This window comes from Azospirillum sp. A26 (assembly GCF_042604635.1).
In the GTDB taxonomy this organism is placed as follows: Bacteria; Pseudomonadota; Alphaproteobacteria; order Azospirillales; family Azospirillaceae; genus Azospirillum; species Azospirillum palustre.
Genome location: NZ_CP170474.1, coordinates 1,010,096 through 1,190,045, shown reverse-complemented (window position 1 = coordinate 1,190,045; position 179,950 = coordinate 1,010,096). Strand labels below are relative to the sequence as shown.

At 67.7% G+C, this 179,950-nt stretch carries 148 protein-coding genes; 80 read left to right on the top strand and 68 right to left on the bottom strand.

Annotated elements, in window-relative coordinates:
• Positions 1-188 precede the first annotated feature (188 nt).
• The 3 genes from ABNQ39_RS28915 (at position 189) to ABNQ39_RS28905 (ending at position 3,062) form a co-directional block, all read left to right on the top strand.
• On the top strand, positions 189-1,124 hold the full coding sequence (locus tag ABNQ39_RS28915; RefSeq protein ID WP_376965026.1) for a DMT family transporter: 936 nt from the start codon (positions 189-191) through the stop codon (positions 1,122-1,124).
• A gap of 306 nt (positions 1,125-1,430) precedes the next feature.
• Positions 1,431-2,567: a hypothetical protein gene (locus ABNQ39_RS28910; protein ID WP_098735776.1), complete on the top strand. Its 1,137-nt coding sequence runs from the start codon at positions 1,431-1,433 to the stop codon at positions 2,565-2,567.
• Between the two features lie 105 nt (positions 2,568-2,672).
• Complete coding sequence (locus tag ABNQ39_RS28905) at positions 2,673-3,062, top strand: DUF4280 domain-containing protein (protein ID WP_376965024.1); 390 nt, start codon at positions 2,673-2,675, stop codon at positions 3,060-3,062.
• A 30-nt stretch (positions 3,063-3,092) separates the two neighbouring features.
• Here the strand turns inward: ABNQ39_RS28905 and ABNQ39_RS28900 are convergent, their stop codons facing one another.
• The 12 genes from ABNQ39_RS28900 to ABNQ39_RS28845 all read right to left on the bottom strand — a co-directional run bounded on the left by ABNQ39_RS28900 (position 3,093) and on the right by ABNQ39_RS28845 (position 17,290).
• Entirely contained in the window at positions 3,093-3,785 is a 693-nt protein-coding gene (locus tag ABNQ39_RS28900; RefSeq protein WP_376965022.1) for a toxin-antitoxin system YwqK family antitoxin, read from the bottom strand.
• Between the two features lie 10 nt (positions 3,786-3,795).
• The gene (locus tag ABNQ39_RS28895) at positions 3,796-5,913 is read right to left on the bottom strand and encodes a type VI secretion system Vgr family protein (RefSeq protein ID WP_376965020.1); all 2,118 of its coding nucleotides are present in this window, start codon (positions 5,911-5,913) and stop codon (positions 3,796-3,798) included.
• A 52-nt stretch (positions 5,914-5,965) separates the two neighbouring features.
• A complete protein-coding gene (gene tssH / locus ABNQ39_RS28890) occupies positions 5,966-8,611 on the bottom strand; it encodes a type VI secretion system ATPase TssH (protein WP_376965018.1) in 2,646 nt (881 codons plus the stop codon).
• Positions 8,608-9,645 (bottom strand): type VI secretion system baseplate subunit TssG, encoded by a 1,038-nt coding sequence (tssG, locus tag ABNQ39_RS28885; protein WP_376965016.1) that lies wholly within the window; start codon positions 9,643-9,645, stop codon positions 8,608-8,610. Before tssG ends, tssH begins: the two co-directional genes overlap by 4 nt.
• Entirely contained in the window at positions 9,609-11,405 is a 1,797-nt protein-coding gene (tssF, locus tag ABNQ39_RS28880) for a type VI secretion system baseplate subunit TssF (protein WP_376965014.1), read from the bottom strand. Before tssF ends, tssG begins: the two co-directional genes overlap by 37 nt.
• A 1-nt stretch (position 11,406) precedes the next feature.
• Positions 11,407-11,892, bottom strand: a complete 486-nt coding sequence (gene tssE, locus ABNQ39_RS28875) for a type VI secretion system baseplate subunit TssE (protein WP_376965012.1) — start codon at positions 11,890-11,892, stop codon at positions 11,407-11,409.
• 142 nt (positions 11,893-12,034) lie between these two features.
• Positions 12,035-12,544, bottom strand: coding sequence for a type VI secretion system tube protein Hcp (locus ABNQ39_RS28870; protein ID WP_098735784.1), 510 nt, complete (start codon positions 12,542-12,544; stop codon positions 12,035-12,037).
• 47 nt (positions 12,545-12,591) lie between these two features.
• Positions 12,592-14,061 (bottom strand): type VI secretion system contractile sheath large subunit, encoded by a 1,470-nt coding sequence (gene tssC, locus ABNQ39_RS28865; protein WP_211100112.1) that lies wholly within the window; start codon positions 14,059-14,061, stop codon positions 12,592-12,594.
• 46 nt (positions 14,062-14,107) lie between these two features.
• On the bottom strand, positions 14,108-14,650 hold the full coding sequence (tssB, locus tag ABNQ39_RS28860) for a type VI secretion system contractile sheath small subunit (RefSeq protein WP_109451193.1): 543 nt from the start codon (positions 14,648-14,650) through the stop codon (positions 14,108-14,110).
• Between the two features lie 206 nt (positions 14,651-14,856).
• A complete protein-coding gene (locus tag ABNQ39_RS28855) occupies positions 14,857-15,420 on the bottom strand; it encodes a hypothetical protein (protein ID WP_376965009.1) in 564 nt (187 codons plus the stop codon).
• 118 nt (positions 15,421-15,538) lie between these two features.
• Positions 15,539-15,850 (bottom strand): hypothetical protein, encoded by a 312-nt coding sequence (locus ABNQ39_RS28850; RefSeq protein ID WP_376965007.1) that lies wholly within the window; start codon positions 15,848-15,850, stop codon positions 15,539-15,541.
• Positions 15,851-15,862: 12 nt separating this feature from the next.
• Positions 15,863-17,290: a tetratricopeptide repeat protein gene (locus ABNQ39_RS28845; RefSeq protein ID WP_376965005.1), complete on the bottom strand. Its 1,428-nt coding sequence runs from the start codon at positions 17,288-17,290 to the stop codon at positions 15,863-15,865.
• 159 nt (positions 17,291-17,449) lie between these two features.
• Here ABNQ39_RS28845 and ABNQ39_RS28840 point away from each other — a divergent pair, with 159 nt between their 5' ends.
• The 14 genes from ABNQ39_RS28840 to ABNQ39_RS28775 all read left to right on the top strand — a co-directional run bounded on the left by ABNQ39_RS28840 (position 17,450) and on the right by ABNQ39_RS28775 (position 34,790).
• On the top strand, positions 17,450-18,226 hold the full coding sequence (locus ABNQ39_RS28840) for a hypothetical protein (RefSeq protein ID WP_376965003.1): 777 nt from the start codon (positions 17,450-17,452) through the stop codon (positions 18,224-18,226).
• Positions 18,227-18,229: 3 nt separating this feature from the next.
• Complete coding sequence (locus ABNQ39_RS28835) at positions 18,230-20,158, top strand: hypothetical protein (protein ID WP_376965001.1); 1,929 nt, start codon at positions 18,230-18,232, stop codon at positions 20,156-20,158.
• The gene (locus ABNQ39_RS28830) at positions 20,155-22,239 is read left to right on the top strand and encodes a PP2C family protein-serine/threonine phosphatase (protein ID WP_376964999.1); all 2,085 of its coding nucleotides are present in this window, start codon (positions 20,155-20,157) and stop codon (positions 22,237-22,239) included. Before ABNQ39_RS28835 ends, ABNQ39_RS28830 begins: the two co-directional genes overlap by 4 nt.
• The gene (locus tag ABNQ39_RS28825) at positions 22,236-22,835 is read left to right on the top strand and encodes a lytic transglycosylase domain-containing protein (protein ID WP_376964997.1); all 600 of its coding nucleotides are present in this window, start codon (positions 22,236-22,238) and stop codon (positions 22,833-22,835) included. The genes ABNQ39_RS28830 and ABNQ39_RS28825 overlap by 4 nt, the downstream gene beginning before the upstream one ends.
• Positions 22,832-23,413 carry an SPOR domain-containing protein gene (locus ABNQ39_RS28820; protein ID WP_376964995.1) on the top strand — a complete coding sequence of 194 codons (582 nt, stop codon included), beginning with the start codon at positions 22,832-22,834 and terminating at the stop codon, positions 23,411-23,413. The genes ABNQ39_RS28825 and ABNQ39_RS28820 overlap by 4 nt, the downstream gene beginning before the upstream one ends.
• A gap of 256 nt (positions 23,414-23,669) precedes the next feature.
• On the top strand, positions 23,670-24,467 hold the full coding sequence (locus ABNQ39_RS28815) for an SPOR domain-containing protein (protein ID WP_376964993.1): 798 nt from the start codon (positions 23,670-23,672) through the stop codon (positions 24,465-24,467).
• Positions 24,467-24,916, top strand: a complete 450-nt coding sequence (locus ABNQ39_RS28810) for a hypothetical protein (RefSeq protein WP_098735796.1) — start codon at positions 24,467-24,469, stop codon at positions 24,914-24,916. The genes ABNQ39_RS28815 and ABNQ39_RS28810 overlap by 1 nt, the downstream gene beginning before the upstream one ends.
• A gap of 27 nt (positions 24,917-24,943) precedes the next feature.
• Positions 24,944-26,287 (top strand): type VI secretion system baseplate subunit TssK, encoded by a 1,344-nt coding sequence (tssK, locus tag ABNQ39_RS28805; RefSeq protein WP_376964991.1) that lies wholly within the window; start codon positions 24,944-24,946, stop codon positions 26,285-26,287.
• A gap of 16 nt (positions 26,288-26,303) precedes the next feature.
• The gene (locus ABNQ39_RS28800; RefSeq protein WP_376964989.1) at positions 26,304-27,203 is read left to right on the top strand and encodes a DotU family type IV/VI secretion system protein; all 900 of its coding nucleotides are present in this window, start codon (positions 26,304-26,306) and stop codon (positions 27,201-27,203) included.
• A gap of 15 nt (positions 27,204-27,218) precedes the next feature.
• Positions 27,219-31,481, top strand: coding sequence for a type VI secretion protein IcmF/TssM N-terminal domain-containing protein (locus ABNQ39_RS28795; RefSeq protein WP_376964987.1), 4,263 nt, complete (start codon positions 27,219-27,221; stop codon positions 31,479-31,481).
• Positions 31,482-31,511: 30 nt separating this feature from the next.
• A complete protein-coding gene (gene tssA / locus ABNQ39_RS28790; protein ID WP_376964985.1) occupies positions 31,512-32,630 on the top strand; it encodes a type VI secretion system protein TssA in 1,119 nt (372 codons plus the stop codon).
• A gap of 7 nt (positions 32,631-32,637) precedes the next feature.
• On the top strand, positions 32,638-33,231 hold the full coding sequence (locus tag ABNQ39_RS28785) for a type VI secretion system tube protein Hcp (RefSeq protein ID WP_376964983.1): 594 nt from the start codon (positions 32,638-32,640) through the stop codon (positions 33,229-33,231).
• Positions 33,228-33,812 carry a TIGR00645 family protein gene (locus ABNQ39_RS28780; protein WP_376964981.1) on the top strand — a complete coding sequence of 195 codons (585 nt, stop codon included), beginning with the start codon at positions 33,228-33,230 and terminating at the stop codon, positions 33,810-33,812. Before ABNQ39_RS28785 ends, ABNQ39_RS28780 begins: the two co-directional genes overlap by 4 nt.
• A 24-nt stretch (positions 33,813-33,836) precedes the next feature.
• On the top strand, positions 33,837-34,790 hold the full coding sequence (locus tag ABNQ39_RS28775) for a hypothetical protein (protein WP_376964979.1): 954 nt from the start codon (positions 33,837-33,839) through the stop codon (positions 34,788-34,790).
• 77 nt (positions 34,791-34,867) lie between these two features.
• On the opposite strand, the gene ABNQ39_RS28770 is transcribed toward ABNQ39_RS28775, so the two are convergent.
• Positions 34,868-36,043 carry a helix-turn-helix domain-containing protein gene (locus ABNQ39_RS28770; protein ID WP_376964977.1) on the bottom strand — a complete coding sequence of 392 codons (1,176 nt, stop codon included), beginning with the start codon at positions 36,041-36,043 and terminating at the stop codon, positions 34,868-34,870.
• Positions 36,044-36,190: 147 nt separating this feature from the next.
• On the bottom strand, positions 36,191-37,201 hold the full coding sequence (locus ABNQ39_RS28765) for a response regulator (RefSeq protein WP_376965059.1): 1,011 nt from the start codon (positions 37,199-37,201) through the stop codon (positions 36,191-36,193).
• Between the two features lie 440 nt (positions 37,202-37,641).
• Between ABNQ39_RS28765 and ABNQ39_RS28760 the strand changes: the two genes are divergently transcribed.
• The 8 genes from ABNQ39_RS28760 to ABNQ39_RS28725 all read left to right on the top strand — a co-directional run bounded on the left by ABNQ39_RS28760 (position 37,642) and on the right by ABNQ39_RS28725 (position 45,708).
• The gene (locus ABNQ39_RS28760; protein WP_376964975.1) at positions 37,642-38,418 is read left to right on the top strand and encodes a hypothetical protein; all 777 of its coding nucleotides are present in this window, start codon (positions 37,642-37,644) and stop codon (positions 38,416-38,418) included.
• Positions 38,418-40,415, top strand: coding sequence for an MFS transporter (locus ABNQ39_RS28755; protein ID WP_376964973.1), 1,998 nt, complete (start codon positions 38,418-38,420; stop codon positions 40,413-40,415). The genes ABNQ39_RS28760 and ABNQ39_RS28755 overlap by 1 nt, the downstream gene beginning before the upstream one ends.
• Positions 40,412-41,479, top strand: a complete 1,068-nt coding sequence (locus ABNQ39_RS28750) for an ABC transporter substrate-binding protein (RefSeq protein WP_376964971.1) — start codon at positions 40,412-40,414, stop codon at positions 41,477-41,479. Before ABNQ39_RS28755 ends, ABNQ39_RS28750 begins: the two co-directional genes overlap by 4 nt.
• Before the next feature lies 1 nt (position 41,480).
• Entirely contained in the window at positions 41,481-42,308 is an 828-nt protein-coding gene (locus ABNQ39_RS28745) for a hypothetical protein (RefSeq protein WP_376964969.1), read from the top strand.
• Entirely contained in the window at positions 42,305-43,546 is a 1,242-nt protein-coding gene (locus tag ABNQ39_RS28740) for an ATP-grasp domain-containing protein (protein ID WP_376964967.1), read from the top strand. The genes ABNQ39_RS28745 and ABNQ39_RS28740 overlap by 4 nt, the downstream gene beginning before the upstream one ends.
• A gap of 27 nt (positions 43,547-43,573) precedes the next feature.
• On the top strand, positions 43,574-44,380 hold the full coding sequence (locus ABNQ39_RS28735) for a hypothetical protein (RefSeq protein WP_376964965.1): 807 nt from the start codon (positions 43,574-43,576) through the stop codon (positions 44,378-44,380).
• A gap of 212 nt (positions 44,381-44,592) precedes the next feature.
• Entirely contained in the window at positions 44,593-45,297 is a 705-nt protein-coding gene (locus tag ABNQ39_RS28730) for a hypothetical protein (RefSeq protein WP_376964963.1), read from the top strand.
• 192 nt (positions 45,298-45,489) lie between these two features.
• Positions 45,490-45,708 (top strand): hypothetical protein, encoded by a 219-nt coding sequence (locus tag ABNQ39_RS28725; protein ID WP_109451242.1) that lies wholly within the window; start codon positions 45,490-45,492, stop codon positions 45,706-45,708.
• A gap of 87 nt (positions 45,709-45,795) precedes the next feature.
• On the opposite strand, the gene ABNQ39_RS28720 is transcribed toward ABNQ39_RS28725, so the two are convergent.
• The 4 genes from ABNQ39_RS28720 to ABNQ39_RS28705 are packed head-to-tail and all read right to left on the bottom strand — an operon-like array spanning position 45,796 to position 50,830.
• Positions 45,796-48,159, bottom strand: a complete 2,364-nt coding sequence (locus ABNQ39_RS28720; protein WP_376964961.1) for a hypothetical protein — start codon at positions 48,157-48,159, stop codon at positions 45,796-45,798.
• Positions 48,160-48,193: 34 nt separating this feature from the next.
• Positions 48,194-48,937: an ABC transporter permease gene (locus ABNQ39_RS28715; protein ID WP_376964959.1), complete on the bottom strand. Its 744-nt coding sequence runs from the start codon at positions 48,935-48,937 to the stop codon at positions 48,194-48,196.
• Positions 48,937-49,956, bottom strand: a complete 1,020-nt coding sequence (locus tag ABNQ39_RS28710) for an ABC transporter substrate-binding protein (protein ID WP_376964957.1) — start codon at positions 49,954-49,956, stop codon at positions 48,937-48,939. Before ABNQ39_RS28710 ends, ABNQ39_RS28715 begins: the two co-directional genes overlap by 1 nt.
• Before the next feature lie 40 nt (positions 49,957-49,996).
• Positions 49,997-50,830 (bottom strand): ABC transporter ATP-binding protein, encoded by an 834-nt coding sequence (locus ABNQ39_RS28705; RefSeq protein WP_376964955.1) that lies wholly within the window; start codon positions 50,828-50,830, stop codon positions 49,997-49,999.
• 205 nt (positions 50,831-51,035) lie between these two features.
• On the opposite strand from ABNQ39_RS28705, the gene ABNQ39_RS28700 reads away from it, so the two are divergent.
• A complete protein-coding gene (locus tag ABNQ39_RS28700; protein WP_376964953.1) occupies positions 51,036-51,755 on the top strand; it encodes a GntR family transcriptional regulator in 720 nt (239 codons plus the stop codon).
• Positions 51,756-51,984: 229 nt separating this feature from the next.
• Positions 51,985-52,149: a hypothetical protein gene (locus ABNQ39_RS28695; protein ID WP_376964951.1), complete on the top strand. Its 165-nt coding sequence runs from the start codon at positions 51,985-51,987 to the stop codon at positions 52,147-52,149.
• An 11-nt stretch (positions 52,150-52,160) separates the two neighbouring features.
• Here the strand turns inward: ABNQ39_RS28695 and ABNQ39_RS28690 are convergent, their stop codons facing one another.
• Complete coding sequence (locus tag ABNQ39_RS28690; RefSeq protein ID WP_376964949.1) at positions 52,161-53,963, bottom strand: tetratricopeptide repeat protein; 1,803 nt, start codon at positions 53,961-53,963, stop codon at positions 52,161-52,163.
• A gap of 293 nt (positions 53,964-54,256) precedes the next feature.
• On the opposite strand from ABNQ39_RS28690, the gene ABNQ39_RS28685 reads away from it, so the two are divergent.
• The 10 genes from ABNQ39_RS28685 (at position 54,257) to ABNQ39_RS28640 (ending at position 76,523) form a co-directional block, all read left to right on the top strand.
• Entirely contained in the window at positions 54,257-55,336 is a 1,080-nt protein-coding gene (locus tag ABNQ39_RS28685) for a TIGR03032 family protein (protein WP_376964947.1), read from the top strand.
• Between the two features lie 143 nt (positions 55,337-55,479).
• Positions 55,480-66,579 carry an FG-GAP-like repeat-containing protein gene (locus ABNQ39_RS28680; protein WP_376964945.1) on the top strand — a complete coding sequence of 3,700 codons (11,100 nt, stop codon included), beginning with the start codon at positions 55,480-55,482 and terminating at the stop codon, positions 66,577-66,579.
• Between the two features lie 135 nt (positions 66,580-66,714).
• A complete protein-coding gene (gene atoS / locus ABNQ39_RS28675; RefSeq protein WP_376964943.1) occupies positions 66,715-68,577 on the top strand; it encodes a two-component system sensor histidine kinase AtoS in 1,863 nt (620 codons plus the stop codon).
• A complete protein-coding gene (atoC, locus tag ABNQ39_RS28670) occupies positions 68,574-69,995 on the top strand; it encodes an acetoacetate metabolism transcriptional regulator AtoC (RefSeq protein ID WP_376964941.1) in 1,422 nt (473 codons plus the stop codon). Before atoS ends, atoC begins: the two co-directional genes overlap by 4 nt.
• Positions 69,996-70,384: 389 nt before the next feature.
• Positions 70,385-71,047, top strand: a complete 663-nt coding sequence (locus tag ABNQ39_RS28665) for a CoA transferase subunit A (protein ID WP_376964939.1) — start codon at positions 70,385-70,387, stop codon at positions 71,045-71,047.
• A complete protein-coding gene (locus tag ABNQ39_RS28660) occupies positions 71,040-71,696 on the top strand; it encodes a 3-oxoacid CoA-transferase subunit B (RefSeq protein ID WP_310117073.1) in 657 nt (218 codons plus the stop codon). Before ABNQ39_RS28665 ends, ABNQ39_RS28660 begins: the two co-directional genes overlap by 8 nt.
• A gap of 114 nt (positions 71,697-71,810) precedes the next feature.
• Positions 71,811-73,184, top strand: coding sequence for a TIGR00366 family protein (locus ABNQ39_RS28655; RefSeq protein ID WP_376964937.1), 1,374 nt, complete (start codon positions 71,811-71,813; stop codon positions 73,182-73,184).
• Between the two features lie 97 nt (positions 73,185-73,281).
• Positions 73,282-74,457 carry an acetyl-CoA C-acetyltransferase gene (locus ABNQ39_RS28650; RefSeq protein WP_376964935.1) on the top strand — a complete coding sequence of 392 codons (1,176 nt, stop codon included), beginning with the start codon at positions 73,282-73,284 and terminating at the stop codon, positions 74,455-74,457.
• Between the two features lie 83 nt (positions 74,458-74,540).
• Positions 74,541-74,756 (top strand): hypothetical protein, encoded by a 216-nt coding sequence (locus tag ABNQ39_RS28645; protein WP_376964933.1) that lies wholly within the window; start codon positions 74,541-74,543, stop codon positions 74,754-74,756.
• 75 nt (positions 74,757-74,831) lie between these two features.
• A complete protein-coding gene (locus ABNQ39_RS28640) occupies positions 74,832-76,523 on the top strand; it encodes a methyl-accepting chemotaxis protein (RefSeq protein WP_376964931.1) in 1,692 nt (563 codons plus the stop codon).
• An 83-nt stretch (positions 76,524-76,606) separates the two neighbouring features.
• Here the strand turns inward: ABNQ39_RS28640 and ABNQ39_RS28635 are convergent, their stop codons facing one another.
• Genes ABNQ39_RS28635 through ABNQ39_RS28615 form a run of 5 tightly spaced genes read right to left on the bottom strand, consistent with a single transcriptional unit; the run spans position 76,607 to position 82,974 of the window.
• Entirely contained in the window at positions 76,607-77,560 is a 954-nt protein-coding gene (locus ABNQ39_RS28635; RefSeq protein WP_376964929.1) for a phosphatidate cytidylyltransferase, read from the bottom strand.
• A gap of 20 nt (positions 77,561-77,580) precedes the next feature.
• Positions 77,581-78,255: a lysophospholipid acyltransferase family protein gene (locus ABNQ39_RS28630; RefSeq protein WP_376964927.1), complete on the bottom strand. Its 675-nt coding sequence runs from the start codon at positions 78,253-78,255 to the stop codon at positions 77,581-77,583.
• The gene (locus ABNQ39_RS28625; protein ID WP_376964925.1) at positions 78,252-78,959 is read right to left on the bottom strand and encodes a CDP-alcohol phosphatidyltransferase family protein; all 708 of its coding nucleotides are present in this window, start codon (positions 78,957-78,959) and stop codon (positions 78,252-78,254) included. The genes ABNQ39_RS28630 and ABNQ39_RS28625 overlap by 4 nt, the downstream gene beginning before the upstream one ends.
• Entirely contained in the window at positions 78,956-82,369 is a 3,414-nt protein-coding gene (locus ABNQ39_RS28620) for an acyl-[ACP]--phospholipid O-acyltransferase (RefSeq protein ID WP_376964923.1), read from the bottom strand. Before ABNQ39_RS28620 ends, ABNQ39_RS28625 begins: the two co-directional genes overlap by 4 nt.
• Positions 82,366-82,974, bottom strand: a complete 609-nt coding sequence (locus ABNQ39_RS28615; protein WP_376964921.1) for a TetR/AcrR family transcriptional regulator — start codon at positions 82,972-82,974, stop codon at positions 82,366-82,368. The genes ABNQ39_RS28620 and ABNQ39_RS28615 overlap by 4 nt, the downstream gene beginning before the upstream one ends.
• Before the next feature lie 217 nt (positions 82,975-83,191).
• Here ABNQ39_RS28615 and ABNQ39_RS28610 point away from each other — a divergent pair, with 217 nt between their 5' ends.
• Genes ABNQ39_RS28610 through ABNQ39_RS28600 form a run of 3 tightly spaced genes read left to right on the top strand, consistent with a single transcriptional unit; the run spans position 83,192 to position 85,422 of the window.
• Complete coding sequence (locus ABNQ39_RS28610; protein WP_109447691.1) at positions 83,192-83,605, top strand: DUF350 domain-containing protein; 414 nt, start codon at positions 83,192-83,194, stop codon at positions 83,603-83,605.
• Between the two features lie 19 nt (positions 83,606-83,624).
• Positions 83,625-84,209 (top strand): DUF1190 domain-containing protein, encoded by a 585-nt coding sequence (locus ABNQ39_RS28605; RefSeq protein ID WP_376964918.1) that lies wholly within the window; start codon positions 83,625-83,627, stop codon positions 84,207-84,209.
• A 4-nt stretch (positions 84,210-84,213) separates the two neighbouring features.
• Complete coding sequence (locus tag ABNQ39_RS28600; protein ID WP_376964916.1) at positions 84,214-85,422, top strand: glutathionylspermidine synthase family protein; 1,209 nt, start codon at positions 84,214-84,216, stop codon at positions 85,420-85,422.
• Between the two features lie 12 nt (positions 85,423-85,434).
• Here ABNQ39_RS28600 and ABNQ39_RS28595 read toward each other — a convergent pair whose 3' ends face one another.
• From ABNQ39_RS28595 to ABNQ39_RS28540, 12 genes are all read right to left on the bottom strand, one after another.
• A complete protein-coding gene (locus tag ABNQ39_RS28595) occupies positions 85,435-86,199 on the bottom strand; it encodes an isochorismatase family protein (protein WP_376964914.1) in 765 nt (254 codons plus the stop codon).
• A 17-nt stretch (positions 86,200-86,216) separates the two neighbouring features.
• A complete protein-coding gene (locus ABNQ39_RS28590; RefSeq protein ID WP_376964912.1) occupies positions 86,217-87,533 on the bottom strand; it encodes a nicotinate phosphoribosyltransferase in 1,317 nt (438 codons plus the stop codon).
• Between the two features lie 30 nt (positions 87,534-87,563).
• Positions 87,564-89,273, bottom strand: a complete 1,710-nt coding sequence (locus ABNQ39_RS28585) for an NAD+ synthase (protein WP_376964910.1) — start codon at positions 89,271-89,273, stop codon at positions 87,564-87,566.
• Between the two features lie 97 nt (positions 89,274-89,370).
• Positions 89,371-90,504 carry a bifunctional nicotinamide-nucleotide adenylyltransferase/Nudix hydroxylase gene (locus ABNQ39_RS28580; RefSeq protein ID WP_376964908.1) on the bottom strand — a complete coding sequence of 378 codons (1,134 nt, stop codon included), beginning with the start codon at positions 90,502-90,504 and terminating at the stop codon, positions 89,371-89,373.
• A 142-nt stretch (positions 90,505-90,646) separates the two neighbouring features.
• On the bottom strand, positions 90,647-90,988 hold the full coding sequence (locus ABNQ39_RS28575) for a hypothetical protein (protein ID WP_376964906.1): 342 nt from the start codon (positions 90,986-90,988) through the stop codon (positions 90,647-90,649).
• Between the two features lie 56 nt (positions 90,989-91,044).
• Complete coding sequence (locus tag ABNQ39_RS28570) at positions 91,045-92,220, bottom strand: alpha-hydroxy acid oxidase (RefSeq protein ID WP_376964904.1); 1,176 nt, start codon at positions 92,218-92,220, stop codon at positions 91,045-91,047.
• A gap of 30 nt (positions 92,221-92,250) precedes the next feature.
• Positions 92,251-93,165, bottom strand: a complete 915-nt coding sequence (locus tag ABNQ39_RS28565) for an IclR family transcriptional regulator (protein ID WP_376964902.1) — start codon at positions 93,163-93,165, stop codon at positions 92,251-92,253.
• Between the two features lie 130 nt (positions 93,166-93,295).
• Complete coding sequence (locus ABNQ39_RS28560) at positions 93,296-94,228, bottom strand: dihydrodipicolinate synthase family protein (RefSeq protein ID WP_376964900.1); 933 nt, start codon at positions 94,226-94,228, stop codon at positions 93,296-93,298.
• A 49-nt stretch (positions 94,229-94,277) separates the two neighbouring features.
• Positions 94,278-96,065, bottom strand: coding sequence for an ABC transporter permease subunit (locus ABNQ39_RS28555; RefSeq protein WP_376964898.1), 1,788 nt, complete (start codon positions 96,063-96,065; stop codon positions 94,278-94,280).
• 1 nt (position 96,066) lies between these two features.
• A complete protein-coding gene (locus ABNQ39_RS28550; RefSeq protein WP_376964896.1) occupies positions 96,067-97,206 on the bottom strand; it encodes an ABC transporter ATP-binding protein in 1,140 nt (379 codons plus the stop codon).
• A 94-nt stretch (positions 97,207-97,300) separates the two neighbouring features.
• Positions 97,301-98,383 (bottom strand): ABC transporter substrate-binding protein, encoded by a 1,083-nt coding sequence (locus ABNQ39_RS28545; protein ID WP_376964894.1) that lies wholly within the window; start codon positions 98,381-98,383, stop codon positions 97,301-97,303.
• 65 nt (positions 98,384-98,448) lie between these two features.
• Complete coding sequence (locus tag ABNQ39_RS28540; protein WP_376964892.1) at positions 98,449-99,870, bottom strand: FAD-binding oxidoreductase; 1,422 nt, start codon at positions 99,868-99,870, stop codon at positions 98,449-98,451.
• A gap of 310 nt (positions 99,871-100,180) precedes the next feature.
• Between ABNQ39_RS28540 and ABNQ39_RS28535 the strand changes: the two genes are divergently transcribed.
• A complete protein-coding gene (locus tag ABNQ39_RS28535; RefSeq protein ID WP_376964890.1) occupies positions 100,181-101,098 on the top strand; it encodes an exonuclease domain-containing protein in 918 nt (305 codons plus the stop codon).
• A 293-nt stretch (positions 101,099-101,391) separates the two neighbouring features.
• On the opposite strand, the gene ABNQ39_RS28530 is transcribed toward ABNQ39_RS28535, so the two are convergent.
• Positions 101,392-103,095 carry a methyl-accepting chemotaxis protein gene (locus tag ABNQ39_RS28530; protein WP_376964888.1) on the bottom strand — a complete coding sequence of 568 codons (1,704 nt, stop codon included), beginning with the start codon at positions 103,093-103,095 and terminating at the stop codon, positions 101,392-101,394.
• A 328-nt stretch (positions 103,096-103,423) separates the two neighbouring features.
• Here ABNQ39_RS28530 and ABNQ39_RS28525 point away from each other — a divergent pair, with 328 nt between their 5' ends.
• A complete protein-coding gene (locus tag ABNQ39_RS28525) occupies positions 103,424-104,830 on the top strand; it encodes a sigma-54-dependent transcriptional regulator (RefSeq protein WP_376964886.1) in 1,407 nt (468 codons plus the stop codon).
• Positions 104,818-106,932 (top strand): cache domain-containing protein, encoded by a 2,115-nt coding sequence (locus tag ABNQ39_RS28520; protein WP_376964884.1) that lies wholly within the window; start codon positions 104,818-104,820, stop codon positions 106,930-106,932. The genes ABNQ39_RS28525 and ABNQ39_RS28520 overlap by 13 nt, the downstream gene beginning before the upstream one ends.
• Before the next feature lie 9 nt (positions 106,933-106,941).
• Here the strand turns inward: ABNQ39_RS28520 and ABNQ39_RS28515 are convergent, their stop codons facing one another.
• Positions 106,942-107,856 carry a formate dehydrogenase accessory protein FdhE gene (locus ABNQ39_RS28515; RefSeq protein WP_376964882.1) on the bottom strand — a complete coding sequence of 305 codons (915 nt, stop codon included), beginning with the start codon at positions 107,854-107,856 and terminating at the stop codon, positions 106,942-106,944.
• Positions 107,857-108,109: 253 nt separating this feature from the next.
• Between ABNQ39_RS28515 and fdnG the strand changes: the two genes are divergently transcribed.
• The 4 genes from fdnG (at position 108,110) to fdhD (ABNQ39_RS28495) (ending at position 113,714) form a co-directional block, all read left to right on the top strand.
• The gene (gene fdnG, locus ABNQ39_RS28510) at positions 108,110-111,172 is read left to right on the top strand and encodes a formate dehydrogenase-N subunit alpha (protein ID WP_376964880.1); all 3,063 of its coding nucleotides are present in this window, start codon (positions 108,110-108,112) and stop codon (positions 111,170-111,172) included.
• Between the two features lie 4 nt (positions 111,173-111,176).
• Complete coding sequence (fdxH, locus tag ABNQ39_RS28505) at positions 111,177-112,088, top strand: formate dehydrogenase subunit beta (protein WP_376964878.1); 912 nt, start codon at positions 111,177-111,179, stop codon at positions 112,086-112,088.
• Positions 112,085-112,759 carry a formate dehydrogenase subunit gamma gene (locus tag ABNQ39_RS28500; RefSeq protein WP_376964876.1) on the top strand — a complete coding sequence of 225 codons (675 nt, stop codon included), beginning with the start codon at positions 112,085-112,087 and terminating at the stop codon, positions 112,757-112,759. Before fdxH ends, ABNQ39_RS28500 begins: the two co-directional genes overlap by 4 nt.
• Positions 112,760-112,877: 118 nt before the next feature.
• The gene (gene fdhD / locus ABNQ39_RS28495; RefSeq protein ID WP_376964874.1) at positions 112,878-113,714 is read left to right on the top strand and encodes a formate dehydrogenase accessory sulfurtransferase FdhD; all 837 of its coding nucleotides are present in this window, start codon (positions 112,878-112,880) and stop codon (positions 113,712-113,714) included.
• A gap of 23 nt (positions 113,715-113,737) precedes the next feature.
• Here fdhD (ABNQ39_RS28495) and ABNQ39_RS28490 read toward each other — a convergent pair whose 3' ends face one another.
• The 3 genes from ABNQ39_RS28490 to hypA are packed head-to-tail and all read right to left on the bottom strand — an operon-like array spanning position 113,738 to position 115,004.
• Positions 113,738-114,316 (bottom strand): HupE/UreJ family protein, encoded by a 579-nt coding sequence (locus ABNQ39_RS28490; RefSeq protein WP_376964872.1) that lies wholly within the window; start codon positions 114,314-114,316, stop codon positions 113,738-113,740.
• A gap of 42 nt (positions 114,317-114,358) precedes the next feature.
• Positions 114,359-114,640 carry a HypC/HybG/HupF family hydrogenase formation chaperone gene (locus ABNQ39_RS28485; RefSeq protein WP_376964870.1) on the bottom strand — a complete coding sequence of 94 codons (282 nt, stop codon included), beginning with the start codon at positions 114,638-114,640 and terminating at the stop codon, positions 114,359-114,361.
• A 22-nt stretch (positions 114,641-114,662) separates the two neighbouring features.
• Positions 114,663-115,004 carry a hydrogenase maturation nickel metallochaperone HypA gene (gene hypA / locus ABNQ39_RS28480; RefSeq protein WP_376964868.1) on the bottom strand — a complete coding sequence of 114 codons (342 nt, stop codon included), beginning with the start codon at positions 115,002-115,004 and terminating at the stop codon, positions 114,663-114,665.
• A gap of 483 nt (positions 115,005-115,487) precedes the next feature.
• Here hypA and fdhD (ABNQ39_RS28475) point away from each other — a divergent pair, with 483 nt between their 5' ends.
• Positions 115,488-116,270 carry a formate dehydrogenase accessory sulfurtransferase FdhD gene (gene fdhD / locus ABNQ39_RS28475; RefSeq protein WP_376964866.1) on the top strand — a complete coding sequence of 261 codons (783 nt, stop codon included), beginning with the start codon at positions 115,488-115,490 and terminating at the stop codon, positions 116,268-116,270.
• Positions 116,271-116,344: 74 nt separating this feature from the next.
• On the opposite strand, the gene ABNQ39_RS28470 is transcribed toward fdhD (ABNQ39_RS28475), so the two are convergent.
• From ABNQ39_RS28470 to ABNQ39_RS28415, 12 genes are read right to left on the bottom strand one after another with little or no spacing between them, the layout of a single operon-like run.
• Complete coding sequence (locus ABNQ39_RS28470) at positions 116,345-117,253, bottom strand: formate/nitrite transporter family protein (protein WP_376964864.1); 909 nt, start codon at positions 117,251-117,253, stop codon at positions 116,345-116,347.
• A 41-nt stretch (positions 117,254-117,294) separates the two neighbouring features.
• On the bottom strand, positions 117,295-117,753 hold the full coding sequence (hycI, locus tag ABNQ39_RS28465; protein ID WP_376964862.1) for a hydrogenase maturation peptidase HycI: 459 nt from the start codon (positions 117,751-117,753) through the stop codon (positions 117,295-117,297).
• Complete coding sequence (locus ABNQ39_RS28460) at positions 117,750-118,217, bottom strand: formate hydrogenlyase maturation HycH family protein (RefSeq protein ID WP_376964860.1); 468 nt, start codon at positions 118,215-118,217, stop codon at positions 117,750-117,752. The genes hycI and ABNQ39_RS28460 overlap by 4 nt, the downstream gene beginning before the upstream one ends.
• Positions 118,214-119,017, bottom strand: coding sequence for an NADH-quinone oxidoreductase subunit B family protein (locus ABNQ39_RS28455; protein ID WP_376964858.1), 804 nt, complete (start codon positions 119,015-119,017; stop codon positions 118,214-118,216). The genes ABNQ39_RS28460 and ABNQ39_RS28455 overlap by 4 nt, the downstream gene beginning before the upstream one ends.
• Entirely contained in the window at positions 119,014-119,589 is a 576-nt protein-coding gene (locus ABNQ39_RS28450; protein ID WP_376964856.1) for a formate hydrogenlyase complex iron-sulfur subunit, read from the bottom strand. Before ABNQ39_RS28450 ends, ABNQ39_RS28455 begins: the two co-directional genes overlap by 4 nt.
• 12 nt (positions 119,590-119,601) lie before the next feature.
• Positions 119,602-121,317: an NADH-quinone oxidoreductase subunit C gene (locus ABNQ39_RS28445; protein ID WP_376964854.1), complete on the bottom strand. Its 1,716-nt coding sequence runs from the start codon at positions 121,315-121,317 to the stop codon at positions 119,602-119,604.
• Positions 121,314-122,954, bottom strand: a complete 1,641-nt coding sequence (locus tag ABNQ39_RS28440; RefSeq protein WP_376964852.1) for a hydrogenase 4 subunit F — start codon at positions 122,952-122,954, stop codon at positions 121,314-121,316. Before ABNQ39_RS28440 ends, ABNQ39_RS28445 begins: the two co-directional genes overlap by 4 nt.
• Positions 122,955-122,959: 5 nt before the next feature.
• Entirely contained in the window at positions 122,960-123,613 is a 654-nt protein-coding gene (hyfE, locus tag ABNQ39_RS28435) for a hydrogenase 4 membrane subunit (RefSeq protein WP_042694840.1), read from the bottom strand.
• A 14-nt stretch (positions 123,614-123,627) separates the two neighbouring features.
• The gene (locus tag ABNQ39_RS28430) at positions 123,628-125,091 is read right to left on the bottom strand and encodes a hydrogenase 4 subunit D (RefSeq protein WP_376964849.1); all 1,464 of its coding nucleotides are present in this window, start codon (positions 125,089-125,091) and stop codon (positions 123,628-123,630) included.
• Positions 125,092-125,110: 19 nt separating this feature from the next.
• The gene (locus ABNQ39_RS28425) at positions 125,111-126,049 is read right to left on the bottom strand and encodes a respiratory chain complex I subunit 1 family protein (protein ID WP_376964847.1); all 939 of its coding nucleotides are present in this window, start codon (positions 126,047-126,049) and stop codon (positions 125,111-125,113) included.
• Between the two features lie 12 nt (positions 126,050-126,061).
• Positions 126,062-128,089: a hydrogenase 4 subunit B gene (hyfB, locus tag ABNQ39_RS28420; RefSeq protein ID WP_376964845.1), complete on the bottom strand. Its 2,028-nt coding sequence runs from the start codon at positions 128,087-128,089 to the stop codon at positions 126,062-126,064.
• A complete protein-coding gene (locus ABNQ39_RS28415; RefSeq protein ID WP_376964843.1) occupies positions 128,086-128,679 on the bottom strand; it encodes a 4Fe-4S dicluster domain-containing protein in 594 nt (197 codons plus the stop codon). The genes hyfB and ABNQ39_RS28415 overlap by 4 nt, the downstream gene beginning before the upstream one ends.
• A gap of 544 nt (positions 128,680-129,223) precedes the next feature.
• Between ABNQ39_RS28415 and ABNQ39_RS28410 the strand changes: the two genes are divergently transcribed.
• From ABNQ39_RS28410 to ABNQ39_RS28350, 13 genes are all read left to right on the top strand, one after another.
• Positions 129,224-129,769 (top strand): 4Fe-4S dicluster domain-containing protein, encoded by a 546-nt coding sequence (locus tag ABNQ39_RS28410; RefSeq protein ID WP_376964841.1) that lies wholly within the window; start codon positions 129,224-129,226, stop codon positions 129,767-129,769.
• 67 nt (positions 129,770-129,836) lie between these two features.
• A complete protein-coding gene (gene fdhF, locus ABNQ39_RS28405; protein ID WP_376964839.1) occupies positions 129,837-132,008 on the top strand; it encodes a formate dehydrogenase subunit alpha in 2,172 nt (723 codons plus the stop codon).
• A 77-nt stretch (positions 132,009-132,085) separates the two neighbouring features.
• Positions 132,086-132,328, top strand: a complete 243-nt coding sequence (locus ABNQ39_RS28400) for a hydrogenase maturation nickel metallochaperone HypA (protein WP_376964837.1) — start codon at positions 132,086-132,088, stop codon at positions 132,326-132,328.
• Positions 132,329-132,483: 155 nt separating this feature from the next.
• Positions 132,484-133,383, top strand: coding sequence for a LysR family transcriptional regulator (locus tag ABNQ39_RS28395; RefSeq protein ID WP_376964835.1), 900 nt, complete (start codon positions 132,484-132,486; stop codon positions 133,381-133,383).
• 180 nt (positions 133,384-133,563) lie between these two features.
• Positions 133,564-135,648 (top strand): 2Fe-2S iron-sulfur cluster-binding protein, encoded by a 2,085-nt coding sequence (locus tag ABNQ39_RS28390; RefSeq protein ID WP_376964833.1) that lies wholly within the window; start codon positions 133,564-133,566, stop codon positions 135,646-135,648.
• A gap of 95 nt (positions 135,649-135,743) precedes the next feature.
• Entirely contained in the window at positions 135,744-136,208 is a 465-nt protein-coding gene (locus ABNQ39_RS28385) for a DUF1348 family protein (RefSeq protein ID WP_376964831.1), read from the top strand.
• Between the two features lie 353 nt (positions 136,209-136,561).
• Positions 136,562-138,493 carry a bifunctional sugar phosphate isomerase/epimerase/4-hydroxyphenylpyruvate dioxygenase family protein gene (locus tag ABNQ39_RS28380; protein WP_376964829.1) on the top strand — a complete coding sequence of 644 codons (1,932 nt, stop codon included), beginning with the start codon at positions 136,562-136,564 and terminating at the stop codon, positions 138,491-138,493.
• Positions 138,494-138,534: 41 nt separating this feature from the next.
• Complete coding sequence (gene aroQ / locus ABNQ39_RS28375) at positions 138,535-138,984, top strand: type II 3-dehydroquinate dehydratase (RefSeq protein WP_376964827.1); 450 nt, start codon at positions 138,535-138,537, stop codon at positions 138,982-138,984.
• Positions 138,981-139,883 carry a shikimate dehydrogenase gene (locus ABNQ39_RS28370; RefSeq protein WP_376964825.1) on the top strand — a complete coding sequence of 301 codons (903 nt, stop codon included), beginning with the start codon at positions 138,981-138,983 and terminating at the stop codon, positions 139,881-139,883. Before aroQ ends, ABNQ39_RS28370 begins: the two co-directional genes overlap by 4 nt.
• Before the next feature lie 57 nt (positions 139,884-139,940).
• A complete protein-coding gene (locus ABNQ39_RS28365; RefSeq protein WP_376964823.1) occupies positions 139,941-140,570 on the top strand; it encodes a TRAP transporter small permease in 630 nt (209 codons plus the stop codon).
• A 12-nt stretch (positions 140,571-140,582) separates the two neighbouring features.
• Positions 140,583-141,863 carry a TRAP transporter large permease subunit gene (locus ABNQ39_RS28360; RefSeq protein ID WP_376964821.1) on the top strand — a complete coding sequence of 427 codons (1,281 nt, stop codon included), beginning with the start codon at positions 140,583-140,585 and terminating at the stop codon, positions 141,861-141,863.
• Positions 141,864-141,898: 35 nt separating this feature from the next.
• Positions 141,899-142,918 (top strand): TRAP transporter substrate-binding protein, encoded by a 1,020-nt coding sequence (locus ABNQ39_RS28355; protein ID WP_376964819.1) that lies wholly within the window; start codon positions 141,899-141,901, stop codon positions 142,916-142,918.
• Between the two features lie 122 nt (positions 142,919-143,040).
• Positions 143,041-143,718 carry a TetR/AcrR family transcriptional regulator gene (locus tag ABNQ39_RS28350; RefSeq protein WP_376964817.1) on the top strand — a complete coding sequence of 226 codons (678 nt, stop codon included), beginning with the start codon at positions 143,041-143,043 and terminating at the stop codon, positions 143,716-143,718.
• A gap of 33 nt (positions 143,719-143,751) precedes the next feature.
• Here the strand turns inward: ABNQ39_RS28350 and ABNQ39_RS28345 are convergent, their stop codons facing one another.
• Positions 143,752-144,690, bottom strand: coding sequence for a LysR family transcriptional regulator (locus tag ABNQ39_RS28345; protein WP_376964815.1), 939 nt, complete (start codon positions 144,688-144,690; stop codon positions 143,752-143,754).
• A gap of 94 nt (positions 144,691-144,784) precedes the next feature.
• Between ABNQ39_RS28345 and ABNQ39_RS28340 the strand changes: the two genes are divergently transcribed.
• From ABNQ39_RS28340 to ABNQ39_RS28315, 6 genes are all read left to right on the top strand, one after another.
• Positions 144,785-145,252: an ester cyclase gene (locus tag ABNQ39_RS28340; RefSeq protein WP_376964813.1), complete on the top strand. Its 468-nt coding sequence runs from the start codon at positions 144,785-144,787 to the stop codon at positions 145,250-145,252.
• A 299-nt stretch (positions 145,253-145,551) separates the two neighbouring features.
• Positions 145,552-146,748 (top strand): ABC transporter substrate-binding protein, encoded by a 1,197-nt coding sequence (locus ABNQ39_RS28335; RefSeq protein ID WP_376964811.1) that lies wholly within the window; start codon positions 145,552-145,554, stop codon positions 146,746-146,748.
• 32 nt (positions 146,749-146,780) lie between these two features.
• Complete coding sequence (locus ABNQ39_RS28330) at positions 146,781-147,713, top strand: branched-chain amino acid ABC transporter permease (protein WP_376964809.1); 933 nt, start codon at positions 146,781-146,783, stop codon at positions 147,711-147,713.
• Positions 147,710-148,699, top strand: a complete 990-nt coding sequence (locus tag ABNQ39_RS28325; RefSeq protein ID WP_376964807.1) for a branched-chain amino acid ABC transporter permease — start codon at positions 147,710-147,712, stop codon at positions 148,697-148,699. Before ABNQ39_RS28330 ends, ABNQ39_RS28325 begins: the two co-directional genes overlap by 4 nt.
• The gene (locus ABNQ39_RS28320; protein ID WP_376964805.1) at positions 148,692-149,447 is read left to right on the top strand and encodes an ABC transporter ATP-binding protein; all 756 of its coding nucleotides are present in this window, start codon (positions 148,692-148,694) and stop codon (positions 149,445-149,447) included. The genes ABNQ39_RS28325 and ABNQ39_RS28320 overlap by 8 nt, the downstream gene beginning before the upstream one ends.
• Complete coding sequence (locus tag ABNQ39_RS28315; RefSeq protein WP_376964803.1) at positions 149,447-150,148, top strand: ABC transporter ATP-binding protein; 702 nt, start codon at positions 149,447-149,449, stop codon at positions 150,146-150,148. The genes ABNQ39_RS28320 and ABNQ39_RS28315 overlap by 1 nt, the downstream gene beginning before the upstream one ends.
• A 69-nt stretch (positions 150,149-150,217) precedes the next feature.
• On the opposite strand, the gene ABNQ39_RS28310 is transcribed toward ABNQ39_RS28315, so the two are convergent.
• Positions 150,218-150,946, bottom strand: a complete 729-nt coding sequence (locus ABNQ39_RS28310) for a GntR family transcriptional regulator (RefSeq protein WP_376964801.1) — start codon at positions 150,944-150,946, stop codon at positions 150,218-150,220.
• A gap of 215 nt (positions 150,947-151,161) precedes the next feature.
• Between ABNQ39_RS28310 and ABNQ39_RS28305 the strand changes: the two genes are divergently transcribed.
• From ABNQ39_RS28305 to ABNQ39_RS28275, 7 genes are read left to right on the top strand one after another with little or no spacing between them, the layout of a single operon-like run.
• Entirely contained in the window at positions 151,162-152,445 is a 1,284-nt protein-coding gene (locus ABNQ39_RS28305) for a M20 family metallopeptidase (RefSeq protein ID WP_376964799.1), read from the top strand.
• Positions 152,442-154,016: an ABC transporter substrate-binding protein gene (locus ABNQ39_RS28300; RefSeq protein ID WP_376964797.1), complete on the top strand. Its 1,575-nt coding sequence runs from the start codon at positions 152,442-152,444 to the stop codon at positions 154,014-154,016. The genes ABNQ39_RS28305 and ABNQ39_RS28300 overlap by 4 nt, the downstream gene beginning before the upstream one ends.
• Positions 154,017-154,020: 4 nt before the next feature.
• Positions 154,021-154,968, top strand: coding sequence for an ABC transporter permease (locus ABNQ39_RS28295; RefSeq protein ID WP_376964795.1), 948 nt, complete (start codon positions 154,021-154,023; stop codon positions 154,966-154,968).
• A complete protein-coding gene (locus ABNQ39_RS28290) occupies positions 154,961-155,791 on the top strand; it encodes an ABC transporter permease (RefSeq protein WP_109086433.1) in 831 nt (276 codons plus the stop codon). The genes ABNQ39_RS28295 and ABNQ39_RS28290 overlap by 8 nt, the downstream gene beginning before the upstream one ends.
• A complete protein-coding gene (nikE, locus tag ABNQ39_RS28285; protein WP_376964792.1) occupies positions 155,788-157,374 on the top strand; it encodes a nickel ABC transporter ATP-binding protein NikE in 1,587 nt (528 codons plus the stop codon). The genes ABNQ39_RS28290 and nikE overlap by 4 nt, the downstream gene beginning before the upstream one ends.
• A gap of 19 nt (positions 157,375-157,393) precedes the next feature.
• On the top strand, positions 157,394-158,620 hold the full coding sequence (locus ABNQ39_RS28280; RefSeq protein ID WP_376964790.1) for a M20 family metallopeptidase: 1,227 nt from the start codon (positions 157,394-157,396) through the stop codon (positions 158,618-158,620).
• Complete coding sequence (locus ABNQ39_RS28275; protein ID WP_376964788.1) at positions 158,617-159,759, top strand: M24 family metallopeptidase; 1,143 nt, start codon at positions 158,617-158,619, stop codon at positions 159,757-159,759. The genes ABNQ39_RS28280 and ABNQ39_RS28275 overlap by 4 nt, the downstream gene beginning before the upstream one ends.
• Positions 159,760-159,866: 107 nt before the next feature.
• Here the strand turns inward: ABNQ39_RS28275 and ABNQ39_RS28270 are convergent, their stop codons facing one another.
• The 3 genes from ABNQ39_RS28270 to ABNQ39_RS28260 form a co-directional block, all read right to left on the bottom strand.
• Positions 159,867-161,360: a M20/M25/M40 family metallo-hydrolase gene (locus tag ABNQ39_RS28270; RefSeq protein ID WP_376964786.1), complete on the bottom strand. Its 1,494-nt coding sequence runs from the start codon at positions 161,358-161,360 to the stop codon at positions 159,867-159,869.
• Between the two features lie 214 nt (positions 161,361-161,574).
• Positions 161,575-162,300: an SDR family oxidoreductase gene (locus ABNQ39_RS28265; RefSeq protein ID WP_376964784.1), complete on the bottom strand. Its 726-nt coding sequence runs from the start codon at positions 162,298-162,300 to the stop codon at positions 161,575-161,577.
• 62 nt (positions 162,301-162,362) lie between these two features.
• Positions 162,363-162,941, bottom strand: a complete 579-nt coding sequence (locus ABNQ39_RS28260; RefSeq protein WP_376964782.1) for an SDR family NAD(P)-dependent oxidoreductase — start codon at positions 162,939-162,941, stop codon at positions 162,363-162,365.
• Between the two features lie 123 nt (positions 162,942-163,064).
• Here ABNQ39_RS28260 and ABNQ39_RS28255 point away from each other — a divergent pair, with 123 nt between their 5' ends.
• A complete protein-coding gene (locus ABNQ39_RS28255; RefSeq protein ID WP_376964780.1) occupies positions 163,065-163,973 on the top strand; it encodes a LysR family transcriptional regulator in 909 nt (302 codons plus the stop codon).
• An 8-nt stretch (positions 163,974-163,981) separates the two neighbouring features.
• On the opposite strand, the gene ABNQ39_RS28250 is transcribed toward ABNQ39_RS28255, so the two are convergent.
• Positions 163,982-164,887: a LysR family transcriptional regulator gene (locus ABNQ39_RS28250; protein ID WP_376965057.1), complete on the bottom strand. Its 906-nt coding sequence runs from the start codon at positions 164,885-164,887 to the stop codon at positions 163,982-163,984.
• 106 nt (positions 164,888-164,993) lie between these two features.
• Here ABNQ39_RS28250 and ABNQ39_RS28245 point away from each other — a divergent pair, with 106 nt between their 5' ends.
• The 4 genes from ABNQ39_RS28245 (at position 164,994) to ABNQ39_RS28230 (ending at position 167,368) form a co-directional block, all read left to right on the top strand.
• Positions 164,994-165,860, top strand: a complete 867-nt coding sequence (locus ABNQ39_RS28245; RefSeq protein ID WP_376964778.1) for an SDR family oxidoreductase — start codon at positions 164,994-164,996, stop codon at positions 165,858-165,860.
• Between the two features lie 191 nt (positions 165,861-166,051).
• Positions 166,052-166,306 (top strand): type II toxin-antitoxin system ParD family antitoxin, encoded by a 255-nt coding sequence (locus tag ABNQ39_RS28240; protein WP_376964776.1) that lies wholly within the window; start codon positions 166,052-166,054, stop codon positions 166,304-166,306.
• Positions 166,303-166,662 carry a type II toxin-antitoxin system RelE/ParE family toxin gene (locus tag ABNQ39_RS28235; RefSeq protein WP_376964774.1) on the top strand — a complete coding sequence of 120 codons (360 nt, stop codon included), beginning with the start codon at positions 166,303-166,305 and terminating at the stop codon, positions 166,660-166,662. Before ABNQ39_RS28240 ends, ABNQ39_RS28235 begins: the two co-directional genes overlap by 4 nt.
• Before the next feature lie 43 nt (positions 166,663-166,705).
• Complete coding sequence (locus tag ABNQ39_RS28230) at positions 166,706-167,368, top strand: HAD family hydrolase (protein ID WP_376964772.1); 663 nt, start codon at positions 166,706-166,708, stop codon at positions 167,366-167,368.
• Positions 167,369-167,441: 73 nt separating this feature from the next.
• Here ABNQ39_RS28230 and dctA read toward each other — a convergent pair whose 3' ends face one another.
• Together dctA and ABNQ39_RS28220 are read right to left on the bottom strand one after the other, a co-directional pair.
• The gene (dctA, locus tag ABNQ39_RS28225; RefSeq protein ID WP_376964770.1) at positions 167,442-168,821 is read right to left on the bottom strand and encodes a C4-dicarboxylate transporter DctA; all 1,380 of its coding nucleotides are present in this window, start codon (positions 168,819-168,821) and stop codon (positions 167,442-167,444) included.
• Between the two features lie 29 nt (positions 168,822-168,850).
• Positions 168,851-169,951, bottom strand: coding sequence for a 4-oxalomesaconate tautomerase (locus ABNQ39_RS28220; RefSeq protein ID WP_376964768.1), 1,101 nt, complete (start codon positions 169,949-169,951; stop codon positions 168,851-168,853).
• 163 nt (positions 169,952-170,114) lie between these two features.
• On the opposite strand from ABNQ39_RS28220, the gene ABNQ39_RS28215 reads away from it, so the two are divergent.
• Positions 170,115-171,005, top strand: a complete 891-nt coding sequence (locus tag ABNQ39_RS28215) for a LysR family transcriptional regulator (protein WP_376964766.1) — start codon at positions 170,115-170,117, stop codon at positions 171,003-171,005.
• 14 nt (positions 171,006-171,019) lie between these two features.
• On the opposite strand, the gene ABNQ39_RS28210 is transcribed toward ABNQ39_RS28215, so the two are convergent.
• The 7 genes from ABNQ39_RS28210 to ABNQ39_RS28180 all read right to left on the bottom strand — a co-directional run bounded on the left by ABNQ39_RS28210 (position 171,020) and on the right by ABNQ39_RS28180 (position 179,948).
• Complete coding sequence (locus ABNQ39_RS28210) at positions 171,020-171,400, bottom strand: ribbon-helix-helix domain-containing protein (protein ID WP_376964764.1); 381 nt, start codon at positions 171,398-171,400, stop codon at positions 171,020-171,022.
• Between the two features lie 63 nt (positions 171,401-171,463).
• Positions 171,464-173,557 carry a sigma-54-dependent Fis family transcriptional regulator gene (locus ABNQ39_RS28205; protein WP_376964762.1) on the bottom strand — a complete coding sequence of 698 codons (2,094 nt, stop codon included), beginning with the start codon at positions 173,555-173,557 and terminating at the stop codon, positions 171,464-171,466.
• A 229-nt stretch (positions 173,558-173,786) separates the two neighbouring features.
• Positions 173,787-175,427, bottom strand: a complete 1,641-nt coding sequence (locus ABNQ39_RS28200) for a molecular chaperone GroEL (RefSeq protein WP_376964760.1) — start codon at positions 175,425-175,427, stop codon at positions 173,787-173,789.
• A gap of 116 nt (positions 175,428-175,543) precedes the next feature.
• The gene (locus ABNQ39_RS28195) at positions 175,544-175,900 is read right to left on the bottom strand and encodes an MmoB/DmpM family protein (RefSeq protein ID WP_085086548.1); all 357 of its coding nucleotides are present in this window, start codon (positions 175,898-175,900) and stop codon (positions 175,544-175,546) included.
• 34 nt (positions 175,901-175,934) lie between these two features.
• Positions 175,935-177,062 (bottom strand): aromatic/alkene monooxygenase hydroxylase subunit beta, encoded by a 1,128-nt coding sequence (locus tag ABNQ39_RS28190; RefSeq protein WP_376964757.1) that lies wholly within the window; start codon positions 177,060-177,062, stop codon positions 175,935-175,937.
• 45 nt (positions 177,063-177,107) lie between these two features.
• Complete coding sequence (locus tag ABNQ39_RS28185; protein WP_376964755.1) at positions 177,108-178,166, bottom strand: NADH:ubiquinone reductase (Na(+)-transporting) subunit F; 1,059 nt, start codon at positions 178,164-178,166, stop codon at positions 177,108-177,110.
• A 117-nt stretch (positions 178,167-178,283) separates the two neighbouring features.
• A complete protein-coding gene (locus ABNQ39_RS28180) occupies positions 178,284-179,948 on the bottom strand; it encodes an aromatic/alkene/methane monooxygenase hydroxylase/oxygenase subunit alpha (protein WP_376964753.1) in 1,665 nt (554 codons plus the stop codon).
• Between the last annotated feature and the right edge of the window lie 2 nt (positions 179,949-179,950).

The following is a 179,950-nucleotide window of genomic DNA, read 5'->3' as shown; positions in this document are numbered from 1 at the left end:
ACACCTTAAAAAAGCGCCCTGGTTCGAATGAACCGGGGCGTTTCGCTGTTTCGGGCTGCGCTAACTTCAGGGGCACGCCGTGCCTGGAGACAGGAATCCTCGACGCACGGCTGCCGCCAGAGGAATGCAGGGCTGATTGTCAGTCTGCCGAATTAGCATGCTCTGCAACCTAAAGAAAGCGGCCGGTCATGATGGACGAAACGGCGGGCGGCAGGCGAAACGGGACGGCCCGCCAGACGGCGGCCGGGACGGAACCCGGCCCGACAATCTACCTGCAGCTTGCCGGCGTCGTCCTGTTCTGGGGCGCCAACTGGCCGCTGATGAAGCTGGCGCTGATCGACATCGGACCGCTCGCTTTCTGTGCCGTCCGGCTGGTCGGCACCATAGTAAGCTTGGCTCTGCTGGCGCCGCTGTTGCGCTTTCCCTTGCTGCCCCACCGCGGCGAGAGGCTGATGATCGCGGTCGTCGGCCTGCTGCAGGTCGGCGGCATGATGGGTCTCAGCAACATCGGGTTGCAGTTTGTCTCGCCGGGCCGGGCGTCGGTGCTTGCCTACACCATGCAGATGTGGACGCTGCCGCTCGGCCTGCTGCTGCTTGGCGAGCGCATCTCCAAGCGGCAAGCCGCGGCGGCGTTGCTGACCTTCGCCGGGGTGGTCGTCTTCTTCAACCCGGCGCTGGTGAACTGGAACGACGTCAACGCGCTGATCGGCAACGGCTTCCTGATCGGCTGCGCGATCAGCTGGGCATTGGGGGCGACGCTCTATCGCCGACGGCTGTGGCGCACGCCATTCTGGACCCAGATCTTCTGGCAGGTCGCCGCCAGCGCGGCGGTGATGGCGCCGCTGGCACTGTTCGCTGAAACGGCGCGCCCGATCAACTGGTCGGGTTCGCTGTTGACGGTCATCGCCTACAACTGCCTGATCGCCACCGGGCTTTGCTATTGGTGGTGGAGCAAGGCGCTGTCGGTGATGCCGGCCAGCCAAGCCGGGCAGATCGTCTGCCTCGTACCCGTCACGGCGCTGCTGTTGAGCGCGGTCTTCGACAACGAGCGGCTGAGCTTGAGCGTGCTGCTGAGCGTGGCGCTGATCGGTGGCGGCATCGCCCTTTCCGCACGGGCACGCTGATCGGCAGCACCAAGCGAACCCATGCAGGAAATCCTGATTGGCCGGGGGACTTGCGGCCGAAGATGGGCCTTGGTAACGGGGGCGGCCGGTCCCAATCCGCGCGGAGAACGGTCCTTCATTTTCAAAGTAGCCGGAAGCGCAATCCTCAATTGCGGCAGAATTTCCTTTGAACCGTTACCTTGCGGCGGTGGATTGTTCCGGAAATGGATTATCCAACAGTCCAGTTCGGAGCAAGTCCCGGTCGAAGTGGCGCTGCCAGTGTGGATACTGATGCGGGAGAAACGGACCAACACTGGAGAGCACCCGATGGCCGGCATTCAGATCGCCGAGATGGATTTTTCCGCAGGGCTCAAGACCAAGCACATGAAGGTGCCTGCCATGGTCGCGAAGGTGGATCTGAAGGAGGTTCCGAAGGATCTCCAGAAGGCCATCGACAAGGACAAGATCATTGTCCAGAAGCTGATCGAAGCGGCCTATGAGCAGCTCAACAAGTCCAAGAAGGACATCCAGGGGGCTCTCCAGGACTTTGACGCCAATCTGGGCAAGAAGCCGCCCGCCAGCGAGAAAGAGCTGGCCGAGCGCGAGAAGACGATCAACGTCATGTGCAAGCAGTTCACCGAGGCACAGTCGGGGCTGGCGCTGAAGGCGGTGGAAAAGGCGTGGGACGCCTATGCCAGCAAGAAGTCCGACCTGAAGTCGTTCAAGCTGAAGTTCGCCAAGAGCATGGTGCTGGGGTCGATCAGCATTCTTGCCAGCACCGTGTCGGCCGGCGTCAGCGTCGGTGTCGCGGCGGTGACGGCGGGCGGTGCCACCCCGATGGCGATCATCGGCATCTGCACGACCGTCGCCAGCATCGGCAAGACCGCGGTCACCATGGCGCTCGCCATTCACAATTTCGCCCGCGACATCGAGAAGGCGGAGACCGACATCCGCAAGACCGATGACACGCTGGCGTCGGCCTACAGCAGCGGCGACCTGAATTTCAAGGCGGGCGCGCGCGAGGTGGCGGCGATCCTGGGCGTGCCGTTCGTTAAGTCGGTCGGCGGCATGGAGAAGCTGCTGCTCGAATACCATGCCAAGACCGGCAAGATGGAAGAGCAGTCCGACAAGCTCTACGATCAGGCCAAGAAGATGATGACCCAGATCGAGAAGCTGGAGAAGGAGAAGCTCTCCAAGCAGGCCGATGCTCTGGTCAAGATCCTCGGCGAGAAGGTGACCTTCACGCTCGACAAGATCCACGAGCTGCAGGCACGGATCAAGACGAAGGACGTCTTCTACGATCAGATGACCGGCCACCTGGTCTGCTACAAGGACCTGCGCGGCAAGCCGCTCGAGAAGATCGGCGTGACGAAGGAGACGCTCGAGACCATCGTCACCATCGGCTCGACCCTGAAGACCATCGTCTCGACGACGCTTCAGATCGTCAAGCTGGCCGGCGGCTGACGCCTATGCCATATCGGAGTCTGTTCGGCGCCTGGAGCGGCGCTGGACAGGCTCCGGGCTTTCTTCCGGGGATGGACCGCAGCGAACGGGAAAAGGGGACGCATCATGGGAATGCAGGCAGTCATGGGCGCGATGACGATGTGCAGCTTCGGCGCCGCACCGTCGAGCCTCATGGTGCTTCCCGCCAGCGCGGTGATGAGTTCCAAGGTCCCGGCCGCCAACATCATGGACAGCAAGCCGTTCGTCAATGTCCTGCCGTTCGGCATGTGCATGAGCATGGCCAACCCGGCGGTGGCCGCCGCCACCGCGGCGGCCTTCGGTGTGCTGACGCCCATCCCCTGCACGCCGGTGACGGCCGCCCCCTGGGTACCCGGCTGCCCGACCGTTCTGGTCGGCAAGATGCCGGCGCTCAACAACAGTTCGAAATGCATCTGCAGCTTCGGGGGCGTCATCCAGATCACGCTGCCCGGTCAGTTCACCGAAATGATCCCCTGAGCATCGGCTGCCGCACCGAACCGTCCGGCGCTATCGCCCCGGCGGCTTCGGCGGCGGGATCGCGCCGGTCTCCTTCCCGCCTTCCGAGAAGGTCCGCAACGGCTCCACCAGGACGCCCTGGCGATAGACGCCGCGCTGCATCGGCTTGCCGGACGGAAAGAAACGCAGGAACTCCCCCTCCAGCAGCCCGTCCTGGAAGAACGCCTGCTCGCTGACCGCTCCGCTCTCGAAAAAGCCTGCGGTCGGGCCGTGCAGGCGGTCGGCGGCGTAAGTCTCCCGGCGCAGAACCGCGCCATTGGGGCTGTAGAAGACCGACTCGCCCTCGCGCTTGCCGGCACGGTACTGTACCACGGCCGCCACGATGCCGTTGGTGGCGAAGTAAACGGACGGTCCTTCCAACTCGCCGCCATGGTAGCTCATGCGGCAGACCAGCCGCCCCTGCATGTAGAAGGTCGAGGTGCCGTGCAGCACGCCATTCACATAGTCGGCGACCTGCACGATGTTGCCGTTATCGTCATAGTGACGTGTCTCGCCGTGCATGGCGCCGCCGCGCATGCGGGCCCGCATCGCCGGCCGCCCGGTCTCTCCATAACGGATGAAATCGCCGTCGAACACCCCGTCCACCAGCCGTCCGGACTGGACGATGCGCCCGTGCGCGTCGCGCTCCTCGACCCTGATCTCGATGGGGCCTGCGGCCTTGGGGGTGTCGGTTGGAGAGTCCATGTCCGTCATCTCAGTTCACCATCACCACGCCGCCCTTGAGCGTCAGCATGCCGCCGCCGCTCACCTCGGCCGTTGCCGACCCCTTCACCGTGCTGGTCAGCCCCTCGGCCGTGAGAGCCAGCCCCGCCTTGAGGTCCAGCGTCGTCCCGCCCTTGAGCGTGGCGCCCATGCCGGCCTTCATGTCCAGCCCCATGCCGGCGTCGATCTCCATGCCGGTCCCGGCCTTCACGGTCATCGCGGTGCCGGATTTGACGTCGAGCGAGGTGCCCGCCTTGATCTCGATGCCGGTCGCCGCCTTGATGCCGATGTCGGCCGAGGTCGCCGTCAGCTTGATCGACTTGCCCTTGATCACGATGTCGCCGGTCACGTCGATGGTCAGGTTGCCCTTGACCGTCAGCGTGTAGTTGTTGTCGACGGTGTGCTCGAAGTCGTCGTTGTTGAGGTGCGTCTCCTTGCCCTTGACCGACAGGTCGCGGGTGCCCTTCGAAATCGCGTGCGTCTCGTTGCCTTCGGACACGGTGATCGTATGGTTGTTCTTGACCGTCAGCTTGCGGTCGTTCTTGACGTCGATGGTGCTGTCGTTCTCGATCGTCTCGATCTCGTCATGCTTGACCAGCCGTGTCAGGTCGTTGAGGACCTTGATGTTCATGTCCTTCTGGGCCTGGACGAAGATCTCCTCGTTGTCGGCCTTGTCCTCGAAGCGGATCTCGTTGAACTTGCCGGTGCCGTTCTTGGAGGTCTGCGTCTTGATGGTGCTCTTTGTGGAATCGTCGGGCAGCGTGTAGGGAACGGTCTGGTCGGCGTTGTAGACGGCGCCGGTGACCAGCGGCCGGTCGGGATCGCCGTCCAGAAAGGTGACCACCACCTCCTGCCCGACGCGCGGGAAGAACATGATGCCGTAATTCTTTCCGGCCCAGCCCTGTGCCACCCGGACCCAGCAGGAGCTTTTCTCGTCGTTGGTGCCGAGCCGGTCCCAATGGAACTGCACCTTGATCCGCCCATACTGGTCGAGCCAGATCTCCTCGCCCGACTTGCCGACCACCTTGGCGGTCTGGGTCGAATGGATCCGCGGCTTCTGCGCGGTGTTGAGCGGGCGGAAGGGGTGGGCCGACGGGAAGCCGGTGAAGGTGGCGACGAAGCGGTTGGTCGCCCCGTCGATGCGCACGGAGTTCAGCACCATCTCGGCGTTGAGCGAGTCCTTGCGGTGGCCGGAGATGGTGATCTTGGTGCCGGCCTCCATCCCGCGGCAGTTTCCGCCGCCGCGGATGCGCTGGCTGGCGAACGCGAGTGCCTGCTGGCGCACCAGGGCGATCTGCTCGCCGTCGGCGGAGACCGTGTGGCGCACCGCATAGTCGTTCATCGTGCCGGTGCCGGCAGTCCCCTCCGCCGTGGCGTAGAGGTCGGTCGCGGGCGTTTCGAAGTGATAGCTGTCCACCCCGACGCTCTTGGTCGTCACCCGCCGCTCGACGCCGAGCTGGGTGATGACGTTGTCCTCGTTGTCGTAGGCCTTGTGCCCGCGATACTCGTAGGTGGAGACCAGCGCGCTGGTGGTGAAGGCGCTGTCGCCGTCGCCCAGGACCAGCTTGTGCTCGCCGTCGGCATGCTCGAAGAAATAGAAGATGCCTTCCTCTTCCAGCAGCCGGGCGATGAAGTTGTAGTCGGTCTCGCGGTACTGCACGCAATATTCGCGGGTGGCGTAGGTGCCGTTCAGCACCGTCTTGATGGTGCCTGTGGAGCCGATCACCGCCTCGACGATTTCCGGCACCGTCTTTTCCTGGAAGATGCGGCAATCGCCGGAATGGGTCAGCATCCACAGCCAGGGATGCAGCTCCGCCTCGTAATGCGCGGAAGAATCGCGGTCGTCGATGTGCGTCAGCTCGATGCGGCCGACGATGGCGTTGATGTAGCGCTTGGAGGTGCCGTCGCCCAGCGTCAGGGTCACCGTCACCGGCTTGCCGACGATCTGGTCGAAGTCGATGTCGTCGTCCGACGACAGCATGGTCACCCGGTAGGAGAAGAGCGCCGACAGCCGCTCCTCGCCCACGATGTTGCGCAGGATCAGCTTGTCGGGTCCGAGCGGAGTCGAGATCGACAGGTGCTGTTGGGCCTGTGAGAAACGCTCGCTCATTCTTCCCTCGTGCCGCCTTACCTCGTGCTGCCTCGCCCCGTCCCGCCGCCGGTCAGGCCAGCGCCGGTTCCGCGGCTCCAACGGTCACGGTGAAACGCCCGTCGCTGTCGCAATCGACCCGGATCGCCCCCACCGGCTGTCCGGCAGCCACCTGATCGAGGATCCGCATGGCCACTTCGGGCACCACGAACTCCGACAGCAGGGTGTCGATCATACGGGCGCCCGCATCGGAATGCACGGCCCGCCGCACCAGCGCGTCCAGTGCCGCCGGGGCCACGGTCAGTGCTGCGGCGCGATTGCCCTCGGTGCGCTTGCGCAACTTGTCCACCTTCATCAGGGCGATGGCGCGGACCTGCTGCTCGCTGAGGGGATAGTAGGGCACCACCGTCAGGCGACCGAGGAACGACGGCCGGAAGCGCCGCCGCAGCGAATCGGAGATGGCCTCGATACCCTCCTCCAGCGCCTCGCGGATCTCGCCGGCATCGAGCCGCGCCCGCCCGAGTTCCGTCAGTTCCACATCGCCGAGGTTGCTGGTCAGCAGGATCAGCGTGTTGCGGAAATCGACCTCCACCCCCTCGCCATCCTCCAGCACGCCCTTGTCGAACACCTGATAGAACATGTCCAGCACGTCCGGGTGGGCCTTCTCCACCTCGTCCATCAGGATGACCGAATGCGGACGGCGCCGCACCGCCTCGGTCAGCACGCCGCCGCTGCCGTAGCCGACATAGCCCGGCGGGGCGCCGCGCAGGGTCGCCACCGCATGCGACTCCTGGTATTCCGACATGTTGATGGTGATGAGGCTCTGTTCGCCACCGTTCAGCAGCTCTGCCAGGGCCAGCGAGGTTTCCGTCTTGCCGACGCCGCTGGGACCGCTCAGCAGGAAAACGCCGATGGGGCGGTTGGGCTCGTTCAGGCCGGCGCGGTAGCCGCGCACCGCCCGCGCGATGGCGCGCAGGGCCTGCGGCTGGCCGACGACGCGCGCCTCCATGCGCTCCTCCAGCCCGACGACGACATCGACATCGTCCTTGGACATCGAGCCGACCGGGATGCCGGTCCAGTTCGACACCACCGCGGCGACCACGCCGCCGTCGACCCGGTGCGGCACCAGCGCGTCGTCGCCGCGCAGCACGGCCAGCCGCTCCTCCGCCGCCACCGCGTCGGCCTGCCTGCCGGCGGTCAGCGCCTCGTCGATGGCCTTCACCAGTTCGGCCTCGCGGTTCCAGCGCCCGGTCAGCGCCGCAAGCTCCCCGGCGACGGCACGGCGGCGGGTGGCGATGCCGGCCAGACGGGCCTCGTGCGCCGCGCCGGCCTCGCGCTCCAGCCGCTCGGCCTCGCGGGCCAGCATCTGGTCCTCGCGCTCCAGGGTCTCGACGGCTTCGGGCTTGGAGGTGCGGGCGACCGCCACCCGCGCGCAGGCGGTGTCCAGCACGCTGATCGCCTTGTCGGGAAGCTGGCGCGCCGGGATGTAGCGCGCCGACAGCTTCACCGCCGCGGCGATGCCGTCGTCCAGCACGCGCACGCCGTGGTGTTCCTCGAAGCGGCGCACCAGCCCGCGCAGCATGGCGGCGGCGGCGGCCTCGTCCGGCTCGGGAACGGAGACCGGCTGGAAACGGCGGGCGAGCGCCGGGTCCTTCTCGAAATATTTCTTGTATTCGGCCCAGGTGGTGGCGGCGATGGTGCGGAACTCGCCGCGGGCGAGCGCCGGCTTCAGCAGGTTGGCGGCGTCGCCCTGTCCGGCCGCCCCGCCGGCCCCGATCAGCGCGTGGGCCTCGTCGATGAAGACCACCGTCGGCACGGCGGAGGCCGCCACCTCCTTGATGATCGACTTCAGCCGGTTCTCGAACTCGCCCTTGACGCCGGCGCCCGCCTGGAGAAGGCCGAGATCCAGCGTGCGGATCGCCGTGCCGCGCAGCGGCTCCGGCACGTCGCCCTCGGCGATGCGCAGCGCCAGCCCTTCGACGATGGCGGTCTTGCCAACGCCGGGGTCGCCGACCAGGATCGGGTTGTTCTGCCGCCGCCGCATCATCACGTCGACGACCTGGCGGATTTCGCGGTCGCGGCCGATCACCGGATCGATCTTGCCGGCCCGCGCCTGTGCCGTCAGGTCGACGGTGTACTGGTCCAGCATCGACTGGCCGGAGGCCAGCGGCGAGGGCGCGTCGCCGAGCGGTGCGCCAATCTGCCCCGGCGCCGCTGCCGAGGACGCCTCGCCGAGCTTGGTGTCGCTGCGCAGCATGCGCACCAGTTCCGGCAGGTCGGTGGCGGTGCGGTCGCGCGGGATGGCAAGCAGCGACGGCGCCGATTCGCCGACCACCGCGCGCACCGAATCGCAGGCGACCGCCGCCCACAGCAGGGCCGGCACCAGGATCTGCGGGCTGTCCAGATGCGTCACCGAGGTGAGCAGCGCGTTCTCCAGCAGCTCCGGCACTCGCGGCGAGAAGGCGGGGGTGCGGGTGTTGCCGCGGCGGATCTTCTCCAGCGCCGCGTTCAGCTCGGCCTCGACCCGCGCTGCATCGACGTTGTAATGGCGCAGGATGCCGGCCACGACGCTGCTGTTGGCGCGCAGGACACTGAGCAGCAGATGTTCGACCTCGACGTCGTAATGGGTGTTCGACACGCACAGCGCGGCGGCGCGTTCCAGCACCTTGCGGCCGTCGCGGTCGAGCTTTCCGATCAGGGTCTTGATGTCGGCGGTCACGGGCTGCCTCCGGTCGCGGGCTGAAGAGTGAGCTGGCCGGGTGTCCGGCTCGGCGAGTTGGGGAAGCGCAGCCAGGACGTCCAGCCGAGCAGGCTGCCGTCGCGGGCGGAAAGGCGGGTGCGCGGCACCATCGGCGGGCTCAGCACCAGGGAGATCTGGAAATCCATGCCGTCGCCGCTGTGGAAGCGGGCGAGGGCGCACAGCGTGGCATGGTGGCGGCCGCTGGGCAGGAAGTCGCGGTAGCGTTCCAGCGAGTCCATTTTCAGTTCGATATCGTAGCAGGTCTGCTGGTCCCAGACGCGCCGTCCGACCACCACATCCTGGCCCAGCCGGTTGTTGCGTCCCCGCCGCCCGGCGCTGACGACGGTCGTCGCCTCCTCGCCCAGGGGAAGCCAGCGGCCGACGAAGCCCTTGACCCGCGCCTCCACCTGGAAGATGGCGCCGATCATCGTCTCCAGCCCGGCGGCGGAGCGCACGCGGCAAGACAGGATGCCGGAAAAGGCCAGCAGCATGCGGTCGGGCGCACCCGGCAGCCGCTCCTCCAGATGACCGGTGCCGATGCCCACCAGCGAACGCAGCGCCCGCGCCAGCAGCGACCGCTCCGGATCGCGCTCCAGCAGCGGCAGGCTGCCCTGACGCGTCCGGTAGAGGATCGACATCAGGCGGTGGTTGAAGATGTCGTAGAAGGCGGCGCCCGCCGTGTCGTGGCGGGCCACGCGCTCCAGCATCATCTCGGTGGCGACATAGGGCAGGGGACCGCCCGTGCCGCCGAGCCCCAGCACCGGCGAGCGTACGACGCCGCGCCCGTCCTTGTCCTGCCGCGCCGACACCACGTCGCTGGCCGGAAAGGCGAGGGTGGCGTCATGCTCGATGCGCACGGCCTCGCGGTCGGGATCGATGCCCGACCCGAGCGGCTCGCGGTCCGGTGCGGCGCGTTCCAGCAAGGCGATGGCCTGGAACAGGTCGAACCCCCAGGGCTCGGCCTCCAGCGCCTCGATCAGAGGACGGGCTGATTGCCTGCCAGGCGTGGCCATGTCTTCCAGATCCCCCCTCGTTGCACCGAGCGCAGCCGGAGCTGGGCGAAAGCGTTGACGTTGACGTAGAGGCCGAGGAAGCGGCTCAGCACCCCGCCGAACACCAGCGGGCTGGTGCCCACGAAGTTGCGCTCGTCGATGTCGAGCGTCAGTTCCAGCCCGCGCACGAAGCCGCGCCAGGCATCCTGGCCGATGCGGTGCAGGACCGGCCGCGAGGACAGCGCGTTCAGGCCGCGCAGCTGGTTCTGCGCCATCACGTCGTCCGGCGCATAGAGCCCGAGAATGGCCTGGAGCGCCCGCAGCCCCTCCGGATCGCCCGTCAGGCTGAGGTGGTTGACCGACAGGTGCGAGACCAGCTTCCAAGCCGATGTGCCGCCGATGGGGGCGGGACGCCCGGCGGTCGGCTTGTTCAGGCAGCGGATGGACGCGATGGGGGCCGCTTCCTCGATCATCAGCACCGCCCCGGCCGGCACCTGTTCCGCCAGCCCGCGGTTGGTGCAGGCGACCCGCACCAGCAGCGTCTCGTCCGCCGGTTCCGCCGGGTCGAGGTCGAGATGGTGCAGGCTGAGATAGACGTCGGTGCCCGGCATGTCCTCGCGCTGGGTCGGCTCGCGCGCGGCGAGCCAGAAGCCGCGCGGATCGGCATCGGCGTTGGCATGCTGGAAGGAGAACAGCGGCACATAGGTGCGGCGCGCGCCGTCGGCGTCGCGCATGCCCGTGACCTCCAGCACCGAATGGATCTCGGTGGTCCGCTCGCGCATGGCGTCGGCGACGACGCGGTAGGAGGTGCGCTTGTGGTTGAGCCGCACCGGCTCGGCCGAGCGGGTGAACAGGTTGACGATCGGCGTGCAGCCCAGCCGGAAACAGTCGCGGCGCACCGTCAGCCGGTTGGGCAGCGGGCGCGACACCAGGATCAGCACGTCCACCACGGTTCCCGACAGCCGGCCCTGCGGCAGCGCCAGATCGTAGAAGTCGAACTTCTGCGGGAACTCGAAATACTCCTGCAGCAGGCCGTAGGCCGGCTGGGCGTGCCGCGGGTGCGGCAGCACGGTCTGGTCGGGCTCGAAGCCGACGGGGCGGAGCAGGTCGTCGCCGCGCAGCCGCACCGGCGGCTTGCCGGGCATCAGGTAGACGACCTCGACCATGCCGCACAGCAGCATCTCGTGCAGCGCCGCGTTCAGCACCGGCTCGCCGTTGAGGAACAGCCTCAGGCTCTCGACGGGCAGGTTCTCGAAGACCTGATTGCAGGTTTCCAGCCGCAGGCGCAGGACCGAGGCGGCTTCGCCGCCGTCGATGAAGTCGTAGCGCTCGGTCGGCTCGACCGCGGCCTCGGTCAGCGCCAGTGGCCACAGGGTCACGTCGTAGGCGGTGCGGAAGCGGCAGCGCGCCGATCCTTCCGCCAAGGCGTGCAGCGCCGTGCCCCGCGGCACGGTGAAGCCGCCGGTGAGCTGGCCGTTGCCGGCCGCCGGCTCCATCTGGGCGATGCCCATCGGCGGCACCGGCGCCACCAGCTGCGGGTGGAGGATGCCCAGCAGCGCTTCGGTGAAGCGCGGAAATTCGCGGTCGAGGTTGAGTTGCAGGCGTCCGGTCAGGAACGCGAAGGACTCGATCAGCCGCTCGACGTTGGGATCGGCCGCCTGGTCGGGCCCGAGCGCCAGGCGCCGGGCGATCTTCGGGTAGCTGCGTGCGAACGCCTCGCCCGCCCGGCGGACGTACAGCAGTTCGCGCTCGTAATGTTCGAGGAGATCCTCGCGCCGCATGTCAATCCGTCCCGGCGGCGAGGCCGGCGGTCGGCGCCTGGGATGCAGCGCCGAGATTGACGGAGAAGAACAGCGGCTCGACGACGGTCCCGGCGGCCACTTCGCCGGAGATTTCCACCGTCAGCGTCCCGTTGCCCTTGCCCGGCATCACGACGACGCGTGGCCGCAGCAGGCGCGGCTCGAAATCGAGGATGGCATGGCGGACCACCGTCTCCACCCGGCGGCGGTCGGTGAAGGAGCGCGGGTGGATCTCGCCGAAGTCCGGCAATCCGTATTCCATCACGGTGCCGCCGGTGTCGGTCCGGCGTTCGCCCGCGGTGCGGCTGTCCAGCAGACGCTGGATCTCCCGCTGGATGGACGCGGTCAGGTCGGGCATGGACATGACGATCATGGACGGATCGTCGGTCGACGGGTCGTCCGGCTCGAAATCGATCAGGCGCTCGAAGAGCAGCGTGCGCCCGCCGTTCATCGCCTTGGACTGTGTCATTACCGGCCTTTCGATCCCTTGTCGTCGTCCGCTTGCCCGCGGCGTTGCCACGCTTGCCCCTCCCTTGCGGAGCGAGAGAGGGGGCAACCGTTTCCGCCACGGCATGGCCCCGGCGGTTGCCGGGGGCTCATGCCGCAGAGTCTCAGCTCGCGCCGCCGACCGCACCGGTGAGCAGGTCGAACGAGACGCCGCCGCCGCCCTGGCTGGTCTGCTTCTCGTCGTACTGCTTGTAGACCCAGGTGATCTTCGTGGCGTTGATCTCCAGGCTCTCCGTGGTGTCGCCCTCGCTGACGCTCAGCGAGTGCTTCGACAGAAGCGGGTTGGTCAGCTCCAGGGTGAGGAACTCGACCCACTGGAACTCGTCGTCGCCCAGCGGCTTGACGCAGTGGATCTTCCAGGTCTCGCCCTTCACGCCGGCCCGCAGCAGCAGGCTGATGAGCTTGGGGGACGCGATGTCCCACTTGCGCTCCAGCGTGATGTTGTTGACCTTCGGCGTGTGGACGGTGCGCCGCGCGTTGGTCGTGACTTCCATCTCGACTTCCATGTCCTGCGCGAGCGATTCGCACAGGATCATGTCGGTGAAGTCGACCTGCTTCGTCTTGACCCGGCACTCGCCCTTGACCTCGGGGATCTCCAGGATGACCATTGACATGGTGATGAACTCCTAAACAGATGGGCGTTGGACGGTCGGGGCCGGGGTCAAGCTTCCGGCGCCGGCAGCTCGGCCACCAGCCGGATCGAAGCCGACAGCTCTTCGAGCTGGAAGTGCGGGCGCAGGAACACGTTGGCGCGGTAAACGCCCGGACGGCCCGGCACCTCGTAGACGTCCACGCGGGCCTCGCGCAGCGGGAAGCGCGCCTTCATGTCCTGGGAGGCGTCGTCATCCAGCAGGATGTAGTTGCCGATCCAGGTGTTCAGGTAGCTCTGCACGTTGCCGCGGGTCGTGAACGAGCCGATCTTGTCGCGCAGCATGACCTTCAGGTAATGCGCGAAACGCGAGGACACGAGCATGTAGGGCAGCATCGCCGAGAGCCGCGCGTTCGCGTTGGCCTCGTTGGTGTTGTACACCTTCGGCTTGTTGGCCGTCTGGCCGCCGAAGAACGCCGCATAGTCGGTGTTCTTGCAGTGCACCAGCGAAATGAAGCCGAGGTCGTTCAGCTCCTTTTCACGACGGTCGGTGATGGCGATCTCGGTCGGGCATTTCAGCGCGACGTCGCCCTCGTCCGTCTTGAAGGTGTGGGTGGGCAGACCGCCGACCCGGCCGCCGCCCTCGACGCCGCGGATGGCCGCCGTCCAGCCATACTTGGCGAAGGCGTCGGTGATGCGCGCGCCGAGCGCCCACGCGGCGTTGCCCCACAGGTACTTGGAGTGATCGCGGCCGTCCACGTCCTCCACGAAGTTCACGCCTTCCACCGGCACCGTCTTCGGGCCGTAGGGCAGGCGCAGCAGCGTGTGCGGCATGACGAGCGCGACGTAGCGCGAGTCTTCCGACGCGCGGAAGGAACGCCACTTCGTCATCTCGGCGGTTTCGAAGATCTTCGACAGGTCGCGCGGACCCGACAGCTCGGAGAAGCTGTCCATGTCGAACATCTTGGGCGAGGCGGCGGCGATGAAGGGCGCATGGGCCGCAGCCGCGACGTTCGAGATCTTCTCGATCAGCGACATGTCCTGCGGATGGCGGCCGAACTCGTAGTCGCCGATCAGCACGCTGTAGGGCGTGCCGCCGAGCGTGCCGTATTCGGCCTCGTAGACCATCTTGAACAGCGCGCTCTGGTCGAACTCGACCGCGCTGTCCAGATCCTTCTGCAGGTCCTTGCGCGAGCTGTTCAGCACGCGGATCTTGAGCTGCTTGCCGGTCTCGCTGTTCGTGACGAGGTAGTTCAGGCCGCGCCAGGTGGCTTCCAGCTTCTGGAAGTCCTCATGGTGCAGCACCTCGTTGAGCTGAAGGCTGATCAGCTCGTCGATCTGGGCGATGCGGTGGTTGATCGCCTCGACGACATCCACGGCGACGGCGTCGCCGGTCTCGGCGACGACCTGATCCACGAACTCGGACAGCAGATCGCGGGCGTAGGGGCGCTGGCCTTCTTCACGCGCCATCTTGCCCTCGACCATCATGCGGTCGAGCAGGCTGGCGCTGGCGGTGCTCTCGACGGACATTTCCGTAGTCACTTGGGCACTCCTGTGAATGCGTTCCGTATCAGCGGATGGGCGGCCGTCAGGCGGCCGGCGGCTCTTCCGTCGGAACCGGCGCCATGGCCGTTTCCGTGGGGCCGAGGAGCTTCTTCAGCTCATCCTGCTGTTCGGTGTTGGAGATGACGTCGTTGAGCAGGCCGCTCAGCTCATCGTTGCCGTCCAGCTTCGCCAGCAGGTCGGAGAGCTTCTGCCGGGCCTCGAACAGGCGGGCCAGCGCCGGCACCTGGTTCAGCACCTGGACCGGCTCGAAATCGCCCATGTCGTCGAAGTTCAGCAGGACGTTGAGCTTGCCGCCGTCGGGCTGGAGCTTGTTGTCGACCTGGAACGCCAGCCTCGGAGCGGCGGAGGCCAGAACGTCGTTGAAATTGTCGCGGTCGACCTCGACGAACTTCCGCTCCTTCAGCTTCGGCAGCGGCTTTTCCGGCTTGCCGCTGAGGTCGGCCAGGACGCCGACGAGGAACGGAAGCTCCTTCATCTCGGTGGCGCCGCCGGTGTGAACCTCGTACGTCAGCTTGACGCGCGGCGGACGGACGCGCTCCAATTTCTTCTGGATGCTCTCGGTCATGACCTCACCACCTCGCAATGAATCCATGCGCGCCCTGCGCCGCGCGTTAGCCCCGCCATCATTCGGAGTACAATCAATCTTAGCCAGCCGAGATAGGCCCCAATTGGCTGGCATCCCCCGGTAACACCTCCGTTTCGGAGGTATTACCCCGCAACCGGCCTTTCGGCCTGTTCCATTCCGGCGGGAAGCCCCGCGCCGGTACGGAGTTACCGGCGCAGGTGCCGCAGCAGGAAGTTGCGCGCTTCCACCAGCTGGCTCATCCGTTCCGCGCTCGACAGCAGGCCGGTGTCGGGATGGTAGATCGGCGCCAATGTGCGGAAGCGGCTGTTGACCGCCTGCGGATCGAGGCCCCACTCGTGGGTGAATCCCAGCACATAGGTCGCCTGCCAGGGCTTCAGGATCGGCTGCTGGAGCGGACGGAAGGCCAGCGTCTCCAGCGCGGAGGTCAACTGCTCCAGGCGCAGGCGGCAGCGGCTCATCTCGGTTTCCACCGCGGCCAGTTCGCCCGACGTGACCAGACGCGCGCCGTCGGACGCACCGATGGTCGCCGCCGCCCACGCCGCCTTGCGGACCGTCGCATGGTCCAGGCGGACCGGGTAGCGCAGCCTCAGCTTCGGCACCACGCGCACCCGCCGGGTGCGTCCGTTCTTCAGCGTCACCCGCCGGTACGACACGTCCACCGGGTTGGGTTCCCCCGGATCCGGCAGGGCCTCCAGCACGTCGGGGCTCATGACCGTCAGGAACGCTCGGATTAGCTGCGATGTCGTCATGCCGCGGGCGACCGCTGCCGCCTCGACGGCCGACCTCAGGGAATGCTGGCAGGGCACGACGATGGAGGACAAAGGGCGACCCCGAAGTGTGAGTGAAACCATGAATGACCTGTAAGACTCAGTCCCGTGTCTGCCGGAGCTGGGCGAGCGCATCGCGGATCGCCGCCTCCAGCGCGGCGATCCGGCCGCGTTGCTGTTCGTCGCGGCGGGCGGCGGCCTGTACGGCGCTGCGCAGGCGGCCGACCTCCTCGATGGGCGATGCATCCACCCCCCGGCGGTCGAGGTAGAACAGCCCGACCTCGATCACCTGCTGCAGCGTCTGGCCCGCTGGCATCAGCCGATCCAGCGCCGCCAGCGCGGCAATCCGCTCGCCTGCCGCCTCGCTGCCCAGACGCGGAAGCACCGCCCGCAGGCGCTTGTCCCGGCTCAACGCGCCGCCCGGTCAATGAACGGCATGAGGAAGCCGCTGGAACATGCAGAGATAGCCGTGGACCGGAACCGACGCTTCGGTGCGCAGGATCACGTTGTCGATGGTCCTGGCGCGGAACAGGCCGCGCGCGCTGCTTCGCAGATGGTCGAGGCCATGGACGTAACGGCCGCTCAGGGTCAGCCGGTAACCCGGCTCCTCCTGCCGCTCCACCGTGAAAGCCAGCAGCCCGCCCGGTCCCAGCACGCCCGCCGCCGCCCGGAACACCTCGGTCAGGTCACCGATGTAGCAAAGCACGTCAGCGCTGACGACGGCATCGAAGCGTTCGTCCGTGCCGGTCATGAACTGGACGAGTTCGGCCTGCGCCAGCAGGTCGTAGAGGCCGCGGTCGCGCGCCTTGTCCAGCATGCGCGCCGACAGATCGACCCCGACCAGCCGGGATGCCGCCGGGCGCAGGATCGGCCCGCACAGGCCGGTGCCGCAGCCGATGTCGAGAATCCGCGCACCGCCATCCGCCGACAATGCCGCGGGCAGGGCCGCGACCGCGGTGCGGGCGACGATCTCATGCGCCTTGTACTGGAGCGTCTTGACCAGATGCTCGTCGAAACGGTCGGCGTAGGAATCGAACACGTTGGCGACATAAGCCTCCGGCGCCTTGGCCGAGGTCGTTCCGGCGATGGCATGGACGAGATGGGCCAGAACCGTGTCGTTGGGATCAATCTCCATCGCCCGGCGATACACCCCCAGCGCTTCGTCGCGGTGATTGCGGTTCACCAGCAGCGATCCCAGCACGATCAGCGATTCCCGCCGCGACGGGTCGAGCGCCGCCCCGCGGCGCGCAGCGGACAGGGCCTCCGCCGACCGGCCGACGGCGTCCAGCGCCTGGGCCTGCACCGCCAGGACTTCCGTGCCCGCCGGATCCAGGGCGAGCGCGGCGCGGCACACGGGCAGCGCCTCCGCCGGCGCCTGGTCCTTGAACAGGGCCATGGCACGCAGGGCATGCATCGCCGAGTGGTCCGGGCGCAGCTTGGCCGCCTGCTCGGCGGCGAGGGCAGCGTCGCGGTAGCGGTTCTGGGCCAGCAGGATGCGGGCGAGGTTGGCGAAGGCCTCGGGATAGTCGGGGCGGTGGCGCAGCGCGGCGGCGCAGGCGAGCAGCGCCTCGTCCAACCGGCCCATGCCGCGCAGCGCGACCGCGAGGTTGTTGTAGGGCATCGGCCAGTCGGGTTGCGCGGCGATGGCGTCGCCGAACAGGTCGGCGGCCTCGGCGAAGCGCCCCTGGCGGAGCAGGGCTGTGCCATCCTCCACCTTCGCCCGGATTTCGTCCGGGATCTCGCCGGCCTGGACTGAGGGGGGGTGGAGAGACGGGGCATGACGGGGGGAGGGTGTTCCGGCGACACTTGGCGGCGCCGTTGTGGGTGCCATAGCGGCGGACGCTTCGTCCATGGCGGTCCCCTCCGAGAAAGACTGATATTCCGGCCTATGCCGTGACAAAGGGCATACCGCACCCCCGATGCCGCCGCAAAAGCAGATCGAACCAACATGGGCCAATCTTCAGGCGCTCCGGCGCCGGAATCCGGCTATAGCCGAACCAGGAGGCCAGCCATGCTCTTCGGTTTCGGGCGCCTTGCATTCGTCCTTTGGCTCTGCGCGGTCGGCGGTCAGGTCTTCACCCTGTTCGCCTTCCACAACGCGGTGGCCGAGGCTCACACCAGCGAGATCGCCGCGCGGCTCTCGGCGCTGACGAACCGCGTCGCCGCCGCGGCGGCCGAACGCGCCACCATCGGGATTCCGCTGGCCCACCAGACCGACCTCCAGCGCCGCATCGAACTGGCGACCGGCGTCGGCAGCGGCGTGGCGCTGCATGTCGTCGACGCGCGCGGCACGGTGCTTTTCAGCACCGCGCGGGAAATGGTCGGCGCGACGGTTCCGGCCTCGTGGATCGGCATCGTCGCAGCGTCTCCCGCGGATCCGTGGAGCCATGAGGGGCGCGACGGCATGGTCATCGGCGTGCCGGTGCTCGATGCCCTGGGCGCGGTGGGCGGCGCCATTCTCGGCCATGCGGCGCAGGAGGATGCGCGGGTCGAGGTGCTGACGGCGCTGCGCGAGACGGCGACGGTCACCCTCGTGTTCCTGATGCTGGTCGCCGTGCTGGCGGCGCTGGGCACCCGCCTGCTGATCGGGGAGACCCATCGTTCCGTTTTGAAGCTAAAGGCGTTCTACGAGGCGCAGTGCCAGAGGCTGATGGGGGCGGAGCCCGCCAACGCCGAGACGCGCCCGGCGGGGCAGGCTCTCGGCGTGGTCCTGCACGGCCTGGAGCAGGCCGAGGAACAGGCGGCGCGCATCGACGATGCGCCCCCCCGCGGCACGTCGGGAGCATAACCAATGCTGTTTGGATCCGAGCACCCCGTCCGCCGCTTCGTGCCCCTGCTGGTCGCGGTCGTCGTCATCCCGTGGATCGCCACGCTGGCGGCGGCGCTGGTCGGTGCCGCCAATCTGGCCGACCGCGGCACGGCGACGCGCACCGACATCGTCGGCCAGGCCCTGGTGCAGGACCTCGAAAAGGCGCTCGGCCTCGGGCTGCCGCTCAACCGTCTGGCCGGCATGGACGATTATCTGGAGGAACTCTCCGACATCGTTCCCGAGATCGAGCTGGTGCTGATCGCCGACGCCGATGGCAAGACTCTGTTCCAGAAGGCGACCACCGGGCGGCCGGACCTGTCGGCGCGCCTGTCCCCTGCCGAGACCGACTGGGCGGCCTTCCACCTGTCGGTGCAACGCTATCCCCTGCGGACCGGGGCGACGCAGTCCGGCGAGGTGATCCTCGGCCGGAAGGCCCTGGCGCAGCCGGCGAACACCCGGCGCATCCTCATCGATTTCGCGGTGGCGCTGACCATCGCGCTGACGGGCGGGTCTCTGCTTCTCCGCATGCTCGTGCACACGCAGCTGGTCGCGCCGCTCGGCTATGCCAGCGGGCTCGACGCGGTGGTGGCCCGGCGCGTCTATGACCGGATCGCTCCGCCGGTGGACCAAAGCCTGATCGGCGGCCTGCTGGCGGAAATGAACCGGCTGGTGATCGGCGTCAACGACCGCTTCGCCCGTGCGCACGCCTACCTGACCGAGGTCCGCGACCTCAGCTTCAATCCGGATGCGGCGGCGGAGGTCGAGCCGCTGATCGCCCGCATCGAGCGGCTGGGCCGCTTCTCGCCCGACCGGCTCGCGGCGCTGCCGCCCGTCGCGGGCAACCCGCTGCCGCACGCCGTCGTCTTCTTCGCCGCGGTGGCCCTGTCCATTCTTGCCGGCGTCGCCGCCCAGCGCCTGCCCCTCGACACCGCCCTGGCGGCGACGGCGCTGGGCATCGCGCTCGCGGCCCCCTTCGCCCGCGTCGTCGGGCGGTACGGGCTGGCGGTGACGCTCGCCGCGCTGGTGGCCTGGGGCGTGACCACTTTGTCGGACCCTGGCCGCGACCTGCTGCTCGCCGCGGCGGTCCTAGGCGGCATCGGCGCCGGCCTGTCGGTGCAGACCATCCGGCCGATCCTCGACACGCTCGGCGCCGATCTCGGAGTATCGGCCACCGGGGGGCTGGTCGCTGGGGCGGGAATTTCCATCCTCTGCACCGCGAGCATCGGCACCGGACCGGTCATGGGCATCGGAGCCCTGTCGGCCGCCGTCGGCCTGCTGGTCGCCCTGCGTGTGGAGCGCGTCGCGTCGGCGCGCCGGGCTCCCCTGATTCTGCGCCAGATCTTCACCCTCGACCGCTGGTGGAGCGGCGGACGGCCCGCGCCGAAGGGCTGGGCGCTGTGGCTGGTCACCGGCCTTGCCCTGGCCTACGCCGCCATGCCGCAGGTGGCCGGCACCCCCGGTGTCCGCCAGGGCGCCGAGTTCATCTGGTTCCACGGCGGTGCCGCGTGGCTGGCGGCGATTGCGGTGGTGGCGCTCTCGCCCCGGCCGGCGGCCGCAGTGCTGCTGTCCTTGTCCGCCACCGCCCTGGCGGCCGGCGCGTTGGCGTTGGGGTCCGCCGTGGCCGGGCCGGGCACGGCGCTGGCCGTCGCTGCGGCGCTCGGGGCCGGGCATGCCGCGCTGGCGGCGGGCGGCGAGAATGGCGGTCTGGTCGCGCTGCGCGGAGCGATGGCGCTTCTGGCCGGAATGGGGCTGCCGCTGCTGCTTGGCGGCAATGCCGGCGTCGCCGCGGCCTCGGCCGGGCTGGTGGTGACGGTCGCCCTGCTGCCGCCCATCGCGCTCGCGCTGCGGCGCGTCCTGCTGGATCGCCGGACCGTGCCGGCCGCTGCGGCGGAAGGGAGTGCGGCGGCATGAGGATGGGCATCATGGGAGCCGGCACTACGGGTGCCGGCAATATGGGAGCAGGTTTGGGCGGGCGGATGTTCGTCTTCGCCGCCGGCGCGGTGCTGGCGGTGCTCGCCACGGCGGTCCTGTTCTCCGTGCTGTGGGGCGACCGCACCGCGGAGCGCCGTGTGGCGGAGGAGACCCGCGTCGCCCAGCGGCTTTGGGAAAGCCTGATGGAGGAGGAGGCCGTCGTCATGCAGCGGGCGGCGGCCGACCCGCTGCTGGTCGCGGCGATGGACCGCAACAACGGCCAAGCCGCGGCGGCCCGGCTGCCGCTGCTCGGCTTTTCCTCGGCGGCGCTGGTCAACAGCGTCGGGCAACCGCTGATATCGGTGCCGGCGCCGACCGACATGCGCCTCATCGACGAACGGCGGGTCGCCCAGGTTTTGGCGCAGAACGATGCCTACACCGGCCTCGTCGTCGTCGGTGGTGCCGTGCAGCACATGGTGGCGGCACCCTTCGGCGAGACGCGGCCGGCCGACCGCGTCGTCCTTGCGCTGCGCACCGTGCAGCCGAGCCTCACGGTCCTTGCCCGCGTCCTTGGCGGCTCGGCCTATCTGGTCGACGGCACCGGCGCGCTTTACGACCGTGCCGGCGCCCTGCCCTGGGAGGACATCCAGCCGTCCCTGGGAGGCGGTGGCGGGGACCATGCGAAGGTCCACCGATCCGGCCGCAGCTTCGAGGTCCGCACCCTTCGCCTCGCCGATCCTGCCGGCGGCAACACGCTGGCGTTGGTGGTGGCGCGCGAATCCACGCTGGAGGACATGGCGACCAGCCTGTTCGACACCAGCGCCATCCTGGTGCTGATGACCGTGCTGGCGGCCAGCCTGTTCGGTCTGGAGTGGTTTTTCCGCCGCTCCCTGGCGCCGATCCACGCGTCGCTTTCGGCGCTGTCGGCGCTGGCCGACGGCAACACCAACGTGGCGGTGCTCGGCGCCGAGCGCAGCGACGAGGCGGGCCGGCTCGCCCGCACGGTGGAGGTGTTCCGCAACCGCAGCCGCGCCCTTCAGGATGCCGAGGCGCGGCGTGGCCGCCATTGGCTGCGTCAGCAGTCCTTCATCCGCAAGCAGATGCTGCGGATGGCCGAAACCCTGCCCGACCAGGGCCGGGTGGAACTGTTGGGGGATCTGGACCGCATCGAGTCCGTCACCGGCCGCGGCGACGGGGCGGGCGGTGACGGGGCGGGCGGTCTGGCGGTCGCCTTCGAGGTGATGGCCGAGCGCGTGCGCAGCCAGCACGCCGCCCTGGACGGCATGGTCGTGCAGCTTCGCGCCTCGCTCGACACCAAGACCGAACTGGTGGAACTGCAAAAGCAGTTCGAGATCGCCCGCCGCATGCAGGAGGCGATCCTGCCGGCCGGCCTGCCGGCCCGCCCCGATCTGGCGGCGGCCGGCCTGCTGCTGCCGGCGGTGGAGTTCGATGGGAGCTTCTACGACTTCTTCCTGGCCGACGACGACACGCTGGTGGTGCTGCTGGGCCAAGTGTCGGGTGGCGGTCTGGCCGGCGGTCTGGCCGGCGGCTTCATGACGGTGACCGCCCGCACCGCCGTGCGCGCGCTGGCCTCCGCCGGGCTCGGTCCGGGGGCCTGCCTGACCGGCGCCAACCGCCTGCTCGCCGCCGACAATGCGGCGGGGCTGCGGATCGGGCTGGCGATGGGCGTGGTGACCCTGCGCAATCGCCGCTTCGTCTTCGCCGGTGCCGGCGTGCCGGCCCCGTTCCTTGCCCGCCGCCTGGGCGATGTCGTCGATCTGCCGGTGGCGGAGAACCCGCCGCTCGGGCTGGATGCCGGCCTGACGGTCGCCGAGACCGCATTCGACCTGCCGGTGCCGAGCACGCTGGTTCTGTGCGGTTCGGGTCTGCTCGACGGCACCAACCGCTTCGACGTGCCGTTCGGCCGCACCCACATGGGCGATGTGCTGAGCGGTCTCGACGATCTGTCGGCCGACAGCACGGTCGCCGCCGTGCAGGCGGCGCTGTTCGAGCATGCCGGCGGCCGCACCGTTCCGATGGCGCGCGACCGCACCTGCCTCGCCGTGCGGGTGCGGGCATGACGGCCGGCATGCGTGCCCACGCGGCGGCGGCACTCGCGCTTCTCGTGCTGCTCGCTTTCCCCGGGGCCGCGCGGGCGCAGCACCCGTGCGAGAGCTACTTCGCGGCGAACGAGGCGGCCTATGGCATCCCCACCGGCATCCTGCACGCCATCGGCATGACCGAGTCCGGCCGCGGCGGTGCGACCTGGCCCTGGGCGCTGAACCTGGGCGGTGCCCCGGCCTTTCCGGCAAGCCGCGGCGAGGCGCTGGCGCTGATGGGCGACGGGGCAGGGTCGCTGCGCCTCGACATGGCGGTCGGCTGCATGCAGGTGCACACGCGCTGGCATGCGCGCGCCTTCCGCTTCGGCGAGGATATTCTCGACCCGGCCACCAATGTCGCCTATGCGGCGGCCTTCCTGCGCCTGCTCTATGACCGCCATGGCTCCTGGACCGAGGCGGTGCGCCGTTACCATGCCGGCGCCGGCAACACCCAGGCGCAGGACGTCTACCTGTGCCGGGTTCTGGGCTGGCGGGTCCGTCTCGGCTACCAGCGCGAGACCTCGGCGATGGACGGCCTGTGCGCCGCTGCCCGCACCGTCTCGGCGGAGGGGCGATGAAGAAGCTCCTCCTTGCCATGCTGGTCCTGCTGCTGTTGGTGGTGGCCTTCGGCGGCGGTTACTATCTGGCCGGCGGCGGGCTTCCGGGCGTCACCGCCCAAGCCGCCAAGGACGGTCCGGCGCCGGCAGGAGGTGCCGCAGGGACGGCCAACGGTACTGCTCAGGCCGGCGCGCCCGCCAGCGCCTCTGCCAACGCCCCGGCCGGAACGAAGGCCGCGGACGGGAAGGATGCCAAGGATGCGAAGGGCGCACCGGGGGAAATCCCACCGCCCGACATCCCGGTGAGGCCCGCGGCGGTAACGGCCAAGGGCGGCACGGTCTACGCCGTCGAACTGGGCGCCTTCCGCTCGCCCGACAATGCCAAGGCCTTTGCCGGGGTGATGCAGGAGCGCGGTCTGCCCGTGTCGATCATCGAGACGGTCGACGCCGGCGGACGGCCCTGGCTGCGCGTGCGCGCCGGCAGCTTCGCCGACCTGTGGCAGGCCGAGGCCCGCCGGCCGGAGTATGAGCGGGTAGCGGGGATCGGCGGCGTGGTGGTCGGCGAGACATCCCCTGCCGCTACTGCCGCCCCGCCCTGACCGGCAGTGTTCCGCGACCTGCCGCGGAAGTTGAATGCTCCACATTGGATGTATGCCCCAACCCCGCGGAAACGCATGGGATGCGGACTTTCGCCCATGCCGGAAATAGGCCTTCGGGACAGCGTCCGGTCCGCCCCTGCGGACTACGCCAGAACGAACCAGACAGAGGGCGTGATTCCGGCGGCTTGATGCTTCAATTGCCACGATCCGGGCCGACGGGCTCTCGGAACAGGATTTCGCTCGGGATGCGATGGCGATGACGACGATTACGCTGGGGCGGGGACAGGTGGCCGGGCTGGCCATCGGCGTTGTCGTGCTCATGGTTGTCGCCATGCTGCTGGGCGTCGGGATCGCCGTGGCGACGATGGGGCCGGCGCCGGCGACGCAGGTCGCCACCGGCCCCGGTGCCGCGCCGGGTGTCGCCCCTGCCGCCGCACCGGCCGGCGACGGGCGCTTTGCCGGCGTCGCCGACACCGTCGGCATGAGTTCCATCTCGCGCCGGTTCGAGACCGAACAGGCGGTCAAGGCCACCGCCGACCGCGCCGCGGACACCGTCTCGGGCGTGGCGGAGAGTGTGCTGGACCCGCTCGCCCACGGCACGCTCGCTGCCGCCGGCCGCTTCCTTCCCTCCTGGATGGCCGCTCCGATGGCCAAGTCGGTGAACCGCGCCTCCTTCCAGGCGCGCAGCAAGCTGTCCTACGGCGTCGAGAACGGCGTCGAGGATCGTCTGTTCAACGGGCTCGATCAGGTGACGGGGCAAGGGGGGCAAGGGGCGAAGGCGGGCGATCCGGCCCCCACGCGCAGCTTTGCGGTCGAGCTGGGCCGCTTCGCCAACCAGGCCAATGCCGAGAGCTTCGCCGATGCCGCCGGCCAGCGGGGCGTCTCCGCCGCCGTCTCCTACGCGCCCGACGGCGGGGCCACGACACCCTATGCCGTGCGCAGCGGCCGTTTCGCCACCACCGACGAGGCGACCGCCGCCGCGGACGCCATCAAGCGGTCCAGCGGCGTCGCCGGAACCGTCGTCACCCTTGCCGAGCCGGGAGGACGGTCCTGATGTCCCTTCGACGTTCCCATGCTGCCCTCGCCATCCCCTTGGCCCTTCTTCTGCTTCTCGGCGCCTGTGCCGACAAGCCGGCGGCCTGGCTGAACACCGTGTCGTTCACCGTCGCACCCGCCGCTAACGACAGCACGCCGGTCGCCATCGACGTGGTGTCGATCCGCGACAAGGCGCTGGTCGATCAGCTCACGGCTCTCACCGCCGCCGACTGGTTCGCCAAGCGCGAGCAGTACCGGCGCGACCACCCCTCGACCCTGGACATCGCGAGCTGGGAGCTGGTGCCCGGCCAGAAGCTCGACGCCCAGCTTCCGTCGGACCGCGAGGCGGCCTGGGCGATCCTCGTCTACGCCAACTACGCCACCCCCGGACCGCACCGCTTGCGCGTGCCCGACACGCGCACGCTTTCCCTCTCCGTCGGCGACAAGGATGTCGAACTTGCTCCCTGACGTTTCCGCCATTCACCGGAGGCCGGCATGACCGAGGCACGCGACATTCCCGAGGCCATCGCCTGGCACGACGGCATGCTGCTGGCCCCGCAGCATTTCCAGCAGCAGGCCCTGCGCAACGAACGGCTGCTGACCTACCACGCCGGCCATGCCCGTCCCTTCCACTGGGGCGTCGTGCATTTCCAGGTGGACCGCGTCAATCTGGTGTCCGGTCTGGTGCGCATCCGCGAGCTGGAGGCGATCATGCCCGACGGGCTGATCGTCCATCATGGCGGCGACAGCACCGAGCCGCTGGAGGTGGACATCTCCGCCTATGCCGACCCGGTCGGCCAGACGCAGATCACCATCCATCTGGTCATCCCGCAGGCGCTGGCGGACCGGGCGCCCGGTCCCGGCGAGATCTCCCGCTTCCTCTCGGTGGAGGGGCGCCCGGTTCCCGACCTCAATGGCGGCGAGGAGGTGGCCATCGCCCGCCTGCGCCCGCGCCTGGGACTGTTCGCCACCACCGGCCCCAACCAGAAGCCGCCGCAGAAGTTCGTGTCGATGCCGGTGGCCCAGGCGTCCTTCCGCAACGACGCCTTCGTGCTGACCGACTTCGTGCCGCCGACGCTGTCGGTGACCGCCAACTCGGCGCTCGGCCGCCTGGGCGGCGAGATCGTGCGGCGCGTGCGCGAGAAGGCGCTGTTCCTGGCCGAACGCTCCGGCGTCGGCACCGGCAACGCCGCCACCGAACTGGCCGACGCCGCCCGCACGGAAATCCGCAGCCTCGTCACCGGACTGCCGCCGCTGGAGGCGCAGCTTGCCGTCGGCGTCTGCCATCCCTTCGACGTCTATCTCTCGCTGTGCACGCTGGCCGGCCATCTCTCGGCCTTCGCCAACGGCGCGGTGCCGGCCAAGCTGTCGCGCTACGACCATGACGACCCGATGTCGGCCTATGGCGAGGTGCGCGACTTCATCCTGCGCATGATCGACCGCGTCAAGGAAGGCGTCGCCCGCATCCCCTTCACCTTCGAGGCCGGGATGTTCGGTCTGGTGATGGAGGAGGCCTGGCTGAAGGGCCGTCTGGTCATCGGCGTGCGCGGCCCGGCCGCCGCGACTGTGGGCGAGGTCGCGGCCTGGATGGAGAACTGCATCGTCGCCTCCCATTCCAAGCTGGAGACGCTTTCCGGCCTGCGGGTGAAGGGCGCCGACCGCATCGCGCTGGACGACAGCGGCGAATCCGGCGTCGCCGCACCGCGCGGCGTCGTGCCGTTCGAGGTGGTGGTGGACCCCCGCTACATCGTCCCCGGCGAGCGGCTGGAAATCTGGAACCCCGACAGCATCGGCAGCCGCTTCCGGCCCGCCGAGATCACGCTGTTCGTCACGGCTTGAGCTGAGGATTGGCACGATGCTTCACCGCCGGGATCTGGTCGATCACTTCCTCGCCTTCGCCCGCGAGATCCAGCAGCACCGCGCGTCGATCCGCGCCGGCCGTCCGGCTGCCGCTGCTGCCGGTTCCGGTTCTGGTGCGGAGGCCGCCGAAAGCCTGCCGGCCTTCCTGAACGAGGATGTGCTCGCCCTGTCGGCCATGCATGCGCCGGCCGGCTTCACCACCCGGCCTGGGATGAGTGCGGCGATGCCGGCGCTGTCCCTCGAACCCGATGCGGAGATCGTCATCCGCCGCCTCCAGGACTTTCTGGAAACCCAGGCGGCGCAGGTCGCGCGCACCGGCACCGAGCTGATGATCAGCCAGTACCGCGAGGCGCAATACGCCATGGCGGCGCTGGCCGACGACCTGTTCATCCACGACGTGGAGTGGAACGGGCGGGAGGTCTGGCGTTCCGCCCTGCTGGAGCAGGCGCTGTTCCGCACCCGGCTTGCCGGCGAGCGCGTCTTCGACCGCATGGAGGCGTTGCTGGCCAGCAACGACCGCCGGCTGTCGCAGCTCGCCGCCGTGTACGTGCTGCTGCTGGGGTTGGGCTTCAAGGGCCGCTACCGCGAGCCCGGCGGCGCCGTACAGCTGCGCAGCTTGTCCGCCCGCCTTTTCGAATTCATCGCCGGACGCGAGTCCGAGCTTGCCCCCGGCCTGCTGCCGGCCGGGCGCACGCTGATCCCGTCCGCCTACGCCCACACCATGACTGATGGGCAGATGCGCACGCTGGCACGCGGCGTCCGCTGGCCGGTCGTGCTGGCCGCCCTGGCCGGGGCATGGCTGGTCGTCGGTCAGGCGATGTGGTGGGTGACGACCGCGAACCTGTCGAGTGCGGCGGACGCGGTGATGCAGGCGTCCGTCCGCGTGACACGCTGAGCCGGGAGAGGGACCATGGATATTCTCGGCACCGTCCTGACGGGCATCGCGCAGAACCAGCTGTGGTTCTTCGCAGCGCTTCTGCTGGTCGTCCTCGTCATCATCGCCGTCATGGCGGTGATCCTGCTGCGCGCCGGCCGCCGGCCGGCCGAGCCGCCGCCCGAAGTCAAGGCCCTGCCGGCGCCTGAGAGCGCCGATCCCGCCGCGGCACCCGGTACGCCGGGCGTGCCCGCGGCGCTGCCCATCGTCGGCGGACGCGACCTCCGCCGGCTGTTCCGCGAGGGTCTCGCCGCCTATCGCGAAACCCTGTCGCGCAACGTCTATCTGGTGCCGTGGTACCTGCGCACCGGCGTGGTTCCCGGCGACGACGGCGGCCTGCTGACCTGTGCCGAGGAGGTGCGACCGCCGGTCGAGTCCAAGGACCGGCCCTTCGGCTTCCACTGGCGCTTCTACGACCGGGCGGTGGTGATCGACATCGACGACGCGCGGGTGGCGTGGAAGGGCGTGCTCGACCAGCTCGCCCGCCACCGCGTCATGATGCCGGCCGACGGCGTGATCCTGACCATCCCGCTGGAGGAGCTTGAGGACGTCCGCCGTGCCGCGGCGCGCGGCACCGAGCTTTACGCCCGCCTGTGGGAGATCCAGCGCACGCTCGGGCTTGCGCTGCCGGTCTATGTGGTGGTCACCGGCTGCGACGCCATTCCCGGCTTCCCGCTGCTGGCCGATGCGCTGCCCGAGCCGTTGCGCGACGGCATGCTCGGCTGGTCGTCGCCCTACGCGCTGGAGACGGTGTTCACCCCCGATGTCGTCGGCGAGGCGCTCCAGTCCGTCGCCGCCGGCATGCTGGCCCTCCAGCTTGAAGTCTTCGGCGCGACAGCACGGGAGGATGGGGCGCAGATCGTGGCGCTGACCGACCGGCTGACCGGGACGGAGGCGGCGCTGCGCGCCATGCTCGGCACCGCCTTCAAGCGCACCGCCTATCAGGAAACCCTGTATGTCCGCGGCCTGTATTTCGTCGGCCGGACGGCGCCGGACATGCCGGCCGTCTTCGGCCGCGACCTGCTGAACCGCAAGATCTTCCCCGAAGCTGGGCTGCCCAAGCCGACCCGCGCCTTCGCCGCGACGCGAACCCTGCGCCGCCATGCCTGGCCGGTCGGCACCGCCGTCGCCTCCGCCGTCGCGATCCTGCTGCTGTGGATGGGCGTGCACCGGGTGAACACGCTGTCGGACCAACTGGTGCCGATCCTGTCGGACATCCCGGCGAACCTCCAGCAGCTTTCCGACCAGCGCGCCGCCAATCAGGCCGGCGCGCCGCTGCCGCCGACCTATGCCGATGCCGCCGCGCGGTTCGTCCAGGGCATGGCGACCCTGCCGCAGGATCCGCCCTTCAACCCGCTGCCGGCCGCCTGGATCAGCGGCGTGCCCGACGAGGTGGCCCGGGCGCTGGCGGTCGGCTATCGCCGGCTGACGCTGGCGACGATGCGCGATGTCGCTGAGGACCGGCTGCGCCGGCTGGCCCGCGACCCGCTTCGCGTCCAGATCGGTGCCGGCGAGTTCGACCGCCTGCGCGCCTTCGCCGCCGAGGTGGGCATCGCCGAAGGTCTGGCCAGGGCCTACAACACCGTCGACTCCCGTGACGCCAACATGCCGCTCGACGAGGCGTTGGAATTCTCGCTGGGTTCCGCCGGGGCACGCGGCTTCTCCGCAAGGCTGCATGGCTGGGGCGTCGACGTGCCGCCGTCGGGCGGTGCGATCCCGGCCCCCGGACCCGGCGTACAGCGGCCGATCGACCTGTCCGCCTATCGCGGCGACGTGACGCGCCGCTTCCGCCAGTTCGCCGACGCCTATCTGCGCGAACTCGCCATGAGCGGCCTCGCCGTGGCCCGTCTGTCGGTCGCCGCCAACGAGCTTGAACTGCTCGCCGGCGGAGCCCGCACCGGTGCCGATGCCGCGACCTCCTATGCCGAGGTGCTGGGAAGCCTGGACGAGGCGGCGCGCGGCCTGAACATGGAGCGCGGCGCCTGGATCGGCACCGACGGTCCGGTGCTTCCGCCCGAGTTCGACACCCTTCTCACCCGCCTGGAAAAGTCGGAGCTGTTCGGTCCCGGCTTGCGCGCCGACATCATGGAGCTGGCCCAGCGCCGCTATGACGAGGCCGGGTCGGGCGGAAAGTCGCTGGATTCGGTGATCGGCCGGCTGCTGGTCCAGGGGCCGAACGGCGCCCCACGTCTGTCGCCCACGGCCGAAAGCCTCCGCCAGACCCTCACCGTCTGGTCGGCGCGCCGCTTCATGCGTTCCGGCGAGGCGTCGGGCACCATGGCGGCTTCCGCGGCGGCTCCGACCAACCGCGCCGGCTGGGACCGTGCGGCATTGGAGACCATCCCGCCGCTGCTGGAAGATTACCTGCTGTTCGACGCCAAGGAGGTGCCGCAGGCCCCGCAGATCCTGCGCGCCTCGATGCGCGCCGCGGCACAGCACCAGCTCCGCCGCGGTGTCGAACAGGTTCTTGCCCGCGCCCTGTCCGGCACGCCGGCCGGCGGGACCATCGACCGTGCCGGCGGGCTGACGCAGCTTCGGGAGTCGGCGCGCTCGCTGCGCCTCGCCTTCCCGGTGCTGGCCGAGACGATGCAGAGCTTCCGCCAGATCGGCCTCGCCACGCCGGCCGACGCCATCCGCGACATCGTCGCGCGGCAGGCCAACGCCGTGCTCGCCCAGGCCGACCGCATGCTGGAGGAAGACCAGCTCTACCGTCCCGATGCGCGGTCGCTGAACGGCTGGATCGACGGTCCGCTGGTTCCAGCCCAGCTGTTCGGCCAGCAGAGCCCGACGGCGCTGGCCCTCTATCTCGGTAATGCGCGGCAGGAGGTGATGGCGCTGACCCGCGAGGTCGCGGCGCCGGTGGTCGAAATCCTGGAGAAGCCCGTCATGGGCGGTGGCGCGACCTCCGGCCTCTCTGCCAAATGGTCGCGCATCGTCGCCGAGTTCGACCGTTATGAGGGCGGCCGTCCGAACAGCACGCTGGCCGCCCTGGAGAAGTTCGTCACCACCGACGTGGCCGCCATCGACGCCGCCAACTGTTGGGATAAGGCGCAGCTCGACCCGCAGGCCGGCGATTTCTTCGCCAGCCGCCTGAACGAGCTGAAACAGTCCATCGCCGACCGCTGCCGCCTGATGGTCGACCAGCGTGTCTATCTGGGCTATGCCGAGATTGCGACCGCCTTCAACGTCTCGCTGGCCGGCCGCTTCCCGTTCGGCCCGGTCGGAGAGAACCAGGCTGACGTCGCCATGGTGCGGGCCTTCTATGACGCCTTTGACGCCCGCCAGGGCTATGTGATCGAGGGGCTGCGCCGCTCGACCCGCCTCGGCACCGCCGGCCACGACGCCCTGCGTTTCATGGAAACGATGGCGCTGGCGAAGCCGGCGCTGACGGCCGCCACCGTCACCGACCAGTCCGGCGGACTGTTGCTCGACCCGACCTTCCGCGTCAACCGTGGCCGCGAGGCCGGCGGCACCAACATCATCGAGTGGAAGCTGTCCACCCCGGCGGGCACCATCGCCAACATCGGTGCGCGCTCGCCCTTGCGCTGGTACCCCGGCGACCGCGTCGCTGTCTCGCTGCGCTGGGCCAAGGACGGCAGGCTGGTGCCGGTCAGCGGCGTCGGCGCGTCGTCCAGCGTGGATGAAGCCACCCTGACCTTCGCCTATGAGGGGCCGTGGGCGCTGTTCGCGCTGGTCCGCCAGCACAATGCCGCGCAGCGCGACCGGCCTTCCAACGCCGATACGGTCCTCCTGTTCGAGGCGCAGACCAAGCCGGTGTCGGCCACCAGGGACGGCGAGGGCAGGGAGGTCGAGGACAAGGCCGGACGCGATGCGCCGGTCTCCCTCAGCCCGAGCCTGCGTCCCGGCACGCCGGGTCTGCCCGCCGTGCCCGAGGCGAAGCGGCCGGACACGCGTGTCTTCATGGCGCTGGGCGCCAAGCGGACCGTCGTGACCGATGGCAAGCCGCCGCGCGACGAGAAGGTGGCGCTGCCCGAGCTTCCGTCGTCGGCGCCGCTGCTGGCGTCGGCCGGCGCCATGCCGCGGCCGGGCTACCCACCGGCCTTCCCGCCGGGCTTCCCGCCGAGTTCTTCAGGGACACCCCCGGCGGGGCTGACGGGCTTCCCCTCGGCCGGCTTCGGCGGTCAGCCGGTCAACCCGACGGACCGCGCCTTCTTCGACCTCCAGGCGCCGCCGGGCGTGCCGCCGCTGCTGCGGCCGGCCAACCAGCGCGTCTACTGACGTGTCAACGAACGGATCCCAGTCAACGCCATGACCGACACGCAGACCGCCGAACGCCCTCTCATCGACGTCGAACGGATTCTCACGCCGATCCCGGGAGATCTCCCGGCCGGCGAGGACATCCGCTACGAGCCCGAGTTCGACGCGCTGGCCGAGGCCCGGCGCATGGACGACGACACCGACAAGGGGATCTGGCAGACCGACGACGTCAAGCGGGCCGACTGGAAGGGCGTCGCGGCCGGCGCCACCGATCTGCTGGCGACCCGCTCGAAGGATCTCCAGATCGCCGTCTGGCTGGTGCAGGCGCTGGTGCAGCAGCATGGGCCGTCCGCCATCGCGCCGGGCCTGTCGATGCTCGCCGGCCTTGCCGAAACATTCTGGGAGGGTCTCTACCCGCGCATCGACGAGGACGGCGACATGGAGGCGCGCTTCGCGCCCCTGTCGTGGCTCGACGAACGGCTGGCCCGCGATCTGCTGGCGATGCCCATCGCGCTGCCGGAACAGGGCGCCAAGTCGGGACTCCGGCTGCAGGACTGGCAGAATGCCCAGCGCCTGCGCAAGCTGGCCGGCCGCGATGCCCGCGCCTACAAGGCCGCCATCGCCGATGGCGAGGTGCCGGTGGAGCGCATTGTCAAGGATGTCGAGAAGACGCCCTCGGAGTTTTACGTCGCCCAGCGTGAAAGCCTGAAGGCGGCCGATGCGGCGGCGCATGCGCTGGGCGCGGTGCTGGACCGGCTCGCCGGCCGCAACGCTCCCGCCCTTTCCCGATTCAAGCGCACGGTCGAGGAGCTGTGCCGGTTCCAGGAGGATGTCTTGCGCAAACGCGGTGTCGCTCTCGAACCGGTGGCACCCGTGGCAGCACCCGAAGACGCGGCGACCGGCGATGCCGACGCGGCCCCCGATGCTGCGGCCCGTCCGGCCGGCGCCGGCTGGACCGGCGGGCCGCGAAACCGGGAGGAGGCCTACGGGATGCTCCGGCAGATCGCCGACTATCTGGAAAAGGAGGAGCCGCACAGCCCGACCTCCTATCTGGTCCGTCGCGCGGCCTCCTGGGGCCAGCTCTCTTTGCCGGAACTCTATGCAGACCTGCTCGGCGACCGCGGCGAGGTCGGGCGGATGTTCTCCGTGCTGCGCCTGAAGGACGAGTGACCCCGCGATGCGCATTCTTCTCAAATATCCCGGCATTGCCGGCGACTCGCTGCTCCAGGGCTACAGCAACCTGATCTTCTGCTCGAAGTTCGACATGAAGACCGGGTCGAACGACGCCGGATCCCTGGAATACGGCTCGGCGGTCGAGGACGACGACTACGACGTCTACGGCATCGCGGCGATGCATGACAATTACAGCAATGTGAAGCCGCAGGCGAAGCGGCGCACCGTCGGCATCGACAGCATCGACCTCAGCAAATCCATCGACATGGCCTCGCCGCTGCTGCTGAAGGCGGCGTTCGCCGACCCGGTGCCGGGTGCCGAGGCCACGATCTACTTCCTGCGGCCGATGGACACGCAGGTCTCAGCCAGCCAGTCGGACATCGACGGCGGCAAGATCAGCTTCGACAAGTTCATGACCATCGTGCTGACCGATGTCCACGTCACGTCCTACACCGTCTCCGCCAATGGCAGCGGCGACAACAGCGGCGACGAGTCGATCTCGCTGTCCTTCACCAAACTCAACATGACTTACGTCCATTACAAGAACGGCCAGCCGCAGAACGTTCCGGCTGAAATCAAGGTGGCAAAGAAAGAATGACACACGCTCATATCATTCCGGCGGAACTCCCGGCCGGCACCCCCATCCAGGCCCCCCGCGGACCGGCCAAGCAGGTCGAACATCTGCTCGAACAGGCGATGTTCCAGAGCCGCTGGCTGCTGGCGCCGCTTTACCTCGGCCTCGTTGGCGCACTCGGCATGATCGGCTGGTGCTTCGCGGTCGAGTTCATTCACGCCTTCCCGAAGCTGGCCGGCGGCAACGAGTCCGAGGTCATCCTGGTCGTCCTGGCGCTGGTCGACCTGACCATGGTTGGCAACCTCGTGCTGATGGTGATCTTCAGCGGCTACGAGAACTTCGTGTCCAAGATCGACGTGGCCGGCCATTCGGACCGTCCGGAATGGATGGGGAAGCTCGATTTCAGCGCCCTGAAGGTGAAGCTGATCGCCTCCATCGTGGCGATCTCGTCGATCCAGGTGCTGAAGACCTTCATGCATGTCGGGACGGTGTCCGACCGCGACCTGATGTGGCTGGTGGCCATCCACTGCACCTTCGTGGTCTCAGGTCTGCTGCTCGCCTTGATGGATTACATGGTGAAGAAGAGCCACGCGCTCGAGCATTGATCGGGCCGGAAAGGGGGACTTGCGATGTTTAGGAGTCTGCTGGCGTTCGCGCTTCTGCTGTTCACGGGTCTGTTCGTCATGGTGGCTGACGAAGCGCGTGCCGAGCCGCAGAAGGTTGTCGTGGGGACTTACATCAACCAGATCACCGGACTGAACCTGAAGGAAAAGCAGGTGACCGTTGATTTCTATGTCTGGTTCCGCTGGGATGCCGACGACATCAATCCGCTCGACTCCTTCGAGGTGATGAACGGCACCATCAGCTCGAAGGAGCCGACACCGTTGCGCAAGATCAAGGACCAGAACTACATCTCGGCCCGGATCCATGCCGTGCTCAACCAGGCGTGGGACATCAGCCGTTTCCCGCTGGACAAGCAGTCGATCCGCATCGAGATCGAGGACAACGACCGCACCGTCGAAAATCTGGTCTATGTCGCCGACACCGAGAACACCGAGGTCAATCCCGACATCGACATTGCCGGCTACAACGTGACGAAGACCTCGGCCGGCATCATGGAGAAAACGTACCGCACCAACTACGGCGACATTTCCCTGCCGAAGGCGCACGAGTCGCGCTTCTCGCGCTTCGTGCAGGAGGTGCAGATCGACAGGCCGAATACGATCTATTATTTCAAGACCTTCTCGACGATCTTCATCTCGTGCCTGGTCGCCTTCCTGGCCTTCCTGGTCAAGCCGATCGACCTCGACCCCCGCTTCGGTCTCGGCATCGGTGCGCTGTTCGCGGTGGTGGCCAGCTACTTCATCGTCGCCGGTGAACTTCCGCACAGCACGGGCTTTACGCTGTCCGACAAGATCAACATGGCGTCGATGGGGCTGATCTTCCTCAGCCTGTTGCAGAGTTCGGTGTCGCTGATGATCTACGAGCGGGACGCGGCGAAGGCCGTCAGGCTCGACCGCATCTCGGTCGTCGTCTTCCCGATCGCCTACGTGCTTCTCTGCGCCTGGATCACGGTGGGGTAAGGTTCCCGCCGCTCAAAGCGGGCGGCGGACGGGGAGGCCGCAATGGGGCGGGCCTCCCGTCATCGATGCCTCCAGCATCAACGCCGCCAGAACAGCAGTCCCTTGCGCTTCTTGGGCGGTTCGGGCTCCGGCTCCGGCTCGGGTTCCTTGGCTTCGGGCTCCTCGTCGAAGGAGAAGGCGTCGGCGCTGACCGTCGGGGTGTCGTCGGTTTCGTCCTCGAAGGCCTTGAACGGGTCCTCGTCCTCAGCCGTCTCAGCCTCAGCCGTCCCGTTCTCCGGATCGTCCGCAGCCCCGGCTGTGCTTTGCTCCGTTTCGGACGAATCCTCCTCGGTGCCGAAGGCAGCGAACGGATCGTCGGAACCGAAGGGATCCTCGTCGCCGGGCTCCTCTTCCTTCTCTTCCTCGTCGAAGCTGAAGGGATCCTTGCCGCTTTCCGTCTCCGTGTCGCTGGCGGAACCGAACGGATCCTCGGAGGCCGTTTCAGTATCGTCATCGTCGCCGAAGCTGAACGGGTCTTTTCCGCTTTCGTCGTCGCCGAAGCTGAAGGGATCGGAGGCCCCCCCCTCTTCGTCGTCATCGCCGAAGCTGAACGGGCTCTCGTCAGACGCGGCTTCGTCGTCATCGGTGGTCGACGACCCGCCGGAAGCCCGCATTTCTTCTTTGAATTGCTCCAGTTCGGCGCGGAAGCGCTCCTCCGCCTCGGACCAGCGCGCACGCTCGGCCTCGAGCGCCTCCAGCAATTCCTCTTCGCGGGCACGCGCCTTCGCGCGCTCCTCGTCGAGGGCGCGGATCAGTTCGTCCTGGCGGTCGATCATCGTCTCGTGACGCTCGTCGAGCGTGGCGATGACCTCGCGCACATACTGCTCGAACGCCTGGAACTGAAGGGCGAGGACATCGCTGTCGCCGTCCGCAGCAGCGGCGGCGGCCCGGGCGGCGGCCTTGGCGGCCTTCCCCTTGGGGGCCGGTGCGGGCGTTTCCGCCGGGGTGGATTTTGATTTTGAAACAGAGGCGACCCGGGCCGCCTGCTGCGCCGGGCCGTCACCGAGCCAGCGCGCCACCAGGATGTAGGAGACCTGCAACTCCTCGGAAATCCGCCGATAGCTCCAGCCCTGCGCCCGCAGGCGCTCGGCCATCTTCTGGCGGTCCGTCTCTTCGCGGGAGCTTGGGGCCTGGTCGGGGAGCTTGCGGCCGAGATCGCCGGCCTGATCGGCCGAGGACAGCACGATCAACTCCTTGAATTTCCGATCGCTCATTCAGCCCCCGCGGCCACGCGCTTCAAGATTGTCCGGCCTTCCCGAGTGTCGCGGGTTTGCATCGCGGTTGTCGATGCCCAAACAGTCCTCAATGGTGCGGTTTGCGGACCGGCCAGCCATTCGTTCCGGTAGCCGGTTTTCCGACGGTCAGTTGGAAGAAGGCGGATTGATGGACTGGATGTGCGCGATGTAGCGCGACATGGCGGCGATCCCCTCTTCGGTCAGCTCGACGAAGACCCGCCGGCCGTCCTGATCGTCCGCCACCCGACGGATCAGGCCGCAGCTCTTCAGGTTGGAAATGCGGCGCAGGGCGGTGGTCTGGGCAACGCCGGACGCCATGCACAGCGACGATACCGAGATCCGCTTGCCCAGAAGGTGGTTGGTCATCAGATCCAGCAGCATGGCCCAGCAGGGATCCTCGAACAGATCCTTCGGGAAGAATTTGTCGCGGCACGCCTGCCACTGCTGGAGCGCGCGAAGCGCGCGCAACCGCTCATGGTCCGATTCGGGGCGGATCGGAACGGGCTTCTTCGCCTTGGTCATGGGGACGACGCTGAGCGCCGGCGCGGACGGCGCCGCCGTTCCTGCAAGGGCGTGCGGGGTCGCCGAATTCTGCCGCTCGCGCAGCGCCTTCACGGCGGCAATCATCGCCATTCCGTGCCGGTAGGCCTCGTCGAGTGCTGCGTCGTGGGGCGGGGCTTCCCGCGTGGTCTGGCTCACGGACAGCGCCCGCACCAGGGCGCCGTGCAGCCGGCCGAAATCCTCCGGATCGTCCACGAAGTCGGCCACCTTGAGGTGCATCGCCCGCACCACGTCACCGACCTGTGCGCCGGACGCCAGGATGATGAACTGGACGGAACGGCTGCCGAGGGAGGACTGCATGCGTTCGACCAGCGCCAGCCCGTCGAAATGCGGCATCACCATCTGGACCACTACGACACCGATGGAGGAGTCGGCCTCCAGCGTGTCGAGCGCCTGGACGATGTCGCTGGTCACCTGGATGCGGTGGCCGTTGCGCAGGAAACTCTCCCGCACGCGGTCGGCCGCAGGGAGGTTTTGCCCGACGACCAATATGGAAGGACCCGGCGCAACAAGCTCCGTGCTGGTCTCTACCGGTCGGATCGGCCACGTCAACGGTCGCTCGATTTCGATCCGCATCATCCTACCCTCTGGGTTGCGATGTAGCTATGCCCATAGTAGGTACCACAACGGACGCCGGCATGGAAAGAAGTGATGTAGCACGAATGGGCGTAAACTTCCGAGACGTGCCGAATTAGCGGGAACAATGCTGTGACACGACTCGGACTTATTCGGTGGGTTGCCGCAATTACCGCGCAATTGTCATGTTACAGCTTAGAAATATTAGATTGTTCTTGAAGGAAGCGAAGCTATCGCTCAGATTGTGGTAATATTACTTAAGTCATACGCACACGAAATGAATGCAAGCCTCGGCCACTGCACGCCGGACGCGTCCACTCTGGACCCGTCTCGTCCGCGAGCCCGGTTGATTTGAGTTAAGGTCTGCTGAATCCGGGCTCCAGGCCGGGCAGAAGAATCTGCGATCAGCCATCTGCGATCAGCCAAGCGACCGACCGACAATGCGATTGACCCTGTCGACCAAGATCATGCTCCTGCTTCAGGTGGCGCTCTGCTTCGCGCTCGCCTCCACCGCGGTGCTCTCGTATCTCAAAATGGAGCGCATGGTGGAGGAGACGGTGGCTTCGCGCTTCCGGGTCGTTGCCCATGGGTTGTCGAGCGAGGTCGAAGGTGCGGTGAGCCTCGGCGTGGCGCTGAACGCGTTGCGCAACCTTGACGAGATGATCCAGCGCGCGCTGGTGCGCGATCTCCAGATCACCGGGCTGATGCTGTTCAACGACAGGGGCGAGGTGCTGGGTGCCGCCGGCGGCAGTGCGGTCCGGGGTACGCTGCCCGACAGCTGGCTCGCGGCCTTCCACCGCGACGGCAAGACCGACCGTGGGGCGAAGATCGTCGACGGCGGCTCCCAGGTGCTGCTGCTCAGCATCGGCAACGCCTATGGCGGCGTGGCCGGCGGCGTCGCGCTGACCTATTCCCTGGACGCTTTGCGCGCGGGCATCCGCGGCACGATTCCGGAACTGGCGATCTCCGGCGCGATCAATCTCGCCACCTGCTACGTCATCAGCCTGATCGTCGTCTGGCTGGTGATGCGGCGCCTTCAGCGGTCCCTGCGGGAGGCGGCGGTCATCGTCGAGGCCGCGACCGACGGCGGGCGGCCGGTCGTTCCGCCGGAGATTGCGGCGTTCGCTCCGGGACTTGCCGGTTTCGTGGACCGCGTGTCCGCGTGCCGCCGGCAAGGCATGGACGAGCGCAAGGCGGCGCCGGCGGAGGTCGCGTGATGGAACTCACCTTCATCAAGCGGCTGAACTGGCTGCTCACCGGCCTCGTGTCGGTTCTCATGCTGGTCAGCCTCGTCGTCCAGACCTCCCATTTCAACACGCTCTTCCGTCCCCAGGCGGAGCCGGAACTGGCGCGCAAGGCGGAGGTCGTCGGCAGCTACATCGTCGCGCAGATCGACCGGGCGGTGTCGCTGGGCTTCGAGGTCGAGAAGCTCAACGGGGTCGACGAAATCCTCGCCGACGCCCTCGCGGTCAATCCGGACGTCAACTACATCGCGCTGATGGTCGGCGACCGGATCGCCGCGTTCGCCGGCGCTCCGGATGCGCGGGCCGGCGACGTGCTGGCGGCGCGCGATGCCGATGGGGCGGTGGCCGGGCGTTACATCGATGCCGCCTTGACCGTCGGCGGCGGTGTTCCGGCGCTGCTGCATGTCGGCGTCCCGGCCGGGTCGGTCGAAGCGGCGCTCAACGACATCGTCTTCGATCTCGGGTCGGTGCTGATCGTCGCCATCCTTCTGAACATCGAAATCCTGCTGCTGGTGGTCGGCAGTTCGGTGACGGCGCCGCTTCAGCGGGTGGGCGACGTTCTCAAGGAGGGTGCCGAAGGCAGGCTGACCCTGCGGACCGGGCTGCGCGGGCGCGACGAGGTGGGGCATCTCGGCCGCGCCATAGACCGCGCGCTCGACGTCATGCGCGGTACCGGCGGAGCCGCCCAGCAGCAGGGGGCAAAAGCGGCCGAGGCGCCCGCCGCCGGCGACCGCATCGTGACGATGCAGAGGATCAGCGAGCTGCGTTTCGCCATCTTCGTCTTCGCCCTGGCGGAGGAGCTGACCCGCACTTTCCTGTCCGTCTATATCAAGGATCTCTTCGAGCCGGTGCCCGGCCTGAGCAAGGAGCTGGTGATCGGCGCGCCCATCGCGCTGTTCATGCTGCTCTGGGCCGTCGCCCAGCCGATCGCCGGCAACGTGTCGGAGCGCCGGGGCCGCCGCACCGTTTTCCTGGCCGGCGCGGTGTTCTCCGCGCTTGGGCTGCTGGGATCCGGGCTGGCGACGGATCTCATCCAGCTCATCGTCGCCCGCTGCCTGACCGCGGTCGGCTATGCCAGCGTCTTCATCGCCGCGCAGGGCTTCGTCATCGATGCCACCGACCCGCGCCGGCGCGCCGGGGCCATCGCGCTCTATGCCGGCGGCATCCTGACGGCCGGCGTCTGCGGCCCGGCCATCGGCGGTGTCGTCGCCGACCAGATCGGCTTCCGCATGACCTTCATCGTCTCGGCGACACTGGCCCTGGCGGCGGCCTTGATGGCGTGGCACCTCCTGCCCAGGCATGTCGACAGCGGCAAGCCCAAGACCCGTGGGCTGAGGCTGCGCGACATCGGCGTTTGCCTGACCAATCCGCGCTTCGTCGCCGTGACCCTGTTCAGCGCCGTGCCGGCGAAGTTCGGCTTGACCGCCCTGCTGTTCTTCCTGCTGCCGCTGGCGCTGGACGACAGCGGCGTCAGCCAGTCGTGGATCGGCCGCGTGCTTCTTCTCTACTGGCTGATGATGATCGTGGCGTCGCCGCTGGTGGCGCACCTGTCCGACCGTTCGGGGCGGAGAACCCCGTTCCTGGCAATCGGCGGCGTGATCGCCGCGGGGGCTGCCTATGTGCTGGCCAATTCCGGCACGCTGCCGATGACCATCACCGGCGTCGCCCTGCTCGGCTTCGCCCATGCGCTGGTCAACACCCCGCAGATGGCGCTTCTGGCGGAATCCTGCGTGCGTGAGCGGTCCACGCTCGGCGAGACCACGGTGATCGGCATGTTCCGGCTGATCGAGCGCATGGGGTCGGTGATCGCGCCGTTCCTGGCCGGCCTGTTCCTCGCCTATTACGGCTATCACGGTGCCATGAAGGGCATCGGCATCGTGCTGGCCGCCTGTGTCGCCGCCCAGCTTCTCCTGCTGGCCGCCACCGGCGGACGGCCCTCCGCTGATCTCCCCCAGAAGGACCCGGCATGACCTCCGTGACCCGACGCTCGCTGCTCCTCGGCTCCGCCGGCGCGCTCCTGGCATCCGGCCCGGCCGCGGCCGCCGCGACGGGAACCTTGGCGGGAGCCCCGACGCCCAATCCTGCCACGGCCGGGCGTGGCAACCGGCCGGCCAACATCATCGTGCTGACGCCGCGCAAGGATGTCGGCGACGTACTCGGATTCCGCGACCTGCTCGAATCCATGGGCATGCAGGCGAAGATCGACGTGCGCGAGGTGCAGCAGGCGTCCGCGGTGGCCGGCATGCTGCCGGACATCCGCGCCGCCCGGCCCGACCTCGTGCTCACCGTCTTCACGCCGCTGACGCTGGCGACCGTCGGCCGCTACGACGATCCCGATCCCTCGAAGTTCCTGACGGATGTGCCGGTGGTCTTCACCTCCGTCACCGACCCGGTCGCCTCGCGCATCGTCCGCTCGCTGGAGCAGCCGGGCCGGGCGGTGACCGGCACCCGCCACATCGCTCCGGTGGCTGTCCAGTTGAAGACGATGCTGGCTTACCGGCGCTGGAAGAAGATCGCGGCGGTCTACAACCCCGCCGAAGAGAACATGGTTGTCGCCGTCCGCGACCTGAAGGAGGAGGCGGCCCGCCAGGGTGTGGAGATCATCGACGGCGCGGTTCCGCGCGATGGAGCCGGCAGGCCCAATCCCGACGCCATTCCCGACCTGATCCGGGACGTGGCGCGGGCCGGGGCGGAGCTGATCTACATCGGTCCGGACACGCTGGTGGCATCGAACAACAGCCAGGCGGTGGCCGACGCGGCTCTGGCCAACAATGTCGCCACCTTCTGTTCCACCGAACTGCCGATCCGCCGCTCCGGCCTGCTGATGGGCTTGGTGAGCCCGGCGGTCAACGTCGGCCGGTTCGCCGGGCTGAAGGCCTACGACATCCTGAGCGGAGCCAAGCCGGCCACTGCGATACCGGTGGAGACGCTGAACCGCTTCTCCCTGCTGCTGCGCATCAACACCGCCAAGCGCCTCGACCTTTACCCGCCGATGCGCCTGCTCAACATTGCCGAAATCGTCAAGGATGCCTGACATGCCGGTCGTGTCCTCTCCGTTACAGAGTCTCCACCAAGGCACTCTGAGCCTGTGCAACGGACAGCCTTCCGGCATTCCCTACCGCGTGCGTTTCCTCGACGCCGACGATCTTCCCACATTGGAAGAGTTTCGCGCCTTCATCTTCGGCAGCCTTCCCGACATCGACGCCTATTTCCCGGAAACCCCGGAATTCTCCGGCCTGCACATGGCCGAGCGCGGCGTCACGCTCGGGCTGGAGACGCATGGCGTGCCGGGCGGCGACCGCCTCATCGGCTGCGCCGTTCTCGGCCTGCCGCAACCGGGGATGCCGGCCTTCGCCGACGACCTGCCGGGCGGAGGCCCCGATGTGACGGCGACCGCCCATATGTCGAGCTGCATGGTGCATACCGACTTCCGGGGCAACGGGCTCCAGCGCCTTCTGGTGACCATGCGCACGTTGTACGCCCTGGGGGCCGGCCGGCCGCACCTGCTGAGCCGGGTTGCGCTGTCCAACCCGGTCAGCCTCTCCAACATGCTGGCGTCCGGCTTCACCGCCCGCCGCATCCTGGTGATGCACAGCGGCCGGCTGCGCTACCTGCTGCACCGCGACATGCAGGCGCCGCCGCCGGCCTTCGAGCCCGGAACCGACCGTGCCCTGCGCGTCGCGGACCATGCGGCGCAGAACGCCGCCTTCGAGGCGGGGCTGGTCGGGCGCACCGTCACCTTCTGCGGCGACGAGCCCTTCATGATCTATGCCCGCCCGGCTGCCGCCGCCCAGGCTGCCACCGCCCAGACTGCCGCCGACTGCCTGGCGACCGCTCCTGCCGAACTGGAGGCCATCCCATGAAGACGGCGATCGTCGTCGATCCCTACTCGACCGGACATCTCCTCGCTCCGCGGCTGCGCGCGCGCGGCTACCGCGTGATCGCGGTGCAGAGCAGTCCCGACCTCGCGCCCTCGCTGCTTCTCAGCTATGTTCCCGGCGACTTCGACGAACTGGTCCTGTTCGACGGCGACCTCCCGGCCCTGGCCGGGAGGATGCGCGCGCACAGCCCCTCCTTCGTACTGCCCGGCAACGAGTCCGCCGTGGAACTGGCCGACGCGCTCGGCGCGGCGCTGGGCACGCCGGGCAACACGCCCAAGCTGACGGCGGCGCGTCGCAACAAATACATGATGATCGAGCGGCTGGGCGCCGCCGGCCTGCTGACGGCCCGCCAGACCATGGTGGAGTCGGGGGCGGAGGCGGTGGAATGGGCGGCAGGCGCCGGTTGGCCGGTGGTCGCCAAGCCGCTCGACAGCGCCTCCACCGACCATGTCTATTTCTGCGACGGCGCTCCGGCGCTGCGCGAAGCCGTGGAGTCGATCCTCTCCAGCCGCAATTTCTGCGGCACGCCGAACCGGCGGGCACTGGTGCAGACCTATCTGGACGGCGGCGAGTATGTGGTCAACACGGTGAGCCGCAATGGGCGGCACTATGTCTGCGACGTGCTGCAGTCGGCCAAGCGCACGCTGAACGGCTCGCCCTTCGTTTACGACTATTACCGCCTGCTGCCGCCGGACGACGAGCGGTCGATTCAGCTCATGACCTACATCCGGCACACGCTCGACGCGTTGGAGATCACCGACGGCGCCGCCCATGCCGAAGTCCGGCTGACCTCCCGCGGGCCGGCGCTGGTGGAGATCGCCGCCCGTGCCATGGGTCCGGCGGGTTCGACAACGGCGATCAGTCACGGCACCGGCCATGATCAGGTGGATCTGCTGGTCGAGGCCTTCGACAGCGGGGTCTGTCCCGGTGGTCCCGATGGGCATTACCGCTTCCTGGCCGACGCCATGGTGCTCTACCTGCCGGTGCTGGTCTCCGGACGTGTGGAGGCGCTTCCCGACCTCGGCGTGCTGGACCGGTTCGAGAGCGTCCGCGGCTACGGAATCGTGCCGCGCATCGGTGCCCGGATCGTCCCGACGCTCGACCTGACGCAGGTGCTGGCGAAAATCTACCTCTCCCACACCGACCGGGCCGTGTTCGAACGCGATTGGGCGGCGATCCGTGACATGGAAGAGAGCCTGCAACCGTTGGTAACCCCCTGAAGCAACCGACCCGGTGAGGAGGAACAGATGGCGCACACTCCGTACGATCAGCAATGGGACAAGGCCAAGAAGGAATTCGAGGCTCTCACCGGCAAGCATAAGCCGAAGGAGAGCAAGGGCATTTTCAATGCCTTCGGCAGCCATACCGGCCTGTCCGGTTCGCTGAAGAAGTGCGAGAAGGCGCTCACCGCCTGCGACACCACCAACTCGACCGACGTCAAGGAAGGCAAGAAGGTCGTTGCCGCGTTCCTGGCCGCGTCGAAGGATTTCTCCAAGGCGAAGAAGGGCTATCTCGAAGTCCTTCAAAAGGAAATCTACGCCGAGTTCGACAAGCGCACGGAGAAGGACTTCAAGACGAACTACGAGAAGGCGTTGAAGTTCCTGGTCAAGGAGCTGGCGGCGCTGGAAGCGACCATCGAGTCCGCGGTGGGGATGTATACCCAGAAGTTCAACGAGGCGGAGAAGGATCTGTCCGTCGAGCAGAAGATGCTCAAGAACTGGGAAAAGAACATCAACGGCGCGCTGGCCCGCGCGGCGGCCGGCGTCGCCAAGGTCAAGGCCAAGCCGACGGCGGAGACCTACAACGAGCTGTTCCCGACTCTGGCCCGCGACATCACCATGCAGCTGGTGTTCGCGCGCAAGATCGAAGGTCTCCTGGCCGATCCCGACTTCTTCAAGAAGAAGCTGGATCCCTGGGCGAACCAGAGCAGCGCGGCCGAGCCGGTCAAGGTGCCGGCGGATGCCACGCCGAAGGTAGTCCTCGACCATATGAAGGAGTTTTCGGCGGCTTGCAAAGGCGTCGTCCAACTCGTCAACTCGCGCGCTAACGCCTGATCGGCCGCCCGATCCGCCATCGGTTTGACGCCGGATGGTGCCTGCGCAGGTCGGAGCAGGGCGGGCAAGACGCCCGCCCGGTCCGATGGATGCCGGTCACCGGAAGGGAAAAACCGTGTCGGACGGAAGGTCGTCCTTGATGGAACGACAGCCGCGGTCCAGAAAAGGGCGGAAATTTAACAAACAACAATAGTAAAATATAAGAGCAAACGATGCCAAAAAAATATCTGGAGTCCTGGAAGAAGGCCAAAGCCAAATTCGAGGCGGACACCGGCAAGAAAAAGCCCGATCCGAAGAGCCGCTTCGGGAAGATTTTCGCCAAAGTCAGTTCCACGGGATTCGAAAAATCATTGAAAGCGTACGATGCCGCCAAGACGGTCAAGGAGGCGGAGAAGTATGCCCGCGCCTTCCAGTCTGCGGCCTCGGACTACATCCCGACGCTGGACGCCGCCGGCAAGGCGGCGCGGCAGGATGGAGACAGCGTGTATGCCGACGCCTGCGCCGCGATGGTCGCGTCGCTCAACAAGATCACCGCCAACGTCTTCATGGATCTGGAGCGGTTCGGAAGCTGGCCGGATAACCTCGACGGCTTCTTCAAATCGCCATATTGGTACAAGCTCCTGCTGAAGCAGGCAAAAAAGGAATACTCGACCGAGAATCTTGAGCTTTTCGGGTTGATCCTCAACAAGAAGCTGAACTCGGAGGCCAACGCGCAGAAGGCCTATGAACTTTACGTCCGGGTGGGTTCGCCGAAAGAGGTCAACATGTCCTCATCGACCCGGAAGCTCTGCGACAAATGTGCGCAGGACGGCAAATGGAAGGCGCTGCCCTGGGACAAGGTCGAGATGGAAGTCGGCGTAAACCTGGCCGATACCGTCGCGAGGCTGGGGGCGGCAGTAGCCGACGGAACAGCGTAGCGCCGGCGGCAGCGCTCGCATCGGTCTCCCGCCATAGGATGCCCGCAGGATATTGGAGGTGCGGATTGCCGTTTTGACCTGCATACTCGTCGTTGGGTGTCACCTGTCCCGGAAGTAGGCATTCGGAAGCGTCAGGGTCCGGATGCCGCATCTGTGCGTTCCTTCTCCGGGAATGACACCGAGGCGAGTGCCATGATGAAGGATCCGAAGCAGATCGCGCGCGTTTGCCTCCAGGCGGCGCGCGTCGACTTGGAAGCGCATGCTGCCTGTGGGCTGATCACCGCGGACGACGAGTTCGGCCTGCGCTACAAGATCGCTGTCCAGGCCTGCGATGTGAACGGCGACGACTGCCGGTTCCCCTCCTGCGGCTGCCCTTGGCCAGACTGTTCCCGGCAAGCCCGGAAGCAGTGATCCGCAGTCGGGCTGAGAACACCGGTGCCGTCGTCGCCGACCGTCTAGCCGGCGACGACGGTTTCCATTTGAGCGGCGTGACCCGCCTCAGACCGTCAGGAACAGCGCCGAGGTCCACACCCGCGACTGGTCGCGCTGGCGTCCGGTGAGGAACAGCGGGTGCTCGCGGCCTGCCGCCAGATCCAGTCCGGCCAGCGGGATGCGGCCGGCGAGGTCGCGGGGCAGCGGCGCCTCGGTGACACGCTCCACCGTCACCTCCAGTTCCGTACCGGGCAGCAGGCGGCTGAAGGCTCCGGTCGGCGAGCGGGCTGCATCCAGCAGTGCATCGCCGTCGATCTCCAGAACGGCCTCCGGCGCATGCGGGTTGGGCGGGGGAGTCAGCGGGTTGCCGACCTTCACATAGGTGCCGATGTCGAGCTGCACCCGGATGCGCGTGCCGGCCAGCCGCGACAGGGTCAGTTCCACCCCGTCGGTATCGCCATGGGTGACGGTGCGCAGAGCCACCGTTGTGGCATCCTGCCGCCAGCAGCCCTGCTCGGGATGGTCGAAGCCGAAGGGTTCGACCCGCTGCACCGCCGCACCGGTGACGGTGATGCCGCCGCTCCAATAGGCGCCGCGGTAGCGGTCCTTGATGCGGGCGCCGCCCAGCCGCAACCGGATCCGCCGCTCCGAGAAACCCAGTTCGCGGTGCAGGTCGCGCTCCCACAGCAGGGTCTCGCCGTCGTAAAGCCGCAGGCTCTCCCAGCCGCGGTCTCCGAGCAGCCGGTAATCGAGCGTATCGGTCGCCGACGCCGTTACCACCTCGCCCATCCAGCGGTCGCCCAGCCGCAGGCTGGCGAAGCTGCGCTCGCCCGTGGTGGCGAAGGTGCGGCGCGCCCGCAGCGCCCGGCCGATGGTGGCGCGGTCGAGCCGGTCGGCCAGTACGCCGGTCAGTCCGCCACGCGCGCCGAACACCGCGGTCGCCGGTGCGCCGCCGCCGCAGCGGCCCTGGTGCTCGTCGCTGCTGGCCGAGGCGCCGAGCCGGTAGCCGCGGGCCAGCGCCTCGGCATAGACCCAGTGGAACTGGCCCCAGGCGGAGCCGATCTCGATCAGCCGCTCCAGCTCGGGATGGTGCCAGTCGAGATTGCAGCGCCGGCCGCCGACATGCGGGATCAGCAGATGGCCTTCCGGGTCGTCCTGATAGGCGGCATAGAGATCGTCGAGCGGCCAGGCACCGGGACGCAGCTTGCCGCGCGTGGACTCGTTCCACTCGAAGGAGCGGACCGGCTGGCCCCGGCTGTCGGTGGGGAATTGCGGCACGCCGTCGCGCAGGAATACCACATTGTGGTCGCCGCCGGCCGCCGAGTTGCCGCACCATTCGGTGCCGGGGTAGCAGACGAAGCGGCCCGCCTCGTTGAAGCCGTCGATCAGCCCGACCGCCTCGCTCCAGGCGTTTTCGGTGACGTTGAAGTCGTTGGCGGTGTAGCCCAGCACGTCCAGCCCGGCGATGTCGCGGCCGTAGGACAGGTTGTAGGCGGTGTCGTTGGTGCCGACCGTGTCGTTGGAATGGACATGCAGGTCGGCGTAGTAGGCGTGCGGCGCATTCTCCTCGACGGTGACGAAGGCCTCGGCGGGGGCCAGCCCATCCGCGGTCGCCGCGATGCGCCATTCGCCTTCGGCTAGTGTGGCTTCCTGGCGATGGACCAGCCAGCCATAGGCGTCCTGGTTGGGCGAGAGCGTCAGGTTCTGCGTGCTTTCCCCCTGCGGTCCCGCCAGGGTCAGGGCGACGTCGATTGCGCCGCCGGTGCAGCAATTGCCCCAGACATCCTCGGCGCGCAGCAACAGGCCGGCCGGACCGGGCGCGGTCAGGCGCGGCGCCACCAGACGCAGGGCGGCAGGATCACCGGGAACGATGTCGATCAGGCAATCGCCCGGCACCTCGGCATATTTCTGGCTGCCGAGCGGGTCGATGAAGACGCGGAAGCGGAAGCCCTGCTCGACGAAGCTCTGCACCCGTGTGCCCGGCCCGCCGCGCCGCCGGTCGCCCAGCCGGATGACAATGCGGTCGCCGGGGTTGAGATAGCCGTCGATCACGTCGATGACGATGGCCTTCTGATAGGGACGCTCATGGCCCTTCTGATCGAAGCGCACCTTCAGCGCCTGGATCGTCGCCGGGCTCTGCCCCGGCACCAGCGGCCCGGCCTCGTACTCCGCCGAGACATAGTTGGCGGCCTGCGGGTCGCTGGTCTGGAACAGCGCCCAGTCGGAATAGAACTTCATCGCCAGCTTGATGCCGGCGCCGTCGGCGAGGCCCGACGCGCCGACCTCGTAGACCAGTTGCAGTTCGGTCCATTCGCCGGCGACCAGCCGGCGGTGCGAACAGCTGGTCGACCCCAGGAAAGGGCGGTCCTTGTTGCGCTCGTACAGCCCGACGGGGGCGATGTGGCGGACAGGCGGCTGGGCTTCGGTCATGGCGGCGGTTCCTCCGGTTTTGCGGGTTTTCGGGTCAGGCGAAGTGCCAGTGGCGGTAGCGCCGCTCGATGCGGCGGAAGACGAGGCTTTCGGTGATCCAGGCGGTCATGCCGATGATGGCGACGCCCAGCAGCACCTGGGTGGCGTTGCCGATCTGGCCGCCCATCGCGACCATCCAGCCGATCCCCTGCGAGGCACCGAGCATCTCGGCCGCCACCAGTGCCCGCCACGCCTGGCTGAAGCCGATGCGCAGCGCCGCGGTCAGGAAGGGCAGCGACGCCGGCAGATAGACATGGCGGATCAGCTGCCAGCGGCGGGCGCCCAGCACGCGGGCGGCGCGCAGGTTGCCGTTGCGGATGGCGAGAAAGCCCTCCTGCACCGTCACCGCCATCGGGAACAGGGCGGCGACCACGATCACCATGGTGATGGCGACATAGCCCAACCCGAAGAAGATCATCGACAGCGGCGCCCAGGCGATGGGCGGGATCGCCATGGACAGGCCGGTCAGCGGGGCGGAAAAGGCGCGGAAGCCGGGCGACAGCGCGCCGGCCAGACCCAGCGCGAGCGCGCCCAGCACGGCGACGGCGAAGCCGCCGGCCTCGCGCAGCAGGCTGGCCCCGACATGGGCGGCGAGCTGGCCGCTATCCAGCCAGCGCACCGCCTCCGCCGCCACCGCCCAGGGTTGCGGCAGGACGTAGGGCGGCAGGTTCCAGGCGGCCGCGCTCCACACCAGCAGCAGCGCCGGAAAGGCCGCCCAACCGTAAAGCCGGGTCCGCATCAGCGGCCCGCCCGGCGCAGATAGGAGCCGTCGACGATGTCCGCCGCCTTCATCGGCGCCGGGATGAAGCCGAGCGCCAGCGAGGTGTCCATCAGCCGCTGGATGAAGGCGAGGTCGCTCTCCTCCAGCCGGTCCGACCAGCCCAGCCGCTTGCGCGCCTCGGCGGCGACGGCGGCAGGTGCGATCTCCGTGCCGTCGGCGCGCTTGACCGGCTCCAGCTTGAACGCCTCGGCGATCAGGGCGTCGCCTTCGGCCGGGTGGTCGGACAGCCAGGCGATGGCCTTCGCATGGGCACGCAGCAGCTTCACCACATCGTCCGGCCTATCCGCCAATGTCGTCTTCGGCGCCATCACCACGTACCAGGGATAGCCGGGCAGCGCCTGGTTGACGTCGAACAGCACATGCGCGCTCCCTCGCAGCACCTGCTGGCTGATGAAGGGTTCCCAGGTGAAGGCGGCGTCCACCGTGCCGCTGTCCAGCGCGGCGTTCATGTTGCCAACCGGCATGGAGATCACCGACAGGTCGCGGTCGGGATCGAGGCCGGCCGCCTCCTTCAGCACGACGCCGCGCAGCAGCACGTCCATCCCGCTGCCGCGCGCCACCCCGGCGACCTTGCGGCCGCGCAGGTCAGACAGCTTGGCGATGGCCGGGTTGTTGGCGATCACCGCCGCCTGTCCGTAATTCACTTTGGCCAGGATACGGCTTTCCAGCCCGCGCGCCGCCCACTGATAGACCGGCGGTGCGCCGATATAGGCGACGTCCAGCTCGCCGGCAGCCAGCGCCTGCTGGATCACCGGCCCGTCGCCGAAAGGCTTGGCCTCCACCGTCAGCCCCTCTTCGGCATAGAAGCCCTTGCGGTCGGCGACCAGCGCCGGGGCGTTGGCCATGGCGAAGACCCAGCCGATCCGGAGCGGCCGGCTTTCACCCGTTGTGGCAGCCCCGGCCGGGGCGATGCCGGCGAGCAGGACGATGGAGCCGTACAGGGCGGCGGACAGGGCCGCGGCGAAAATCCGGTTCATGCGCGAAATCCTTCTGGTCGGGGCTGATCCCGGCTGCGGCTCAGGCCGCGGCGACGATGGCGGAAATCCGCTCCAGCAGCGTGTCGGTCAGGGTGGTGAAGCGCTCCAGCCGCCGCGTCTCGCGCAGGCGGCGCGGGCGGGGCAGGTCGATGGCCAGTTCGCTGTGGATGCCGGCCGGCGCGATGTCGAGCAGCACGACGCGGTCGGCCAGGAACACCGCCTCCTCCACGTCGTGGGTGATGAACAGGACCGTCTGGCCGAGCCGGCCGCACAGCCGAAGCAGTTCCTCGTTCAAGGTGGCGCGGGTGATGGCGTCCAGCGCGGCGAAGGGCTCGTCCATCAGCAGCAGGCGCGGTTCCAGCACCAGGGCGCGGGCCAGCGCCACCCGCTGCTGCATGCCGCCCGACAGCTGGTGGGGAAACTTGCCGGCCGCGGGCTCCAGCCCAACCAGCGCCAGCGCCGCCATCGCTTTGTCCCGCTGGTCCGCATCCGGCCGCCGGCCGGCCATCCGCAGGCCGAAGCGGACATTGTCGAGCACGTCGAGCCAGGGAAACAGCTGCGGCGATTGGAAGACATAGCCGAGCGCCGGCATCTCCGGCGTCACCGTTTCCCCGTCGATGGTGATGCGGCCGGAGCTGGGCGGCAGGAAGCCGGACAGCAGGTTCAGCAGCGTGGTCTTGCCGCAGCCGGACGGGCCGAGCAGCGCCACGAACTCTCCGGGCTGGGCGGACAGCGCCAGCGAGCGGAACACCGGGTGTGCACCGTCATAGGAAAAACTCACGCCATCGACGTGGAAGGCGGCACCGCCGGAGCGATCACCGGAAAGAGCACCGAAGCGGTTGCCGGACGGAGATGTCGGGATTCCACAGTTCATGTCCGTTTTATCCCTCCAATCAACCGGTTCAACTTGATAATACATTATAATACATATTATAAAATACGTGGCAACTAGGGAATTGAATCGGGATTCACGCGGCCGGCTTCGTGGCGGGATAGACGCTTGAGCCGTCCCGTCGCCGGTGGCATCAAGGCGGCCTCGGTCCGCTGGCCGGGTCGATCGATCAGGGAGGGAAGCCAGGGTGCCCGTGGTGCGAGACAACGCGACGGCGCTGTACCGGCAGATCGCCGACCGGCTGCGCGACGAGATCGCCACCCGGCTGTTCGAGCCGTCGGGGCGGCTGCCGACCGAAAGCGAGATCGGGACCCGCTTCGGCGTCAGCCGGGTCACCGTCCGGCTGGCGCTCGACCGGCTGGAGGCGGACGGGCTGATCGAGCGCCGCAAGGGCAAGGGCACCTTCACGGCGGGCAAGCGCGTCCAGCATCCGCTCGACCGCCTGCGCAGTTTCCACGAATCCCTGCGGCTTCAGGGGCTGGACGCCACGATGCGCCCCATCTCGGCGCGGATCGTCGCGACGCCGCCGGACCTGCGGGAGGATTTCGGCCCCCAGTGCCTGGAGGTCTGCCGCCTGCATCTGGTGGATGGCGAGCCGGTGGCCCTGGGCCGCAGCCTGCTGCCGTCGGCCCTGGAGCCGGTCGACTGGCAGGCGGCCGGGCACAAGCCGATCTACGGCATCCTTCAGGACATCGTCGGCAAGCCGGTCGGCGGCGCCGACATCGAGGTGAAGGCGGCGGCGGCCGATGCGGAGGTGGCGGCGGCGCTCGGCCTGCCGGCGGGCGCGCCGGTGCTGGTGATGGACCGCCGTTCCGTCTTCGTCGGCGGCGGCTGCGCCGACCGTTCGGTGTTCCACATCCGGTCCGAACGCTACAGCTTCATTCTGTCCCACCGCTGGGAAGGGTAGGGTCGGGCGGCGGACTCTTGACTTTATAGCACAAGAAAAATTTGTTCAACAGAATTTCAAATCGCTATCTTTACAGTAGGAATAGATAAGGTCTATGTTCTCCTCGGATGGTGAATGGAGAGCGCTGCACACGACCCCGAACGAGGAGGGATGGCGATCCGGACATCCCGCTGCCGTCAACCGATCCGAATTTCAAAATTTGAAAGCCAGATTTTTGAAAGACAGCCCCATGCTCGATCTGATCCTTCGGTCCACCGCCCTGGTCGCCGGCACCCTGTCGCTGCTGGCCGCACTCGGGCTTGCGCAGCCCGCCTTTTCGCGGACCGTGCCTGCCGACCCGGCGAAAATGCCGGTGATGGTTGGCTTCGGCGGGCTGTTGCCGGTCGGCCAATAGCAGTTTTTGCCTCACAACATAGCCCGACGTTCCAGGGCGGCGCGGACCCGAAGGATGACGGGAGGCCAGTCGCCCGGCCGGTCCTGGCGGAACAGGCGCATGGTCGGATACCAGGGGCTGTCTGACCAGTTGCGCAGCCAGCGCCAGCAGGCATCGTGGCGCGACAGCATCCAGACCGGCCGGCCCAGCGCGCCGGCCAGATGGCACACCGAGGTGTCCACGCTGATGACGAGGTCGAGTTCCGCGACGAGCGCGGCGGTGTCGGCGAAATCCTCGACCTCATCCATCCAGTCGACAAGGTCGAGGCCGGGTGGCCGCGCTTCGCTTGCCGGCGGGCCCTTTTGCAGGCTGTAGAACCTCACGCCGGGAATGCCGGCGAGCGGGGCCAGCGCGGCCAGCGGCAGGCTGCGTCGCCGGTCGACCATATGCGCGACGAACTGCTCGTCATGCGCCGAACCGGCCCAGACCAGACCGACCTTCAGTCCGCTCTCAGCGTCGAGTTTCCGTTTCCAAACGGCGCGCTTCTGCCCGGACGGGCTCAGATAGGGGACGGAGGCCGGAATGGTCGCCAGACCGGTGCCGAACACCAGGGGAAGGCTGAGCAGCGGAATGCAGGCATCGCACGCCGGTGGCGGCTCCGCGAGCGACCGGACGGAGGCGATGCCGGGAAGCCCGGACAGCAGCCGGACCAATGCCGGCTGCACCATCAGGTGGACCTTGGCGCCGAGTGCCGCCAGCATCGGGGCATAACGGACGAATTGCAGCGTATCTCCCTGCCCCTGTTCGGCCACCAGAAGGAGTGAACGTCCCGCCGGATTTCCGCCGGCCCAGCGCGGCGCATGGGCCGGGTAGGCCACACGCTCCATCCGCCAGCGGGCTTCGTAGAGCGGCCACCCCCTGGCGAAGTCGCCTTCCGCCAGCAGCACCATGGACAGGTTGAAGCGGGCCACGTCGCTTTCGGGCTCAAGCGCCAGGGCGCGCTCGTTGCCGCGGCGCGCCGGTTCCGTCATCCCGCTGCCATGGTCAGCCAGCGACAGGTTGATCAGGGCGGCTGGTGAAGCCGGTCGCAGGACGAGAGCGTGGCGGGCGAGCGATATGGCCGTTGCGAAATCGCCGCGCAGGGTCGCTACCAGACTGTCGCCGGCCTCGGCATGTCCCTCCAGCGGTGTCAGCCGGCGCAGCCGGTCATGCAGGACCTGCGCGGCGTCGAGGCTGCCCGACCTGATCAGGAGGCCGGCATGGTTCACATAGCCGGCCGGCCGGTTGGGCGACAGCGCAATCGCGCGCCGCACACAGACCAGCGGAAGGGCCGGATCCGCCGTTTCGCCAGCCGTTTCGCCAAGTCCTCCGGCCAGCGCCAGCCACGGCAGCGGGCTGTCCGGAGCCAGCCGCACCGCCCGGCGCAGGACGACCGGCAGGCGCTCCATCGCCCGCCGGTCCAGCAGGATCGAGCCGGCGACCGACCAGGCTTCGGCAAAGCCGGGATCGAGGGCCAGGGCCCGCACCGCCGCCCGTGCCGCCGCCTTGAAGCGTCGGCTCTTGAGCAGCAGAGAGGCCAGCCCGGCCCAAGCCTTCGGGTAGGCGGGACGCAGCCGCAGGGCACGGCGGTAAGCCCGCGCCGCATCGGCAGTTTGGCCCAAGACACGCCGCGCTTCAGCGAGATTGTGCCAGATGCTTGCCCGATGCGGTGCCAGTAGGGCGGCCGTGGTGAAGTGGGAAGCGGCGAGCGCGGCCTCTCCCTCGGCCAGGGCGGCGGCGCCTCGGAGGGTGAGGGCGACGGCCGGATCCATGAAACTTTTGATTGGCTTGGACATATAAAATTGCCCTTTGGAACGTACCGGATCGATGCAAAGCAGCCTTGGAGATATGTCTATGCGGGTTTGGGCGTCGGTCCGATTCGGATGGGTCGAATTCACGGTTGGTTCCGACCTTTGCAATCTCGAATGGTTCCTTCGTCGATATCCTTTCAAGTCCTCTCTATCTTTGGATGTGGGTAATTCCCAACTTTCAAGGAAATTCCATATTCTCTTATTAATTTAACTTTATTTTACGCTGCATGCGAATAAATCATCCAGGATGGGTAGGGACGGACGAGAGGGAACGCTGGATGGCCGCTGAAGAACGATCCCAGCCCCAATCGACCCGGCCGATGCTGGAAGGGACGCCGAACCTGCCCGATTGGCTGGCGGCTGTCGGCTGTGGCATCGCATTTTCGACTTACGAGACCCACAGGCTGTTCTTCCTCGGGCTGGGGGAGGATGGGCGACTGAAGGCCCATGCGCGGATGGTGCAGCGCTGCCAGGGGCTGTGTGTCGACGGGAACGCGCTGTGGGTCGGCGGGCAGTCCCACCTCTGGCGCTTCGCCAACACGCTTCAGCCATCCGACCGCACGCCGTCGGGCGCGGACCGTCTTTACGTGCCGCGCCTGGGCTACATGACCGGCGACGTCGATATCCATGACATCGCGGTCGGGCCGGACGGGGTCCCGGTCTTCGTCAACACGCGCTTCAGCTGCCTTGCCGTTCCCGATCCCGACCGCGGTTTCCGTCCGGTCTGGAAACCCTCCTTCATTTCCGCCCTGCGCAACGAGGACCGCTGCCACCTGAATGGGCTGGCGCTCGGCGAGGACGGCCGGCCGATGTTCGCGACGGCATTGGGCCGTTGCGATGTGATCGAAGGCTGGCGCGAGCGCCGGACCGATGGCGGCGTGCTGATCGATGTCCCATCCGGCGAGGTTGCCTGTGCCGGCCTGTCGATGCCCCATTCCCCGCGCTGGCACCGCGGCCGGCTGTGGCTGCTCAATTCCGGCAGCGGCGAGCTTGGAACGATGGACGGAAGCGGCCGCTTCGAGCCGGTCTGCTTCTGTCCCGGTTTCACGCGCGGGCTGGCCTTTCACGGGAAATGGGCGGTCATCGGGCTGTCGCGTCCGCGGGGCGGTCATGGAACCCTGAGCGCCTTGCCGCTCGAACCGGCGCTGGAGCGGGCAGGGGTTTCCGCCCAGTGCGGCTTGGCCGTGGTCGATACGGACAGCGGGACCGTGGCGCACATGCTGTGGCTCCATCACACCGTGAACGAGCTGTACGACGTCGCCGTCCTTCCCGGCGTGCGCCGTGCCGAGGCGGTCGGGCTGCTCGATGCGCGGGCGCTGGCCGAAGCGGTGGCCACGCCAACGGAAATTCCGAATTGACCGGACGCCCCAGGGCGGCCGGTGAACCGATGCGGTGTCGATACTTGTTTCTGAGGGGCTGAAAGATCGTGACCACTCCCACCTTTACCCTTGTCGGCACCAATTCTTTCGGCCTCAGCGATGTCGGGGATTACTCCGCCCCCGTGTTCCAAGATCTTGACGGCGACGGCGACCTCGATCTTCTGGTCGGCAACAAGCTGGGCGAGACGGTTTATTTCACCAATGTCGGAACGAGCCTCGCACCGACCTTTTCCCTGCAAGGCACGAATGTTCTCGGCCTTACCAGCTACAACGCCTATTCGGCACCGAGCTTCGTCGATATCGATGGCGACGGCGACCTCGATCTCTTCATCGGCAGCCAAACCGGCGGCACGCGGTTCTTCCGCAACACCGGAACGTCATCGGCACCTACGTTCTCGCTGGAGGGAACAAACCTCTTCGGCATCGTCAACGACAGTTACATGGTTCCGAGCTTCGCCGACCTGGACGGCGACGGCGATGCCGACCTGCTGATGGGGACCAACACCAACGGCCTCCTTTTCTACCGCAACACCGGAACGTCGGCGGCGCCCACCTTCTCTCTGGAGGGGACGAACCTCTTCGGCATGACGCAAGGCATCCGCAACAATGCGCCGGTCCTCGTCGACCTCGACGGTGACGGCGATCTCGACCTGGTGAACAAAGACGTCATTTCCATCAACATCGGGACGACATCCTCCCCAACATTCTCGCTCGTCGGGACGGCTGTCTACGGCCTCGTCACCGGAGCCTATCCGATGCCGGCGCTGGCCGACCTCGATGGCGACGGCGACCTCGACGCACTCTATGGCATCGACAACGGCACCCTGAAATATCTCAGGAACGTCGCGCCGGTCGTCAGGACCCTGGCCGATACCGGCAACACGCTGACGCTATCGCAGATCAACACGCTGACCGGCGGCACCGGCACCGACGTCATCACGCTTGGCGACATCGGCGCGACCTTCGGCGTCACCGGCGTCGAAACGCTGACGGGCGGCAGCGGCAGCGATTCCGCCGTTCTGGGCACCTCCGGCAACACGATGCTGGTTTCGCGGATGGAATCCGTGATCGGCGGCAGCGGCACCGATGTCATCCTGCTCGGAACGGCGGGCAACACTCTCACGCTCGCGGCAGCCGAGACGCTGCTCGGTGGGACCGGCACCGATGTCGTATTTTTGGGTGCCGGTGGAAGCACGCTGAGCGTGACCGATATCGAAACGCTGACCGGCGGCGCCGGCGCCGATGTCGTGACCCTCGACACCGCCGGCAACACGATTCAGCTCTCCCGCATCGAAACGCTGACGGGCGGCATCGGCACCGACATTGTGACGTTCGCGTCCGGCGGCAACACGACCCTGCTGTCCGGGATTGAAACGCTGACCGGCGGTGCCAACACGGAACTCGTTTTTCTCGGCGCCGACGGCAACACGATTCAGATTTCCCGCATCGAAACGGTGATCGGAAACAGCGGCACCGACGTCGTAACCTTGGGCTCCGCTGGCTCATCGATGAGGGTGCAAGGACTCGAGACGCTGATCGGCGGGGGCGGCACCGACGTCGTGACGATTGGCACCGCCGGCGCCACGCTGCTGGTTGGCGCCCTTGAAAGCCTCATCGGCAGCACCGGCACCGACATCGTGACCTTCGGGTCGTCCGGCAACACGGTCCTGATCTCCGTTCTTGAAACGCTCATCGGCGGTACGGGCACCGATGTCGTCACCGTCAGCGCCTCTGGCATAACCCTCGCCCTTTCCCAGATCGAAACGTTGAGTGGCGGTTCGGGGCTTGACGCCATCTCGCTGGCGGATACGGGCAACACCATCCAGCTGTCGAGAATCGATGCGCTGACGGGAGGGGCCGGCACTGATATCGTGACGCTCGCTTCCACCGGAAACACGGTGTCGGTATCCAACATTGAAACCTTGACGGGCAGCACCGGCAGCGACCTGATCACGCTTGGCACCGCCGGCGGCACGATGCTGGTCATGGCTGTCGAAACGCTGACCGGCGGCACCGGCACCGATATCATCACCATCGGAACCGCCGGCAACACCATGTTGGTGAGGTTGCTGGAGACCCTGACCGGCGGTGCCGGCACCGACGTCGTGACGTTCGGCACCGGCGGCAACACGACACTGGTGTCCGACACGGAGACGCTGCTCGGCGGGAGCGGCCTGGATATCGCAATCCTCGGCACCGCCGGCAACACGATCCAAGTCGCCCGGATCGAAACGGTGACGGGAGGCAGCGGCACCGATGTCGTGACTGTGGGAAACACCGGCATATCGGTGGCGGTGCAAGGCATCGAGACCCTGATCGGTGGCGCCGGTTTGGAAATTGTGACTCTCGGCGACGCCGGCAACACGATGCTGGCCTCGGCCGTCGAAACGCTGATCGGCGGTACCGGCACCGATGTGCTGACGCTGGGCGGCAGTGGCAACACCCTGCGGGCAACCGGCATCGAGACCCTCGTTGGCGGTGTCGGCACCGACGTCGTAACGCTCGATACCACCGGCAACACCCTGCTGGCAGCCGGCATCGAGACCCTCATCGGTGGTTTCGGCAGCGATGTCGTGTTCCTCGGCACCAGTGGCGACACTCTGCTGATCACCGGTGTCGAAACGCTGGCAGGCGGCGCCGGTACGGACGTCGCAACGCTGGGCACCACCGGCAACACGATGCTGGTTTCGGCCGTCGAGACTTTGACCGGTGGTGCCGGCACCGACGTCATCACGCTGGGCACCGCCGGCAATAGCCTGCTGATCTCGGGCGTCGAAACGCTGACCGGCAGTACCGGCACCGACGTGGTGACGCTGGACAGCGCGGGCAACACCTTGCTGGTGTCCGCTATCGAGACGCTCATCGGCGGGTCCGCCACCGATATCGTAACGTTGGGCACCTTCGGCAACTCGGTGCTGGCGTCCGACATCGAAACCTTGATCGGTGGGATCGGTGCGGATCTCATTGTACTCGGCACTGCCGGCAGCACGATTCAGCTCTCCCGCATCGAAACAGTGCTGGGAAACAGCGGCACCGACATCGTGACGTTGACTACCGGCGGCAACACGCTGACCGTCAGCGCCATCGAAACCTTGATCGCCGGGGTCGGCACCGATGTCGTGACACTCGGCGTCGGCGGCAGCACGCTGAGCGTCATCGGCGTCGAGACTCTGACCGGCGGGGCCGGCAGCGATGTCGTAACCCTGAGCACCGGCGGCAACAGCCTGCTGGTGACGGCTCTCGAAACGCTGGCCGGCGGTGTCGGCACCGATGTCGTGACGCTTGGCACCGCCGGCAGCACAATGCTGGTGTCGGGCATCGAGACGCTGACGGGAAACAGCGGTACCGACGTCATAATTCTGGGTGCCGCCGGCGCAACCGTGAGTGTGCGGGGTTTGGAAACCCTGACCGGTGGTGCCGGGACCGACGTCGTCATGCTTGGCACCGCCGGCAACACGCTGCTGGTGAGCGGGATGGAGTCGCTGATTGGCACCAGCGGCACCAATGTGATCACGCTGAGTGACGCAGCAGGCTCAACCATGACGGTGTCGTGGCTGAAGAGCCTGACCGGCGGGGTTGGGAATGACGTCGTCACGCTCGGCTCTGCGGGCAACACCACGACGGTCTCGCAGGTGGAAACCCTGATCGGCGGGATTGGAGCCGATATCGTCACGCTGGGCTCGTCGGGGAACACCACGCTGGTGTCCGGGTTGGAATCCCTGCTCGGCGGCAGCGGTATCGATGTCGTCACCCTGGGTGATGCCGGCAACACCACGGCGATCTATAGCATCGAAACCATCATCGGCGGTGCGGGAACGGACTCCGTCGTGCTCGGCACCAATGGTGTGCGGTACGCGGTCTCGGGCGTGGAAACCATCACCGCGGGCGGCGCGGGCGGCACGTCGGTTTTGCAACTGGCGACGCAGGGCAACACCGCCACGGTGTCGCTGGTGGCGACCATCGTCGGCAACAGCGGCACTGACGTGGTCACCCTGGGATCGACCGGCGTCACCACGAGGGTGTCGGATTTGGAGACGCTGACCGGTGGCGTCGGCACCGATGCCGTGACCATCGGGACCGCCGGCACGACCCTGCTCGTCTCGCGGCTGGAAACGCTGACCGGCGGCACCGGCACCGATGTCATCACCGTCGGAACCGTCGGCAGCACCATGCTGGTGAGGCTGCTGGAAACCCTGACCGGCGCCGCCGGCACCGACGTGGTGACACTCGGCACCGGTGGCAACACTCTGCTGGTCTCGGCTATCGAGACGTTGACCGGCAGCGTTGCCAGCGATGCCGTGGCACTCGGAACCGGCGGTAACACGATTCTGGTTTGGCGCATCGAAACGCTGACGGGAAACAGCGGCACCGATGTCGTAACGGTGGCATCCGGCGGCGCATCGATCATGATGCAAGGCATCGAGACGCTGACCGGCGGCAGCGGCCTCGAGATCGTGACGCTGGGGACTTCCGGCAACACGATGTTGGTCTCAGCCATCGAGTCGCTGATCGGCGGCGCCGGCACCGACGTGGTAACGCTGGGCACCGCGGGCAACACGATGCTGGTGGCCGGCATCGAGACGCTGATCGGCGGTGCCGGCACCGATGTCGTGACACTCGGCACCGCCGGCAACACGCTGGGCATGACCGGCTTCGAGACCCTGATCGGCGGCAGCGCAACCGACATCGTGATGCTCGGTATCGCTGGCAATACTCTGGCGGTCAGGGAAGTGGAGACGCTGGGGGGCGGAGCCGGGACCGACGTGGTGACGCTGAGCACTGCCGGCAACACCCTGCTGGTGTTCGGGATCGAGACGCTGACAGGTGGTGCCGGCACCGACATCGTCACGCTCGGCGCTGCTGGAAACACCCTATCGACGGTCGGCATCGAAACGCTGACCGGCGGTGCCGGTACCGACGTCGTGACGCTGGGTGCGGGCGGCAACACCCTGCTGATCGCCGACATTGAGACCCTGATCGGGGCGTCCGGCACCGAATTCGTGATGCTGGGCGTCGGCGGCAGCACGCTAAGTGTCATCGGCATCGAGACCCTGACCGGCGGGGCCGGCAGCGATGTCGTAACCCTGAGCACCGGCGGTAACAGCCTGCTGGTGTCGGCTCTCGAAACGCTGGCCGGCGGGGTCGGCGCCGATGTCGTGACGCTTGGCACCGCCGGCAGCACAATGCTGGTGTCGGGCATCGAGACGCTGACGGGAAACAGCGGTACCGACGTCATAATTCTGGGTGCCGTCGGCGCAACCGTGATTGTGCAGGGATTGGAAACCCTGGCCGGCGGGGCCGGAACCGACGTCGTGACACTGGCCACCGCCGGAAGCACCCTGCTGGTGACGAGCATCGAAACCCTGATCGGCGGGACCGGTACGGACGTCGTTACGCTTGGAACCGCCGGCAACACGCTGCTGGTCACCGCTGTCGAAACGCTGACCGGTGGGGCCGGTACCGACGTTGTGACGCTGGCCGCCGCCGGAAGCACCCTGCTGGCAACGAGCATCGAAACCCTGATCGGCGGGATCGGTACGGACGTCGTGACGCTGGGCACCGCCGGCAATACCGTGCTGACGACCGGCATCGAAACGCTCATCGGCGGCTCCGGCACCGATGTCGTCGTGATCGGGACCAGCGGGGCGACCATTCACGTCGTCAATATCGAAACTATCATCGCGACGGGGCAGACCCTTCATCTGAGCGGGATGGAAACCCTTGTCAGCATCTTGAGTGCCGACGTTCTCATCCTGGAGGACGGCGGCAGCACCCTGTCCGTCTCCAGCCAGTACAGGACCATCCTCGGATCGTCGGCATCCGATGTGATCACGCTTGGAACCGGTGGGAGCACGGTTCTCGTCGAACGCCTCGAAACGCTGACCGGGTCCACCGGCAGTGACGCAGTGACCGTCGGCACGACCGGCATCACGCTGCTGGCCACGCTGTTCGAAACGATCATCGGAGGGGCCGGCACCGACGTCATCACCCTAGGCGGCGCGGGTGGCACCCTGCTCGTCGACCGGCTGGAGACTTTGAGCGGCGGCAGCGGAACCGACATCGTTGCCCTGGGCCCCACCGGCACCACCCTGCTGGTCAATGCCATCGAGACACTGGCAGGGTCGGCGGGCACCGACGTCGTCACATTGGGAGCCGGCGGCAACACGATCCTGGCCGATCTGATCGAGACTCTCGTCGGCGGTGCGGGGTCCGATCTGGTCGTCCTCGGCACGTCCGGGTCCACCGTCTCCCTCTCGGCCATCGACACCCTCGCCGGTGGAACCGGGACCGATGTCATTGCCCTGGGCTCGGCCGGAAACACCCTGCTGTTGCGCGGTATCGAGACGCTGGCCGGTGGCGGCGGCACCGACATCGTCACGCTGGGCGACGCCGGCAGCACCCTGCTGGCTTCAGCTCTCGAAACACTCGTCGGCAGCGCATCGGTCGACTCGATTGCGCTGGGCACGGCGGGCAGCACCCTGTTTGCAAGCGCCCTCGAGACAGTGACCGGCGGACTGGGCACCGACGTCGTGACTCTCGGTTCGGCCGGCAACACCCTGTCCGTTTCGGGCCTCGAAACGGTTGGCGGCGGCGGTGGAACCGACGTCGTCACCTTGGGCACTGCCGGCAACACCCTGCGGATCTCAGGCCTGGAGACGATCACCGGCGCTGTGGGCACCGATGTCGTGACGCTCGGTTCCGCCGGAAGCACCCTGCTTGCCAATTTGCTGGAGACGATTGCCGGCGGCACCGGATCCGAACTGATCTTCCTCGGTTCCGCCGGCGGCACGGTCCTGGCGTCCGGTCTGGAAATGCTGATCGGCGGCGCCGGCACCGACATCGTCACGCTGGGCGACGGCGGCAACACCACGCTGCTGCGCATGCTGGAGACGCTGACCGGCGGGACGGGCGTGGATGCCGTCACCATCGGCAACCTCGGCTCGACCATGGCGGTGTCGAACCTGGAGACGCTGGTCGGCGGCTTCGCGCTCGACATCGTCACACTGGGCACCGGCGGCAACACGCTGCTGGTGTCGCAACTGGAGACGCTGACCGGCGGTGCCGGGCTGGACATCGTGACGCTCGCCACCGCCGGCTTCGACACGGCGGCGGACATGAACCGGGTGTCGGGCACCAGCGGCAACACGCTGCTGGTCTCCGGGCTGGAGACGCTGACCGGGTCGAGCGGGACGGACGTGATCTATCTCGGCTCGGCCGGCAACACGCTGCTGGTGTCGGGCATCGAGATCCTGATCGGTGGGGCCGGCAACGACGCGGTGACGCTGGGCGCCGGCGGCAACACCGTGCTGCTGCGCGGCATCGAGACGCTGACCGGCGGTTCCGGCAGCGATCTTCTGACGCTGGGCGATACCGGCAACACGGCGACGGTGTCGCTGTTCGAGACCATCACCGGCGGCACAGGTATCGACAGCATCCTGCTCGGCACCGCCGGCAACACGCTGCTGGCAGTGCAGTTGGAAACGTTGATCGGCGGAGTTGGACTGGACATCGTGACGCTGGGGTCCGGCGGCAGCACCTTGGCGACCGTCGCGGTGGAAACGCTGATCGGCGGCAGCGGGCTCGATGTGGTGACGTTGGGCACCGCCGGCACGACGGTGCGGATCGTCGGCATCGAATCGATCACCGGCAGCAGCGGGCGCGACGTCGTCCAGCTGTCGGACGGCGGCGGCACCTTCGTCGTCAATCTGCTCGAGACGCTGGTCGGCAGCTCCGGCAGCGACGTGGCGGTGGTCGGTGAGCTTGGCGGCGGGTCCACCCTGCTGATCGCCGGGCTGGAGATCCTCGTCGGCAGTTCGGGTTTGGACATCGTCACGCTGAGCGACGGCGGCAACACCACGCTGCTGCGCATGCTGGAGACGCTGACCGGCGGGACGGGCGTCGATGCCATCACCATCGGCAACCGCGGCTCGACCATGCTGGCGTCGAACCTCGAGACGCTGGTCGGCGGCTTCGCGCAGGACGTGATCGGGCTTGGCGCTGGCGGCAACACGCTGCTGGTGTCGCAGTTGGAGACGCTGACCGGCGGGGCCGGGCTGGACATCGTGACGCTCGCCACCGCCGGCTTCGACACGGCGGCGGACATGAACCGGGTGTCGGGGACCGGCGGCAACACGCTGCTGGTTTCCGGTCTGGAGACGCTGATCGGGTCGAGCGGGACCGATGTGGTCTATCTTGGCTCGGCCGGCAACACGTTGCTGGTCTCCGGGTTGGAGATCCTGGTCGGCGGGGCCGGCAACGACGCGGTGACGTTGGGCGCCGGCGGCAACACCGTGCTGCTGCGCGGCATCGAGACGCTGACCGGCGGTTCCGGCAGCGATCTTCTGACGCTGGGCGATACCGGCAACACGGCGACGGTGTCGCTGTTCGAGACCATCACCGGCGGCACAGGTATCGACAGCATCCTGCTCGGCACCGCCGGCAACACGCTGCTGGCGTCGCAGTTGGAAACGCTGTCGGGCGGCGCGGGGCTCGATGTGGTGACGCTGGGGTCCGCCGGCAGCACGCTGGCGGTATCACAGCTTGAGACGCTGCGGGGCGGGGCCGGTCTGGACGTGGTGACGCTCGGCACTGCCGGCACCACCCTGACGGTGTCGGCCATCGAAACCATCACCGGCGGCGCGGCGACCGATGTCATTGCCATCGGGTCGAGTGGCACCACGCTTCAGGCAAATGCGCTCGAAACCCTCATCGGTGGCGATGGACTGGATCTGGTTTTCCTGGGTGGGTCCGGCAGCACGCTGCTGGCATCGGCGCTCGATATCCTGGTCGGCGGCAGCGGTCGGGATGTCATCGCGCTGGGCACCGGCGGCAACACGCTGCTGCTGCGCGCCATCGAAACGCTGACCGGCGGGGCGGGCAGCGATGCCGTCACCATCGGCGACACCGGCTCCACCATGCTGGTGGGTGCGGTCGAGACGCTGACCGGCGGGGCCGGGCTGGACATCGTCGCATTGGGGTCGAGCGGCAACACGCTGACGGTGTCGCTCCTCGAAACGCTGACCGGTGGGGCGGGCAGCGACGTGGTCGCGGTCGGCACTCTGGGGGCGACCCTGGTGGCCAATGCCCTTGAAACCCTGCTGGGTGGCACGGCATCCGAACTCATCGTCCTCGGTTCGGGCGGATCGACGATCTCGGCGTCGGGCATCGACACCCTGATCGGCGGCACCGGCACGGATGTCGTGACGCTGGGTTCGGCGGGCAACACCATCCTGCTGCGCGGCATCGAGACGCTGATCGGCAATGGCGGTGTCGATGTGCTGACACTCGGCGATACCGGCAGCACCTCGACGGTTTCGCTTTTCGAAACGATCATCGGCGGTCTCGGCAGTGACCTCATCGCCCTCGGCACTGCCGGCAACACGCTGGTGGTGTCGGGCATCGAGACGCTGATCGGCGGCACGGGCACCGACGTGGTGACCATCGGCACGGCCGGCGGCACGCTGCTGGCTCTGGGCATCGAGACGCTGATCGGCGGCAGGGGCCTGGAGGTGATCTTCACCGGTTCGGCGGGTGCGACCCTGACCGTCTCGGGCGCGGACTACGTGATCGGCAACTCCGGCACCGACGTCTTGACCCTGGGTTCGGCCGGCAACACCACCACCATACGCGGCATCGAGACGCTGATCGGCGGTGTGGGCACCGACCTCGTGTTCCTGGGTGATACCGGCAACACGATGACGCTGGGCACCGGCATCGAGATCCTGGTCGGCGGCACGGCCACCGACGTGCTGACCATCAGCACGTCGGGCGCCACCCTGCTGACCCGCGGGATCGAGACGCTGATCGGTTCGACCGGCACCGACGTGATCACGCTCGGCGACACGCCGAACACGATCACCGTCACCGGCATCGACACCCTGATCGGCGGTGCTGGCACCGACGTCGTCTTCACCGGTTCGGCCGGCGTGACGATGACGGTCTCGGGCGTCGAGTTCCTGGTCGGCGGCGCCGGTTCGGACGTCGTCACCCTGGGGGCGGGCGGGGCGACCGCCATTGTCCGCGGCATCGACACCCTGTCGGGTGGTGCCGGCAGCGATCTGGTGATCCTGGGCGACACCGGCGTCACCATGCGGGCCGAAAGCGGGATCGAGATCATCGTCGGCGGCGCGGCCACGGATGTGGTCAGCTTCGGCGACGGCGGCTCGACCGTCCTGCTGCGCGGCATCGAGACGCTGATCGGCGGCACCGGCACCGACGCGATCACGCTCGGCGACACGCCGAACACGGTCACGGTCAACGGCATCGACAGCCTGACCGGCGGTGCGGGCACCGACATCGTCCTCACCGGCTCGGCCGGCGTGACGATGTCGGCCTCGGGCGTCGAGTTCCTGGTCGGCGGCACCGCTTCGGATGTCGTGACCCTGGGTGTGGCGGGCAACACCGTCATCACCCGCAGCATCGACACGATGATCGGTGGTGCCGGCAGCGATCTGGTGATACTGGGCGACACCGGCGTCACCATGCGGGCGGAGAGCGGCATCGAGATCATCGTCGGCGGTGCGGCTACGGATGTGGTCAGCCTCGGCGACGGCGGCTCGACGGTCCTGCTGCGCGGCATCGAGACGCTGATCGGCGGCACGGGCAACGACGTGATCACCACCGGCGACACCGGCGTGACCATGTCGGTGCAGAACGTGGAGACGCTGACCGGCGGTCTGGGCACCGATGCGATCACGGTGACCAGCGGGTCGATCCGCTTCCAGGGTGGTACTGGCGACAGCATCAGCCTGGCGTCGGGCAGCGGCACGGATACGGTGGTGTACTCGTCCTTCAGCGACATCGCGGCGCTGGGTGCGAACACCGGCTTCATCTCTGTGTCGAACTTCCAGTCGGGCACCGACAAGGTGCAGCTGACGGATGTGGCCCGGACGACGGCGGACCGGAACGGCGACGCTTCGCTGACCACGGCGACCGCGGCGACCAACGGGGTGAGCATGACCAACGAACTGGTCAGCCTGTCCTCTGCGGTCAGCGGCAGCCTGACCGATGCCGGCCTCGCCAACTTCCGGACGGCTCTGGGGACGCTGACCAACTCGTCGGCCGGTGCGGGCATGCTGGTTCTGGCCAACAACGGCAGCAGTTCCGGCCTGTATCAGGTGATCGATACCAACGGCGACGGTCAGGTGGCGTCGTCCGAGGTTCGTCTGCTCGGCGTCTACAACAGCACGGTGCTCTCGCTCTCCGACATCAACCTCGGTTGATCGGGGAGCCGGTCTGGTGATGCGGCAGCAGCAGGGGAAGGCGGGCGATCCTCCTTTCCCTCCTGGCCGCAAATCTGCTATGGCCGCGGAACCGATCGCACTCCAGGCCGTGCCCGGGTGAAAGGAGTGGGCGCCATGTGGCCCTTTGGCTGGATCCGCCGTTCCCTGCCGAGCACCCTGCGCGGCAAGCTGCTTCTGGTTTCGCTCGCCGTGGTGGTTCTGCCCATCTCGCTGACCGGCTATCTGCTGGAGCGGGAGGGGCGGCAGGCGCTGGTCCGTGAAAAGTCGGAGAAGCTCTTCGGCCTGACGCGCCTGCTGGACGCTCATCTCGGCCCCGGCTTCGATCCCCTTCTGACAGATGCCGGTGTCGATACCGCTGTTCTGGCCGGCGACCGCGATGCCGCCATCCGGATCCTGTCGGGCCGGCTGACCCCCTTCACCGACATGATCGCCGGGGCAAATCCCGGCGTGGGGGTCGGCTATTACAGCAAGGCGCTCAACGCCATCATCACCTATGGGCCGAGCCGGGACTACAGTGCGACGGTGGGCACCACCATACCGCCGGAGCATCCGGGCTGGCATGTGCTGGAAAGCGGAAAGCAGGCGCTCGAAAGCGGCCGGCAGGTGCGCGGCTTCATCCTGAACGCGATGCTGCCCATCCTCCGCGACGGCGGCGTGATCGGCTACATCTGGGCCAATGAGCTTTCCGACGATGTCGAGCGGCAGGCAGCCGCCATGGACCGGGCGGTCCTGACCGTCAGCCTCGGCGGAATATTGCTGGGGCTCGTGCTGACGCAGGTGCTGACGCGCGGGGTCGGCCGCGACATCCGCCAGATCATCGACGGCCTGCTGCGCATGCGGAGCGACCTCGGCGACGCAATCCGGCCGCCGCCGGGCGAGGTCGGCGCCATCGCGGTCGAGGTCAACGCCATGGCTCGCGCCCTGCTGGATGCCAAGTCGCTGACCGAGAACATCCTGCACAGCATCGCCGACGGCGTGATCGCCGTGGATCGGGCCGGGCAGGTCACGGCACTCAACCCGGCTGCCGAGGCGATGATCGGGGTGAGCGCCGGCGAGGTGATCGGCAGGCCCTACGAGTCCCTGTTCAAGCCGGATGGCCGCTTCGCCAGCCCGCTGCTCGACACGCTGAAGACCGGCCGGCAGCATGTCGGCGTGGCGCTGGATTTTCCGGGGACCAGACAGACGCTTCATCTCACTGTATCGAGCAGCGTGCTGCGCGACAGCCATGGCGAGGCCATCGGCGCGGTGGTGGTGCTGAAGGATCTGACCGAGCAGCAGCGGCTCCGCACCCAGATCATGCGGGCCGACCGGCTGGCTGCGCTGGGCGAGCTGGTCGCCGGCCTCGCCCACGAGGTGCGCAACCCGCTGACCTCGATCCGCGGCTTCATGCAGTTCCTCGAAAGCTCCGACGATGTCGCCGAGTGGCAGCGCTATGCACCCCTGATCGTCCGGCAGGTCGACAGCCTGAACCGCCTCGTCACCGAACTGCTGGAGTTCGGCCGGCCCCGCCCGCCGGCCTTCCTGCCGGTGCAGCTGAACGACCTGATCCGCGAGGTGTCCCTGCTGGCCGGGCGCAAGTCGAACGCCCGCATCGCCCTGCATCCCGCCCCCGGCCTGCCCCTGGTCGAAGCCGACGGCGAGGCGCTGAAGCAGGTCATGCTCAACCTGATCATCAACGCGGTGCAGGCGACCTCGGAAACCGGAGGCATCGCCATCGCCACCGCCATGGCGGCGGATGGCCGCGAGGCCGTCATCACGGTGAGCGACGACGGCGAGGGAATCGCGCCGGAGAACCTCGACAAGGTGTTCGATCCCTTCTTTTCGACCAAGCCGCAGGGGACCGGGCTCGGGCTGGCGATGGCGCACCGGATCGTCGACGCGCATCATGGAACCATCGCCATCGCCAGCGTGCCGGGGTCCGGCACCACAGTGACCCTGCGGATTCCCATCCTTCACAACCGGACGGTTGACGCATGACGACCCAGTTTCCTGCCATGCAGGCCATTTCGGCGCCGGCCGTCCTGGTGGTGGACGACGACGAGGCGATCCGCGCGATGCTCGCCGCGGTGCTGACGCGCGACGGACTGTCGGTGACCACCGCCGCCGACGGGGTGGAGGCGGTCGCCGCCTTCGCCGCGCAGCGCCATGCCGTGGTGCTGATGGATGTCCGCATGCCGCGGATGACCGGGTTGCAGGCGCTGGCGGAAATCCGCAAGCTCGACCGCTCCACCGCGGTGATCCTGATGACCGCCTATGCCGAGGTCGGCTCGGCAGTCCAGGCAATCAAGGATGGCGCCTTCGACTATGTCATCAAGCCCTTCGACATCGCGGAGATCCTGTTGCAGGTCGGGCGGGCGTTGCAGATGCGCCGGATGCGCGACGACATCGCCACCCTGCACCGCGAACTGTCGAGCAGCTATCGCACCGACCGCATCCTGACCGCCAGCCCGCGCATGAGCGAGCTTCTCCAGACCATCGCCAAGGTCGCCAAGAGCAACGCCACCGTGCTGGTGACCGGCGAGAGCGGGACCGGCAAGGAGCTGGTGGCGGCGGCCATCCACTACAACAGCCCGCGCAATGCCGGCCCCTTCGTCAAGGTCAACTGCGCCGCGGTGCCCGAAGGGCTGCTGGAAAGCGAGTTCTTCGGCCACGAGAGGGGGGCCTTCACCGGGGCCCAGGCGCGCCGCCGCGGCCGCTTCGAACAGGCGGAGCACGGCACCCTGTTCCTCGACGAGATCGGCGACATCTCCCCCAGCTTGCAGGTGAAGCTGCTGCGCGTGCTTCAGGAGCGGGAGTTCGAGCGGGTCGGCGGCACCGAACTGGTGCGCACGGATGTGCGCGTCATCGTCGCCACCAACCGCAACCTTGAGGAGATGGTCCGCCAGGGGCTGTTCCGGCAGGACCTCTATTTCCGTTTGAATGTCGTGACCCTCAGGACGGTGCCGCTGCGCGAGCGGCCGGAGGATGTCCGCCTGCTCGCCAGCCATTTCCTGCAACGCTTCGCCGCCGAGAACCGCATCGAGGTCAGCGGCATCGACGAGCAGGCGATGGAGCGCCTGCTGGCCTACCGCTGGCCGGGCAACATCCGCGAACTGTCCAATGCGATGGAGCGCGCGGTGGTGATGAGCACCGGTGCCATGATCGTCACCGAGGATTTGCCGGAGCAGATCGCCGGGCAGACCGGGGACAGCGAGCCGGCAGCCGAAAACGACGGTGACGGCACAGCCGCCCCGTCCGCCGCCGGCAGCCTGCGCGAACAGGTCAGCCGTTTCGAGGCGCGGGTTGTGGCCGACGCGCTGGCCCGCAACGACGGCAACCGGATGAAGACGGCCCAGCAGTTGGGAATCAGCCGCCGCTCGCTGCTCTACAAGCTACAGGAATACGGCATTTCCTGAACGGACGGTTTGAGGGGTGGCTGCTGCGCAAGTTTTTGCGCAGCACGCACAAAGTTGCGCACCGGATCGGGCGGCCGTGCCCGATCCCTCCCGGTTCCGACCGGCAGCGGTCGCCGGACTCCAAGGCGGAGGCTGGATTTCTCCGCCATCCGGACTGGAACCGGCCTTTGGCACATCCATTGCTAGAGTGTGGGTATGTCGGCCGGCTCAGACGGTCCACGGCACTGGCCTGGATGTCGCGGGTCCCCCGATCGCAGCGCTATGAAACCAAGAATGAGCGCGCGGTCCACCTCTTGGATCCTTCACTGGATTCTGTGGCGGGCTCCGCGCCCGCGGGGCTGCCGGTGGAAATCGATCCGCCGCACCCCGACGTCCAAGGGAGACGTCGAATGAGTAAAGTGCGAAAGCTGGAAGAGGCCGTCGCCATGATTCCCGATGGCGCGGTTTTGATGATCGGGGGGTTCATGGGGGTCGGAACGCCGCCCCACCTGATCGATGAACTGCTCCGCCAGGGCAAGCGCGACCTGACGGTCATCGCCAACGACACCGCCCGCCCCACCGTGGGGATCGGCCGGCTGGTCACGGCGAAGGTGGTGCGCAAGGTGATCGCCAGCCACATCGGCACCAATTCCGAGACCCAGCGCCAGATGATCGCCGGCGAGACGGTGGTCGAGCTGGTGCCGCAGGGCACGCTGGCCGAGCGGGTGCGCGCCGGCGGCTTTGGCCTCGGCGGCGTCCTGACCCCCACCGGCGTCGGCACGGTGGTCGAGGAGGGCAAGCAGTGCATCGAGCTGGACGGCACGGTCTATCTGCTGGAGACGGCGCTGAAGGCCGATTTCGCCCTGATCGCCGCCAAGCGGGCCGATTATCTGGGAAATCTCGAATACGCGCTGACGGCGCGCAACTTCAACCCGCTGATGGCGATGGCCGCCGAAACGGTGATCGTCGAGGCCGAGGACATCGTGCCGGTGGGCGTCATTCCGCCCGACAGCGTCGTCACCCCGAATGTGCTGGTCGACTGCCTGGTCGCCAAGGAGCGTCGCCATGGATGAGAAAACCCTGATCGCCAAGCGCGTCGCGCTGGAACTGCGGCCGGGAAACCTGGTGAATCTCGGCATCGGCCTGCCCACCATGGTCGCCGCCCACCTGCCGGCCGGCGTCAACGTCTTCTTCCAGTCGGAGAACGGCATCGTCGGCATGGCCCCGGTGCCCGAACCGGGGGCGGAGAACGAGGATCTGAGCGATGCCGGCGGCAGCCCCATCGGTGCCGTTCCGGGGGCCGCATCCTTCGACAGCGCGATGTCCTTCGGCCTGATCCGCGGCGGGCATCTGGACGTCACCGTCCTGGGCGGCCTCCAGATCGACGAGGAGGGCCGGCTCGCCAACTGGATGGTACCCGGCAAGATGGTGCCCGGCATGGGCGGTGCGATGGATCTGGTCTCCGGCGCCAAGCGGGTGATCGTCGCCATGCAGCACAGCGCCAAGGGCACGCCCAAGATCGTCAAGCGCTGCGAACTGCCGCTGACCTCGGTCCGGCGGGTCGATCTGATCGTCACCGAACTGGCGGTGATCGAGCCGACGGACAAGGGGCTGGTGCTGCGCGAGGTCGCGCCCGGCGTCACGGTCGCCGACGTGCTGGCCCAGACCGGCGCCGAGCTGATCGTCCCGTCCGCCGTGCCGACCATGCCGGTCGCCGCCTGACCGGCGCCATCCACGCATCGGCCCATCTTGATCGTCGGAGACCCGTCCTCCCCGCGCCGTCCGGCCGTGCAGCCGGCGGCGCGGGAACGACCCTCCTCGTGCCGGAGACCCGCCATGAGCGTCACCACAGCCCCCCCGCCGGCGCCGGAGACCAGCGCCCGCTTCAACCCGATCACGCCGATTTCCCGTGCCCTGACCTGGTTGGTCAGCCGCTATCTGCCCGACCCGCTGATCTTCGCCATCATCCTGACCGTGCTGACCTTCGGCTTTGCCTGGTGGCTGACGCCGAGCAGTCCTGTCGATCTGGTGCGCATGTGGGGCAACGGCTTCTGGAACCTGCTGGCCTTCTCGATGCAGATGGCGCTGGTGCTGGTCACCGGCCATGCGCTCGCCAGCTCCGAGCCGGTGCGCAACGTCATGGGCCGGGTGGCCTCCATCGCCAAAACGCCGGCCCAGGGCGTCATGCTGGTCTGCTTCGCCGCCGCGGTGACCAACGTCGTCAACTGGGGCTTCGGCCTCGTCGTCGGCGCCATGTTCGCCCGCGAGGTGGCCCGCCGCGTCCCGAAATCGGACTACCGGCTGCTGATCGCCTCGGCCTATATCGGTTTCATGACGTGGCACGGCGGCTTCTCCGCCTCGGTTCCGCTGGTCGCCGCGACCAAGGGCAACCCGATGGAGAAGACGGTCGGCCTGATCCCGATCTCCGACACCATCTTCACCACCTACAATGTCGGCATCACGCTGGCGCTGATCGTCGTCCTGCCGCTGATCTGCTGGATGATGCACCCGAAGGCCAACGAAGTGGTGGCGGTCGATCCGGCGCTGCTGAAGCCGGAACCCTCGACCAAGCGCGTCCTCGGCCCCGACGCCAGCCCGGCTGAAAAGCTGGAGGAGAGCCGCGTCCTCGGCTTCGTCGTCGCCGCGCTCGGCATCGGCTATTTGTTCCTGCACTTCCAGGCCAAGGGCTTCGACCTCAACATCAACACGGTCAACCTGATCATGCTGGTGGCCGGCCTGATCCTGCACGGCACGCCGATGGCCTATGCCCGCGCCGTCGCCAACGCCGCCCGCGGCACCGCCGGCATCATGGTGCAGTTCCCCTTCTACGCCGGCATCCAGATCATGATGGAACATTCCGGCCTGGGCGGTCTGATCACCAACCTGTTCGTCGACATCGCCAACAAGGAAACCTTCCCGGTCCTCGCCTTCCTGTCGTCGGGCCTGATCAACTTCGCCGTCCCGTCGGGCGGCGGCCATTGGGTGGTGCAGGGTCCCTTCATCATGCCGGCCGCCCAGCAGCTCGGCGTCGATCTCGGCAAGGCGGCGATGGCCATCGCCTATGGCGAGGAGTGGATGAACATGGCCCAGCCCTTCTGGGCGCTGCCGGCGCTCGCCATCGCCGGGCTGGGGGTGCGCGACATCATGGGCTACTGCGCGACGGCCCTGGTCATTACGCTGCCCATCTTCCTGATCGGCCTCTACTTCTGACCGTCAACGACCAACCGGCCGCCGCGCTCCACCGAACGGACGCGGCGGCCTTCCTTCCTTCCTTCCTGCAAGACGCAATTTTCCGGAGGAGTCCTCCATGACCGAGATCGTCATCGCCAGCGCGGTCCGCACCGCCATCGGCAGTTTCAACGGCGCGCTGGCGTCCGTCCCCGCCCATGAACTTGGCGCCGCTGCGATCCGCGAGGCGCTGTCGCGCGCCCACACCGACGCCGCCGAGGTGTCCGAGGTGGTACTGGGCCAGGTGCTGACCGCCGGCCAGGGCCAGAACCCCGCCCGTCAGGCCGCGGTCAAGGCCGGCATCCCAGTCGAAAAGACCGCCTTCGGCATCAATCAGGTCTGCGGCTCCGGCCTGCGCTCGGTGGCGCTCGGCTGGCAGGCGATCCGCTGCGGCGACGCCGAGGTGATGGTGGTCGGCGGCCAGGAGAACATGAGCCAGTCGCCCCACCTCATGCATCTGCGCAACGGCACCAAGATGGGCACGGCCGAGATGCTCGACAGCATGATCCGCGACGGGCTGTGGGAGGCCTTCCACAACTACCACATGGGCACCACCGCCGAGAATGTCGCCCGCGCCTGGGATCTCAGCCGCGAACGGCAGGACCAATTCGCGGTTGCCTCGCAGCAGAAGGCGGAGGCAGCGCAGAAGGCTGGCCGCTTCCGGGACGAGATCGTGCCGATCACCATCAAGGGCCGCAAGGGCGACACGCTGGTCGACACCGACGAATATCCCAAGCACGGCACCACGCTGGAGACGCTGGCCAAGCTGCGCCCGGCCTTCGCCAAGGACGGCACGGTGACCGCCGGCAACGCCTCCGGCCTCAATGACGGAGCGGCTGCGCTGGTGCTGATGACGGCGGAGAACGCCGCCCGGCGCGGGCTGACGCCGCTGGCGCGCATCGCCTCCTGGGCGACGGCCGGCGTCGATCCCAGCATCATGGGCACCGGGCCGATCCCGGCCTCGAAGCTGGCCTTGCAGAAGGCCGGCTGGTCGGTGGACGACCTCGACCTGATCGAGGCGAACGAGGCTTTCGCGGCGCAGGCGCTGGCGGTCAATGCCGGAATGGGCTGGGACGAGGAGCGGGTGAACGTGAATGGCGGCGCCATCGCGCTCGGCCATCCCATCGGCGCGTCGGGCGCCCGCATCCTGGTCAGCCTGCTGCATGAGATGGGCCGGCGCGACGCCCGCAAGGGCCTCGCCACCCTGTGCATCGGCGGCGGCATGGGCGTCGCCCTCTGCGTCGAGCGCGTCTGATCCAATCGAGACATGCGGAGCCGCCGATGCCCTCAGATGGCAGCGGCTCCGCGACCATTTGTACCCTTTTGAAGGATAGTGGTATGGCAGAGATTATCGAGGTGTCCGTCACCCTCCACATCGCGGTCGCCGACGCCTCTGACGGGCCGGCCCTCGCCCTGCGGGCGGCGGAGCAGTTCAGCCACGTCAGTCACGCCCAGATCGCCGCGTTCAACGAGGTGAACCGGGTCCATTCCGCAGACCATGGCACCGTCGAAGCGGTGACCAGCATCGTCGCCGGTGCGGGCCGCGGCTCGTAACGTCGGTCCGGCCACCGGAAGCGGCCCCTGGGATCGGACCGGGGTGAGCGGGCCGGAAAGAGGGAAACAAGAATCATGCGTTTGTCGGAGCTGCCGTTGCGGTGGCGAATCGGATTCCTCGCGTCGCTGTCGATCATCGCCGCCGGGCTGGTGGCGGCGGTCGGCGGCCATTTCGTCAACCGTGCACTGGTCGAGCAGCGGATGAACAGCGTCCGCTTCATCGCCGAGAGCGGCGGCAGCATCGCCGCCCGCTTCCACAAGCTGGCGCAGGACGGCGCGATGAGCGAGGAGGATGCGAAGGACCGCGCCAAAACGGCCATCGGCGCCATGCGCTACGCCGACGGGGAATATCTGTGGATCTGGACCTCGCAGGTCATCAACGTCATGCATGCCAACCCGGCGCTGATCGGCAAGAGCGGCGCCGAGATCCGCGACCGCAACGGCGTCTACGTCATCCGCGAGGCGGTGCGCGGCGCCCTGACGCCGGTGCCGGAGTTCGTGACCTACGAATGGCCGCGGCCCAACGACCCCAAGGGGCCGACCTATGAGAAGCTGGCCTACTCGGTCCATTTCGAGCCATGGGACTGGGTGATCGGCACCGGCGTCTACACCGACGATCTGCGCTCGGCCTTCGTCGGCATGATGACCGTCTTCGGGCTGGTGGTCGCCGGGCTGTCGGCGCTGGCCCTGCTGCTGGGCTGGGCGGTCGCCCGCAGCGTGACGCGTCCGCTGTCGCGCGTGCATGGCGTCATGCTGCGCCTTGCCGACCATGATCTGGACGCCGAGGTGCCGGAACGCGGGCGGCGGGACGAGATCGGCGGGATGGCGCGCACGCTGGAGGTCTTCAAGGAGAACATCCTGCGCAACCGCCAGATGGAGCAGGAGCGCCGCAGCGCCGCCGTCCAGGCCGCGGCGGAAAAGCGGGCGGCGGTGGTCGATCTAGCGAACCGGTTCGAAAGCCGGGTCGGCCGCATCGTCGACCAGCTCGGCCTGTCGGCCAGCGGCTTCCAGCAAACCGCCTCGCAGTTGTCCGGCGCGGTCCGCAAGGCCGAGCAGGACTGCACGTCGGTGGCCTCGGCGTCGGAGCAGGCGTCGGTCAATGTGCAGGCCGTCGCGTCGGCTGCCGAGGAGATGTCGACGGCGATCCGCGGCCTGTCGGGACGGGTGGTGCAGGCGGCCCAGCGCTCCAAGGTGACCGCCGAGCGGGCGGAGCAGGCCCGCGGCCATCTGGATGCGCTGTCCGCCGCCATCGAGCAGGTCGATCAGGTCGTCGCGTCGATCAACGCCGTGGCCTCCCAGACCAACCTGCTGGCGCTGAACGCGACCATCGAGGCGGCCCGTGCCGGCGAGGCGGGCAAGGGCTTCGCCGTCGTCGCCAGCGAAGTCAAGAATCTGGCGAGCCAGACCCATGCGATGACCGAGCAGATCGGCCAGCAGATCGGCACCGTGAAGGCGGCGTCGGACCGGACCGTGGAGGCGATGCGCGGCATCATCGGTCAGGTGGAGCAGATCGACCAGTCTGCCGCCGAGATGGCCGCCTCGGTCGAGCAGCAGAGTGCGGCGACCGATGAGATCAGCCGCAACGCCCAGCAGGCCGCCCTCGGCACCAACGAGGTCTCGCACAGCGTGGTCGACATCCAGAAGGCCGAGCGCGACAGCGGGGTGGCCGCCGGTCAGGTCAAGCAGTCCGCCGACACACTGGCGACCGACGCGGCCTTGCTGAAACGGGAACTGGACGCGTTTCTGGCGGAGATCCGCGCCGCCTGAGACCCGTTCGCCATGCGATTGCACGAACGCCCCGGCTCGCAGGAGCCGGGGCGTTCGTGTGTCCGGGATGCCGGTGCTTGCGGTCAGGTGAACCAGTAGCGCGTGAGATGGAAGAACAGCGGGGCGGAGAATACCACGGAATCGAGACGGTCGAGGACGCCGCCATGCCCCTCGATCATCGTGCCCCAATCCTTGACGCCGAGGTCGCGCTTCATCGCCGACAGGACGAAGCCGCCGAAGAATCCGGCCGTCACGATGACCAGCGACATGCCGGCCGCCTGGAGCGGCGAGAAGGGCGTGATGACATGCAGCCCGGTGCCGATGGCGACGGCGGTCAGCCCGCCGCCGACCAGCCCCTCCACCGTCTTGGACGGGCTGATGCCGGGCGACAGCCGGGTCTTGCCCCACAGCTTGCCGAACACATACTGGAAGACGTCGCTCAGCTGCGCCACCGTCATCAGATACAGCAGCAGCAGGGCGGGGGGCAGGCTGTAGCCGGGGATGTCGAGCCACAGCAGGGCCGGCGCATGGCTGGTGCAGTAGACCGCCAGCATCAGGCCCCACTGCGCCTTGGCGGTGCGGGTCAGGAAGTCGGTGGTGTCGGCGCCCAGAACCGACAGCGACGGCAGCGCCATGAACACATAGACCGGGATGAAGATCGAGAACAGCCCGTACCAGCCGATCCCGACCAGCCAGTATTGCAGCGGCACGACCACGAAGAAGGACAGGAACAGCCCGGCATGGTCGCCGCGCCGGGTCGGCGTCAGCGTGATGAACTCGCGCAGCGCCAGATAGGAGAGCAGGGCGAACAGCACCAGCGTCACCCCGCTGCCCAGCAGCATCGCCGCGGCGAACAGCGCCACCATCACCCACCAGGAGCGGATGCGGGCGTTCAGGTTGCGCACCGTGTCGCGCCCGGCCGGCGTCTGCACCCGGTAGGCCAGGACGGCGCCGATAAGCGTGGCGACGACCAGCAGGCCGATGGCGGCACCCGACAGCCAGAGGAACAGCGGCTCGGTGGTCGTGAAAACGCTCATCACTGAGTTGATCGCGCTGCTCATCGGGTGGTCCGTCGGTCGGAAGGTTGGGACGCGGGCTGGGAGTTGGACTGCGAGGCGGGCCGGGACAGCGACACCAGCGCGTCGCGCGCCCGTCCCAGGAAGGCCGCCTTGTCCTCGCCCGCGACGGGTTGCAGCGGCGCGCCGAAGCGCATGGTGCAGATCAGCGGCACCAGCAGCGGCATGCCCTTCGGCATCACGCGGTGCAGGTTCTCGATGAAGACGGGGACCAGTTCCGCCGCCGGCACCCGTTGGGAGAGGTGGTAAAGCCCGCTCTTGAACGGCGCCACGGTGCCGTCGCCGCGCGTGCCTTCGGGAAAAAGGATCAGCGACTGCCCGCTTTCCAGCACCGCCGCCATGGCGTCCATCACCTCCGCCGTCGCCTTGCCGGTGCGGTCGACCAGCAGCGCGTTCAGGCAGCCCACCGCCACCGCACGGCGCAGGGCCGAACCGCCCCAATAGTCGAGCGCCGCCACCGGATGCGTGCGCGCCCGCAGCTTCGAAGGCAGGGCCGCCATGACGGCCAGCGTGTCGAGGTGGCTGGTGTGGTTGGCGAAATAGATGCGCGGAGTGTCCGCGGGGGCGCTGCCTTCCCAGCTTGCGCGGGCGCCGACCAGCAGGCGGGTCAGCCCGAGCAGACCGTGGCGGAGCGCCGGTTGGAACAGAGGGATCATGACCGGACCTCCGGCTTGAGGGCTTCCAGATGTTGGGCATTCAAATGTTGAGTATTTAGGCGGCGGGCGATGCCGAGCGTGCGCGTCGCGACGGTCAGCAGGCTGCCGGCCATGATGATCCAGGCCGCCGCGAGCAGGCTGTAGCGTGTGCCCCACAGCATATGCTCGACCGCCTGGGCAAGCAGGGCGACGGTGAGGGCGGCCATGCGACGCTGCTTGGCCATCACGCCGCCGAAATCCTGCGCCAGCCCCAGGGCGCCGCCGAAGGTGCGGACATAGGCGGTCATCATGGCGGCCAGCGCCGCCGCCCAGCCGAGCCAGGGCAGGCCGGCGGCATAGCCCAGCGGCACCAGGAAGGCGGTGTCGGCGACGCGGTCGGGGATCTCGTTGTAGAGCGCGCCGACCGGCGATCCCTTGCCGCCCTCCACCGCGACCATGCCGTCGAGCAGGTTGCAGACGAGGCGCAGTTGGACGCACAGCGCGGCGCCGATCCAGGCCAGCACGCCGCCCTGGAGCAGAAGGGCGCCGCCGATTGCCGCCCACACCGCCGACAGCAGCGAGATCTGGTTGGGGGTCACCGGCGTCGTGGTCAGCCACGCCGCCAGCCGTTGCGCCCAGCGGGCCGACCGGGTGGCGATGGGGCGCCGGTCGGCGGCCGGGTTGGCGGCGGTAGCCTTGGCGGCGGTCGCGGAGGTCTCCATCATGCAGGCTCCTTGGCTGCGGCGTCCGCGGCGAACCGCGTCACGGCCGGATAATCGGTCTTGCCGGTGCCCAGCAGCGGGACGGCGTCGATGCGCAGGATGTCGCGCGGAATGGCGATCTCGGGCGCTCCCCTCGCCCGCGCGGCGGCGACCAGCGCATCGCGGGTCAGCGCGGTGCCGGTCGTCGCCAGCACGATCCGCTCGCCGCGCTTGGCATCGGGCAGGGCGACGGCGGCGTGCGTGGCGTCCGGATCGGCGAGGCCCGCCAGCTCCTCGACGAGGCCGAGCGGGATCATCTCGCCCGCCACCTTGGCGAAGCGCTTGACCCGGCCGACGATGCGGATGAAGCCCTCGGTGTCGATCTCGACGATGTCGCCGGTGTCGTGCCAGCCATCCTGCGGCGGCTGGATCACGCCGGGACAGTCGGCGTGCAGGTAGCCCTTCATCACGTTCGGCCCGCGCACCCGCAGCCGCCCGCCGGCATCGACGCCGGGCACCGGCACCAGCTCGGTCTCGATGCCGGGCAGGGCCTGCCCGACGCTGCCGGGACGGAAGCGGGCCGGGGTGTTGACGGCGATCACCGGCGCCGTCTCGGTGGTGCCGTAGCCCTCCAGCAGATGGACGCGCAGCCGCTCGGTATAGACGCGCCGCGTCTCGTCCTGGAGCCGCTCGGCCCCGGCGAAGACGAGGCGCAGCGAGCGGTAGTCGTAGGGGTCGGCCGACCGCGCCCAGGCGTTCAGGAAGAAGTCGGTGCCGAACAGGACGGTGGCATTGGTCTGGTAGACCAGCTCCGGGATCAGCCGGACATGGCGCGGGTTGGGGTAGAGCACCGTCTTCACCCCGTTCAGGATCGGCAGCAGCATGCCGCCGGTCAGGCCGAAGGAGTGGAAGATGGGCAGGCAGTTGAACACCACGTCCTGCCGGTTGAAATCCACCACCGACGCCACCTGCGCCATGTTGGCGAGCAGGTTGCCATGGCTGAGCGCCACGCCCTTCGGCGGCCCCTCCGATCCGGAGGTGAAGAGGATGGCGGCGATGTCGTCGCTGTTCCCCTGCGGCGGCAGCAGCCGATCCGGCACCACCAGAGCCGCCAGGGCGCGCAGCTTGTCGCCCAGCCGCAGCCCGCGCTTGACCTCTTCCAGATGGATGATGGCGTGGTCGGCGGCCAGCGCCTCGACCAGCGCGCCGAGGCGCGCCTTTTCGATGAACTGGGCGGAGGTGACGATCCGGCGCACCCCGGCGGCGCGGCAGGCGGCCTTCACCGCATCCGGACCGGCGGTGAAGTTCAGCATGGCGGCCGGCCGGCCATGGGCGGCGAGGCCGAAGAACACCGCCGCCGTCGGCGAGGCGGTCGGCAGCAGCACGCCCACCGGCTCGTCCGCTTCCGTGCCGCGCGTCAGGATGCGGCCGAGCACCAGGGCGCGGGCCGCCAGCGCACGGTAGGACAAAGTGGAGAAATCGCCGTCCTGCACCGCCTCTTCCCGTGCTCCGGCCTTGGCCCGGGCGTCGAGCAGGGCCAGCATCAGCGTTTCCTGCCGCGGGCGGGCGGCGAAGACGCTCTCCGTCATCACGCGCGACAGCCAGGACTTCAGGGCGGCGCGCCGCGTCTTGCCGACCAAACCACCGACATCCGGGGTGGTCACCGGCGGCAGCACGGTGATAGTGATGTGCGGGAACAGGCCGAGCCGCAGCCGGCCCTTCATCCGCGACAGGACCGAGCGCTGGGCGCCCTCGATGCAGACCGGCACCACCGGGCAGCGCGCCTTGTCGGCCAGCATGCCGGGGCCGCCGTTGATCTTCATCAGCGACCCGGTGACGGTGATCCGCCCCTCCGGGAAGACGCAGACCTTGTCGCCCTCGGCCAGCGCACGGGCCAGGATGCGGGTGCCGAGCGGGTTGGTCGGGTCGATGGTGACATGGTCGGCGATTGCCAGGAACGGCTTGACCAGCGGGTGCTTGGCGATGTGGGTGTCGACCGCGAAGCGCATGCCCGGCAGGAAGGCGGCGAGCAGAGCGCCGTCCAGGAAGGACTGGTGGTTCGGCGTCACCACGGCGGCGCCGTCGAGCTTGGTCAGATGCTCCGCCCCGCGGACCTCGACACGGAAGGCCAGCCGGAACAGGCCGCGGAAGACGGCGCGCATCAGCGCCTGCGCATCGACGGCGAGCGCCATCACGACGGCGACCGCCATGCTGGCGCCGCCCACCGACGCGACCGTCAGCGGCGAGGCTCCCAGCGCCAGCATCCCGGCGGCGACGGCCGAGCCCGCCACCATGTAGAGCGCATTGACCACATAGGCGGCGGCGATGACGCGGGCACGGGCCCCCGGCGCGGCGCGATGCTGGATCAGCGCATAGAGCGGAACGGCGAAGGCACCCCCGGCGGCGGCAATGACGAACAGGTCGGCCAGCAGCGGCAGCGCCCAGGGCTGGGCCAGCAGGGCCAGCGGCGACAACGGTTCTGCCGCCGGGACGGCCGGGGTCAGCAGGGGCAGGGCGGCGCCCGCCAGGGCGGCGATCAGACCGGCCAGCGCGGCGCGGCCGGCGTCGGCGGTGGACGGCGTGCGGTGGCTGAGACCGGCATACACCGAGCCGGCGGCCACGCCGATGGCGAACACCGCCAGCAGCAGGGTGGCGCCGCCGCTGTCGGTTCCCAGCGTCTCGCGGGCGATGGACGGGAATTGCGCCATCACCACCGCGCCGACGCCCCAGAACACCGAGATGCCGTGGATCGCCCGCATCGACGCCCGGTCCCCGGCGACCGAGCGCAGCACCCGCACCGTCACCGCCAGCGGGTTGAGCCCGACAGCCACCGCCGGATCGGCATTGCCGGCGCGCGGGATGAACAGCGACGCGGCCAGACCCAGCAGCGCGGAAGCGCCCAGCATGCCCGGCACCGCCCAGGGATGGAGCAGGGCCAGCGAGCCGCCGGCGATGGTGCCCAGCAGGATGGCGACGAAGGTCCCGGCCTCGACCAGACCGTTGGCGGCGGTCAGTTCGGACGGGTCGAGCAGGTCGGGCAGCAGGCCGTACTTGACCGGCCCGAACAGTGTCGAATGGGCGCCCATGCCGACCAGCGCGACGATCAGGACCGGCAGGTCGGCGGCGACGATGCCCCAGGACGCCAGCGCCATCAGCCCGATTTCCGCCAGCTTGACGATGCGGGCGATCACCGTGCGGTCGTAGCGGTCGGCCAATTGGCCGGCGGTGGCCGACAGCAGCAGGAAGGGCAGGGTGAAGGCGCCCGCCGCCAGGGTCGAGATCATCGCTCCGCTGAGGGCGCCCTCGCCTGACACGCCATAGACCGCCAGCACCGCGATGGCGCCGCGCAGGACATTGTCGCCGAAGGCGCCGAGGAACTGGGCGAGGAACAATGGCAGGAAGCGCCGCGACGCGAGAAGGGATGACGCGTTCATTGTCCGGCTCCGGTCCTGGCGGTAAGGGGGGCGGCGAGGGGGGCGGTAGGGGTTGCGATGCCGGTGAGGATCGCGTCGGCGACCGGGTCGGCGAGGCTGGAGAGCGGCGCCGTCTGCCGGCCGTAGACCTGCGACTGCACGTTCAGCACGATGGCGCCGATGACGATGTGGGACAGCGCATCGCGGTCGGCCGGCACGATGCTGCCCTCCGCGATCCCGTCGGCGACGATGCCGCAGATCACGTCGACCGGCGTCTCCTGGCCCTGCGGCACCAGCGGCAGCGATTCATGCTGCGACAGCAGAAGGAAGCGGGTGCGGTCGGGAGCCGCCTCCGCCAGATGGAAGGCGTGATGGATGACCCGCCGCAGCCGCTCCGGCGCCGCACCCTGGCCCGCCGCCTCGCGCAGGCTCTGCGACATGGCGGTGTATTCCGCCGCGAACAGGTCGGCCGCCAGCTCCTCCTTGCTCGGCCAGTGGCGATACAGCGCTCCCTCCGAGACCCCAGCGGACCGGGCGATGTCGCGGACCGTCGTCGCCTTCACCCCTTTCTGGGCGAACAGCGCGATGGCGGCATCGCGGACCCTGTGGCGAACGTCGGTGGACATGACGCCTCCATGTGAATGAATGTTCACTCACAAGGTGACGAGGCCATCTGACTGGCGCAACGACGAAAAAGTATAGGGTCCGGCGTTCCGGGCTCATCTGATGGATATACCACCTATGAGCCGCCGCAGTTCGCCTCCCGCCATCCCGATCCGTCCTTGTCGAATGCCCACGAACGATGCAACGCTAGGGGGTAGCGATGCAACGTTGGATGAAGATATGACGCCGGTTCTCCAGTCTCTGACAACCCTTCCGTCATATTTGCTGTTCGCCGTCGTGATGCTGGGGTTCCTGCTGCTGTTCATCCTGGCCTACACCGCCGTCACCCCGTATCGCGATCTGGCGCTGGTCCGGCAGGGGAACACGACCGCGGCCCTGACCCTGGGCGGTGCCATGATCGGCTTCGCCCTGCCGTTGATGAGCGTCGCCTCCCACACCACAAACATCGTCGATCTGGCGGTGTGGGGCGTGATCGCGCTGGTGTCGCAGCTGTTGGTGTACGTCATCGGTTCGCGCGTTCTGCTGCCGGATTTCCGCGCCGGTGTCGAAGCCGACCGCACCGCCTACGGCATCCTGCTCGCCAGCCTGTCGATTGCGGTCGGGCTGCTGAACTACGGCTCGCTGACCTATTGATCCGAGGAAAGGCTTTCCGATGAAGCGCTCGCGCACCGTCGCGGCCCTGTTGCTGGGCGGCATCAGCCCGCTCCTGTTCGCCTGCGGTGAGGACGGCCCAGAAGAGGCGACCGTCTATCCCTCCGTCGAAGCCTGCACCGCCGAGAAGCCGGCAAGCGACTGCGCCGAGGCCTTTGCCGCCGCCAGCCAGGAGCATCTGGCCGGCGCCCCCCGTTTTTCCAGCCGGGAGGCCTGCGAGGCGGAGATGGGCGACGGCGCCTGCACACCGGCCAATGAAGGCGTCGGAAGCAGCACGGGAAGCGTCTTCGTTCCGGCGCTGGTCGGCTTCATGATCGGCCGCAGCCTGACCGGCGGCTACGCCCAGCCGGTCTATTTCGACCGCCAGGGCTATGCCCGCAGCGGCAACACCCGGATCGCCGAGACGCCGTTGCCGCCGCAGCGCCGGGACGAGATTCGCCAGGGCAGCGGGGGCGTGGCCTCCAGTTCCGGGTCCTACTACCGGCCGGGCTCGGCCAATTCGGGCAAATCCTTCACGGTCACCACGAGCGGGCGCAGCGCCGGCTTCGGCTCGACCGGGTCGTCGCGCGGCTTCTCGGGGAGCTGAGATCATGGATCGTGTACCGACCGCCCCCCGCCCGCAGTGGCAGGCGAAGCTCGATGAGATCGGCTTTCCCTTCCACACCGACGCCGACGGCACGGCCTATTGGGACGAAAGCGCCTACTGGCGCTTCTCCCTCGCCGAAATCGAGACGTTGGAAGAGGCCGCCGAGGAGGTCTACCGGCTGTGCGAGGCGGCGGTCGGCCATGTGGTAGCCCGCGGCCTGTACGAGGCGGTCGGGCTTCCCCGCTGGGCGGCTCCCGCCATCGAGGCGAGCTGGAAAGAGCGCGAAGGGCGGGACATGCCGCTTTACGCCCGTTTCGACTTCGCCTGGGACGGCAAGGGCGGGCCGCCGAAGGCGCTGGAGCTGAATGCGGAAACGCCGACCTCGCTCTATGAGACCGCCGTCGCACAATGGTGCTGGCTTCAGGACGTCCATCCGGACGCAGACCAGTTCAACAGTCTGGAGGAAGCCCTAGTCGAGCGCTGGCAGGCGCGGAAGCAGGTGTTTCCCGCGCTGGGATCGCAGGCCGAAGCGGTGCATTTCGCCTGCCTGATGCCGCATCCGGAGGACGAGGCGACCATCGCCTATCTCCAGACCCTGGCCCTGCGCGCCGGCATGACCACCAAGGCGATGCCGATCCAGGCGATCCGCTACGACGACGCTTCCGGCTGCTTCCTGGACGATGCCGGCCTGCCGATCCGGCATCTGATGAAGCTGTATCCCTGGGATTGGATGATCCGGGAGGAGACCGGCCGCGAACTGGTGACCGCCGCGGCGCAAGCGCGGATCCGGATGATCGAGCCGGCCTGGAAGATGGTGATGGCGTCGAAGGGGCTGTTCGCCCTGCTGTGGGAGCTGAACCCCGGCCACCCCAACCTGTTGCAGACCTCGCTCGACCGCACCGGCTTTCCGGCAGGCAGTACGGTGGTGGCGAAGCCGCTGCTCGGCCGCGAGGGCAGCAATGTCAGCATCGCCACCCTCGACGCCGCGGGTTTCCCCGCCGGTCAGCCCATCGCCCAGACCGAAGGGCCCTATGTCGACGAGGGTTGGGTGTATCAGTCCTTCACGCCGCTGGCGGAGGCCGACGGCAACCATGCCGTCTTCGGCGTCTGGATGGCCGGCGACAAGCCCTGCGGTCTGGGAATCCGCGAGGACCGCGCGCTGATCACCGGCAACACCAGCCGCTTCGTCCCGCACATGATCGCGCCGCCTTGACGGCGCCTGGAGTCACGCGCCGCCGAAGACAAGCTCGTCGGCAATGATGGCGCCGCTCGCCTGCATCAGGTACAGCCCGATGTGGTGGGCAACCATTTGCGGGTGGGCGGCGGTGACGGGCAGGCCGAGGCCGCGGGCGGTGTCGAGCGGCAGGTCATAGGTGGAGCAGCCCGGCTCATACACGACGATCTCGCGCAGCGGCCCGGTCATGCCGTGGTTGCGCGCCGACAGCAGGGCCTGCACGGCCTGAAGCACGCAGATGTCGGTGCAGATGCCGTCCACCACCAGCGTCTCGATGCCGTTGGCGGCGATCCAGTCGAACAGCCGGTTTTGCCCCGTCGTCAGGTCGGTCGTCCCGACCACGCCGTTGATGCAGTCCTTGCGCATCAGCGTGACGCCGGGGGCGCCCTCCAGCCAGGACAGTTCCTCGACCAGATTTTCCTCGCCTGTGCCGGCCTCGCAATGCGGCGGGTAGGGGTATTCGGGCTTGCCCGGCTCATGGGTGTCGAGGAAGACCGCGACGGGATAGCCGGCCGAGAGGAACAGCCGGTTGGTGCGGTCGATCTCGGCGACCATGCGGGTGACCTGGGCGTTGGCGACCGGCGGCGCCAGATTGCCGCCGCCGATGGCGGCGAACCCGTTCACCGGATCGACGTCGAGTTTCCCAACCCGCTTGCCGGCCAGCGAAACGCTGCTGCTGCGCACCGGCAGGGCGGCGGCGACGGACTCCAGCGCCGCGGCGGGGCCAATGGCGGTGCTGATGATGGTCTCGGTCATGGTTCCTCTCCTCCGGTTCAGACCAGCACCGGGACGTTGGCGACGCCCTCGGTGCCGAAGATGGCGCGATAGCGGGCGACTTCGGAGGCCGGCCCGGTGGCCTTCTCGTAATTGTCGCTGAGCTTGACCGCCCCCTTCCAGGCGCCATCGACCTCGACGGCGGTCACCTTGCACACGAGGCTCAGCGGGTCGAGCCCCTGGCCGTTGCGCGGGTGGCAGTTCCGGAAATCCGAGGTCAGCAGCGTGCCCCAGCCATAGCCGTCGCGGATGCGGCCGCCGAAGGTCCGGTGAAGCGTCACGATGTCCTCGACGTCCAGCCCGTCGCTGAACAGGACGCGCTTCTCGCGGGGATCGCGGCCGTGCCGTTCCAGCCACGCGATATATTCCTCGCCCGCGGTCACCGGCTCCTTGCTGTCCACCCGCATGCCGGTCCAGTCCGCCACCCAGTCCGGCGCGTCCCGCAGGAACTGGGTCGAGCCGAAAGTGTCGGGCAGGAACACCAGCATCGAGCCGCCATAGGTCTCCTGCCACAGCCGCAGCACATCGTACTGCGCCACCCGCAGATCGCCGTCGGTCCGCGCCAGCGCCGCGACCGTCGTCGGCAGCTCGTGCGCGTTGGTGCCGATGGCCTCCAGATCGTGCTTCATGGCGAGGTGGGTGTTGGAGGTGCCGATGAAGCGCGGGCCGAGTTCGGCCGCCATCGTCTCCACCACATATTCCTGCCAAAGGAAGCTGTGCCGCCGCCGCGTGCCGAAATCCGACAGGCTGAGATCCTCCAGCGGCCGCAGCCGCTCGATCTTGTCCCACAGGCGGACCTTGGCGCGGGCATAGAGGATGTCGAGTTCGGTCTCGGTCATGCTGGCGAGGGCGGCGCGCGTCTTCAGCTCGTTGATGACGCTGAGGGCGTAGATCTCCCACATCGTCGTCATCGCCCACGACCCTTCGAAATCCAGGCGCCACTGGCCGTCCTCCTCCGACAGCCGGTAGTCGGGCAGGGCGAAATCCTCGGCGAGCCAGGCGACGAATTCCGGCCGGAAGATCCCGCGCTGGCCGTAGAAGGTGTTGCCCTGCAGCCAGACCGCTTCGGAGCGCTTCAGGCGCAGCGAGCGGACATTGTCGAGCTGGCGGCGCAGTTCGGCCTCGTCGATGATCCGGGCCAGCTTCACCGAGCGGGTGCGGTTGATCAGGCTGAAGCGGACCTTCACGTCGCGGAAATGCCGCCAGATGAATTGCAGCATCGCCAGCTTGTACCAGTCGGTGTCGAGCAGCGACCGGACGATGAAGTCGGTGGCGAAATTGTGGTTGTGGGCGCGGCCACTGAAATTGACGAGCATGGCTGAAACCTCCTGTTCTCGCTGACCGGGTCACAGCCCGTAATGGTTGGTGACCGGCAGACGCCAGCCCGGCCCGTAGGTCCGTTCGGTGACGACGACGCCCGGAGGGCTCTGGTCGCGCTTGTATTGCGCCCGCGCCGTCATGCGGGCGATGCGCTCGGCATAGGCGGTGGAGATCGGCTGGCCGACGGCGGCGCCCGCCAGTTCGGCGGCACGGTCCGCCCCATTCAACCCCTCGACCATGGTGGCGAGCACCGCGTCGAGATGCTCGTAGGCGCCAAGCGCCTGCTCGTCGGTCTGCCCCTCGCGCAGTTCGGCGCTCGGCGGCTTGGCGATGATACGATCCGGCATCACGGCACCCTGCGGGCCGAGCAGCCCTTCGGGGCGGTGCGTGTTGCGCCAGCGCGCCAGCCGGAAAACGACCGTCTTGTAGACGTCCTTCAGCACCGAATAGCCGCCGCACATGTCGCCGTAGAGGGTCGCATAGCCCACGCTCATCTCGCTCTTGTTGCCGGTGCTCAGCACCATCAGCCCAAGCCGGTTGGACAGCGCCATCAGCGTCATGCCGCGCGCCCGCGCCTGGACATTCTCAAAGGTGGTGTCCGCCGCCGGCACCGGCTGGCCCTCGAAGACCGGGGCGAGCATGCCGTCGAAGGCGGCCAAGGCCGGCGCAATCGGCACGGTCAGCAGGCGGGTGCCGAGCAGGGAAGCGGCCCGTTCGGCATCCTCCATGCTTTCCGCCGAGGTGTAGGGCGACGGCATGCGCACCGGCAGCACGCGCCCGGCCCCCAGCGCGTCCACCGCGACCGCGGCCGACAGGGCGCTGTCGATGCCGCCCGACATGCCGAGCACCACGCCGGGAAAGCCGTTCTTGTTCACATAGTCGCGCAGGCCCAGCACCAGCGCCCGATACATCGCCTCGGTTTCGTCGGGATAGCCGTTCGGCAGCATGCCGAGCACGTCGCCGCGCCGCAGGTCGACGCCGCCGTCCTCGCCGCGCTCCAGCGTGATGTCGAACTCGCACTCGCGGAAGCCGGCCTGGGCGATCACCAGCCCGGCCCGGTCCATCACATAGCTTCCGCCGTCGAACACCAGGCTGTCCTGTCCGCCGACCTGATTGACGTAGAGGACCGGCAGGCCGGTGGCCTTGACCGTGCGCCGGCCGATGGCGAGGCGGACCGCCTGCTTCCCGGTCCTGAAATGCGAGCCGTTCGGCACGATCAGAACCTCGGCCCCTTCGGCCGCCAGCGCCTGGGCAACCTTGCCGTGCCAGAAATCCTCGCAGATGGCGATGCCCAGGCGGAAGCCACGGAAATCGACGGGCGACGGCAGCGGGCCGGGGGCGAAGACCCGCTTCTCGTCATAAACCTCGTCGTTCGGCAGCGTATGCTTGAGCACGATCTTCATCGACCCGTCGGTCTCGATGAGAAAGGCGGCGTTGTAGGGCAGGGCGGCGCCGTCGAGCGGACCGCCGACCAGCACCGCCGGTCCGCCATCGCCCCGCATCTCACCGGCCAGCACGTCGAGCGCCGCGCGGAAATCGCGCCGGAAGCCCGGACGCAGCACCAGATCCTGAAGCGGATAGCCGCTGCCGAAGCACTCGCTGAACACCAGCAGGTCGGCCTTGCCGCGATACTGCGCGCGAAGGCGGCGGACGATGTCGAAATTGCCCTGGAGCGCGCCGACCGTGGGGTTGGCCTGGACGCAGACGATGCGCAGGCTGGAGGTGTTGTTGGACATGGCAAAGCTCCTTTGCCGAATGCCGCCGGTCTGTCCGGCGGGCTTGATCGTCATGGTGTGATGCGACCCCGACCATGTGTGCGGATGTCGGCCGCGCTCAGCCGCTGGACATCGCGATCAGGGTCTGGATGATGTGGTAGTGATCCTCGAACATCCGTTCGGGATCGATGTCCGCAATCGGCATCCAGCGGGCCGATCTGGCGTCGTCGCCGCCGCGCACCTTGGGAAAGCCTTCGTCGGTGGGCTTGAGCTGGATGAGGAAGGCCTGCGTCACCGTGCGCCCGCGCGTCGAGCGGTAGGGGTGATCGAAGATCTGGCTGGCGCGGATGCCGCCCTCCAGGAAGCCCGCCGGAATCTTGAGCTTCGTCTCCTCCCGCAACTCCCGGATCATGGCGTCCTTGATCCGCTCATGCTGGCCGACGAAGCCGCCGGGCAGCGCCAGCAGGCCGCGCCCCGGCAGGCCGCGGCGTTCGACCAGCAGGACATGGCCGGACAGCACCACCACCGCATCGGCGGTCAGGAAAGTGGGAGGATAGGGTGCGTTGGCCCAGCCCGCCTTGTATTTGGCGATGTAGGCGCTTTCCTCGGCCAGCCGCTTGTACTCGTCGGTGTGCGCGAACTCCGCCAGGAAGGCGGCGACAGTGGCGGGCAGGGCCTCTTTCCACTCCTCCAGCGCCGCCGCGGCATCGGCGAAATAGGCATCGCGGATCGGCGTCGCCGAAATGCCGTGGAAATTCGCGCACTCCACGGCGCCCCATTGCGGGAACATGCGCAGATAATAGCTGCTGTGGTCCTTCGAGTGGCCGATCAACCCGACTTTAGGGGGCGAGCCGTCGGCAGGCCGGTGATGCTGCACGACGATGCCATGCACCGCGGCCTGGACATCGCGGATCCATTCCAGGTCGTTGTAGCGGTCGATGAGGGGAAGCACCGTGATGCGCCCGCACTCTTCCGGCGTGAAGGCGCCCTCGATGCAGGAGCGCACCTCTTCGAAGCGGAAGGGATTGCGGTGGCTGCGCGCCTGACGCGACGATCCGACCAGCACGATCAGATGCCGACCCAGCGACAGGGCCCGCTTCATGACGGTGAGATGGCCGAGATGGAAGGGGCGGAAGCGGCCGACGAAGACCAGGAAATCGAAGCCTGAGGCGCTCTGTGCGCCGGGGGCCGCGGTCTTCTGCGGCAAAGACAGGGCTCCGGACTCGCGTCCGGTAGGAGAGACGGTGGTCATGCTCAGCAAGCTCCTTGCTGAAAGAGCGCCGCAGTCTATCTGCGGCACACAAACGATACGGGCTCGGCCGGCATTTCTCAAGGTCCCAAGATATGCTCTTTCGGAGCAATACCGTTGGCCGAGCCGCATGGCTGGCCGCAGCCTATCGCTCGCCGGTGCCGCCCACCTCGCGGAACCAGTCGGCATAGGATGTCGTGTGGATCATGTGCCGGTTCAGGTCCGGCGCACCGTCGGACCACCAGACGGGTCCGCGCTCGCCGAGCGCGCGCTTCGCCTGATCGACAGCGGCATGCGCCGCCGCTTCCGCACTGTCGTCGCCGGCTCGTCTCGCGGTCGCCACGGCCCGGCGCGCCCGCATCAGATCGGCGACCAGGCCGGCGCGGGCCTCGCTGGACAAGGCAGGGTTGGCCGTGCGCCACAGACGTCCGCGCACGACGATGTAGCGGCCATCGGGGGTGGTGAGCGGGCTGGGCTTGGTGGACAACGGAACCTCCGACGTGTCTGCTGCATGAACAGCACAGGCGTCGAAACGGACCGCGCTCACACCGGTTCGGCAACCCGGCTGGCTGGCTGGTTTCGCAGCAGGGCAAGATCGGCCACGGTCCGGCAGCCGAGCAGGGCCATGGTCAGGTCGAGTTCATCCCGCAGGATCGCCAGCGCGTGCTCGGCCCCCGCCTGTCCGCCGGCCGCAAGACCGAACAGCGGCGCCCGGCCGAGCAGAACCGCGGCGGCCCCGGCGGCCAGCAGTTTCGCCGCGTCGCTGCCGCGCCGCACCCCGCTGTCGGCCAGCACCGTCAGACGGTCGCCGACCGCATCCACGACCCGCGGCAGAACGGTGAGCGGCGACGGCGCGCAATCGAGGTTGCGCCCGCCATGGTTGGACACCACGATGGCGTCGACCCCGGCCGCCGCCGCGCGCAGCGCGTCCTCCGGCGCCAGCAGGCCCTTGAGGATGATGCGCCCCCGCCAGCGGCGGCGCAGCTCCGCCACGTCGTCCCAGTTGACCCGGTCGCACAGACGGATCGGGTCGTGTGCCGCGGCGTCGGTGATGCGGGTGCGGAACTGCGCGGGATAATGGGCGTATCCCGGCCAGCCGCCGTTGGCCAGCAGGCGGAGCAGCACCCCGACCGCCCAAGCCGGGTGGCGCGCCACGTCCAGGGCGCCGCGCAGGGACGGCGTGACCGGAACGCTGAATCCGTTGTGTCGGTTATACTCGCGCTTGGGCGATACCGCGGTGTCCACCGTCAGGATCAGCGTGTCCACCCCGCAGGCGGCGACGCGGTCGAGCAGGCCGTGGGTCAGGCTGCGGTCGCGCCAGACATAGAGCTGGAACCACAGCTCGGCCCCGGACTCCGCGATGGCCTCGATGCTGGTGATCGATTGGGTCGAGACGCTGAAGGGGATGCCGGCGGCGCGGGCGGCGCGGGCCAGCAGCACCTCGCCGTCATAGCGGACCAGACCGGCGGCGGCGGTCGGCGCGATGACGAAGGGCATCGGGCGGTCGCGGCCGAACAGCGTCACGCCGGTGTGGCGTCCGCTGCAATCGACCAGCACCCGCGGCGTCAGTTCGGCCTGGGCGAAACTGTCGCGCAGCCGGCGCAGGGAGGTCTCGTCCTCGGTGCCGCGGTCGATGTACTCGAACAGGCCGCGCGGCAGGAAACGGCGGGCGCGCAGCCGCAACTCGTCGATGTTCAGGCATGCCTGATGGGCCGCCATTGGATCACCGCCTCCCGCGGGGTGGGGCCGCTATCGGGAATAGCTGCCGAATTTGTGGACGGAAATCGAGGCCGCGGCCACCTGGACATGGCGGGCAAGCTCCTGCTCGACCTGTTCCGGTGTCCAGCGCGTGGCCGGAACCGAGATGCTGAGGCCGGCCACGGCGCGGCCATGCTCGTCGGTGATGGCGGCGCCGACCGAGATGTCGCCCATCACCGTCTCGTTGATCAGCAGGGCATAGCCCTTCTCCCCGGCTTCGCGCACGCGGGCCCGCAGCCGGTCGGGATCGCAGACGGTGTAGGGGGTCAACGGACGCAGGTCGGTGCGGGCGAGGATGTCCTCCCGCTCCTCCTCCGACAGGCGCGACAGGATGGCGGTGCCGGACGCCGTGTAATAGGCGGGCAGCCGGCTGCCGACCATGAATTCGATGTTGACCAGATGCTTGCCGGGGAAACGGGCGACGAAGACGATCTCGGCGCCGTCCAGCTCCTGCAGGTTGGTGGTCTCACCGACGCTGCGGCTGATGTCGAGAAGATAGGGGAAGGCCTTCTCGATCAGCTCGTTGGCGCGCAGGTAGTTGTAGGAGAATTGCAGCAGCTTCGGCGTCAGCGCATAGTTGCGCGTGCCGTGGACGCGGCGCAGATATCCCAGAACCTCCAGCGTGTAGACCAGCCGCTGCGCGGCGCTGCGGTCCAGGTTGGCGGCCCTGGCGATCTCCGACAGCGGCATTTGCCGGTGCGGCCCGTCGAAGGCGTGGAGGATCTGGAAGGTCTTCTCGGTCGAGCCGACGAACAGCGAGGACTCGCGCGGATCGGGCTTCTTGGCCTCGGGCTCCGCAGTCATTCCGGTCACAGTCATTTCAGCCGCCGTCATGTCAGCCGCAGCGCCGCCCGGCTCCGTCACGGCCTGTTCCGCCTTCGGCTTCCGTCCTGCTGTCCGCGTCATCGGCAATTCCCCAAGGCAGTCTCCATCCCGCCGGACCCTGCTTATACGCAGTCATGCCAGGGTCCGGCATGTCCACGCTAACGCATAGCATCCGGCGAACCGAATGCCACGCGCCGCGCGGTGCAACCCGTCATACCGGCTGGGCGGCCGGCATTCCCTCGTAAGTGACCAGCAGGCGGGACAGCTCGCGCCGCAGCGACTGCTTCAGCGGCTCGCCCGGCTCGCGCAACGGCGCCAGCATTGTGGGAGCATGCACGCCGATCAGATCCATCACCGCCTTCATCGGGCCGGGGTTGGTCTCGGCGAAGGCGAGGTTCATCATCGGGATCAGCGTGCGGTGGATTTCCAGCGCCTTGTCCAGCTTGCCGGTGGAGGCGAGGTCGTGGATCAGGCGCCACGCCCGCGGCAGCAGGTTGGCCGTCACCACGATGCCGCCGCGGGCCCCGGCCGCGACATGCAGCGGGAACAGCGTGTCCTCGCCGCTCAGCACCGCGAAGGAGGAGTCCACCCCCGCCACCGTGCGCAGGAAATGGTACATGTCGGTGTTGCAGGCCTTCATGCCGACGATCCGCTCGTGCCGCGACAGCTCGTGCAGCACCTCCGGATCGATGGCGATGCGGGTGCGGTAGGGGATCTCGTAGATCAGGATCGGCACCGGCGATTCGTCGGCGTAGCGCAGGAAATAGTCGCGGATGCCGGCCTGCGTCGGGTTGGTGTAGTAGGGGGTCAGCACCAGCAGACCGTCCACACCGGCGGAGGCGAAATCGCGGCCCGCCGACAGCGCGTCGTAATAGCCTGTGTCGAGCACCCCGGCGATCACCGGCCCGCGCTTCTCACCGGCTTCCGCCATCGCCTCGACCGACAGCTCGGCGAAGCGGATGCGCTGGTCCTTCGCCAGGGCGCCATACTCGCCGGTGCCGCCGAGCGGGACCAGCCCGTCGATCCCCTGGCGGAACAGCCAGGAGAACAGCGCCTTGGAGGCCGCGACGTCGATGGTGCCGTCGGCAGTGACCGGCGTCGGGGTGGCGGGCAGGATGCCGCGAATCTTCGTGGCGTTCAGCATGTCTAATCCTTGGAAGAAGCTGGTGGTGAAGGCGGTTGGGGATCCGGCCTCAGCCGGCGAGGCTGCGGCGGCGCAGACGGTCCGCGACATAGATCAGGGTGGCGACGAACAGCAGCAGCCCGGTCGACACCGCCGCGATGACGGGGGAGACCTGCAGCGTCACCTCGTCCCAGAACTGCTTGGGCAGCGTGGCGCTCAGCCCGCCCGAGGAGAACAGGGAGATGGTCAGCTCGTCGAAGGAGGTGGCGAAGGCAAACAGGAAGGACGACAGCATGCCGGCCCCCAGGATCGGGAAGGTGACGTGCCGCAGCGCCGCCACCGGCCGGGCGCCCAGGCTCTGCGCCGCGAGGTCGAGCCGGGTGTCGTAGTTGCGCAGCACCGCCATCATCGTCATGACCACATAGGGCACGGCGACCACGGTGTGGCCGATGACCAGACCCAGGATGGTGCCGACCAGACCCATCTGGGCGAAGACATAGAACATGCCGACGGCGATGATCATGCGCGGCACGACGATGGGCGACAGGATGAAGGCCAGCATGGCGCCCTTGCCCCGCATCTGGCTGCGCACCATCAGGAAGGCGGCGGGAACGCCGATGGCCATCGACAGCAGGCCGGTGCCGAACGCCACCACGATGGAGCGCCACAGCGCCTGCATCCAGATCGGCGAGTCCAGCAGCTGCTGGTACCATTGCAGCGTGAAGCCCGACGGCGGCCAGGCGAGACCGCCCTTGCCGAAGGACAGCGGGATCATCAGGAAGGCGGGCAGGCTGATCAGCACCAGCAGCAGCCAGACGAAGGCGGTCAGCGCCACCGGGCGCTCGGACCGGCCGCGGAGCGGATGGCGGCGCGGCACCAGCCCGATCAGCGCATCGCTGGCGGAGCCCAGCACGGCCAGCACGCGCCCGCCCAGCCGCCGCATGGCGGTGTCGCGGTTGCGCACCACGGCGCTCTCGCCGGTCAGCGACGCGAAGCCGAAGACGCGGTCGTACAGCAGGAACACCACCAGCACGACCGTCAGCAGCAGGACCGAGATGGCACCGGCCAGACCCCAGTTCAGCGTCTGCTGAACCTGATCGATGATCAGCTGGGTGATCATCGTCTCCTTCCGGCCGCCCAGCAGGGCGGGCACGATGAAGAAGCCGATGGCCGACACGAAGACCATGATCGCCGCTGCGGCGACGCCCGGAAGCGACAGCGGGAAATAGACGGTCCAGAAGGCGGTGCCGGGCTTTGCTCCCAGCGTGCCGGCGGCGCGCGGCAGGGTGCGGTCGATGTTCTCCATCACCGCCAGCATGGTCATCACCGCCAGCGGCAGCATGGCATGCACCATGCCGATCAGCACGGCGCCGAAGCCGTAGAGCAGGTCGGCCGGGGTGTCGATGATGCCCAGCGACATCAGCGTGCTGTTGACGACGCCGTTGCGGCCGAGGATGACGACCCAGGCGAAGGCGCGCACCAGGAAGCTGGTCCAGAAGGACAGCAGGACCCAGAAGATCAGCCGGCTCTTCGCCGGCCCCTTGGCGATGGAGATCAGGTAGGCGACCGGATAGGCCGCGACCACCGCGACCACCGTCGTCGCCAGCGAGATCTTCAGCGTGATCCACAGGACGGTGATGTAGAGGCTGGAGGCGAACAGCTGGGCATAGGGCGCCAGCGTGAAGCCCTGGCCGTTATAGACGCTGAGCGCCAGCAGCTGCCCGACCGGGAAGACCAGGAAGGCGACGAGCAGCAGGACGAGCGGGGCGCCCATCAGCACCGGCTTGCGCCAGGCGGGCGGGGGCGAATGGCGTTTGGCGCCGGGGGCGTGGGTCATGGTCATGGACTGTCCGCTCATCTCACGCCGTCCCGGCCGCGCGGGCGGCGTCGGTGATCGTGGCGGCCAGCTTGTCGGCGATCACCACGGCGTCCCGGCCGCTCCAGGACAGCGTCAGCACGTCGTCGATGCGCACCGCGTCGTCCTCGTTGCGGGTGGGGAAGGCGGCGACCAGCGGCGGCAGCTTGCCGTCCAGCGGCTCCATATAGACCTTGGTCAGGCTGCCGGTGACCATCACCTCCGACACGCGGCCCTGGAGCCCGTCCGCAGCGCCGCCGCCCTTGCGGGCGACCGTCAGGTTCTGCGGCCGCACCATCACGCGCACCTCGGTGCCCGGCGGCAGGTCGTTGCCGTTGGCGAGCGCCCGGCCGGACACCCCCTGCGAGCCGAACCCGATCTCGACCTCGTCGCCGCTGCGGTTGCCCAGCGCGGCGGGCAGGATGTTGGATTCGCCCAGGAAATCGGCGACGAACAGCGAGCGCGGACGGAAATAGAGGTCGGCCGGCGTGCCCAGCTGCTCGATCCGCCCGGCATTCATCAGGCAGATGCGGTCGGACATCGTCATCGCCTCTTCCTGATCGTGGGTGACGTAGACGACCGTCGTTCCCAGCTCGCGGTGCAGGCGCTTGATCTCCAGCTGCATGTGCTCGCGCAGCTTCTTGTCGAGCGCGCCCAGCGGCTCGTCCATCAGGATGATCGAGGGCTTGTAGACCATGCAGCGGGCGAGCGCGACGCGCTGCTGCTGGCCGCCCGACAGCTCGCGCGGGTAGCGGCCGGCGATGTGCGGCAGATGCACCATCTCCAGCGCCTCAAGCGCGCGCCGCTTGGCCTCGGCCGCCCCGACCTTCCGCATCTTCAGCGGGAAGGCGATGTTCTCCTCGATGGTCATGTGCGGGAACAGGGCGTAGTTCTGGAACACCACGCCGATGTCGCGCTCATAGGGCGGGGCGTAGGTGACGTCCTGCGAGCCAATGCGCACGCTTCCCTCGTCGGGCGGCACCAGCCCGGCCAGCAGGCTGAGCAGCGTCGTCTTGCCGGAGCCCGACGGGCCGAGCAGCGTCAGGAATTCGCCGTCGGCGACGACGAGGTCCGTCGGGGCGAGAGCCACGAAGTCGCCATAGCGCTTGGCAAGACCCTGGACGGAAAGGCTGGAAGAAGACATGCGCGCCTCCTCGCGAAGGGGTGGGGCCGAAGGGGGATGGGGGCGGGAAGGGCGGGGAGGGGACACCGCACCGGCATCCCCCACCCGCTGTTCCTCAGCTCAGCAGCCAGGCGTTGTAGCGCTCAAGACCCTTCTGCTGGTTCTTCAGCCAGTAGTCGGCGTTGATCTGCACGCCGCGCTCGATGTTGGCCGGGAAGGTCGGGCAATCGGGAGCGATCTTGGCGTCGATGTGCTTGAAGGCCTCCGGCTGGGTGACGCCGGCCGGGAAATACTTCACCAGCTCGGCCTGACGCTTGGCATCGGAGGCGAACTTGATGAACTGGCGGCAGGCATCGGCATTCGGGGTGCCGGCCAGGATCGCCCAGCTGTCGAGGCCCCAGATGTTCTGGTCCCAGACGATGCCGACCGGCGCGCCGGCAGCGATGGCGGCCTGCGGACGCGACACCCAGGTCGGGACCATGTCGACTTCACCCGACAGCAGCATCTGCTCGACCTGCGCGCCGCTGGTCCAGAACACCGAGATGTCCTTCTTGATGCGGTCCAGCGCCTTGAAGGCGCGGTCGAGGTCGCAGGGATAGACCTCCGAGGTCGGCACGCCGTCGGCCATCAGCGCCTGTTCGATGGTGTCGAACGGATGCTTGCGCAGGGCGCGGCGGCCGGGGAAGTTGGCGACGTCGTAGAAATCCTTCCAGGAGGCCGGCGCCTTGCGGCCCTTGAAGGCTTCGGTGCGGTAGGCCAGCACGGTGGTGTAGACGTTGGTGCCGACGCCATATTCCGACATGTACTGCTTGGGGATCGAGGCGACAGCCGGATCGGCCTCCAGCCCGTGCTTCTCCAGCAGCGGCTTGTCGCCGCCGGTCAGCATCAGGATGGCCGGCTGGCTGATCTTCGCCATGTCCCAGGTGTAGGACTTGGCTTCCACCATCGAGCGGACCTGCGCGGTCGGCTCGGCATTGGCCTGGACGCCGACCACTTCGATTCCGGTCGCGGCGGTGAAGGGTTTATAGAAGACCTCGCCATAGGCCTTGGTGTAGATGCCGCCGTCGTCGCGCACGACGATCCGCTTGTTCTGTGCGCGGGCCGGGCTCCAGATCGCCGGCATGGCAAGCGCGGCCGTGCCGGCGGCGCCGGCTTTCAGCAGGGTGCGGCGGGACCAGCCGGATTGGCGGATGCTCATGTCGGAACTCCTCTTGGTGAGCCGGAACGGCGGACGGAACGGCAGGAAACGATACGGATAAGGGCTTAGCCCGGCGGCAGCAGGCGGCCGGGGTTGAACAGATTCTGCGGATCCAGCGCCTGCTTCACCGCGCGCATCAGCGCCAGTTCGGCGGCGGGCTTGTAGCGCGCCATCTCGCCGAGCTGGACGCGGCCGACGCCGTGTTCGGCGCTGAAGGTGCCGTTCAGCCGGGCGGCCTCGTCGTTCACCGCATGGCGGATGGCGGCGGCGAGCGCCTCGCGGTCGGCAACCGCGTTCCAGGCATCGAAGGTGAAGAAGGGGATGAAGTGGACGTTGCCGTCGCCGAGATGGGCGACGACGATCGACGGCAGATCCGGCACCAGCGCCTGCACCGCGGCATTGGCGGCGTCGATGAAGGCGGGCACCGCCGACAGCGGCACCGCGCAGTCGGTGGTCAGGCCGACGCCGGCCTTCTTGTTGGCCTCCGACACGCTGTGGCGCACCTCCCACATGGCGTGGCGCTGGGCGTCGCTGGCGGCAAGCGCCGCGTCGGTCAGCAGCCCGTCGCCGAAGGCATCCTCCAGGATCAGCTGAAGTTCCATGTCCAGCGCGTCGCCGTCGCTGTTGTCCGACAACTCGATCAGCACATGCCAGTCGGCCGAAGTCTCGAGCGGGCTGCGGCGGCCCGGAACCTGCTCCACCACCAGATCGAGCTGGAGGCGGTTGATCATCTCGAAGGCCGACAGCCGGGCGCCGCAGCGCTGCTGCACGCGGGTCAGCAGGGTCAGCGCATCGGCGGGATCGGCCATGCCGACCCAGGCGACCGCATGGCGCGTCGGCAGCGGATGCAGCTTCAGCGTCGCCGCCGTGACGATGCCCAGAGTGCCTTCCGACCCGATGAACAGGTGCTTCAGGTCGTAGCCGGTGTTGTTCTTGCGCAGGCCATACAGGCCGGACCAGATCGTGCCGTCGGCCAGCACCACCTCCAGCCCCAGCACATTGTCGCGCGTGTTGCCGTAGCGCAGGACCGAGGTGCCGCCGGCGTTGGTCGCGATGGTCCCGCCGATCTGGCAGGACCCCTCGGCGCCCAGGCTGACCGGATAGAGCCGTCCCGCCGCCGCCGCCGCTTCCTGCACGGTGGCGAGCACGCAGCCGGCCTCGACCTCCATGGTGCTGTTGACCGGGTCGATGCCGCGCACCGCGCGCATCCGCGCCAGATTGAGGATGACCGGGGCGGGGCCGCTTTCCCATGGGGTGGCGCCACCGCACAGGCTGGTGTTGCCGCCCTGCGGCAGCAGCGGAATCCCATGCCGCGCGCAGCAGCGCACCACCGCCGCGACCTGTTCGGCATTCGCCGGCCGGACGAGACAGAGGGCCGGCCCGCGGTAGCGCCCGCGCCAGTCTTCCGTCGCCGCGTCCAGGTCGGATTTGGATGTCAGAACGGCGTCGGCGCCGATGAGGCCCGACAGCTCAGCGATCACGTCCACACGCGATCTCCTTGATCTGCATAGTGTTTGTATGTAATCGCTATTCGATTACAGCAACTGGAATATGATAGCGCGTGATTGGTGAGCCAACAATCCACTTTTTCCATAGAGACCGAATTTTTGGATAGACGGCGAAATTTCCGGGATGGAAGCGAATGCCGGCCGGCCCTGGCATTACCGGGACGCCGCCCATGCGGCGGCGCGCACGCTCGACCTGCGGTGGCGACCCTGCCATTATCCCTTGATTGCGTGGTGCAACGGGGCGGGCCAGCCCCCAGGGCGAGAGTCGATGAGCCTTTCGAGCGATACAGTGCCTACCGATCCCTCGGCAGGGGCGAAGCCCGGCCGGAGCCGGCCGTCTTCCCGCCGTTTCGTCGTCATCGACTGCGAGACCACCGGGCTGTCGACGGCCGGCGGCGACCGCATGGTCAGCTTCGCCGCCATCGAACTGGCGGATGCGGTCCCGACCGGCCGCAGTCTCAGCCTCATCTTCAATCCGGGGCGCAAGTCGAACCCGCATGCGCTGAGGGTGCACGGGCTGCCGGACCATCTGCTTCGCCACCAGGATCCCTTCCGCAGCGTCGCCCGGGACATCCTCGGCTTCCTGGAGGACGCGGTGCTGGTCGGCCACAATGTCGGCTTCGACATCGAGTTCCTGCGGCATGAGTTCGAACTCTGCGGCATTCGCTGGATGGCGGGTCAATCGGTCTGCACCATGCAGCATGCCAGGGCGCAGATGGCCGGGCGTGCGTCGCTCGATGCGGTGGCGACGCTGTTCGGCATCGATGTCGGGATCCGGGCGCGCTTCCACGGCGCCTTCGTCGATGCCGAGATCACCAGCCGCCTGTTCCAGAAGATGATCCTCGGCAGTGCGGAGATGCTGGCGATTCCCCATCTGGCGCCGACGAACCAGATCGACCCGCCGCCGCTGGTCCTGCAACCGGCCGTTTCCATCACGCACGGCATCGCCGGTTATGCCTTCGCCGTCACCGGCGAGCTGACCGGCCTGTCGCGCGAGGCGGTGATGGCCCGTATCCAGGCGCTGGGCGGACACTGGCATCACAGCGTCCGCAAGGACACCGACTATCTCGTCGTCGGCCATGCCCCCGGCGCCACCAAGCTGGACACCGCCGCCGCCCGGCGCGCCAAGTACGGCAAGCCCGACACCATCGACGAGGGGCAGTTCTTCGCCATGGTCGCGGCGTCCGGCGCCCGCAGGCGGGCCTGACGCCCGCCCGGCTTTTTTCATCGCGTGCTTAGCGCCGGCCGGCGGCGGTGATAGAACTGGGTGCCCCCCAGTGTTTCACCCACCGGAGGAACGGCATGGCGCGGTGGCGGCGGTCCACCCGGCTCGTTTCCGAAACAATCGAGTGCCGGCGCCGCTTATCGCGCCAAAACCTGCTCCCATGCGGTCGCAGGGGCGGCGGATGGAACAATGGAACAGGGCCGGAAAACCGTTCCATAGCGTTCCATTCGTTCCATCCGGCCCCGATGCGGCCGGCCCCGATGCGACTGGACGCGTCAGGCCGCGCGGACCTCTCCGATGAAGGCCTGGATCCGCTCGCGCAGCCGCTCGGAATCGTGCGACAGGCTGTCGGCGGCACCCAGCACCTCCGAGGCCGCCTGTCCGACCTGCCCGGCGGAGCTGCTGACCTCGGCGATGTTGCCGGTCACCAGCTGGGTTCCCTGGGCCGCCTGCTGGATGTTGCGGCCGATCTCCTGGGTGGCGGCGGTCTGCTGCTCCACCGCCGCGGCGATGGCGCCGGCGATGGAATCGACGTCGTCGATGGTGCGGCCGATGGTCTGGATCGCCGTCACCGTGCCGTCTGTCACCGTCTGGATTTCGGCGATCTGGCTGCCGATCTCCTCGGTCGCCTGGGCGGTCTGGGTGGCGAGCGCCTTGACCTCCTGCGCCACGACGGCGAAGCCCTTGCCGGCCTCTCCCGCCCGCGCCGCCTCGATGGTGGCGTTCAGCGCGAGAAGGTTGGTCTGGCTCGCGATGTTCTGGATCAGGCTGACGACGTCGCCGATCCGCTGGGCGGCCTCGACCAGCCGGGCGACCAGCGCGTTGGTCCGCTCGCCTTCCTGCACTGCGTTGCGGGCGATGGCGGCGGCGGCGTTGACCTGCCGGCCGATCTCGCCGATGGAGCTTCCCAACTGTTCCGACGCCGCGGCGACGGTCGCGACATTGGCGGAGGACTGCGCCGTGGTGGCGGCGACGGTCGCCGCCTGCTCCGTCGTCTGCGAGGCGATGGCGGTCATGGTCTCGGCATTGCCGCGCAGATGGCGGGCGGCCGTCGCCACCGCCTGCACCACGTCCTGCACATCGGCGTCGAAGCGGTCGGCCAGCGCCCGCATGCCGGCCTGCCGGTCGCGTTCCGCCTGCAGCTTCTGCGCCTCGCGCTCCTCCTGCAGGCTGCGCATGGCAAGGCCGTTGCTCTTGAACACCAGCAGCGCGCGGGCGAGCAGCCCGATCTCGTCCTTGCGGCCGGCGCCCTGGATGTCGACCGCGAGATTGCCGTCGGCGATGGCGGTCATGTCGGCGACCAGCCGGTGCAGCGGCCGGACGACGAAAGCCACGATGATGGAGCCGAACAGGCCGAAGGCGACCAGCAGCCCGACACCGGCGACACCGTACAGGCGGGTCATCACGCTGGAGGACAGCGCCAGCGCCCGGTCCTCGGCGCGCTTGGTCTCCTCCAGGCTGTGCTCCACCCGCTCCGACAGGGCCGCGTTCAGCTTCTGCCGGACCGGGCGGCCGACGTCGATCGACACGCGGATCGCGCTGTCGGTGTCATAGGCCCGCGCCAGCTCGACCGCCTTCTGCGACACCCGCTCATACTCGCCGACGATGGATTTGATCCCGGAGATCGCCTCGCGGTCGGCCGGGGCGTCGTAGGCCGCGGCCAGCCGGTCGATGGCGGTCAGCGCCTTGCCGATATTGTCCTTGTAGCTCGCGAAGGCGGCGTCGATGCGCTCGCGCGTGCCGGCGACCAGCGCGTTGGATTCCGCGTCCATCGCATCGCCCATGGCCGATTGGATGGTCAGTGCCGCCGACAGCCGCCCGGCCACCACATCGGTCACCCGGCTCGTGGAGGCGGTCAGGTCGACCAGGGCCGATCTGGCCGTCCAGACCACGCTGCCCATGACGGCAAGCAGCAGGACCGCCGGGATGAACAGCTTGTGAACCAGTTTCCGATCGGAAAACCAGGCGTGCAGGGCCATGGGATGTGTCTTTCCAAGGACGGTGGAGTTGATCGGGGGCTTTCTGCCCAAGGCAACCGGCGGCAACGGGAGCAGGACAACCCGGCCCAGATAATTGCTATGCGATTGCATTGACTGAAATATGATAGACAATAGTTCGTGTCCAAACAAACGGTTTTTCTTGCCAACCGTGTGCCTTAGACAGGGCCGCTGCAATCAAAGCGGTAGTGAATTGTTAACCCAACTGGGAGGCAGTAGCGGCAGATTGCCGCTTGTCACTGGAAACAGTGGGGACATTCGTTATGATCGCGCGGCCATACCCCTGCCCGATGCCTCGCTGAAGCCCAGAATGCCAACCGATTCCCCGCCGCCCGACGACACAGCCATCCCGTCCGCGGCCGCGGCGGAGGAGCCGGCGTCCGCACCGTCCGTGCTGATCGTCGATGACGAGGAAGGCATCCGCAATTTCCTGTCGCGCAGCCTGGAGCGGCGCGGCTGGCGCGTCACCACGACGGGCAGCGCCGAGGACGCGGCGCTTCATCTCGAACGGCACTGTGTCGATCTGATCATCCTCGACATCGCCCTGCCGGGGCAGTCGGGCCTCGACTGGCTGAAGGAGTTGCAGGCGGCCGGCTTCGGCGGCGACGTGATCCTGATCACCGCCTTCGCCGACATCGACACCGCCATCGAGGCGTTGCGGGCCGGGGCGGCCGATCTGATCCTGAAGCCGTTCCGGGTCGAGCAGATCGTCAGCGCCATCGCCCGCTGCATGGAGCGCACCCGGCTCCAGCGCGAGAATTTCGTCCTGCGGCGGCAACTGGCCAAGCGGCGGGGCACCACCGATGAGATCGTCGGCCGCTCGGCGGCGATCCTGCGCCTGCGGGCGCTCATCGAACGGGTCGCCCCGTCGCCATCCACCGTGCTGATCGAAGGGGAATCCGGCGTCGGCAAGGAGTTGGTGGCGCGCGCCCTGCACACCCGCTCGCACAGGGCCGAGCGGCCCTTCGTGGCGCTGAACTGCGCCGCCGTCTCGGCCGATCTGGTGGAGGCGGAGCTGTTCGGCCATCTGCGCGGCGCCTTCACCGGAGCCAAGGAGGCGCGCAAGGGGCTGTTCTACTATGCCCATGGCGGCACGCTGTTCCTGGACGAGATCGGTGAGCTGCCGCTGGCGCTGCAATCGAAGCTGCTGCGCGTTCTGGAGGAACGCCGCATCCGCCCGGTCGGCGGCGAACAGGAGCTTCCGGTGGATGTCCGCGTCGTGGCCGCGACCAACCGCGACTTGAAGGCGGAGGTCTCCGCCGGCCGGTTCCGGGCCGACCTGTTCTACCGGCTTGCCGTGATGACCCTGCGCGTTCCGCCGCTGCGGGAGCGGGGCGACGATGTGGTCGAGTTGGCGCGCCGCTTCATGGGGGTGCTGTCGCTGCGCCTGGGGGTTCCGCCGCTGGACATCGACCCGCCGCTCGAAGCGGCGCTGATCGCCCATGGCTGGCCGGGCAACGTGCGCGAACTGCGCAACCTCGTGGAGCGCGCCCTTCTGTTCGGCGAGTTTCCGCTGGAGGATCTGGGGCTGTCGGTCCATGTCGCCCAGGAGGGGGCAGGCGCCGACGCAGCCGGCGGGCAGACGCTGGCCGAGGTCGAAAAGCGCCACATCCTGGCCGTGCTGGCCGATTGCGGCGGGAACCGGGCGCGGGCCGCCGCCCTGCTGGGGGTATCGCGCAAGACGCTCGACCGGAAGTGGGCCGAATGGGGCATCTGAGCCGCCTGCGCGCCGCGCTGGACGAGCGTCTGACACCCTTCACCGGATCGGTCCGCCACAAGCTGCTGGCGCTGGTCCTGGCGCCGCTGCTGCTGGGCATGCCCGCCCTGCTGCTGATCGTCTGGTACTGGGGCACCCAGGGCTACAACCAGCTGCTGATCAACAAGGTCAGCGCCGATCTCGGCACCGCCCGGCAGGTGTTCGACCGCGTGCAGGGCACGGTCGGCGACGGGCTGGCGGCGCTCGCCGCCTCCCACCGCTTGGCGCTTGCGCTCGAGCGGCGGGAAGGCGGCAGGCTTGAGGCGCTGCTGGACGAGACCGCGCACCGGCAGGGGCTGGACTTCCTGCTGCTGCTCGATCCGCAGGGCCGGGTGCGGGCTGGTGCCGGTTCGGAAGGGGCCGGATCGGAAAGGGCTGACCGGTCCGGCTGGACGGTGGTACGCTCGGCCTTGCGGGGCGACGGCACCCATGGGCTCGACGTGCTGGAGCCGGAGCATCTCGCCGTCATCGACCCGTCCCTGCCGGCCCGCACCCTCATTCCGCTGGTCCCCACCCGCAACGCCGCATCCACCGCTCGCAGCGTGGAGGACCGGGCGCTGACCATCCACGCCGCCGTGCCGATCTTTGGGCTCGATGGCGAGATTCTCGGCGTGCTGGAGGGCGGCATGCTGCTCAACGGCAGCCAGACCATCGTCGACCGCATCAACACCGTCGTCTATCAGGAGGCGTCGCTGCCGCTCGGCAGCCAGGGCACCGCAACCCTGTTCCTCGACGACACCCGCATCGCCACCAATGTCCGCCTGTTCGAAGGAGAGCGTGCGCTCGGCACGCGGGCGTCGGCGGCGGTCTACCGCCGGGTGATGGGCGAAGGGAGGGTGTGGCTGGGCTCCGCCTTCGTGGTCGACGACACCTATGTCTCCGGCTACGAGCCGCTGCTCGACACCGAAGGGCGGCGCATCGGCATGCTCTATGTCGGCTTCCTGGAAGCGCCGTTGCAGGACGCGCTGTACCGCGCCATGACCGGGCTGGTCCTGGCGTTCCTGGCGGTTTCCGCGCTGGGAACCCTGGCCGACCTGCGCTTCGCCCAGGCGATTTTCCGGCCGCTCGAACGGATGAACCGGGTCATCGCCACCATCGAGGCGGGCGATGAAACGGCGCGCGCCGGGCCGAGCCGGAGCCGGGATGAGCTCGGGCGGCTGTCGCGGGCCTTCGACCAGCTGCTGGACTCGTTGGCGGCCCGCCGGCTGGAGTTGCAGCGGTCGGCCGAAGACCTCGACCGCAAGGTCGCCGAACGCACGGCCGAGCTGGAAAGCGCAAATGCCACCCTCCGGCAGGCCAGCCGCCAGCTGGTGTTGAGCGAGAAGCTGGCCGCCATCGGCCAGTTGACCGCCGGGGTCGCCCACGAGATCAACAACCCCGTCGCGGTGATCCAGGGCAACCTCGACCTGCTGGGCGAGGTGCTGGGCGATGCCGCCGCACCGGTGAAGGACGAGATCCGCCTGATCGACGAGCAGACCCGGCGCATCCAGACCATCATCGCCAAGCTGCTCCAGTTCGCCCGGCCGGGCGACTATGCCGGGCAGGCGGAACCGGTCGACGTCAACGCCGTGGTCCTCGACTGCCTGCTGCTGACCCGCCACACCATGGGGCGCCGCCGCATCGCGGTGGAAACCAGCCTGACAGCGACGGTGCCGGTCGAGATCAGCCGGGGCGAGTTGCAGCAGGTGCTGGTCAACCTGATGGTCAACGCCGTCCAGGCGATGCGGGACGGCGGCACGCTGACCATCGAGACCGCCGACACGCGCTTTCCGGAGGATGGCGAGGCGGGCGTCGTCCTGTCGGTCCATGACACCGGACACGGCATCGCGCCCGACTGTCTCGGCCGCGTCTTCGATCCCTTCTTCACCACCAAGAAGTCCGAGGGGACGGGGCTGGGCCTGTCGATCAGCTTCGCCATCGTCCAGCGCCAGGGCGGTCACATCGCCGTGGAGAGCCGGCCCGGCCTCCGCACCACCTTCACCGTGGCCTTGCGCCGGAAGGCCCGCTTCGCCGGCCGGCCCGGCGAAGCGGCATCCCCATCGGTCCTGTTCGGCGACGGGTGAACCCGACGCTCATCCCGCCTGGGCAAGGAAGGGGTTGCCGCCGATCCGCTGGAATCCCTCGTCGCCGACCAGGATGTCGAGGGCGAAGGAGGCAAGGTCGTCGGCCACCGAGTCGAGGCCGGGCGCCTTCTCCATCAGGAACAGCTTCAGATAGCCGTTGCAGGATTCGCAGGTTTCGGCACGCGCCGGATCGTTGGATCCTTTGCCGAAATCCTCCCCTGCCTCGATCAGCCGCAGCTCGATCCGGTTGCCTTCGCCGCAGGCCACGCAGGCGCTGCGGACATGGTGCCACGCCGTATGGCAGAGGCCGCAATGGAGATAGCGCAGCCCGCCGATCTGGCTCCCGGTGTGGATCACCCCGGCAACCGGCGCGCTTCCGCAAACCGGGCAGTGGCCGGCCACCGCCGAGGCGGAGACCGCACCAGCCTCCAATCCCCCGGCGTGGCGGGTCCAGGCGACCTGAAGGGCGGCGACGATGAAGGGCGCGCCGCCGATGTCCTCACGGTTCGCCTCGCCGGTCAGCAGCCGCGCGGCCAAGGCGTTCAGCGCCGACCCGTCGCCCCAGGGCAGATCCTCCAGCGCATTCTCCGCCGCCGCCGGGAGCGTGCCGCGCAGCCGGTGACGCAGCTGTTCGAGGTCGGAAAGCCAGCCTGCCTCCGGCGACACCGCGGTCGGGACCGTGGCCAGCTCATGCTGGGCGTCGCTCAACTGCGCCACGAAGGCCAGCCAGGAGGACAGCCGGTGACCAGGGGCGAGGCTGCGAAGGCGCCCGGCCCGGCGTTGAAACAGCATGGCGGCATCCGGCAGACGCACGGGGGACGGCGACCGGCCGGGCTCCAGTCCGGCGGCGGCCATGGCGTCGGCCATCGCCCCGCTGACGGGAGTGGAGCCTTCGGTAGCAGTGGCGTGGCGGTGCTGGGACATGGGGGGCCGTTTCTCAAAAGGTTGCGCCTGCCACCCGCTGCAATTTCCGTACAACCCGCTTGAGCCGCCTTTCCACAACGGAAAACGCCAATCGGCCTAACCCTTATGTGGACATTCTGTCCCTCCGATCCGGACAGAATGTCCATAAGCTTGCTAAGGCCATGACGGAAAACCACAGGGATTGAGGGTTTTTCCGGACTGGCACGGAACCTGCCTTGGGCGCGCCCAGAACAGCGCAAATCCGGGAGGAACCATGCAGCTCAGTCGTCGGCAATTCATGAAGGGAACGGCGGGAGGAATCGCGGCCTCCAGCGTGGCCGCGCTGGGGTTCCTGCCGTCCACCGCACTGGCCGAGGTGCGTCAGTTCAAGCTGACCCGCGCCAAGGAGATCCGCAACACCTGCACCTATTGTTCGGTCGGCTGCGGCCTGCTGATGTACAGCCTGGGCGACGGTGCCAAGAACGCGAAGGCGGAGATCGTCCATATCGAGGGCGACCCCGACCATCCCGTCAGCCGCGGCTCGCTCTGTCCGAAGGGCGCCGGCCTGCTGGACTTCATCCACAGCCCGAACCGCCTCAAATATCCAGAGGTGCGCGAGGCCGGCAGCAGCGAGTGGAAGCGCATCTCCTGGCATGAGGCGGTCGCGCGCATCGCCCGCCACATGAAGGACGACCGCGACGCCAACATCGTCGTCAGGAACGACCAGGGCGTGACGGTGAACCGCTGGGTGTCGACGGCGATGCTGACCGCCTCGGCCTCATCGAACGAGACCGGCATCCTGACGCAGAAGTTCATGCGTTCGCTCGGCATCGTCGGCACCGACGCGCAGGCCCGCGTCTGCCACGGCCCGACCGTGTCGGCGCTGGCCTCGACCTTCGGGCGCGGGGCGATGACCAACACCTGGGTGGACATCTCCAACGCCGACTTCATCCTGGTGATGGGCGGCAACCCGGCCGAGGCGCACCCCGTCGGCTTCAAATGGGCCATCGAGGCGAAGAAGAGGGGCGCCCGGATCGTCGTGGTCGATCCGCGCTTCAACCGCTCCGCCGCCGTGGCCGACGAGTATGTCCCGATCCGCGCCGGCTCCGACATCGTCTTCCTGGGCGGCGTCATCAACTGGCTGATCGCCAACGATAAAATCCAGTGGGAGTATGTGAAGGCGTTCACCAACGCCTCCTACATCGTCGACGAAGGCTTCGGCTTCGAGGACGGCCTGTTCTCCGGCTTCGATCCGGCCAAGGGGCAGTACGACCGCAAGAGCTGGAACTACGAGTTCGACGAGGCGGGCAACGCCCGGACCGACCCGACGCTCCAGCATCCGCGCTGCGTTTGGAACCTGATGAAGGCTCATTACGCGCGCTACACGCCCGACGTGGTGGCCGACCTGACCGGCAGCCCGAAGGACGGCTTCCTGACGGTCTGCCGCTATCTGGGCGAAACCTCGGCGCGAGACAAGGTCGGCACGATCCTCTACGCGCTCGGCTGGACCCAGCACACGGTCGGCGCCCAGAACATCCGCACCATGGCGATGATCCAGCTGCTGCTGGGCAACATCGGCATGCCCGGCGGTGGCGTGAACGCGCTGCGCGGCCATTCCAACATCCAGGGCCTGTCCGACCTCGGCCTGCTGTCCACCAGCCTGCCCGGCTATCTGACGCTGCCGAACGAGAAGGCGCACCCGACGCTCGCCGACTATCTCGCCAGGACGACGCCCAAGGCGCAGCAGCCCGGCCAGCTCAATTTCTGGAGCAACACGCCGAAATTCTTCGTCAGCCTGATGAAATGGTTCTGGGGCGACAACGCCACCCGGGACAATGACTGGGGCTATGACTGGATCCCCAAGTGGGACAAGATGTACGACGTGCTGCAGGTCATGGACCTGATGCACAACGGCAAGGTCAACGGGCTAATCGTCCAGGGCTTCAACCCGTTGACCTCCTTCCCCGACGCGCGCAAGACCGCCGCCTGCTTCTCCAAGCTGAAATACATGGTGGTGATCGACCCGATCGCCACGGAGACGGCGTCTTTCTGGCGCAACCACGGCGAGATCAACGACGTCGACACCGCCGCCATCAAGACCGAGGTGTTCCGCCTGCCGTCGACCTGCTTCGCCGAGGAGGATGGCGCCATCGTCAGTTCGGCGCGCTGGCTGCAATGGCACCATAAGGGCGCCAATCCGCCGGGCGAGGCCAAGACCGACCAGGAGATCATCGCCGAACTGTTCGTCGCGCTGCGCGATCTCTACCGCCGGGATGGCGGCACGGCGCCGGAGCCGATCCTCAATCTCTCCTGGCCCTATCGGAACCCGCTGGAACCGACGCCGGAGGAACTGGCGAAGGAACTGAACGGCCGGGCGCTCGCCGACATCCCCGACCCGAAGGACTCGACGAAGTTCCTGGCCCGCAAGGGCGAGCAGCTTCCGGGCTTCGCGCTGATGCAGGATGACGGCTCCACCCTGTCGGCCTGCTGGATCTTCGCCGGCTGCTGGACCCAGGCGGGCAACCAGATGGCGCGGCGCGACAACTCGGATTCCGGTCTCGGCAACACGCCGGGCTGGGCATGGGCTTGGCCGGCCAACCGTCGCATCATCTACAACCGCGCCTCCTGCGACCCGTCGGGCAAGCCCTGGGACCCGAAGCGCACGCTGATCTCCTGGACCGGTGAGCGGTGGGCGGGCGCCGACGTGCCGGACTTCAAGATCGACGCGGCGCCCTCCAGCGGCATGAACCCCTTCATCATGAACCCGGAGGGCGTCGGCCGCCTGTTCGCCACCGACAAGCTGGTGGACGGGCCGTTCCCCGAGCATTACGAGCCGATGGAAAGCCCGCTCGGCACCAACCCGCTCCATCCGAAGGTGGTCACCAGCCCGGCGGTACGCATCTTCCCCGCCGACAAGGCGCGGCTCGGCACCCATGACCAGTTCCCCTATGTCGGCACCACCTACCGCCTGACCGAGCATTTCCAGTTCTGGACCAAGAGCGTGGCGCTGAACGCCATCGCCCAGCCCGAGCAGTTCGTGGAGATCGGCGAGACGCTGGCCGCCGAGAAGGGCATCCGCACCGGCGACACCGTGAAGGTCAGCTCCCGGCGCGGCTTCATCAAGGCGAAGGCGGTGGTGACCAAGCGCGTCAAGGCGCTGACGGTCAGCGGCAAGACCATCCATCAGGTCGGCATCCCACTGCACTGGGGATGGGAGACGGTGGCACGTAAGGGCTACCTGTCCAACACCCTGCCGCCGGCCGTCGGCGACTGCAACACCCAGACGCCGGAATACAAGGCGTTCCTCGTGAACGTCGAGAAGATCGTGGGAGCGTAACGCCATGACCTCGTCATCTCTGGACATCCAGCGCCGCTCGGCGAGCCCGACCGCGGCGGCCGAGGCCCGGAACCCGGCCGAGATCGCCCAGCTCATCGACGTGTCGGTCTGCATCGGCTGCAAGGCCTGTCAGGTCGCCTGTTCCGAATGGAACGAACTGCGCGCCGATGTCGGCACCTGCGTCGGCGTCTACGACAACCCGACCGACCTGTCGTCGCAGGCCTGGACCGTCATGCGCTTCGCCGAGGTGGAGGAGAACGGCAAGCTGGAGTGGCTGATCCGCAAGGACGGCTGCATGCATTGCGCCGAGCCTGGTTGCCTCAAGGCCTGCCCGTCGCCGGGCGCCATCGTCCAGCACAAGAACGGCATCGTCGACTACAACCAGGATAACTGCATCGGCTGCGGCTATTGCGTGTCCGGCTGCCCGTTCAACGTGCCGCGCCTCAGCCCGAAGGACGGCAAGGCGTACAAGTGCAACATGTGCTCCGACCGCGTGGCGGTCGGGCTGGAGCCGGCCTGCGTCAAGACCTGTCCGACCGGCGCCATCCAGTTCGGTTCGAAGGAGGATATGAAGGAGGTCGCGGCCACCCGCATCGCCGACCTCCAGAGCCGCGGTTTCCAGAATGCCGGCCTCTACGACCCGCCGGGCGTCGGCGGCACACACACGATGTATGTGCTGCACCATGCCGACAAGCCGGAGCAGTATTCCGGCCTGCCCAACGATCCGTCGATCAGCACGGCGGTCGGCCTGTGGAAGGGTGCCCTGAAGCCGCTGGCGACGGTCGGCATCGCCGCCGCCGGCCTGTTCGGCTTCTTCCACTACATCACGGTCGGTCCCAACCGGGCCAATGACGACGCCCACCAGGACGCCAACGACGACGCAAAGGCGGACACCCGCGAGGAGGACCGGTCATGACGGACAAGGCTGAAAATCTGGCCACGCAAAATCCGGTCGCAGAAAATCCGGCCAGGGAAAAGCTGATCCAGCGCTACAGCGCCGCCGAGCGGATCAACCATTGGGTCGTTGCGGTCTGCTTCGTGCTGCTGGCGATCTCCGGTCTGGCCTTCTTCTACCCGGCCTTCTTCTGGCTGACCGGCGTGTTCGGCACGCCGGAGCTGGCACGCATCGTCCATCCCTTCGTCGGTGTGGTCATGTTCGTCGCCTTCGGCCGGCAGTTCTTCCGCTACTGGCACCACAACCTGCTGAACCGCGAGGACATCCGCTGGATGGTCGCGGTGAAGGAGGTCATGAAGGGCAACGAGGTCGGCGACATCGGCCGCTACAACGGCGGCCAGAAGGGCATGTTCTGGGTGATGGTGCTGTGCATGGCAGCATTGCTGGGTTCGGGCGTCATCGCGTGGCGGCCCTATTTCGCCGCTTCCTTTCCGATCCCGGTCATCCGCATCGCCCTGCTGGTCCATGCGACGAGCGCGGTGGTGCTGATCTCCTCGATCATCGTGCATGTCTACGCGGCGCTTTGGGTTCAGGGCACGATCCGTGCGATGGTCGAAGGCGTTGTTACCCATGGCTGGGCCAGGAAGCACCATCCGCGTTGGTATCGCGAGACCACGGGCAAGAAGGTCTGAGCCCTAGAGCCTGTCTGATGTTTATCGAAGCATCAGACAGGCTCTAACCTTTTGGTTTTCCGTGTGATTCACGCTTCAAGCGATTCCGCTTGAACCGATCATACTCTAGGAGACTGACATGCCGCTCGACATGCTGACCGCTCCTTCGGACGGGACCGCCTTTCCAACCGTCCACCGCACCGCCGTCCTGCGGCTGGAGCAGGGGCGGGCGGAGGCCTGCGACGATCTTGTGATCGAGGAGGTCCCGGTCGCGCTGGTCTACAACCGCATTTCCCATGCGGTGATGCTGGCTTCTCCTGAGAATCTGGACGATCTGGGACTGGGCTTCAGCCTGTCGGAGGGCATCCTGTCCGGTCCGGACGAGCTGTTCGACATCGCCGTCAGGGAAGGCTGCGACGGGCTGGAGGTCCATATGGACATCCCGCTGGAACGCTTCATGGCCCTGAAGAATCGCCGCCGCAGCATGGCCGCGCGCACCGGCTGCGGCCTGTGCGGGGTGGAGAAGCTGGAGGCAGTGGCGCGTGTCAAGGACAGGGTGGTGCGCGGCGCACCCGTGCCGGTTACTGCCGTAACCCGCGCGCTTGCCGGCTTCGCCGAGCACCAGCGCCTGCACCGCCTGACGGGCGCGGTCCATGGCGTCGCCTGGGTCGAACGGTCGGGCACCATCACGGCGATCCGTGAAGATGTCGGCCGGCACAACGCGCTCGACAAGCTGATCGGCTGGATGGCGCGCACCGGAGCCTATCCCACCGACGGGTTCATCCTGACATCCAGCCGGGCCAGCTTCGAAATGGTCCAGAAGGCGGCGGTTGCCGGGATCGGATGCCTCGTCGCCATCTCCGCTCCGACCGCGCTTGCGGTGCGGCTGGCGGAGGGGTGCGGTTTGACGCTGGCAGGCTTTGCGCGTGACGAGCGCATCGTGGTCTACAGCCATCCCGGCCATTTCATCGTGTGAAGGCCAGGAATCCGCCGATCCCGTCAGCCGCGACTGGACGACGTTGACGAATCCGGCTGCCGCAGCATCCGCGCTGCGAGCAGCCTGCGCGGGATGTGGCGAGCCAGACCCATGGCGATGCCGATGCCGTGTAGTGTCGCGGTGGACAGAACGAAGCCCAGCCCATAAAGGAGCGGCTCAGTGGTCTGCGGCATCTCGGTGCCGTGAGCATGTCCATGCAGAACGGCGAAGGCGCCGACCAGGAGCGCGGCGACGACGACCGGCACCCGCCTGTTCAGCAGCACCAGCAGCCCGAGCACTGCCACCGAGGCGGCGATCCCGGCTTCCACCGCCGGCAGTTCGAACCCCGCCATGCCGAGCGCAGCGCCGCCGGACAGCATGGCGATGAAGGCGGCCGGCAGCATCCAGATCGCACGGCCACCGTTCTGTGCCGCCCAGATGCCGACCGCCACCATGGTCAGCAGATGGTCGATGCCGGTCAGCGGGTGGAGCACCCCCTGAAGGAACATTGCGTCGCCGGCATGGCCGGTGTGGGCAGCAGCCGGTAGAGCCAGCGTCGCCGCCAGAACGCCGGCGAGGCCGGCGGAAAGCAACCTGTTCATCGGAACAATCTCCTGTGGGTTCGGCCGGCCATATCGCCCAGATCAGGCGAGCAGGGAGGCCTTCAGGTGCCCTCGCCCGGCCTCTGCCTCGTCGACCTGGCGAAGCAGGTCGAGGGTGACCCGTGCGTCGGCTTCCTCGACGCGTGAAAGCGCGAAGCCAAGATGGACCAGGACCCATTGGCCGATCTGACCGGTCATGTCGTCGCCCGGTTCGGCGATGCAGGACAGGTTGATTTCCCGCCTTTCACCCAGGATGTCGGCGACGGCGAGCATCCGTTGGGTATCGGCGATGGCGATGATTCTGGCCGGTACTCCCAGGCACATGGTCGGGCTCCTTCTCGTGCCGTCATGCCACTTCCAATTCGACCAGCGTCAGCTCGTCGCCGCCGCGGGGGGACAGGCGCAGTCCGCCGCAGACCGGGCAGGGGGAGAGGCGCGTCGGAACCTCTCTCTCGCTGGAACAGTCTTCACACCAGACCAAACCGGGCGGCTGTTGAATGTCCACCGTCGCTCCTTCGGCCAGCGTATCGCGCCTGACCACATCGAAGGCGAAGCGAAGGGCCTCCGGATCGACGCAGGCGAACCGCCCCACCGCCAACCGGATCCGCGTGACCCGATGGAAGACGTGGCGCTGCGATTCCTCCTGCAGCAAGTCGATCAGGCGTTCGCACAATGAGAGTTCATGCATCGTCCTTCTCCACGATGGGAGCCGGAAGTACCGAGCGGCAAAAGGCATCGGCTCAAAAGACCTCCAAGGCATATCACCGCTATTTGACTGCTGCAAATTATAAATTAGGACAATGGTAGTTTTCATAGAACAAGACTGTTTGATAATGGATTTCTATCGTTCAATAGATAATGTTTATCCAGATCTCTTTGGCGAATATTTGGCATGAGCCGGAATGTCGCATGTCGTTCTGCGGCGGCTTGGTGCAGAATCGGGCAGCGGGTGCTTGGCTGACCTTGCTGCCGGGTTCGATGCTCCAGGGACCGGGCCGCGCCGACGGTAGACCATGACGGACCGTCCAGCCGGCGCCCGCACCTCACCGTCCGCAATTGCCGCCACCGCCAGGGTTTGGGCCCTACCATGGAACATGCAACCACCTGTACCTCCGCGCCGTCCGCCGCACTTTCCCTGGGTAGCCCGCTCTCCCACCACGGACTCCGGCGGGTGCAGGCGATTGTCCGCACGGACTCCGGCTTCGACCGACGGGAAGAGAAGATCGTCGACGAAATGCCGGTCGGGCTCGTCTATGCCGACGATCTCTTCGCCGTCATGCTGGCGACACCCACCGACCTGGAGGATTTCGCCACCGGCTTTTCCCTCAGCGAGGGGATCGTCGGCAGCGCCGACGAACTGGTCGTCACCGCCATTGAGGAGCTGACGGACGGCGTCCGCATCCGCATGCAGCTGCCGGTGGAGCGGCTGGCCGCCCTGCTCAGACGCAAGCGCAACCTGATGGGTGGGTCCGGCTGCGGCCGTTGCGGCGCCGACAGCTTTGCCGAAACCCTGCGGCCGCTCGATCCGGTCCGCTCCGCCGCCCGCATCGAACCGGACGCGATCATCCGCGCCATGGCGGCGTTGCCGGCGGGGCAGAGCCTGAACCGGGAGACCGGGGCCGTCCATGCCGCCGGCTTTGCCCGCCCCGATGGCGAGCTGGTGGCGGTGCGTGAGGATGTCGGCCGGCACAATGCGCTCGACAAGCTGATCGGCGCGCTCGCCCGCGACCGGATCGACCCGACCGGCGGCTTTGTCGTGGTGTCGAGCCGCTGTTCCTTCGAGATGGTCCACAAGACCGCCGCCGCCGGCATTCCGTTGATCGCCGCCATCTCCGCCCCGACCTCGCTGTGCGTCGGCTTCGCCGAAACGGTGGGGGTGGGGGTCGTCGCCTTCGTGCGCCAAGGCCGCCTCACCGTCTACGCCGTTCCGTCACGGGTCGCGATGCCTGTCTGATCGGGGGGGAAGGAAAAGCCTGCGGGCCGGTTCATCGCCGGCCCGCAGGCTTTTCATTTGCATGCGCGGTCTTTTCAGTGGGTCGCCGCCCGCTGTCCCATCGACGGCAGCGGCTTTTGAGCCGGCAGTGGGGTCAGGCCGCCCAGACCCTTGCGGTAGATCAGCCAATAGATGCCGCCGACGAACACCGATCCGCCGACGATGTTGCCCAGCGTGGCGAACAGCAGGTTGTGCAGGATGCCGCCCGCCGTGATCGCCGACACGTCCAGCCCGGCCGGGACATGGCCCGTCACCTTCAACAGATAGGCCAGCGGCAGGAAATACAGGTTGGCGATGCAGTGCTCGAAGCCGGCGGCGACGAAGGCGGCGACCGGCAGGGTCAGCGCCACGATCTTGTCGGTCACCGTGCGGCCGGCATAGGCGAGCCAAACCGCGAGGCAGACCAGCAGGTTGCACAGGATGCCCTTAAAGAAGATCGTCACCGCGTCGGGCGCGATCTTGCCGATGGCGAGCTTCAGAACCGCGGCGCCGACCGTACCGTTGTTCATCTCGGTGTGGTGCGACAGGTAGATCAGGAAGACGAGGCCCATCGCCCCGACCGCATTGCCGATCCAGATCGTCGCCCAATTGCGCAGCACCTGCGCCGTGCTGATCTGGCCGTTGGCCCGCGCCATCACGATCAGGCAGTTGCCGGTGAACAGCTCCGCCCCGCCGACCATGACGATGGCAAGGCCGAGCGAGAAGACCAGCCCGCCCAATATGCGCTGGACGGCGAAGCTCAGAGCGGGATCGGCCAGTACGATGACGAAGAACATGCCGCCCAACCCGATGCCGCCGCCGGCGACCACCGCCAGCATGAAGCTGGGCAGGAAGGGCATCGTCGCCTTCTTCACCCCCAGCTTTTCGACCTTGTCCTGGATCTCGGCGGGCGAATAGGCGTCCATGCCGAGGACCGGCGTGTCTTTCGATGCAGGATCCGCCATGGCGAATTTCCTCCACTTCTTTAGTTGCCTCGATGTCCGGATCAGCCCACCGTCTCGTAGGCCTCGAATCCCTCACCGCGGACCAGCCGGTCATGCACGGCCTCCACCGAACTGCGGACGGTGGTGGTGACCGGCGCGAAGAAGCTGGTGTCCTGCGGCTGGATGCCGAGGAACAGGATCTCCGGCACGGTTTCCCGCAGGCTGTCGATCAGGAAGTTCAGCGGGATGGCGTGGGTGGTGACCATGAACTGTTCGGCGACGCTGTCCTGCTCGATCAGGCGGACCTCGCCCGGCGGCAGCTCCATCTCGGCGGCATCGACGATCAGCACCCGGTGCGGTGCCAGCGCGCGGATGTGGTGGGTGTGGTTTTCCGGCACATCCTCGCCATCCACCACGATCCAGCCGGGGGCCGGCTGCTCGTCGAGCAACTGGGCCAGCAGCGGGCCGGCACCGTCGTCGCCGCGCAGGACATTGCCAACCGTGAATACGACATCGGTCATGACAGCCGTCTCCCCATCAGATAGATCGCAGGTTCGCGCCGGATGGCGTCCAGCGCCGTGCGCAGCCAGTCGAGCCACGCGGCAACATCGGGCGGCGCGGTGGGCAGCGCCGCCTCGACGGCCGTCATCAGCGGCCGGATGTGGCTGCTGTCCACCGTGATCTCGCCGAAGCGCAGCAGGCCCGACAGCTTGCGGTGCGCCTCCTCGCTGTCCTTCAGCGCGTCGAGAACGCGGTCGAACACCGCGGTGGTGCAGCGGAAGGCCGGCTTAAAGCAGTCGAACACGCCGATGTGATGCCCGATGGCCAGCGAATAATAGACCACCTGCTTGGCATCCTCGGGGATATCCTCCTTGCGCTCCAGCACTTTGGCGTTCAGCTGGTAGAACACCACCTCCGGCGCAACGCCGCGGTCGGCGCGCAGACCGGGGATGGAACCGGGATCGGCCTGTACGGGCGTGTTCATGGCGCGTCTCCCCGTATCGCCTGCTGCACCACCTCGACCAGCCGGCCGATGATCTCGGCGCGGCGCGGGTCGCGCTCCTCGCCGATGGCCTCCAGCATCCGCTCGGACAGGGTGAAGGAGCCCAGCATGTGCGCATGCCCCTCCAGCAGGGCCATGAACTCCTCGGCGATGTCGCCGCCCTGGCGGTATCCGGCCATCCGCCGCGCCTCGCGTTCCAGCCGGACCCGCAGCGCATAGGGGATGTCGGGATGGGCCAGGGTGGCGGTCTCGCCGGCTGCCTCGACATGGGTCTCGGCCTTCAGCTTCTGCTCCAGCAGGCCGAGCGCCACGGCGAAGCCGTGGATGGTCGCGGCCGGCGTCGGTGGGCAGCCGGGGATGTAGACGTCCACCGGCACGATGTTGTCGGTGCCGCCCCAGACGCAGTAGAGGTCGTGGAAGATGCCGCCGGTACAGCCGCAGGCACCGTAGGACACCACGATCTTCGGATCGGGCGCCGCCTCATAGGCGCGCAGCCCCGGCATCCGCATGGCGCGGGTCACGGCGCCGGTGAACAGCAGGATGTCGGCATGGCGGGGAGAGGCCACCACCTTGATGCCGAAACGCTCGGCGTCGAACACCGGGGTGATGGACGAGAAGATCTCGATCTCGCAGCCGTTGCAGCCGCCGCAATCGACGCGATAGACGTAGGCGGAGCGCTGGATGTTCTTCAGCAGCGCCTTCTTCATCGTGGCGATCTGTTCGCTGGTGGAGACCGGCGACATCTCCGCCACCAGGGTCTTGGGGTCTACGGGGATGGTCATGGCGTGGTCTCCAGTTCCTTGACCGGTTTTCCGGCTTCCATCTGCCGGGCGATTCCCATGCCGGCGATCTGGTGGACATCCTGGGCGCGCTTGCAGGCCGGGCAGGTCGAGGCGGTCAGCCGCAGCCGGTCCGCCTCCTCCGCACTGCGGGCTGACTGGCTCAGCAGGCGGGCGACGTAATCGACCTCCTTGGCCGGGGCGAAGGGCTTGCCGCAGCAGGCGCAGTCGGCCAGCGTGAAGACCGCCTTGCGCGTCAGGTCGGCTTTGCTGCCGACCGCCAGTTCGAAATCGTCGGACAGGCGGATGGCGCCAGTCGGGCAGGATTCCTCGCAGCGGCCGCAGAAGACGCAGCGCCCGTAATCGATCGACCAGGTGCGGCTGCCGGCGGCGGTGTCGGTCTCCATCCCGATGGCGTTGGCCGGACAGGCGACGGTGCAGGCTGCGCAGGCGATGCAGTCCACCGCATTATGGTCCGGCTTGCCGCGAAAGTCCTTGCAGACCGGCATCGGGGCGAAGGGGTATTTGACCGTCGCCTCGCCCGTGCGGAAGATTTCCTTGAGTAGCTTGAGCATGTCCGCCCCCCCTCACTTCAGCGGTGAATCCGTGCGTTCGCGGCAGTAGCGCTCCATCTCTTTGTAGGCGATGGTCTTGGAGCGCTTCTTGCGGACGTCCACCACGGTCACGCGGTCGGTGCAGGAATAGCAGGGGTCGATGCTGCCCACGATCAGCGGGGCGTCCGACACCGTATTGCCGCGCAGCATGTAGCGCAGCACCGGCCAGTTGTTGTAGGTCGAGGCGCGGCAGCGCCAGCGGTAGAGCTTCTGGTTGTCGCCGGTCATCGACCAGTGGATGTCCTCGCCGCGCGGCGCCTCGGTGAAGCCCAGCGCGAACTTGTGCGGGACATAGGTGAAATCCTCGGTCAGCACCGGGCCGGCCGGGGCGTTGTCCAGCAGCTTCTCGATGATCCACAGGCTGTCGAAGAACTCCGCCACCCGCACCAGCGTGCGGGACAGCACGTCGCAGCCCTGTTCGACATGGACCGGCATGTCGAGCAGCTTGTAGCCGGCGAAGGCATGGTCGGCGCGGGTGTCGCGGCGGTGGCCGCTGCCGCGCACCACCGGCCCGACCGGGCTGTAGTCGCGGGCGATCTGCGGGTCGAGCCGGCCGACGCCCTTGACGCGGCCGCTGACGTTGGCGGTGGACAGCAGCACATCGACCAGCCGGGTCACGTCGTCGCGCAGTTCGGCCACCAGTTCGCGGGTCTTTGCCTGCTGGTCGCCCAGGATGTCGCGGCGCACGCCGCCGATCAGGTTCAGCGCATAGGTCTTGCGCGCGCCGGTCAGCAGCTCGGCCAGCGTCATCGCCTTCTCGCGCACGCGGAAGAACTGCATGAAGCCGGTGTCGAAGCCGATGAAATGGCAGACGAGGCCGAGATTCAGCAGATGGCTGTGCATCCGCTCCGTCTCCAGCAGGATGGAGCGGATAGCCTGCGCCCGCGGCGGCACCTTGATGCCCAGCGCGTTCTCCACCGAACTGGCATAGGCGACGCTGTGGGCGTAGCCGCAGATGCCGCAGACGCGGTCGGCCAGGAAGGTGACGTCATTGTAGCCCATCCGCGTCTCGGCCACCTTCTCCATGCCGCGGTGGACGTAGAACATGCGGTAATCGGCGTCGATGATGTCCTCGCCGTCGACGAACAGGCGGAAATGGCCGGGCTCGTCGGAGGTGATGTGCAGCGGACCCAGCGGGACGACGCGGGTCTCCTGCTTGGCCTCGTTGATGAACTGGTAGGTCTCGTCGTCGCTGGTCGGCGCCGGGCGCAGCCGGTAGTCCATCGAATCCTTGCGCAGGGGATAAAGTTCGTCCGGCCAGTCATCGGGCAGGACGAGGCGGCGTTCGTCCGGCAGCCCGACCGGGCGCAGGCCGAACATGTCGCGCACCTCGCGCTCGCCCCAGACGCAGGCGGGTACCCTGGGGGTGACGGACGGGTATTCCAGCGTGTCGGCCGGCACCTCGCAGCGCACCACCACATGGCATTTGTCGCCGCCCTCCATGGACAGGACATAATAGACGGCGTAGCCGCCGTTCAGCGGCCGTTCGTCGTTGCCGACGACCACCGACAGCCAGCCATTGTGGTCGTAATAGAGGCTGGCGACGATGTCGGGCAGCGACACCGGCTTGACCGTGATGGTGACCTGGGACTCCGTCTGCCAGGATTCATCGAGGATCGCGTGGGGCAGGCTCTCGCGCAGGGAGGCGATGGTGCCGCTCCCGACCCGGTCCGGAGTGATGAGGTTCATTTGGAAATCTCCGTCTGCGAGAGGCTGCCGGTCACCAGTTGCCCGCCGGCGCGGGCCGTGTCGTATGTCTGCCTGTCGTATTTTTGCCAGGGGGCGGCCACCACCGGGCGGCTGTCACCGTTCATCACCACCGCGGTCGCCTGCTGCACCAGAGTGGACAGCGGCTGCGGCACGGCGAAGCCCAGCGTCAGCACCAGCACCGCCAGCACGCCCAGCGGGGCGAGCGCCTTCCAGCCGACGTCACCCTTGGCCATCGTCTCCGGGCTCTTGCCCAGCACGCTGTCGGCGACGATCTTCACCAGACCGGCGATGGTGATGCACAGGAACAGCGCACACAGCGCCATGATCCAGCCATAGCCCTCGTTCAGCCCGGCCATGAAGACCATGAATTCGCTGACGAAGATGTTGAAGGGCGGGAAGCCGGCCAGCGCCAGCGCGCAGCCCATCATCAACAGGCCGGTGGCAGGGGCCACCCGCAGCACGCCCTTCACCGCCCGCAGGTCGCGGGTGCCGTATTTCATCAGGACGTTGCCGGCGCTGCAAAAGAACAGGGCCTTGGTGACGCTGTGGTTGATGGCGTGCAGCAGGGCTGCGGCAATGCCGAGCGGCCCGCCGACGCCGAGCGCCACGACGATCAGCCCGACATTCTCGATGCTGGAATAGGCCAGCTTGCGCTTCAGATCCTGCTGCACGAAGAACAGCAGCGACGAGACGCCGACCGACAGCAGGCCCAGCGTCAGCAGCAACATCTGCGGGAAGCCGGTGCCCACCGTGCCGACGGTGATGACGTAGAAGCGGATGACGATCAGCAGTGCGCATTTCAGCAGCACGCCCGACAGCAGGCCCGACACCGGGCTCGGCGCCTCGGAATGGGCGTCGGGCAGCCAGGCATGCATCGGGAAGATGCCGGCCTTGGTGCCGAAGCCGATCAGGGCGAAGACGAAGGCCAGCTTGACCAGCATCGGGTCCAGTTCCGCCGCATGGCCGACCAGGGCCGTCCACAGCACCGCCTGATGCGGGTCGGCCAGAACGTCGGCGGCGTTGGAGAAGACCAGCACCGTGCCGTAGAGGCCGAAGGCGACGCCGACCGTGCAGATGATGACGTATTTCCACGCCGCTTCCAGCGAGGATTTCTGCCCGTAGAGCCCGACCAGGAAGGCGGAACCCAGCGTCGTCGCCTCGATGGCCGCCCACATCATGATGATGTTGTTGGCGGTGACCGCCAGCAGCATGGTGAACAGGAACAGACTGAAGAAGCCGTAGTAGATGCGGACCTTGCCGGCGTCGATGGCGCCGGACTCCAGGTCGTGGCGGATGTAGGCGATGGAATAGAGGCCGGTCATCAGCCCGACCACGCCGATCAGCATCATGAAGACGGCACCGAGCGCATCGACGAACAGCCAGTCGCCGAAGGCGGAGATGGCGCCGTTCGACAGCACCTGGATCAGGGCCGCGATGCTCAGCAGGAAGACATAGCCGATGGAGCCCAGATGGATGCGCTCCAGCAGCGCCACGCTGTCCCGATCGGTCGCGAAGGCTTCGGGCAACGATTCCCGGAACCAGGGCAGGGTCAGCAGGAACAGCGCCACCGCCAGCGGACCGATCAGCAGAAGTGGGGGAAGGATCGAGGGTACCATGGCGGTCATCCCTTCAGGCTCGTGAGCTGGCGCGCATCGAGCGTGTGCAGCGTGTCGAAGATCCGCGATCCCAGCGCCGCCATCACCACCACCGCGAAGATGGCGTCGGTGGCGATGCCGATCTCCACCAGCTCCGGCGCGTTGGGGGCCAACAGGGCCAGGGTCAGGTGCGACCCGTTCTCCATCAGGCAATAGCCGAACACCTGTTTCAGGATGTTCCGCTGCGCCACGATGCAGGCGAGCCCGATGAAGAACAGGGCGAGCGATACCGCCAGCGCCGGCTTGATGGCATCCGCCGCCGGCAGCGTCACCTTGGACGCCACGACGAAGCAGAGAATGAGGGCGACCGCAGCACCGACGATGGACAGCGCCGTCGGCATCACCGCACCCGTGCCGATGGCCGGATCGCTCAACCGGCGGAAGGCGCGGTACATGATCGCCGGGACCAGGATCACCTTGGTCAGCAGCGCGGTGAAGGACCAGAGATACAGCTCGCCCGACCCGGTGGCCCCCGCCAGCGCCACGAACAGCATCACCAGGATGAAGCTTTGCAGCGCGTAGAAGCGGGCGGAGTTGGCCGGGTTGCCGGCGAGCGTGACCAGAAGGGAGCTGACGATCAGCAGGCCCGACAGGCCGTTGACAATGAGAAATCCGTTCATGACCGTTCCCTCCCTCAACCGAGCCACGAGGCGGCGATGGAGCTTGAGACCAATGTCATCGCCACCAGGGCCACCAGCACGAACTTCATGCCGGCCGGCAGCGGCGCCGCCGCGGCCATCGTGGCGGAAGGCTTGCCGGGCACCGAATGGCCCAGCCATTTCAGGAACCAGGCGAAGGAGCCGACCGATTCCGCCAGCGCGATGACGACCAGCAGCATCAGCGCCCAATGATGCGCGCCGACCTCGAACCCGCCGGCGAAGATGGCGAACTTGCTGAAGAAGCCGTTGAAGGGCGGCACGCCGGTGATCGCCAGGGCGGCGCAGACGAAGGTGACGCCCAGCAACGGCGATTTGGTGACGATGCCGCGCAGCGACGGCAGCAGCCGGGTGCCGGCAGTGTAGCTCAGCGCGCCGGCGACCAGGAAGAACAGCGTCTTGGCGAAGGCGTGGTTGAAGATGTGGGCGATGGCGCCCTTGAAGGCGAGGTCGGAGCCGAAGACCGACAGCGACAGCGCCAGCAGGATGTAGGCCAGCTGTGTGATGGTCGAATAGGCGAGCAGGCGCTTCAGATCGACCTGCGGCAGATACATGAAGAAGCCGTAGACCAGCGTCAGCACCGCCATAATCGAGCCGACCCAGCCGACGATCTCCGGCGCGCCGCCCGACGACATCAGCCCGCGGGCGAAGATGTAGACGCCGACCTTCACCATGGATGCCGCATGCAGGTAGGCGCTGACCGGGGTCGGCGCCTCCATCGCGTCGGGCAGCCACATGTGGAAGGGCAGCTGGGCCGACTTGCCCCAGGCGGCGACCAGGATCGCCAGCAGCACGACCGCCTTCATCCCCGGCGCCAGATCGGCGATGGCGGTCAGCGCGAAGGTGCCGGTCGACAGGAACAGCAGCGCCGCCGCGACATAGAGGCCGAGCGAGGCGACATGGGTGACCAGCAGCGCCTTGGCCGCCGAGCGCAATGCCTTGGGCGATTCGTAATAGCCGATCAGGGCCCAGGAGCAGGCGCCCGTCAGCTCGAAGAAGGCGAGCTGGCCGACGACGGTGGAGCTGAAGACCAGCCCGGTCATGGCGCCAATGAACACCAGCAGGAAGGCATAGTAGCGCCGCCGGCCGATGTCGGGATGCTCGCGGTTGCCGGCGTTCAGATAGGCGGCGGAATAAATCGCCACCAGGAGGCCGATGGAAATCACCGCCAGCGCGATCAGCACGCTGACGCTGTCCACCACCAGCCCGAGGATCGAGACCGATCCGAAGGAGATCAGCTCGAAGGTGCCGCCGACCTTGCCGTCGCCGAGCAGCGACATCGCGAGGATGGCGATCACCGCGACGGTGGCCGCGGCAAAGCCCTGGCACAGCCATTTGGCCGATGCCCGCTCCGATGCCGCAATCGCCGCCGCACCGCCGAAGGGGACGAGGATGGCGGCCAGCGCCAGCAGCCCGAGCGGTTCCGTGGGGAGTGTTATCATGATGCTGCCCCTCGCCGGCTCACAGGCCGACCAGATAGAAGACGAAGGCGAGCGAGGCGGCGCCGACCCCGACCCAGCTGTGCTGGGGGGTCAGGCGGAAGCGGACGCGCGCGACGCTGTTCTCGACCACACCGGCCGCGGCGAAGATCAGGACCAGCTTGATGGCGAAGGCGACCAGCCCGAACAGCAGCCCGAAGAAAGTCATCTCGGGCGCGCTGCCGAAGGGCAGGAAGACGCCGACGAACCAGGCGACGACCACCGTCTGCTTCAGCGCCATCGCCCACTTGATCAGCGCCAGCGACGGGCCGGAATATTCGGTCAGCGGGCCTTCCTGCAACTCCTGCTCGGCTTCCGCCATGTCGTAGGGCAGCTTGCCCAGCTCGATATAGATGGCATAGGCGAAGGACAGGGCGGCGACGATGGTGGCGGTGACCGACCGCACATGGCCGTCGGCGATGGCGCTGCCGATGGCGCCGAGGTTGGTCGAGCCGGCCAGCAGGGCCGCGACGAACAGCGACAGCATCATCACCGGTTCGACCAGAACGCCCATGGTCAGTTCGCGGCTGCCGCCGATGCCGGAGAAGGAGCTGCCGCTGTCGATGCCGGACAGCGAGAAGAAGAAGCGGGCGAGCGCGAACAGATAGATGACCGTGATCAGGTCGCCGATGGGCGCCACCGGCGTGAAGCGGGTCAGCATCGGGATGCCCATGGCGATGACCAGCACCGTCGTCAGCATCACCGCCGGCATCGCGCGGAAGGCGAAGCCGCTGTCCGGCGGGGTCAAATCCTGGCGGGTCAGCAGCTTGGCGATGTCGCGATAGTCCTGTAGCAGGCCCGGCCCGTGGCGGGTGTGCAGCTTCGCCCGGACCATGCGCGACAGGCCGGAAACCAGCGGTGCCGCGGCGAACAGGAGGAGCGCCTGGAACAGCCCCAGGATCAGGTGTGAGAAGGTCAGCATGGCGTCCTCCCGTCAGACGGCCAGCGCCAGCAGCGCAATCAGCGCCGCGACGATGTAGAGGCAGTAGATGCGGAAATCGCCGGCCTGGATGATTTGCAGCCACTTGCCGCTGGCATCGACGGCGCCGGCGATCGGGGCGATGACGCTGCGGTCGGCCAGCGGTTCGGTGCGCCGCGCCAGCGTGACCACCCGCTCGAAGCCGTGGGCGACGCCGGTCCAGCGCCCGGCAATCGCGCGGCGCATGGTGTAGAGTGGGGCGAAGAACATGCGGATCGGCTGGGCGAAGCTGCCGGCGCTGGCGGACATGTGATGGTCCGGCAGATAGCCGGCCGCCCAGGGTGCCGCCACCTTGCGGTCACCGCCGCGGCGGCCTGCGAAGGCGGCCTTCAGCGCGATGGGCAGGAAGGCCATGGCGATCAGCAGGATGGCGATCAGCGGGGTGGAGAGCGTCGCCTGCTGGGCGTCGCCCGGCAGCAGGGTGGTGCCGACCGCCAGGGTGACCGGAGCGGTGCCGATGGTCGCCGCCGCGATGCGGCCCATCACCGGCGCCACCAGCGGAGCCAGCAGGCCGAGCGCCACGCAGGCGACGGCCAGCACCGCCATGCCGGCGACCATCGCGGCCGGCGCCTCGCGCGCCTCCTCCGCATGATGGCTGCGCGGCGCCCCGGCGAACATGATGCCGTAGGCCTTGACGAAGCACATCACCGCCAGCGCGCCGGTCAGCGCCAGCATGACGGCGGCGATAGGGGCGGCGAACTTCACCAGCGGGGTGCCGTCCAGCGCCGCGGCGAACAGCGCGTGGTAGGTGTACCATTCCGACACGAAGCCGTTCAGCGGCGGGATCGCCGAGATGGCCAGCGCGCCGACCAGGAAGGACAGGGCGGTCCAGGGCATGGTGCGGGCCAGCCCGCCCATCTCCTCCATGTCCTTGGTGTGCATGCGGAAGATGGCGGAACCGGCGCCGAGGAACAGCAGCCCCTTGAACACCGCATGGTTCAGCAGGTGATAGAGGCCGGCCATCAGCCCCAGCACCGCCAGCACCGGCTGGTGCAGCGCCATGCCGATCATGCCGGTGCCGACGCCCAGCAGGATGATGCCGATATTCTCGACCGAGTGGTAGGCGAGCAGCTTCTTGATGTCGTGCTCGGCCAGGGCATAGACCACGCCCAGCACCGACGACACCGCGCCGAAGGCCAGCACCAGCAGGCCCCAGCCCAGCATCGCCGGCCCGGCGCTGGCGCCCAGCAGGTCGATGCCGACCTTGACGATGCCGAAGACGCCGATCTTGATCATCACGCCCGACATCAGCGCCGAGGCGTGCGAGGGGGCTGCCGGATGGGCGCGCGGCAGCCAGATGTGCAGCGGGATCATGCCGGCCTTGGCGCCGAAACCGGCGAAGGCCAGCAGGAAGGCGACGCTGTCCAGCGGGGCCGGCAGTGGATGGGCGCGGAAGGCGGCGAAATCGAAGCTGCCGGCTTGGTTCGCCATCAGGAAGAAGGCGGCCATGATCAGCACCGAACCGCCATGGGCGACCAGGAAATAGAGGAAGCCGGCGTCCACCGCCTCGTCATCCTGGTCGAAGATGACCAGGAAATAGGAGGCCAGCGACATCATCTCGAAGAAGATGAGGAACCAGAAACCGTTGTCGGCCGCCACCACCAGCATCATCGAGGCGATGAAGGCGTTCATGAAGAAGCCCATCGCCCCGACGCCGCGCCCGGCATATTCGCGCACATAGGCGAAGCCGTAGATCCAGGCGACCAGCGACAGGAGCGAGATGACCGCGATCATCAGGCCGGCCAGCGGATCGAGCCGCAGGACGAAATGGGCGAAGGGGTAGGGGCCGGCGGCGTCGAGCACGGCCGGCTGGCCCGCACCGATGGCCGTCAGCCCCGAAGCCAGCCCGGCGATGGCCGCGGCGACGCCGATACCACTGCCGCCAAGACGGATGTCCCCCTCCCGATGCTTCAGGAGGAGGCAGAGGATGGCACCGCCGCAGGACAGCAGCAGCGACATGATGAGCAGGGAGAGTGGAATCATGGGTCCAGCCCCTCCAGGGAGGCGAGCGGCGTTTCAGGACTGACCGGTGCCGCCGCGGCCAGCGTGCGCTTGACGGCGGCAGCCTGGCGGGTGGCATAGGCGTCTGCCGCGTAAAGGGCGGCGGTCGGGCACACGCGCACGCAGGCCGGGCCGTCGCCGGAAAAGGCGCAGAGGTCGCATTTCACCGCCACGCTGCGCACGCCGATGTCCCAGGCCAGCAGCGGATCGAGTGCCGCCGAGTGGCTGGGGGTCGCGACGGCGATGCCGGCGACCCCGGCGATGCCGGTGCCGCTTGGCGTGATGGCGCCGAAGGGGCAGGCCAACGCGCACATCTTGCAGCCGATGCAGGTCTGCTCATTCAGCAGGATGGCATCGGCCCCGAAGGTGATGGCGTCGACCGGACAGACGCGGGCACAGGGCGCGTCCTCGCACTGGTGGCAGAGGACCGGGCCGGTGTCGTCGCCGGTCCGCATGACGGTCAGCCGGGGATGCGCTTGCAGCCCCTGTTTCTTGTGTGCCTCGGTGCAGGCCGCCATGCAGGTGTTGCACCCGATGCATTTTCTCGGTTCCGCGATAACGAAGCGATTCATGTCCAAACCTCCGGCTTCCCGGGCGGGTGCGTCGAATCGGCCGATCGGATCTTTGGGAAGGCCCGATAAAAAAACCTGATCGACCAATAAGAAGACAGTATTGGCTCGCGCGCACCTCCCCGCCGCCTGTTGTTGCAGGCGGTGTGGCAGAAGGGGAGCCAGCTGTTGCGAATTTTTGTCGGGCAGGCGGTCTTGTTTTGGATCGCCGTTGACTTCGCCACGCTATTCCCGTGGGTGACGCGATGTCAACTAGACACATAAAAAAAGTGGGTATAAGGTGCGCGACACAAAGACCGGGGCCATGATGGCGTATTGACTGTCAAATAGCGTCCCGGAAACTCCGATAAGGAACAGAATATACTCGATAGGATCGGCTTATCGGCGTCGATTACTTTTAAAGATCGGGCGATAAGCGATTTCAATCGGACGTGAAGCCACCGGTGCCCAACGCGGCCAACCGGCGCGCAACGCCAGGGAACAGTGAAGCGATGCCGGGGCGGGGCCGCTCGACGGCCCCCTCCGGCTGCCAACAAGGACGACGGGAATGAACAGATTCGTCACTGCCAACCCGAGCAAGTGCATCGGTTGCCGCACATGCGAGGTCGCCTGTGCGCTTGCCCATTCCGACGGGGCCGGCGTCGAAGGACTGGCGCCGGACAGCTTCAGGCCGCGCATCCGCATGGTGAAGACGGCCGATGTCAGCACCGCGGTGATGTGCCACCATTGCGAGGACGCGCCCTGCGTCAACGCCTGCCCGAACAACGCCATCGTCTACCGCCAGCACAGCGTGCAGGTGGAACAGGAACGCTGTCTGGGCTGCAAGAACTGCGTGCTGGCCTGCCCGTTCGGGGTGATGGACGTGGTGACGGTGCCGGCGGTCCGGCAATTCGCCGGCATGACGCTCAGCCTGGGCGTCAAGGCGCAGGCGCACAAATGCGACCTGTGCATCGAGCGTGGCGACGCCGGCCCGGCCTGCGTTTCGGTCTGTCCGACCAGCGCCCTGACCCTGATGGACCGGGAGGCGATGGACGAGACCCTGCGCCGCCGGCGCGAGCGCGCCGCCCTGGAAGCCGCCGAAGTCGCGGCCTGATTCCCATCACCCCCCATCACCGCGGCTGACGTACAGCCGGCACAATCGAGCGAACACCGAGGTCGAGATGGAAAAGCATATGGCGGTCTGCCCGTATTGCGGTACGGGTTGCAAACTGAATCTGCTGGTCGAGGGCGGGAAGGTCGTCGGTGCCGAACCCTTGAACGGCGTCACCAATGAAGGAGAACTCTGCCTCAAGGGCTATTTCGGCTACGACTTCATCAACGACACCAAGATCCTGACGCCCCGGCTGCGCAACCCGATGCTGCGCCGCAGCCGCGATGCTGCCTTCGAGGCGGTGTCGTGGGATGAGGCGATCCAGTACGCGGCCAAGAAGCTGGGCGAGATCAAGGCCAAATACGGTCCCGACTCGATCATGACCACCGGCTCGTCGCGCGGCACCGGCAACGAGACCAACTATGTGATGCAGAAATTCACCCGCGCGGTTCTCGGCACCAACAATGTCGACAACTGCGCGCGCGTCTGCCACGGCCCGTCGGTCGCCGGATTGCAGGTGACGCTGGGCAACGGCGCCATGAGCAACTCGATCCCCGAGATCGAGCATACCAAATGCGTCCTGGTCTTCGGCTACAACGTCGCCGACAGCCATCCGGTGATCGCTAAACGCATCATCAAGGCCAAGGAGCGCGGCGCCAGGATCATCGTCTGCGACCCGCGCAAGATCGAGACGGCGCGTCTGGCCGATCTGTGGCTGCCGCTGAACAATGGCTCCAACATGGCGCTGGTCAATGCCTTCGCCAATGTCCTGATCAATGAAGGGCTCTACAACAAGGAGTATGTCGCCCGTCACACCGAGGGCTTCGACGAGTACAGGAAGATCGTCGACAAATACACCCCGGAATATGCCGAGGCGATCACCGGCCTGCCGGCCGAAGACATCCGCGAGGCGATGCGCATCTATGCCGCCGCCCCCTCCGCCACCATCCTGTGGGGCATGGGCGTCACTCAGTGGGGCCAGGGCGTCGATGTGGTGAAGGGGCTGTCGGGGTTGGCGCTGCTGACCGGCAATCTCGGCCGCCCGAATGTCGGCGTCGGCCCGGTGCGCGGCCAGAACAATGTGCAGGGCAGCTGCGACATGGGTGTGCTGCCGACCGAGTTCCCCGGCTACCAGAAGGTCACCGACCCGGAGATCCGCGAGAAGTTCGCCAAGGCCTGGGGCGTCCCGTCGCTGCCCGACCAGATCGGCTATCGCCTGACCGACGTGCCGCATCTGGCGGAGACCGGCAAGCTGAAGGCGATGTATGTTATGGGCGAGGATCCGGCGCAGACCGAGCCGGATCTGGCGCAGGTGCGCAAGGGCTTCGAGGCGATGGAGTTCGTCATCGTCCAGGACATCTTCATGACCAAGACGGCGATGTTCGCCGACCTGATCCTGCCAGCCACCTCCTGGGGCGAGCATGAGGGCGTGTTCAGCGCCGCCGACCGCAGCTTCCAGCGCTTCACCAAGGCGGTGGACGCCAAGGGCGACGTCAAGCACGACTGGGAGATCATCAGCCTGCTCGCCACGGCGATGGGCTATCCCATGCATTACGACAACACCAGGCAGATCTGGGACGAGCTGCGCGAGCTTTGCCCGATCTTCTACGGCGCCACCTACGAGAAGATGGAGGGGTTGGGTGCAGTGCCGTGGCCGTGCCGCGACATCGACTCGGCAGGTTCCAAGTATCTGTACGAGGGCAACGTCTTCCAACGGCCGGGCGGCAAGGGCCTGCTGTTCGCCACCGAATGGCGTCCGCCGCGGGACCAGCTGACCGAGGAGTTCCCGTTGATCCTCTGCACCGTGCGCGAGGTCGGCCATTACTCCTGCCGCTCGATGACCGGCAACTGCGCTGCCCTTCAGACGCTGGCCGACGAGCCGGGCTATGTCACCATCAACCCGAAGGACGCCAAGGCGTTGGGCATCCGCGACCAGGAGCTGGTCTGGGTGTCGTCGCGCCGCGGCAAGGTGATCAGCCGCGCCAGCGTCACCGACCGCACCAACAAGGGGGCCGTCTATATGACCTACCAGTGGTGGATCGGCGCTTGCAACGAGCTGACCATCCACGCCGTCGATCCCATCGCCAAGACGCCGGAATACAAATACGCCGCAGTCCGGGTCGAGGCGATTGCCGATCAGGTCTGGGCGGAAAATTACGTCCAGCAGGAATACGCGAAGCTGAAGGGCGGCCTCAGCAATGCGGTGACCGGTGCGACGAAGAAGGCGCCCGCCTACGTGTGACCGTGGCGGGATTGCACCCGACTCTCCTTTCCCCTTGGGGAGAGGAGAGTTGGCCCGTTCTGCGAAAGACCCAGCCCATGCACGAGATCGCTCTGTGCCAATCCTTGCTTGAACAGGCGATGAGGGCGCGCGAGGCCAATCCCTTCGACCGGGTGGTGCGCGTCACTGTGTCGGTCGGTTGCGCCAGCCGGGTGCAGCCCGATGCCCTGCGTCATGCCTTCGACCTGCTCAGCCGCGACACCTTCCTGGAGGGGGCCGATCTGCGGATCGACCGTCCGTCGGACGAGGCATTCCGGCTCGTCGAGATGGAGGTGTCGTGAGGGTGATGCTTTGCGTGCCTATGATGCGTCGCATTGCCGCTGCGGCAGCCGGCGCCGAGACCTGAACACGTGATTCGGATCAATATTGTTGCTCGGGTCGTGATCGATACGTTCCCGATCCACGCTGCGCAAGACGTGGTGGGAGGAGACCCGGCATGCAGGAAAAACTCGAATTTCTGATCGCGCTGGCGACGGAAAAGCATTTCGGCCGTGCGGCACAGGTCTGCGGGGTGTCGCAGCCCAATCTGTCCGCCGCGATCAAGCAGCTGGAATCGACCATGGGCGTGCCGCTGGTCGACCGCGGCGCACGCTTCATCGGCTTCACGCCGGAAGGGGAACGGGTGCTGGAGTGGGCGCGGCGCATCGTCGGCGACTACAAGGCGATGCGCGCCGATGTCGAGACGATGAAGCAGGGGCTGACCGGCACGCTGCGGCTGGTGGTGGTGCCGACGGCGCTGCCGATGGTCCAGCGGCTGACCGCCACCGTCTGGTCGATGCATCCCGGCATCAAGATCACCATCGCGTCCCACAGCTCCACCGAAATCCTGTCCAAGCTGGAAAATCTGGAGGCGGAGGCCGGGATCACCTATCTCGACAACGAACCGCTCGGCAATGTCGACGAGGTGCCGCTCTATCACGAGCGCTACCACCTGATCACCTCGGCGGACAGCCCGTTCGGCACGCGCGACAGCGTGACCTGGGAAGAGGCGGCGACCCTGCCGCTCTGCCTGCTGAACAGCACCATGCAGAACCGGCGGATCATCGACCGCGCCTTCGCCGAAGCGGGGGTGCATGCCGAACCGATGCTCGAATCCAACTCCATCGTCGTGCTGACCAACCATCTCTGCACTGGCGTGTGGTCGACGATCATGCCGCGGATCATGGCGGATTCGTTGCTGCTTCCCCCTTCGATCCGTGCCATTCCCATCGTCGCGCCGGAACTGTCGACCCTGATCGGCCTTGTGGTGTGCCGGCGCGATCCCCAGCCGCCGCTGACCGCGGCGCTGATCGCCGACGCACGCCGTCTCGCTCCCGAACTGGCGAATGCCGCCTGACGGCATCGCTCCGCCCGTGAAAGAACGCTCGCAGGAGCGGGGCGGGCAGGCGATTATTTCAGTCCATGCAAGAATGAACTGCGAAGTCCGGTCATTCTCTCAGCGGTGATGATCCCGCACTCTGGTGATGCGGAACGGGAATGCTCCTGTCCGACCGCTCCCCAGCATGGGACACCGACGATGACCGCTGCATTGAAAGCACTGCCGCCCTGGCATGAGGGTGAGACGTTCATCCAGCGGAAGCTGGGAGTGGCCGAACGGATGGAGGCTGTCGGTCAGCGGGTGATCCGCGACCACATGCCTGACCAGCATCGCGACTTCTATGCCCAGCTTCCCTTCATCGTGCTGGGCAGCGTCGATCCAGCGGGCGACCCGTGGGCCACGCTCCTCATCGGCAAGCCGGGCTTCCTGTCGTCGCCGACGCCGACGAGGCTCGACATCGCCGCCCATGCCGATCCCGGCGATCCGGCGGGGGAGGGCATGCGGGACGGCGATCCCGTCGGCCTCCTGGGGATCGAGATGCACACCCGGCGCCGCAACCGCATGAACGGCATCGTCGCCGCCATCGGCAGCGGATTTCGGGTCGATGTCGACCAGAGCTTCGGGAATTGCCCGCGCTACATCCAGCTTCGCGATGTCGATTATGCACGGGATCCGGCAGAACCGTTCACCGGCGCGGTGGAGGTCCTGCCGCAGCTGGACGAACAGGCGCGGACCATGATCGGCGAGGCGGACGCATTCTTCGTCGCCACCTATGCGGACCGGGCCGAGCGCCGTCAGGTCGACGTGTCCCATCGCGGCGGCAAGGCGGGCTTCGTCCGTGTCGCGGAGGATGGCACCCTCACGGTGCCCGACTTCAACGGCAACCTCTTCTTCTCGACCCTCGGGAACATCGTTCTCAACGGCAAGGCCGGCCTTGTCTTCGTCGATTACGGCAGCGGCGACATGCTGCAAATGACCGGCGATGCCGAGGTGATCCTGGAGTCGCCGGAGATTGCGGCCTTCCAGGGAGCCGAGCGGCTGTGGACCTTCAAGCCGCGCCGCATTCTGCGCCGGGCCGGCGCACTGGCGCTGCGCTGGTCGTTCCGCAAGGAGGGCTGGTCGCCCAGTTCACTGATGACGGGGGATTGGGCGCAGGCGGCGGCCCGCATGCAGGCCGGCGAGCTGGCGACGCGCTGGCGCCCGTACCGGGTGACGAAGATCGTCGACGAAACCCCGGCGATCCGCTCCTTCCACCTGCAACCGACTGATGGAGCGGGCCTTCTTCCCCATGCCGCCGGTCAGCACTTGCCGATCCGCGTGACGGTTCCAGGATCGGACAAGCCGGTCATCCGCACCTACACGCTGTCGGCCGCGCCGTCTAACGGCCACTACCGGATCAGCGTCAAGCGGGAAGGGCTGGTGTCGCGCTATCTGCACGACCGCATCCGTGCCGGCGACATCATCGAAGCGCGCGCACCCGACGGCGCCTTCACCATCGACCCTTACGGGACAAGACCGGCGGTCCTGCTGGCCGGCGGCATCGGGATCACGCCGCTGCTGGCGATGCTGCGCCACATCGTCTACGAGGGCCTGCGCAAACAGCGGATGCGGCCGACCATCCTCATCCAGGCAGCGCGTTCGGTGTCCGAGCGTCCTTTCGACCGGGAGATCGCCGAACTGGTGAACGCGGCGCAGGGGGCGGCAGGGCAGGGGGCCGTCAGGTGGATCCGGGTGCTCAGCGATCCTGGCACAGCCAAGGAGGGCGTCGATTATGAGGCGACCGGCCGCATCGACATGGCCCTGCTGACCCGCTTCCTGCCGTTCGACGACTATGATTTCTACCTGTGCGGTCCGCCGGCATTCACGCAGGCGCTCTATGACGGGTTGCGGAGCCGCAACATCGCCGACGGGCGGATCCACGCCGAGGCATTCGGGCCGTCGTCCTTGCAACGAACGGCGGATGTCGGGGCCGCACCCCCGCCGGTCCGTCCCCTGCCGTCGAGCAAGCCGGTGCCGGTGACCTTCATGACCTCGCTGAAGGAGGATCGCTGGACACCGGCGTCCGGCACGTTGCTGGAGTTGGCGGAAGCGCGCGGGCTGGAGCCGGAATACAGTTGCCGGGAAGGCACCTGCGGAACCTGCCGGACCAAGCTGCTGAAGGGTGCCGTGACCTATGTCCGCGAACCGGGTGCCAGCGTCACCCCCGGCGAGGTCCTGATTTGCAGTGCCGTGCCTGCCGAAACCGGCCCGGATGAGGAAAACTGCATCCTGCTTGCCCTGTGAGCCTTGCCTCAAGCACGTCAACCGGGCGCGGATCGCACCGCGCCACGCTCTTCCATCACCGTTTGTATCGTTTCATCCGCAAGAAGGAGCATGCCATGTCCCGTCCGCCGCTTCCCCCCTTCACCGCAGAATCCGCCGTCGAGAAGGTTCGACTCGCCGAGGATGGCTGGAACAGCCGCGATCCGGCCAAGGTCACGCTCGCCTATAGCGAGGACAGCCGCTGGCGCAATCGCGCCGAATTCGCGACCGGCCGCGCCGAGATCCAAGCCTTTCTCACCCGCAAATGGAACAAGGAACTTGAATACCGGCTGATCAAGGAACTCTGGACCTTCACCGGAAACCGCATCGCGGTGCGCTACGCCTACGAATACCGCGACGACAGCGGCCAATGGTATCGCGCTTACGGCAACGAGAATTGGGAATTTGCCGAGGACGGGCTGATGCGCGCCCGGCATGCCAGCATCAACGAACACCCCATCGTCGAGGCCGACCGCAAGTTCCACTGGCCGCTCGGCCGCCGGCCCGACGACCATCCCGGTCTCAGCCATTTCGGCTTCTGAAACCGGGCTTTCCGACCTTGAGCTTCGATAGGGAAAGGCAACTGACCCCAGATGCGATGAGGCCGTCCACCGTGGCGGCCTCGTCGCCATTTTATTGCCAGCGCTTTGAAGCTGAGGGAACACTGACACTTCTATGTTGCGCTGGACTGACATTCTGACATTGTACCTACAAGAGTAAAAACACATAACTTTCGTTATGGAAAATACGCATGCGTCATGCGACGTCGCATGGCCCAAGCCAGAGACATTGTTTGATGCACCGATCATTGGCAATTAAAGCGTCTTGCGCCAAAATGTACGAACTGGTACGTTTGTTGGTGTCTACGAACCATGCCGCTGCCGAAGGGGCTCCCATGCCGTCCAGCGCCTTTACCTTCAAAAAGTCGATTGCCACCGTTTCGCTGAGCGGCACCCTGCCGGAGAAGCTCGAAGCGGCGGCTGCCATCGGCTTTGACGGGGTCGAGATTTTCGAGAACGACCTGCTGACGTTCGACGGGTCGCCGGCCGATGTCCGCCGCATCGCCGAGGGCTTGGGTCTGGAAATCACCATCTTCCAGCCATTCCGCGATTTCGAGGCGATGCCGGATCCGATCCGTGCCCGCAACCTCGACCGCGCAGAACGCAAGTTCGACGTGATGCAGGAACTGGGCACCGACCTCGTGCTGGTCTGCTCCAACGTCCAGCCCGCCGCCATCGACGATCCAGCCCGCGCCGCCGCCGACCTCGCCGAAATGGCGGAGCGGGCGCAGCGCCGGGACCTGCGCGTCGGCTACGAGGCACTGGCCTGGGGCCGGCATGTCAACCGGTGGCGCCAAGCCTGGGACATCGTGCAGCGCGCCGACCATCCGGCGCTGGGGCTGATCGTCGATAGCTTCCACACGCTGGCCCTGAACGACGACCCGTCCGGCATCGCTGACCTGCCTGGCGACCGAATCTTCTTCGTGCAGCTGGCCGACGCCCCGGCACTATCGATGGACGTGCTGTCCTGGAGCCGTCATTTCCGCAATTTCCCCGGTCAGGGCCAGTTGCCGGTCCGGCGTTTTCTCGATGCGGTGCTGGCATCGGGCTATCGCGGGCCGCTGTCGCTGGAAATCTTCAACGATGAGTTCCGCGCCGCCCCTGCCCGCCTGACCGCCCTCGACGGTTTGCGGTCGCTCATCCATGTGGAGGCCGAGGCCGGCTTCGGTCCGGGCCTGCCGGCGCCGCCGGTCTGCCACGGCGTGGAGTTCCTCGAATTCGCCGTCGATGCGGCTGCACGCGACAAGCTGTCCGCCTTGCTCGGCAGCCTGGGATTCCGGCATGCCGGGCGCCACCGCTCCAAGGATGTCGACCTCTACCGCCAGGGCGGCGTCAATCTGGTGCTGAACAGCGAAGAGGATTCCGCGGCATCCGAGCATTTCCAGATGCACGGCCCCTCGGTCTGTGCCATGGCCTTCACGGTGGACGATGCCGCCCGCACCATTGCCCGTGCCGAGGCTCTGCGCTGTGTCCTGTGGCGCGAGCGTGTCGGCGACGGCGAACGCAAAATCCCGGCGCTGCGCGCACCCGACGGCACGCTGATCTATCTGGTCGACGGCAAGGAAGCCCGCCGCAGCATCTGGGAGGACGACTTTCACCTGTTCGCGGAAGAGCCGGCTGGACAGGATTCCAACCCGCCGCCGCCACATGGCTCCCCCCTGCTCGGCATCGATCACATCGCTCAGGCCCTGCCCTTCGGGCGGATGGACAGCTTCGTCCTGTTCTATCGCACGGTCTTCGGCTTCGTGCCGGAAAGCCTGTGGGAATTGCCCGATCCCTACGGTCTGATCCGCAGCCGGGCGCTGGTCAGCCCCGATGCTGAGCCCGGCCGGGGCGTGCGGTTGCCGCTGAACATCTCGGAAAGCCGGCGGACCGCCACCGGCCGTTTCGTCAGCGCCACCTCCGGCGCTGGCGTCCACCATGTCGCCTTCGCCACCGCCGATGCCGATGCGCTGGTGACGGACCGCCTTGCCGCCGGCGCCCCCTTCCTGCCGATCCCCGCCAACTATTACGACGATCTGGCGGTCAAGCACCCGCTGGACGATGCGACGCTGGCGACGCTGAAGGACCGCGAACTGCTGTATGACCGCGACGAGCAGGGCGAGTTCCTGCACGCCTACACCGACAGCTTCGACGACCGCTTCTTCTTCGAGGTGGTGGAGCGCCGTGGCGGCTACCGGCAGTTCGGAGCGGTGAACGCCGCCGTGCGCATGGCGGTGCAGGCCCAACTGCGCGAAGGCGCCCGGCCCGAACTTTATCTCGACTGAAAATGAACGAAACAGTGCGTTTGTTTGGAGACGACCCCACCATGAGCCTCCCGATCCTCGTCCTCAACGGACCGAATCTCAATCTGCTGGGCAAGCGCGAGCCGCACATCTATGGCCACGAGACATTGGCCGATGTCGAGGCCGACTGCCGCCGCACCGGCGAAACGCTGGGCCTTGCCGTCGATTTCCGGCAATCCAACGCCGAACATGTGCTGATCGACTGGATCCACGACGCGCGGGAGACGATGACCGGGCTGGTCATCAACCCGGCCGGCCTGAGCCACACCTCGGTGTCGCTGATGGATGCGCTGTCGGCCTGCGCCTTCCCCATCCTGGAAGTCCACATCTCCAACATCCACCGGCGCGAGGAATTCCGTCACTTCTCCTACGTATCGCGCGTCGCCGCCGGGGTGATCTGCGGCTTCGGCACCCAGGGCTACACGCTGGCGCTCCAGCGCATGGCCCGGCTGCTGGAAAGTGCCGCGAAATGAACGCCCTGTCCCGGCCGGCGCCCGCTGTCGGCAATTCCACCCTCGTCGGCCTGATCGGTGCCGGCATCCAGGCCTCACGCACCCCGGCGATGCATGAGCGGGAGGCCGACGCGCTCGGCCTGCGCTGCATCTACCGGCTGATCGACCTCGACCGCCTCGGTCTCGGCCCAGATGCCCTGCCGGAGCTGCTGTCGGGTGCCGAGCGCATGGGCTACACCGGGCTGAACGTCACCTACCCTTGCAAGCAGGCGATCATTCCACTGCTGGACGAGCTTTCCGACGATGCCCGTGCCATCGGGGCGGTCAACACCGTCGTGCTGAAGGACGGCCGGCGGGTCGGCCACAACACCGACTGTTCCGGTTTCGCCGAGGGCTTCCGTCGCGGGCTGGCCGGCGTGCCGATGGACCGGGTGGTGCTTCTCGGCGCCGGCGGGGCCGGAGCGGCGGTCGCCCATGCCGCCTTCCATCTCGGGACCGGCCGGCTTGACATCTTCGACGCCGACCCGGCGCGGGCGGCGCTGCTGGCGGAGCAGATCGACGCGCGCTTCGGCAGTGGACGGGCCATGGCGATCCCCGACCGGGAGAGCTTGCGCGCCGCCGTGGCGGCGGCGGACGGGCTGATCCATGCCACGCCGACCGGCATGGCGAAGTTCCCCGGCCTGCCGCTTCCGGCAGAGATGCTGCACCCGCGGCTTTGGGTGGCGGAGATCGTCTATTTCCCGCTGGAGACCGAGCTGCTGCGCGCCGCGCGGTCCATCGGTTGCCGGACGCTGGATGGCGGCGGCATGGCGGTGTTCCAGGCGGTGGACGCCTTCCGGCTGTTCACTGGGGTTTCCCCCGATGCCGAACGCATCCGTGCGCATTTCGCGTCGATGGACGCCGGCCGATCCGCCGCATGATACTGGCCCCAATCGAATAGAGATAAGCCGGCGGAGCGCCGGCACCGGGAGGACCGCATGAGACAGCTGGTCGAGGCCTATTTCACCCTTATCAAGATTCTGATGGCGCTGTGCATGGCCGGCATGGTGGTGCTGGTGTTCGGCAATGTCGTGCTGCGCTACGCCTTCAACAGCGGCATCACGGTGTCGGAGGAGTTGTCGCGCCTGTTCTTTGTCTGGATGTGCTTCCTCGGCGCCATCCTGGGCCTGCGCGAACGGGCGCATCTCGGCGTCGATACGCTGGTGGCCCGCCTTCCACGGACCGGCAAGATGGTCTGCGCGGTGCTCAGCTGCGGCCTGATGCTATGGGTCACCTGGTTGGTGCTGCAGGGAAGCTGGACCCAGACCCTCATCAATTGGAGCGCGCAGGCACCGGCCACGGGCCTGTCGATGGGGCTGCTCTACGGCATCGGCGTGGTGTTCGGCCTGTCGACCGGCGCCATCCTGCTGCACGAGATGTATCTGCTGCTGACCGGAAAAATCTCCGACGACGATCTCGTGATGGTCTCTGAGTCGGAGGATCTGCCGGAGGCCACCGCCCATGGCGCCCACACCGGCGGCCACCGGACGCACCAGTCCACCAACCAAGTGGGAACCAATCGGCAGGATGATCTGCCACTTCCCCCCCGCACCGCCTCCAGCCGCTGAGGACGCCGGACCATGACCATCACCATCTTCCTCGGCTCCCTGCTGGGCGCCATGGCCATCGGTATGCCCATCGCCTATGCGCTGCTGCTGTGCGGCGTGGCGCTGATGATCCAGCTCGACCTGTTCGACGCGCAGATCGTGGCGCAGAACTTGATCAACGGTGCCGACAGCTTTCCCCTGATGGCCGTGCCCTTCTTCATGCTGGCCGGCGAGATCATGAACATCGGCGGGCTCGCCAAGCGCATCGTCAACCTCGCCATGGCGATGGTCGGCCACATCCGCGGCGGGCTCGGCTATGTCGCCATCCTGGCGGCGACGGTGATGGCCAGCCTGTCCGGCTCCGCGGTGGCGGATGCGGCGGCGCTGGCGACCCTGCTGGTGCCGATGATGGTGGCGGCCGGCCATGACCGCAACCAGTCGGCCGGTCTGGTCTCCGCCAGTGCCATCATCGCGCCGATCATCCCGCCGTCCATCGGCTTCGTCATCTATGGCGTGGCCGGCAACGTCTCGGTCACCAAGCTGTTCCTGGCCGGCATCTTCCCCGGCATCCTTCTGGCCGTCGGCCTGTGCGGCGCCTGGTGGTACGTATCGCGCAAGGAGAACCTGTCGCCGCCGCCGCGCCGCTCCTTGCGCGAGGTGCTGGCGATCCTGCGCGAGGGCGTGTGGGCGCTGATGCTGCCGGTGATCATCATCGTCGGGCTTAAGTTCGGTGTCTTCACCCCCACCGAGGCCGCCGTGGTCGCCGCCGTCTACTCGCTGTTCGTCGCCGTCTGCGTCTACCGCGAAATGTCGGTCGCCGACATCTACCCGGCCCTGCTGGGGGCGGCGAAGACGACCAGCGTCGTCATGTTCCTGGTCGCGGCGGCGCTGGTGTCGTCCTGGCTGATCACCGTCGCCAACCTGCCGGGGATGGTGACCGATCTGCTGGAGCCGCTGATGGGCAACCAGACCCTGCTGCTGCTGGCGATGATGGCGCTGGTGGTGGCGATCGGCACCGCGATGGACATGACGCCGACCATCCTGATCCTGACGCCGATCCTGGTTCCGGTGTGCAAGCAGGCCGGCATCGATCCCGTCTATTTCGGCGTGCTGTTCATCATCAACAACGCCATCGGCCTGATCACCCCGCCCGTCGGCACAGTGCTGAACGTGGTCTGCGGCGTGTCGAAGGTCAGCATGGAGGGCGTCATCAAAGGCGTTTGGCCCTTCATGCTGGTGCAGCTGTTCGTCCTTTTCCTGCTGACCATGTTCCCGTCGCTGGTGATGGTTCCCGCGGCCTGGCTCAGCCACTGATCCCATTCCGCAAGAAAAAACCCGGAGGAAACCCAATGAAGACGCGCATGAAATCCCTGCTCGCCGGCCTGCTGCTGCCCGGCCTGCTGTTCGCCGGTGCCGCCACCGCCGCGGACTACAAGGACCGTTCGGTCAAGTTCGCCTTCCAGAACGTCAAGGAGCACCCGCAGGGCCAGGGCGCGCAGAAGTTCGCCGACATCGTCGAGGCGAAGAGCGGCGGCAAGATCAAGGTGAAGCTGTTCCCCGGCGGCACGCTGGGCGGCGACGTGCAGACCGTGTCGGCGCTGCAGGGCGGCATCGTCGAGATGTCGGTGATGAATGCCGGCATCCTGGTGTCCCAGGCCAAGGAATTCGCGCTGGTCGACCTGCCCTTCCTGTTCAACAGCGCATCGGAGGCCGACGCCCTGCTGGACGGCCCGGTGGGCGAGCAGCTGATGGCGAAGCTGCCGGAAAAGGGCTTGGTCGGGCTCGGTTTCTGGGACCTCGGCTTCCGCAACCTGACCAACAACCGCCGGCCGGTGAAGACCGCCGCCGACATCGCCGGCCTGAAGATCCGCGTCATCCAGACGCCGATCTACATCGACATCTTCAAGGCGCTGGGCGCCAACCCGGTGCCGCTGGCCTTCCCCGAACTCTACAGCGCGCTTGAAACCGGCACCGTCGACGGGCAGGAGAATCCGGCCAAGACCATCGAACTGACCAAGTTCAACGAAGTCCAGAAATACATGACGATCACGCGGCACATCTACAATCCGCAGTCGCTGATCATTTCCAAGAAATTCTGGGACACGCTGAATTCCGATGAAAAGGCCCTGTTCCAGAGCGCTGCCGCCGAAGCCACCGTCTTCCAGCGCAAGCTGTCGCGCGAACAGGAGGCCGATGCGCTGGCCTCGCTGAAGGCCAAGGGCATGATCATCGACGAACTGCCGGCCGACGAACTCGCCAAGATTCGCGAGAAGGTCAAACCGGTGGTCGACAAGTACAAGGCCGAGATCGGCGATGCACTGGTCACCCAGGCTTATGCCACCATCGAAAAGAAGCGCGCCTCGAACTGACCGATGAGGTCAAGGTGGAGCGTCTCCGCACGCTCCACCACTCCGGCATTGAGCTTTCCATCATGTTCGTCCATTACCTCCGTTGAAGGCGCTCCCCGCGCCGCATGAAAATGGAACAGGGCATGACGGCGGACGACGCGACCGGAACAACTCCAAAAGCCAAGCCGAGCCGCAAGAACGATCCAGAAGGCACCCGCCAGGACATCCTTGAGGTGGCGACGGAGGAGTTCGCCTCGCTCGGCTTTAGCGGCGGCCGGGTCGATGCCATCGCCGCACGCACCCGCACCACCAAGCGCATGATCTACTATTACTTCGGCGGCAAGGAGGAGCTGTATCTTGCCGTGCTGGAGAAGGTCTATGGCGACATCCGCGCCATCGAGAACCGGCTGAACCTCCAGAATCTGGACCCTGAGGCGGCGATCCGCGCCCTGATCGATTTCACCTTCGACTATCAGGAGCAGCACGAGGATTTCATCAGGCTGGTCAGCATCGAGAATATCCACCGCGCCGAACACATGAAGAAGTCGAAGGCCATCGCCAATTTGAACATCACGGTCATCGACACACTGGCCCGGATTCTGGAGCGCGGCCGGGATGCTGGCGTGTTCAAGGCCGACATCCAGCCCATCGATCTGCATCTGATGATCAGCGCCTTCTGTTTCTTCCGGGTGTCGAACCGCCACACCTTCAACCTGATCTTCCATCAGAATCTCGCCGCCACCGACACGCGCACCCGGCACAAGCGGATGATCGCCGACGCCATCGTCAGCCTGCTTAAGACCGAAGCCGCGGGCACCTGAACGGACCTCGCCGAACAGGCGCTCACCGGCCCATCAGATAGCCGTCTCGGCAAGGGTGCGAAGTCCGGCGCGGTGCGGAACCGACGCCAGCAGGTCGCGGAACCACCGCTGTGCCGGGTGAACGTCGTTGCGGCGGTGCCAGGACAGGGCGAAGAGGATCGGCGGAAGGTCGAGCGGGACCGGCATGATGCAAAGCCGCTCCGCATGGCCCGAGGCGGCGACCACGCCTTCCATCAGGGTGGCGATCAGGTCCGTTTGCGCCACCAGGGCCGGAGCGGCATAGAGCTGCGGCAGCGTCAGGGCCAGCCGGCGCTTCAATCCCTGCTTTGCCAGGGCCGCATCGACCACCCCGTAACTCTCGTTTTCCGGCGACACCAGAAGGTGCGACTGCTCCAGAAAGCCGCCCAGTTCGAGCGGTGGGCGTACGGTCGGATGCCCCCTGCGGACGACGCAGACGAAACGCTCCTCGAACAGGATGCGGCTGAAAATCCTGCCGGTGGTGGTCGGCGGCACACCGACCGTCAGATCGACCTCGCCGGCGTCCAGCATGCCGATGGCATCGTCCCGCGCGATGAAGTTGCGGATGCGCAGGGTGACGCCCGGCGCCTGTTCGCACAGGATTTCCAGCAGGGCCGGCAGCAGGGCAAAGGTCGGGTGGTCCGACAGGCCCAGGGTAAAGCTGGCGGTGGAGGTCGACGGGTCGAAGCTCTGCGTGAACGCCAGGGCCTGCTGGAGTTCGGTCAGGGCCCGGCCAATCGGTTGAGCCAGGTCGAGCGCCAGCGGGGTCGGTTGCAACCCATTCGGCCCGCGCACGAACAGCTCGTCCTTCAGCAGCCCGCGCAGACGGGCAAGCGCGGCGCTCATGGCCGGTTGGGTGCGGCCGATGCGCGCCCCGGCCCGTGTCACGCTGCGCTCGGCCATCAGGGCATCGAAGGCGACGAGCAGGTTCAGGTCGATGCCATGCAAATCCATGACATGGATGTTTCCATATATCGAGGATCGATTTCAAGCATGTCCGGCCATCGGGTAGCGTCCCTTCATCGCATCCATGATAAGGAAAAGCCACATGGCACCGAAGGACGACACAGTGACCGGAACCGGGCTCACGCCGCAGGAACTCCGCGCCGTCGAGACGCTCTACCGCGCCTTCAGCGACGGCAATCCGGACCTTCTCGACGAGGCGGTGACCGAGGATTGGCAGGACATTCCGCTCAATCCCGGCCAGCAGCCGGGCCGTGATGGAATGAAGCCGCTGATCCGCGGATTTCTCGCGGCATTCCCCGACACCAAGATCGAGGTTCTGGACATCATCGGCTCGCCCGGCCGTGCCGCCGTGCGGGCGATGATGACCGGAACCCACAGCGGCGACTGGTTCGGGATCGCGCCGACCGGCCGGTCCTTCCGCGTGGCGATCCATGAATTCCACCGTATCGCCGACGGCAAGCTGACCCATACTTGGCATCTCGAGGACTGGTTCGGCTGGATGAACCAGATCGGAGCCCGCCCCGTTCTGGCGGAGGAGGCCGGAAAGTAGCCTCTCAACCCGCTGTCCCTTCTGCCGGGGGATAGTTGAAACGGTTTCCCGCCGCGTTCTTTTCAGTGTCGGCATGACGGCGCGCTGGCCGGGGCGAAGCATCCGCCCCCCGGACTCAAAGGCCATCGCCGCCATCGGGCGTGCTTCCAGACAGTCCGGTCCGGTTTGGAAGAACCGGATTTCGGATCTGGACAGTTTGCCTCCCACCACGGACAACCGGCGCACCGCACAGACACGGATGCCAAAAGCCGGACTGCGAGGGTATGCTTCCGACACATCAAGAACAGGGAAATCCACCAATGAACCGTCGCAGCTTTCTCACCACGACCGCATCAGCCGCAACCGTCGCCGCTACCGGGGGATTCGCGTTCGCGCCGTCCATCGCGCGGGCGCAGAACCAGGCGGTGAAGGTGGCGTTCGTCGGCACGCTGTCCGGTCCGGGGGCGGCGCTGGGCACGCATCTGCGCGACGGCTGGCTGGCGGGGGTGACGCGGTTGAACAACCAGCTCGGCGGACGGGCAGTCGAGACGCTGGTGATCGACGATGAGCTGAAGCCCGACGTGGCGGTTTCGAAGGTCCGTGCCGCGCTGGAGCGCGACAAGGTCGATTTCGTGGTCGGCGTCGTGTTCAGCAACATGCTTCAGGCCATCGTCCGCCCGGTGACGGAGAGCAACACCTTCCTGATCACCACCAACGCCGGCCCCTCCACCCTCGCCGGCAAGGGATGCAGCCCCTTCCTGTTCAGCAGCGCCTACCAGAACGACCAGCCGCACGCGACGATGGGGCAGGCGGCCCAGGATCTGGGCTACAAGCGCGTCTTCATCCTGGTGCCGAACTATCAGGCCGGCAAGGACGCGGTGGCCGGCTTCCGCAGCCGCTACAAGGGCGAGGTGGTGGACGAGGTCTATGTGCCGCTGAGCCAGCTCGACTTCTCGACCGAGGTCACCAAGATCGCCGCCGCCAAGCCGGACGCCATCTTCACCTTCATGCCAGGCGCGCTGGGCGTCAATCTGGTGCGGCAGTACCGGCAGTCCGGGCTCGCCAACATCCCCTTCCTGTCCACCTTCACCGTCGACGAATCGACCCTGCCGGCCCAGGGCGAGTCGGCCCTCGACTTCTACACCGCCGCCACCTGGGCGCCCAATTTCGACAACCCGCAGAGCCGCCGCTTCGTGCAGGAGTTCGAGGCGGCCTACGGCTATGTCCCGTCGAACTTCGCCGCCCATGCCTATGACGCCGCCCACATGCTGGACGCGGCGATCCGCCGGACAGGCGGCGACGTCGCCAACAAGGCGGCGCTGCGCACGGCGCTGGAGGCTGGCGACTTCCCGTCGGTGCGGGGCGCGCTGCGGCTGGGGCCCAACCATTTCCCGATTCAGGATTTCTGGCTGTGCAAGGTCGCCAAGCGCGCCGACGGCAAGTTCCAGACAGAAACCGTGCGCAAGGTGCTGAGCGCCGACGCCGACGGCTACGCCGCCTCCTGCAAGATGGGATGACGGGCGGGACGGGCTGACGGGGGGCTTTCGCGATGTCCATGCTTCTGGTGCAGGCCCTCAACGGCCTGCAGTTCGGGGTGCTGTTGTTCCTGGTGGCGGCCGGACTCAGTCTGGTGTTCGGCGTCATGGACCTGATCAATCTGGCCCATGGCGTCCAATACATGCTGGGGGCCTATGTCGCCGCCACGTTGGGGGTGTGGACCGGCAGCTTCTGGCTGGGGACGCTGCTGGCTCTGCCGGTGGCGCTGCTGGTCGGGCTGGCGCTGGAATGGCTTGTGTTCCGCCATCTCTACCGCCGCGATCATCTCGCCCAAGTGCTCGCCACCTTCGGCGTGATCCTGACGGTGGAGGAGGCGACGCGGGCGCTGTGGGGCAGCGCCCCGCAGACCGTGCTGGAGCCGTCGGGGCTGACCGGCGGCCCGATGGGCGGGGTGGAGATCGTCGCCGGACTGATCTACCCGACCTACCGGCTGGTCATCATCGGCGTCGGCATCGTGGTGCCGCTGCTGCTGTGGTTCCTGGTGGAGCGGACGCGCGCCGGCATGCTGGTGCGGGCAGGGGCGACCCATCCCGCCATGGTGTCGGCGCTGGGGGTGGACATCCGCCGCCTGTTTACCGTCGTTTTCGCCTTCGGCGCCATGCTGGCGGGGTTCGCCGGGGCGCTGGCCAGCCCGATCTTCCCGGTGGCGCCCGGCATGGGCGACACCGTGCTGATATTGTGCTTCGTGGTGATCGTCATCGGCGGCGTCGGCTCCATCCGCGGCGCCTTCATCGCAGCATTGCTGGTCGGGCTGCTCGACAGTGTGGGGCGGGCGATGCTGCCCGACCTGCTGCGGCTGCTGCTCGACCCGTCGTCGGCCCGGCAGACCGGGGCGGCGCTGGCCTCCATGCTCGTCTACATCGTCATGGCCGCCATCCTGTTCTTCCGTCCGGCCGGGCTTTTCCCGGGGGGACGCTCGGCATGACGGCCCCGTTCCACAAAGCCCTCCGCAAACATGCCCTCGCCCTGGTCACGCTGCTGGCGCTGGCGGCGGCCCCCTTCCTCGGCTTCGGTGACGGCTTCGCGCTCGGTCTGCTGGCGCGCGCGATGATCCTGGGCATGGCGGCGGTCAGCCTGTCGCTGCTGGTCGGCGGCGCCGGGCTGGTCAGCCTCGGCCATGCCGCGACGATGGGGATCGGCGCCTATGCCGTGGTCGCCTTCGATGCAGCCGGGGTCAACGAGGGGCTGATCGTCTTCCCTGCCGCCATCGCCGCGGCGGCCGTCTACGCGTTCGTGACGGGAGCGGTGTCGCTGCGCACCAGCGGCGTGCATTTCATCATGATCACGCTGGCCTTCGGCCAGATGGCCTTCTTCACCACCTCCTCCTTCTCCAGCCTGGGCGGCGACGACGGCTACACGCTCTATGCCCGCACCGAGTGGCTGGGAAGCCGGATCCTCGACAACCGGCTGACCTTCCATTTCCTCTGCCTGGGCCTGCTGGCCCTGGTGTGGGTGGGCGGTACCCTGCTGCTGGGCAGCCGGTTCGGCCGGGTGTTGCGGGCGGCGCGGGAGAATCCGCAGCGGGCGCTGGCGGTGGGTTTCCAGCCTTACCCCTACCGTCTGGTCGCCTATGTGATGGCGGGGGCGGTCGGCGGCCTGTCGGGCGCCCTGCTCGCCAATGCGACGGAGTTCGTGTCCCCTGCCCTGCTGTCCTGGACGCGGTCGGGGGAACTGCTGTTCATGGTCATCCTCGGCGGCGTCGGCCAGCTCGGCGGGGCGATCCTGGGGGCGCTCGCCATCGTGCTGCTGGAGGAAACGCTGTCGCACCTGCTGGTCTACTGGCGGCTGGTGTTCGGGCCGCTGCTGGTGCTGTCGGTGCTGTTCCTGCCGGATGGGCTGATCGGCGCGCCGCTGCGCCTGCGTGCCGCCTTCCGGTTCGCCTCGCCCAAGCGGAGGAACGCCGATGCCTGATCCGTTGCTGGAACTGCACGGCCTGGGCAAGAATTTCGGCGCGCTGACCGTGACCTCCGACGTGTCGCTGACCGTCCTGCCGGGGGAGATCCATGCGATCATCGGCCCGAACGGGGCGGGCAAGACCACGCTGATCCACCAGATCAGCGGCACCCTGCGCCCGGACCGCGGAACCATCCGCTTCGCCGGCCAGGACGTGACCGCCCTGCCGTTCGAGCGCCGCGCCCGGCTGGGGCTGGCCCGCAGCTTCCAGATCACCAGCATCGTGCCGGGCTTCACCGCGCTGGAGAACGTGGCGCTGGCGGTGCAGGCGCGCAGCGGCTCCTCCTTCCGCTTCCTGCGCCCGGTGGCCGGCGAGGCGGCGCTGAACGACGAGGCCCGCGCGGCGCTGGACACCGTCGGGCTGGGGCGGGTCGCCGAGCGCACCGCCGCCGCCCTGTCGCATGGCGAGAAGCGCCAGCTCGAACTCGCCATCGCCATCGCGATGAATCCCCGCCTGCTGCTGCTCGACGAACCGCTGGCCGGCGCCGGGCCGGAGGAGACCGAGCGGTTGATCGGCATCCTGCGCGACCTGCGCAGCCGCTACGGCATCCTGCTGGTCGAGCATGACATGCAGGCGGTGTTCGCCCTGGCCGACCGCATCTCCGTCCTCGTCTATGGCCGCGTCATCGTCACCGGCACGGTGGACGAGATCCGCGGCCACCCGGAGGTCCGCGCCGCCTATCTTGGAGAGGACGCGCTGGCGTGATGCTGAAGATCGACAACCTCACGGCGGGCTACGGCCAGAGCCAGGTGCTGTTCGGCGTGTCGCTGTCCATCGAGGCCGGGCAGGTGCTGGCGCTGATGGGGCGCAACGGCATGGGCAAGACGACCACCATCTCCGCCGTGATGGGGCTGATTCCGCGCTGGGGCGGCAGCGTCAGCTTCGACGGCCAAGGCATCGGCCGCATGCCGCCGCACCGGGTGGCGCGGCTGGGGGTCGGGCTGGTCCCGGAAGGCCGCCAGATCTTCCCGACCCTGACGGTGGAGGAGAACCTCGTCGCCACCGCCGCCACCCGCGGCGGCGGAACTGCGCGCTGGACGCTGGAGGCGGTGTGGGAGCTGTTCCCCCGCCTGCGCGAGCGCCGCCGCAATCTGGGCAACCGGCTGTCGGGTGGCGAGCAGCAGATGCTGGCAATCGGGCGGGCGCTGATGACCAACCCGCGCCTGCTGATCCTGGACGAGGCCACCGAAGGGCTGGCCCCGGTGATCCGCGCCGAGATCTGGGCGGTGCTGGAGACGCTGAAGCGCGAGGGCCAGTCGATCCTGCTGGTGGACAAGAACCTGTCGGCGGTGCTGCGCCTCGCCGACGCCTGCGCAGTGATCGAGAAGGGCCGCACGGTGTGGAGCGGCACCAGCGCGGATCTGGGCCGGGCGGCCGACATTCAGGAAACCTACCTGCACATCTGAGGTGTCGGGCACCCCCGCACCGCGGGGTATCGGCCGGCCGCTGTCGACGGTGCCATGGCCTCCCGTCCGTCAGCGCACTTCGTTCACATATCTGTGGTCGTCCGTCAGCGTCCTGTGATGGCTGACGATGGTCAGGGTTCCGGTCTGGTCGAACGCCTCCTCGTCGATGATCAGAAGCGGCGTCGGGTCGGGGACGCCGAGATCGGCGCGATCCTCGGCGGTGGCGAGCCCGGCCGAGACCCGCTCGCGCACGGCGGAAATGCGGATGCCGTGAACGTCGAGCAGGTGGAGGTAGAGCCGTTGCGGCACCAGTGACGGATCCAGCGGAAAATCGGGCACCCGGCGGGCCACCATCGCGATGTGGGAGCGCATCACCGCCCGCCCCTCCACCCGGCGCAGCCGCGCGATGCGGATCAGCGGCTCCCCCGGTGCCTCGCCCAGCAGGGCGGCCTCGTCTGCTGTGGCCGGGCTCAGCCCGACCTCGGTCACCACCGCCTCGGAAGAGAGCAGTTGGCCGTCGCCGCCATGCAGGCGGTAATATTGGAAGAAGAAGCGCAGGCTGTGCTGCGGCGTGCGCCCGGTGACCACCGTCCCGGTCTTGCGCCGGCGCATCAGCATGCCGTCGGCGGTCAGGTCGGCCAGCGCGCGGCGCATCGTTCCCACCGCAACCCCATAATCGGCGGCAAGCGCGACCTCGCCCGGCAGCACCATGCCGGGCGGCCATTCGCCCAGCAGAATGGCTTCCGCCATGCGGCGCTTGACGTGCTCGTAGAGCGGGATCGGCAGGTCACCCGCCATGTTTGCCGTCTTTTTGTTCACTACCGCCTCGAAAATAGCCAGAAATTGCTCGAATCTTGACGATTGACAAAGATTTGTGCGCCGGTCACATTTCTTTATAGAATATAGAAAACAGCGAGCCTGTCATGGACAATCGGCATGGAAGCGACCGGCCCACTGGCGACGATGGCCTCGATGCGGCGATGGCCTGGATTGCGCGGTCGGCGGAACCCGCCGTGGCTGATCTCGCCCGCATGATCGCTGTCGACACGTCCTTTCCTCCCGGTGCCGGCTACGACGCCTTCGCCGACCTGATGGATGAGCTGATCGCCCCACTGGGCTTCCGCTCCAGCCGGGTCGTCGTCCCCGACGAGTTGTGGCGGGTGCCCGGTGGGCCGGCGTCCGGCCGGCGCACCAATCTCATCGGCGAACGAGAGACGGGCAAGCCGGTTCTCGGGCTGTATTTCCATGTCGACACCGTGCCTGCCGCCGCCGGCTGGGACAAGGACCCGCTCCGCCTGACCCGCGAGGGCGACCGGCTGTACGGGCTGGGCGCCGCCGACATGAAGGGCACCATCGCCGCCGTGCTGCTGGCTCTGCGCGCCGCCGAGGCCTGCGGCCTGCCGCTCGCCTACGATCCCATGCTGCTGTTCTGCACCGACGAGGAGGGCGGGCTCTATCCCGGCGTGCGCTACCTTGCCGAACAGGGGCTGCTGAAGGGGCATGTCCTGAACTTCAACGGCAGCGCCGCGCCGCGCATCTGGGCGGGCTGCTTCGGCCTGTTCAATCTGCAAATCCGGCTGCACGGCCACACCGTCCATGCCGGCGAGGGCAACAAATCCGGCTCCGGCGTCAACGCCATCGAGGCGGCGCTGCCGCTGCTCCAGGCCTTGACCGACCTCAAGCCGGTGGTGGCGCAACGGACCTCGGCCCTGCCGCCGCCGCCGACCGCCTCCGGGCCGCTGGCCGCACGGCTCGACATCGCCGCCGCCCATGGCGGCATCTGCGGCGGGCAAATCCCCTCGCTGTTCGAGATTCTGGTCTGCCGCCGCTATGCGCCGGAAGAGGACTATGAGGAGGCGCGGGCGGAGATCGAAACCGCCGTCGCCCGCGCGATGGCAGGCAGCCCCGACATCGCGGTGGACATCCAGCTCGTCGGCCATCTCGCCCCCACCGGCGATCCGACCGGGCCGCACTGGCCGCGCTGGCAGGCGGCGCTGTCGGCCGGCTTCGGTTACCGCGGGGAAGAGTTCCGCGCCTGGGGGGCGGCCAGCTGCTCCGACTTCGGCTGGGTCCAACGCACCGGCATGCAGGAGGTGCTGCTGACCGGGCTGGGCCGGCCGGAGAGCAACGTCCACTCCCCCGACGAGCACACCACCGTCGCCGACATCGTCGCATTGGCGCAGAGCATGCTGGCCTATCTGGCCGCCGGCTTCGCCCCCGACCTTATTCCCGAGAACACCGATCCGAACGCCGTGCCGACCCCAGGCCGCGGCCCGCAGAAGGAGTCCGACCGATGAGTTCCGTGACCCGCCGCCTCTTCCTCGCCGGGACCGCCGCCGGCCTCGGCGCCCTGCCCGCCTTTAGCCTGACTGGTGTGACTCCGGCCTTCGCCCAGCAGAGCGCCGCGCGCCGCGGCGGCGTTCTGCGCATCTCGGTCGATCAGGCCGCCAGCGTCATCCACCCGCTGCGCACCCGCGTGAACCCGGAATATCTGGTTGCCGAGCTGCTCTACTCCGGCCTGACGCGGCTCGCCGCCGGCATGAAGGTGGAGCCGGACCTCGCCGAATCCTGGTCGGCCGACCAGACGCTGACCGAATGGACCTTCGTTCTGCGGCCGGGCCTGACCTTCCATGACGGCTCGCCCTGCACCGCCGCCGACGTGGTCGCCACCTTCACCGCCATCCTCGATCCCAAGACCGCCTCGCCGGGCCGCACCAATGTCGGCCCGATCAAGGAGGTGACGGCCAAGGACGAGCGGACGGTCCTGTTCCGCCTGACCTCGCCCTATGCCGACCTGCCGGTGGCGCTGGCCTACACCAACGCCCGCATCGTCCCGGCCAAGGTGATCGAGACCGACCTCGACAGCCTGTCGCGCAGCGCCGTCGGCACCGGCCCGTTCAAGCTGGTCTCCTTCGAACCCGACCGCAAGATCGTGGTGGAGCGCAATCCGGCCTATTACGACCCGGCGCGCCCCTATCTCGACCGGGTCGAGGTGCTGGTCTATCCCGACCGCACCGCCGAGGCCTCGGCGCTGATCTCCGGCGACATCGACCTGATGCTGGGCACCGCCCCCGGCGAATACCAGCGGCTGGAGAAGGCCTCCGGCGTCAAGGCGCTGCGCGTGCCGTCGGGCCAGTTCCTGAACGTCAACATGGGCTGCGACCAGAAGCCCTTCTCCGACCCGCGCGTCCGCAAGGCGCTTGCGCTCTCCGTCGACCGCGAGGCGATGGTCGGCTTCGTCGCCGGCGGCTACGGCACTCCCGGCAACGACACGCCGATCAGCCCGGCCTACCGCTTCCACCGCGAGCAGCCGCTGCGCAAGGCCGACCTCGCCCAGGCGAAGAAGCTGCTGGCAGAAGCCGGCTATCCCAACGGCGTCGACCTGACCATGATCGCGTCGGACAAGCCGGGCACCCGCACCGAGCTGGCGGTCGCCATCCGCGAGATGGCGAAGCCCGCCGGCTTCCGCATCCAGGTGCAGACCATGCCGCACGCCACCTACCTGGATCAGGTGTGGAAGAAAGGCAATTTCTACGTCGGCTTCTACAACATGCAGGCGACCGCCGACGCGGTCTTCTCGCTGCTCTACACCTCCGACGCCGCCTGGAACGAGACGCGCTGGAACAACAAGGACTTCGATGCCCTGGTCGCCGAGGCGCGGACCAAGACCGACGAGACCGAGCGTGCCGCCCTTTATGCAAAGGCGCAGCAGCTGATGCATGACGAGGTGCCCTCGGTCATCCCCGTCTTCTTCGACCTGCTAGCGGCACGGCGCGATTACGTCGAGGGCTACGACCTGCACCCGCGCGGCTCGGTGTTCCGTCTCGACTTCGTCTCGCTCGGGGCGGCTGCTCCCAAGCGGGGTTGAGGCCGTGAGCGCATCCTGGCTCCTGCGGCGGCTGGCGCTGATCCTCTACACGATCTTCATCGTGTCGGTGCTGGTCTTCGGCATTACCCAAGCGCTGCCCGCCGACGCCGCCGTCACCCTGCTGGGCGAGAACGCCACCGCCGAGGCGCTGAACGCGATCCGCGAGCGCCTCGGCCTCGGCGACCCGATCTGGTGGCAGTATCTGCGCTGGGTCGGGCACGCCGCGACCGGCGATTTCGGCCTGTCGATGCGCACCGGCCAGCCGGTGGGGCCGGAGATGCTGACGGCGCTCGGCCGTTCGCTGCTGCTGGCCGTCGCCGCCATCCTGGTCATGCTGGTGATTGCCGTGCCGCTGGGCATGCTGGCGGCGGTGCGCCAGGGCAAGCTGGCGGACATGGCGACCGGGCTGATCTCCTATCTCGGGGTTTCCTTCCCGGAATTCGTCACCGCGACGCTGCTCGCCATGCTGCTGGCCGACACCCTGCAATGGCTGCCCGCCACCGGCTACGTCTCGCCGCTTGAGGATTTCGGCGGGGCGGTGCGGCATCTGGCCCTGCCGGTGCTGACCGCCTCGCTGATCCTCGTGGCCCATGTCGCCCGCATGGTGCGGTCGGAGACGCTCGACGTGCTGCACAGCGACTATATCCGCGCCGCCCGGCTGAAAGGACTGCCGGAACACACGGTGCTGGTCCGCCACGCCCTGCGCAACGCGCTGCTGCCGGTGGTCACCATCGTGGCGCTGGACGTCGGCTATCTGCTCGGCGGCATCATCGTCATCGAGGAGATCTTCGCCATTCCCGGCATCGGCCGGCAGCTGATGGTGGCGGTCACCGCCCGCGACCTGCCGTCGATCCAGGCCGGCGCCCTCATCATGTCGGCGACCTACGCCGTCGCCAACACGCTGGCCGACGTCGCCTACGCCGTCCTCGACAAGAGGATCCGCTATGACTGACCTGCTGCGCCGGCTGATGCGCACGCCGCAAGGCGCCATCGGCCTGATCCTGCTGGCGGTGCTGGCCGCGGCCTGCCTGTTCGGCCCCTGGCTGGCACCCCACGACCCGGAGAAGATGGACTTCCTCGGCCGTTTCCGCCCGCTCGGCGCCCAGAACTGGTTCGGCGCCGACCAGTTCGGCCGCGACGTGCTGAGCCGCCTGCTGGTCGGCGCCCGTTCCACCCTGCCGATGGCGCTGGCCGCCACCCTGCTCGGCACCGTCGCAGGCGCCGTGGTCGGCACCGCGTCGGCCTATCTCGGCGGGCGCTGGGACGAGGCGATCATGCGCACCATCGACGCGGTGATGGCGGTTCCCGGCCTGCTGCTCGCCCTGCTGCTGGTCAGCACGCTGGGCAACGGCGCCGGCAACGCGATGATCGCCATCGCCGTCACCTTTGCCCCCGGCATGGCGCGCGTCACCCGCGCGGTGGCCCTGACCGTGCGCGGCCAGGACTATGTCAAGTCGGCCACGGTGCGCGGCGAGAGCGCGTCCTGGATCATCTTCCGCGAGATGCTGCCCAACGTGATGGCCCCGGTGGTGATCGAGGCGACGATCCGCGTCTCCTTCGCGGTGATGCTGTTCGCCACCCTCAGCTTCCTCGGCCTCGGCGCCCAGCCGCCGGCCTCCGAATGGGGCCTGATGGTGGCGGAGGCGCGCCAGTACGTCCATCAGGCGCCCTGGATCCTCATCGCGCCGTCGCTGGCCATCGCGATGACCGCCATCGCCTTCAACCTGCTCGGCGACGGGCTGCGCGACGCTATGAACCCGCGGGACGAACGATGACCGCAGTCCTTTCCCTGCGCGATTATACGCTGGATTACCTCACCGGCAGGCGACCCTTGCGGGTTTTGCAGGACATCAGCCTCGACATCGCGCCCGGCGAGGTGCTGGGGCTGGTCGGCGAATCCGGCTCGGGCAAGAGCACGCTGGCCTGGGCGATCATGCGGCACCTGCCGAAGAACGCCCGCGAGCTGTCCGGCACCATCCGGCTCGGCGACACCGACCTGCGCAGCCTGCCGCCGCGCGAGTTGACCCGCATCCGCGGCCGGCGCATCGGCATGGTGTTCCAGGACCCCTCGACCGCGCTGAACCCGACGCTGACCGTCGGCCGGCAGGTGACGGAGACGCTGGTCAACAACCGCGGCCTGACCCGGCGTGCCGCCTGGGATCTGGCACTGGAGCTGCTGGGCCATGTCGAGCTGCGCGAGCCTGAGGCGCTGATGCGCCGCTATCCGCACGAGATCTCTGGCGGCGAGAAGCAGCGCATCCTCATCGCCACTGCCTTCGGCTGCCGGCCGGAGCTGATCGTCTTCGACGAGCCGACCACCGCGCTCGACGTCATCACCGGCGCCCGTATCCTCGACCTCTTCGCCCAGCTTCGCGCCGAGACCGGGGTGGCGGCGCTCTACATCTCGCACGACCTCGCGCTGGTCTCGCGCGTCGCCGACCGGGTGGCGGTGATGAAGAAGGGCCGGCTGGTGGAGGAAGCCCCGGCCGCCTCGATCTTCGCCCGCCCCGCCCACGAGGAAACCCGCAAGCTGGTGGCGGCGGTGCCGCGCCCGGAAAACCGCCTGGTCCACGACCGGCCCGGCGACCGCGTCCTGCTCGCCGCCGAGGCGGTCTCGGTCCGCTATGCCCGGCCGCGCCTGTTCCGTCCGCCCCCTCCGCCGGCGACCCACGCGGTCGGCTTCGACATCAAGGCCGGCGAGATCCTGGGCATCGTCGGCGAGTCCGGCTCCGGCAAATCCTCCATCGCGCGGGCGCTGACCGGTCTGGCCGACTTCTCCGGCGGCATCCGCTTCGACGGCCGGCCGATCGGCTCGGCCCGCGACATGGACGGCGCCTACCGCCGCGCGGTGCAGATCGTCTTCCAGCATCCCGACGGTTCCCTGAACCCGCGCCAGACGGTGGGCGAGATCCTGTCGCGTCCGCTGAAGCTGTTCGGCACCGGCCAAGCCAATCTGAGTGCCGAGATCGGCCGGCTGCTGGAGCAGGTGCGTCTGCCGGCGGCCTACGCCACACGCTGGCCGCACCAGCTTTCCGGTGGCGAGAAGCAGCGCGTCGCCATCGCCCGCGCCTTCGCCGCCAAGCCCTCGCTGGTCATCTGCGACGAGATCACCGCCCCGCTCGACGTCTCGGTCCAGGCCTCGATCATCGAGCTGCTGCTGGCGCTGCGGGCCGAGACCGGAGCCGCCTATCTCTTCATCACCCACGATATCAACCTGATCCGCCAGATCGCCCACCGCATCGCCGTGATGCGCCGGGGCGAACTGGTCGACCTGCTGCCCATAGACGCGGTCGACGCCGACCATGTCCACCCCTACACGCGCGACCTGATGGCCGCCTCGCCGACGCCCGTCGGCTGACTTGCCAGGAACCTCCCCCATGGACACCGCAGAGATTCTCGCCCGCCTCGACACCGATGCCGCCCTCGCCTTCCTCTCCCGCATGGTCCAGCACAAGAGCTACAGCCAGACCGAGGGCGAGCGCGAGCTGGCCCGCTTCATGGCCGCCTCCATGTCGGGCCTGGGGCTGGAGGCGGAACTGACGCCGGTGCCCGGCGGGCGGGTCAACGCCGTCGGCCGCTGGCGCGGCACCGGCGGCGGCAAGAGCCTGCTGTTCAACGGCCACATCGACACCAACCCGGTGACCGAGGGCTGGACCGTCGATCCCTGGGGCGGCAAGATCGACGACAAGTTCATCTACGGCATCGGCTGCTCCAACATGAAGGCGGGCGACGCCGCCTATTTCTGCGCGGTGAAGACCCTGATGGACGCCGGGGTGACGCTGCGCGGCGACGTCATCCTGACCTATGTGGTGGGCGAGCTTCAGGGCGGCGTCGGCACGCTGGCGCTGATGGAGCAGGGGCTGCGCGCCGACTGCTTCATCAACAGCGAGCCGACCGACCTCCAGGCGATGACGATGCACGCGGCGGCGCTGAGCTTCGTCATCGAACTGGTCGGCGACACCCGCCACCTGTCCAAGCGCGAGGAGGCGGTCGACGCCGTCGTCGCCGCCTGCGACCTGATCCCGCGGCTGAACGCGCTGGCCCTGTCCGGCGCCAAGTCGCCGGAGCATGCGACGATCAACCGCGTCCATGTCGGCGTCGTCCACGGCGCACTGGGCAAGGAGCTGCACGAGTGGCGCTCGCCGCAGGTCGCCGACTTCGTGCGGATCAAGGGGTCCGCCCGCTACGCCACCGGCCAGAGCGAGGAGGGGGCGCTGGCCGACCTGCGGCGCGAACTGGACGCGCTGGAGGCGCGCTTCCCCGGCCTGAAGGCCAGCGTCTTCTCCGAGGACCGCGGTGGCACCCCGACCATGCCGACCTTCGAGGTAGCGAAGGGCAGCCAGATCGTCCAGGCGGTGAACCGCGCCTACCGCGCGGTGCGCGGCACCGACCAGCCGACCGGCGCCATCACCCCGCCCGGCTTCTACGGCACCGACGCCGGCCATCTCCAGCATTCCGGCGGCATGGAGGGCGTCGTCTGCGGTCCCGGCGGCCGCTACAACACCATGCCGGACGAGCGGGTCGACATCGACGACTATCTCGACATGATCCGCGTCTACATGCTGACCATCCTGGAGATCTGCGGCCCGGAGATCTCCAAATGAAAGCCGACGCATCCGCAGCACGCTTTGCGCCGCGGATGGCCCGGCTGCGTGAGGCCATGGCGGCGCAGGACTGCGACGCCTTCCTGGCCGACCATGCCGAGCTGATCGCCTGGATCGGCGGTTACACCGTGTCGGAAACGCTCTACCGCGCCGTCATCGTGCCGATGGAGGGCGACCCCTGCTTCGTCCTGCGCTCCATCGATGCCGGTCCCTGCCGCGCCGGGGTGTGGTTCAACGACGTCGTGACCTTCGACGATCATGAAGACCCGCATGGCGCGGTGGCGGATTCGCTCACGGCGCGTGGCTTCTCCGGCGCGCGGATCGGCGTCGACCCGGTCTCTTATGGCCACACCGTCGCCACGGCGCAGCATCTTGCCGAGTTGCTCCCCGATGCCCGCTTCGTCCCGCTGCCGGGAGTGAGCGACCGTCTGCGCGCCTGCAAGTTCGCCGACGAGATCGACGCCATCGCGGCGGCGGCGGCCATCGCCGACCGGTGCATGCTGGGGTTGGAAGGCCATGTGCCTCCCGGCAGGCCGGTGCGGGAAGTGGCGGCCGCGGCGGCGGCGGCGCAGCTCCGGCTCGGCGCCGACGACGGCGGACCGGGGCCGATCCTGGTGTCGGGCGGCCACGGAACCGGCGGCCATGTCGATTTCCTGCACGGCAGCGGCCTCGACCGGACGCTGATGCCGGGCGACATCCTGCATGTCGAGCTGACGCCGCGGGTCGGCAACCACGGCGCCCGGCTGATGCGGCCGGTCTTCGTCGGTGACCCGCCGGCCGGGGCGCGGGAGACCTTCGGTCAGTTGGCGGAGCTTCAGGACCGGCAGATCGCCGCCATGCGACCGGGAGCGGCGGCCCGCGATGTCGATGCCCTGCTGCGGACGGCGGTGCTGGACGCCGGATTGCGCGCCGACTACGGCAACGTGACCGGCTACACCATGGGCCTCTACGCCCGCACGCCGCGCCCAAGCGATTTCTCGCAGTCCTTCCACCCCGGAACCGACTTCGAACTTCAGCCCGGACAGGTGTTCCACATGTACGCGTCGGCGCGCGGCGTTGCCGTGAGCGAGACCGTTCTCGTGACCGAAGGCGAGCCGCGCCTGCTGACGACCTGCCCGCGTCGGCCGATGGAAGGCTGAGCCCGCCTCAGTGTCGAGCACGGTTCCGTCAGGTGTTGCGCCAGACCTGAGCCATATGCGGAAAGCGGCGCGCCGGGCCGGGGAGCCCGGGCACGCCGCTTCGGTGATCAGAACGGCTGCTGGAGCAGTCCGATCAGGCCCTTCACACCCGATACGAAATTCCCGACGCGCAGGTTTTCGTCGTAGCTGTGCTGGTTGTTGTCGGCATTCACCAGCGGGACGATGACGAAGGGCACCTTCAGCGCCTCGACCGCCTCTCCGGTGGGCACGGTGCCGCCCATCATGCGGATGCGCACCGGCTCCTCGCCGTAGGTCGCCTTGAAGGAGCGGTACAGCCAGTCGCCGACCGGCGCCTGCATGTCGGTCCGCGCCGCGGAACTGGAGGCGGAAACCTCCTCCGAAGCCAGGGAGGCCAGCTTGTCGTACTTGGCCCGGTCCTCGTCCGTCGGGGCGCCCTGGACCAGATGATAGCCCTGCCCTTCGATATGCGCCTTCAGCATGCCGATCAGCTGTTCCGGCGGCGTTTCCGGAACCGTGCGCAGGTCGAGTTCGGCGACGGCGCTTTCCGGAATGATCGTCCGCGCCTTGGCACCCACGTCGCCGGCCGCCATGCCGCGGACGTTGAGCGACGGGTACTGCAACGCTTCCTGATAGTTCTTGCCGACTTTTTCCGCCTGCGCGATGCCCAGCCGCTTGCGCAGCGCCGCTTCGTCATCGGGGACGGCGGCCATGATCTTTTCCGCCGCCGCGTCGATCTTGACAGAGTCGTAATAGCCGGGAATGGTGACTCGGCCGTTCTCGTCCTTCATCGACGCCAGCAGTTGCGCCAGCCGCATCGCCGGGTTGGCCGAATAATTGCCGAAATGGCCGCTGTGCAGGCCCTGCTTGGCGCCGAAGACCGTCAGGGTCGCCTGGGCGACTCCACGGTTGCCGAACACCAGCGTCGGCTTGTTGCTCTGGTGCATCGGGCCGTCCAGCACCAGCAGCGCGTCATTCTTCAGCAGCTCGGCATTCTGCCGGATGACCTCGCCCAACGACGGCGACCCCTTTTCCTCTTCGGAATCGAGGATGATCTTGACGTTGACGCTGGGCTTCTGACCGGCCTCCTTCAACGCGTCGAAGGCCGTCAGCAGCATCATGATCGGGCCCTTGTCGTCCGACGACGACCGCGCGAACAGTCGCCAGTCCGGATCGACCTGCTCGCCGTACAGCTTCTCCAGCGGGATCGTCTCCCACTCGCCCTTGTCGGTCTTCTGCTTCAGCGTCGCGTCCCAGGGGCTCTTCTGCTTCCACTGCTGCGGGGTGACCGACTGGCCGTCCAGATGGGCGTAGAACAGAATGGTCTTCTTGGCAGGGTCGGCGCCGGGCAGTTCCGCGAACAGCATCGGCTTGCCGTTGTTCGCCAACGCACGCGCCTGGAAGCCGCGCTTCTGGAAGGCCTGCTCCAGCCAAGCGACGTTCTTCTGAATGTCAGCCGGAACAACTGCATCGTTGGGAATGGCGAGAAGCTCGACAAATTCCTTGTAATTCGCAGACGCGTGCTTCGCTGCGAGCGTATCCGTGGATGGCGACGCGGCACCCGCCTGGACCGGCAACAACATGCACGCGCCGATGAGAAGCGCTTGTTTAAGAGAAAATTTCTCTCTGCCCGACATTTCTTCCCTCTTACGTATTCATAACGCAATTTTTACGAAGAAATTGCAGGGACCGTCAAGTTTATCACCCGTTTTCACGGGGCTGACCTGTGTGTGACGCGCAGCAGGCGGCCGGGGCGAACAGCCCCGGCAACTCCCGACGGATCGGCGCGCCCTGCCCTCAACTGCGGGCGACGGGGCGGACAGTGATCTCGTTGACCCCGACATCCCGCGGTTGTTCGATGGCGAAGAGGACGGCCCGGCCGATGGCTTCCGGTTCGATTGCGTTGCGGCGGTATTCGACCATCGCGCGGGCAGCCGTCTCGTCGGTGATGGTGTCCGCGAGTTCGGAGCGCGTCACGCCGGGGTAGATGCAGGTCGTGCGGATCGTCTCGCTCTCCTGCCGCAATCCGTCGGTGATGGCCCGCACCGCGAATTTGGTCGCGCTGTAGACGGCGGAGGTCGGCACCACCTCGAAACTGCCGACCGAACCGATGTTGACGACGTGCCCGCCTCCCTGCGCCTCCATGACCGGCAGGACGGCCGCGATACCATGGAGGACGCCGCGGATGTTGACGTCGATCATCCGGTCCCATTCCTCGATTTTCAGGGAGGCGAGCGGGGACAGCGGCATCACGCCGGCATTGTTGACGAGGACATCGACCCGGCCGAAACGGTCCCTGGCTTCGGCAACGAAGCCTTCCATGCTGGCGCGGTCGGTCACGTCGAGAGCGCGGGCAGCGGCCCTGCCGCCCTTCGCCTGGATTTCCCGGACAAGCGCGTCGAGCCGCTCGGTTCGCCGCGCCCCCAGCATCAGGGCGGCGCCAGCCCCAGCGAGAACGCGCGCGGTGGCCTCGCCGATGCCGCTGGATGCGCCGGTGATAAGAACGACTTGGTCGATGGTCATGACAATTTCCTGTGTTTCAATGGGTCTGGATTTCGATGGTTGCTGCCGACTGCCGGCGGCGGTCACTGCGCCGTGTAGCCCCCGTCGACGAAAAGCTGCGCGCCGGTGATGAAGCTGGAGGCCGGCGACGCCAGGAAGGCGATTGCTTCGGCAACCTCCTCCGGACGGCCGATGCGCCCGACCGGATGGGCATCGCCAAAGCTCCGCAGCATCTCCCGGCCGTTCTCGACCACGCCTTCCATGATGTCGGTGTCGATGACGCCGGGCAGGACCACATTGCAGCGGATGCCGCGACGGCCATATTCGACTGCTACGATGCGGTCGTATTCCTCGACCGAGGTTTCGGCCAACGGCTTGTTCAGGGTCCGTCCGGCATTGCAGACGACGATGTCGAGCCGGCCGAAGCGCTCGCGGGCGAGATCGACCGAACGCTGGGCAAGCCCCTCGTCCGAGACATCGCCGACCAGCGTGGCGACATCGTCGGCTTCGAGCGACCGGACCTCGTCGGACAGGTCGGTCGCCACGATCCGCGCGCCGCGGATCCGCAGCAGATCGAGCACGGTCCGCCCGATGCCGCGGCGGGCGCCGGTCACGAGTGCCACCTTGCCGGTCAGATCGTAGGTGTTTGGCAGATTGGTCATCGGGGTCTCCCTCAATTCGGCAAAGCGATGTGCTCGCCCGCCGTCCATGCCCAGAAGGTGGCATTCGACCTCTGTCGAGAGAACTTGCCAATTGTTGGACGCTGTGGTTAGAACAGCTAACCAATGCAGATCGACCTGAACCTTCTGACCCTGTTCACCGCGGTGGCGGAGACCGGCAATTTCCGCGCGGCGGCCGACCGCCTCGGGGTGACGCGCTCAGCCGTCAGCCAGGGCGTACAGCGGCTGGAGGCGGCGCTGGGACAGGCGCTGTTCCTGCGCACCACGCGCAGCGTGCGGCTGACCGAAGCCGGGGAGCGCCTGCTGGCGCAGATCTCCACCCCACTGGCCGAAATCGCGAGCGCCATCGATGCGGCGTCCGGCTCGGCCGCAGAACCCCGCGGCCTGCTGCGGATCGCCGCCACCTCGATTGCCGAGCGCTTCCTGTCCGGGCCGCTGATCGCTTCGTTCAGCGAGGCCTATCCGGGCGTCACCCTCGACGTGACGGTGACCGATCTGGAATTCGATATCGTCGCTGCCGGATTCGATGCGGGCGTGCGTCTCGGCGAGGTTATCGAGCGCGACATGATCGCGGTGCCGCTGACGGACGACCAGCGCCAGATCGCGGTGGCGACACCCGGCTATCTCGCCCGTCACGGGACGCCGGAGCACCCGCGCGACCTCGTTCGCCACCGCTGCATCGGCTGGCGGCCGCAGCCGGACACGGCCCCCTACCGCTGGGAGTTCGAAAAGGACGGGCACGCCTTCGACGTGTCGGTCGAGCCGCAGATCACCACCAACGACATGCTGCTGATGCTTCGCACTGCGCTCGCCGGGGCCGGCATCACCTTCGGGATCGAGGAGACGTTCCAGCCTTATCTTGAGCGCGGTGAACTGGTCACGATCCTGGACGACTGGCTCCCGCCCTTCGCCGGCTTCTTCCTGTATTTTCCAAGCAGGCGCACGGTAACGCCCAAGCTCCGCGCCCTGATCGACCATGTGCGGCGCCACCGCGAGGGGACAAAGTCCCGGTAACCGTCCCGTCATCCCTCGACATAGGCCGCAAGCTCTTCCGGAGTTCCCTGCGGAAACGCCGACTTCAGATGCTCCAGGAAGGCGGAGACGCGGGCATTGAGCAGCCGTCGCGTCGGGTAGAGCACCCACAACTCCGTCTCGGACCCGGCCACATCGCCCCATCTCACCAGCTTGCCGGCGGCCAGATCCGGGCTGGCGAGCGACAGCGGCAAGCGGGCAACACCCACACCCATGCGGACCGCATCGCGGACCATGACGAAGGACGAGAGGCTCAGCACCGGTTCGACCGCGATGGTCGACGGACCGGCCGGTGTCGCAATCTCCCACGATCCGGACCCGGGTCCAGCCTGTCCCGGCGATCCGCGGGTGACGACAGGAACGGTGTCGTTGCCGGCGGGGAACGGCAGGTCAGGGCTTGCCACGACGACGAGGCGGTCCCGCAGAAAGACGCGTCCGACAAGGCCCGCGTCCGGGTCCGGGTTGACGCGGATGACCAGATCATAGGCTTCCTCGACCATGTCGACGGCGCGGTCCTCCGTGACGATCTCAAGCCGGACCTCCGGGTACTTGCGCAGGAAGCCAGCCGCCAGCTTGCCGATGGCGGTCTGCGAGAACAGCAGCGGCGCGCTGATCCGCAACCGTCCGCGGGGGCTGTGGCCGCCGGATGCAATTGCCTTCGCCGTCTCGTCGAGTTCGGTCAGCAATGCACCGGTCCGCTCGAACAGCGCCTGGCCCTCCGCCGTCAGCTTGAGTGTCCGGGCACCCCGCTCGAACAGGCGGAGATCGAGGCTTGCCTCCAACTCCGCGACGCGCCGCGACAAGGTCGCCTTCGGGCGACCGGCCGCGCGCGCCGCCTTTCCGAACCCGCCATGGCGGGCGACCAGATTGAGATCGGCCAGGGCGAGCAGGTCCATCCGTTCCACCAGTGAGACGATCCGTCCAAATTCTCCGCCTATCGGACCCTGCATGGATCGGTAAAGTCAAGGGCGTCAACTGAACCCCCAAAGCGGAGTGAACCCCATGACCATCCTCGTTACCGGAGCCACCGGCCGTGTCGGCCGCCATGTCGTCGACCAGCTGGTCAAGCGCGGCGCCGACGTGCGCGTGCTGACCCGCGACCCGTCGAAAGCCGCTTTCCCCGCCGGTGTGGAAGTCGCCCAGGGCGCCATGCTGGACATCGATGCGCTGCGTGCCGCCTTCCACGGCATCCGCACCCTGTTCCTGCTGAACGCCGTCACCGGCGACGAGTTCACCCAGGCGCTCGTCACCCTGAACATCGCGCGGGAAGCCGGCGTCGAGCGTGTCGTCTATCAGTCGGTGTTCGAAGCCGACCGTGCGGTGAATGTGCCGCATTTTGCTGTGAAGTTCGGCGCCGAGCGTATGCTCGACCAAATGGGCTTCAGCGCCACCATCCTGCGTCCGTCCTATTTCATCGACAACGAGCTGATGATCAAGGACGTGATCACCGGCCACGGCGTCTACCCGATGCCGATCGGCAGCAAGGGAGTGGCGATGGTCGATGCACGGGACATCGCCGAGGTCGCGGCCATCGAACTGATCCGTCGTGACCGGGCACCGGGGAAACTGCCGGTGGACATCATCAACCTCGTCGGTCCCGACACGCTGACGGGTCCGCAAGTGGCGGCGATCTGGTCCGATCTGCTGGGCCGCACCGTGGTCTATGGCGGGGACGATCCCAGCGGGTTCGAGCAGACCATGGCTTCCTTCATGCCGAAATGGACCGCCTATGAGATGCGCCTGATGGCCGAGCGCTATGTCAGCGATGGCATGATCCCTGAAGCCGGCGATGTCGAACGGCTGACCGGGCTGCTGTGCCGCCCGCTGCACAGCTACCGCAGTTTCGCCGCCGCGCTCATTGCAGCCTGAAGCCTCACGATCCTTGGGTCGGTTGCAAAGTTCGACGGCAGGTTTGAGGGTAACGGAGACCGTGCCCCCGGCTTGCTGTCGGAATTTGTAACAGACCCTCGCGTATGGCGCCCCGCCCTCAAACAGAGGGAACTTTGACAAATTTTGCCATACTCTCCATAATGACAGTCGGTCATGACGAGGAGCTACCCATGGCGACGATGAATGTCAGTCTTCCGTCCGAGATGGTCGATTTCGTCGAGCATGAAGTGGCGACGGGTGGGTATGCGTCGTCGAGTGAAGTGGTGCGCGAGGCATTGCGCCTGCTGCAACGGGATCGCGCGCAGGAGCAGGAGAAGATAACCATCCTGCGGCGCGAGGTCGCTGCCGGGCTTGCGGCGGCGGCGCAAGGCGATTTCTCCTCCCGATCAGCCCTGGATATCGCCGAGCAGGTCGCTCGGGAATGAGCCACCGGCTCACCGCTCCAGCCGAGCGCGACATCCTGGATATCCTGCGCACGACGCGGACACGGTTTGGAACCGCCCAACTGCGCACCTATGCAACGCTGATCGAAAAGGCGATCCAGATGGTTGCCGAGGCCCCTGACCGGCCGGGAATGCTGCCGCGTCCGGAACTTGGTCCAGACGTTCGTTCGTTCCATCTGGAACTGGCAGCAGGCCGACGCGGTGCTGCCGCGCACTGCCTCTATTACACGACCGGGCTCCTGCCCGATGGGACAATCGGCACGATCATCCTGCGTGTGCTTCATGAAGGCATGGAACCGCGGCGCAAGGTGGCCCGATCCTTGACCGGCCTCTCATGACCGGTATCGCTTCTCAACAATCGAGATCAGGAGACAATAGGGGATGGACGGCAGGCTTCAGGAACGGTGGGACGCCATTATCTTCGATTTCGACGGCGTGCTGTGCGATTCCAACGACCTGAAGGGCGAAACCTTCGCCACGCTGTATGCCCATGAGGGGCCGGAGGTTCAGGACGCCATCCGCGCCTATCACCGGGACAATGGCGGCATGCCGCGGCGGGAAAAGCTGGCCCGTTTCGAACGCGATGTTCTCGGCCGCGCCCTGGACGAGGACCGGCTGGACCGTATGGTCGCCGGTTTTGCCGCAGCGGTGGAGGAGGCGGTGATCGCCTGCGCCGAAATTCCCGGCGCGACGGACTTCCTGGCCACACATGCCGGCCGGCCCGCCCTGTTCATCATTTCCGCGACGCCGCATGAGGAAATGCTGCGCATCGCCGAGCGACGGGGCATGACCGACCGGTTCGTGTCCGTCCACGGCAGCCCGCCAAGTAAGGCGGAAACGGCTGCCATGCTGATCGCCCGCCACGGCCTGCGTCCCGGCCGCGTTGCCTTCGTCGGCGATGCCGTTCAGGACTATGCGGCGGCAACCGCCCTCAACCTGCACTTCGTCGGGGTGCGCGATGCCGATGGCCGCCACCCCTTCCCCGACGGAACGCTGACCATCGCCGATCTGCGTGAATTGCCCGCAGCCCTTGCCACGCTTTGAAACCGCTCGATGGGTGCGGAAGGCCGGTTCGCGACCGGTCCTCCGCACCCATCGTCGGGACACGGTCAAGCGTTCAGTGCGACGGGTGGGCGGGGGCGCGGGCGGCCAGCGGCATGACCGGGATGTCGCCCATCCCCTCCAGGACGCGCTCGGTGCCGGCGCTGCTCTGGTTCAGTTCGCGATGCAGAACCTCGCGGTCGCAGGCGTCCTCCCAGATCGACACCACGATGCTGACGACGCAGTTGCTGATGATGCTGGTCAGGGCGCGGGCTTCGGACATGAAGCGGTCGATGCCGACCAGCAGCGCGACGCCGGCAACCGGCAGGTCCGGCATCACCGTCAGCGTGGCGACCAGGGCGACGAAGCCGCTGCCGGTGACGCCGGCGGCACCCTTGGAGGTCAGCAGCATGACGCCGAGCATGGCGACGATCTGACCGGCCGACAGGTGGATGTCGCAGGCCTGGGCGATGAACAGCGAGGCGAGGGTCAGGTAGATCGCGGTGCCGTCGAGGTTGAAGGAATAGCCCATCGGCAGAACCAGGCCGGAGACGCCCTTCTTGCAGCCCAGCGCTTCCAGCTTCTGTAGGACACGCGGCAGGACCGGCTCGGAGGACGAGGTGCCGAGCACGATCAGCAGCTCTTCGCGGAAGTAGCGCAGGACCTTCCACAGGCTGAAACCGTGCAGGCGGGCCAGCGTGCCAATGATCGCAACCAGGAAGACGCCGCAGGCGACATAGAAGGTCAGGATCAGCAGGCCGAGCGAGCCGATGCTGTCGATGCCGTATTTGCCGACGGTGAAGGCCATCGCGCCGAAGGCACCGATGGGAGCCAGCTTCATGATGAAGCCGAAGGCGGCGAACAGCACGTGGGAGAAGGACTCGATGCCCTGCACCACCGGCTCGCCGGCCTTGCCGACCCGCGTCAGGCCGAAACCGACCAGCACGGAGATGAGCAGCACCGGCAGCACCTCGCCCTCGGCGAAGGCGCCGAAGAAGGAATGCGGGATGATGTGCAGCAGGAAGTCAGTGAATCCGACCGGGGCGGCCTGCTTGGCGTAGCGCGCGGCCACCGCCGGGTCGAGCGACGACGGCGACACATGCATGCCGGTGCCGGGCTCGATGATCATGACCGCGGCCAGCCCGATGAGCAGCGCCGCCGCCGTCAGCGCGTAGAACAGCGCCATCGACTTGACCAGCGTCTTGCCGATCTCGCGGGTGTCGTTCAGGCTGGTTATGCCGCTGACGATGGTGCAGAAGACCACCGGCGCGATCATCATCTTGACCAGCTTTACGAACCCGTCGCCCAGCGGCTTCAGGCCCGCGCCGAAATCAGGCCAGAAATGACCGGCCAGGATGCCCAGGGTCAGGCCGACGACGACCTGGAAATAGAGCGCCTTGTAGATGGCCTTGGGCTTGCCCGGCGTCAGGGTATCGGTCCCCGTTTGTGGACGCATGGTGTTTCCTCCTCTCTGATTCTGTGGCGTCAGGCCGCCATGGCGGTCCGCGACGGGGTCGATGGGCGGGCGAACACGGTTCCCTCGAACAGGCGCCGCGCGGTGCGCAGGATGCTGGCGGTCGGCGCGGATTGGCCTGCCTCGAGACGGACAGTCAGCCGGCCGGCCGGATGTTCGAAGGTGATGTCGCCGGGCATGGTGAACCGTCCCACCAGGGCGGCGGCCACGGTTTCCGGAATGGTGCAGGCGGTGGCGGTAGCGACGGCGCCGGTGATGGCCATCGCCCGATGGCAGTCATGCGGCATGAAATAGCGGACGGTCAGCGTGCCGCCGCGCGCCGGCGGGGCCAGCAAAACCGGCTTGGGGATCACCATGCCGGCCGCATTGGGAAAGCCCATGCGGCGGCCGGCCTCGACGCGCAGCGCCTCCAGCCGGGCCATGAATTCCCGGTCGGACCGGAAGCTGTCCACCGGCTCGTACCCCGTCTTGCCGAGATCGGCGGCGCGGACCAGCATCACCGGGATGGCGGCATCGACGCAGGACACCGGGATCCCGTCGATCAGGTCGACCGGCGATCCGGTGGGCAGCAGCCGGCCGGTGTTGGCGCCGGCGGCGTCGAGAAAGGCAAGATGGATGGGGGCGGCGGTGCCGGGCACGCCGTCGATGACGGCCTCGCCCTCATAGGCCACCTGGCCACCGGGGGTCTGGATGCGGGCCTCGATCAGCTTGCCGGTGTTGACGTTGTGGATGCGCACCACCGTGACGCCGTTCGCCGCCGGGACAAGTCCGGACTCGATGGCGAAGGGGCCGACCGCGGCCAGCATGTTGCCGCAGTTGGGCGAGGTGTCGACCACCCCTTCCTGCACCCGCACCTGGGCGAACAGGTAATCCACATCCGCCCCCGTCCTGGTGGCGGGACCAACGATGGCGACCTTGCTGGTCAGCGGGTTGCCGCCGCCGATGCCGTCGATCCCCAGATCGTTCCCCGCCCCCATCACCGAGAGCAGGAGGGCGTCGCGCTCCGCCGGAAGGGCAGGAAGGTCGGACGCCAGAAAGAAGGGGCCGCGAGAGGTCCCGCCGCGCATCATCACGCAGGGAATGCCGATCTGGCGGTTCATCGAATTTGTCATGGCGCTTGGTTTCTCTTGGGGTCGCCGGTGGGCGAAGAAAGCCGATGCGCCGATATTCTGTCCGCGAACGATATTTGTGAAATGCATTGATTCGCACTATTATTCCATTTCACGCATCAATATGCCGTCAGCGACGCTGGGCATAAATCCTGTGGAGCCGGGCATGAATTTCGAACTGGTCGATCTGAAGGCGTTCATCGCCGTGGCGGAGTTGGGCAGCTTCAACCGCGCCGCCGAGCTTCTGAACCTGTCGCAGCCGGCGCTCAGCCGCCGTATCCAGAAGCTGGAGGACACGCTGGGCGTGGCGCTGTTCGAACGCTCCACCCGCCATGTCGCGCTGACGATGGTGGGGCGGGATTTCATGCCCAAGGTCCGCCGCTTCCTGGATGAGTTCGAAACGTCGCTGCTGGGGATCAGCGATCTCGGCGCACGGAGCGGCGGCCAGATCACCATCGCCTCCGTCCCGACGGCAGTGTTCTATTTCCTGCCCAACGCGATCAGCCGCTTCAGCATCGCATTCCCGCGCATCCGCATCCGCATCCTCGATCTCGGCGCCAACGAGGGGCTGGAGGCGGTGGCGCGCGGCGAGGCCGATTTCGGCATCAACTTCATCGGCACCTCGCACCCGGACATCGAATTCACGCCGCTGGCCGAGGATCCCTTCGTCGTCGCCTGCCGGCACGATCATCCGCTGGCGGCCCACACGGTGGTAAACTGGGACGAGCTGGCCGCCCACCGGGTCATCACCGTGGGCCGGACCAGCGGCAACCGGGCGCTGATCGACAATGCGCTGGCGCAGCATGGCCTGAAGCTCAACTGGTCCTACGAGATCACGCATCTCGCGAGCTCGCTCGGTCTGGTGGAGGCCGGGCTGGGCGTCGCCGTGCTTCCCAAGCTCGCCACGCCGTCCTCCGGCCATCCCATCATCCTGACCCTCCCCCTGGGCCATCCAAAGATCTCCCGAACCATTGGCGTGGTCCGGCGGCATGGCGCCATCCTCTCCCCAATGGCCGCACGCTTTCTGGAGGTTCTGCTCGGTTCCTGGAGGCTATGACTGGCGGCATGCCGTCACGCCCTGTCCTGCTGCCGCCCGTCCCGCCGCAGCGAGACGACCGACGCGCCGTCAGCGGCGGACGACGTGTCCGCGACCTCCAGCAGGCCGCCGGATTGTCCGGGCAGAAGCATCTGCGGCTTCATGGTCAGGTAACGCACGCAGCTGACCCGCAGGAAGGAGGCGAGATTCTGCACGGCCCCATGGGCCTCCAGAACCTCGTCGTACAGCGACAGGATCAGTTTGTTCGTCGTCGTCCCCTGTTCCGCGGCGATGTCCGCAAGGACGTTCCAGAACAGGTTCTCCAGGCGGATGCTGGTGACCATGCCATGGATGCGCACCGACCGTGACCGCGCCTCGTACAGGATCGGATCGGCGTTGACGAAGATTTGGCACATGCGCCCATCCTTCCTTGAACGCGGTTTCAAACCCGGCTGCCGTTGATCCGGGCGGAGCGGCTTTTAGGCCTTGCCGGCGGATGTGCGCTGAATGCCGTGATGGCTCATTTTCCGATACAGCGTGCTGCGCGAGATGCCGAGGACGGCCGCCGCGTCCGACAGGTTCCCGCCGGTTGCCGCAATCACATCCTTGATTGTCCTCTGCTCGGTCTCCGTCAGCGCCATCGCCGTTGGAGGCGACACTGGAGTCGATGCGATGGCGCCGGGCGCCACGATGGGCGGGGCCGGGGATCCCAGCAACGGCCACCCATCGGCCGCCATGCAACCGCAGGCATCGCGCAGCTCGTCCGGCAGGTCGTCGATGCCGATGCTGCCGCTGGTGGACAGCAGGACCGCCCGTTCGACCGCGTTGCGCAGCTCCCGGACATTGCCCGGCCAGTCATAGCGTTGCAGCAGATCCAGCGCCGCCGCGGTGAAGCGGACGGGTGCCCGGCCATGCCGCTCCGCCAGCAGGCCGTTGAAGTGGGAGATCAGGCGGGGAACATCGCCATGGCGGTCGCGCAGGGGCGGCACCCGCAGGGCAGTCACAGCGAGGCGGTGGTACAGGTCGCGGCGGAAGCGGCCGGCGGCAACCTCCTGCCGGAGGTTCCGGTTGGTCATGGCGAGCAGTCGAACCGACACCCGGCGCGGCACGTTGTCGCCGATGCGGTATAGCACGCCTTCCTCCAGAACCCGCAGCAGATAGGGCTGAAGGTCGAGCGGCAACTCGCCGATCTCGTCGAGGCACAGCGTGCCGCCGTCCGCCAGTTCAAAGCGGCCGATGCGCCCCTCCGCCGCCGCGCCGGTGAAGGCGCCGCGCACATAGCCGAACAGCTCGCTGCCCAGCATCTCGCGCGAGACGGCACCGCAGTTGAACGGCACGAAGGGACCGCCGGCAGCCGCACTGTGGCCGTGGACGGCGCGGGCGAACAGTTCCTTGCCGACGCCGGTCTCCCCCTCGATCAGGATGGGGACCGGCAGCGGCGCCAGACGTTCCCCCTGTCCGATCACCATGCGCAGGCTGTCGCTGTCCCCGACGATGTCGGCGAAGCGCGAGCGGCTGTGGTCGGACTCGTCCGGAACCGCACGGCGTCCGGCGGATTGGCGGCCCGATGCCGCAGCGGGGATGACCAGCAGCGTTCCCCGCCGCTCCCCATCCAGAATCAGCGGCCGGACCCAGTCGGCCGGAACCGGCAACCGGTCCCCTGCCCCACCTCCGAGTCCGCCTCCGATCCCAGCTATCGGCAGCCTCGTCCCCCGGTTCAGCTGCGGCAAATCCGATCCGAAACTGGCCTTCAGCAGATGCGCCGCCTTGCGGCTGGCATAAAGCAGGCGCCCGCGGGCATCGAGTGCGATCAGCCCTTCGCCGGCATATTTCTGGCTGTCCTCCAGGCAGGCCTCCAGCAGCCGGACATGTTCGGCCTCGGTCTGGCGGGCAAGGTTCCATTCCACCTGCCGGGCAGCGACCACAGCCAGGGCAAGAGCCTGCCCGGTAAAACTCTGCTTCAGGCCGGAGATGTCGAGCAGGCCGACGACCGATCCGTCGACGGGGTCGTGGATCGGCGCCCCGGCGCAGCTCCATCCCTTGATGCCGGCGCAGTAATGCTCCGCCGCCTGGACAAGCACCGGCTGCTTGGACGCCAATGCCGTGCCGATGCCGTTGGTCCCGGCGAAGGTCTCGCCCCACTGTCCACCGCAGGCCAGACTGATGTCGCGCGCCACGCTCAAGGTGGCACGGTCGCCGGCCGCCTCCAGCACCACGCCGTTGGCATCGGTGATCAGCATCACCGTGCGGGTGCCGGACAGCAGGTCCGCCGCCTCCGCCAGGGTCGAGGCTGCCGCCTGGAGCAGGTCGCGGTTGTCGCGGCGCAACGCCTCAATGTGATCGCGGCCAATCACCGGAGCGGCATCCGCCCGCGCATCGACCAGGAAGCTTTGACATCGCGCCCAGGATCGGATGACCACATCGCGCACGGGCAGATTGTCCCGACGCGAGCCGGAAACGAAATCCTCCCACGCCTTCATCGTCGCCGTTTCGCCATCCACCAGAGCGTGGAGCGCCGGTGCCGGCGAAGCGACAGCCAGACGGCCGGCGCCAGCCTGTTCGTTGGCCAACATTGTCCCTCCCTGCTTCCCGGCGTCTTCTGTGGAGTGTTTCCGATGCGCCGATTGTCTTTGGACAAGGGATGCGGAGGCTCAACCCGGATAAGCTCCGCATCAAGGATTGTTTGTATAAGAAACCATAAGCCGAACCGAAGCGGGAGCGGTAGTAGTGGATTACTCTATGGCTTTTTTCCTGCCTTTCTCTCCGAAGGGGGAGGGGGGGGGTGTTACGGCCGGGAGAGGATCAGGTCCGCCCGTACCGTTCCATTCCGCCGCCGCGGGCCGGGCCGGCGGTGGGATCGACGTCGTCGGGGATGTCGGCGATCAGGGTGTGGGTGGTCAGCACCAGCTTGGCGACCGAGATCGCGTTCAGCAATGCCAGCGTGGTGACCTTGACCGGATCGATGATCCCGGCGGCGAACAGGTCGCCGAACCGGCCGCTGCGGGCGTCGAAGCCGGACCCGTCGGGAAGCGTGGCGATGCGCGCGGCGACGCCGGCCCCGTCCAGCCCGCCATTCTCCGAGATGCAGATCAAAGGTTGCAGCATCGCCCGCTGCACCAGCCGCACCCCGGCCCTCTCGCCCTCCCCCACATCCTCGGCCAGCCGGTCGAGCAGCGGGGCGACGCGGGCGAGCGCAGTGCCGCCGCCGGGCACCACCCCCTCCGCCAGCGCGGCGCGGGCGGCGGCGAGCGAATCCTCCAGAAGCTGGGCGGTGCGCTTCTGCTCCACCGGGGTGGCGCCGCCGACCTCGATCAGGGCGGTGCCGTGCGTCAGCTTCGCCAGCCGCTGGGACAGCTTGTCCCGCTCGATGTTGGGCGGCGCCTCCTCCCACTGGCGCTGTACCAGGGCGCGGCGGGCCGCCAGCGCGTCCGGATTGCCATGGCCGCGCAGGATGGTGGTCCGGCCGGCGGACACCTCGATGCGGTCTGCGCCCCCCAGATCCTCCGCCGCAACGCTGTCGAGGCGTCCACCCAGGTCGCGGGCGATCACCCGTCCGCCGGTCAGGACCGCGATGTCCTCCATCGTCGCCTGACGCCAGTGGCCGAACTCCGGCGGATTGATCGCCACCACCGTGGCGCGCCCGTCGCGGCGCAGCGCCATCAGTGCCGCAACCACCTCCGGCGCCACGCTATCGGCCATGATCAGCAGCGGGCGGTGCCCGGCGGCGATGCGGTCGACCAGACGCAGGATCGGTTCCGGATCGATGATCTTGTGGTCTGTCATCAGGATGTAGGGCCGGTCCAGCACCGCGCTCTGTCCGGTCGCTTCGGTCGCCATGTGGTGGGACAGGAAACCGCGGTCCAGCACCATGCCCTCCAGCACATGCAGCGCCGTCGGCGCGCCCGGCTGGCCGTATTCGATGTCGATCACCCCTTCCACCCCGACCCGGCGCAGCGCGTCCGCAACCAGCCGGCCGAGCACCGGATCGGTCGCCGCGACGGTCGCCACCTGCTCCAGCTGGGCATGGCTTTCCAGCGGCCGGGCGATGTGGCGGAGCCGGTCGACGACGAAGCCGCAGGCGCGCTCCATCCCCTCCACCAGTTCGACCGAGCCATGCCCGTCGGCCAGCACCGCGACACCGTCCTGGATCAGCGCGTCGGCCAGCACGGTGGCGGTGGTGGTGCCGTCGCCGGCCACGTCGTTGGTCTGTTTCGACACCTCGCGCACCACCTGGGCGCCCATATTCTCGAAACGGCAGGGCAGTTCGATCTCGGCGGCGATGCTGACGCCGTCGCGGGAGATCATCGGCGTGCCGATGGGGCGGTCGATGATCGCGTTCGTCCCCTTCGGCCCCAGCGTGCCGCGCACCGCCAGCGCCAGCTTGCCCACCCCACGGGCAAGCGCGGCCCGCGCCTCGGCACGGTGCAGCATCATCTTCGGCATGGCGTCTTTCCCTCCCATTTTTGATTTTGCGGATTTGAAAAAAGAGGCGGAGCCCACCGGACCTGAAGCAGGCCCCGCCTTCCCGAGGTCATTGGCCCGAGATCACTCGTCTCAGGTCATTCATAGGCCAGCGCATCGTCCATGTTGCCGAAGAGGACGACGGTGTCCTCGTCGATCATGACCATGCGGCCATAGTGGGTGGAGGTGGAGATCTCGAAGATGTGCGGGGTCATCTCGCGGCCCAGCGCTTCACCGATCTCGCTCATTTTGAACTCGATCTTGCCTTCGCCGTCGATGCGGATCATCGCCGGCAGGTAGGTGACGGTGATGCCGGGCTTGCTCTCCATCACCTCGGCGATGCAACGCGCCTCGACGCTGTCGTTCATCGTCACGCCGCACTGGTGCGAGATGGTGCCGTCCTGGGTGATGTCCTTCAGCGGCTTGAAAAGCTGCTGCACGGTGGTGACGCTCATGGTTTTCGTCCTTTTGGCGGAAATGCGGGAAGGATCACTCGGCAGCAGCGTCAGTGACCGCCGCCGGAGTTGCGGCCTGCCCGACCTCGACCGGCGGCAGGGCCGGCAGGTCGGCGTCGATGCCGATCTCCCGCCCGATGGCGGCGACGCGGTTGCGCGCCCGCTCGAACGCTTCGACGAAGTTGGCCGCCTTGACCCTGGGCAGCGACCACAGCGGCTGAAGCTGCAAGGCCGCCTTCACTGCCAGCCCGCCATGATGGGTGAACCAGCTTTGCAGCATGGTCCGGTTGTCCTCGCCATGGGCCGGATCGCGCAGCAGCAGGGCGAACAGCTCCACCGCGTTGGCGAGGTTCCGTTCATAGTCGGCCTCGGCCGCCGAGATGACCGACGGGGTGGAGAAGTCGTTCTGCGCAGCGGCCACCTGCATGACGAAGCCGCTGCGGAACAGCTCGCCGACCAGCGGTTCGAAGACGAGGTTGACGGCGAAATACTGCTCCAGGAAGTCGGTGGCGGCGCGGATATGCTCCACCGCCTCGCGGCAGGGCTGCCAGATCGGGTCGTCCAGCCAGTGCGCCTTGCCGGCGTCCAGATCGAAATTCCCGATGTCGCTGCCGACCTCAGCTAGATAGAGCGTCAGATCCTGGGCGAAGCGCAGCTTGTAGGAGGCGTTGGTCAGGATGGCGTTGTTGACCATCTGGGTGTAGCCGTAGCGCTGCGCCCGCATCAGCGCGGTGCCCAGCCCATATTCGGCGTGCTTGAAGGCGCCGACATGGTTCTGGAGCACGGCGACCCAGGCCTTGTCGAAGCGCTGGGGCGCACCGGCGCGGCGTGCATTCTCCACCACGTTCTGGATCATGCCGACGATGGTGGACTGGCGCTGGTAATGGGTGCGTTCCCATTCCTGGTCTGGCGCGCGGTAGCCATGCCAGTCCGTGCATTTCAGCGCGGTCCAGTCCTTGGAATAGGTGGGCGTGCCGTCGCCGAAGGAGATGATCCAGTTCTGGAGCAGATAGCGCTCCGGATCGGGCTGGACGTCGACCGTCACGTCCTCATAATGGGTGGCCTTGCGGCCCTTCGGCTCGAAGTAATTGTAGCGGCGGCTGTCGGAGCCTGGAAAGACCTTGGCTCCGGCGGCAGCGGATGCGGTTTCCTGCATGGTCATCGTCGTTCCTCCCGTGTTTGCATAAGCCCACCTCAGCGGCCCGCCTCAGCGGGTGGCGGGGGTGAATTTGTCGAAATAGACGCGCGCGGAATCGACGCCGGCCATTTGCAGGACCGGCAGCACCGCGTCGATCATCGGCGGCGGCCCGCAAGAGAAGACGTCGGCCTCCTCCACCTCATCCATCCCGGACAGGTGCCGGCGCAGCACCTCGTGGATGAAGCCGGTCTCGCCGGTCCAGCCGTCGCCCTCCTCGGCATGCGACAGGGCGGGGATGAAGGCGAAGTCCGGCAGGCGGCGCGCGAACTCCTCGAACTGGTCGAGGTGGAACAGATCCCGGCGGCTGCGGGCGCCGTAGAAGAAGCGCACCGGCCGTGTCTCGCCGCTGGCGGCCTGATCGCGCAGGATCGACAGCAGCGGCGCCATGCCCGACCCGCCGCCGACCAGGATCATCGGCCCCTCCCGCCCCTCGCGGCGGAAGCAGCTGCCGTAGGGACCGCGGACGCTCACCCGGTCGCCGACCGACAGGCCGCCGTCCAGCTGCTGGGAGAAGGCGCCGTCCGGGTATTTCTTGATGATGAACTCCAGCCGGCTGCCGTCCGCCGGCGGGTTGCCCATCGAGAAGGAACGGGTCAGGCCGATGCCGGGCAGCGTGATGTCGGCATATTGCCCGGCCCAGAACTTCATCGGCTGGTCGAGGTCCAGCGCGATGGCGACGATGTCGTGGGTCAGCGGCTCCACCGCCGCCAGCCGCGCGTTGAAGTCCTTCACCGGGATGGAGCGGGACAGCAGATCCTCGTCGTAATTCAGCAGTTCTACCGCCACGTCGCTGTAGGCCAGCGAGCGGCACAGCAGGATGTGGTTGCTGTCGCGCTCCGGATCGGAGAGCGCGAAGGTGGAGTATTTCAGCATCTCGACGTCGCCGTCGATCAGCAGGCATTTGCAGGCGGAGCATTGCCCCTCCTTGCAGCCGTGCATCAGCGAGACGCCCTGGCGGAAGGCGGCGTCGAGGATGGTTTCCCCTTCCGCCACCTCCATTTCGATGCCGACCGGCTCCAGCCGGACGGTGTGGACGGCCGGGCTGTTCTGTAGCGCTTGTGCGGTCATGGTCTGTCGATCTCCGCGGCGATGTCCGCCTGTAAAGTCCGCAGGGGATCCCGTTCCCCCTCTCCAGCCGGAAAGGGGGCCGGAAAGGGGGGCGGACCCAAGTGAAGGGGCGGGAGATCAGACCCGGCGGATCTTGAAGCCCTTGCGGTACTCGTCCACATGCGCCTGACGCTGCTGCGGCGTCATTTCGCGGAGCGCCAGCAACGGGCTGCGGATGGTGTGGCCGCGCACATGGTCCAGTGTCCACATGTCCTTCTCCTCGAAGGACAGATGCGGCTGGGCGACCAGCGTCTTCCCGTCGGGACGGACGAAGCCCATGTCCTGGATGGCGTCGGCAAGGTCCCAGCCGTCATAGACCTCCTCCCACTGGCGCCGGCCGGAGAAGCGGCCCATCGCCGGGGTCGGGCGGCCCTGGTACTCGGCGGCGAACGCCTCCTTGTGGGTCCAGCGGTCGACCTCGGAGGCGTAGGTGAACAGCTCGCCGTCCACTTCGTCGATCTGGAAATCCTCGCGGATGACGCAGGGCACCAGGCTCGACCAGCAGCGGTGCGGATAGACGTAGCCGGTGTCGGCGAAGGTGATCGGCACGCTGCCGGGCTTGCTGAGCTTGGCGTAATTCTCCCACCAGACGCCGAACTCGTCGTACCAGCCCGGATATTTGCTCTCGAACCATTCGAAGTCGCGTTCGGTCATCGCCTCGATGCGCCAGAAATTGGCCCACCAGCCGGCGGAGAAGAACTGGGCGATCTTGTGGACGTAGTTCTTCTTGACGATGCTGTCGAAGGCTTCGTGGACGTCGTCATGGTGGATCTTGATGCCGTACTTCTCCAGCGGCAGCAGGTAGGTGCGGTAATAATCCTCGAAGATCCAGCGGTGCCAAAGCTCGGCGTAGGATTCCTTGTTCTTGTCGCGGTGCTTGGTGCCGTATTCGATGATCGTGCCGATGGCGGCGTCGACGATCATGTGGTTCTGCCAGAAGGAATAGCGGATGTCGCGTTCCAGCAGCAGATGGTTGTCCGGCTCCTTCAGCACCGACATCAGCATGGAATGGCCGTTGCCGATGTGGCGGGATTCATCGCTCTGCACCGACAGGAAGACGGTGGGCAGGGCATAATCGCCGTTGCGCGCCGCCTCCGACGGCATGGCGACGAACAGGGTGTTGGTGAAGGCGGTCTCGGCCACGACCTGGAGGTAGATGTTCGACGCGGTGATGGCGTCGCCGGTCAGGAAGGCTTCACCGAACTGCCGGCCGATGGTGGTGGCGTAGCATTTGCCGAACGCCTTCTCGGTGATGTCGAACCCGGCCGGGTCGATGTAGTTCTCCATGTACCATTTCTTGAGGTTCATCTGGATCGTCGAGTGCCGGAACTCGTCGATCATCTGCATGGTAAAGCCGGTGCGCAGATCGTCGCCGGGTGCCAACTGGCCCAACGTCGCCATCGACCGCGCCGCGGAGATCTCCGGGAAGGGGATGATCGCCAGGAACAGCTTCATCCACTCGATCCAGCGCGGCTCGACATTGCGGAACATGTCGCCGCGCAGGGCGGCGTCCAGCGCGCCATAGACGCGGTTGTCCTTCTCCTCCTGCATCGGGAAGTAGGAGCGCAGGACCTGCTTCATCGGGTCGCGCGGCGCCTTGGAGATCTTGTAGTCGGTCGGGAAGCTCATCGCCTCCTTGACGTAGGACGGCGTCCAGCCGAGATCGGCGACGCGGCGGGCCGCCTCGGTGATGCCGATGCCTTTCTGGCTGGTGATCTTGTTCAGCGTCAATCCATCCGGCATGT

Coding starts and splice junctions, on each gene's coding strand:
- ABNQ39_RS28915 (WP_376965026.1), top strand. CDS start 189: ATGATGGACGAAACGGCGGGCGGCAGGCGAAACGGGACGGCCCGCCAG.
- ABNQ39_RS28910 (WP_098735776.1), top strand. CDS start 1,431: ATGGCCGGCATTCAGATCGCCGAGATGGATTTTTCCGCAGGGCTCAAG.
- ABNQ39_RS28905 (WP_376965024.1), top strand. CDS start 2,673: ATGGGAATGCAGGCAGTCATGGGCGCGATGACGATGTGCAGCTTCGGC.
- ABNQ39_RS28900 (WP_376965022.1), bottom strand. CDS start 3,785: ATGGACTCTCCAACCGACACCCCCAAGGCCGCAGGCCCCATCGAGATC.
- ABNQ39_RS28895 (WP_376965020.1), bottom strand. CDS start 5,913: ATGAGCGAGCGTTTCTCACAGGCCCAACAGCACCTGTCGATCTCGACT.
- tssG (WP_376965016.1), bottom strand. CDS start 9,645: ATGGCCACGCCTGGCAGGCAATCAGCCCGTCCTCTGATCGAGGCGCTG.
- tssF (WP_376965014.1), bottom strand. CDS start 11,405: ATGCGGCGCGAGGATCTCCTCGAACATTACGAGCGCGAACTGCTGTAC.
- tssE (WP_376965012.1), bottom strand. CDS start 11,892: ATGACACAGTCCAAGGCGATGAACGGCGGGCGCACGCTGCTCTTCGAG.
- ABNQ39_RS28870 (WP_098735784.1), bottom strand. CDS start 12,544: ATGTCAATGGTCATCCTGGAGATCCCCGAGGTCAAGGGCGAGTGCCGG.
- tssB (WP_109451193.1), bottom strand. CDS start 14,650: ATGACCGAGAGCATCCAGAAGAAATTGGAGCGCGTCCGTCCGCCGCGC.
- ABNQ39_RS28855 (WP_376965009.1), bottom strand. CDS start 15,420: ATGACGACATCGCAGCTAATCCGAGCGTTCCTGACGGTCATGAGCCCC.
- ABNQ39_RS28845 (WP_376965005.1), bottom strand. CDS start 17,290: ATGGACGAAGCGTCCGCCGCTATGGCACCCACAACGGCGCCGCCAAGT.
- ABNQ39_RS28840 (WP_376965003.1), top strand. CDS start 17,450: ATGCTCTTCGGTTTCGGGCGCCTTGCATTCGTCCTTTGGCTCTGCGCG.
- ABNQ39_RS28835 (WP_376965001.1), top strand. CDS start 18,230: ATGCTGTTTGGATCCGAGCACCCCGTCCGCCGCTTCGTGCCCCTGCTG.
- ABNQ39_RS28830 (WP_376964999.1), top strand. CDS start 20,155: ATGAGGATGGGCATCATGGGAGCCGGCACTACGGGTGCCGGCAATATG.
- ABNQ39_RS28825 (WP_376964997.1), top strand. CDS start 22,236: ATGACGGCCGGCATGCGTGCCCACGCGGCGGCGGCACTCGCGCTTCTC.
- ABNQ39_RS28820 (WP_376964995.1), top strand. CDS start 22,832: ATGAAGAAGCTCCTCCTTGCCATGCTGGTCCTGCTGCTGTTGGTGGTG.
- ABNQ39_RS28815 (WP_376964993.1), top strand. CDS start 23,670: ATGACGACGATTACGCTGGGGCGGGGACAGGTGGCCGGGCTGGCCATC.
- ABNQ39_RS28810 (WP_098735796.1), top strand. CDS start 24,467: ATGTCCCTTCGACGTTCCCATGCTGCCCTCGCCATCCCCTTGGCCCTT.
- tssK (WP_376964991.1), top strand. CDS start 24,944: ATGACCGAGGCACGCGACATTCCCGAGGCCATCGCCTGGCACGACGGC.
- ABNQ39_RS28800 (WP_376964989.1), top strand. CDS start 26,304: ATGCTTCACCGCCGGGATCTGGTCGATCACTTCCTCGCCTTCGCCCGC.
- ABNQ39_RS28795 (WP_376964987.1), top strand. CDS start 27,219: ATGGATATTCTCGGCACCGTCCTGACGGGCATCGCGCAGAACCAGCTG.
- tssA (WP_376964985.1), top strand. CDS start 31,512: ATGACCGACACGCAGACCGCCGAACGCCCTCTCATCGACGTCGAACGG.
- ABNQ39_RS28785 (WP_376964983.1), top strand. CDS start 32,638: ATGCGCATTCTTCTCAAATATCCCGGCATTGCCGGCGACTCGCTGCTC.
- ABNQ39_RS28780 (WP_376964981.1), top strand. CDS start 33,228: ATGACACACGCTCATATCATTCCGGCGGAACTCCCGGCCGGCACCCCC.
- ABNQ39_RS28775 (WP_376964979.1), top strand. CDS start 33,837: ATGTTTAGGAGTCTGCTGGCGTTCGCGCTTCTGCTGTTCACGGGTCTG.
- ABNQ39_RS28770 (WP_376964977.1), bottom strand. CDS start 36,043: ATGAGCGATCGGAAATTCAAGGAGTTGATCGTGCTGTCCTCGGCCGAT.
- ABNQ39_RS28765 (WP_376965059.1), bottom strand. CDS start 37,201: ATGCGGATCGAAATCGAGCGACCGTTGACGTGGCCGATCCGACCGGTA.
- ABNQ39_RS28760 (WP_376964975.1), top strand. CDS start 37,642: ATGCGATTGACCCTGTCGACCAAGATCATGCTCCTGCTTCAGGTGGCG.
- ABNQ39_RS28755 (WP_376964973.1), top strand. CDS start 38,418: ATGGAACTCACCTTCATCAAGCGGCTGAACTGGCTGCTCACCGGCCTC.
- ABNQ39_RS28750 (WP_376964971.1), top strand. CDS start 40,412: ATGACCTCCGTGACCCGACGCTCGCTGCTCCTCGGCTCCGCCGGCGCG.
- ABNQ39_RS28745 (WP_376964969.1), top strand. CDS start 41,481: ATGCCGGTCGTGTCCTCTCCGTTACAGAGTCTCCACCAAGGCACTCTG.
- ABNQ39_RS28740 (WP_376964967.1), top strand. CDS start 42,305: ATGAAGACGGCGATCGTCGTCGATCCCTACTCGACCGGACATCTCCTC.
- ABNQ39_RS28735 (WP_376964965.1), top strand. CDS start 43,574: ATGGCGCACACTCCGTACGATCAGCAATGGGACAAGGCCAAGAAGGAA.
- ABNQ39_RS28730 (WP_376964963.1), top strand. CDS start 44,593: ATGCCAAAAAAATATCTGGAGTCCTGGAAGAAGGCCAAAGCCAAATTC.
- ABNQ39_RS28725 (WP_109451242.1), top strand. CDS start 45,490: ATGATGAAGGATCCGAAGCAGATCGCGCGCGTTTGCCTCCAGGCGGCG.
- ABNQ39_RS28720 (WP_376964961.1), bottom strand. CDS start 48,159: ATGACCGAAGCCCAGCCGCCTGTCCGCCACATCGCCCCCGTCGGGCTG.
- ABNQ39_RS28715 (WP_376964959.1), bottom strand. CDS start 48,937: ATGCGGACCCGGCTTTACGGTTGGGCGGCCTTTCCGGCGCTGCTGCTG.
- ABNQ39_RS28710 (WP_376964957.1), bottom strand. CDS start 49,956: ATGAACCGGATTTTCGCCGCGGCCCTGTCCGCCGCCCTGTACGGCTCC.
- ABNQ39_RS28705 (WP_376964955.1), bottom strand. CDS start 50,830: ATGAACTGTGGAATCCCGACATCTCCGTCCGGCAACCGCTTCGGTGCT.
- ABNQ39_RS28695 (WP_376964951.1), top strand. CDS start 51,985: ATGCTCGATCTGATCCTTCGGTCCACCGCCCTGGTCGCCGGCACCCTG.
- ABNQ39_RS28690 (WP_376964949.1), bottom strand. CDS start 53,963: ATGTCCAAGCCAATCAAAAGTTTCATGGATCCGGCCGTCGCCCTCACC.
- ABNQ39_RS28685 (WP_376964947.1), top strand. CDS start 54,257: ATGGCCGCTGAAGAACGATCCCAGCCCCAATCGACCCGGCCGATGCTG.
- atoS (WP_376964943.1), top strand. CDS start 66,715: ATGTGGCCCTTTGGCTGGATCCGCCGTTCCCTGCCGAGCACCCTGCGC.
- atoC (WP_376964941.1), top strand. CDS start 68,574: ATGACGACCCAGTTTCCTGCCATGCAGGCCATTTCGGCGCCGGCCGTC.
- ABNQ39_RS28665 (WP_376964939.1), top strand. CDS start 70,385: ATGAGTAAAGTGCGAAAGCTGGAAGAGGCCGTCGCCATGATTCCCGAT.
- ABNQ39_RS28660 (WP_310117073.1), top strand. CDS start 71,040: ATGGATGAGAAAACCCTGATCGCCAAGCGCGTCGCGCTGGAACTGCGG.
- ABNQ39_RS28655 (WP_376964937.1), top strand. CDS start 71,811: ATGAGCGTCACCACAGCCCCCCCGCCGGCGCCGGAGACCAGCGCCCGC.
- ABNQ39_RS28650 (WP_376964935.1), top strand. CDS start 73,282: ATGACCGAGATCGTCATCGCCAGCGCGGTCCGCACCGCCATCGGCAGT.
- ABNQ39_RS28645 (WP_376964933.1), top strand. CDS start 74,541: ATGGCAGAGATTATCGAGGTGTCCGTCACCCTCCACATCGCGGTCGCC.
- ABNQ39_RS28640 (WP_376964931.1), top strand. CDS start 74,832: ATGCGTTTGTCGGAGCTGCCGTTGCGGTGGCGAATCGGATTCCTCGCG.
- ABNQ39_RS28635 (WP_376964929.1), bottom strand. CDS start 77,560: ATGAGCGTTTTCACGACCACCGAGCCGCTGTTCCTCTGGCTGTCGGGT.
- ABNQ39_RS28630 (WP_376964927.1), bottom strand. CDS start 78,255: ATGATCCCTCTGTTCCAACCGGCGCTCCGCCACGGTCTGCTCGGGCTG.
- ABNQ39_RS28625 (WP_376964925.1), bottom strand. CDS start 78,959: ATGATGGAGACCTCCGCGACCGCCGCCAAGGCTACCGCCGCCAACCCG.
- ABNQ39_RS28620 (WP_376964923.1), bottom strand. CDS start 82,369: ATGAACGCGTCATCCCTTCTCGCGTCGCGGCGCTTCCTGCCATTGTTC.
- ABNQ39_RS28615 (WP_376964921.1), bottom strand. CDS start 82,974: ATGTCCACCGACGTTCGCCACAGGGTCCGCGATGCCGCCATCGCGCTG.
- ABNQ39_RS28610 (WP_109447691.1), top strand. CDS start 83,192: ATGACGCCGGTTCTCCAGTCTCTGACAACCCTTCCGTCATATTTGCTG.
- ABNQ39_RS28605 (WP_376964918.1), top strand. CDS start 83,625: ATGAAGCGCTCGCGCACCGTCGCGGCCCTGTTGCTGGGCGGCATCAGC.
- ABNQ39_RS28600 (WP_376964916.1), top strand. CDS start 84,214: ATGGATCGTGTACCGACCGCCCCCCGCCCGCAGTGGCAGGCGAAGCTC.
- ABNQ39_RS28595 (WP_376964914.1), bottom strand. CDS start 86,199: ATGACCGAGACCATCATCAGCACCGCCATTGGCCCCGCCGCGGCGCTG.
- ABNQ39_RS28590 (WP_376964912.1), bottom strand. CDS start 87,533: ATGCTCGTCAATTTCAGTGGCCGCGCCCACAACCACAATTTCGCCACC.
- ABNQ39_RS28585 (WP_376964910.1), bottom strand. CDS start 89,273: ATGTCCAACAACACCTCCAGCCTGCGCATCGTCTGCGTCCAGGCCAAC.
- ABNQ39_RS28580 (WP_376964908.1), bottom strand. CDS start 90,504: ATGACCACCGTCTCTCCTACCGGACGCGAGTCCGGAGCCCTGTCTTTG.
- ABNQ39_RS28570 (WP_376964904.1), bottom strand. CDS start 92,220: ATGGCGGCCCATCAGGCATGCCTGAACATCGACGAGTTGCGGCTGCGC.
- ABNQ39_RS28565 (WP_376964902.1), bottom strand. CDS start 93,165: ATGACGCGGACAGCAGGACGGAAGCCGAAGGCGGAACAGGCCGTGACG.
- ABNQ39_RS28560 (WP_376964900.1), bottom strand. CDS start 94,228: ATGCTGAACGCCACGAAGATTCGCGGCATCCTGCCCGCCACCCCGACG.
- ABNQ39_RS28555 (WP_376964898.1), bottom strand. CDS start 96,065: ATGAGCGGACAGTCCATGACCATGACCCACGCCCCCGGCGCCAAACGC.
- ABNQ39_RS28550 (WP_376964896.1), bottom strand. CDS start 97,206: ATGTCTTCTTCCAGCCTTTCCGTCCAGGGTCTTGCCAAGCGCTATGGC.
- ABNQ39_RS28545 (WP_376964894.1), bottom strand. CDS start 98,383: ATGAGCATCCGCCAATCCGGCTGGTCCCGCCGCACCCTGCTGAAAGCC.
- ABNQ39_RS28530 (WP_376964888.1), bottom strand. CDS start 103,095: ATGGCCCTGCACGCCTGGTTTTCCGATCGGAAACTGGTTCACAAGCTG.
- ABNQ39_RS28525 (WP_376964886.1), top strand. CDS start 103,424: ATGCCAACCGATTCCCCGCCGCCCGACGACACAGCCATCCCGTCCGCG.
- ABNQ39_RS28520 (WP_376964884.1), top strand. CDS start 104,818: ATGGGGCATCTGAGCCGCCTGCGCGCCGCGCTGGACGAGCGTCTGACA.
- ABNQ39_RS28515 (WP_376964882.1), bottom strand. CDS start 107,856: ATGTCCCAGCACCGCCACGCCACTGCTACCGAAGGCTCCACTCCCGTC.
- fdnG (WP_376964880.1), top strand. CDS start 108,110: ATGCAGCTCAGTCGTCGGCAATTCATGAAGGGAACGGCGGGAGGAATC.
- fdxH (WP_376964878.1), top strand. CDS start 111,177: ATGACCTCGTCATCTCTGGACATCCAGCGCCGCTCGGCGAGCCCGACC.
- ABNQ39_RS28500 (WP_376964876.1), top strand. CDS start 112,085: ATGACGGACAAGGCTGAAAATCTGGCCACGCAAAATCCGGTCGCAGAA.
- fdhD (WP_376964874.1), top strand. CDS start 112,878: ATGCCGCTCGACATGCTGACCGCTCCTTCGGACGGGACCGCCTTTCCA.
- ABNQ39_RS28490 (WP_376964872.1), bottom strand. CDS start 114,316: ATGAACAGGTTGCTTTCCGCCGGCCTCGCCGGCGTTCTGGCGGCGACG.
- ABNQ39_RS28485 (WP_376964870.1), bottom strand. CDS start 114,640: ATGTGCCTGGGAGTACCGGCCAGAATCATCGCCATCGCCGATACCCAA.
- hypA (WP_376964868.1), bottom strand. CDS start 115,004: ATGCATGAACTCTCATTGTGCGAACGCCTGATCGACTTGCTGCAGGAG.
- ABNQ39_RS28470 (WP_376964864.1), bottom strand. CDS start 117,253: ATGGCGGATCCTGCATCGAAAGACACGCCGGTCCTCGGCATGGACGCC.
- hycI (WP_376964862.1), bottom strand. CDS start 117,753: ATGACCGATGTCGTATTCACGGTTGGCAATGTCCTGCGCGGCGACGAC.
- ABNQ39_RS28460 (WP_376964860.1), bottom strand. CDS start 118,217: ATGAACACGCCCGTACAGGCCGATCCCGGTTCCATCCCCGGTCTGCGC.
- ABNQ39_RS28455 (WP_376964858.1), bottom strand. CDS start 119,017: ATGACCATCCCCGTAGACCCCAAGACCCTGGTGGCGGAGATGTCGCCG.
- ABNQ39_RS28450 (WP_376964856.1), bottom strand. CDS start 119,589: ATGCTCAAGCTACTCAAGGAAATCTTCCGCACGGGCGAGGCGACGGTC.
- ABNQ39_RS28445 (WP_376964854.1), bottom strand. CDS start 121,317: ATGAACCTCATCACTCCGGACCGGGTCGGGAGCGGCACCATCGCCTCC.
- ABNQ39_RS28440 (WP_376964852.1), bottom strand. CDS start 122,954: ATGGTACCCTCGATCCTTCCCCCACTTCTGCTGATCGGTCCGCTGGCG.
- hyfE (WP_042694840.1), bottom strand. CDS start 123,613: ATGAACGGATTTCTCATTGTCAACGGCCTGTCGGGCCTGCTGATCGTC.
- ABNQ39_RS28430 (WP_376964849.1), bottom strand. CDS start 125,091: ATGATAACACTCCCCACGGAACCGCTCGGGCTGCTGGCGCTGGCCGCC.
- ABNQ39_RS28425 (WP_376964847.1), bottom strand. CDS start 126,049: ATGCTGACCTTCTCACACCTGATCCTGGGGCTGTTCCAGGCGCTCCTC.
- hyfB (WP_376964845.1), bottom strand. CDS start 128,089: ATGATTCCACTCTCCCTGCTCATCATGTCGCTGCTGCTGTCCTGCGGC.
- ABNQ39_RS28415 (WP_376964843.1), bottom strand. CDS start 128,679: ATGAATCGCTTCGTTATCGCGGAACCGAGAAAATGCATCGGGTGCAAC.
- ABNQ39_RS28410 (WP_376964841.1), top strand. CDS start 129,224: ATGAACAGATTCGTCACTGCCAACCCGAGCAAGTGCATCGGTTGCCGC.
- fdhF (WP_376964839.1), top strand. CDS start 129,837: ATGGAAAAGCATATGGCGGTCTGCCCGTATTGCGGTACGGGTTGCAAA.
- ABNQ39_RS28400 (WP_376964837.1), top strand. CDS start 132,086: ATGCACGAGATCGCTCTGTGCCAATCCTTGCTTGAACAGGCGATGAGG.
- ABNQ39_RS28395 (WP_376964835.1), top strand. CDS start 132,484: ATGCAGGAAAAACTCGAATTTCTGATCGCGCTGGCGACGGAAAAGCAT.
- ABNQ39_RS28390 (WP_376964833.1), top strand. CDS start 133,564: ATGACCGCTGCATTGAAAGCACTGCCGCCCTGGCATGAGGGTGAGACG.
- ABNQ39_RS28385 (WP_376964831.1), top strand. CDS start 135,744: ATGTCCCGTCCGCCGCTTCCCCCCTTCACCGCAGAATCCGCCGTCGAG.
- ABNQ39_RS28380 (WP_376964829.1), top strand. CDS start 136,562: ATGCCGTCCAGCGCCTTTACCTTCAAAAAGTCGATTGCCACCGTTTCG.
- aroQ (WP_376964827.1), top strand. CDS start 138,535: ATGAGCCTCCCGATCCTCGTCCTCAACGGACCGAATCTCAATCTGCTG.
- ABNQ39_RS28370 (WP_376964825.1), top strand. CDS start 138,981: ATGAACGCCCTGTCCCGGCCGGCGCCCGCTGTCGGCAATTCCACCCTC.
- ABNQ39_RS28365 (WP_376964823.1), top strand. CDS start 139,941: ATGAGACAGCTGGTCGAGGCCTATTTCACCCTTATCAAGATTCTGATG.
- ABNQ39_RS28360 (WP_376964821.1), top strand. CDS start 140,583: ATGACCATCACCATCTTCCTCGGCTCCCTGCTGGGCGCCATGGCCATC.
- ABNQ39_RS28355 (WP_376964819.1), top strand. CDS start 141,899: ATGAAGACGCGCATGAAATCCCTGCTCGCCGGCCTGCTGCTGCCCGGC.
- ABNQ39_RS28350 (WP_376964817.1), top strand. CDS start 143,041: ATGACGGCGGACGACGCGACCGGAACAACTCCAAAAGCCAAGCCGAGC.
- ABNQ39_RS28345 (WP_376964815.1), bottom strand. CDS start 144,690: ATGGATTTGCATGGCATCGACCTGAACCTGCTCGTCGCCTTCGATGCC.
- ABNQ39_RS28340 (WP_376964813.1), top strand. CDS start 144,785: ATGGCACCGAAGGACGACACAGTGACCGGAACCGGGCTCACGCCGCAG.
- ABNQ39_RS28335 (WP_376964811.1), top strand. CDS start 145,552: ATGAACCGTCGCAGCTTTCTCACCACGACCGCATCAGCCGCAACCGTC.
- ABNQ39_RS28330 (WP_376964809.1), top strand. CDS start 146,781: ATGTCCATGCTTCTGGTGCAGGCCCTCAACGGCCTGCAGTTCGGGGTG.
- ABNQ39_RS28325 (WP_376964807.1), top strand. CDS start 147,710: ATGACGGCCCCGTTCCACAAAGCCCTCCGCAAACATGCCCTCGCCCTG.
- ABNQ39_RS28320 (WP_376964805.1), top strand. CDS start 148,692: ATGCCTGATCCGTTGCTGGAACTGCACGGCCTGGGCAAGAATTTCGGC.
- ABNQ39_RS28315 (WP_376964803.1), top strand. CDS start 149,447: ATGCTGAAGATCGACAACCTCACGGCGGGCTACGGCCAGAGCCAGGTG.
- ABNQ39_RS28310 (WP_376964801.1), bottom strand. CDS start 150,946: ATGGCGGGTGACCTGCCGATCCCGCTCTACGAGCACGTCAAGCGCCGC.
- ABNQ39_RS28300 (WP_376964797.1), top strand. CDS start 152,442: ATGAGTTCCGTGACCCGCCGCCTCTTCCTCGCCGGGACCGCCGCCGGC.
- ABNQ39_RS28290 (WP_109086433.1), top strand. CDS start 154,961: ATGACTGACCTGCTGCGCCGGCTGATGCGCACGCCGCAAGGCGCCATC.
- nikE (WP_376964792.1), top strand. CDS start 155,788: ATGACCGCAGTCCTTTCCCTGCGCGATTATACGCTGGATTACCTCACC.
- ABNQ39_RS28280 (WP_376964790.1), top strand. CDS start 157,394: ATGGACACCGCAGAGATTCTCGCCCGCCTCGACACCGATGCCGCCCTC.
- ABNQ39_RS28275 (WP_376964788.1), top strand. CDS start 158,617: ATGAAAGCCGACGCATCCGCAGCACGCTTTGCGCCGCGGATGGCCCGG.
- ABNQ39_RS28270 (WP_376964786.1), bottom strand. CDS start 161,360: ATGTTGTTGCCGGTCCAGGCGGGTGCCGCGTCGCCATCCACGGATACG.
- ABNQ39_RS28265 (WP_376964784.1), bottom strand. CDS start 162,300: ATGACCATCGACCAAGTCGTTCTTATCACCGGCGCATCCAGCGGCATC.
- ABNQ39_RS28260 (WP_376964782.1), bottom strand. CDS start 162,941: ATGACCAATCTGCCAAACACCTACGATCTGACCGGCAAGGTGGCACTC.
- ABNQ39_RS28255 (WP_376964780.1), top strand. CDS start 163,065: ATGCAGATCGACCTGAACCTTCTGACCCTGTTCACCGCGGTGGCGGAG.
- ABNQ39_RS28250 (WP_376965057.1), bottom strand. CDS start 164,887: ATGGACCTGCTCGCCCTGGCCGATCTCAATCTGGTCGCCCGCCATGGC.
- ABNQ39_RS28245 (WP_376964778.1), top strand. CDS start 164,994: ATGACCATCCTCGTTACCGGAGCCACCGGCCGTGTCGGCCGCCATGTC.
- ABNQ39_RS28240 (WP_376964776.1), top strand. CDS start 166,052: ATGGCGACGATGAATGTCAGTCTTCCGTCCGAGATGGTCGATTTCGTC.
- ABNQ39_RS28235 (WP_376964774.1), top strand. CDS start 166,303: ATGAGCCACCGGCTCACCGCTCCAGCCGAGCGCGACATCCTGGATATC.
- ABNQ39_RS28230 (WP_376964772.1), top strand. CDS start 166,706: ATGGACGGCAGGCTTCAGGAACGGTGGGACGCCATTATCTTCGATTTC.
- dctA (WP_376964770.1), bottom strand. CDS start 168,821: ATGCGTCCACAAACGGGGACCGATACCCTGACGCCGGGCAAGCCCAAG.
- ABNQ39_RS28220 (WP_376964768.1), bottom strand. CDS start 169,951: ATGACAAATTCGATGAACCGCCAGATCGGCATTCCCTGCGTGATGATG.
- ABNQ39_RS28215 (WP_376964766.1), top strand. CDS start 170,115: ATGAATTTCGAACTGGTCGATCTGAAGGCGTTCATCGCCGTGGCGGAG.
- ABNQ39_RS28210 (WP_376964764.1), bottom strand. CDS start 171,400: ATGTGCCAAATCTTCGTCAACGCCGATCCGATCCTGTACGAGGCGCGG.
- ABNQ39_RS28205 (WP_376964762.1), bottom strand. CDS start 173,557: ATGTTGGCCAACGAACAGGCTGGCGCCGGCCGTCTGGCTGTCGCTTCG.
- ABNQ39_RS28200 (WP_376964760.1), bottom strand. CDS start 175,427: ATGCCGAAGATGATGCTGCACCGTGCCGAGGCGCGGGCCGCGCTTGCC.
- ABNQ39_RS28195 (WP_085086548.1), bottom strand. CDS start 175,900: ATGAGCGTCACCACCGTGCAGCAGCTTTTCAAGCCGCTGAAGGACATC.
- ABNQ39_RS28190 (WP_376964757.1), bottom strand. CDS start 177,062: ATGACCATGCAGGAAACCGCATCCGCTGCCGCCGGAGCCAAGGTCTTT.
- ABNQ39_RS28185 (WP_376964755.1), bottom strand. CDS start 178,166: ATGACCGCACAAGCGCTACAGAACAGCCCGGCCGTCCACACCGTCCGG.
- ABNQ39_RS28180 (WP_376964753.1), bottom strand. CDS start 179,948: ATGCCGGATGGATTGACGCTGAACAAGATCACCAGCCAGAAAGGCATC.